Origin of the sequence: Pseudomonas sp. RA_15y_Pfl2_54 (genome assembly GCF_963971015.1) — a bacterium.
GTDB classification, from domain to species: domain Bacteria; phylum Pseudomonadota; class Gammaproteobacteria; order Pseudomonadales; family Pseudomonadaceae; genus Aquipseudomonas; species Aquipseudomonas baetica_A.
On sequence record NZ_CAXAPN010000001.1, the window covers coordinates 52,701 to 281,856 of the forward strand.

The window sequence follows — 229,156 nt, forward strand, 5'->3', positions numbered from 1 at the left end:
ATAGAAGAGGCGGCAGTTTACCTGATGCATCGCCCCCTGCCCACGCGTTGGTCTTCTTTGGCGGATATGCCGTCAGTGGCGGCGCTCGACGATATACCGGGCCAGCTCGCGCAAAGGCTCGGCTGCCGCGTCAAACGGTCGCAGGGCGTGCAGAGCCTGATCGCGCAACTCCAGGGCATAGGCCTTGGCCGCGTCCAGACCCAGCAGGGCCGGGTAGGTCGGCTTGTCACGGGCAATGTCGGCGCCCTGGCGCTTGCCGAGGGTGGCGGTATCGCTTTCGACGTCGAGGATGTCGTCCTGCACCTGAAAGGCCAGACCGATGGCTTGTGCATAAGTCTGCAGGGCGTTGAGTTCATCCTGCTCGGCACGGCCGCTGGCCAGGGCGCCGAGTTTGATGCTGACTTCGATCAGCGCGCCGGTCTTGTGCCGGTGCATTTGTTCGAGGGCTTGCTGATCGAGCTTCAGACCGACCGAGCCGAGGTCGATGGCTTGGCCTCCGACCATACCCGCCGGGCCTGCGGCGTGAGCCAGCGCAGTGACCATTTGCAGGCGAATGTCGGCACTCAGATCGCTCAGGTGGGGGGCGAGCAGGGCGCTGAATGCCAGGCTCTGCAAGCCGTCACCGGCGAGTATCGCGCAGGCTTCATCGAATTTTTTGTGCGTGGTCGGCTGACCGCGACGCAGATCGTCGTCGTCCATTGCCGGCAAATCATCGTGCACCAGCGAGTAAGCGTGGATCAGTTCAACGGCGCACGCTGCGCCGTTGGCCTGCTCAGCCTTGCCACCGAGCGCTTCACACGCGGCGTAGGCCAACAGCGGACGCACGCGTTTGCCGCCGTTCATCACGCTGTAGCGCATGGCCTCATAGAGGCGCGCCAGTTCCGGCAACGGGGCGTTGAACAGGCTTTGCAGTGCCGCGTTGACCCGGGCCTGGCTGGTCGCCGAATACGCTGCAATCATTCTGGCTGTTCCGCGTCGAAGGGTTCCTCGGCGAGTTCGCCATCACGCTCCAGCAGCACTTGCACCTTTTGCTCGGCCTGGGCCAGCGCTGCCTGGCAGTCACGGGTCAGCCCGATGCCCTGCTCGAAAGCGGTCAGCGAGTCTTCCAGCGACAATTCACCGTTCTCCAGACGCTCGACCAATGTTTGCAGGTCGGCGAGGGACTGTTCGAAATCCAGTGCAGCTTTTTTGCGGGCCATGGCGGCTATTTCCGGTTGACGTTAAACCGGCGCGACACTAGCAGATAGGGGGTTTATGGGCAAATGAGCGGGGACGCGTTAATGATCGGGTATGACGAAATATCTAGCTGATCAAACGAAGCAATATGTAGCGGAAAGGTGCCTCCTTCAAAAAATCATTCGCGACCAGAGGTTGTTCTTGCAGCAGGCTAACAAAGGCTTTTATCCATTTTTCCCGTTCAAGAACGAGCGCAGCGCTTTGAAGGCCAAGCATGTCTCTCGTTTGACGAACCACATGCTTCTCCCTTCTGCTGAGAGTAGGCATAGGCTCCAGTGAGCCATCCGACGACAGTGAGAACTGTTCGTTACAGCCGGGTGCAGGCTCAATCGGAAGGAGCCGGTCACCCTTTCGTTGGCCGCACCCATCTGACCGAATACATCCGTGTGCATAGTTGGTATAGGTGAACGTCAAGTGAGGATGCCCATCATTGCCGCGCTTGGGCTTGATGTGGTCGATTTGTCCAGTATCGGCTTCCAATGGCGTTTCGCAGTAGGCACAAAGCCCACCCTGATCGTGATGGAGACTTGCCTTCACGATTTTTTTCACCAAGTGAAAAGCAGCGCCATCGAATTCATTTGGCCCTGCTTGTGGATAGGCAGCATTGAAGTCCAGAAGCGCTTGCGGCATTACGGGGTTGTGAGCCAACTCAATCATTGCGCGTCTTCCTGACTTGCGCCGCAAGGAATGTCCAGAGCGTCATATCGGCTTCGGAGATTTCATAACCCGCTTCGTCCAGTTCCTGTTTCAACTGTTGCGCTTGCGGAGTCATGCCCGCGCCATCTCGAAATAGCTGTTCATAGGCGTGCGCTGTTTCGACTATCGGCATCGGTGGACGGGTGCTCACATTCATGACCCCGGCCAGGGCATCTCCTGACTTCTGCGCCAAAGGACTCATTGCCGGTTGTTCCGAGATCCATCCTTGTTCGTCTCTATGAATCACACGGATCTGTTCACGGTTCACGGTGGTCAGTACTTGAGGACTATGCGTGCTCACGATGAACTGGATCTTGGGAAATGCCCTGCGTAAGGCTGCCAGAACTTGTTGTTGCCAGGCAGGATGCAGATGCAGGTCGACTTCATCAATGAGAACAATGCCTTCTGTCAGCAAAGGCGCCTGATCTTGAAACTGACCATTCAAGCGTGCACAACGAAAGGCCATGTCGGCGGTAAGCGAAATCATGGCTCGAACACCATCGCTGAGCAGGCTGATAGGTAACAGTCCATGATCTGGGTGGGACATTGCGAGATCTTCGAAACTGAGGCTGTAATGAAAGTTACTCCACCCTTCATTCTCCAGAACCAGATTCACGGCATTTTGAATCCCGGCGATTCTGGGTTGTAGATCTGACTCTTCATACCCCGGTAATTCCCGCTGCTGGAGAAGTGCCATTGTCGCCTTGCGCATCCATTGCTGCATTTGTACAAAGTTGGAAGCAGAGGACAGGCAGTCTTCATAGCCCATGGTTCGGCTGGCGCTAACCACGGCTTTACGCGAGCTATTGTTATGGGTTATCCACAATCGTCCGGCAGGGTAATAGCTAACCAGCGGCAAGGCTGTTGCTACTTTGGAACGCAGCGAGTCCTGGAGTTTTTTGCCCCAGTTCGCCAGAGCGGATGCTTCTTTTGTCGTAGTACGGCTTTTGGGGCCATGCAATGCTCTTTGCCACTCGATATCTGGCTCCTCAAGCACTGCATCGATAATGACAGGAAAGTTTTGTTCATTTTCGAAACTGTTGCCCAGACGCACATAACGAGCGTCTGTCCGCTCGATATGTTTGGATTTTCCCATATCAAAAGCACCGACAAATGGTCCAAGAGCGGTTGCGATGGCCTCAAGAATTGTAGTTTTACCTTGCCCGTTACGTGCGGCAATGACCGTCAGTTCAGGATGGAAATCGATTTCGATCTCTTCGAATCGACGGAAATCCTTTAATTTCAGTTTGCGCAGCTTCACAGGTCCACCTCTGGTCTCCTACCGTCCTTGCCGACGGTTTTTCTGGCAGTAGTTGACCATGAGATGACCTTGAGCTCCAGTTGAAATAGTGCTTTGAGTTCGCGCCAGTCATGCCTCTGGCCAAGGCAAAACCGGAGGTCTTGCCAGCCAGGATTGGCCATTTCGCGTGGGTTGATTGGATCAGACTGCTTATTCGGCTCATTTCGTGAGCCTAATAATCCCGCTATTCGGCTCACACCCAATAAATGTGCGTGATTCCCACCGCAAAAGCAGATGTATCCGATTGTTAAAAAACTACTAAATCGCTACTCTTCGCGCCTTCTACGACCTGGCAGTCACGGGTCTTTCAGACGAAACGCAGTTTCCACCGCTGTGAAGTACCGAGGATCGGGTGCAAGGTTTCGTTCAGGCATGGCAGGAGGCGTTACATGCGTTCATTTCTTTGGCTGCTGATCGGGTTGGCCTGCGCGCCTGCGCTGCTGGCCGCGCCGACGGCTGAGATGTCCGAACCGGTGGGTGGCTGGCGCTATCACGGGTTGCTTGATCGCAGTGAAAACCCGCAAGTCGCCTATCCGACGCCGCCAATCGATCGCGGCATCCAGCGCAATCGCACGATGATTCAAGGCCAGCTCAAGGCCATCGGCCACATGCGCCCGCCGCACAGTCTCGCCGTGAATGGCAATCCGCTGAATTTGTACACCGACGATCAGGGGCGTTTCGCCCGGCCGTACGCGTTCGGCGCCGGTTCCAACAGTGTCGAAGTGATCAGCGCCGAAGGCCAGTCGCTCAAGCGCGTGCAATTTTATGAAGCAAATAACCTGCGCACGCCGGCGCGAATTCGTCTTGTCTTGGGGTGGGACGATCCGAAAGCCGAACTCGATCTGCACATTGTCACGCCTGACGGTCAGCATGCGTTCTGGGCGCGGCCGGCGCTGAGCAATGGCGGCGGTCTGGACCCGGATGGCGTCGATGGCCCCGGCCCGGAAATGTTCACCATGACCGCTCCGCTGCACGGTACCTATCTGGTTTACGTCAACTATTGGGGCAACTTCGGCAACGGCGGCTATAACTTCGAGGAGACCAGCAACCAGAACGAGGTGATCACCTCGCAAATCACGCTGGTACTCAACGAAAACACTGTCGACGAAAAACGCGAGACGTTCATCGTGCCCCTGCGGGCGATCGGTGATCTGCTGCTGGTCAAGACTTTCAACTATTAAGCATCCCGCAACACGGATGAACTTCGGGTTTTGTGAATATGAGTGATAACGCTGCTTCTCCGGCCGTCCCGACACCGGCCGGCAAACCTTCCCGACGCTGGCCGGCGCTGCTGATCGGGCTATGCCTGGTGGCCGGCGTGGCGGGTGGTTTTGGCTGGCTGCTGCTCAAGCCCAAAACACCGCCGGCCGAGCTGGCCAGTGACAAGCTCGGCCTGAGCCGTCCCGATGCGCTGCTGGAAACCCGCTCCCTGAGCCAGTTGCCCAAAGACCTGCTGACGGTGCCGTTTCTCAAAGCCACGCTTACCGAAGATTTCGTTTTCTATTACGAAACCCACGGCGACCGACTCGGGCTGATCGGCAGCCTGCGCCGGATCATTTACGAGCACGACCTGAAACTGCAGGACAGCCTGATCGAGCAGCTTTTTGATCAACCGGCAGACGTAGCACTATGGCGCGGGGCTGATGGCCGGTTGAAGGATTTCCTGTTGGTGATGGATCGCGGCGGGCTCGCGAAACTGCTGGAGCCTTTGGCGAAAGTGGCGCTGGATGACACGCAGCTCAGCGTGTTCGGCAAACTTGAAGTCGGCAGCGACGAGGTGCCGCTTTATCAGCTCAGCTACAACGCCAGTAAATCCCTGTTGTTCGCCTCGCATGGCGACAAACTGGTGGTGCTGTCCAATCCTGCGAAATACTACGAGGCAGAAAACGGCGCATCCGCAGAGTGGGGGCACGTTTCGTCTCAAGCGCTGGCGGCACTGCTCAATGGCGACAAACTGTTCCCGCAAGCGTTCGGCCTGCCGGCCAAGGCGCCAGAGATCAAACAACGCCTGTCGGTGAATTCCAGCGTGCTCGCCATGGGGTATCAGCGCTTTATCCCGAACTTCGCCGGGCTGCGTTTCGACATGGACGACAAGGGCTGGCACAGCTACCTGGCCATGGACGAGCTGGACAACCAGCCGGACTTCGATTTCAAACCGGTGTGGCAAGCCATGCCGCTGGGCGCCAGTGCCTGTGTGACCTTGCCGGTGGCGGCCGAACCGCAGAAACCGCTGTTGGTGAAACTCGGCGCCGAAGAGGCGGTAGCGCAGACACTCACCGAACACGTGGCTGGCGCGGCGGGCCTATGCTGGTACGCCGATTCGCGGCTGTACACGCCACTGTTGGTCGCCAGTTTGAAGGATGAGGGCAACAGCCAATTCGACGGTGATCTCGGCAAACTGTTTGGCTCGATGGTCGGCGCCTTCGAGCCCAACGTCGAAGAAAGTGTCTTCCCGGTGATCGAGAAGCAAGAAGGCCAAAGCCATGTCTGGCGGCGTCAGGTCAGCTCGAATTTCGGCCCATACGCAGCAAAAACCGCCGAGAACCCGGACGCGATCAGTGGTCGGGCGTTCATGAACGTCAGCCTCGCCCGCCACGGTTCGACGCTGCTGTTTTCCCTCGACGACAAACTGGTCGACAAAGCGCTCGGCACCCTCGACAAACGCTTCCCGCCGATGGCCGATGTGCTGCCCAAAGACGTACTGATGCCGATCTATTTCGGCCCTGACTCGATGGCGCAACTGATGCAGCAGGAAACCCTCGACAGCCTGCCGCAGGACATGGAACCGGTGTTCTACAACGCCGCGCAAACCTACCTGATCCCGAAACTGCGCACCCTCGGCGGTTATGGCAAATATGCCCTGACGTTGCCCGAAGGCAGCGAACCCGACGGCCACTGGCAATGGCTGCCGCTGGAATGGAAAGCGCTGTGACGGCACTGATCCGCAGCCTCGGCCTGCTCGCGCTGTTGCTCAGCGCGGGTGCCCGCGCCATGGAGGCACCGGCGCTCGATCCGGCGCAATCACAGGTGTTCCGCGCCTGGTTTGTCCGCATCGCCCAAGAGCAATTGAGCCAGGGGCCGAGCCCGCGTTGGTACCAGCAGGACTGCGCCGGCCTGGTGCGTTTCGCTGCCAACGAAGCGCTGAAAGTCCATGACAACAAATGGCTGCGCAGCAATGGCCTGTCCAACCGCTATCTGCCGCCGGAGCTGTCGCTGAGCGATGACCAGCGCAAGCTCGCCCAGCAATGGCAACAGGGCGGGGGCAAAGTCGGGCCGTACGTCAACGCAATCAAACTGATTCAGTTCAACAGTCATCTGGTCAGCCGTGACGTGTCACAGGCGCGCCCCGGTGACCTGATGTTTTTCGATCAGGGCGACGACCAGCACCTGATGATCTGGATGGGCCGCTACATCGCCTATCACACCGGCACCACAACCCCCACTGACAACGGCATGCGTTCGGCAAGCCTGCAGCAACTCATGACATGGAAGGACACCCGATGGATACCCGACGCAGCCAACCCCAACTTCATCGGCGTCTATCGACTGAACTTTCTCTCCCAATGACCGGTGCCCGCATGTTGCGACTCTGCGCAAAAATTCCTCTGTTGCTGGCACTGCTGCTGCCGCTGGCGACTGTCAATGCCGACGATTCGGTCGAACCGAGCGGTTACACGCCGGTGTCCGGTGAAAGCTTCTTCCTGCTGGCCGACAGCAGTTTTGCGGCGGACGAACAGGCGATGGTGCGCCTCGAAGCACCGGGCCGTGACTACCGTCGTTTCCGCATGGAACCCTACGGTGGCGCCGACATTCGCGTGTATCGCATCGACAAGCCACTGGATTTCCTCAAACGCCAGAAGAACCTGCACCGCGTGGTCAGCGATGGCCAGTTCAAGGGCGAAGGCCTGTCCAACACCCTCGCGTATCTGTGGGACAACTGGTACCGCAAATCGCGGCGGGTGATGCAGCGTGCGTTCTCCTACGAGTCGCGCAAACAGGTCACCGAGGAAGTGCCGGAACTGAAGATGGGCAACGCCATCGCCGCACCGACCCCGTATGACGCGCAACCGCAATTCGCACTGATTCCCGGTTTGCCGGTGGTCAGCCAGTTCCGTTATCCGCTGTGGCAGGCCAAACCGATCCAGCCGCCGGCCGGGGTCAATCTGGCCGGCTCCTCCAGCGATTTCGTCAGCGTCGCGCCGGGCAACGTCTACATTCCGCTGGGCAACCTGAAACCCGGTCTGTACCTGGTCGAAGCGCTGATCGGCAAATACCGCGCAACCACCATGGTGTTCGTCTCCAACACCGTGGCGGTGAGCAAAATCGCCGGTGATGAATTACTGGTCTGGGCGGCGCGCAAGCACGAAGGCAGTTCGGTGCCGAAGGTCAATGTGCTGTGGACTGACGGCCTCGGCGTGATGAGCAGCGGTGCTACTGATGCCGAGGGTTTGCTGCGCCTGAAACACGTCAGCCCTGAGCGTTCATTCGTGATCGGCGAGGACGAAGAGGGCGGGGTGTTCGTCTCTGAAAACTTCTATTACGACAGCGAAATCTACGACACCAAGCTCTATGCGTTCACCGACCGCCCGTTGTATCGCCCGGGCGACTGGGTGTCGCTGAAGATCGTCGGTCGTGAGTTCAAGAACGCACGGGATTCGGTGCTGCCGGGTGCGGCGGACGTCAACGTCAGCGTGCTCGACGCCACCGGCACCGAACTGCAACGAATGGATCTGAAGCTCGATTCGAAGGCCGGCACTCAGGGCCGTTTCCAGTTGCCGGACAACGCCGTGGCCGGTGGTTATGAACTCCGTTTCAACTACAAGGATCAGGCGTACAGCAGTGCGTTCCGTGTGGCGGAGTACATCAAGCCGCACTTCGAAATCTCGCTGAATCTGGCCAAACAGGATTACCGCACCGGCGAACCGGTCAAAGGCAGTCTGGTGTTGCTGTACCCGGACGGCAAACCGGTGGCCAACGCCAAACTGAGCCTGAGCCTGCGCGCCCAGCAACTGTCGATGGTCGACAACGAACTGCAATACCTGGGGCAATTCCCGGTGGAATTGACCAGCACCGAACTGACCACCGACAGCAAGGGCAACGCCAGCCTCGACCTGCCGGCCGCCGACAAACCGAGCCGCTACATGCTCACCGTGTTCGCCAGCGATGGTGCGGCGTATCGGGTCAAGACCACCAAGGAAATCCTTATCGACCGTGGCGCTGCGAGTTTTCGCTTGAGCGCGCCGCAACGCTTCAGTGCGGTCGGCGACAAAGTCGCGTTCAGCTACGCCAACGAAGGTGGCAGCGAGCAAAGCAAAGCCGTGACGCCGAGCTCTTATGGCTGGGTGCGTCTGGAGGATCAGAGCACGGGCGAAGGCAAACTGGCGGCCAGCGATAAAGGCTTCAGCCTCGCTTTTGAACGTCCGGGCACCTACAACCTGACCTTGAAAGATCAGCACGGTCGCGTCCTCGGCGCTACTGCGCATTCGGTCACCGGCGACGGCGTCAAAGCCGTGCCGGGCACCGTGGAAATCGTCCTCGATAAACCCGAGTACAAGGCTGGCGATGAAGCGCTGGCGCTGATCACCTTCCCGGAACCGGTCAGCGATGCCTTGCTGTCGCTGGAGCGTGACAAGGTCGAAGCCACCGCGCTGCTGGCCAAGGGCGGCGACTGGCTGACACTGGAAAAACTCAGCGACACCCAATACCGCGCACGCATCCCGGTGAAGGACAACTTTGCGCCGAACCTGACCTTCTCCGTGCTGTACACCAAGGGCGGTCAGTACAGCTTCCAGAATGCCGGGATCAAAGTGGTCGCGCCGCAAATCGACGTGGCGATCAGCACCGACAAAGCGGTGTATCTGCCAGGCGACACCGTCACCGTCGACCTGACCACGCAGTTCGCCGGCAAAGCCGTACCGGCGCACCTGACCGTCAGCGTCGTCGATGAAATGGTCTACGCGCTGCAACCGGAAGTCGCGCCGAGCATCGACCAGTTCTTCTACCACCCACGCCGCAACAACGTGCGCACCAGCGCCAGCCTGTCGTTCATCAGTTACGACGTAGCGTTGCCGGGCAGTCCTGGCGCGCCGGGCAAGGCCAACCGCAGCGAGCGTGGCGTGAAAGTGCTGGAGCGTCCGCGTCGCGAAGACGTCGACACCGCCGCATGGCAACCTGAGTTGCTGACCGGCGCCGACGGCAAAACCCGTTTCACTTTCAAAATGCCGGACTCGCTGACCCGCTGGCGCATCACGGCTCGGGCGATTGCCGATGACGGTCAGGTCGGGCAGAAGAAACAGTTCGTTCGTTCGGAAAAACCGCTGTACCTGAAGTGGAGCGGGCCGAGCAAATTCCGTAAGGGCGATCAGCCGCAACTCGGTGTATTCGCCTTCAGTCAGGCCGAGAAACCGGTCAAGGCTGAACTGGTGACCCATTACGCCGGCGCCGAACAACGCCTGCCGGTGACCCTGAATAACGGCATCAACTATGTGCCGCTGCCGGCATTTGCGTTGGCTTCGGGCGAGTGGACAGCGGAACTGGTGCAGGACGGCAAAATCGCTGATGCCTTGGCCGTGCGCTTGAGCGCGACCGGCGATGGCTGGCAAGTGACGCAGACGCAAAGCCTTGATGTAGCCAGCGGCGACACGCCGTTGAGCCTGCCGGCGGACGCCACCGATATTCGCCTGCGTCTGGATGACAGCCCGCAAGCGCTGTTCCGTTCTGCCCTCGACGATCTGCTGAGCTACCCGTACGGCGGCGTCGAGCAAACCGCCAGCCGTTTGCTGCCACTGAGCATCGCCTATCCATCGCTGGCCTCGAGCCCGCAGATCCGTGATCGCTTGCGCCTGATCATGCAAAACAGCCGCCTACGTCTGGTGCAAATGGCCGGGCCATCGGCGAGCTTCACTTGGTGGGGCTATGCCGGTGAACCCGATGCATTCCTCACCGCTTATGCGTACTACGCCGACTGGAACGCCAGCCAGGTGCTGGAACTGACCTTGCCGCCAGAGCACTGGCAGCGAGTGTTGGAGGTTTACGCCAAACAGGCGCCGAACACGCCGTTGCTGCAACGGGCGCTGATATTGTCGTTCGCCAGGCAAATGCGCTTGCCGGTCAACACGTTGCTCAGCGGTTTGATGGAGGATCTGGCGAGGGCCGGTGAAGGTAATGCCGAGACGCTGATGGACGACGGCCAGGACAGCCTGGTGATGAGCGATCCGGATTCGGCATTGGGTCTGGCAGCGGCGCGGGTCTTGACCGCCTCGCTGGCCACGCAATCGAAAGTGCCGTTACCTGAAGCCTTCAGTCGTCAGGTGAGTGCGGCACAACAGCGTCTGGCCGTCAGCTCGCAGCCGTTTGCCGAAGCGCTGAACCTGTCGCTGCAAGCGTTTGATCAGCCCCGTGCGACGGCGTTGTTGCAGCGTCTGCTGCCACAGCAATCGACCCTCGAACGTGCGCTGGCGCTGAGCTGGCTGCAACGCAGCATCGCCCAGGCGTCGCCGACCATCGCCCTGACACCGGGTGAAGGCTGGAAGAAAAATTACGGCGCAACCGGTGAGATGTACTGGACGTGGCAGGGCAATGCAGCGGTGCCAAGCGTGTTGACGGTGTCTGGCACTCAAGAGCGTCCGCTGCGTGCGGCGCTGAGTTTCCAGACCCAGCAACCGGCCGTCGATCCGATGGCGGTGACCATCACCCGTCGCCTGTCGCGACTGGTGCCGGGCGACGAAGCGTTCACTTTCAAACTGGAGCCGGTCGGCACCAAACCGCTGTCCAGCGACAGCCTGTATCTGGACGAAGTGATCCTCACCAGCAAAGCGCCCAAACCGCTGCGCTACGGCATGCTCGAAGTGCCGCTGCCACCGGGCGCCGATGTCGAGCGCACAACGTGGGGCATCAAGTTGCAGGGCAAGGACGGTACCGAACCGACCTCGCTGGAGAAGGCGCGTTTCGAGCCGGGACAACTGGCCTACGCGGTGCCGGTGGATGCCCTGAGCGGCGAGTTGCGTCTGCGCCATTTGGTGCGCTTCTCGCAGAAGGGCCGGTTCAACCTGCCGCCGGTGCGTTTCACTCAGGTGTACGCGCCACAGCATCAAGCCCAGGAAGCGAAAGCAGTCCTCGGTCAGGTCACGGTCAACTGACATGACCCGGCCGCTGCTGTGGCTGCTGTTGTGGATGATTCCTGCGCTGGCGACGGCGCAGGATGAGCCGCTGCGCGTGGCTTACAAAGGTGAGCTGTTGTCACTGAGTACGACGCAACTGATTGCTCGTGAACCGTTGCCTTCGACCCTGGATGCACCGCTGGGCAGTCTTTGGAAGCTGTTTGTCTACGCGTGGCTGGTGGATACCGGCGCTCGGGAGCCGGCATATGAATGTCGCGGGCAGTCGAAAGAGGAAGTCTATTGCTGCTCGGCGGGCGGCAAGATCGAGCGGGATCAGGCGTTGGTGAAGTCGTGTGGGCTGTATTTCGAGCCGGCGCGGTTGGGGATTTCTTCCGGCGATTGGCGAACCTACTGGCAGGCGCGTAAGGCGCCATTGTGGTTGCAGGATTTGCCGTCGGTGCAACCGGCCACGCGGGTTTCGGTGAGTGAGTTGCTGAGCGTTCTGGCGTTGCTGCCAGCTCAAGAACAGATGCGCCGCGTGTTGCTCGACGTGGTGCTCAATGCTGCCGACGGCAATGTCGTCGGAGAACTCGGCGCGCGCTTGCGGGTGAAAACCTGGAGCTGGCTCGGCGATCACGACCGGCAGTCGCGGCAGGGCGGATTTGCCGGATGGACAGCGGACGGCTCGCCGGTTTGGGCCGGAGGGCGCGGCACCAGTCAAATGGTTTTACGGCATTACGGCGCTGCGTTGGCGACGGTGTTGCCGGTTGCGTGGCCGGCAGAGGCGAGGCGTTGTGTCGAAGTCGGACTGTTCTCGCGCTATCCCGTTGTACGGGTTCTGGCGGGCGAACGGGTCGTGACGTCTGGCCCGTTGCAGGGCGACTACCGTGTTGATTTCGCCAACGGCAACGCGCTGGATATCCACAGCGACGGCGAACTGTTTCTGCTCAATGACAAACTCGTCGCAAGGCTGGATCGCGAAGAATACGTCGCCCGTGTCCTTGATCGCGAAGCCAAACCCGAACCTGGCGAAGCCGCCAAAGCACTGGCCGTGGCGATCCGTACCTATTTGCTGCAAAACGCCACGCGCCACGGCGATTGCCTGAGCATCGACGACAGCAGCAATCGCCAGCGGGTTGCTCCACGCCCGGCATCGGCGCAATCGCGCAACATCGCCGCCTGGACGGCCGATCTGGTGTTGGCTGGCAGCACCGTCACCTATCACTCCGACCAACCCGGCCCGGACAAACTCGCCTGGCAGCAAGCCGTCGAACAAGCCAACGCTGGCCAGCGCTACGACGCAATCCTGCTCCATGCCTATCCCCGCGCCAGCCTCAGCCGCTGGGACAACCCGGTCGCTTCCTGCGAAGCACTGCCCGCCGCGCAAGACTGGCTGCAAAAACAGCGACGCGGCTGGCGTCAGAAGCTTGAAAGCGAAACCGGCTACAACGAAGTCAGCACGTTCGCCGTGTGCAAACTCGCGTTCGGCCGCCCCTTTGTCGACCGCGAACGCCAGCGCATCTATGTGCGCGGCGTACTGACCTTGCAAGACCGCCTCGACCTGACCCACGAATATCTGCACCTGGCCTTTGAAGCGCATCCCAACGGCCAGGATGAAACCTACATCGAAGGGCTCGCCCGTCACCTTTTGCTGGAATAGACCATGACACTCCGTTATCCACAGGTCTTGTTGCTGCTCTGCACGCTGACCGCGTTATCGCCGACTAGGGCCGCCTACAGCATCAAACTCGACACCCCGGTCGGGGGATGGCGCACCGGCGCTCCGCAAGGCGAGGGCGAAAGCTTTCGTCAGACCGTCAACTACCCGGCCTCCTCGGTGAACACCCCGGTCGGCCAGGCCAACACAGCGCGCATCAGCGGCCAGATCAACGCCAGTCCGAAGAATAATGAGCCCGGTCGACTGATCGTCAACGGCGTCAGCATGCCGCTGAAAATCGACGCCGCCGGCCGCTTCGACCGTCCGTTCTCCTTCCCCAACGGCAGCAACAGCGTCGAAGTGCGCAGCCCCGACGGCCAACAACGCCGCCGCACTCAATTCCTCAACACCAGCGGCGGTGCTACCCCGCCAAAACTGCGCGTGCTGCTGGCCTGGGACAGCGACGGCACCGACCTCGACCTGCACCTCGTCACCCCCGACGGCGCCCACATCTGGTACGGCAACCGCGTCGCCCCCAACGGCGGCGCCCTCGACGTCGACGTCACCACCGGCTACGGCCCGGAAATCTTCGCCATGCCGGCGCCGATCAAGGGGCAGTATCTGGTGTATGTGAATTACTACGGTGGCGGGTATCGCAGCGATGAAGATGGCGGGGATGAAGCCGCGCAACCGCTGACGACGGCGCAGGTAACGGTGATTACCGAGGAAGGCACACCAAGCGAGAAGATGGAGACGTTTTTGATCCCGATGCGGGCGGTGGGGGAGTTGACGTTGGTGAAGGCGTTTAGTTATCCGTGATGGGGAATTGAGCAGCAGGTTGCTGCCCAACTCCTTTCAATCACTCAGGCCGCCAGTTCAGGTCGGAAACTGCTGGAGGTCAGACGCTTGAGCGCAATATCAAGTGCCTGATCATCGAACAGTTTGCTCTTGCGAGCAGCAGCACCAGCGCCACCGTCCCACTGCTTCAACGCCTCACGCACTGCAGGTACGGTCGCAGATACCCCTTCCTGGCTCAACAGCCAATCCACCGTCGCCAACAACTCCATGCCGAATGGCGATTCAAAACCGTCAATCAACTCGGCAGTCCGTTCCAGGGCTTGAGAGTATTCCTTGGCCTCCGTCTTCAGATAAGTCTGCAAAAAGGCTTTGCGCTCTTGATCAAACCAGATCACATCGCTAATGCCTGCGTCACTGATGCGTTTGTCACAGTGCAGATAACTGCCATCGAGGTTATCGAGCAGGTGCTCCAGCCGGTTGGCGTACGGCCCATATTTGTGCGCGACAAACTTCAGATTCAGAGGGTTCTCGGTATTCGGCAACTTCTCGATAGCGCGCTCAAGAAACCAGGCCAGCTTCTGGATCTCTAGCAGACTGCACTCCATGCCTAACACCCAGTAGCGACGAACCAGTTCGGCGATAAGCGCGCGGGCTGGCGTGAGCGTTTCTACGCCCGAACGTTTGGCGACGTTCAGATACTGGTTCGAGGGCTCGAATACCAAGACATCAGCGTCCAGATCCCCCAGCACTTCGACAATCTGCTCACGGACTTCAGGCCACTTCAAGCCGCCGTTACCAGCACCTAGAGGCGGGACGGCGACAGATTTCACGTCGTTCTCAAGCAGAAACCGACGCAGATCATGCAAGCCCTCAGTGATCCATGCCATTTGCGACGGAGAACGCCAATGGCGTTTGGTTGGGAAGTTCACGATCCAGCGAGGGCCATCGAGTTCATTGGTGGCCGTCACATGCATCTTGCCGGTTTCTACTTCCTTCGCCTTACACGCTGCTGCATAGAGACGGTAATTTTGCGCAAAGCGTTCTTTGAACATCAATGCGATGCCCTTGCCCATCACGCCCACGGTATTCACTGTGTTGACGAGGGCTTCGGTGTTGGCTTCCAGCAGGTTGCCTTGGGTGAATCGGATCATTGGAAATACCATTTGGGACGCGCATGGACAGGCAGCGTCAGGCCTCTAGCGGCGACGTCTGCTTCTATGCGTGCTTTCATTGCATCGGTGTGGCACATGATGCCCAGTAGTCCCGTAATCGGTAAGTGATGGTGGATCAGCGCCTCAGCCTGATAACGCTCCATTTTGCGAGGATCATCAGGATCGCGCTTGAAGTCGCGCCGTTGAAGGATAGACCAATCGATCTGGTCGAGATTGGCCAGATCGCTGTAATAGTTTGTCCAACTCGGATAGGCGTGCGCGTTTGTGAAGACAAACGGTAGGCCGAGCTCTTCAACGCGATACAGGCTTGAGACCAGAATCACGATCTCGTCATTGCTGCGTTGCTGAACACTCCAGCCAGAGTGAATGTTCTGCATCATCACTGAGAATGGCGTGAAATAGAAGGGCACGTAGTCGGCCAGAACGCCTTCGGGAGCGATGGGCACCTGACGGGAACGGCGCTTGTCGATCAAGTCGACGTTACCGATATTCACGTACTGAGGTGCCTGTGCTTCCGAGTTTGCGCAATGCAGACCGTTGTCCAGAATCCAGGGCAGGTTATCGCGATGGACGATACGCCAAATCAGAGCTTTCTCTGGATTCAGGCTGGTGTAGTTCATTGATAAAACATTCTCTGGTTCACGCTGGTTTGCACATTAACATCGGCCGCCTGCAATTTAGCTACGCAAAGTGCATCGACTTCTTCGCTGGGGGTGAAGATTTTGAAGAAGGCATCAGGTTTAACAACCCCCGGTGCGAGACACTCTGCCATGCAGATGCTTTTGCAATGAGGGTCCAGGTAATCGCGACTGCTCATGACATCCCACTCGATGGCTTCGAAACCCTGTTCGTAATCAAGTAGCTGTATTGAGTCGCCTGCTAACGGGTGGCGTGGAATGACTTTCCAGCCGTATTGCTTGGCTGTTGATCTGTAGACCGAGATCAACACAAATCGGGCCTCTGGCCTGTTGCGCTGCACGCTTCCGTCAAATGGATTCTTCGCAAACCAGTGGAAGGGCACGTAGTTGTCGAGCTGCAGAGTCTGCCGCTTTTTCAGGATTTCAGCATCTGCGACGTCTTTGAAACCCGAGAGGCCAGCGCGAGGTTTCAAGCCATCTCTGAAAATTCCATCCAGGTTTTCAACAGAAGTAAGGTGGTAGAGAAGCTTCTGATCCTTGATGCTTTTAACGTCCGACATAGTGGTCTCCTTGACCTGCACATCAACCTAAACTGAATTCAGTCCCGGCCTTGCCCCGCGCTGATGTAACCCTCGATCCGTGGGGGTTGGTAGAACATTCGCCGTGATTCTAGTGTGCCATCACTTTTACCCACAAGCCCACTAAGGAAATTGGTTAGCAGGGTCAAGCAGCAAAACGCCTGAGCTCACTCTTCGTCAAAATAATCGCGATCCAGCGTCGGCAACCGCAACAAACGCGATGTCACACCCACCTCATGATCCATCATCAGATGCACCAGCCGCGTGCCGTCTACCAACACAATGCCGTCCACCGATTTGGCGAAGTCGACAGCGTGCGCTGTAAAGCCAGAGGTGGTAATGAACACGCCACGCTTAGCTTTCTGCCCAGCAAGCGCCCCATAGAACGCCTGCAGTTCAGGCCGGCCAACCGTGTTCTGCCAGCGCTTGGCCTGAACGTAAACCTTCTCCAGCCCCAATTTATCGAGCGAGATAATGCCGTCGATGCCGGCATCACCGGAACCGCCGACACGTTGCAGATCATTGCGACTGGCGCCGTAACCCAAGCGATGAAGCACATCCAGCACGATCACTTCGAAACGGTTGGGGCTGACTTGCAGCATGTTGTCCAAAAGGTCGGCCGCCGTGGCATCGCGCAGTTCCTTTAGCGCTCGCTCCAGTCGGTCGTCAGGGCTTTCGGTGGCGGAGGCCAGATCTGGCTCCACATTTGGTTGGTCATCCAGTGGCTCGGCATCTGGCGCGACTTTCAGCTTCACATTCATGTAACCGATTGCCAAATGCTCCACATCCTTGGCTGACAGTGGAAATGCATGCTCCTGGGCGTACTGCACTCCTGCGTCAGTCAACTTCCAATAACCGCGTTTGGCACTGCTGGAAAGACCGGCGCGCTTGAGACGATCGTGCGCCCAGCCAGATCGGTTCTTGTAGGTGGCCTGACCACTCGCGATCAGCTCCTCACGCTGCGCTTCTGTTAACTGCAGCATTTTGGCTGCCGCTTCGTGGGCGTCCCGAGCAATTGCACCGTCGGGTTTTGTGGCGAGAAACCGCAGGATCGGTTCGATGAACTGATCGTAGGTTGGAACGGACATGGGCGCATCCCTGTGCTGGTGGGTGTTTTTGAACTGACCGGCGGGCGAGTATAAATTAACGCTCGCTGAGGGGGGCTCTGAGCGTTAGCGCTGGGGCTGTGAAAGCGTGAGCCGCTGTTGCTAGGAAGGCATTAGGCATTAAAAAGCCGGCTTGTGGCCGGCTTCTCGGGGACTGGCTTGGTTTATTTTTGGTAAACCGCGCCAGCCTTCAAAACGTACATCCGGATCTGTGTCCGGCTGTGGGACTTGGTCAGACGTTGGTCTGCCGCGTCGGGCGTCATCTGAGCCGCGGGAGCGGGGCGATGCGCGAATGTGGGGCGCAGGATACTGAGTTTTGTTGGGAATTCCCAGCCTGAAGTGCGGTTTAGAGCGACTGACGCAGTACAGAACCGGTATTTGAACTGTTTTTCAGCGCCTCTTCGCGGGCAAGCCCGCTCCCACAGGGTTTTGTGTGTGCTGGCCGATCATAGAAACGGCACCACCGGACGTCTCTTGCTCAGCGTCGACCACCAGAACACCCAGCCCAGTATATGAATCCGTTGCTCTTCTATCTGCGCGGGGCGGAACACTTCGTCCGGGTATTCGGCGCTGTTGTGGCTGCGCATTCGCAGGCCGTTGCCGGGCATGCGGTGCAGGTATTTGATGCGCAGCATGCCGTCGTGTTCGATGGCGTAGATCTCGCCATCCACCACTTGAGTCAGGCCGCGGTCGATGGCGACGATGGAGCCGTCTTCGATGCGGTCGGCCATGCTGTTGCCGATCATGTGCGCGCAGATGGCGTCGGAGTGACGGATTTCCAGTTGATCGAGGTGCGCGCGCAGCAGGCGGATGGATTGGTCCGTGTCGTGGATGACGTGGGTTTTGCCGGAGCCGTCGGTGAGGGGCGTTTCCTTGAAGAACACCAGGTCGACGTCGTTGGGGTCGATGACGGCGTAGACGCCGCGGATGGCGTGGGCGTCGAAGGTGTCGCCATTGCTGGCGGGCGGCGTCAGGCTCGGCAACTCCTTTATGCCTTCGCCGGTCTTCAGCCATTCGCTGTTAACGGACAGCAGGCGTGAGACTTCTTCCATGCGATACGCCGGGACGCCCCGGGTGTACCAGTTGTGGACATTTTGGGCTTCCGTGCCCCAGAACTTTGCGAATCCCGTGGTGGTGATGTTCGCTGCTTCCAGGAGTGCCTTGAATCTTGGACCGCTAGTGTTCTTTCTCATAAACACGGAGTCTACGGCCGTGCTAGAGCGGTTTGAATAAACTTGGCGTTCAAAAAAAGGCTGAATTTTGCGACGGGATGTAAGCCCGTCTTGTGGGAAATTAAACGGGTTAAAACTTTGTTACGTGTGCTTTAAACGTTGCGTTTAAGCAGGATGTTCTCGCGCATAAAAAACCCCGTATCAAACGGGGTCTTCTTCAAGCATCACGCAGGTTGCAGGCGCTTAGCCTTTGTAGGCAGCAACCGACTTGGTGATCGCTTCGCGGGCGGCGTCTGCACCGGCCCAGCCTTCGATCTTGACCCATTTGCCTTTTTCGAGATCTTTGTAGTTCGCGAAGAAGTGCTCGATCTGCTGGATCAGCAGTGGCGGCAGGTCGGTGTATTCCTTCACATCGACGTACAGCTGGGACAGCTTGTCGTGTGGGACTGCGATGACTTTGGCATCGCCGCCGCCGTCGTCGGTCATGTTCAGGATGCCCACTGGACGTGCGCGGATCACCGAGCCTGGCGCAACCGGGTAAGGGGTCACAACCAGCACGTCGAGGGGGTCACCGTCGTCAGCCAGGGTGTTCGGGATGTAACCGTAGTTGGCCGGGTAGAACATTGGGGTGGCCATGAAACGGTCAACGAACAGGCAATCGCTGTCTTTGTCGATTTCGTATTTGATCGGCGCGTGGTTGGCCGGGATCTCGATCGCGACGTAGATGTCGTTCGGCAGGTCTTTGCCAGCCGGAATCTTGCTGTAGCTCATTGGGCGTTGCCCCCGTAGTTGACCAAAAACACTTGGCCGGATTGACCAAAAAGTGGCGGCGATTATAGGCATATTCCGCCGCCGATGCCACGCACCGAAAGTCGTGCAGACCTTAGTCGTGAGCCTGATAGACCGGGTCCTGGGCCTGAAGTTGCCGCAGCCTGCCCAGTGGATCCTGCCGGTAGAAAAGCTTCAGTTGCAAGTAGACCTGTGGATAAGCCTTGTGCAGCAGATCGGGTGCGCTGAAGAAGTATTCGCTGGTGACGGCGAAGAACTCGGCAGGATTTTCGGCCGCGTAGGGATCGATGGCGGTTTCGGCGTCCGGATTGCGGTCCAGTTGGCGGTTGAGGTCGTCGTAGGCCTTTTGCATGACCTCGGCCCAGTCGCTGACGCGCATGTCGGCGTGCAGCGGCGGCAGGCCGTTGGCATCGCCGTTGAGCATGTCGAGTTTGTGCGCCAGTTCGTGGATGACCAGGTTGTAACCTTCCCAGCCACCACTGGCCATTACACCCGGCCAGGCCAGGATGATCGGCCCCTGTTGCCAGGCCTCGCCGCTGTGTTCGCCATCCCATTCATGTTCGACGCCGCTGGCATCGCGATGGCGCTGCGGGCTGAGGAAGTCGTCGGGATAGAGGACGATCTCGTGAAAACCCTGGTACCAGTTCAGATCGCCCAGATTGAGCAGTGGCAATTGCGCCTGAGCCGCAAGCAGCAGGCGTTGTTCCTGATGCAATTCGACACCGGGCAGGGCGGTCAGGTGTTTGTCTTCGAGAAACAGCACGCAGGCTTCACGCAGCCATTGGTCTTGGGCTGCACTGATGCCGTCGAGAAAGCTCAGGTGATGGCGCACCCGTTGCCACAGGTCGTCGGCAATCGGGTGCCTGGCCAGGATGCGCCGGCGACGCCAGGCGCTCAGTGACCACATCGGCTTAGTGCGATTGGGCTTTGGCGCTGCCGAGTCGGCTGCGTACCACACCAATGATCATCGGTACCAGCGACAGCAGGATGATGCCGAGCACCAGCAACGACAGGTTTTTTTTGATGAATGGCACGTTGCCGAAGAAGTAACCCAAGGTCACCAGACCACCGACCCACAGCACCGTGCCGAACACACTGAAGCCGAAGAAGCGCGGGTAAGGCATCTTCGCCACACCGGCGACGAATGGCGCGAAGGTGCGAATGATGGGCAGGAAGCGCGCCAGGGTCACGGTTTTGCCACCGTGCTTGTCGTAGAAGTCGTGGGTCTGTTGCAGGTAGTCGCGACGGAAGATTTTCGAGTTGGGGTTACTGAACAGTTTTTCGCCGACTGTACGTCCGATCACGTAATTGGTGCTGTCGCCCATGATCGCTGCCAGCATCAGCAGACCGCCCAACAGGACTGGGTCCATGCCACCGCCTGCCGCTACCGCACCGGCGATGAACAACAGCGAATCGCCTGGCAGAAAGGGCATCACCACCAGACCGGTTTCACAGAAAATCACCAGAAACAGAATGGCGTAGATCCAGGGCCCATAGTTGTTCACCAGCAAGTCGAGGTAAACGTCGAGATGCATGATAAGGTCGAGCGGGTTGAAATCCATGGGGGCACCTGTGTGGCGGCCCGACTCTGCAGGCCTGTGCGGATGACTTCGTGTAAGCCTACATCGAGGTGTAGTTTTTCTTACAAGCCGGAAAGCTCGGGATTATACGGTCTGAGAGGTGAAAAGCGCGTTGCTTTTGTAGCGAGGGATGTCCGGGTGTGAACAATTGTCAGGGACGACGGGAGAGGAGAAGGCCTGCAGGATCACAGCCTTCGGTAGCGACTACATTGGAATGCGTTTTTTTGTAGAACTGCCGAAGGCTGCGATTTCTTGGGTCAGAGTTCGTCGCTGATTGGCAACACGTAGTTCTTGAACTCGGTGTCTTCCTTGAACCCGATGGACTCGTAGGTTTTCTGTGCCACTTCGTTATCGGCACTGGTGGAAACGCGCATGCGCACGGCCTGGGTTTCCTTGGCCATTTTCTTCGCGGTGCGGATCAGGTTGTCGGCGACCAGTTGGCGGCGGGCGTCTTCGGCGACATAGATGTCGTTGAGGATCCATACGCGCTTGAGCGACAACGAAGAGAAACTTGGATAGAGCTGACAGAAGCCCATCAGCTTCTTGTCGTCATCGTCGGCGAGGGCCAGATAAATCACCGATTCCTTGCGGCGCAGGCGTTTTTCGAGAAACGCGCGGGAGGAATCCGGGTAAGGCAGTGAACCGTAGAACTCACGATAGGTGACGAACATCGGAGTCAGTAAATCCAGGTGTTCGAGGGTCGCTTGAATAATCCGCATGATAGGTCTCGTCTTCAAGTGGCTGTCTTCAACTGCTCTGACGGCGATGGGAAACCCTGGCGGCCGTTCGTCGATCCTGCCTGATACCGGCGCAGAAACGCAATGCGGAATCGGTTCAGGTTGTCGACGGGCCGAGTAGGAAGTTTCCTTTCATGTCCGCACCGGTGTCCGACTCCAGCGTCTGAACCTGTGCTTCGTCCTTCAGATTGACCCCCGACAGTTGCCGTCGGCAGGCTTCGCGCATCAGGTACAGCAAACGATGTGCCGCCATGCCGTAGCTCAAGCCCTCAAGCCGCACATTGGAAATGCAGTTGCGGTAGGCATCGGTCAGCCCGATCTTTGGATTGTAGGTGAAATACACCCCCAGGCTGTCGGGTGAGCTGAGGCCCGGGCGTTCGCCAATCAGCATCACCAGCATTTTTGCGCCCAGCCGTTCACCTATTTCATCGCCGACCGCGACGCGGCCCTGTTCCACGAGGATGACCGGCGCGGCGGACCAGCCATCGGCGGCCATTTGCTCTTCAAGTCGGGTCAGCAGTGGCAGCGTGTGGCGATGCACGGCCAGCGCCGACAAACCATCGGCGACGACAATCGCCAGATCCACGCCGCCGGGATTGGTCGCCGCGTAGTCGCGCAGAGCCTGGGCTGAGTCATCACTCAACTTGCGCCCCAGATCGGGGCGTTGCAGGTAGCTGTTGCGATCCACCGCCGCGCTGTGCAGCAGCAACGTCTGGCGCCCGCGCTCATTGAGTTGGGCGCTGAGCCCGGCATGATCGAACGGCAAGTGCACCGCATCCCGCGCCTGAGCATGGGCGAACTGGAAATCCAGTTGTGCGCGGGTCGGCAGACTGGTGCCGGTGCGGCCGAGGGCGATCCGCGCGGGGGTCAGACGACGCAGTTCCAGCCATGAGTTTTGCGGGTCGAGGGGCGGTTTTTCCATAAGACTCATCCCAGTTGCGCCAAGGCCTGGCGGAAGGCCGGCGGCAGGTTGTTGCCGAAGCGAACCTTGCCGTCCGCCTGAGTGAAAATGCCCATGTTCGCCAGCCATTGCTCGAATTCCGGCGCCGGTTTCAGGCCCAGGGTCTGGCGGGCGTAGAGCGCGTCGTGGAACGAGGTGGTCTGGTAGTTGAGCATGATGTCGTCGGAGCCGGGGATGCCCATGATGAAGTTGATCCCGGCGACACCCAAGAGGGTCAGCAGGGTGTCCATGTCGTCCTGATCGGCCTCGGCGTGGTTGGTGTAGCAGATGTCGCAACCCATCGGCACGCCGAGCAACTTGCCGCAGAAGTGGTCTTCGAGGCCGGCGCGAATGATCTGTTTGCCGTTGTAGAGGTATTCCGGGCCGATAAATCCTACGACGGTGTTCACCAGAAACGGCTTGAAATGGCGGGCCACAGCGTAGGCTCGGGTCTCGCAGGTCTGTTGATCGACGCCATGGTGGGCGTTGGCCGACAGGGCGCTGCCCTGACCGGTTTCGAAATACATCAGGTTTTGCCCAAGGGTGCCGCGGTTCAGGCTTAAACCGGCGTCGTAGCCTTCCTGCAACACATTCAGGTTGATACCGAAACTGGCGTTGGCCGCTTCGGTGCCGGCGATCGACTGGAACACCAGGTCCAACGGCACGCCACGGTTGATCGCTTCGATGGAGGTGGTGACGTGGGTCAGCACGCAGGCCTGGGTGGGGATGTCGTAGCGCTGGATGATCGCGTCGAGCATTTCCAGCATCGCGCAGATCGAGGCGATGCTGTCGGTGGCCGGGTTGATGCCGATCATCGCGTCGCCGTTGCCGTACAGCAGACCGTCGAGAATGCTCGCGGCAATGCCGGACGGCTCGTCGGTCGGGTGGTTGGGTTGCAGGCGAGTTGACAGGCGCCCGCGCAGGCCGAGGGTGCCGCGAAACTTGGTCACTACGCGGATTTTCTGCGCCACCAGCACCAGATCCTGCACGCGCATGATCTTCGACACGGCGGCGACCATTTCCGGGGTCAGGCCGGGCGCGAGATTACGCAGGCTGGTTTCATCGGCGGCCTCGCTGAGCAGCCAGTCGCGAAAACCGCCGACGGTGAGGTGGCTGACCACGGCGAAGGCCTGTTTGTCATGGGTGTCGATGATCAGGCGGGTGACTTCATCGGACTCATAGGGAATCAGCACTTCTTGCAGAAAGTGCGTGAGCGGGATATCGGCCAGCGCCATTTGCGCGGCCACGCGCTCACCGTCGTTGAGCGCGGCGACACCGGCGAGAAAGTCCCCGGAACGTGCCGGGCTGGCTTTGGCCATGACGTCCTTGAGGCTGTCGAAGCGATAGGTCTGGGCGCCGACGCAATGGGCAAATGCGGCCATGGGGCGGTGTCCTCCTGATTCTGTGGATAACTCGGTTCCCCTGTGGGAGCGGGATCTCCATGCACTTCAATAAGGCGGGCACCGGGCGCAAGGCCCGGTACCGGTGCAACTAGATACCTTCGAGCATAGCGTCTGTCGGTGCGTCGGCGCGTTGCTTGGCGGTCAACTGGAAATACAGATACCCAATGACCATGAAACCAAGGAACACACAGCCGATCAGCGTGTTGAACCACGCCATCGCCACCAGGCACACCACGGCCAGAAACAGCGCGATGGCCGGCACCACCGGATAGCCCGGGGCGCGGAAGGTGCGTTCCAGGTTCGGCTCGGTTTGGCGCAGTTTGAACAGGCTGAGCATGCTGATGATGTACATCACGATCGCGCCGAATACCGACATGGTGATCATCGCCGCGGTCAGCGTCATGCCTTGCAGATTGACCAGGCCGTCGCTGTAGATCGCCGCGATGCCGATCACGCCACCGGCCAGAATCGCGCGATGGGGCGTCTGGAACCGCGAGAGTTTGGCCAGACTTTTCGGCAGGTAACCGGCGCGGGCGAGGGCGAAGAACTGGCGCGAGTAGCCAAGAATGATGCCGTGGAAACTCGCCACCAGACCGAACAGGCCGATCCACACCAGCATGTGCATCCATGACGAATTGTTGCCGACCACCGCTTTCATGGCCTGCGGCAGCGGATCGTTGATGTTCGACAGTTGGCGCCAGTCGCCAACGCCACCGGCCATCACCATCACGCCGATGGCGAGGAACACCAGGGTCAGGATGCCGCTGACATAAGCCTTGGGAATCGTGCGTTTCGGGTCTTTGGCTTCCTCCGCCGCCATGGCCGCGCCTTCGATGGCGAGGAAGAACCAGATCGCAAACGGTATCGCGGCAAAGATCCCGGGGATCGAACCCAGGGTGAACTCGTTGGCGCCCGACCACCCGTTGAGCACGAAATTGCTGAAACTGAAGCCCGGCGCGACCACGCCCATGAACACCAGCAATTCGGCGACGGCCAGCACCGTGACCACCAACTCAAAGGTCGCGGCGATGCTCACGCCGAGAATGTTCAGGGTCATGAACACGAAATAGGCGCCGACCGCAGCGATCTTCGGATCAAGCTCGGGGTATTGCACATTCAGATAGGCGCCGATGGCCATGGCAATGGCCGGTGGTGCGAAGACGAACTCGATCAGCGTAGCGATGCCGGCGATCAATCCGCCTTTTTCGCCGAACGCCCGACGGCTGTAGGCAAACGGCCCGCCGGCGTGGGGAATCGCGGTGGTCAATTCGGTGAAACTGAAGATGAAGCAGGTGTACATGGTCGCGACCATCAGCGCCGTGACCAGAAAACCCAAGGTGCCTGCGGTGCCCCAGCCGTAACTCCAGCCGAAGTATTCGCCGGAAATCACCAGGCCGACGGCAATGCCCCACAGGTGCAGGGTGCCGAGTGTGGGTTTGAGTTGTGTGGTGGTAGTCATAAGTCCTCGCTGTCTTTTTTATTGTTTGATCTGTTGGACTTTCGGGTGTCGCGGTTGGGGTGGATGGAGGCTGTTCACGCAGCGGCAGTTTTTCTGCAAATCCTGAATGACGGGTACGCAAGGGCCGTGCCAGAGCGGCCAGGCCTTGTGTGTTGTGTCATTAAGGACGCCTTCGCGAGCAATCCCGCTCCCACATCGGATCTGTGCCGAATCCAGCCATGTGGGCCGAAGCAAGTCCCCTGTGGGAGCGGGCTTACTCGCGAAGGCGATTGAACGGGCAATACAAACCTTTGTGTTGCCCCCGGTTTTAGAAGAAGCCCAACGGATTGATGTCGTAGCTCACCAGCAGGTTTTTGGTCTGCTGATAGTGGTCGAGCATCATCTTGTGGGTTTCACGGCCAACGCCGGACTTCTTGTACCCGCCGAACGCGGCATGCGCCGGGTACAGGTGGTAGCAGTTGGTCCACACGCGACCGGCCTTGATCGCCCGGCCCATGCGGTAGGCGCGGTTGATGTCGCGGGTCCACAGGCCCGCACCGAGGCCGAACTCGGTGTCGTTGGCGATGGCCAGGGCTTCGGCTTCGTCCTTGAATGTGGTGATGCTCACCACTGGGCCGAAGATTTCTTCCTGGAACACGCGCATTTTGTTGGTGCCCTTGAGCAGGGTCGGCTGGATGTAATAACCGGTCGACAGATTGCCCTCGAGTTTTTCCACCTTGCCGCCCGTCAGCAGTTCGGCGCCTTCGCCCTTGGCGATTTCCAGGTACGACAGGATCTTGTCGAATTGTTGCTCGGACGCCTGGGCGCCGACCATGGTGTCGGTGTCCAGCGGGTCGCCACGTTTGATCGACAGGACCTTCTTCATCACCACTTTCATGAATTCTTCGTAGATCGATTCCTGCACCAGCGCACGGGACGGGCAGGTGCAGACTTCGCCCTGATTGAAGAACGCCAGCACCAGACCTTCAGCGGCCTTCTCAATGAAGGTCGGCTCGGCCTGCATGATGTCTTCGAAGAAGATGTTCGGCGACTTGCCACCCAGTTCGACGGTGGACGGAATGATGTTCTCGGCGGCGCACTTCATGATGTGCGAGCCGACCGGGGTCGAACCGGTGAAGGCGATCTTGGCGATGCGTTTGCTGGTGGCGAGGGCTTCGCCGGCTTCTTTGCCGAAGCCTTGCACCACGTTGAGTACGCCCGGTGGCAGCAGGTCGCCGATCACTTCCATCAGTACACAGATGCCCAGTGGCGTTTGCTCGGCCGGTTTGAGCACCACGCAGTTGCCGGCGGCCAGCGCCGGGGCGAGTTTCCACGCGGCCATCAGCAGCGGGAAGTTCCACGGGATGATCTGACCGACCACGCCCAGCGGTTCATGAATGTGATACGCCACGGTGTTGCCGTCGATTTCGGCAGCGCTGCCTTCCTGGGCACGCAGGCAGCCAGCGAAGTAACGGAAATGGTCGGCGGCCAGCGGAATGTCGGCGTTGAGGGTTTCGCGGATGGCTTTGCCGTTGTCCCAGGTTTCGGTGATCGCCAGCAGTTCGAGGTTCTGTTCGATGCGGTCGGCGATTTTCAGCAGGATCAGCGAGCGCGCCTGCACGGAGGTCGCGCCCCACGCATCGGCGGCGGCGTGGGCAGCGTCCAGTGCCTTGTCGATATCTTCGGCAGTGGAGCGCGGGAATTCGGCAATCGGTTGGCCATTGACTGGCGAGGTGTTGGTGAAGTACTGACCTTTGACAGGCGCGACGAACTCGCCGCCGATGTAGTTACCGTACTTGCTCTTGAACGAGACTTTGGCGCCTTCAGTACCGGGGTGAGCGTAACGCATGATGATGTTCTCCTTGGCTTTGTACTTATTAGAGAAACGCGCAAGTGCGCTTGCTATAAGCGTAGAGCAAAGGTTGGGCCACTGCCGTGCAGGTCAGGTAAATCAAGGCCTTGGGTGGTTTTTGTCGGACGGGCGGAGCGCGCCTGTGACGGTTTCGGTACAGCGGGGGTGACAGTTTGTACCGTTCTTGGCACAGCCTGTGACCGGACAGTCTCGCCAGCATTGCAATGCGCCGGTGGCTGGAGGATGCTGGGCGTCACCTCAAGCATTGGGCCGTCGAGCCTCGGGGAGAACAATAAGAAATGCACGACAACCATTTGAGTCGCCATGCCCAGCAGGTTCTCACGGCCACCCAGGGCAAACCGCACCTGCACGGGCCCGGTGCCGATCCGTCGATTGCCCGCTCTTGGCTGCGTTGTCTTGAGGACTATCACCTCGACCCGGCCCTGGCCATGGCGCCCACCGTGCTCGAACACGGGCGCGTGCTTGAAAGCCGCGAGCGTCTGCAACAGGTTCTGCAGATCGCCGGCAATGAAATGAGCAGCCTGCATCAACAACTGTCCGGCGCCGGCCACGCGGTGCTGCTGACCGATGCGCGCGGGGTGATCCTCAACTGCGTCACCGCGCCCGCCGAGCGCAGGATTTTCGAGCGCGCCGGCCTCTGGCTCGGGGCTGACTGGAGCGAAGCCTGTGAAGGCACCAACGGCATCGGCACTTGCCTGGTCGAGCGTCAGGCGTTGACCATCCATCAGGATGAACACTTTCGCGGTCGTCACACCGGCCTGACCTGCTCGGCGAGCCCGGTGTTCGACCCGCACGGCGAACTGTTGGCGGTGCTCGATGTGTCTTCGGCGCGCCACGATGTCTCGCGCCAGAGCCAGTTCCACACCATGGCGCTGGTCAATCTGTCGGCGAAGATGATCGAGAGTTGCTACTTCCTGCGCTGTTTCGATAACCAATGGTTGTTGCGTTTTCATTTGCAGGCCGAGTCCGTCGGCCTGTTCAGCGAAGGCTTGCTGGCGTTTGACGGGGAAGGGCGGATCAGTGCGGTCAACCAGAGTGCGCTGAACCTGCTGGGGCATATTCGCGGTGGGTTGCTCGGCCAACCGGTCGAGGCGTTTTTCGATTGTTCGCTGGATGAGTTGCTGGGCCGCGCGAGTGCCAATGCCAGCGCCAGTTGGCCGCTGCGCACCCGCGACGGGCGACATCTGTTTGCCGTGTTGCGTGGCGAGTCGCGCAAGCCGCTGCCGATCATCCCGGCCCCCATCAAACCCGAGCCTGCGCGTCTGTCGGGGATCTGCCTCGGTGATGCGGCGCTGCAAGCGGACTTTCGTAAAGCCCTGCGCGTGTTCGAACGCGATGTACCGCTGCTGATCAACGGTGAAACCGGCTCCGGCAAAGAGGCTTTCGCAAAGGCTGTGCATCAGGCCAGCCAACGATCGAGCAAAGCCTTTGTTGCCCTCAACTGTGCGGCCATCCCCGAGAGCCTGATCGAGAGCGAACTGTTCGGCTATCGCGGCGGCAGCTTCACCGGTGCCCGCAAGGACGGTATGCGCGGCAAGTTGCAGCAGGCCGATGGCGGTACGTTGTTCCTTGATGAAATCGGCGACATGCCGCTGGCCTTGCAGACTCGCTTGTTGCGGGTGCTGGAAGATCGGCAGGTGGTGCCGATTGGCGGTGAGCCCGAAGCGGTCAACGTGAGGATCATCAGCGCGACCCATCGCAATCTGCTGGGCCGGGTCGAGGACGGCAGTTTTCGTGAGGATCTGTATTACCGGCTCAATGGGTTGGAAGTGGCGCTGCCTGCATTGCGTGATCGCAGTGACAAGTCGCAATTGCTGGATTTTCTGCTGGCCGAAGAGGCAAGCGGCGAACCAATCCTGATTGAAGCGCCGGCGCGTGAGGCGTTGCTGGCGTTCAACTGGCCGGGCAATGTGCGGCAGTTGCGCAATGTGCTGCGCACGTTGGCGGCGTTGTGTGATGACGGGCGGGTTGGGCTGGAGGATTTGCCGGCGATGTTTCGACAAGTGCGACCGAGGGTGGCTGTGGAGGTTTGTGCGGCCGAGCATCCCCTTGAAGATGCCGAACGCTTGGCCTTGCTCGCCGCGCTGGAACAGACGCGGTGGCACATGACACAAACGGCGCAACAGCTTGGGGTCAGTCGCAATACGCTTTACAGAAAGCTGCGCAAACACGCTATCGCCCGCTAAACCGGGTCGCGCCATTGGCGAGCAAGCCCGCGCCCGCAAGGACTGCGCTGACATTGTGGGCGCGGGCTTGCTCGCTAAGGCGCGAAACACAAGGTGCGATTTCCCCCTCCCTACGCTAACCTGCGGCCATGTTTTACGAGGTCGACTATGCACATTCATATTCTGGGTATCTGCGGGACTTTCATGGGCTCGATGGCGGTTCTGGCCAAAGAGCTGGGCCATCATGTGACCGGCTCCGACGCCAACGTCTATCCGCCGATGAGCACGCAGCTTGAGGCCCAAGGCATTGTGCTGACTCAGGGCTACGACCCGGCCCAGCTCGATCCGGCACCGGATCTGGTGGTGATCGGCAACGCCATGTCCCGCGGCAATCCGGCGGTGGAATATGTGCTGAACAAAGGCTTGCCGTATGTGTCCGGCCCGCAATGGCTGGCCGATCATGTGCTGCAAGGTCGCTGGGTGCTGGCCGTCGCCGGTACCCATGGCAAAACCACCACCAGCAGCATGCTTGCCTGGGTGCTGGAACACGCCGGCATGAGCCCGGGTTTCCTCATCGGCGGCGTGCCGCAGAACTTCTCGGTGTCCGCACGTTTGGGCGGTACGCCGTTCTTCGTGATCGAGGCCGACGAGTACGACAGCGCCTTCTTCGACAAACGCTCGAAGTTCGTTCACTACCGCCCGCGTACCGCGATCCTCAATAATCTTGAGTTCGATCACGCGGACATCTTCCCGGATCTGCCAGCGATCGAGCGGCAATTCCACCATCTGGTGCGCACGATCCCGAGTGAAGGCCTGGTCATTCATCCAACCACCGAGCCTGCCTTGCAGCGTGTGATCGAGATGGGTTGCTGGACCCCGGTGCAAACCACCGGTGCCGGCGGGCAGTGGCAGGTCAAGTTGCTGAAGGACGACGGTTCGGCGTTCGAAGTCATGTTCGAAGGTGTGTCCCAAGGCACCGTCGAATGGGAGCTGACCGGTCAGCACAACGTCGCCAATGCCCTGGCCGCGCTGGCAGCGGCGCGTCATGTTGGCGTGGTGCCGTCGATGGGCATTGCCGGGCTGAGCGCCTTCAAGAACGTCAAACGCCGGATGGAAAAAGTCGCTGAGGTGCGCGGCATCACCATCTATGACGACTTCGCTCACCATCCAACCGCGATTGCCACCACCCTCGACGGCTTGCGCAAGCGCATCGGCGATGCACCCTTGATCGCGATCATCGAGCCGCGTTCCAACTCCATGAAGCTGGGCGCGCACCGCGACGGTTTGCCGGACAGCGTGGTCGATGCCGATCAGGTGATCTGGTACGCCCCGGCCAACCTCGGCTGGGATCTGGCCGCCACCGCTGCGTTATGCACGGTGCCGTCGATTGTCAGCGATTCACTGGAAGGCATCATCGAACGTGTGAAGAGCCAGGCTCAGCCCGGCACTCACGTCGTGATCATGAGCAACGGCGGCTTCGGCGGCCTGCACGGCAAACTCGCCGAGGCGCTGCAATGAACACTCGTTTGGAGAGCAATGGCCCCGAACGCATCACCCTGGCAATGACCGGCGCTTCAGGCGCGCAGTACGGTTTGCGCCTGCTCGATTGTCTGGTGCGTGAAGATCGCGAGGTGCACTTCCTGATCTCCAAGGCTGCGCAACTGGTGATGGCCACCGAGACCGATGTGTCGCTGCCGCCCAAACCGCAGACGATGCAGGCATTCCTCACCGAATACACCGGAGCGGCCGCCGGGCAGATCCGCGTGTATGGCAAGGAAGACTGGATGTCGCCAGTGGCCTCAGGCTCCGGTGCACCTGCGGCGATGGTCGTCGTGCCATGCTCCACCGGCACGCTGTCGGCGATTGCCACCGGTGCCTGCAACAACCTGATCGAGCGCGCCGCCGACGTGACGCTGAAGGAGCGCCGCCAGTTGATTCTGGTCCCGCGTGAGGCGCCGTATTCGAGCATTCATCTGGAGCACATGCTCAAGTTGTCGAACATGGGCGTGACCATCCTGCCGGCGTCGCCGGGTTTCTATCACCAGCCGCAGACCATCGATGACCTGATCGATTTCGTCGTGGCGCGGATTCTCAATCTGCTGGGCATTCCCCAAGACATGCTGCCGCGTTGGGGTGAGCATCATCTGAGCAGCGATGAATAAGCTGCTGATCGTTGTGCTGGCGCTGCAACTGGCCGGTTGCGCTACGGCACGCACGCTCGATGCCGCCAAACCGGGGGCGCCGGTGGTGTATGCCGGTACGCGGCTGGATTTGTATGCGATCAATGGCGGGTGTTGCGCGATGGATCGGTTCGGGGCTGAGGCGCCGAGCTATCCGGGCGTGGATCTGCCAGCGAGTGCGTTGCTCGATACGCTGTTACTGCCGTTGTCGTTGCTCACGGTGATTGGCGTGGGATTTCAGGCAACTGGTGGATTGTAGGGGAGTGCTCGCACTCCATTGGCGGGCACGGGCAAGCCACGCTCCCACAGGGATTGAGTCTTACGCCAGGTCTGTATTCGCTGAAGATTACTGTGGTGTCTGGGCTTGCTCGCGAAGAGGCCAGCCCAGACACCACAAAACTACTTGCCGAGCTTGCGCAACTCATCCGATTCAATCACCCGCACCCCATCCTGTTCTTCCAGCGCCAGGCGCCACATGGCGCGGGCCAGTTGGCAGGCCTCGATGCCACGGTATTTACCGGGGATCAATTTTGAAAACGGCGCAGCAAGCTGCTCGCCCAGACGCGGTTCGGTGCGTTCACCGAGCAGCAGCGATGGCCGGCAAATGGTCAGTTGCGGCCAGTTCTGCGCGCGCAATGCCTGTTCCATTTCACCTTTGACCCGATTGTAGAAAATCGATGAATTCGGATCGGCGCCCAGCGCGCTGATCACGATCAGGTGCCGTGCGCCCATCTCCCGTGCGCGTTTGGCGAACGCCACCACCATGTCCAGGTCGACCGCACGAAAGGCGGCTTCGGAGCCGGCCTGTTTGATGGTGGTGCCGAGGCAGCAATAGGCGATGTCGACACGGCCGCTGAGCTGCGGCAGAAAAACCTGCGGGTCGCCGACCGGGTTTTCCAGATGCGGGTGTTCCGCCAATGGCCGACGGGAAGGGGCGAGCACGCGAGAAATCGTTGGTTCGTTGAGCAAACGGTCGAGCAGGTGTTCACCGGTCAAACCGGTGGCTCCGGCAAGCAATACGTGCTGAGGCGTCAAGTACATAGTGTCTCTCCCTTGATACTGTTCAGCTTAGTTGCTCTTTATCGCTGCGTCGTTCAATGCAGCACTTTGCAACGCTTTCCTGGCTTGCTGTTTGCGCAGCAGTTGCCAATGTGACAGCACGGTTTTCGGCGCCCAGATTTGCGGCTCCGAGGCTTCGAAATTGTCCGCCAGTTCACGCTCGGCGACGGTGGCTTTGGCCAGTTTGAAGGCGTGTTCGAGATCGTCGGTCTGGTTCAGCGCCTGGGCGAACAGTGCATCGCCGAAGTAGGTGAAGTTGGCTTCTTCGGAGCAGCCAAAGGACACGCGATCGGCGCGCGAAGCCGTCATGATCAGCGTGCGTTCGTCTTTGAGGGCCGGGATGAAGCCGCCGGAGTAGCACGCTGAGATCACGATGATCTTGTCGCGGTTTTTCAGCGGTGCCAGCACGGCGGCGAGTTCGTCGGCGGGCAGCTCGGCCAGTTCCATGCGCGGCTGGTCGAGTACCAGTTCGTGTTCGGCGGTGCCGTGGCTGGTCAGGTAGATAAACAGCAGGTCTTCCGGGCCGCTGCGTTCGGCGAGGGTTTGCGCGGCGCGGCGCAGATTCTCGCGAGTGGCCATCGGTCGGTCGGCGAGGTGGTCGCGGTGGTTGACCAGGCGGATCTGGCCATAAGCCCCAAACCGCGTTTTGAGCATGTTGGCGACGTAGTCGGATTCGCGCAGGAACACGCTCTGCTTGCCATCGCCGCCCAAGGTCAAGGTGTACAGCTCAACCGCTGGGGTTGAGGCCGGGATGGCCGCCAGGGCGTCATCAAGCAAGCGGCCCTGGGCCAGCAAGCCGAGTTCGAGGATGTCGGGCAGCAACTTGCCGTCGGCATCGCGCACTCGCTGGCCATTGACCCAGGTGCCGCTCATCACGCTGCCATCGGTCAGCACCAGGATGCCGCGTCCAGAGTAACTGTCGCTGTCGAAACCACCGATGTAGAAGCTGCCGTCAGACAGATTCAAGCGTCCCTGACCGCTGAAGCGCCAGTCGTTGAATTCGCCCACGTAGTGGCTGCCGTCGGCGCCGATCAGTTCACCCTTGCCGGTCAGCGCTCCTTCCTTGAACTGTCCGAGCCAAACGTCGCCGTCGGCGTTTTCGTAGCGGCCCTTACCGTGCAACTGGTTGTTCTTGAAACCACCGACGTAGACGTCACCGTCAGCGCTGTTGAAGGTGCCGTTGCCTTCCAGTTGACCATTGACGAAATGGCCGGTGAACGAGTTGCCGCTGGAGTCGCCACGCTGGCCTTCGCCGTTGGGTTTGCCATGGGCGAACTGGCCTTGATAGGAACTGCCATCGTCCATTTCGAGACGGCCGAGCCCGGAATATTGATCAGCCTTGAACTCGCCACGGTAGGTCATGGCGTTTTCTTTCAGGGTGCCTTCGCCGTCCCGTCGGCCCTGCTTGAAACCGCCGGTGTAACTGCTGGCGTTGGTGGTCAGGCTGCCCTGGCCGTCGAACAGACCTTGCTGGAACTGGCCGCGATAGACCTCGCCATTGCTGCCATGCCATTCGCCCTGCCCGTGCCACTGCCCCTTGTCGAACTGCCCGGCGTACCAACTGCCGTTGGGGTAGTCGACGCGCCCCTGGCCTTGCAACAAACCGTCGACCAGTTCGCCGCGATAGCGTCCGCCATCCGGCAGGCGTGCATCAGGAGGCAACAGCGATTCGCCGTCGCCGCATGCGGCAAGCAACAGGGTCAAGGCTAGGGGGGCAAGAGTGGCGAGTGAGCGCATAGCGGGATCCGGGCAATTAGGCGACCGAGTATGCCGCAGCTATGTGACCTTATACAGCCGCCGCTAAGACAGTGGATGCGAAACAGCGTGCGCTGCTTCGCATCCCGGCGCTTAAACGAAGCAGAGCGACAGGGGCTCGGCGATGTAGGCCGGTTTGTCCGAGCCTTCTATCTCCAGTGTCGCTGTGGCTTTGAGCAGCCATTGGCCAGGTTTTTTCTCGGTCACTTCGCCCAGGTCGACCTTCAGGCGAACTTTGGAATTGACCTTCACTGGCTGGATGAAACGCACGCTGTCGAGGCCATAGTTGACCACCATCTTCACGCCTTGCGGCAGCACGAGGATGTCTTCCATCAATTTCGGGATCAGCGACAACGACAGGAAACCGTGGGCAATGGTGCTGCCAAATGGCGTTTGCGCGGCTTTGACCGGGTCGACGTGAATGAACTGATAATCCCCGGTGGCTTCGGCGAACAGGTTGATGCGCTCCTGATCGATGGTGAGCCATTCGGAACGTCCGAGTTCCTTGCCGACATAATCTTTGAGCTCTGCAACTGGAACATAGGGCATTGAGACTCTCCTTGGGTTCATCGGTTTTATAGTTTTTCAGGTGGGGGATTTGACCGCCCTGCGAACCACTGTAGATCATCATGGCGATTTGCTCAGGTCAACTGACCATGCTTTTGGCGAATGCCGATCCATAGCGCAGGCGTGCTTATAATGCCGAGCCCCTGCTGGGCGGAAAGTAAGACGGAGATGTCGGATGTTGCTACGTGGCCTGACCCTGCTGGTGCTGTTTCAATTGCTCGGCACGGCGCTCAATCACTTGCTGTTGCCGGTGCTGCCGGGGCCGATCATCGGCCTGCTGCTGTTGCTGGTGTTCCTGATCATGCGTGGTGAGGTCGACGAACCGCTGAATCTCGCGGCCGCGAGCCTGCTGCGTTATTTGCCGTTGCTGCTGGTGCCACCGGCAGTGGGCGTGATGGTTTACGCCGCGGCGATTGCCGCCGACTTCTGGGCGATTGTCGGCGCACTGGTGGTGTCGTTGATTCTGTCGATGGCCTTCGCCGGAATGCTGATGCAGCGCATGGTCAGGCGTCACACGCACCGCTCGGAGGAGTCCTGATGCTTTTCGACTGGCAAGGTGCCTGGGACTCCGTGATCCACCATCCGCTGTTCGGCATCGGCATCACCCTGGGTGCCTATCAACTCGTGCTGGCAGCGTTCGAGAAAACCCGCTGGATCTTTTTGCAACCGGTGCTGGTCTCCATGCTGTTGGTGATCGGTGTGCTGGTGGGCTGTGGCCTGACGTACGCCGAATACCGCAAGAGCACCGAGATCCTCAGCATTCTGCTGGGGCCGGCGACGGTGGCGTTGGCGGTGCCGTTGTATCTGAACCTCAAACGCATCCGCCAATTGTTCTGGCCGATTTTTACTACGCTGGTGATAGGCGGGGTGGTTGCCACGGGGATGGGCGTCTTGCTGGGCTGGTGGTTCGGCGCCGATCACATGATTCTGATGACCATGGCGCCCAAGTCGGTGACTTCGCCGATCGCCATGCTGGTGGCCGAGCAGATCGGCGGTGTCGCAGCATTGGCGGCGGTGTTTGTGTTGATCACCGGCGTGATCGGGGCGATCTTCGGCCCGGCGTTGTTGACCCGGCTAGGCGTGCATAGCCCCGAGGCGCGCGGTATGGCGCTGGGCATGACCGCGCATGCGGTCGGCACTTCGGTGGCGTTGCAGGAAAGTGATGAGTGCGGCGCCTTCGCGGCGCTGGCGATGAGTCTGATGGGCGTGGCCACGGCGGTGTTCCTGCCGTTGGCGGTGTCGATGGTGGTGTAAGGAAATGTCTATGAGTCTGCCGCTTTTCCCGCTGAACACAGTGCTGTTTCCCGGCTGCAACCTCGACTTGCAGATCTTCGAGGCGCGCTACCTGGACATGATCGGTCGCTGCATGAAACAGGGCGGTGGCTTTGGTGTGGTGTGCATCCTCGACGGCCATGAAGTCGGCGTTGCGCCGCAAGGTTTTGCCTTGGTCGGGTGCGAGGCGCGGATCACCGATTTCCAGCAGCAGGACAATGGGCTGTTGGGCATTCGTGTACAGGGTGGACGGCGTTTCAATGTGCTGCGCACCGACGTGCAGCGCGATCAGTTGATCCTCGCCGACGTTGAGTGGCTGGACGACGATCCCGAGCAACCGTTGCAGGACGAGGACGCCGACCTGGTTGCCTTGCTCAAGGCTTTGGCCGAGCACCCGATGGTCGAGGCGTTGAACATGGGCACTGACGCGCCGGGTCAGCAGTCGCTCGCCAATCAGTTGGCGTATCTGCTGCCGTTCGCCGAAGAAGACAAGATCGATCTGCTGCAACTTGATGATCCACAACAACGACTGGATGCCATCCAGGCGTTGCTCGATGAATTACAGGGAGAGTTGTTCACCTAGTTGTACTTTGAATCAACTCACAATGCCTGCCAGTATTGTTTTGCTTCTGTCTTTATCTTAAGTTCAAGTTCCCCGCAGGAAGCGGGTGATATGAACAATAATAAGGAAGACGTCATGACGGTATATGAAGATGAGTGGGCGTTTTGGGATGACATCGCTGGCAAGTATATTTTGAAACATGCCGGGGCTGATCATAACGTTGCCAATGTGATTGAAGCGGCCTGCGTCTATGCCGATTTGATGGTGGTTGCGCGGCGTAAGCGTAAATCTGAAAAAATTCCTGTCAGCGAAGTTCCGCGTATGTCTGCAACCGCGAAAACCATAGTGGCAGCGGCGACCGCCTGACTGTTTTTTCAGATGGCCTGGCACCCTGACGATTACGGCGCCAGGCCTCCATGGATGGAAATTTTATGACTGTATCGATAAACACCGACATCACATTTACTGCAAACCTGTACCTTGACGGTCTGCCAGTAGTGCTCAATCAACAGCGCCTCCAACAGCGTCTGCGCAGTCCGCGTCTTACCAAACGCGAGCAACTGGATGCCGAAGTTAATCTGGCAGATTCTCGTGTTGCCAGTTTACTCACCCTTGCTGATCACGAACACGACGAACCTTTACTGTTGAAGTTCGTTGCGCAGGGCGACCGGTACGCGATCCACGTCGTGCAGCGCGGCATGTTTGATAACGCCAGATTAGCCTTCGAAAACAAAACACATAATCTATTGGCCAGCACGGCTGATAAAACGGATTATTTTTCGATCAATAAGCTTGGGGTGTCGAGCACTACTTTTAGCGATATCGAATTCGGGGCGGCCTATATTGGTTTGGTCAGTGAGTCGAATAACAGGCCTTTGTATTGCAATGTGGTCAAGGGCATGAGCACGTTCCTGAATGTCAATCCCAACCTGTCGAAACACGATGCCTTTAATTACAGTTCTGCTGTGTTTGTAATTAAAGTTGTTGAAAAGCTTTCAGCCGTTACCTGATAAAAAGCGCCATGCCTCGATTAGAAGTATGGCGCGATTCATTCGGTCAAACCGCTGGCTTCAGTTCAAGGTCTTTCATGCTCGGGTGTCGGCCAGGTGATGTCACCTGCAAATGTGTCGCGTCCTTTCGGCAAGAACAGTACCTTCGCGCCATCGGCGCCTACTCGGTCTATCAGTGCGTCATAAATCGTGGTGCCTTGCTCGCTGTAAGTGAGCGTTCCGTTCCAGGTTGCTTTCTCGATAGCGCTGACACTGCCGCCGGCACATTTGAATACATCCTCGACGCACGCTGCACGGGTCAGTTGCGAGTTCACCAGCCAGAGCCGCTGGGCACTGATGCCCCGTGTCGGCATCGACAGGCGCCCCTCTGTCGGATCGGCTTCAAAATCCAGATCGTTCAGGTAGAGGTTTTCCGCGCCGGGCACGACTTCGATGCCGCGGGTATCGATGACATAAAGGAAGCCTTGGGTCTGCTGGCGCCGAACCAGTGGGTAGTCTTTGGAGTAATCCAGTTCAAACGAGGTGTCAGATTCTGCGTCTGAACCATCGCGACTACCGGGTGAGATATCGCCATCGGAAATCTTGCCCGGATACCGATTGGCCTGGGAGTTGTAATGCAGGGGGTGGGAGTATCCGCCCAACTCGCTTTTGTACCACAGGGCCTTGCCCAGACTGAATGTCGCACTCAAGGCCCACTTGGTGGTAATGCCAGAGGGATTGCCCTTGAGCCTGACCATGCGTTTATCCCGTGCCAACTCGAAAGGCGTGCGGTGGTCGCCCCGGAACATGGCAGGGATGTCGGTTCGATACAAAGCGAGATGCACATTGCGCTGATACCCCGCATGGTCCGTGTAGTTTTTCAGAAACTCGGCTTCATATCGTTGCTGTGCGGGAGGTAGCTCCTTCACATACTCAAAGCCATGATTTCTCAACTTGAGAAGGTAAGGCTCCAATTCTTGTGCGATCAGATTAAACCGCTGGTTGTCATCCTTGTTTTGAGTCAATCGTTTGTGTTGTTCCGCCCATTCGGGAAACGGTCCGCTTTCCAGCTCCTGACGCAAGCGGATCTGCTGTGCCACGGTCAAGTTGTAGCTGCGCAGCCATTGCGCACGTTCACTGGCAGACATTTGTGGATAAAGCCATCCCAGTGAATCAATCAGATAGTCGTGCGCTTTCACGCCCTTGAAGCGGCGGGCCCAATCAGGCGCCGTGCCGCTGACTTGCGCCTCATTACGAAACACCCACGCCTCTGCACCCTGCAAGCGATACATGCGCCAGATATCGCCGTCGGTCCATTGCTCAAGTTTCACGGTTACAGAACGGTCGCCCCGAGCTTCACGCGGGTCGACCTTGACCCACCTTTGTTTTTCATCCCTGAAGGCGTAACCGGTTCCCGGATAAAAAAGATTGGGATCAGCCTCACTGTGCCGGCGAACCGAATAGTAGCCATCGTGATCTGGAAGCTGGGAAATGGTGTGCTGACGGATATCAAAGTACTCGCTCGGTTTTTTCAGGCTCCAGGCATTGCTGTCGGCTATTCGGTAAAGCGGTGGCCCCCAAAGATCACGCTTGCTCAGCGACTTTGCCCGATAGGCTTTCATGGGGGCGTGGTACATCACCATCACCGTCTGGATGGCCGTGTCTGGATCATCGCTGGTGACGTCCGCAAATTGTCTGCCATTGTAGGCTCTCAGTCCGTCTGCAGCCGGCGCGGGTAGATGGTTCCCGACGTTCAGTACGTAGGGTTCCAGGGGAGAGGTCGTGACAGCAGGCCGGGGCGCAACGAGATCGGGCATCGGCGTGACGGTGACGGTGGCCCCTTGGTGCGTGGTTCCTGCGATCGGGCTGTCGGCGCTCACTCCAGCCGAAATCGTGTTCGAGCTGCCCGGGCTGAGTCGACCGGGCGGGTGGAAAACCGAATCGTTTGGTCTGTTGTCAGGTGTGATTGGGCGGGGGGCGGAGGGGCCGGGTGTATCCATCTTTGAATTTGGTCGTGAGCCCGGTTTGGGTCGCATGCAATAAAACTCCTTTTTGGATAAAACAGCCTGTCCGTAGGCTGTCGGGTTTGTATCGTTCTTTTGCGTGAAAGCAGCGCCAGTCACAACAGAGATCGCTGGCGCTTGGGTGTTTGGGGCCGCTAGACGGTCAAGGCCTGAAATGCTCGGGAACGGGCCAGACAACGTCGCCGGAGAGCGTGACTTCGCCTTTCGGCAAATGCAGGATCACGCCGCCGGAATCGGCAACTCGATTGATCAAGCGGTCATAAGGTGTTTCGCCCGAAAACCACACTGAGTTGCCGTCGGTTCCGTCCCACGTGGCTTTCTCGATAGCCTTGGCGTCATCACCGGCCTGTCGCAAGACATCTTCAACCCTTGCGGCCTTGTTCCGATTCGAGTGCACCAGCCAGATCCTCTCTGCGCTGATACCCCTCGTAGGCATTGATATCCGGCCTTCCATGTTATCCGCTTCAAAATCCTTGTTGTTCAGGTAAACGTTTTCCGCTCCGGGCACCACCTCGATGCCGCGGGTGTCGATGACATAAAGGAAGCCAAGTGTCTGTTTGCGCCGCAGCAATCGATAGTCACGCGAGTAGTCCATTTCAAACGACGTGTCGGATTCCCCCGCCGATTCAAATCGATAGTCGCTCGGTGAATCGCTGTCAGAACTGATATGTCCTGGATACCGGTTGGCCTGGCTGTTGTAATTCCGGGGGTTGGAGTAGTAACCAAAGCCCATGTAGGTCAACCCATTGGCCAGGCCGAATGTCGCGCTAAAAGCCCATCGGGTCGTGGAGTCGGAGGGGTTGCCCTTCAATCTCACCAGGCGTTTGTCCCGCGCCAGTTCAAAAGGGGTGCGCAGATCGGCCCGGAACATGGCAGGGATGTCGGTTCGGTACAGGAAGCCGTGCCGGTTTTGTTTATAGCCTGCACGCTTTAAGTACCCGTTCAGGAATTGGGCTTCATAGCGCTGCCCGACGTCGGGTAAATCGCTGGAAGAAAGTCCGCCTTCGGTTCTCAATCTGACAATGAAGGGGTCAAGTTCCTGCGCGATCTGCTCGAATCGCTGATCATCATCGCTGTTGGTCAGTCGCTTGTGCTGTTCTGCCCATTCGGGAATAGGGCCGATGTCCAGATCCTTCCTCAGACGAGCCTGTTGAGTGACGCTCAGGTTGTAGCTTCTGAGCAGTCGCTCGCATTCTACGGCGGACTTTTGCGGATAGAGCAATCGCAATGAACCTGTCACGTATTTGAAAGTGTCTGGCTCCTGAACGCGTCGGACCCAGTCAGGCACTCTGCCGATGGCTTGCGCTTCGTCCCGAAAGACCAGTGTTTCTGTACCTCGCAGGCGATACATGTTCCAGATGTCGCCATCGGTCAAGTGTTCAAATTTCAAGGGTATGGACGCCTCTCCCCGAGCTTCGAGCGGATCGACCTTGAACCAATTGTCATGCTCATCGCGAAGGGCGAAGCCGTAACCCTTATGCATTTTGTTCGGGTCAAAAAAATCGCGAAAGGAAACGGCGTAGTAGCCTTGGGCATCCGGTAGATGGGAGAACGCGAGCCGTTCGGTATTGTAGTAATCAACCGGTTTTTGCAAGGTCCAGGTGTTGCTCTCGCCGATGCGATAAAGCGGTGGTCCGCAGGGGGTTCGCTTACTGGGCAACTGGGCCCGGTAGGCTTTCATTTTGTCATCGAACCCTACCATCACGGTCTTGATGTCGCTTTGCGCGTTATCGCCGACAACGTCGGCAAACGGCTTGCCCTTGAAGAGTCTCAAACCAGCGGCATCGTGATCGACGGCGAGATTGGCCGGCGGGTGCTGGACATAGTCCTGCAGCGCAGATTGGCTGATAGTGGGTGGCGTCGGGGCGAGGTCATCCCTTTGCGTAACCGACAGGTGGACCTGTGTGGGCGAGGTTCCAGGCGTGGGATTGCCGGTTTTCACCTCTGACGACACGTTCAAATCAACCGATCCGTGGGGCCTGACGCGGGGAGGTAGCCCGAAATCCAGATTGTCCCCCGCGACTTCGGGCGAGTTCGGGCGGGTGAGCGACGGTTGGGCCGTATCGACCACTGGGGAGCGTTGAGGGGCTTTGGGTTTATTTCGCATAAGATTTGACTCCATGTCAGTGAATCAGCCATCCGTTGGCTGAATCGGGTTGGCCGGCATGGCAATCAGATCCATACCGGCGCGTCCTTGAGTGTGAGAAGAGAGCGGTCAGGCCTGGCCGATCGGCGCGATTGTCAGCTCTTCGGGTTTGATTGGCTGATGCGGATCAGTATCGACGCCCCAGCCGTTCCTCAACGAGCTGTAGTACACAGTGCCGATGGTTCCCGTTTTGAAGCCGATGTTGGTTATATGAACTTTTACGGCCAGTTCGTTGCGCTGTTGATGCGCACGGATATCGGCTTGCAGTGCTTCAATACTGGAATAGTGTCGGGCGTCGATGACGTAGAGCTGGATGACTTCAAACAGAAGTGACACTTCATAAATATTGCCGGATGAAGTCGCTACGCTGATCGACTCCACCGCAATGTCGCCTTCGATGCCTGGCAGTTCGATGACGCAACTGCCGACGCGCAAGCGATTGGAGTCCAGTCGTATATCGTCGCGTGTGACCGTTTCCGTCAATGTTTCGCTGTAGAGGGTCCAGGTCGAGGCGTCGGCCGTTCCAGCCGCTGCTTGCGGGGTGGACAGGCGAATGATCGAGTTGCTGGCCAGGTAGACATCGTAACTTGAGCTCTGGCCTTGCAGCAGATAGATGCCGGTGTGGGGCCGGGGTTCGATGACAATCTTTCTGGGGGCCGGGGGCAGCGCAATGGCCTTTGCGAGTCGTGGCTGGATACACAGATAGTTGCCATTGCGGCGCTTCAGGCAACTGCGGGTGGTGTAAATCCTGTTGCCGGGATTTCTGGAATCATCTTCGTAGTTCAGTGAGGGAACTTGAAGTCGATACGACACCTGGTCTTGCAGGATCACGGCAATGTCTTGCACCAGGCGCGGCGTCGTGACTTTCAGACTGTTTCTGCCGCTGTAGCCGGTGGCGGCGGTAATGGGCTGAATAATCCCTTTGAACACCACCACTTTTGATGGCAGCAAAATCGAGAGGTTGATGTCCTTGTAGATCAAGTGAGTGTTGCCCGAGACGCCTTTACGCGTTTCGACGTCATAACTGACGACCACTTCGACAATTTCCGAATCCTTGAAGTCGAGATAAACCTCTCGGGAGGTGTGCGGTGTGTGACGCGCGGCTAGAAACTCGACCCTGCCGTCTGCGCGTGACACAAAATGCCGCTTTGAACCCTGCTCCGTGATCACGACAGTACCGTGATTGACAATATCGGCATCGGGAGCCGGTCGGCCCTTGACGGTCTGCGCGACTTCAATCGCTTGGCTCAACGATTCACCTAATTGCTGGGGCAGGAGCGGCAACAGTTCATACCCGTCCTGGGTTTTGAACAGCCACCGTCCATTTTTCAACTGGCGCTGTCCGTCGATCGATTCGTAGAGGTCTTTAATGGTCAATACGTGCAGGGGATCTCTTCCATCCCTGTCGCGCAACGAACTGACGATCAGCGAGGTTCCGACGATCTCCCAGCGCTGAATGATTTCTCTTGGCCAGCCCAATTCGATGACGCTCGATTGTTCGCCATCCTCGACAATTGTCGTTCGGGCGTTGGTGTCGGCGATGTAATAGTGATCGGCGCCGCTGCCGCCATCGACATGACAATCGGGGCCAAAGATGTCAATTCTGTCGTTTCCGCCGCCAGTGCTGATGCGGTCGTAACCGTTGGCCGCCACTCGATTGGCGTCGTCGTTTCCGGTGACGTGGCTTGTGCCTTTGCGCAAGGTCGAGACGTTCTCGATCGAGGTGAGATGCGCGACTTCGACGGCATCGACTGCCGCGTCGAGTCTGCGCAATTTCATCTGGCCGCTTTGCAGGTCGATGTCGTGGCCGACGTGGCGGGTATCACTGAGCGGACGGCTGCCCTCGAAGACCAGGGTGTCAGAGCCTGCGCCGCCATCCAGCACGCTGATATGAGGCGGTTTGGTCAGACGATCAAGTTCCTGTTCGGTGACCGCCTGGTAAAACGCGTCATTCTTGTCGCCCCCGGTCAGCGCCTTGTGACCCTCGCGATAGGCAAACAGGTTGGGTTTGGCCTTGACGCCGATGACCCGGTCATTGCCGTCACCGAGGCGCCAGAAAACCCCTTTGTCATCGCCAGCAGTGCCGCTGACTTTGCCTTTCAGATCCTCAGGCAGACCGTTGCTGGCATCAATCACGTCGTCTGCGCCAACGATGACGGCCTGACTGTCGAGTTTGAACGGTTTTTCGCCGGCGCTTTCGTCCCACTGATAGCGCCAGAGTTCCACTGTCTTCAATTCAGTTTTGAAAGCGCCGTCGACGATGTGTTCGATGGCGTTTTTGTAGGCGCCGTCGAGCAGCTCTTTGGCTGACATCTCCAGTTGTGCCTGGTGGTCACGATAACCTTTGGAGAGCTTGAAGCGATCCATGACTTCCTTGTCCAGATCCTTGCCGGTAAAGGCGAGCCAGCCGGAGCGCAAGCGTTCGAGGGTGCTCAGCTCGATGTAGTCATCGATGTCGTCCACGACTCGGGCCGCCGAGTAAATCATCGAGCCGAATATAAGCACCGCTGCGGCAACGAGGCCGACAGGCCCGGCGGTACTGCCGAACCCCGCGATCGCCGCCACGCCCAGCACCAGGCTGATACCTGCGCCCGCTACACTCACACTCGCGTTGACGTAATGATCCTGCGCTTCCTTGCCTTCGGCTTGTGCCGCCGCATTGAAGGATTTGACGGCATCGATGATGTCGAAGGGCAAGGTGATCGCACTGGCAAACAGTCCGGCACCTCGACTCAGGAATTTGCCTGCCGAGGTGCCAGGAAAAAGCTTGAAGGTGGTCGAGCCGTGTCTGAGCATCGCTTCGCCACCCTTGTTAAACCCCTGTTCGATGATCAGTGAGCCGAACTCTGCGGCGATCGACGCGCCCTGGAATATCGCTTCCCCTGCGTCACCTTTCTTGATCCCGTCCAGTACCCCCATGAATCCGCTGTAGACGCCGAATGCTTGCAGGCCGACGCCGAATCCATTCATCAGGTAGCTTGCCCTCCCGTTGACCCAGCCAGGAGCGTTGTCAAACGAATCGGCCCGGTGGATATCCAGTTTCTGCGCGGCCTGACCCAATCGATTGAGTTGCTCCATTGCACTGCCGGAGGCCAGCGGCGTATCGCTGACGAACAACGGCATGGCATCGGGCGAGCGCTTGCAGGCAATTTCATAGAAAAGCATCGCCACCACGCCGCTGTCTGGAATATCGACTGACTTCAATCGGCTCTCGACGGACGCCGAGTGGAAGTTGAGTCCGTCCAGAAAGGTTTGATCAGGTATCGGCATACCGGCGTTCGCGGGACTGATGGGCTGGCCATTGACCGTCGCCCCCAAGGCCTGGAGCTCGACGCGACTGGTCAGCACTTCACCGATGCGCAGTGGGCCGAAGTGTTTGTCGAGGGACTTGAGGGTGCGTCGATAGGGTGCGTCGGCGTCGGCGTCGGCGTCGGATATCGGTGCAGTGCCTGCCAGTGTTGCTGCGCTGTCCACCCGGCCGGCCGGTGGCGCATGGAGATTGGCCGAGGCATCGATGGGCGTCACCTCAATGGGCTGGACGTTTGAAATGTGCAGGGGTGGAGCGATGATTTTTGACACGTATTAATCCTTTAATGATGAAGCGATGACGTCCGGTTTCCGTACCGGTGTGCCGCTGAACTTGCATGACTGATGATTTGTCAGGTGCCCGTGACTCCGGGCCAGGTGATGTCATGACCGAACTCGTTTTTGTTGCCCGACAGTCTAAGTATCGGCAGGCCAGCCGCCTCGACCTTGTCGATCAGTTGGTCATATTCCGGGTAATTGCGGTGACCCGCATGGGTGGCCGCTTCGATGCGCTCGGCATGTGTACCTGCTTGTAGCGTGATGTCCTCGACCTTGGCGCCCTTGGTCAGTGTCGAGTTCAACAGCCAGATACGGTCTGCCTCAAGCCCGCTTCTGGTGACCGAAATCAAACCCTCGAAATCGTCGGAAGGAAACCAGGTCGGAGGCGTCAGGCGGGCCGCGGAGTTGAACAGGTAATTTTCTTCATGCGGGACAACTTCCAGATTGCGGGTGTCCAGGGCATACAGAAACATTTCCTTTTGCCGCGTTCGGATGGGCTCGTAATCGCGCTCGTAATCCCAGGCAATCGGGCTATCGGCCTCGGACCAGTCTGACGAGTCGGCGTTTTCTATGTCGCTGGCGTCACTGGCATGACTGTCCGAGTCGCTGGCGTCGGCGTCCCGTCCCGGGTACTTGTTGGTCTGGCTGTTGAACTGCAAGTACTCGGGATCGGGCGCGCTGGCGTACATCTGGCCTTCTTTCAGGCTGAAGGTCGCGCTCATCGGCTTGTGAGTCGTAGCGCCGGGTTCGTGGTGGTAACGAGGCAGCATGGTGTCGTCATTGGCCAGTTCGAACGGCGTACGCTCGTCGCCCCGAAAGAGCGCTGGAATGTCGGTCCGGTACAGGCAGTTGTACTTGTTGCGCAGATAACCCATTTTGCTCAAGAGTGCTTCGCGCAGTTCGAATGTCATGCTGGTCTCGGGGTTGTACCAGTCGTGACGTGCGTTGCGTTTGAGATTCAACTCCTCGACGGCATCGCGGCTCAGTTGATCGAGTCGTTGGGGATTGTTGATGTCTTCGGTCAGGCGTTTGTGCGCCAGCGCCCATTGGGGCATTGTCAGCTCGGTCTGCAGGTGTCGCTGCAAACGGATCAATTGGCTCGGCAGCAGGTTGAACGATTGCAGGAACGTCTCGCGTTGCGTGAGGTTCGAGTCCGGCAGCATCCAGCGCAGGCCGTTGCGCAGTAAGTCTGTCACCGGGTTTTTGGCAGGGCGAGGCTCGGCCCATTGCGCAGGTCTTCCGCTGGACTGGACTTGAGCCCTGAAACGCACGATGTCCTGACCTTCAATCCCGTAGACCTCCCATAGCTGGTGATCGGTCCATTGCTTCAAGTGCGTGGGGTGTGAGCCGAAACCGTTGGCGGGCGGGTCGACCTGAACCCAATTGGCGAACTGATCCCTGAATGCAAAAAGCATGTTGGAGTCCTTCGAACCGAAGACGGGCCTTAGTTCGTAATAACCCTGCGAATCCGGAGAGCGTCCTGTTGGCGAGTATCGGCTTTGATCAATGTATGTGGGTGTGTCGAGTGGGCGAGGTCTTTTGGCGGTGGACATCAGATCAGGCCGCTCGCTGATTGGCGGAGCGGGCCTTTTGGGTAAGGCGATGTTTTGCGTCTGACGCTCAGGGCTGACCACGGGACGTTCGCTGACCTGTTGTGTCAGCCGCCAGGTGGGGAGGCCGTCGTTTTTATAGAGGAGGGGACCCGACGGTGTTCGCTCTGTCAGAAACTTGCCGCGATAGTTACCGAACTCGTCAAGGGCGACATGCATGGTTTGCAAAGTGCCCTCGTATTCCACGTCGACAAACCTGCGCCCGACGACCCAGCGAAAACCTTCTGCATCCGCGGGTTTCATGCCGCGCAGAAAATTTTCTGAAAGCCAGTAGTCACTCACGGAGCCGTCGTTTTTGCGGGGGGCAAAGCCTTGCCGCGGCGCGGGAGTGACTTCAACAGCAGGCTGCCGGGAAAGATCGGTGCCTGTGACAGGTTTTATAGATGAATTCGTAGGATTCGGTGAATCAGTGAGCCCGGCTCTATAGGGTACAAAAGGATCGAAAATTACGTCGGGGCGTTGTGATGCAGGCGTCATTGGATCTGGCGCTTTTACGTTTGATGTTGGGGGTTTTCGAGGTAACTTCGGACTCATGAACTACTCAGTACTGGATATATGAAAATATCGTGTCGTTTTTATTGATAAAAAATGCGGGTGGTTGTTGGTGAATAAGTTGCTGAGTCGAATTTAACTGAATTCCACAGATATGAAAGGCGCCACGGCCTTGCTCTCAAGCAAAATATGTAACTTTGATTGTTGGATTCGAAGTATGACGCTGTTCTTGCGCTGTGAATCAAGAATATTTACTTGGCGTCGGTAAGTTGGAGTAGGGGGATAACACTGCTCTCGTCGGAAGTTTCCTTAAAGAGCAGTGCGGAGGGCGTGATAGTTGTAAATCGATTTATTAGTAGGCGTAGCGCAACAGTGTATGTGGCAAATGACGCAGTACGAAAAAACCGAACAGTGTCACCATGGCCGGCAGAATCAGCCACCAGACTTTTACCGGCATTGCATTGAGCGGTAATTTGCGTTGGCTCAGCCACAGGCTCGCCGCACACACGCCAGCGGCCAGCATGGCGCCGGCGAGAATATCCGTCGGCCAGTGCGCTCCCAGATAGACGCGCGACAGAGCAATTGCCAAGGCCGGAATGCAGGCGATCATCAGCCACGTCAGGCGCATGCGTGACGGCTGCCCGCGTCCGGCGAGGACGGCCAGAGCCAGGAACAAGGCGAACGATCCCGAGGCGTGGCCGCTGGGCATGCTGTAACTGGTAAGCGGGTCGGTCAGCACGTCCGGGCGTACCCGGGCGAAAAACTGTTTGGTCGCGGTGTTGGCCAGGGCGGTGCAGAGAAGGGTGCTGCCGACGAAAATCGCCTGACGCCACTGCCGACAAAGCAACAGCAGGACGGTCAGCAGGATGCTGAACATCAGCATGTTGCGGAACTCGCCGATCAGGGTGAGCGTGACCGCGACTTCATCCAGCACGGGTTGACGATGCTCCTGCACCAGCGTCATCACGCCTTGGTCGAGGGCTGTCAGGTGCGGATAGCCGATGAACAGGCCGATCAGAATCAACAGGTTCATGCTGCTGATCCAGATCGTTGCGCTGCGATGCCGGCGCAGGCTGCTGTTCACACTGAGGCCGACCACGGCTGCGATACAGCCGGCGACAATCCCGGCCTCAAGCCAGAACCCTTCGGGCAATGGCAGGCGGATCGCTGCTCCGGTGGCCCAGCCTGGCAGCAGGTAGGCCAGACTCCAGCCGGCGGCGGCCAGAAGGCTGACGGCGGCGAAGCGCGGGAAGGGCATGTCGCACATCCCGGCGACCATCGGCAGCATGGGCCGCAACGGGCCGATGAAGCGTCCGACCAGCAGGCTGGCGATGCCGTAGCGCTGAAAATAGGTTTCGGCGCCGGCCATCCATTCCGGGTGATGGCGCAGTCCGGGCAGTCGCCGGATGTTCTGATGAAAGTGTCGGCCGAGGAAGTACGAAACCAGATCACCGAATATCCCGCCGAGGAAACCCAGCAACAGGGTTTCGCTCAACGACAGCGCGCCGCTGCCGGCCAGCACGGTCACGGCAAACAGCAACACCGTGCCGGGCACGATCAGCCCGACAATCGCCAGGCATTCGGCAAAGGCAACAATGAACACCGCTGCGGCCAGCCACTGTGGATTGGCCGCCAGCCAACCGGTCACGCTATCGAGCCATGGGCCCATACAGACAAACTCCATCAAATCTTCAAATAGCCCATGGGGCGCTTAACCTTCAACGGCACACCGCTCAATGCGGGAGCGTGTTCAGGGCAATACAAAATAATCCCGGCCTTCGACCTGACCCCGTCGCAGCGGGTTGCGCGTGCACCATTGCGCATAGGTCGCGTCGACGAAACGGTACATCAGGTGTTCGTCACGGCCATGAGGAATGCCCAATCTCGTGGTTTGAATAACGTGCGAGGGCGCAGGCCCCGTGTCCTCAACGAGCAGCAACTGATGATCGAAACGCTTGGCGTCCCACACTGGCACCTTCAATCCCAGCGCTTTGCACAGCAACGTCTGTCCGGCGCAGAGCTTTTGCGACGGTCGCGCCTGACCCTGAGCATCAGGGTTGTTCAGCAGCATCTGCGCCAGACTCGCCGGGCCACTGATCTCATCGACCCACGGATAGGCCGACTTGATCAACACCGCATTGCCCGGCCCTTGCGCGCTGAAGTTCAGCGAATCGCCGCCGCGTGCGTAATACATATAAATGTGCCCGCCATCCAGAAACAAAGCCTTACGCTTTTCTGTGTAGCCGAGCGATGCATGACTGCCTTTTTCCGCGCAGTAATACGCTTCGGTTTCGATGATGCGCGCGCTGAGCCACAAATCAGCAACGCGATGGCGGATGACTTTGCCGAGCAGATCCTTGGCCAGTGTTTGGGCATCGCGGTCGAAAAAAGCGTCCGGGAGTCCCTGCAGCAGGTGTCCGGCGCGGGTGCGAACGGTCTGGTTGGGCATGGCAGGCGATATTTATCCAGGCGGAGGAGGTCGTGATGATAACAATCCAAGGCTTAATTACGCCTGAACATCGGCCAATCACTGTTCATTTCGACCATCCGCCCGTCACCGCTGTTAGTCCCGGGATGCGACAGCTATAATCTGCCGCTTTCCTCTTCGCCAAGACCCCAGCAGACCATGACTGAGTCCGTTCTTGACTACATGACCCGATTGGGTCGCGCCGCCCGCGAGGCTTCCCGGGTCATCGGCCGTGCCAGCACCGCGCAGAAAAACCGCGCCCTGCAGGCTGCTGCCAATGCTTTGGACGCCGCACGCGCCGAGCTGGCGGCAGCCAACGAACAGGATCTGGCTGCCGGTCGCGCCAATGGTCTGGAGCCCGCATTGCTGGAGCGCCTGGAACTCACCCCGGCGCGCATTGACGGCATGATCGTCGGCCTGCGTCAGGTTGCCGCGCTGCCAGACCCGGTCGGCGCCATCCGTGACATGAGCTTTCGCCCGTCGGGCATTCAGGTCGGCAAGATGCGCGTGCCGCTGGGCGTGATCGGGATCATCTACGAATCGCGCCCCAACGTGACCATCGATGCCGCCAGTCTGTGCCTGAAATCGGGTAATGCGACCATTTTGCGCGGTGGCTCCGAAGCGATTCATTCCAACCGTGCGATTGCCGCATGCATCCAGCGTGGTCTGGCCGAGGCGCAATTGCCGGCAGCGGTGGTGCAAGTGGTCGAAACCACTGACCGTGCTGCCGTTGGCGCGATGATCACCATGCCCGAGTACGTCGACGTGATCGTGCCGCGCGGCGGCCGTGGTCTGATCGAACGCATCAGTCGCGATGCTCGCGTGCCGGTGATCAAGCATCTGGACGGCATCTGCCACGTCTATGTCAGCGAACACGCCGACCTGGACAAAGCCCAGCGCATCGCCTTCAACGCCAAGACCTATCGGTATGGCATTTGCGGCGCGATGGAGACCTTGCTGGTCGATCAAACCGTTGCCAAGGATTTCCTGCCATCGATGGCTGCCCAGTTCCGCGAAAAAGGCGTCGAACTGCGTGGTTGCGAGTGCACCCGGGCGATCATCGACGCCGTGCCGGCCAGTGAAGACGACTGGAACACCGAGTATCTGGCGCCAATCCTGTCGATCCGTGTGGTCGACGGTCTCGATCAGGCCATTGAACACATCAACCATTACGGCTCCCATCACACCGACTCGATCGTCAGCGAAAACCTCGCAGACACGCGGCGGTTTGTGGCTGAAGTCGATTCGGCGTCGGTGATGATCAACACGCCGACCTGCTTCGCCGATGGATTTGAATACGGATTGGGTGCCGAGATCGGCATTTCTACTGATAAGCTGCACGCCCGCGGCCCGGTGGGTCTTGAGGGGCTGACCTGCGAGAAGTACATCGTGGTCGGTGATGGCCAGTTACGCGGCCAGGCGACGGTCTGACTTGGCCGACCTCGACCTGACAGCGACGCCATCGGGCAGCGAGCCCCGCCCACTGCGCATTGGCATATTGGGCGGCACCTTCGATCCGGTGCACATTGGCCATTTGCGCGGCGCGCTGGAAGTGGCCGAAACGCTGGCACTGGATGAGTTGCGTCTGACGCCGAGCGCGCGACCGCCGCATCGCGATACACCGCAGGTGTCGGCGCAGGATCGCTTGGCGATGGTCGAGTGCGCGGTGGCCGGAGTGCCGCCGCTGGTGGTGGACGCCCGCGAATTGCAGCGGGACAAACCGTCCTGGACCATTGATACCCTGGAGTTGATGCGTGCCGAAATGGCCGCCGAGACCCAGGTTTTTCTGCTTTTGGGCTGGGACGCATTTTGCGGCCTGCCCACTTGGCATCGCTGGGAAGAGTTGCTCCAGCATTGCCACATCCTGGTGCTACAGCGCCCGGACGCCGACAGCGAACCGCCGGATGCCTTGCGCAACCTGCTGGCAGCGCGTTCGGTGAGCGACCCGCTGGCCCTGAAAGGGCCGAGCGGACAGATTGCATTCGTCTGGCAGACACCGCTCGCGGTTTCCGCCACCCAGATCCGTCAACTGCTGGCCAGCGGTAAGTCGGTACGTTTCCTGGTGCCCGACGCGGTCCTGGCCTACATCGATGCGCACGGTCTTTACCGTGCGTCGAACTGAACAAGGCGTGCTTCACTGATACGGATCACCGTGTCGCCAAGCCGCCGAATACATGAGCAAAACGAGTTTTATATGACTGACAAAGACCAAACCAAAGTAAAGCGCAAAGGCACATTCAAGAGCGCCCCGCTGCCAGAGCCGGTCAACACCAACGAGCCGCTGAAAGGTGACGACCTGGTCAAGCTGGCCGTGGCTGCACTGGAAGACGTCAAGGCGCAAGATATCCAGATCATCGATGTTCGCGACAAGCAGAGCATCACTGACTACATGATCATCGCCACCGGTACTTCCAATCGCCAGATCAACGCGATGCTGGATAAGGTTCGCGAAGAAGTCAAAAAGCAGGGCGCCAAGCCGCTGGGCGAAGAAGGCAAGGGCGACAGCGACTGGGTGCTGCTCGACCTGGACCTGGTGATCGTGCACATGATGACCGCCTCGGCGCGTCAGTTCTACGACCTGGAACGCCTGTGGGCCGGTGCCGAGCAAAGCCGCGCGGCCGACGCCAAACACCACAGCCCGGAAAACACCCACGAGCATTTCACCAAGCTCAACAAAGACCAGCTCTAAGGGATCGCTGTGCGACTGCGACTGATCGCCGTCGGTTCACGCATGCCCAAGTGGGTGGAAGAAGGCTGGCATGAATATGCCAAGCGTCTTCCGTCCGAGCTGGCGCTGGAACTGGTGGAAATACCGCTCAATACCCGTGGCAAGAATGCTGACGTGGCTCGTTTCATCCGCCAGGAAGGCGAAGCCATGCTGGCCAAGGTCGGGCAGAACGAGCGGATCGTCACGCTGGAAGTCCACGGCAAACCCTGGAGTACCGAGCAACTGGCGGTCGAACTCGACCGTTGGCGGCTGGATTCGCGCACGGTCAATTTCATGGTTGGTGGCCCGGAAGGGCTGGCGCCGCAAGTCTGTGCTCGTGCCGATCAACGCTGGTCGTTGTCACCGCTGACGCTGCCGCATCCGCTGGTGCGGATTCTGATCGGCGAACAGTTGTACCGTGCCTGGACCGTGCTGTCCGGTCACCCTTACCACAAGTAAGCCTGCCCTCATGTCTCAGCCGATCCGCATCAAGGACCACGAAAAAGACGCACGCCTGGTGCGTAGCCGCGTCATATTCGGGGCCGTTGTGGTGGTGGCGCTGATCTGTGTGCTAATCGCACGGCTTTATTTCTTGCAGGTGATCCAGTACGAGTACCACTCGACCCTCTCGGAGAACAACCGCGTCCATGTGCAGCCGATCCCGCCGACGCGTGGGCTGATTTTCGACCGCAATGGCGTCGTGGTGGCCGACAACCGGCCAAGCTTCAGTCTGAGCATGACCCGCGAGCGCTCCGGCGACTGGCAGCAAGTGCTCGACGTGATCGTCGAAGTGCTAGGGCTGACGCCCGAAGACCGGGTGATCTTCGAGAAGCGCATGCGTCAGGGGCGTCGGCCGTTCGAGCCGGTACCGATCCTGTTCGAATTGACGGAGGAGCAGATCGCCCGCATCGCCGTGAACCAGTTCCGTCTGCCGGGCGTGGAAGTGATTGCGCAACTGGTCCGTCACTACCCGCAGGGCGCGCATTTTGCGCACTCGGTGGGTTACATGGGGCGGATCAACGAGAAAGAACTCAAAAGCCTCGACCCGGTCAACTACAGCGGCACCCATCACATCGGCAAGACCGGCATCGAGCGTTTCTACGAGCCGGAGTTACACGGTCAGGTGGGTTACGAGGAAGTCGAGACCAACGCCCGTGGCCGCGTCTTGCGTGTGCTCAAGCGGACCGATCCGATTCCCGGCAAGGACATCGTTCTGAGCCTGGACATCAAGTTGCAGGAAGCGGCCGAGGCGGCATTGGGCGGACGTCGCGGTGCGGTGGTCGCGCTCGATCCGAGAACTGGCGAAGTGCTGGCGATGGTCAGTCAGCCGAGTTTTGACCCGAACCTGTTCGTGACCGGGATCAGCTTCAAGGCATACGCCGAGTTGCGTGATTCCATTGACCGGCCTCTGTTCAACCGCGTGCTGCGCGGTCTGTACCCGCCGGGCTCGACGATCAAACCGGCGGTGGCGATTGCCGGCCTCGATTCAGGGGTTGTGACGGCGTCGAGCCGGGTGTTCGACCCGGGTTACTACATGCTGCCCAACTACGATCACAAATACCGCAACTGGAACCGCACCGGTGACGGCTTCGTCGACCTCGACACAGCGATCATGCGGTCCAACGACACCTACTTCTATGACTTGGCCCATAAGCTGGGCATTGATCGGCTGTCGGCTTACATGAACAAGTTCGGCATCGGCAAGAAGGTCTCGCTGGACATGTTCGAAGAATCCCCAGGCCTGATGCCTTCGCGTGAGTGGAAGCGGGCGACACGCAAGCAGGCGTGGTTCCCGGGCGAGACGCTGATCCTGGGGATCGGCCAGGGCTATATGCAAGCGACGCCGCTTCAGTTGGCCCAAGCCACGGCGCTGGTAGCGAACAAAGGCGTGTGGAACCGGCCGCACCTGGCCAAAACCCTCGAAGGGGTGAAACCGGTGGACGAAAACCCGATGCCGGACATTATCCTGCGTGACCCGTCGGACTGGAACAAGGTCAACCACGGCATGCAGCAGGTGATGCACGGTGCCCGGGGCACCGCGCGCAAAGCGGCAATCGGTGCGCAATACCGGATCGCCGGCAAATCGGGTACCGCTCAGGTGGTCGCGATCAAGCAGGGCGAGAAGTACGACCGCTCCAAGGTTCAGGAGCGCCATCGCGACCACGCGTTGTTCGTCGGTTTCGCCCCGGCCGACGATCCACGAATCGTCGTGTCGGTGATGGTTGAGAACGGTGAGTCCGGCTCCGGTGTTGCCGCGCCCGTCGTGCGTCAGGTCATGGACGCCTGGTTGCTGGATCAGGACGGACATTTGAAGGCCGAATACGCCAGTCCAATCAGTGCGGAGGCTACGGCCCGTGATGAATAACTTTGATCGCATGCTCTCCAGCGAGGATGTGATGCGTCGCCGCGCGACGTTGCTGCAAAAACTGCATATCGATGGCCCTTTGTTGATCCTGTTGCTGATTCTCGCCGCCGGCAGCCTGTTCGTGCTGTATTCGGCCAGCGGCAAGAACTGGGATCTGCTGGCCAAACAGGCCACTTCGTTCGGCATCGGTCTGGTGTCGATGATCGTCATCGCCCAGTTCGAACCGCGCTTCATGGCCCGTTGGGTGCCGCTCGGCTATGTGATCGGGGTGGTGCTGCTGATGGTGGTGGACATCATGGGCCACAACGCCATGGGCGCGACACGCTGGATCAACATTCCCGGGGTGATCCGCTTCCAGCCCTCCGAGTTCATGAAAATCCTCATGCCGGCGACCATCGCCTGGTATCTGTCGAAACGGACATTGCCGCCACAACTCAAGCATGTCGGCATCAGTTTGATGCTGATCGGTGTGCCGTTCATTCTGATCGTGCGTCAGCCGGACCTCGGTACTTCGCTGCTGATTCTGGCGGGCGGAGCGTTCGTGCTGTTCATGGGCGGGTTGCGCTGGCGCTGGATTCTCAGCGTATTGGCCGCCGCCGTACCCGTGGCGGTCGCCATGTGGTTTTTCATCATGCACGACTACCAGAAGCAACGAATCCTGACGTTCCTTGACCCGGAAAGCGATCCGCTCGGTACGGGCTGGAACATCATTCAGTCGAAAGCGGCGATCGGTTCCGGCGGCGTGTTCGGCAAGGGATGGCTGCTCGGCACCCAATCGCATCTGGACTTCCTGCCTGAAAGTCACACCGACTTCATCATTGCAGTACTTGGCGAAGAGTTCGGCCTGGTGGGCATTTGCGTGCTGCTGCTGATCTATCTTTTGTTGATTGGTCGGGGGCTGGTGATCACGGCACAGGCACAAACATTGTTCGGCAAATTGCTCGCCGGTGCATTGACCATGACGTTTTTTGTTTACGTTTTCGTCAACATCGGTATGGTCAGTGGCCTGTTACCGGTTGTAGGGGTGCCGTTGCCGTTCATTAGCTACGGAGGAACTTCGCTGGTGACATTGCTGTCAGCGTTTGGGGTTTTGATGTCGATCCATACCCATCGCAAGTGGATCGCGCAGGTTTGAATAAGGTGAAGATTTCAATGCAAGTAATGCGTGGCTGGGCGACTCGATGCGCGCCGTGGGTTGGCCTGGTAGGCATCCTCGGTAGCGTGCAGGACGCGCTGGCCGGCGAATACGAAGGCTCGCCGCAGGTGGCCGAATTCGTCGGTGAAATGACCCGCGACTACGGCTTTGCCGGTGAGCAACTGATGGGTGTGTTTCGCGAGGCGCAGCGCAAGCAGTCGATTCTCGACGCCATCTCCCGTCCCGCCGAGCGAGTCAAACAATGGAAAGAATACCGTCCGATGTTCATCACGGACGCACGTATCGCCCGTGGTGTCGACTTCTGGCGTCAGCATGAGGCGACGCTGGCCCGTGCCGAACAGGAGTACGGCGTGCCGGCACAAGTCATCGTGTCGATCATTGGCGTTGAAACCTTTTTCGGACGTAATACCGGTAATTTCCGGGTGATCGACGCCTTGTCCACGCTCGGATTCGACTATCCTCCCCGTGCCGAATTTTTCCGCAAGGAACTGCGTGAGTTCCTGCTGCTGGCGCGTGAAGAGCAGGTCGATCCATTGACCCTGAAAGGCTCTTACGCAGGCGCCATGGGCCTGCCGCAGTTCATGCCGAGCAGCTTTCGCGCCTATGCGGTGGATTTCGACGGTGACGGTCACATCAATATCTGGACCAATCCGGATGATGCGATCGGCAGCGTCGCGAGTTATTTCAAGCGTCACGGTTGGGTCGCTGGCGAGCCAGTGGTCAGCCGTGCAGACGTACGTGGCGAGCAGGTCGATGAAGGCCTGACCACCGGTATCGAGCCGACGAAAACCGTTGGGGAGTTGCGAGCGCTGGGCTGGTCGAGTCATGATGCGCTGCGCGATGACATGCCAGTCACTGCATTTCGTCTCGAAGGCGAAAACGGCCCTGAATACTGGATGGGCCTGAAGAATTTTTACGCGATCACGCGTTATAACCGCAGCGTGATGTACGCCATGGCCGTACATCAACTGTCTGAACAGCTGGTAAAAGCACGGGGCGTCAAGTAATGCGGGCATTGCCTATCAACAAACCCCTGAAACTGGTGGCATTCACTGCGTTGGCGGTGCTGGTCGCCAGTTGTTCGACCAGCCGTTCACCGACTCAAAAGACATCGTCTACCGCTGTGCGCGCGCAGCCGGGTCTGGATATCAACCGGGCGCACAAAGACGGCGCGCCTTGGTGGGACGTCGATGTCTCGCGCATCCCGGATGCCACGCCGACCCTGCACACCGGCCCGTACAAGGCCAACCCTTACACGGTGCTGGGAAAAACCTATTTCCCGTTGCAAGAATCGAAGTCGTATGTCGCTTCTGGCACAGCGTCCTGGTATGGCACCAAGTTCCATGGCCAGAACACCGCCAACGGCGAGGTCTATGACCTGTACGGCATGAGTGCCGCCCACAAGACCTTGCCACTGCCAAGTTACGTTCGGGTGACCAATCTGGACAACAACAAGAGCGTGATTCTGCGGGTCAACGATCGCGGCCCGTTCTACTCCGACCGCATCATCGATTTGTCCTACGCTGCCGCCAAGAAGCTGGGGTACGCCGAAATCGGCACCGCGCGGGTCAAGGTCGAAGGCATTGATCCGCAACAATGGTGGGCTGCCAAGGGCCGTCCGGCACCTTTGATGCTCAACGAGCCGCAAGTCGCGCAAAATAGCGCCCCGGTGATCACGGCCTCGGCCGGCACCGTTGAGCAATGGACGCCGCCGGTGCAGCAACACGCCGCGGCCGTCGTGCCGGTTCAGCTCGATGCAAAAAAAAACGCTTCTGCACCAGCATCTGGCCAGTATCTGCAGGTGGGCGCGTTCGCCAACCCGGACGCTGCAGAGCTCCTGAGGGCGAAGCTCAGCGGGATGGTGAGCGCTCCGGTTTTCATCAGTTCGATCGTGCGCAATCAGCAGACCCTGCACCGGGTACGTCTGGGGCCGATCGGTTCGCCGGGTGAGATTGCCCAGGTACAGAACAGCGTCCGCCTGGCCAACCTTGGTTCGCCAAGTGTGGTTTCGGAGTAAGCAATACGCAGGACTTGATTGCGATTCACCAGCGATTGGGGGTGAATCAGGTTGTTGGCTCGTCGAAGAATAAAAGCCCGGCAAGGGTGACTGGAGTGAGCAACTGAACACGCGATGGCCCGTTAGAAGGCTGTCTGAATAGTTTTGCCCTAGGGCAAGTTTCCATTAGCGATTTCGAGAGACGGATGAACATCACCACCTTTGCCAAACGCCTGTGTCTGCTAGTCCCGCTGCTCCTCTCGCCCGCCGCCTTTGCGGCCGAGATGATGCCGTCGCCCCCTCAACTGGCCGCCAAAGCCTACGTCCTGATGGACGCCAGCAGCGGCAATGTGCTGGTAGAGAACAACGGTGATCAGCGTCTGCCACCGGCCAGCCTGACCAAACTGATGACGGCATACATCGCTACGCTGGAAATCCGTCGCGGCCAGATCGGTGAAAACGATCCGGTGACCGTCAGCGAAAACGCCTGGCGCACCGGCGGCTCGCGGATGTTCATCAAGGTGGGTTCGCAGGTCACTGTCAGCGACCTGCTGCACGGCATCATCATTCAGTCCGGCAACGACGCCAGTGTGGCGCTGTCCGAGCACATCGCCGGCAGCGAAGACGCCTTCGCCGACCTGATGAACAAAACCGCTTCAGAACTGGGCATGACCAATTCCCACTTCATGAACCCGACCGGTCTGCCGAATCCTGAGCACTATTCGTCGGCTCACGACATGGCGATCCTGGCTCGCGCGATCATCCACGAAGACCCGGCCCACTATGCGATCTATTCGCAGAAAGAGTTCTTCTGGAATGGCATCAAGCAGCCTAACCGCAACCTGCTGCTGTGGCGTGACAAGACCGTTGACGGTCTGAAAACCGGTCACACCGAAGAAGCCGGCTACTGCATGGTGTCCTCGGCTGTACGCGACGGCCAGCGCCTGATCGCCGTGGTGTTCGGCACCAACAGCGAAGTGGCTCGCGCCGCTGAAACCCAGAAGCTGCTGACCTACGGTTTCCGCTTCTTTGAAACCCAGACCTTCTATCAGAAAGGCACCGAACTGGCTCAGGCCCCGGTGTGGAAAGGCACCACCAATCAAGTCAAGGCCGGCCTGGCTGAAGACCTGACCATGACCCTGCCCAAAGGCCAGCTGAAGAAGCTTGCGGCCAGCATGACCATGAACCCGCAACTGACCGCGCCCATCGCCAAGGGCGACGTGATCGGTAAAGTCGAAGTGAAACTGGAAGACAAGGTTGTGCACAGCGCCGACCTGATCGCTCTGGACGCTGTCGAGGAAGGTGGTATCTTCCGCCGCATGTGGGATAGCATCCGTCTATTCTTCTACGGCTTGTTCAACTGATTTAGTGTTGACCTGCATGGCCCTGCTCCGATCCGGTGCGGGGCCATGCGCGTTACCACGGCTTAAGAGGCCGTTACGCCATGACCGATACCGAAGTAAAGGCGCCAAAGATCGAATTTCCCCAGACTGATTACCCGATCAAGGTGATCAGCGACACTGGCGTTGGCAACAAAGACAAGATCATCGCAATCGTCACAAAGCACGCGACCATCAATGATGAGCGTATCGACGAACGTCAAAGCACCAACGGCAAATACACGACTATCCAGTTGCACATCATCGCCACCGGTCAAGAACAGCTGTACGACATTAACAGCGAGTTGCGTGCGACCGGTTTTGTGCACATGGTGCTGTGATGTCTGGCACGCTGGGCTTTCGTGAGCTCGGCCAGATGGCTTACGAGCCGGTCTGGCATGCCATGCAACGCTTTACCAACGAACGCGGCAGCGATGCCGCTGACGAAATCTGGCTGGTCGAGCACCCTCCGGTGTTCACTCAGGGCCAGGCCGGCAAGGCCGAACACTTGTTGCTGCCGGGGGACATCCCGGTGGTGCAGGTCGATCGCGGCGGGCAAGTGACCTATCATGGCCCTGGCCAATTGGTGGCTTACTTGCTGCTGGATGTACGCAAGCTGGGTTTCGGCGTGCGTGATCTGGTGAGTCGCATGGAGCTTTGCCTGATCGAACTGCTGGCCAGCTACGGGGTGACCGCCGCGGCCAAGCCAGACGCTCCCGGCGTGTACGTCGATGGCGCGAAAATCGCTTCTCTGGGTTTGCGGATCCGCCACGGTTGTTCCTTTCATGGCCTGGCTCTGAACGTGGATATGAACCTGGAACCGTTTCGACGGATTAATCCCTGCGGCTATGCCGGGCTGGCGATGACCCAGCTGAGCGATCACGCAGGATCGATTGAATTTGCCGAGGTAAGTGCCCGGCTGCGCGCGCAGCTCGTCAAACACCTCGACTATGCTGAGCAGACGACCCTGACGGGCGGAATCGACTGATATGACTACTGATGCAGTGCAAACCATGATCCCGACGCTCGACGTGACCGAGCGCCCGGCCCCGCGTCCCAAGGTTGAAGCCGGCGTCAAGCTGCGCGGCGCCGAAAAGGTTGCACGCATTCCGGTAAAGATCATTCCAACCACCGAACTGCCGAAGAAGCCTGACTGGATTCGTGTACGCATCCCGGTTTCCCCGGAAGTCGACCGCATCAAGAGCCTGCTGCGCAAACACAAGCTGCACAGTGTCTGCGAAGAAGCATCCTGCCCGAACCTGGGCGAGTGCTTCTCCGGTGGCACCGCGACGTTCATGATCATGGGTGACATCTGCACCCGTCGCTGCCCGTTCTGCGACGTTGGCCACGGTCGTCCGAAACCACTGGACGTCAACGAGCCGCAAAGCCTGGCCATCGCCATCGCCGACCTGAAGCTCAAGTACGTGGTGATCACTTCGGTTGACCGCGACGACCTGCGCGACGGCGGTGCCCAGCACTTTGCCGACTGCATCCGCGAGATCCGCAAGCTGTCGCCGAACGTGCAACTGGAAACCCTGGTCCCTGATTACCGTGGCCGCATGGACGTCGCCCTTGAGATCACTGCAGCCGAGCCGCCGGATGTGTTCAACCACAACCTCGAAACCGTGCCGCGCCTGTACAAGGCCGCACGCCCGGGTTCGGACTACCAGTGGTCGCTGACCCTGCTGCAACGCTTCAAGCAGATGATGCCGCACATCCCGACCAAATCCGGCCTGATGCTGGGCCTGGGCGAAACCGACGAAGAAGTCATCGAAGTCATGAAGCGCATGCGCGAACACGACATCGACATGCTGACCCTGGGCCAGTACCTGCAACCGTCGCGCAGCCACCTGCCGGTGCAGCGTTTCGTGCACCCGGACACCTTCGCCTGGTTCGCCGAAGAAGGTTACAAGATGGGCTTCAAGAACGTTGCGTCGGGTCCGTTGGTGCGGTCTTCGTACCACGCTGACGAGCAGGCGAAGCTGGTCAAGGCTGAGCTGCTGGGTTCCTGATCCGGCGCTGATAGCGTCTAAAAAATACCCGCCTCGGCGGGTATTTTTGTTTGGGCCTGCCGCGCACTCTTTTGTTTGTCTTTGTACCTGACTACTGTGTGTATGAGTTCACAGGGAGACCATGGATGACCGTTCGACCGACCCACACCCTTTTTCCGCATAAACCCGTACCGGCGCTGCCATCCGAAGGGCTGATTGGCGTGATTGCCCCTGCCGGCCCCGGCGCACTGGACACTGACAAGGCTGTGCAGTGGATGCGTGCCCGCGGCTATGCGCTGAAAGTATTTCCCGGTGTCTACGAGAAGGACGGCTATCTGGCCGGCAGCGATGACGTGCGCCTCAACGACCTGCACGCCGCTTTCGCCGATCCTGAAGTCGACGCGATCATCTGCTTGCGCGGCGGCTACGGTACACCGCGCCTGCTGGACCGGATTGATTTCGACCTGTTGGGCCGTCATGCCAAGCCGTTTGTCGGCTACAGCGACATCACCGCACTGCATCTGGCGATCAGCCGCTACGCCGGGTTCGTGACCTTTCACGGGCCGTTGCTCAATGCCGACCTGCTGGGCGACAAGGAGCCGCCGACCGTCACCTCATTCTTCGCCATGCTGCGCGGTCAGTTGAAGGTGGGCAGCGTACTGGGCCACCCGGTGGCCTATCCATTGACCACCGTCGAACCCGGCATCGCTCACGGGCGTTTACTCGGCGGCAATCTGGCGATGATTGCCTCGACGCTGGGCACACCTTACGAAATCGATGTAGAAGGGGTGATTCTGCTGATCGAGGACGTCAACGAACCGCTGTATCGCATCGACCGCTTGCTCACGCAGATGCGCCTGGCCGGCAAGCTGGCCAAATTGCGCGGTGTGCTGGTCGGTGATGTCGCGGGGGTGGATACCGACGCGTTGAACCGCTTGCTCAAGCAGACGTTCGAACCATTGCGGATACCGGTGTTGTCGGGATGGCGCAGCGGGCATTGTGATCCGAACCTGACGCTACCGATGGGGGCTTTGGTGCGGCTGGATGCGGGGAAAAAAGAACTGATGCTGGAGCAGGATGTGGTTGTCCGTCGGTAGATAAGCACCGCCAGTCAATCAGCCTTCGCGAGAAAGCCCGCTCCCACATTCGACCGAATTCGCGCTATGAGAATGCAGTCAAGTGTGGGAGCGGGCTTGCTCGCGAAAGCGATATGCGCCTTGCGAAAATCTGACTACTGGGTACGAAGGCTCTCAAGCAGCTTGTGCGTCGGATACCCGTCCGCCGGCCAGCCAAATGCCTGCTGCGCACTGCGGATCGCCTTGCGGGTATTGGCGCCGATGATCCCGTCCGCCGTACCGGCATCGTAATTGCGCGCACTCAGCAAGCTTTGCAGCTCAACCCGCTCGGTACGGCTCAATGGCAGATCATCTTTTGGCCAGGTGCCGTTGATCAAACCGCCACCACTGAAGCGCTCCGACAACAGGCTGACCGCCAGTGCATAGGACGACGAGTTGTTGTACTTGAGGATCGCCCGGAAGTTATCGAGGATCAGGAATGCCGGGCCACGATAGCCGGCCGGCAGCAGCAGGGCGGCAGACAGTTGTTCGGTACCTGCGGGCACTTGACCACCATTGGGCATGATCACGCCCAGTTGACGCCACTCAGCCACGCTTTTGCGAATGGCACCGTCAGCGAGCGTGTAATTGAAGCTGCCTGGGAGTTGTACTTCAAAGCCCCACGGCTGACCATGCTGCCAGCCGGAGCTTTGCAGGTAATGTGCAGTCGAGGCCAGCGCGTCGGCCGGACTACCCCAGATGTCGCGGCGACCGTCACCGTCGAAATCCACGGCGTGGGTGTTGTAGGTGGTCGGGATGAACTGGGTCTGTCCCATCGCGCCAGCCCATGAACCGAGCATTTTCTCTGGCGTGATATCACCCTGTTGCAGAATCTGCAGGGCGGCGATCAATTGCGCATGGGCAAAGCCCGGCCGACGGCCTTCGTAAGCGAGGGTGGCCAACGAATTGATGACCGACTTGCTGCCCTGGAACTGACCGAAGTTGCTTTCCATCCCCCACACCGACACCAGCGCCTGACGATCCACGCCATAACGCTGTTCGATGCTTTGCAGAATGTCGGCGTACTGGTTGATCAGCGCTTGGCCTTTTCGCACTCGCAGCGGCGACAGCGCGCCGTCCAGGTATTCCCATACGGGGCGTGAGAACTCCGGCTGACTGCGGTCGGCGCGAATAACGCTGGCGTCGAAGCTGACATTGGCAAACGCGCGATCAAACAGATCGGCGCGGATCCCGGCGGCCAGCGCATCCTTGCGGAAACCGGCCTGCCATTCGGCAAAGGTCTGGGTCGGCTGAAGATCGAGAGGGTCGGCGGACGGCACTACCGGCGGGATGATCGCTGGGGCCGTGGCGACAGGGGCGGCTTGAAGAGGTTGGGCGTCGGCGGCGGTGGGTTTTTCCGCGCAGGCGACAAGCAGGATGAAGCTTGTGGCGGCGATCAATTGGCGAACGGGCCAACGACGGGAAAGACTGAAGGGCATGCACAGTTCCAGGGGATACGAATCAGGTGCAGACCTTAACATGCCTGCGGAATGAAGCGGTTATCGGTCAGGTATTTGGACGAGGTCTATTTAGCCGGCTAATCACCATATGCCCTGAATTAGCGGGGCGCAACTGTCATTTCTATCAGCTATTCAGCAGTGTTTTTCCTCAATTCAATAGCCCATGCCGGCAGGATTGTGGTGGTTTGAATTTCTCGATCACTGCCTCTTGACGCACGTTGACGAGGAATTTCATATGAAAGGTAAAGCGCTTTTACTGCTGTTTCTTTTGCTGGCAGGGTGCTCTGTAAAAGGCCCTTCGCAGGAGCCTGTTCAAACTCAGCTGGGCGTACAGACTGCTACAGCGTTAGCCACCAGCGGCCCGGAAGTAGCCTCCGAATTGACGAGGCGTTATAGCGATACCACCACTCTTCGATGTGATGGTGTGGACTCCAGACCTGCCTTTCTTTGCAGTGGTATTTTGCTGCGTGGAACGGCCACTGCAGCCGGCTTTGATGTCTGGGATCCTAGCCCCACCGCTGAAAGGGTGGGAGGTACCTCATTTTCGTTTGTCCGCTCAGACTACAAAATGAAAAGACTGGCCATGAATTACAAGAAAGGACTGATTTTCTATCCTGTTTTGAAAACACCGTCAGGCAAACTCAAGATTGAAGTTCTGTGCTTCTTTCCCGTGGACGGGGATTCTGATCATCGTAGTGATCGGGGTTGTGGCGGGATTTCCGGCTATCCCTCAACCGTTGCCTGCGCTGCCCAAGGCATCAATACCCCTGAAAAATGGGCAGAGAATTACAACAAGCATGCTGTTCCTAGTCACAACAGGGCAGGTGTATGCAGTTTTGATGTCAGAGATTCGGCTAATACGCTGGCGGGCCCCAATTTTGTAAAGGGGATGCAGGCAGGACGTCTGGTGACGCCAAGAGCTTTTGACATACCCAATGACGTGAAAATGACGACATGGGCAAAGGGGCAGGCGAAAGTCTTGCCAATTGAGGCGTTCTTTTACGTGATTGTCGGAAACACATCGGGCTTGGCGGAAGTCCAGAGGGATCAGCGCCGATTCAAAGAGCTCACTGGTGAAACGCTGCCTATTATCAAAGTAACAATGCCGGCAACGCTGGCCGATAGAGTGACGTTTGCGTTTCAGGCGCAAGATCAGGCGGTGAATTGATTATCCGTTTCAAGCAGCCAGAAAGTAAGAAGCCTCCCAGCTGTCAGACTGGAAGGCTTCGCGGCGGTAGCTGCCTTTCCCCTTGGTTGGTCGTTCCTGGCGGCTGCGGAACAGGGGTTGGGCGATAATGGATTTGGCCTTGTTCGGGCCATGTTTCGATGGCTTTTTGCTCATGACGGATCTCTCGGTGGGTGGGTGTTGCGGGGCGAATAATCTGCCGATGTTGGACGTCTGTCCAGTCTCTGTTGTGTAGGAATGTTCTGATGCTTTCGCGAGCAAGCCCGCTCCCACATTCGACCGAATTCGCGCTATGAGAATGCAGTCAAGTGTGGGAGCGGTCTTGCTCGCGAAGGGCCGTTGTGCGGTTGAACGACTTACTCGGCAGGCAACGAAAGGCGCTGACCGGCCATCAACAACGCCAATCGGCTCAGGCTCATCCACGGCGACCCGGCAGCCTGGCCCTTGATCTGCGCATCGATGCGCTGGGCTTCGAGCAACAACTGCGCCCAGCGTTGCGCCGAGTAGCGTTGCAGGGCTTTGCTCATCAAGGGTTTGCGCTTGTCCCAGACCGGCGGTTTCGCCTGGCTGAAGCACTTGTCCAGCGGCGTGCCCTGGCTGTACTGCAGCGAGATATTGGCCAGCAGGCGCAGCTCTCGCGCCAATGCCCAGAGAATCACGGGCGGTTCGACACCTTCACCGCGCAGCCCTTCGAGCATGCGCAAGGCGTGAGCCGGTTCGCCGTTGAGCACGGCGTCGGTCAAGCCAAACACGTCGAAGCGGGCACTGTCCGCGACAGCGGCTTGCACCGTTTCGACGGTGATTTGCCCACCTTCGGCCATCAGTTTGAGCTTTTCGATTTCCTGCGCGGCGGCGAGCAAGTTGCCCTCCACGCGTGCGGCAATCAGTTCGACGGCGTCCTGGCTGGCCGACAATCCGGCCTGAGACAGGCGCTGACGAATCCAGCTCGGCAGTTGATTGGCATCCACTGGCCAGATCTGAATGAACTGGGTCTGCTGGCCTTCGACCAGCGCCTTGCCCCACTTGGTCTTCTGCGCGCTGCCATCGAGCTTGGGCAGGCTGATCAGCAGCACGGTGTCTTCAGCGGGACGCGAGCAGTATTCGATGAACGCAGCCGCGCCCTTGTCACCGGGTTTGCCCGATGGCAGGCGCAGTTCCAGCAGGCGCTTTTCAGCGAACAACGACATGCTGGCACCGGCCTGCAACAACGTGCCCCAATCGAAATTGGCGTCGGCGGCAAATACCTGACGTTCGTCAAAACCTTGTTGGCGGGCAGCACGGCGGATGGCGTCGGCGGCTTCCTGACACAGCAGCGGGTCATCTCCGCTGATGATGTAGACCGGCGCAAGGGAGCCCTGCAGGTGTTTGCTGAGTTGAGCGGGAGCGAGCTTCATAAGATCGGTCGAACGGGGCGCCTGAGCGCCCCGAACGTCTTACTGCTGCGGTACTTCGAGCGGCGACTGACGCGGGGTCTGCGCTTCAGCCTTTTGCGCCGCTTCGAGCGCGTCGGCTTCTGCCTTGGCCCGGTCATTGGCGGCTTGCTGCAGTTGCTGCAGTTGGTCCGGAGTCAGCTGTTGCAGGCGCAGCATCATGCGCTGAACCAGTTCGCGACGGGTCTCGCGACGGGCGTCGTTGGCTTCCTGATCGGAGCCGACGAGGTTGTTGCCGTCGTGAATGAACACCTTCTGCACTTCAAGCTTGTCGCTCAGCAGCGAAAGGTTTTTGTCACCACGGATGTCGTAGCTCAGGACAGTGCTGACCTGATACTCGCCCGTACGACCGGCACCGGCGTAGCTGAGGATGCGCTGGCTTTCCTGCTCGTCAGCCAGATAGAGCTTGTACGGCGCGCCGCTGTAAACCTTGACGCCGCTGGACTCCAGTACCTGACGCAGTTGCGTGACGGTATCGCCGTAGGCGTTGCGGGCACTCAGGTCGAGTTCCTTGATCGCCAGTTCGTTGGTGCCGGTACCGCGCAGCTGGAAACCACAGGCGCTCAACAGGACGGCGAGGCCCATCACCAGCAGATTGCGTTTGATCATTGTGTTGCTCCCCTTGAAACCAGGTGGGCCGACCGTGCGGCCCGAAAGGTTTTACTCGGCGCCAGGCGAACCTGGCGCCCGATCCAATTAGCTGGCGACAATATTGACCAGTTTCCCGGGCACTACGATCACTTTACGAATAGTCAGGCCGTCGACAAAACGCAGCACGTTTTCGTTGGCGCGCGCTGCCGCTTCGACTTCTTCACGGGTTGCGCTGGCCGGCATGTCGATCTGGCCACGCAGCTTGCCGTTCACTTGAATGACCAGTTGCAGGCTGTCCTGTACCAGCGCGCTGTCATCCACCGCCGGCCAGCCAGCGTCGATCACGGCGTCAGCGTGACCCAGCTGATTCCACAACTCATGGCTGATGTGCGGCGTGATCGGAGCCAGCAGCAGTGTGACGGCTTCCAGGCCTTCGTGAATCAGTGCGCGATCCTGTTCGGTGCCTTGCGCGGCTTTTTCCAGCACGTTCATCAGCGTCATCACTTGAGCGATGGCGGTGTTGAATTTGTGGTTCTGGCCGACGTCGTGGCTGGCCTGTTTGATGGCCAGGTGGATCGCACGGCGAACGGCTTTCTGCTCGTCGTTCAGGCTGGCGATGTCCAGTTTGCCCGGCAGGCCCTGAGTAACGTGGGCTTGAGCCAGACGCCAGACGCGCTTGAGGAAGCGGTGCGAACCCTCTACGCCGGAGTCGGACCATTCAGCGCTCATGTCAGGCGGCGAGGCGAACATCATGAACAGGCGGCAGGTATCTGCGCCGAACTGATCGATCATCGACTGTGGGTCGACGCCGTTGTTCTTGGACTTGGCCATCTTCTCGGTGCCGCCGATTTCCACCGGCAGGCCGTCGGATTTGAGCTTGGCGCTGATGACCTTGGCTTTGCTGTCACGTTCGAGTTCGACGTCCGCCGGATTGAACCAGGTGTAAGCGCCATTGGCTTCGCGGCGGTAGTAAGTCTCGGCGATCACCATGCCCTGGGTCAGCAGGTTCTTGAACGGCTCGTTGGAGCTCACCAGACCTTCGTCACGCATCAGCTTGTGGAAGAAGCGCGCGTAGAGCAGGTGCAGGATGGCGTGTTCGATGCCGCCGATGTACTGATCCACCGGCAGCCAGTGGTCGGCTGCGGATTTTTCGACCAGGCCACCTTCAAAGTGCGGCGAAGCGTAACGGGCGTAGTACCACGACGACTCGACGAAGGTGTCCATGGTGTCGGTTTCACGCTTGGCAGGCTGGCCGCATTTCGGGCAGGTGCACTCGTAAAACTCGGGCATGCGCGCCAGTGGCGAACCAGCGCCGTCCGGCACCACGTCTTCCGGCAGGACGACAGGCAGTTGATCTTCCGGTACCGGTACGTCACCGCACGCATCGCAGTGGATGATCGGGATCGGGCAGCCCCAGTAGCGCTGACGGCTGATGCCCCAGTCGCGCAGGCGGAACTGGGTGCGCGAGGCGCCGAGCTCTTTCTTGATCAGGGCCACTTCCATGGCGTCGAACGCGCCAGCGAAGTCCAGGCCATCGAATTCGCCGGAATTGATCAGGGTGCCGTGCTCGCCGTAGGCGTCTTGCCACGGGGCCGGGTTGGTCTCGCCGGAGCTGGTACGCACGACCGATTTGATCGGCAGGTTGTACTTGTGGGCGAACTCGAAATCACGCTCGTCGTGAGCCGGCACCGCCATGACCGCACCGTCGCCGTAGTGCATCAGCACATAGTTGGCGACCCATACCGGCAGTTTTTCGCCAGTCAGCGGGTGCTCGACGAACAGGCCGGTCGGCAGGCCTTTTTTCTCTTGAGTGGCGACGTCGGCTTCAGCGACGCTGCCGCCCTTGCATTCGGCGATGAACGCTTGCAGCGCTGGGTTGTTCTGCGCAGCCAGAGTGGCCAGATGATGCTCGGCAGCCACGGCGACGTAGGTCGCGCCCATCAGGGTGTCCGGACGGGTGGTGAAGACTTTGAGCGTGCCGGCTTCGCCGATGGAGTCGACGTTGTACGGGAACTGCACTTCCATGCCGCGGGATTTGCCGATCCAGTTGCGCTGCATGGTCTTGACCTGTTCCGGCCAGCCAGTCAGTTCGTCGAGGCTCTCCAGCAGCTCATCCGCGTACGCGGTGATCTTGAAGTAGTACATCGGGATTTCGCGCTTTTCGATCAGCGCGCCGGAACGCCAGCCGCGACCGTCGATGACCTGTTCGTTGGCCAGAACGGTCTGGTCGACCGGGTCCCAGTTCACGGTGCCGTTTTTACGGTAGATCACGCCTTTTTCGAACAGGCGAGTGAACAGCCATTGTTCCCAGCGGTAGTAATCCGGCTTGCAGGTAGTGACCTCGCGGGACCAGTCCACCGCCAGGCCCAGGCTGCGCAGCTGGGACTTCATGTAGGCGATGTTTTCGTAGGTCCACTTGGCCGGGGCCACGTTGTTCTTCATCGCGGCGTTTTCCGCCGGCATGCCGAAGGCGTCCCAACCCATCGGTTGCAGAACGTTCTTGCCTTGCATGCGCTGGTAGCGGGAGATCACGTCGCCGATGGTGTAGTTGCGCACGTGCCCCATGTGTAGCTTGCCGCTGGGGTAAGGGAACATCGACAGGCAGTAGTAAGTCTCCTTGCCTGGCTGTTCACTGACTTCAAAGGACTTTTGCTCATCCCAGAACGACTGGGCGGCGGCTTCGATCTCACGGGGCTGATATTGTTCGTGCATGGCTACTTTTGTACTGGATAGGGGTGGCCTAATCCTCTTCAACGCGGCATTCGGGATGGCCCGGACGAGCTGGAAGTGGAATGACAGGAAGCGCCGTAGCATACATGACCGCGCTTGGCCTAGGGAAACCCTGATTACAGCTGTTTGGCCCGGTCAATCCATGGCGAGGGCCGTTGGTCGCGGCGTACAGCCGGTTTGTGCAGCGAAGCTAAGCTCTAACTGGGGAGTGAGTCTTATTGTCAATGAGGTGAGGGATGGTGGAGTCACAGCAAAAAAACGTTACGAAACCCGAGTTGTACGAACGGTTGATGGATCGTCTGGGCATGGCTCTGGACGCTGCAAAAACCGCTGGCCGGCTGCGCGATGAGCGCCCCCTGGAACTGGAATTGCGTGACTTGAGCCCCGCCGAGTTCAAACTGGTCAAGGCTTATCTGGATCGCAGCGAACGTGAAACGCACGGATGCTTGTCGCAGGCAGTGAAGCAGCTCGATGCAACGCATTCCGCCAAGGTCATCTGGCTTAAGGACCGGGCGCCCGGCAGAGAATCCGTCAAGGTTCGCTCTTTGCAGGCCAAGTAAGCGCATGGCAGGTCAAAAAACGGATCTTTTTCAACAGGATCCCACCTATCGGTTGTCACGCATTATTAACACTCTTACGCTTCGGGCATCTTTGGAGATGCCCGATGCCTTTTCGTTATTTCATCAAACAACTTCTATTGCCGCCCGGCATTTTATTATTGCTGTTGCTGGCGGCGTGGTGGTTGCGCCGCTCCCGTCCGCGTCTGGCCGGATTGTGTTTCGCCATCGGTTTTGGCGGGTTCTGGTTGATGAGCCTGCCGGTGGTCGTGCAGTGGGGCGCCAAGGCGCTTGAGCGTGAGCCACCGCTGGCCCGGGACGAGTGGGCGACGCTGGCACAGCGGGCCGATGCGATTGTGGTATTGGGTTCGGGCCGTGAGCGCGGCGATCTGGCCTGGGGCGCGGATCAGCCGACCGGCGTGGGGCTTGAACGTCAGCGCTACGCGGCGCGACTGGCCAAGGCATCGGGTTTGCCGATCCTGACCAGTGGCGGTCTGCATTACGGTACGCCGCCGACGGAGGCGAAATTGATGGCGGACTCGTTGCGTGATGACTTCGGCGTGACTGTGCGTTGGCAAGAGGGGGCGAGCCGTACGACCTGGGAAAACGCTAAGTTCACCGCCGATATGCTGCTGCCGCAGGGGATCAAGCGCGTGGTCGTGGTGACACAGGCCTGGCACATGCCGCGCTCGGTCTGGAGTTTCGAGAAGGCGGGATTTGAAGTAGTGCCGGCACCGGTCGGGTTCCTGGGCACGGATAACGCGAGGCCGCTGGGCGGCTGGATGCCGGAGTTCAAGTCGATCTGGCAGAGCGGCCAGTTGTTGAATGAGGCGGTGGGGCAGGTGGGGTATTCACTGTTTTACCGGAGTGAAGCAGTCGCCGATTGATTGAGTGTTGCTAATGGCCTCTTCGCGAGCAAGCCCGCTCCCACATTTGGAATGCATTTCAAATGTGGGAGCGGGCTTGCTCGCCAAGCTTTTAAAGGGTTTTTGACATCCGGCTCGCCATCAGTGCCCAGCCAAACAGCAGCAAGCAGACAATGATCAACGGCCACGAACGCCATCGCAGATACGGCGTCAGGTTGTGCATCGGTACCACCTCACCGTACAAAACGCCCTGCTCGAACTGCGGAATCTGTTCGGTGATCTGCCCGAACGGGTTGATCAAACCGGTCACGCCGTTGTTGGTCGCACGGATCATCCAGCGTCCGGCCTCCAGTGCGCGCATCTGTGCCATCTGCAAGTGTTGCAGCGGACCAATCGACGTTCCGAACCAGGTGTCGTTGCTGATCGTCAGCAGCAGATCGCTGCGGGCCGACAGGCTGGCGGCAAACTCCGGATACACCACTTCATAGCAGATGAACGGTGCGATCTGATAACCCTTGGCCTGCAACAGTGGCTGATCGGCCGGGCCGCGAGCAAAATCGGACATCGGCAGATCGAAGAAAGCGATCAGCCCGCGCAGAATGTCCTGCAACGGCACGTATTCGCCGAACGGCACCAGTTTCTGTTTCAGGTAAGTGCCATCGCCTTCGCCGACCACGGTGATGCCATTGAAGAAGCGCTTTTCGTGACGAACCGTTTTGCGAATCGGCACGCCGGTGATCAGCGCCGATTTACGCTCGGCGGCAAAAGTGCCCATCATGTTCAGGTAGCCCTCGGCGGACTCCTTGAGCACCGGCACGGCGGTTTCCGGCCAGATCAGCAGGTCCACCGGTTTGGAACGCAAGCTCAAGTCGCGGTACAGCGCCAATTGTGCGTTGAGCTGTGCCGGGTCCCATTTCATGCTTTGTTCGACGTTGCCCTGAATCGCCGCGACGCTCAACGGCGCGCCGGACGGGCTGGTCCAGGCATGGCCCTTGAGCGCAATACCTGCCACCCACGGCCCAACCAGCAACAGCAGGCCGGCCGCGACAAAACCCTTGCGGCCGGATTTGATCAGGCGTGGGGCGTTGTAGATCAGTGCAGCGGTGAGTGCCAGAACGAACGACACCAGCCACATGCCACCCACCGGTGCGAGTCCGGCCAACGGGCCGTCGAGTTGGCTGTAACCGGAATACAGCCATGGAAAACCGGTGAGGAACCAGCCGCGAAACGCTTCCTGGCCGACCCATAACGCGGCGAACGCCAAGGCGTCGGCCAATGGCGCCTCATTACGGCGAAGCCAGCGCGCCCAAAGCCAGGCGGGCAAAGCAAAGAACCAGGCAATGGCGGCGGTGAACAGCAGCATCAGGAAACCAGCCAGCAACACCGAAGCGCCGCCGAAGTGGTGGATGCTGTAGTAGATCCAACTGGTGCCGGCGCCGAACAGGCCGAAACCGAAGCACCAGCCACGTCCCAGTGCCTGGCGGGGGCTCAGCTCGCGCAGCCCGGCATAGAACAGGCCGACCGCCAGCAATGCCAGCGGCCAGATGTTGAACGGTGCCAGCGCTAACGTGGTGATTGCACCGGCCGCCACGGCCAGCAGGTTACCGGGCCAGCCGGGGCGGGTTGTCCAGCGCATTTCAGTCCTTAGAATTAACGTGCGATTGGCGTGAGTCGCAGCAAGTGAATCCGACGGCTGTCGGCGTTCAGGATGCGGAAACGATAGGCGCCGATTTCAGTGATTTCGTTGCGTTTTGGCAAGTGTCCGAACGCGCTCATCACCAGACCGCCGACGGTGTCGAACTCATCGTCGGAGAATTCGCTGTCGAAGAACTCGTTGAAGTTCTCGATCGGTGTCAGGGCTTTGATCAGGAAGTCGCCACTTGGCAGCGGCTTGATGTAGCTGTCTTCTTCGACGTCGTGCTCGTCTTCGATGTCGCCGACGATTTGTTCGAGCACGTCTTCGATGGTCACCAGACCCGCCACACCGCCGTACTCGTCGATGACGATGGCCATGTGGTTGTGGTTGGCGCGGAATTCACGCAGCAGCACGTTCAGTCGTTTGGACTCCGGCACGAAGGTGGCCGGGCGCAGCAGATCCTTGATGTTGAAGCTGTCGCCATTTTCCTTGAGGATCAGCGGCAGCAAGTCCTTGGCCAGCAGCACGCCCATCACGTCGTCATGGCTTTCGCCGATGACCGGATAGCGCGAGTGGGCCGAGTCGACCACGGCCGGGAGGAACTCGCGGGGTGTCTGGGTCGCCTTGATGCTGATCATCTGCGAACGCGGCACCATGATGTCGCGTACTTGCAGGTCAGCCACCTGAATGGCGCCTTCGACGATGGCCAGTGCTTCGCTGTCCAGCAGTTTGTTCTGATGTGCATCGCGCAGCAGCTCTAAAAGCTCCTGGCGGTTCTTCGGCTCGTGGGCAAAAGCCTGGGTCAGTTTACCCAGCCATGACTTCTGCCCGTTGCTCGATCGATCTTCGCTCATAGCGATTACTCTGAATCCTTTGTTGTAACGATAGGGGATGTTTCGGGTTCGTCGTCCGCGTACGGATCGGGGTAGCCCAGTTCAGCAAGCAACTCGCGTTCCAGTGCTTCCATTTCTTCGGCTTCCTCGTCATCTATATGGTCGTAACCGAGCAGATGCAAGCAGCCGTGAATGACCAGATGTGCCCAGTGGGCCTTAAGTTCCTTGCCCTGTTCAGCAGCTTCGCGCTCGACCACGGCCACGCAGATCACCAGATCGCCGAGCAGCGGGATGTCGAGAAACTCGTCGGGCACTTCCGCGGGGAACGACAGGACGTTGGTCGCGTAGTCCTTGTGGCGCCAGGTGTGATTGAGCTCGCGGCCTTCTTCCTCGTCGACCAGGCGAATGGTCATTTCCGAGTCGGCGGTGCGCTGGCGCAGGGCCAGTTCGCACCATTGGCGGAACGCAGCTTCACTCGGGGCGTTCGCGTCGGTCGCGATTTGCAGGTCTAGCTCAAGCATCGCGCGAAGTTTCCTTGGGGGCATCGGCGCGGCTTTCGAAGCGCTCGTAGGCTTCGACGATCCGCTGCACCAATGGGTGGCGCACGACGTCCTTGGGCTGGAAGTGCGTGAAACTGATGCCCGGCACGTCCTTGAGAACTTCGATCACATGGTGCAGCCCGGATTTGGTGCCGCGCGGCAAGTCGACCTGGGTGATGTCACCGGTGATCACTGCTGTGGAGCCAAAGCCGATACGGGTCAGGAACATCTTCATCTGCTCGACGGTGGTGTTCTGGCTTTCGTCAAGAATGATGAAGCTGTTGTTCAGCGTACGGCCGCGCATGTAGGCCAGCGGCGCGACTTCGATCACCTGACGCTCGATCAGCTTGGCCACGTATTCGAAACCGAGCATTTCGTAGAGCGCGTCGTAGAGCGGGCGCAGGTATGGGTCGATTTTCTGGGCCAGGTCGCCGGGCAGGAAACCGAGTTTTTCACCCGCTTCGACCGCTGGACGCACCAGCAGGATGCGACGGATCTGCTCGCGTTCCAGAGCATCGACAGCGCAGGCCACGGCCAGATAGGTCTTGCCGGTACCGGCCGGGCCGATGCCGAAGTTGATGTCGTTGCCGAGGATTTCCTTCACATAGCGCAGTTGATTCAAGCCGCGTGGGCGAATCATGCCTTTTTTGGTGCGCAGGGCGACGGAGGCTTCGGCGGGGGCGTGGTTGTCCAGCTCTACAACGGCCGATTCCTGGAGGAACAGGTGCACCATGTCTGGCGACAACTCGGTACCTTTGGTCTCCCGGTACAGGCGGCGCAGCAGGTTTTCCGCAGAAGTGGTGTGCTTGGGGTCGCCGATCAGCTCGAACTGGTTTCCGCGGTTGCGGATCTCGATGGTCAGGCGCTGTTCGATCAAGCGCAGATGCTCGTCGAATTGCCCGCACAGATTGGCGAAGCGGCGAGCCTCAAAGGGCTCGAGGATAAAACGATGTGGTTCGATGGGTGCGTTCAAGGTCGTATTTAGCCGCCCTGGGGCAATTAGGATGAAATCAAGGATAACGCCAGTGGCGTGGGTGCGAAAGCTCTTAAATATCGCAAGGTCAATCACAGGCCTTGTGGAAGCGGGCTTGCTCGCGAAAGCGGTGTGTCAGCAACGTTGATAGTGGCTGAAGCGACGTCTTCGCGAGCAAACCCGCTCCCACAAGGGACATGTGTTGCTACTGGATCAGCGAGCCGCGCAGCGAGTGCGGTTGCGCCGCGTCGATGTGCACGTCGGCGAACTGACCGATCAGCGTTGGATTGTCGCAGCGGAAGTTGACGATACGATTATTCTCGGTGCGCCCTTGCAACTCGCCCGGGTCTTTTTTCGAATAGTCGGTTACCAGAATCCGCTGGATCGAACCGACCATTTGTCGGCTGATTTCGAAACCTTGCTGATTCAAACGATGTTGCAGCGCGTCCAGGCGTTCTTTCTTCAGCTCTTGCGGGGTGTCATCCGCCAGATCGGCAGCCGGGGTGCCCGGGCGCTGGCTGTAGACGAACGAGTAGGAAAAGTCGAAGCCAACGTCGGCAATCAGCTTCATGGTCTGTTCGAAATCTTTCTCGGTCTCGCCGGGGAAGCCGACGATGAAGTCCGAACTGATGCAGATCCCCGGCACGGCAGCGCGCAGTTTGCGCAGCTTCGATTTGTACTCCAGCGCCGTATGGTTACGCTTCATTGCCGCCAGAATCCGGTCCGAGCCCGACTGCACGGGCAAGTGCAGGTGCTTCACCAGTTCCGGCACATCGGCGTGGGCCTGGATCAGGCTGTCGGAAAACTCCAGTGGATGCGAGGTGGTGTAGCGAATGCGGTCGATGCCGTCGACGGCCGCGACTACGCGGATCAGTTCGGCGAGATCGGCCAGGCGCCCGTCGTGGGTGGTGCCGCGATAGCCGTTGACGTTCTGGCCCAGCAGGGTCACTTCACGCACGCCGTTTTCGGCCAGGTGGATGATCTCGGCGATCACGTCATCGAACGGGCGGCTGACTTCTTCGCCGCGGGTATAAGGCACCACGCAGAACGTGCAGTACTTGCTGCAGCCTTCCATCACCGACACATAAGCGCTCGGGCCATCGATGCGCGGCTCGGGCAAGTGGTCGAATTTTTCGATTTCCGGGAACGAGACGTCCACTTGCGGCAGCTTGCTGCTGCGCGCCGCGTCGATCATTTCCGGCAGGCGGTGCAGGGTCTGTGGGCCGAACACCACGTCGACGTACGGCGCGCGATCGCGGATCGCCGCGCCTTCCTGGCTGGCCACGCAACCGCCGACGGCGATTACCATGTCCGGGTTGGCCAGTTTCAATTCGCGCCAGCGGCCGAGTTGCGAATACACCCGATCCTGGGCGCGCTCGCGGATCGAGCAGGTGTTGAGCAGAATCACGTCGGCGTCTTCCGCGCGAGCGGTGACTTCCAGGGCCTGATGTTCACCCAGCAGATCGACCATGCGCGAGCTGTCGTACTCGTTCATCTGGCAACCGTGGGTTTCGATGTAAAGCTTCTTGGCCATGGATTTTGATCGTCACGTGATTCAAAGAACCGCGCATTATAGGGAACAAGCCCTCAGGTTCCTACCGCTGTGCGTCCGGTGGCTATGCTATAGTTTGCGCCCTCATTTTTATCCCCGATGTTATCCGCCCGCCATGACCAAACGCGAAGCTCCAATCTACAAGGTGATTTTCCTCAATCAGGGCCAGGTATTCGAAATGTACGCCAAGCAGATCTATCAAAGTGATCTGTGGGGTTTCCTGGAAGTGGAAGAGTTCGTCTTTGGCGAGCGCACGCAAGTGGTCGTCGACCCGAGCGAAGAAAAGCTCAAGGCACAGTTTGAAGGCGTTGTGCGCAGCTTTGTGCCGATGCATTCGATCGTGCGCATCGACGAAGTCGAACGCCTCGGCACCCCGAAAATCAGCGAAGCCCGCGGTGCGGTCGGCAATGTAATGCCGTTTCCGATGCCGATGCCTGAGAAGTAAGGCTCAGGACCGAGTCGCCTCATTCGCGAGCAAGTCGAATCGTCGCACCGTCGCTCCCACAATTGATCTTCAGTGTTCAGAAGATCCCATGTGGGAGCGGGCTTGCTCGCGAAGAGGCCAGAAAAATCCGTACAGAATTCAGGGAAGGGGCGAAAACGGCGTACGCCCATCGGCGCTTTGCAGTTCCATCAGGTATTTACGGAAAATTTGCCCGAGCACCTGAGTGGCGGTTTCGAGATCTTCGCGGGACATTTTTTCGGAGACTTCGTCGGCTGTATCGAGCGCCTCTTCGGCGCCGTTGACCGCGGCCATCTTCAGTACGATGTACGCCTGAATGTTGTTGGCCTGCACGCCTTCACCGTGGAAGAACATGGTGCCGAGCTTGAATTGCGCCTGAGCGTGGCCTTGCAATGAGGCCTTTTCGAAATAGCTCAGGGCTTGATTGAGGTCGCGCGGCGCATTCTTGCCGTCGTAGTAGAACTCGCCCAACTCGTATTGCGCTTGCGCATCCCCTTCATCCGCCGCTTTCTGGCAGGCAGCCAATGCCTGCGTGACGTCTTGCGGCTGAGTATTGAGGGTGCAACGACCCATCGCCGGGATCAACAACGAGTTGCCGCCTGCTTGTGCATGCGCGAGCAGGGGCTGAAGGAGCAACAGGCAGCCCAAGGCAAGGGTGCGGCCGGTGCGGTTCATGGGAATCGACTTACCTCTGAAGGGCACGCGGACCCATCGAGGGATCCAATAAGCGCGCATTATGAAATAAGCAGGGCCAACCTTACAAAGTCTTTACTCGTTTTTCTGCTGCGCGGGGAATATATCGCCCACTTTCAGGAAGATTTTTGGCAGAGGCGTGGAAAAAGCGTGGGGATGTAGGTGAAGGCTGACGCTGGCAATGGCCAACGTCAGCGGTACGGCAATTACTTCAACGCAGCGAAGGCGCGTTCGGCAGCGTCCAGCGTCAGTTTTAACTCGGCTTCGCCATGGGCGATCGACGTGAAGCCGGCTTCGAATGCGCTCGGCGCCAGATACACGCCGCCCTCCAGCATCAGGTGGAAGAAGCGACCGAACAGTGCAGCGTCGCTAGCCATCACGTCTTCAAAGGTGACGATGGCGTCGGCGCCGCTGAAGTACAGGCCGAACATGCCGCCCGCCTGGGTGGTCACGAATGGAATGCCAGCGGCATCGGCGCGTTGTTGCAGACCGTCGAGCAGACGCGTGGTGTAGTCGGTCAGCTCGGCGTGGAAACCCGGACGGCTGATCAGGCGCAGGGTGGTCAAGCCAGCGGCCATGGCCAGAGGATTGCCCGACAAGGTGCCGGCCTGATACACCGGGCCCAGTGGCGCGATGCGCTCCATGATTTCACGTTTGCCACCGAAGCAGCCGACCGGCATGCCGCCGCCAATGATCTTGCCGAACGTGGTCAGGTCGGGATTGACGCCGTAGTACGCCTGAGCACCGCCGAGGGCGACGCGGAAACCGGTCATCACTTCGTCGAAAATCAGCACCACGCCATGTTTGTCGCACAGCGAGCGCAAGCCTTCGAGGAACCCCGGTGCTGGCGGCACGCAGTTCATGTTGCCGGCCACGGGCTCGACGATGATGCAGGCCACTTCCTGGCCGACTTCAGCGAGCATCTTTGCAACGGCGTCAATGTCGTTGAAGGGCAGGGTCAGGGTGTGTTTGGCGAACGCCGCCGGCACACCGGCCGAACTTGGCACGCCTTGGGTCAGTGCGCCGGAACCGGCCTTGACCAGCAGGCTGTCGGAGTGACCGTGGTAGCAGCCTTCGAACTTGATGATGCTGTCACGACCGGTGTAACCGCGAGCCAGGCGGATGGCGCTCATGGTCGCTTCGGTGCCGGAACTGACCATGCGCACCATGTCCATCGACGGCACCAGCGAGCAGACCAGGTCGGCCATCTCGGTTTCCATCGCGGTTGGCGCACCGTAGGACAGGCCGTGTTGCAGTTGATTGCGCACGGCGTCGAGCACGTCTGGATGGCTGTGGCCAAGGATCATCGGGCCCCACGAACCGACGTAATCGACATAACGCTTGTCGTCTTCGTCGGTAACGTAGGCGCCTTCGGCGTGCTTGAAGAACAGCGGTGTGCCGCCCACGCTCTTGAACGCACGAACTGGCGAGTTGACGCCACCGGGAATGTGTTTCTGGGCGTTGGCAAACAGGGTTTCGGAACGAGACATGATCGGGCTCTCAATCTTCAGGATTTGAACAGTTCGTTGAACGCGCGAGCGCGGCGGGTCACTTCGGCGGTGCTTTCAGCGCCGAACAGGCCGTGGACGACGGCCAGCAGGTCGACACCATGGGCCACCAGCGGCGCGGCGTTGTCGAGGGTGATGCCGCCGATCACGCAGATCGGCAGATGCAGTTGGCGACGGGCGTCATCGAGCAGATCGAGGCTACAAGTCGGTGCGCCGGGTTTGGTGTTGGAGTTGAAGAAGCGGCCGAAGGCGACGTAGCTCGCGCCTTCTTTGGCGGCTTGTTCGGCCAGTTCGATCTGCGCGTGGCAGGTCGAGCCGATGATCGCTTTCGAGCCGAGCAGAGCGCGGGTCGGTGACAGTGGGCCGTCGGTCTGGCCCAAGTGCACGCCAACGTTGAGGCGCGCAGCCAGTTCGGCGTCATCGTTGATGATCAACTGCGTTTTGTAGCGCTCACACAGATCGCGCAGCGCTTCGGCTTCGCGCAGGCGGCGGGCCTCGTCGCTGCTTTTGTCGCGGTATTGCAGCAGGGTGACGCCGCCTTCGAGCGCCGCCTCCACGTAGGACAGAAACTTCCCGGCCAGCAATTGGCTGTCGGTAATGGCATACAGGCCACGTAGTTTCATCAGGCAGACCTCACGACGTTACGAGCAGAAATCCAGCGGCAGACGACGCGGCACGAACTGGCCTTTGCCCAGTTGTTCGGCGTCGCGCAGGGTGCGCCAGGTGTAATCCAGTGCACTGCGCACAGCGCTGGCGAGGTTTTCGCCCTGAGCCAGGCGACCGGCCAGAGCGCTGGCGAGGGTGCAACCGGAACCGTGATAGCTACCCGGCAGACGCTGGCAATAAAAGGTTTCACGCAGGCCGTCGCGGCTGTACAGGCGATTGTGGATTTCAGTTTCGTCGCCGTGGCCGCCGGTGATCAGCAGGTTTTTGACGAACGGCAAGAGTTTTTCAGCGCACTCGTCGGCAGTGCCTTCGGGCAGTTCAGCGAGGATTCGGGCTTCGGGAAGGTTGGGGGTGGCAATGATCGACAGCGGCAGCAGACGTTCGCGCATCGCATAGCCGACCTCGTCCTTGCCCAGACGTCCGCCGCCGCCGGCGCGCAGCACCGGGTCGCAGACCACAGGCAAGTGCGGATGCGCTGAAAGCAGTTCGACGACGGTGTCGACCATTTCCAGCGAACCGAGCATGCCCAGTTTGACCGCAGCGACGTCGGAGTCGTTGAGCACGGCATTGGCCTGGGCCAACACCCACTCGCGGTCGAGGACGCGGAAGTCAGTGACGTTGACGGTGTCTTGCACGGTCAGGGCGGTGACGGCCGGAGCCGCATGGCAACCCTGCGCGAGCAGGGCTTCGATATCTGCCTGCAAGCCGGCGCCACCACTGGGGTCGTGGCCGGAGAGACAGAGGACAACGGGGCGTGAGCTGTAGATATTCATGGTGCGCGAGCTTACCACCAAACCTGATTTTCCGGTTCAGTGCCGTTGTGTCCTGCCGATAGCCCGGGCATAGAACCCCGACCGTATTGTCACAACTTGACCGGCTCAACAGCTCTAGCTCGCTGCTTTGCTCTGAAACGCCCGTTCTAGAGCCTTTGTGGGAAAAATTTCGATGGTGCTCAATGGCCATCAACGGCTATGCTAGGCTGGATCCAAACCAATAACAGGTAATACCGGTTTTACGTCTACTCAAAGGGAATGGGGGGGCTTCCTGACACAACCGGACGAGCCACGCTGGGGCTTCAATGCGCTATTTGCTGATGTTGCTGTTCTGCTTGCCCCTCATGGCGAGCGCCGTCGAATTCGACGAGTTTACCCAGAGCCTCCCTCTGGGCCGGTCACTGCAAGTGTTCGAAGATCCGGGCGGTCAGGCGAGCATTGCCGATGTCCGCGCGCAGGCTGCTGCCGGCCATTTCAAACCCAACGACAAAGCCACGCTCAATGCCGGGTACTCGCGTTCGGCGTTCTGGCTGAAAATCGACCTGCATTACCGTCCTAATAATCCGACCGCACAACGCACCTGGTTGCTGGAACTGGCTTATCCGCCACTCGACCATCTCGACCTGTATCTGCCCGATGCCAAGGGCGACTACCGCCTGGTGCGTCAGACCGGCGATGCGCTGCCGTTTGCCAGCCGCGAGATTCGTCAGAACAGTTATCTGTTTGACCTCGCCTTCAAACCCGATCAGCAACAAACCGTGTTCCTGCGCCTGGCCAGTGAAGGCTCGATCCAGGCACCCGTGACATTATGGTCGAGCACCGCGTACCTTGAAGACCAGCCAGTGCGCCTGTATGTGCTGGGCGTCATTTATGGTGTGTTGCTGGGGATGCTGGTCTACAACCTGTTCATCTACCTCAGTGTGCGCGACACCAGTTACCTCTATTACATCTTCTACATTGCCTCGTTCGGTCTTTATCAACTGTCGGTGAACGGCGCCGCCGTCGAGTATTTCTGGCCGAACAATCCGTGGTGGGCCAACGCTTCCACCCCCTTCTTTATCGGTTGCGCCGGCCTGTTCGGCAGCCAGTTCGCCCGCAGCTTCTTGCAGACCAAAAACCACAGTCGTTGGCTTGATCGCCTGCTGATCGCCCTGATCGCGTTCGGTGCATTGGTGGTCGGGTTGTCGCTGATGACCAGTTACGCCCTGGCCCTGCGGCTGGCGACGACCCTGGCGTTGACCTTTACCGTGGTGATTTTCGCGGCGGGGATTCTCGCCTGGTGGCGCGGCTTGCGCGTGGCGCGGTACTTCATCATTGCCTGGTCGGCGTTCCTGCTGGGCGGCGTCATCAATACGCTGATGGTGCTGGGCTTGCTGCCGAACGTATTCCTGACCATGTACGCCAGCCAGATCGGCTCGGCCATCGAAGTGGCGCTGTTGTCGCTGGCACTGGCGGATCGCATCAACGCCATGCGCGAGCAGCAGGCGCAAACGCTGTACGACGCCGGTCAGAAACTTGAAGTGCTCAACCAGCAACTGGCCCACAGCAACAAGCTCAAGGATGAATTCCTTGCGACCCTGACCCATGAACTGCGCACGCCGATGAACGGTGTGATCGGCTCGCTGGAACTGATGCAGACCGTCGACCTTGACCCCGAGCTTGAGCAATACCAGCAGACCGCCGCCGGTTCTGCCCGGGACATGATGCGCATGGTCAACGGCATCCTTACCCTCACCGAATTGCAGGCCGGCAAGCTCAAGGCCACCCCTGGCAGTTTCAGCCTGCGCGGTGTGGTTGAAGCATTGCGTGTGCAGTTCGACGGTAATGCCGCGAGCAAGTCGCTGGACTTCAAGGTCGATGTTCTGCCGACTCTGCCGGACCGCCTGCACGGTGACAGCGCGAAACTGGCCCAATGCCTGGAATGCCTGCTGGACAACGCCCTCAAGTTCACCCGCGTTGGCGGGCTGGCGCTGCGCGTGACCGGCAAGCCGTCGACGGACAATCGTCTGGCGTTGTCGTTTGCGGTGATCGACACCGGCATCGGCTTCACCGATCTGGGCGAGGCGACGCTGTATCAGCGTTTCTTCCAGCTCGACGGTTCGATGACCCGCGAATATGGAGGATTGGGCGTGGGTCTGGCGATCTGTCGGCAATTGGTCGAATTGCTCGGCGGCACGCTCACCCACCGTTCTGAACCCGGAAGTGGCAGTCGCTTCCAGTTGGATGTCGAGTTCGAGTTGCCGGTGGTCGAGCCTGCCCTTGCCCCCACGCCTTTGCGCGATTGCATCCGCGCACCGCAGGACTGCACGGTGATGTTGGTGGATGACAACAGCGTCAATCAACTGGTGATGCGCGGCATGTTGCTCAAACTCGGTTTTCGCGTGCGTACCGCCGACAACGTTGCAGTGGCGCTGGACTTGTTGCAGCGTGAAAGCTTCGACGCGGTGCTGATCGATTGCCAACTGCCCAGCCACGAAGGTGTTTCGCTATGCTGCCAGATTCACGCTTTGCCGGGCTGTGCCCATCTGCCGGTATTCATGTTGGCGTTGAGCGCTGATCGAGAGCCTTGTGCCACGGACGCGTCGATTGATTACCTCAACAAACCGGTGAAATTCGAAGATCTGCAGTCGGCGCTGGAGCGATGGGTATTGTGCTGCTGACAGGGTAAAAGCGCCGCCAGTTCGGCGGCTATGACACTTTGTTCGACGATGGGCCGGTGCTTAACTGGTGTCTCTGGCTGATCCCAAGGAGCCCCGTCATGAACCTGCATCAGTTCGCCGAAACCCACGAAGTCACCAATCAGCCACCGTCGCTGGACGGCACCAACCTCTACCGCATCGACCTGCCATTGCAGGAGTGGTCGCGGCGGTTCGGTGCCGGTTGGGCCGAGTCGCGGATCGATGCCTACGGTGAACTGGCCGGCGGCCCGTTGATGGAAGCCGGGTTCCTCGCCAATCAGAACAAACCGGTGTTCGCCAGCCATGACCGCTACGGTCATCGCATCGATCTGGTGGAATTCCATCCCGCTTATCACGAACTGATGCGTACCGCGATCGAGCATGGCCTGACTTCGTCGCCGTGGACTCATCCACAGGACGGTGCCCATGTCGCCCGCGCCTCGATGAGTTATCTGCACAGCCAGGCCGAGGCCGGCAGCGGGTGCCCGTTGACCATGACCTTCGCCAGTGTGCCGGCCCTGCGCTTGCAACCCAACCTGGCCGAGCAATGGCTGCCGAAAGTCCTTGCCACCCAATACGATCCGCGCAATGTCGGCATGGCGCACAAGGCCGGTGTCACCCTCGGCATGGCCATGACTGAAAAACAGGGCGGCACCGATGTGCGGGCCAACACCACCAAGGCTTATCCGGTCGGCGCCAGTGGGCCGGGGCAGGCGTATGAACTGGTCGGGCACAAGTGGTTCTGCTCGGCGCCGATGTGTGATGCGTTTCTCACGCTGGCGCAGACCGACAAGGGCTTGAGCTGTTTCCTGCTGCCACGCCATCGCCCGGACGACACGCGCAATCAGTTCTATATCCAGCGCCTGAAAAACAAACTCGGCAATCAGTCCAATGCCTCCAGCGAAGTGGAATTTCGCGGCGCGTTGGCGTGGATGGTCGGCGAAGAAGGGCGTGGTGTGCCGACCATCATCGAAATGGTGGCGATGACGCGCTTTGATTGCATGGTCGGCTCCAGCGCCTTGATGCGTCAGGCCCTGACTCAGGCCAGCCATCACTGCGCGCACCGTAAGGTCAGCGGCAAACTGCTCAGCGAGCAACCGTTGATGCAGAACGTGCTGGCCGATCTGGCCCTTGAAAGTGAAGCCGCATTGGCCTTGAGCCTGCGCATGGGCCGTGCGCTGGATCATCTGGACGATCGCCACGAAGCGCAATTCGCCCGGCTGGTGACGGCGGTGGGCAAATACTGGATCTGCAAACGCGCCCCGGCAATGATCAACGAGGCGGCCGAGTGCATGGGCGGCGCGGGGTATGTCGAAGACAGCATCCTGCCGCGCCTGTACCGCGAGGCGCCGGTCAACTCGACGTGGGAAGGCTCGGGCAACGTGCAGTGCCTCGACGTGCTGCGCGCCTTGTCGAAAGAGCCGGGCGTGCTGGATGTGTTGTTCCATGAATTGGGTGACGGCCATGGTGACAAACGCCTGGCTGCGCATATTCAGCAGTTGCAGGCGCAGTTCAAGGACACCGGCGATATTCAGTATCGGGCGCGGCAGTTGACCGAGGACATTGCGCTGGGGCTTCAGGCCAAGCTGTTGCTGGAGGCGGGGAATGCGGCGGTGAGCGATGCGTTTATTGCCAGTCGGTTGGGTGGCAATGGCAGGGTCTACGGCGCGCTACCGCGGGGCCTTGATGTCGAAGCCATTGTCGCCCGCTCGACCCCGCAAGGTTTCTGAGACACTACAAATCCCACAGGGGATCTTCTTTGTTTGAAAGATTGAGGTACAGCCACAACGCCACTGTTCCCGTCGCGCCACGATGCAGGCAAGATGAAGCTCTGCAAGTCAGAACACAGGAAGCTGATCGTGACCGAAGCGTTTATTGTTGTTCAAACCGCTGAACAAGCCGTGGATCGTCTGGCCCAGCTGCATGAGCGGGCCACTACTGCGCTGAATTCGGCGCTCAAGCGTTACCTCAAGGATCGCGTCGAGCCCGACGCCGAGCAGCGTGCTCTTTTTCGTTATCCCGAACTGCGTCTGACCTACCACTGCCATGGCGAAGTCCCGCAGACCACCCGCGCTTACGCCAAAGTACAGCTGCCGGGCACCTACAGCGTGACCGTCACCCACCCGGCGGCGTTTCGCAAATACCTGCTCGAACAACTGACGCCGTTGATGCACGATTTCACCGTGACCGTGGAAGTCGGCGTCAGTCAGCAAAATATTCCGTATCCGTACGTGGTCGAACAGGGCGATGAACTCGCCGGTTCCGGCGTGACGGCGGCAGTGCTGGCGCGGGTGTTCCCCAGTACCGACCTGTCGGCCGCCACCGATGGCATCGCCGACGGTCTCTACGATTGGGAAAACACCGACCCCCTGCCGCTGGCGTTGTTTGATGCGGCGCGCGTCGACTTTTCGCTGCGTCGTTTGGTGCACTACACCGGCAGCGACTGGCGCCATGTGCAGCCGTGGATTCTGCTGACCAACTATCACCGCTACGTCGACCAGTTCATCGTCCATGGTCTGGAGCAGTTGCGCAGCGATCCGCGTTTCGTGCGCATGGTGCTGCCGGGCAACGTGATCATCGACAAGAGCATGGATCACGGCGAAGCGTCGGCGATTGCCGCGGGTGTGGTCTGGCACCGTTATCAGATGCCGGCCTATCACCTGATCGCCAGTGATGGTCATGGTGTGACGCTGGTGAATATCGGCGTCGGTCCGTCCAATGCCAAGAACATCACTGACCACTTGGCCGTGTTGCGTCCGCATTGCTGGCTGATGATCGGTCACTGCGGAGGGCTGCGTCAGTCGCAAACCATCGGCGACTACGTGTTGGCCCACGCTTACATGCGTCGCGACGGGATTCTCGACCGGGTGGTGCCGCCGAACATTCCGATCCCGGCGCTGGCCGAAGTACAGCTCGCGCTTCAGCAAGCGGCAGCCAATATCACCGGTGAGAAAGGTGAAGAGCTGAAAAAGCGCCTGCGCACCGGCACCGTGCTGACTTACGACGACCGTAACTGGGAGTTGCGCTGGGCGCAGGAGCGTCCGTTGATCAATCTGTCCCGCGCCGTGGCGGTGGACATGGAAAGCGGCACCATCGCAGCGCAGGGTTATCGCCTGCGGGTGCCGTACGGCACGTTGTTGTGCGTGTCGGACAAACCGCTGCACAGCGAGATCAAACTGCCGGGCTCGGCCAATGCGTTCTACGAGCGTGCGGTCAGCCAGCACTTGAAAATCGGCATCGAAGCGGTGGATCTGCTGCGCACCGAACTCAACTCGCTGCACTCGCGCAAACTGCGCAGCTTCGACGAACCGCCGTTCCGTTAACGGTTTGTCGTGGTCATTTGGCGGTCAGGGCACTAGCATTAGCAGCCCTGACCGTTAGATGTTCTTTTCGCCATGTCCCGTCCCCCGCGTCCACCTTCCCGCCGCCTTGGCGCGAAGCCTCAGTCTTCCTCCCCGCGCCGTATTGCCAAGGCGCCGCCGGCCGAGCCGAAGTTGATCCTGTTCAACAAACCCTTCGATGTGCTGACGCAGTTCAGCGATGAAGGAGGGCGGGCGACACTCAAGGATTTCATCGATGTGCCTGGCATCTATCCGGCCGGGCGCCTGGATCGTGACAGCGAAGGCTTGCTGCTGCTGACCAATGACGGCCAGTTGCAGGCGCGGATCGCCGACCCCAAGCACAAACTGGCCAAGACCTATTGGGTGCAAGTCGAGGGTGAGCCAAGTGCTGAGCAATTGCAGCGCCTGCGCGATGGGGTCGAACTCAACGACGGCCCGACCTTGCCTGCCGAGGCGCGGCAACTGGACGAACCCGCGTTGTGGCCACGCAACCCGCCCGTACGCTTTCGCAAAAGCGTGCCCACGAGTTGGCTGGAGTTGGTGATTCGTGAAGGGCGCAACCGTCAGGTTCGGCGCATGACCGCGGCGGTAGGACTGCCGACGTTGCGACTGGTGCGGGTCAGAATTGGCGACTGGACGATCGAGGGGCTCGATCAAGGCCAGTGGAAGGAAGTGCCGGCGCGGTTATAGAGCGCCGGATTCGATCAGGCCAATTACTACGCTCTTGATGACGAACGCGGCCACGCCCAGGCCGAGCACGAAGAACAGAATGAACGAGCCGAAACGTCCGGCCTTGGACTTCTTCGCCAGATCCCAGACGATGAAACCCATGAAAATGATCAGGATGCTGACGAGGCCCGTCATCATCCATTCTTCGAATACGGCTGGATCCATTGGGTATCTCCGGCGTGGGCGCGGCTGAAAGGGCTTGGCGATTATACGCCGAGGGTGGCTGAAGCCGCATTGACCTGCGTCGGTGTGCCGCAGTCGTTGATGACCTGTTCCGGCCTCTTCGCGAGCAAGCCCGCTCTCACAGGGGAATGCACTCCAGAATGTGGGCGCGGGCTTGCTCGCGAAGGCGATCTCAACTACGCAAATGAGTCAGCGGCAGTTCAGTGCTATTGAGCACCTGGTTCAGCACAAAGCTGGAGCGCACACTGGTCACCCCTTCAATCCGCGTCAGGTGCCCCAGCAGCAGTTTCTGATAGTGATCCATGTCCGGCACCACCACCTTCAACTGATAGTCGGCATCCACGCCCGTCACCAGACTGCACTCCAGCACCTGCGGCAATGTGCGAATCGCCGCTTCGAAGTTCTCGAAACGCTCCGGCGTGTGCCGGTCCATGCCGATCAGTACATACGCGGTCAGACTCAGGCCGAGCATCTTGCGATCCAACAGGGCGACCTGACGTGAGATATAGCCGTCGTCTTCCAGTTGTTTGACCCGGCGCGAGCAGGGCGACGGTGACAAACCGATACGTTCGGCCAGTTCCTGGTTGGAGATGCGGGCGTCGCGCTGCAGTTCCGCCAAAATGCTCAGGTCGTAACGGTCGAGTTTGCTCATGAATCAGGCCTTTGTCATAACTATTGCGGTGGATTATCTATCCAGGGTTAAAAATTGCGCAAGTGATGTTTATTTGAGCAATATTCGCAATCCTCTGTCGCCGGCTCAGGCCTATTCTTATCACCAGAATCACTGCTCGGTAACACAGTCCACAGCGGCCCGCCTATCAGGCCCGCCGCGGCCGCCACCCCCACCGGGGTTGTGCCGGCCCCCGAGCTGCACACTGTCCAGAAGACGGCGTGAGGTGAGCCGACGTCAAAAGCGTCGAGCCAGGACGAAGTTCTCTAGAAGGGAGGCCGACGGGTCTCCCTTTTTTCTTGCCTGCGATTTTTTGCCTTCGCCCACACGCGACTCAATAAATAAGTTTCGTGACTGATAACCTGTTGCAGAACCCGGTGTGTACATTCCCGGTCTTAGTTACACGCCCTGAACCCGCAGTGAGGAATAGCATGAAGTCGCGCATCTGGCGTCTGGCCGGTGTTGGTTTGCTGTGTGTGAGTGTCAGTGCGCAAGTGCTGGCCGATGACCCGGAAAGCCGCGCCCCCAATGGTGGTGGCCGCGGGCCGGATCATCAGGGCAATAATCGGGGGCATGGCGGCAACAATCAGCCGCGTGCGCAGAACAACGAGATCATTCGTGGCGACAACAGTCGCCAGTTCGAACACAACGGCCAGCCGCACGACGAGGGTCAGTGGCAGACACACAATCGTGCGCAAAATCAGCCGAATCCGGTTCATCAGCCTTCACCACCGCCAGGCAACAGTCTGCCGATCCAGCCACGTCCCGACACCGTGCGCCAGACTCAGGAGCCGCGCCAGGGCTACTACCGCGACGAGCGTCCGCAAAACGGCTACAACAACCCGCATTGGCAGACCGGCAACCGGCCCAACGACAATCGCTGGCCGGGGCGTCCGCAAGGGCATGGCAATGGTTGGGGCCCAGGCCCGCAGTACCGGCCGGGGCATGTGATCGACCGCTTCCCGGATCGCGACTATCGCGTGCCGTATCGAGGCCAGGATTACTTTTATTCCGGCGGCTACTGGTATCGCCCGCAGGGCCCACGCTACATCGTCGTGCAACCGCCGCGCGGGATCCGCATCCAGTATTTGCCGGATTACGCCCGTGAAGTATGGATCGGCGGCGCGCTGCTGTTCCTCGCCGCCGGTTCTTACTACGCCTATCAGGAAGCGACGCAGGATTACGTGGTGGTCGAGCCGCCGGTTCAGCCGCCGCAGCCACAATCGCAAGGTTATGACGTCGAGGCGTATCCGGCCAACGGTCAGTCGCCGGAACAGGTCCAGCAGGATGGCTATCAGTGCTATCAGTACGCGGTGCAGCAAAGCGGTTTCGATCCGCGCACCGCGACTTATCAACCGGCGCCCGAGGTGGTGCAGGCTTACCGTCAGGCGCAGGGCAACTGCCTGAGCAGTCGCGGTTACCAGGTGTCTTACTGAATCCGGGTTTGCACCCGTTCAGTCTTGACCACCTCCTGCGGGTCGGCGTGCACCAGCACTTCGGCCCTTGGGTAGGCTTTGTGAATCGCATCCGCCGCTTGATCGCTGATGCTGTGAGCGACTGACAGGGTCAATTCCCCCGGCAATTCCAGGTGCAACTGCACGAACCAGTGGTGGCCGGAAATCCGCGTGCGCAAGTCATGCGCGCCCAACACCCCCGGCACGCTGCAGGCCAGGTCGAGCATGTGCTGGCTGACATCTGTCGGCAGTTCTTCGTCCATCAACACCGAAAAACTTTCCCGTCCGATCTGGATCGCGCTCCACAAGATGTAAGCCGCAATCCCGAGGCCAAACCACGCGTCGAGTTGAGAAAATCCCAAACCGGCCAGCACCAGCGCAAGCAGGATGCTGCCGTTGAGCAATAGATCTGAGCGGTAATGCAACGAGTCGGCGCGCACGGCGTTGGAGCCGGTCTGCTTGATCACCCGATGCTGCAAAATCAGCAAGGCGACCGTCAGCACCAGGGAGAAAATGATCACGCCAATGCTGATCCACGGCGCCCCAAGCGGTTCCGGCTGCTTGATGCGTTCATAGGCTTGAAAGGCAATCAATACCGCACTGCCACCGATGAACAATGCCTGCGCCATGCCGGCCAGTGATTCGGCCTTGCCGTGGCCGTAACGGTGGTCGTCATCCGCCGGGCGTAATGCGTAATGCACCGCCAGCAAATTAATCAACGAAGCAATGCCATCGAGTGCCGAGTCGGTGAGGCCAGCGAGCATGCTCACCGAGCCGCTCAGCCACCAGGCGATGGCTTTGGCGATGATCAGCGTACAAGCCACCGCCACCGAGGCGCGGGTCGCCAGCCGCAGCAGGCGGGCGTGTTCGGGACTGGATGTCATGGTGCAGTTATTCCTTATGCGGCAGGTTGCAGGCCAAACATCGCCAGTTGTTGCGTGCTGCCTCTGTGCTGGATCAGGCGTGGGTCATCCAGAGCCTTGTTTATTTCTACGGCAGCCCGACCCAACTCGCTTTGGAGAATAGCCTGCAGCTTGTGGTTATCGACCTGACCGTCCGGGCCGATGGCTTGCTTGAGCTTGGCCGGGTCGATCTGCGCGGTGTGGCCCGGTTCGAAATAGATCGCCCCGGTGGCGAAGTCGACGGCAAACGCGATCAGCCCGGGAATGACGTAGAACAGCAGGCCCACGGCGTCGAGCACGGCAATCGCCGGATCGATCTTGCCGTCGATCTGGCCGCGACGATCGGGGTAGAAAATCGAACCGCACGCGGTGATTTGAGTGAGCAGGGTGGCGACCAGTACACCGCCGATCAGGCGAAAAGGTAAACGCATGGGATATCTCCTGAGTCATTTGTAAACGAAGCGTCGTCGAGTGAAGTTAAGACCCTGACAAACGCCCGGCAGTTCGCCGTTATACTCGCGCCTCTGTTTGGGAGCCAGCATGATTTCTTTGCCGATCGACGAAGTTTTACCCGCATTGCGTGACGCGTTGGCGACACGCCACGAAGCGGTGCTCGAAGCGCCGCCCGGCGCCGGTAAAACCACCCGCGTGCCGTTGGCCTTGCTCAACGAAGCGTGGCTGAGCGGGCAAACCATTCTGATGCTTGAGCCGCGCCGCTTGGCCGCGCGCGCCGCTGCTGAGCGATTGGCCAGCGAACTGGGCGAGAAGGTCGGTGAAACCGTCGGTTATCGCATTCGCCTCGACAGCAAGGTCGGCCCCAACACACGCATTGAAGTGGTCACTGAAGGCATTCTCACTCGCCGCTTGCAGGACGACCCTGCGCTGGAAGGCGTGGGTCTGCTGATTTTCGATGAATTCCACGAGCGCAGCCTCGACGCCGATCTGGCGCTGGCCCTGAGTTTGAACGGTCGTGAGCTGTTTCGAGCTGAACAGCCGCTGAAAATTTTGCTGATGTCGGCCACGCTGGAAGGCGAGCGTCTGGCCGGGTTGCTCGACGACGCACCGATCCTGCGCAGTGAAGGGCGCATGTATCCAGTGACGATGCGCTGGGGGCGGCCGTTTCAGCCCGGCGAATACATCGATCAGCGCGTGACGCAGACCGTGCTCGAAGCCCTTAACGATGAAACCGGCAGCCTGTTGGTGTTCCTCCCGGGGCAGGCGGAAATTCGCCGTGTGCATCAACAATTGAGCGATGCCATTGGCGAGCGCCAAGACGTCTTGCTCTGCCCGCTGCACGGCGAACTTGACCTCAATGCCCAACGCGCCGCCATCGATCCGGCGCCGGCCGGGCAGCGCAAAGTGGTGCTGGCGACCAACATCGCCGAGACCAGTCTGACCATCAACGGCGTGCGCGTGGTGATCGACGCCGGGTTGGCGCGGGTGCCGCGTTTCGATCCGGGCAGCGGCATGACGCGGCTCGACACTCAGCGCATCTCCAAGGCCAGCGCCACGCAGCGTGCGGGTCGGGCGGGACGCTTGGAGTCGGGTGTTTGTTATCGGTTGTGGTCGCAGGATCAGCACGAACAACTGGCGGCTTACGGCAGCGCGGAAATTCTCTCAGCGGATCTGGCCAGCCTGGCGCTGCAACTGGGGCGCTGGGGCGTTACGCCGGGCGAACTGGTCTGGCTCGACGTGCCACCGGCGGCGGCTTATGCACAGGCGCAGGATCTGCTGCAGCGACTCGGCGCTTTGGAAGGGCAGGCTCTGACTTCGCACGGTCAGGCCATGGCCGAGTTGCCGGCGCATCCGCGTATCGGCCATTTGTTGCTGCGCGGGCAAGCGTTGGGCTTGGCAAACATGGCCTGCGATGTCGCCGCGTTGCTTGGCGAGCGCGATATCTTGCGCGGTGCCGGGGCGGATCTGCACAGCCGCCTGGTGCTGCTGTCCGGCGAAGAACGTGCGGCTCGTGGCGCGCAGGGCGGTGTGCAACGTGCACGGCAACTGGCGCGGCAGTATCGCGGTTATTTGCGGGGCAAGGCGAGCGAGCCGGTCAGCGACCCTGATCACCCACGCTGGCTTGGCGCACTGCTGGCCTTGGCCTACCCGGATCGCGTCGCCCAGCAACGACGTGCCGGTGGCGCCGAATACCGCTTGGCCAACGGTCGCGCCGCGCTGTTCGCCGAAGCGGACAGCCTGATGAAAGAGCCGTGGATTGTGATTGCCGACCTCGGCAGCCGTCAGGGTCAGCGCGAGGAACGGATTTATCTGGCAGCGGATTTCGATCCGGCGCTGTTCGACTCAGTGCTCGCCGAACAAGTGCGCAACGTCGATCAACTCGACTGGGACGAGCGCGAAGGCGTGCTGCGCGCCGAGCGTCAGCGCAAGGTCGGCGAGTTGATCCTCAGCCGCGAACCGCTAACCGGTCTCGATGAAGCCGCCCGCAGTCAGGCGCTGGTCAATCTGGTGCGACGCAAGGGGCTGGAACTGCTGCCGTGGACACCGGAGCTGCGCCAGTGGCAGGCCCGTGTTGCGTTGTTACGGCAACTTGATCTGAACACTCAGGACGAAAGCCAATGGCCGGATGTCAGCGACGCGACGCTGTTGAAAACTCTTGAAGACTGGCTGATGCCGTATCTGGGCAAGGTCTCGCGGCTCAGTCATTTTGCCAACCTCGATCTGTCCAGCATCGTCCGCAATCTACTGCCATGGCCGCTGCCGCAACGGCTGGATGAGCTGGCACCGCACCATTTGAGCGTGCCGTCGGGGTCGTCGATTCGTCTGGACTACAGCGAGATTCCGCCGATTCTGGCGGTGCGTTTGCAGGAGCTGTTTGGCCTCGCCGAGACGCCAAGGATTGCCGGCGGGCGGCAGGTGGTCAAGTTGCACCTGCTGTCCCCGGCACGACGACCGGTGCAGGTGACGCAGGATCTGGCCAACTTCTGGCGCAGCACGTATGCCGAGGTCAAGAAGGATTTGAAAGGTCGGTATCCCAAGCATTATTGGCCAGATGATCCGTTGGTGGCTGAAGCCACGGCACGGGCGAAGCCCCGGGGGACCTGATCCGGGGCTGTGCCAATGCAAGGCGCCGATTCAGGGGCTAACAGCGGCCCTTGACGAATTCACGTCTCCCCGGCCCCATACTTACTCCCTGGCGATTCATATTGAAGTGCGCGCAGGGCGCGCAAGCATCGCATTGAAAATACGCTGCCCATAGAGGCCAACGGCCAGGCCGACCACGATCAGCATCACCGTCAGCACCTTGCTCGCTGGCACGCTCTCGTGGAAGATCAGCACCGAACCGAGCATGCCGAAAATCGGCACCAGCAACGACAGTGGCGCGACGGTCGAAACCGGGTAGGTTTTGAGCAGCGAGTTCCAGATCCAGTAGGCGAACAGTGTGTTCGGGTAGACCTGAAACAGGATCGACAGCACGGCGGTCGTATCGACCTGATTGACGAACGAGGTGAAGCCGGCGCTGCCGTTCACCGTGTAGTCGAGAGCGAACAACGGGATCGGTGCAAAGGCGCTGGACCAGACCAGAAACCCGAAGACTTCCAGGGTGCTGGCCTTCTTGTTGATGATGTTGGCGACACTCCATGACACCGCGCCCACCAGCACCAGCAGCACGCCGGGCAGACTGACCGAGCCATCGCTGATCATGATGATGCACAACAATCCGCCAAGTGCGATCAGCATGCCCAGTACCTGAAATCGGGTCAGCGCTTCCTTGAACACCCAGCCGCCCAACAGAATCGTGAAAAACGCGCTCAATTGCAGCACCAGCGAAGCGATGCCCGCCGAAAGCCCGGCCTTGATACCCAGGTTGACGATGCCCCACAAGCCGATGCCGAACACCAGTCCGTAACCGATGATGTAGCGCCATGGCACATTCGGTTTGCGGATGAAAAAGATCGCCGGTAATGCACAAAGGCTGAAGCGGATACCCGCCAGAATAAAAGGATCTACGGTCGCCAATCCCAGCTTGATGACCGAGAAGTTGACCCCCCAGATTGCGGTGATCAGTACAGCCAATACGACGTGCAGTGGTTTCATTACAGGTACGCCTTCAGGTAGTCAGACAATTACGGGAGGTCAGCTCCAGAGATAACCAGTACAACAGCGCTATCCCACTGAAGGCCGCGCCCAGCAGGCAAACCGCGCCCCAGCCAAAATGGGCGTAAGTGTAGGTGGCCGTAATAGCGCCGATGCCGCTGCCCACGGAGTAGAAGCACATGTAGGCCCCCACCAGTCGGCTTTGCGCGTCGGGCCGCGCGGCGAAGATCAGGCTTTGGTTGGTCACATGCACCGCTTGCACGGCAAAGTCGAGCAGTACCACACCTACGACCATCGCCAGCAATGAGCTTTCAACAAACGCGGTGGGCAGCCAGGACAGGGTCAATAGCACCAGCGCAATCCCTGTCGTGCGATTGCCCAGGCCCTGATCGGCCATTCGCCCGGCCCTTGCGGCGGCCAGCGCGCCCGCTACCCCGGCCAGACCGAACAAGCCTGTCTGGGTGTGCGACAGTGACAGTGGTGGTGCGCTTAGCGGCAATACCATGGCGGTCCACAGCACGCTGAATGCAGCGAATATCAGCAGGGCAAAGGTGCCCCTGACGCGTAGCGTCCGTTCGGTGAGATACAACTGGAACACTGAGCGCAACAACTGCACGTAACTGTCTTTGGCCGGTGGCGTGTTCGATGTCGGCAGCGTGCGGTACAGCACCAGCGCCATGCCGATCATCAAGGCTGCCGAGACGAAGTAGACGCCTCTCCATCCGGCCAGATCGGCCACCGCGCCAGACACAAAGCGCGCCAGCAGAATGCCCAACACTACGCCACTGGTCACCGTGCCAATCGCTTCACCACGTTGCTCGGGGCTGGCGAGTGTGGCCACGTAGGCGACCACCACCTGCACGACCACTGCCATCAGGCCGACCAGCACCATTGCGCCGAGTAACATGCCCCAACTCTGCGCCAGCCCAACCGCACACAACGACACGGCCGACAGCAGCATCTGCGTCAGAATCAGCCGCTTGCGATTGAGCAGATCGCCCAACGGGACGATGAACAACAGGCCCACTGCATAACCGGCCTGAGTCGCCGTGACCACTACACCAATAGTGTCGGGCGACACTGACAGGCTGGCGCCCATCGACTCCAGCAGCGGTTGTGCGAAGTAGACATTGGCCACGGCCATGGCGCAGGTAATCGCGAAGAGAAACGTCTGTTGACGACTTAAACCACGGGCAGTTGTGCGTCCATCAGGGGCTGGAGCAGTAACGGCGTCGGCTGTCTTTTCGGCGTTGACGTCGCTTTTCGAGGGCCTTAGGAGGTTCAACGTCATCATTCCATCCTTGGGAATAACAGGTTTCAAAACAAAACCGATGCGTTGATTTTTATCGAAACGGGTTTTAATCTGCAACTGGTTTTTCACGCAATATTTTCTTCTGCCGTTAGAACTGTTCTAACGCGCACGATCTCGCAAAAATTGGAGTCTCATGGCCAGACAGTTGCTACTGGCACAAAGCGAATGCCCGGTGGCCCGCACGCTTGAGGCTATTGGCGATCGTTGGGTGTTGATGATCATCCGCGACGCTTTCGATGACGTGCGTCGCTTCAGTGAATTCCAGAAACGTCTGGGCCTAGCTAAAAATATCCTCTCGGCGAAGCTCAAGAGGTTGGTCGAACTGGGCGTGTTTGAGGTGCAGCCGGCATCCGATGGCACCGCTTACAAAGAGTACGTGCTGACCGAGATGGGACGTTCGGTGTTCCCCATCGTGATCAGCATGCGCCAGTGGGGCGAGGACTTCCTGTTCAGCAAGGGCGAGAGTTATTCGGTGTTGCTGGACAACGAGCACTCGGAGCCGGTCGAGACCATTACGGTGCGCTCCAAAGCTGGCGAGTTGCTGGGCCCGGCGGATTGCCATCGGCGTGTGGTCAAGCGCCGCAGCTGATTGTGGCCATGCTGCGTTTTTAAGGCGCAGCCGGCAGCAGGAACCGCGCAATCACCGGCAAATGATCGGAAATGCGCAGCGTGTCGTCCTGACGCACCATCGCTTCCACCCGTTTGATCTTCGGGCTGTAGAACAGATAGTCGACCGTGCGATCCGGGCCGTTGAGGCCGGGGTCGTTGGGGTAGTGGGTCAGCCATTGCGCGCGGTCGATGCCGCTGGCTTCGCTGTTGGTCGGGATCATCGGGTACTTGTCCCACAGCAGATGCAGCTCGCTGTCGGCGGAGTAGGGCGTGCGCTGCTCGGCGGGCAAACGACGATATTGGCCCAGCGGCAACAGGTTGAAGTCGCCACCGATCAGCCACGGCAGGCCCTGACTTTCATACTTGTCGAGCACCTTGGCCACGGCCGTCACTTGCGCATGCAACGTGTCGTCCGGTCGGTGGGCGCGTTCCAGATGGGTATTGAATACGGTCAGTTGCCCGCCATCGCTGAGCGGCAGTTTGGTCGCGAGCAGGGCGTCTTTGGGCTGGAACTGGCGGCTGATGAAATTGCTTGGGGCCACCGGTAATTGCAGGCGTTCGGCATGTTCGATGCGATAGCGGCTCAGCGTCGCCAGTTGCCGGCCAACGCTGCCATAGATATGGGGCTCAGGGACAAAATCGGCTTTCCAGTCAAAAGCGCTGGCGCTGCACGGGTACAGATCGGCGACCCGCTCCTGCAACAACTTGAGTTGATCCTGATAGTCGCTGGCCTTGGCGCCGTCATCGAGTTCCTGCAACAGCACCAGATCGGGTTGTTCGTCGCGGATTACCCGCGCCACTTCATCGAGGCTGAAGGCCATGTCCTCCAGCGTCGGCGCTTCATCGTTACCCTGGGCCAGGTCATTCCAGAACACATAACGCTTGCCGGCCAGATACTGCACGTTCCAGGTCATGACTTTCAGCGCTTGCCCGGGCACCAGCATGGGCGGTGTGCCGGTGCAACTGACCGGCAGGATTTCGCGGGCGTCGGGGCGCCAGGTCAGGCCGAAAATCAGCGCGCCGATCAAGATGACGGCGAGCAGAGCGAGCAACAGGGTGTAGCGCAGTAGACGGGTCATGGCTCGGCTTATAGCGTTACAGAAAGTGGCCCCGAGCATACCTGACGGCGGTCTCGAAGCCCAATTGCGGAGCGGTCAGACCGCGCCGTCACGTTTTTCCGGGAGTTGGCTGATCAGCATGAACAGGCGGAACAGCACCACGCTGGTGAACAGTTGCAGGAAGCTGTGGCCACTGTCGATCAGCACCGACACTATCGGGTTCTGCGGCTCGGGGTATACCGCCAGCGTCGCCCCCTTGAGCAACCACAAAGGCGTCATCACACACAGAATGCACAGCAGAATTCGCCAGAAATGCCCGCGGCTCAGCCACAGGCTTTCCTTCATGGCGTGCAATGGATTAAGGCCGCGCAGCACCAACAGGTATTCGCCGAACGCCAGCATCACCATCAAAATCAGGCCCGGCAGGAAATACAGCGAAAGGCCCAGCAGAATCAGCAACGTGTTGAGCGCGGTGAGCAGGGCGAAACGCGGCCACAACCGCGCAGACATCGCCAGCAGATCAAGGGTGCGCGGGGCTTCTCCACGGGTGCGTGCGTCGAGAAACAGGATTAATGCGGCGGTGTACAACGGATAGACCAGCAAGCCGACGATCACACTGACGGATGAGAAACTGTCCGGGTCGCTGGCGTGATCCACCACTTGTTGCAGCAGCGCTTCGACGATCACCAGCGGCAGGCACAACTGCACGATGCTGGCCAAATGGCGTTTGAAAAAGAACAGAGAGTCGCGCAGCACTTCGAAGGCATTCATCAGTCGGTATCGCAGGTCGAAAACAGTGGCTCACTTTAACCGATGATGCGCCAGCCCACACAAACGTAAACATTCGGTAAAGGTCATTGAAAGGTTTTGTCGCAGCCTCCATTACGGACGAGCACCTTGTCCAAAAGTGGGCGAGGGCCATGTTATCCCCGGCAATCTACGAGGTCGCCATGAACAGCGAAGAGCAAACCCTGATCGATGGACTGTTTTCCCGGCTGCAACAGGCCGAAACGGAGGCAGCCCCGCGCGACGCCCAGGCCGAGACGCGGATCAAGGAACACCTGACGCGCCAGCCGGCGGCAGGTTATTTCATGACCCAGGCGATTCTGGTTCAAGAGGCGGCGCTCAAAAGCCTGGATGAGCAGAACAAGCAACTGACCCGGCAAGTCCAGCAGTTGCAGGCCGAACTGCAAGCGGCCAAAGCGCAGAGTGCAGCGCCGGCGCCGAGCAGTGGCGGCGGTTTCCTGTCGAGCATCTTTGGTGGCAGCCCGCGTCCGGCACCGACCCCGAGTGCTGCTCCGGCGTCCACGGGTGGCTGGCGCGAGCCTGCACCACAGCAGAACGTTGGTGCTCCACCTGCGCAACAGGGTTTTGCTGCGCCACCGCCCAATTATGCGCAACAAGCCGCACCGGCGGCCGGCAGCAGCTTTCTCGGCGGCGCCTTGAAAACCGCGGCCGGTGTAGCCGGTGGTGTGATGCTGGCGCAGGGAATCAGCAGCCTGTTCCACCACAATCAGCAGCCGCAAGAGATTGTTGAGGTGATCAAGGAAGAGCCGGCTCAAGTCGCCGACCAGAGCAACAACGGCTGGGGTGACGATCAGCGCATGGCCGGTAACGATTCCTACGGCAATGACCAGGGCGGATTTAACGACACCGACTACAGCGATGACAGTTCATCGTTCTTCGATGACGACGATTCCTTCGTCTGATTAACCATTCGTCCGGAGCCTGTGAGGGCTCCGGGGCGATTATTCGCGGAACGTTCCTGTTGGCTGGCATACTGAGCGCCTTTTTCGGGCCCAGCGCCTGATCCCGCTTCGTGCGCTTGCGCGCCCACAGGAACTCCGGTGAAAAAAATCGCAGTGTTCGCCGATGTGCAGAACCTCTACTACACCGTGCGTCAGGCTTATGGTTGCCACTTCAACTATGCGGCGCTGTGGGCGGACATCAGCAAGGATGGGCAGATTGTCGAGGCCTACGCCTACGCCATCGACCGTGGCGACAGCAAACAGCAGCAGTTCCAGCAGATCCTGCGCAACCTCGGCTTCACCGTAAAGCTCAAACCCTACATCCAGCGCAGCGACGGCTCGGCCAAGGGCGACTGGGACGTGGGCATCACCCTGGACATCATGGACGCCGCCGACCACGTCGACGAAATCGTCCTGGCTTCCGGCGACGGTGACTTTGACATGCTGCTCGAACGCATCATCAGCAAGCACGGTGTACAGGCAGTCGCCTACGGCGTGCCCGGCCTGACCGCCAACTCGCTGATCCGCGCCGCCAGCCGTTATGTGCCGATCGAAGGCGCACTGCTGTTGAAAAACTGAGCGTTGCTCAAGAATTGATTTGAACGGAGTTGAACCCGGTTTGGAACGCATTGCAGTCATCGACTTTGAAACCACCGGCCTGTCGCCGAACAGCAGCTGTCGCGCCACGGAAATCGCCGTGGTCATGCTGGAAAACGGCCGTATCGTCGAGCGTTACCAGAGCCTGATGAACGCTGGCGTGCGCGTTCCTGCGTTTATCGAACAACTGACCGGCATCAGCAACGCCATGCTGCGCAGCGCACCCTCGGCGGAAAAGGTCATGGAAGAGGTCAACGAGTTCGTCGGCTGCACGCCGCTGGTGGCGCACAACGCCTCGTTCGACCAGAAGTTCTGGGACTTCGAACTGGGGCGAATCAAACGCACCCGATTGCAGAACTTCGCCTGCTCGCTGTTACTCGCCCGCCGACTGATGCCGGCCGCGCCGAATCACAAACTTGGCACCCTCACCACATTCGCCCGCCTGCCGCACACCGGTCAGGCTCACCGGGCGATGGCGGATGCGGAGATGGCGGCGAACTTGATGGCGCATCTGACGGGGGAGTTGCGAGACAAGCACGGCGTACGCGAGCTATCGCATGATCTGCTGTGCAAGCTGCAGAAAGTGCCAGCGGCGAAAGTGAGCGAGCATCTCCAGCGCTATCGCTGATGTTCAGGTCAACAGATAACCCTGCGGGAGCGGGCTGGCTCGCGAAGTTGGTGTTTCATTCAACATTGATGTCGACTGATTCACCGCCTTCGCGAGCAAGCCCGCTCCCAGATTGGATCTCTGCTGGCGTCAGGTCTGTTTGCCGTTGTTTTCGATATGGCCGAGCGGCACGCGTTTTTCGATGGCGCTCGAAAGCACAATCGACGTCTTGCTGAACCCGAATTTCGCCACCCGATTGATCAACGCCTCCAGTTCCAGCATTGAGCCCACCGCCCCTTTCATGATCACGCACGGATCGCCCGTCACTCGAAAGCACTCGGTCAGTTGCGAGATCGTGGCCAGTTCGTCGTACACCTTCTGGCTGCCGTTCTGGTGCAGGCGCAGTTCGATCACGCACTGGATCGGCAAGCCGATTTTCGACAGGTTGATTTTTGCCTCATACCCGGTGATCACCCCGGATGCTTCCAGTTTGGCCACGCGCTCGGCCACGGCGGGCGCTGACAGATTTACTTTGCGCGCCAGGTCGGCGTAGGACGCACGACCGTTTTCGAGTAGGGCGCTGAGCAGCATGCGGTCGTATTTGTCCAAGGCCGAACTCCTGTAAATGCCAGACTTTCGAAATCGCGGTTTATCCCGTCGATCTCCGTGATTTCCAAAGTGTACTGGCCTGATAAACAGGTTTTGTAACTTATTTTTGCCCGTTGGCCTTTCTAGAATAATCCATCCCTCGCCTCTGACTTTCGAGCCGTCCATGCCTGCCCTGCGCCGTTTTCCCTTGCCGCTGATCGCCGCGTTTTTTGCGCTGTATGTGATTTGGGGGTCGACCTATCTGGTGATCCGCATTGGTGTTGAATACTGGCCGCCGCTGATGCTTGGCGGGGTGCGCTTCGTGATTGCAGGGACGCTGATGTACGCCTTCCTGCGTTGGCGCGGGGCGCCGGCACCGACCTGGGCGCAGTGGAAAGCGGCGGGGATCATCGGGATTTTGCTGTTGAGTCTTGGTAACGGCGCCGTGAGTGTGGCCGAACACACCGGCGTGGCTTCAGGCGTTGCGGCGTTGGCGGTGGCGACGGTGCCGTTGTTCACGTTGCTCTGCGGTTATTTCTGGGGGGCGCGTAATACCCGTCTCGAATGGGCCGGGGTGGTGTTGGGGATTATCGGCATCGCCATGCTCAACATGGGCTCCAACCTTCAATCGAGTCCGCTGGGGGCGATGTTGCTGATTTTTGCTGCGGCGTCGTGGGCGTTCGGTTCGGTCTGGAGCCGACACTTGCCCCTGCCGCCAGGCGCGATGGCCAGTGCCGTGGAAATGCTCGTTGGCGGCGTCGTGTTGTTGATCGGCAGTGCGCTGAGCGGTGAGCACTTGCAAGCCGTGCCGCCAGTGGAAGGCTGGTTGGCGCTGGCGTATCTGATCTTCTTCGGCTCGATCATTGCCTTCAACTCGTACATGTACCTGCTCAAGCACGTGCGTCCGGCGGCGGCCACCAGTTATGCCTACGTCAATCCGGCGGTGGCGGTGTTGCTGGGGATTGTCTTCGTCGGCGAGAGCATTGGCATTGAAGAAGCACTGGCGATGCTGGTGATCATCAGCGCGGTGGTGCTGATTGGGCTACCCCAGTGGCGTCGGGCGCCTCCGCCGCCAGTCGTGGCGCCGACAACCCTGCCAACAGAAAACCGTACGAATTAGGGTAAACTGCGCGCCATTGCACATTCGTTTTGCACACTCTTTTGCAAATCCGCGCTGAATTTTCCTACGGTACTCCCATGACTTTCGCCTCCCTTGGCCTGATCGAACCCTTGCTGCGCTCCCTCGAGACGCTCGGCTACCAGACCCCGACGCCGGTGCAGGCGCAAGCCATTCCGGCCGTGCTGGCCGGTCGCGACCTGATGGCAGCGGCCCAGACCGGCACTGGCAAAACCGCCGGTTTCGCCTTGCCGCTGCTGCAGTTGCTGGCCATGGAAGGGCCGAAAGTCACTGCCAACTCGGCGCGTGCGCTGATTCTGGTGCCGACCCGCGAGCTGGCCGAGCAGGTTCATGAGTCTGTGCGCCAGTACGCCGAAAACCTGCCGCTGCGCACTTATGCGGTTTACGGCGGCGTCAGCATCAACCCGCAAATGATGAAGCTGCGCGGCGGCGTTGATGTGCTGGTCGCCACGCCTGGTCGCCTGATTGACCTGTTCCGCCAGAACGCGCTGAAACTCGATCAGTTGCAAACCCTGGTGCTGGATGAAGCCGATCGTATGCTCGACTTGGGCTTCTCCGAAGAACTGGCGAACATCTACCGCATGCTGCCGAAAAAGCGCCAGACCCTACTGTTCTCCGCGACCTTCTCCGACGATATTCGCCTGCTGGCCGGGCAGATGCTCAACGACCCACTGAGCGTCGAAGTCAGCCCGCGCAACGTCGCCGCCAACACCGTCAAGCAGTGGGTGGTGACGGTGGACAAGAAGCGCAAGGCCGAACTGTTCGTGCATCTGATGCGCAAGAGCAAGTGGAAGCAGGTGCTGGTGTTCGCCAAGACCCGTAACGGCGTGGACGCGCTGGTGGAAAAACTCCAGGGCCTGGGCGTCAACGCCGACGGCATCCACGGTGATAAACCGCAGGCGACCCGTCAGCGTGCGCTGGATCGTTTCAAACTCAGCGAAGTGCAGATTCTGGTCGCCACCGATGTCGCGGCCCGTGGTCTGGACATCGAAGACTTGCCGCTGGTGGTCAACTTTGATCTACCGATCGTGGCCGAGGATTACATTCACCGTATCGGCCGTACTGGCCGTGCCGGTGCGACGGGCGAAGCGATTTCGCTGGTGTGTGCCGATGAAGTGAACATGCTCTCGGCCATCGAGATGCTGACGCGCCAGACGTTGAAGCGCCAGAACGAACCGGACTTTGAACCTGAGCACCGCGTGCCGGATACCGACGCCAGCGGTCAGGTGATCAAGAAGCCGAAGAAACCGAAAAAGCCGAAAACCTCCGGCGGTGGCGGCAAGCGCAATCTGGGTAAATGGGTCGACAGCGGCGAGACGCAGGCGCCGGAGCCTTCGATCAAGCCTGTGCGTAAAGTGCCGGTATTCAATACCGGGCCGCGTAAGCGTAAGCCTTGATTTTGATGCGGCGTCACTAAGACTGCTTTCGCGAGCAAGCCCGCTCCCACATTCGACCGAGTACTTCAATTGAAAGCGGTCAACTGTGGGAGCGGGCTTGCTCGCGAAGGGCGCACTGCGGTCTTCAGCCCTCGCGCTGCAGCCACTCCAATATTGCGAACCCGGCAGCCCGGCCACTGGCAAAACACCCCGTCAGCAAGTACCCGCCCGTCGGTGCTTCCCAATCGAGCATCTCGCCAGCGCAGAACACGCCCGGCAAGGCCTTGAGCATCAGGCGCTCGTCCATCGCCTCGAACGTCACGCCCCCGGCACTGCTGATCGCCTCATCCAGCGGACGGGTTTTCACCAAGGTCAGCGGCAATGCTTTGATCGCCCGCGCCAGCCGCGCTGGATCGGCGAAGGTCGCCGCATCAGTCAACTCACGCAACAACGCCGCTTTCACCCCGTCAATCCCGACCTGACTGTGCAAGTGCTTGGCCATCGAGCGCGAGCCACGCGGTTTGCTCAGCGCAGCCTGTAATTTATCCACAGGCCGGCCGGGCAGCAGGTCGATGTGAATGGTCGCTGAGCCGTGCGCGTTGATCGCCTCGCGCATCGGTGCCGACAACGCGTAGATCAAACTTCCTTCAATACCGGTCGCGGTGATCACGCATTCGCCCAAGCGCGCAATGTCGTCGTTCAAGCCGATGGCGATATTTTTCAGCGGTGCGCCAGCGAATTTGCTGACAAGCAATTCGCTCCAGGCCTGCACTTCGAAGCCGCAATTGCTCGGCTGCAATGGCGCCAGTCCTACGCCACGCTGCTCAAGCGGCAACATCCATGCGCCGTCGGAACCGAGTCGCGACCAACTGCCGCCGCCGAGGGCGAGCAGGGTGGCGTCGGGGCTGATGGTGATTTCGCCATCGGGGGTGTCGATGCGCAGCGCGCCGTGTTCATCCCAACCGAGCCAGCGGTGGCGGGTGTGGATAACTACGCCGCTGTCGCGCAGGCGTTTGAGCCAGGCGCGCAGCAGGGGCGCGGCTTTCATGTCGGTGGGGAACACACGGCCGGAACTGCCGATGAAGGTTTCGATGCCCAGATCGTGAATCCAGCGGCACAACGCATCGGCGTCGAAGCTGCGCAGCAACGGGGCGATTTGCGGTGCGCGTTCGGCGTAGCGCGAAAGGAACGCCGGGTAGGCTTCGGAATGGGTGATGTTCATGCCGCCGACGCCGGCCAGCAGAAACTTGCGGCCCACCGAGGGCATGCCGTCGTACAGGTCGACGCGCACTCCGGCCTGGCCCAGCACTTCGGCGGCCATCAGGCCGGCAGGGCCACCGCCGATGATGGCGACGTGAGCGGGGAGGGGGGCGGAAGTCTGAGTCATGGCGTGCGCTGCGGTATGGCGGGATAAGCCGCGCATTCTAACAGCGCCGGACAGGGTGGGAGGGGGCTGTGGTGATCCACAAAATATGGTTAATAAATGACCATCGTGCTGCAAGCTATGTCCAGCATGGCCTCTAGTCCCTTGCACTCAGGTTATCCACAGGCCGTTCCACAGCGAATGTGGGTAACGCAGCACACCTCAATGACAACCGTGTGACGTCCAGACCCGTTGCGCGCTGTGATGGAGAATGCCGTGGCGGCGGGCGAGGGCGTGGCGATCCTTGCTGTAGCCGCCGCCAATCACGCCGACCACCGGAATATCACGGCCCAGGCAATGGCGCATCACGCTTTCATCCCGGGCGGCAACGCCTGCGTCGGTGAGTTGCAGATAACCGAGGGCGTCGTCCTTGTGCACATCGACGCCCGCGTCGTACAGCACCAGATCCGGTTGATACAGCGCCAGCAAATAGTTGAGCGTGTCGTCCACGACTTTTAAATAGTCGGCATCGCCCATGCCTTTGGGCAGCGGAATGTCCCAGTCACTTTCGGCTTTGCGTGCAGGAAAATTCTTCTCGCAGTGCAGGGAAACGGTAATCGCCTCCGGGGTGTCGTGCAGAATCCGCGCCGTGCCGTCACCCTGATGCACATCGCAATCGAAGATCAACACCCGGTTCACCCGGCCGCTTTGCAGCAGGTACTGGCTGATGATTGCCAGGTCATTGAAGATGCAAAACCCGGCCGGGTAGTCGTAGTGGGCGTGATGGGTGCCGCCGGCCAGATGACAAGCCAAACCATGCTCAAGGGCTTTTTCCGCCGCCAGAATCGAACCGCCGACCGCCCGCACCGTGCGCCGGGCCAGTGCTTCATTCCACGGCAGGCCGAGGCGCCGTTGGTCTTCGCGGGACAACTCGCCGCTCATGTAGCGTTCGATATAGCGACGGTCATGGGCCAGGGCGAGGATGTCGTTGGGACAAATCTCTGGGCGCAGCAAATCGGCGTCGCAGGTCAGGCCGCTGTCGACCAGGTGATCGCGCAGCAGACGGAATTTGTCCATGGGAAAGCGGTGATCCGCCGGAAACTCGGGGCTGTAGTCTTCGTGATAGATCAGCGGCAGTGGCATGGCGACTTCATGTAGGAAACGTAGGAAAGAGTGAGCGATCCTACCAGCGATGTAGACTTGCGGCATGGAAACGGAGGAGCACGATGGAGCCGATACTGGAACTGGAAAGCGCACGCCTGCTGATGCGTCAGTGGCAGGACGAAGATTTGCCGGCATTTGCGGCGATGTGTGCCGATCCTCAGGTGATGCGCTACTTTCCCGCTCGGTTGAGCCGTCTGGAAAGCGCCGCGCTGATCGGCCGTGTGCGCGGGCATTTTGCTGAGCATGGTTTCGGTTTGTGGGCGCTGGAGCGCAAGGACAGTGGCGAGTTCATCGGTTTCACCGGACTTTGCGTCGTCGGTTTCGATGCACCTTTTACGCCGGCAGTGGAAATCGGCTGGCGCCTGGCCAAGGAACATTGGGGCTTGGGTTATGCCAGTGAAGCGGCATGGACTGCTCTGCGTTGCGGGTTTGACCGGTTGGCCCTGAAGGAAATGGTGTCCTTCACCGCGAAATCCAATCTGCCTTCGGAGAAAGTCATGCAGGCGATCGGCATGCACCACGCGCCGGCGGATGATTTCGATCACCCGAAACTCGCCGTCGGTGATCCGTTACGCAAACATGTGCTGTACCGCATCACCCGGGAGCAGTGGCTGCAAACCTTGCATGGATAAGCCGACACGGACGTTTACAATGGCCGCCATATCATTGGCCCGCGCCAGAATCTGAATCGGCCGCCGCAGCCAAGACTGCGCGGCATAGCTTTGTGTGAGGAGAGTCTGAATGAGCCAAGTGTTGGAAGATCTGGTCGACCTGCTGACCCTGGAACCGATCGAAGAAAACCTGTTCCGTGGCCGTAGCCAGGACCTTGGTTTTCGTCAGTTGTTCGGGGGGCAGGTACTCGGTCAGTCGTTGTCGGCGGCCAGTCAGACGGTTGAAGAAACCCGCCATGTGCATTCGATGCACGGCTATTTCCTGCGTCCGGGCGACGCCAAGTTGCCGGTGGTCTATTCGGTGGACCGCGTGCGCGATGGCGGCAGTTTCAGCACTCGCCGGGTGACGGCGATCCAGAAGGGCCATCCGATTTTCACTTGCAGTGCTTCGTTCCAGTACGACGAAGAGGGTTTCGAGCATCAGAGCCAGATGCCGGTCGTGGTCGGGCCGGAAAACCTGCCATCGGAACTGGAACTGACCCAGCAGCGCGCGCACCTGATTCCGGAGCACATGCGCGAAAAACTGCTGTGCCCGAAACCGATCGAGGTGCGCCCGGTCACCGAGAAAGACCCGTACAACCCGCAACCGGCCGATCCGGTGAAGTATGTGTGGTTTCGCGCCGACGGCGCCTTGGCCGATCTCCCGGCCTTGCATAAATACCTGCTGGCCTATGCCTCGGACTTCGGTCTGTTGACCACCTCGATGCTGCCCCACGGCAAATCGGTCTGGCAGAAAGACATGCAGGTCGCCAGCCTCGATCACGCGCTGTGGTTCCACAACGATCTGCGTGCCGATGACTGGTTGCTCTATGCGATGGACAGTCCGTGGGCCGGCAATTCCCGTGGTTTCTCCCGTGGCAGCGTCTACAACCGTGCCGGGCAACTGGTCGCCTCGGTGACTCAGGAAGGCCTGATTCGGCATCGCAAGGACTGGGCATGAGCCTCGTTGATGTGAAGCATTGGGTGTTCGACATGGACGGCACGCTCACCGTTGCCGTCCATGACTTCGCGGCGATTCGCGTGGCGTTGTCGATTCCGCCCGAGGACGACATTCTCACCCACCTTGGCGCGCTGCCAGCCGCTGAAGCGGCGGCGAAACATGCCTGGTTGCTGGAGCACGAACGTGATCTGGCGCGGGGCTCGACTCCGGCCACCGGCGCCGTGGCACTGGTGCGTGACCTGCACTCGCGCGGTTATCGCCTCGGCATTCTCACCCGTAATGCCCGCGAACTGGCGCATGTCACACTGGAGGCGATTGGCCTGGCTGACTGCTTTGCCGTGGAGGATGTGCTGGGCCGTGATGACGCGCCGCCCAAGCCGCATCCGGGTGGATTGCTGAAGTTGGCCGAGGCGTGGTCGGTGCCGGCCAGCGAGATGGTGATGGTCGGCGATTACCGCTTTGATCTGGATTGCGGTCGGGCGGCAGGGACGCGGACGGTGCTGGTGAACCTGCCGGATAACCCATGGCCGGAGCTGACGGACTGGCATGCGCAGGATTGTGTTGAGTTGCGGCGGATGGTGTTCGCCTGAGCCATTGAGTGTCTGGACGGACGCCTTCGCGAGCAAGCCCGCTCCCACAGGGGATTATCAGTGGATACAACGTTGAGTCCGAAGCCCGTCCTCTGTGAGAGCGGGCTTGCTCGCGAAGAGGCCGACATGGCCACCGCATTACTGATCAAACAGAGCTTTTTGTCCCTCAGGCGACGTCAACATCCCATCGCCGTTGTGCCCAACCCCGGGTACTTCAACCAGCCGCTGATTCACCCCTTCCGGATGGCGGCGTAGCAGGTAGCCAAAATACAGCTTCCCGCGCGTCAGGCGGTCAGCCCCTTGCGCCTCGGCCTCGCAGCCTTTGTCCAGCGCCGGATGCTGCGGGTCGATGTCCTGCTGTCCGAGCAGATAAATCACCTCGCGTTTGATGTAACGGCTTTCAAGCTGCAACGGCGTTTGCCCACCGGCGTATATCGGCATGTCTGACAGGCCGTACTTCCAGCGATTGAAGTTGGGGCATTGCGCGTGATCGAACGCGACCGGTCGCTGTTCGTTGAAATAGGCATACGAAGACGGATTGGCCACCACGTAGCGCAGGTGAATTGCGTTGGCCTTCAGCGCGGGTTGATCCTTGGCGAGCAAAGCGTATCGCTGCACCACCTGCCCCCCGCCGGAGTGACCGAAAATCACGATCTGTTTCACGTCCGGAAACTGCTTGCGATCAGTAATCCGGGCGACGATTTCGTCCAGTGCCGCATAGGAACTCAGCGGATTCGGGCCTGTGGATAACCGACCGCCCATCCACTCATTGCCTTTCCAGCGCAACACGGTGGCAGGCAAGGAGTACAGGGCTGTATCACTTTCATTGAGGAACTGCGGAGCGATGACCAGCGTGTGGGCGGTTTGCCCTGCCAGTTCAGTGGCGCTTTCGGCGCTTTTGCGATAGGTCTCGGCGTTGCGCAACCGGCCATGAATGATGATCAGCACTCGCTCGATCTTTTCCGGCGCCGGGCCGATGCCCACCGCCATTTCGCCGGCCTTGAGTTGCAGGCGCCCGGGGCTGATGGCGTCGACCCCGGCCGCTTGCGCGGTGCTGCCAATGATCAGTAAAGCCAAAAGCCACTTATGCATTTACAGGTTTTTCGCCGCGAAGGTATCGCACTGGCCGACCTGGCCTTGCGCGAATCCGGTTTTGAACCAGCGCACCCTTTGCGCCGACGTACCGTGGGTAAACGAGTCCGGCACTACACGGCCCTGACCTTGTTGCTGCAGACGATCATCACCGATGGCGTTGGCGGCGTTCAAGGCTTCTTCGATGTCGCCCGGTTCCAGCCAGTTCAAACGCTTCTGCGCGTTATAGGCCCAGACACCGGCCAGGCAGTCGGCCTGCAACTCCTGACGAACCAGTAGTCCACCAGCACCTTGCATCTGCCGGCCTTGCTGGCGGGCTGTCTGAATTTTCGCCGAGACGCCAAGAAGCGTCTGCACATGGTGTCCGACTTCGTGAGCGATCACGTAGGCCTGGGCAAAATCGCCGGCAGCCTTGAAGCGTTGCGCCATTTCCTGGAAAAACGCCATGTCCAGATAGACCTTCTGATCCGCCGGGCAATAAAACGGCCCGGTGGCTGAGGTGGCCAGACCACAGGCGGAATTGACCCGATTGCTGAACAGCACCAGGGTCGGATCCTTATATTGGCGGCCGGCCTGCTGGAAAATCGCGCCCCAGGTGTCTTCGGTATCGCCGAGGATTGAACGGACGAATTCGGCCTGTTCATCATTGGCCGGCGGCGCCTGGCGGGTTTGCGAGGTGGGTGCCGTTTGCTGGCCCGTCTGGCCGGTGAGTTGACCGAGGATCTGCAACGGATCCTGGCCAGTGATCCAGCCGATGCCAACGATCAACAAAATGGCCCCAAGGCTCAGGCCCTTGCCGCCACCGAAACGCATCCCGCCGCCACCGCCGGTATCATCACCACGGGCATCGACGACGTTGTCACTGCGTCGGCCTTTTTTCCATAGCATGCGGGAATCCTCTTTCTGATCGTGGTGATGAGTGTTGCTGGTGTGTGAGTGTGGCGCCAGTCCAGTCGTCCGTCTATTCGTACGCCCGCAGCGAAGCCGACGGGTAAGAACCTGTCGTGTTCGGCGAATTCCATTCAACACCGTTTTTTTGTGAACCGTTCAAGCTGTTCCAGATTTTGCTTTGTGTCGCGCGTATTCTAGAATCCACGACATTTCATTGGGATCTCACCATGGCCGGCAGTCAAATCGAACGGGTTTTCAGCGTGCTGGAAAACCTCACCAGTGACCCGCGTGGTTTAGCGCTGCAAACGCTCGCCGAGCAGATCGACATCCCGAAAAGTGCGACTCACCGTTTGCTCGCTGAACTGGTCCGCTTGGGGTACGTGCGGCAAAACCCGGAAACCTTGCGTTATCACTTGTCGACGAAACTGGTGGCGATGAGTTTTCGTTACCTGTCGAGCAGTGGCGCGGACATCGTGCAACCGGTGCTTGATCGTCTGGCTCAGGAAACCGGCGAACTGGTGCGCCTGGGCGTCATCGACGGCGAGCGGCAGACGTGGATTGCCAAAGCTCAGGGGGCGCGCACCGGCTTGCGCTACGACCCGGACATGGGCCGCGATGCTCCGCTGTTCTACACCGCTTCGGGCCATGCCTGGCTGGCGTGCATGACGGATGCCGAGGCGCTGTCGCGGGTTGAGCGGCAAGCGGCTGAGGTGCCGGTGGATATCGGGCCGAATGCACCGCGCTCCAATATCGAACTGCTTGAACGCCTGCGATTGGCGCGCGAGCAGGGCTATGCCTGCGTCGAGGAAAGTTCGGCCGTAGGGACGTCGGCGATTGCGGCGGTGGTGCGCCATCCCGCGGATGGGCGAGTGATCGGTGTGCTGAGCATCGCCGGGCCGAGTGCGCGGATGCCGGGCGCCAGGTTGCACGAACTGGCACCGTTGCTGTTGCGGTTTACCGAAGAGCTGTCTGCAGCGAGTCTGGCTTCGGAGCTGTTCGTCTAACCTGAAATTCTGTGGGCGTTGCCCGTTTATGAAAGTGTGCGTTGTTCGCACACTTTTACGGATGATGGTTGTCTGAAAGTGGAATCGGGTTCTAGATTATTGATCGAGGCTCTTCTCTCAGTTTGTTCCTCTCTTAGAGATATTCAATGACCGTCAGCACCCCGCTATCCGGAGTCAACCAACCCTTCAAAGGGATCTTGCTGATTGTCGTGGCAACCTTCCTGTTCTCCAGTCACGACGCGCTGTCGAAATATCTCTCGGGTTTCTATCCGATCGTGATGGTGGTGTGGGCCCGGTATGTGGTGCACACCTTACTCATGGCAGGGATTTTTTTACCGCAGTCCGGACTGCGCGTCCTACGCACGAAAAAGCCTTTATGGCAGTTGGCTCGCGCACTTTGCCTGCTCGGCACCAGCCTGTTCTTCACCACGGCGCTGCTGTATATCCCGCTGGCAGAAGCCACGGCGGTGAACTTCCTGGCGCCGGTATTGGTGACGGCGTTGTCGGTGCCGCTATTGAAGGAGCGGGTCACCCGCGGCCAGTGGATTGCGGTCATTTGCGGCTTTATCGGCGTGCTGATCATCGTTCATCCGGGGGGTGAACTCTTCACGCCCGCCGTGTTGTTGCCGTTCTGTTCGGCGCTGTTTTTCTGCTTCTATCAATTGCTGACTCGCAAGCTCGCCGAGATAGACAGCCCGACCACCAGCAACTTTTTCGCCGGGCTGTGCAATACGCTGGTGATGAGTGCGCTGGTGCCGTTCTTCTGGCAGGTGCCGACGTTGACTCACGCCGCACTGATGCTGGCGTTGGGCAGTTGCGGGATGACGGCGCACTTGTTTCTGACGCAGGCATTCCGCCATGCCGCACCGGCACTGTTGGCACCGTTCGGTTATTGCCAGATCGTGTTTGCGGGGTTGCTGGGCTGGGTGGTCTTCAATCACACACCGAGTCTGTTGACCGTGATCGGTATTGCGGTGATCTGTTGCAGCGGTCTGGCGGCAGCGTGGCAACAAAGCCGTCGATAAGAACGTGTGGGAGCGGGTTGCTCGCGAAGGCGTCCGCAACCGCACCACATCACTCGCAGCTTGTCAGCGACCGAACCACAATAGAACTCGCCTCAAAGGCACACAAGCCGGCGGATTTTGGCGTAGCGGTAGGCAAGCGTGCAGGGGGAGCCTTGGTCCGTGATCGGAAGCGTTGGTTAACTAGCTTATTTAAGACAATCCCAATGCGCGCAGCTTCGGCAACCCCCTTCAGAAAGACTGCTTCGTTCCGGTGGTGCTGTCGGAGACTGCGAGACGCTAGAGAACCAGGATTCTGAACGCTTCCACGCTCTCTGCGGTCACCCTTATTGGCCTTGAACCTCTCTCATGCGCAAATTAGTCAAGAAATAGTCATTACCGGCACCGGTAGCCAAGTGGCTAACAAACACAAAATTCATGATTTCCGATTGCGCAATAAAAGTACATGAATAAGGTGTCCACTGTGAGGCCGGTGGGGACATGAAGGCTATTAGCACTTCATAGTCTGATCTGAACGAAAGCTGTGCAAGCGGAGGCTGATTTCCATTGGATGCAAGACAGCTGAATTCGTATTTTTTGCCACGAATCAAGTTGGTGTAGGTTTTTTTTAATACGACACCTGCTGAGTTGTTTGTGTAAGTGCTATTGGTCAGAGATGAGAATCCGAGAAGGTTGGCATAGCTCCAGTCTCTCTGATCAACAATCACCGGGCCATTTACCCAGCCATTTCTCTGGAGGTTGGCAAAGTTTGTAAAATCATCAAGGAGCGGTATTGCCCGAATGGAATAAGTTCGAATCGGAAACTTTGTAGCATCTTCCAGTATGGACTCGCCTTTAAAGTTGACAATGTATGTCATTGTTAATGTGGTGCCATTCCCCAGCTCTTTGAGCCGATCCAAGGGAATGCTTTTTTCGAAGTCTGAGGCGGTTTCGTTTTCTTCCTCCTCGGGGTCATGAAATTTTACGATCAAGCCGTGTCTGTCTATTCCTTCATAAAGCAACCACCGTACTTCTCGTGGCGTATGGGGTGACATCGAAACGGTCGACTGATCAGTGCTCCGAAGTTGAGTAATGTCGAGTAGATTGCTTGTATTCCCGGCTATTACGGGCGTGGGCAATCGTGTATCGCCATCCTCGATTTTTTCGACACGTACCTTCATCGTTGGTGACCTTCCAGCCAGGCCTCCATCACGGTTTAAAATCCACCGGAACTCAACGACCGAGTCTTGGTGAGTCATCCAGAATGCTTGCGGCAGCGGCTCATTTACACGGTTGTTGTCATTAAACTTTTTTAATTTGAACGGCGGTGCTCCGACCACTGCATTTACATGATCAAGCCGCCCTCTGTCGTTATCCAGCGCTTGGAATTCCATCCGCATCGTCACGCCTTGCGGATACGCCAGTGGATGAATCGGGCTCGTTGCGTTCACCATAAAGGGCTCCCGCAGTTCTTCCGTCACCATTAGCGTTCTCGCTGCCGACACAAGGCTTGGTTGTTCCAGATCTCTGGCCGTAAAGCTGTGCTTCGCCTTGCTCAGATTTGAAACGGTCAGGCTCCAGAATCCGGTTGTTTCATCGGCGGTCTCCTTACCCGTGACAACCGTATCGTCGAGCACTTCAACTTCCCGCCCGGCTGCTGCAGCGCCGCTCAAGATGACGGCTGTTTCCATGGTGAAGCCATTATCGGGGATTTCGTTGCCGCTTGGAGAGCCTTTAACTGAAGTCAAAGTTGGCGCCCTGACGGTTTCCACGATCAGTGTGCGCACATTCGAATACACCGCAGAGTTGTGGTACAGCGATTTGACATACAACCGACGCGCACCCGCTTCAGCAGTGATCGTGCGTTCCCATAGCCCTGTGACTTCATCCGCTGTCGCAGTTCCCTTCGACACTGCGCTTGCACCGTTGCCATCAAAAATCTCGACATCCTGACCCTTGCTGGCGGTGCCTTTGAGTGTCAGAGACGTGCTGACCGTGGTTGTACCTTCCGGCACTTCCTTGTTCCTGTCGTCTAGTACATTGCTCAGTGTTGGCACGATGACGGCAGTGACGGTGAGGTTGTAAGCGGTGGAACCAGGTTCGTCAGCATACTTTCCGGTCGCGGTAAAACTGTGCTTCGCTACACTCAGATTCGGCACGGTGTATGTCCAGATTCCGGACTCCGGATCTGCCTTGACCTGATCCTTGACCTCGACGCCATCGCGTATCTCGACGTTTTTGCCCTTGGCGGCGATGCCGCTCAGCACCACGCTGGTTTCAACGGTCGTACCACCGTCGACAATTTCCTTGCCGCTTGGTGATCCCTTCACTGATTCGATGGTCGGCGGATCAAGTTCCACCGCCTCACCCACCACAAACTCCAACGCATCCGAATAACTCGTGGTGTTGGTCGCCGCCCGCAAAATCCGGTAGTTCACCGTCACCTTTTTCCCGCGGTTCGGCTCGATGTGCGTCGCCACAAACGTGGCATTCAGCGGGAATACCACATCCTTGTCCCTGGACAGCGCGTTGAGGATCTTGAAGTCTTCTTTCTCGCCAGTGACTTCACCGACCCAGGTGTAAGTCACGGTATCCCCGGATTCGGTCGGGGTGGCGATCGGGCGGGGGGCGGTGAGTTTGCTGATGCCGTCGAGCAGGTCTTTGGGTTCCAGGGCGCCGTCTTTTTCGCCGAGGACAGTCGGTGGCACCAGTTCCAGCCTGGGTTCGCCGACGTTCAGCAGCGAGGCATGTTGCGAAGGACGCGAGATGATCACCTCGTCCACGCTGCTGATCAGGCAGTACGAGAGGTCCAGCGTGCCGCCTTCCAGGGTTTTACCGTGCTCGCCGTCGGCGGTGATGATGAAGCCCGCGGGGTCATTGGCCTCCTCTTCAGTCGGAAAAAACCAGTCCAGATCCGGGTCGTAGGTGGTGCCATCGGGCCGGAGGCCGAACCATTTGAGTTCGATGGCGTTTTCGGCCGTAATCTGTGGATCGTTCAGAATGCGGATGCGGTAGCGCGAGGCATCGGGATCGAGTGCGCCCTGCGGCGCATCCAGGGCGATGGGCGCAGCGAGGCGTTTGGGTTCACCGATGATGTTGTAGGTACGGGATTTGGAGCGCTGGATGACTTGCTCATCGCGCTCCAGCTCGAACTCGTACACCGCCTGGCGTGTGCCCAGCGCGCGAAGGCTGGTGTTGCTGTGCAGTACGTCGACCTGCGTCGGCGGCATCTTGTCGATGGGCTGGCGCACCTTGATGTCGATCGGTTGATTGTCGGCGGTGGTGCCGGTCAGCGTCATGATGATGACGTCGTCCTTTTTGAATACATCTGATGCCGCCCAGACCTGCAGCACGGGTTTATCGTCACCCATCAGGTCCAGGTCCACCCTGAGGCCGTCGGCCTGCTTGAGGATCGGCGCCTCCAGCCGCGAATTCCCGGAGTCGACCACGATGCGCTGTGCCTTGCACCAGTCCTCGGACTGGTTGAGCACGCAGTCGCGAATCATGTAGCTGACGGACACGCCGTCAGTATCCGAGTCGCCGGCCGCAAGGAGAGTCTTCTCATCGATGAAGATCCTGATCGGGTTGGCGTCAGGGGCGTCTATTTGTGCCTGGGTGACCGGTTCAGACTTCACGGTCTGGCCGGCCCAACCCACCGAAATCACATCGCCCACGGCAACGTAGGGGTACGGCAGGCCGGTGCCGGACTTGGGCGCAACGATGACGTACACGCCATCCTTGATGCTGTCCTTGTCGACACCGTCGCGCACCACCTCTGGCGGGATAAATGCCATGGCCAGTTCGGAGTGGCCATAGTCCGGATCGATATCCTGACCGCCAGGCAACTCGAGTTTGACGAAGAGCTTGAAGATCGGCCCCGGCTCGGGTTTTGTCTGCCCGTGGCGCCTTACCGAATAGGACAACTCCCATGATCCGCTCTGCAACTGCTGCGCCGGAACAAACAGGGTGGTGCGTTGATTCAATTCAACCGGATCCGTGATGGTCTTGTGATCCACCATTTGCCCATCGAGTAATAGCTCGGCCTTGTCGCCCTGGCTTTTGTTGGACCAGACAGGGATCTGGACTTTCAGGCCCCAGTCGGGAAAGTTGAGTCGCGCAGCGGCAAGGTTGATGCCCCAGATGTCACCAGGCAAGCGTATGCCGCCGGGGATTTCCTGCTCGGGCAGGGCCAGAGTGCTGATGGGTTTGCGGGGTTGGACGAGCATGGTGAGCACTCCTGCCACTGAATAAGGCGATGGAGTGATTAGGGCGCAAAGGCAAGGATGGCGCACCTGTCAGATCTGACAGGTGCGCAAGGTGTTCCGACGAGCGGTCGTGGATGGCAGCGTCAAAAACACAAAATCGAAGCCTTCGGCAGTTTCTGCAGGGATTTAGGCTCAATCCATAAAAGAGGAAAGTTTCACCGTCAGGTAGGTAGCCGGGTTACTCGGTGACGTCAGGAATCTTGCGCGGTGCCATGAAGTACATCCAGATCAGCGCGATGAAGTACATCGCCGGAATCAGGGTGAACAACACGGTGTAGTTGTTGTGGGTGACGGTCAGGATATGGCCGACGATCTGGGTCATGAACATCCCGCCGATTGCCGCGCACATGCCGCCGAAACCGAAGACGGTGCTCATCATGTGCTTGGGGGTGTAGTCCATCACCAGGCTCCAGATATTCGCGGTCCAGGCCTGATGCGCGCCGATGGCCAGGGAAATCGCTGCCACCGCCACCCACAGACTGCTCGAACCGGCCGCCATGATCACGCCGATGATGCAGCAGGCGAACAGGAACATCGACAGCAGCCGCGCCTTTATCGGGTTCATGCCGCGACCGATCAGGAATGAAGACAGGATGCCGCCGCCGACACTGCCGAAGTCGGCAGTGAGGTAGATGATGATCAGCGGGATGCCCATCTGGGTCACGTTGATGCCCAGGTTGTATTGCTGATTGAGAAACGGCGGCAGCCAGTACAGGTAAAACCAGAACACCGGAGCGGTGAGCGAGTAGGCGAGGGCGAAGGCCCAGGTGCCGCGCATCCGCAGGATTTTCGAGAACGGCACGCGAGCCTGTTCCGGCTCGACTTCCTGCTGGATGTAATCGAGTTCCGATTGTTTGACGCTCGGATGATCTTCCGGGTTGAAGTATTTCAGACCCCAGAACAGCAGCCAGATCCCGCCCAGTGCCGACATGCACAGAAACGCCGCCTGCCAGCCCCATACATGGAGAACCAGCGGCAGAAGCATCGGCGTGAACATCGCGCCGACGTTGGTGCCCGCGTTGAAGATGCCTGTGGCGACTGCGCGTTCACCGGCCGGGAACCACAGGCGTGTGGTTTTCACGCAGGCCGGATAGTTGGCCGCTTCCGTCAGGCCGAGGATGAAACGGCAGACCATAAAGCCGACCGCCGACGTTGCCAGACCGTGGGCGCCGGTGGCCAGGCTCCAGAGCAGCACCGCGCAAAAGAACACGCGCTTGACGCCGACCCGGTCGATCAAGCGGCCTTGCAGAACGAAGCCGATCGCGTAACCGACCTGAAACCAGAAGTTGATGTTGGCGTAATCCATCGCCGTCCAGCTCATTTCCTTGGCGAGTATCGGCTGCATGACCCCGAGCGCGGCGCGGTCGATGTAGTTGAGGGTTGTGGCGAAAAATACCAGCGCCAGCATGCCCCAACGGGTCTTGCCGACGGCCATGGCGCCGCGGATCTTGTCGCCGATGCCACCCGTGGCAGTGCTCATGGCTGGCGCCATGCGGGAAGTCTGTGAAGGAATCATGTGTTCCACCCGTTTTTGGAGTTGTTATTTGGTGTTCTTTTTTCTTGAACGCTGCGACCGGTGCGTCGCGACCGGACTCAATGTGCTGTGGATGTTGGGCAGTGGACGAAAACTCGTCAATTCGTCAAACCGGCATTGTGTTCGATAATCGCACGCAAAACTAACTGGGTAGTACACTTTAAATTGCTGCGAGAAGTGATGCAGCCAATAATTTCCCCACGACAAAAAACGAACAACGCGGCGCAGTCCGGGAGTTGAAACATGCAGCGTTCCATTGCCACCGTTTCCTTGAGCGGCACCCTGCCGGAAAAACTCGAAGCCATCGCCGCCGCCGGTTTCGACGGGGTGGAGATTTTTGAAAACGATCTGTTGTACTACGACGGCAGCCCCCGGGACATTAAACAGATGTGCGCCGATCTCGGGATCGCCATCACCCTGTTCCAGCCGTTCCGCGATTTCGAAGGCTGCCGCCGTGACCGTCTGGCGCGCAACCTGGAGCGGGCCGAGCGCAAGTTCGATCTGATGCAGGAACTGGGCACCGATCTGGTGCTGGTCTGCAGCAACGCCTCGCCTGACAGCGTTGGCGATCAGCAGATTCTCGTCGATGACCTGCGCTTGCTGGCCGAACAGGCCGGTGCTCGTGGGCTGCGCATTGGTTATGAAGCGCTCGCGTGGGGGCGCCACGTCAATACCTGGCAACAGGTCTGGGACATCGTGCGTCAGGCCGATCACCCCAGCCTCGGCGTGTTGCTCGACAGCTTTCATACCTTGTCGTTGAAGGGCGATCCGCGCGCTATCGCTGACATTCCCGCAGACAAGATTTTCTTCGTGCAAATGGCCGACGCGCCGATTCTGTCGATGGATGTCCTGGAGTGGAGTCGGCATTTTCGCTGCTTCCCCGGCCAGGGTGAATTCGATCTGCCGGGGTTCCTCGCACCGATCATCCAGAGCGGCTACACCGGGCCGCTGTCGCTGGAAATCTTCAATGACGGTTTCCGCGCCGCACCGCCGCGGGCCAATGCCGCCGACGGTTTACGCTCGCTGCTGTACCTGGAAGAGAAAACCCGTCAGCGCCTTGAACAAGAAACAGCGTCCGTGGTCAATCGCGAAATCCTCTTCGAAACCCCCAAGGCCCGCGAGTACAACGGCATCGAGTTTCTCGAATTCGCCGTCGATGAAAGCCTCGGCGCCAAGCTTGCGCACTGGCTGGAGCGGCTGGGTTTCGTCAAGGCTGGTCAGCATCGCTCCAAGAGCGTCAGCCTGCTGCGTCAGGGTGATATCAACCTGATCCTCAACTGCGAACCCTATTCGTTTGCCCACAGTTTTTTTGAGGCTCACGGTCCATCGCTGTGCGCCACCGCTGTGCGGGTCAAGAACAGCACCCGTGCGCTGGCGCGTGCCGTGGCTTACAAGGGCCAGCCATATCGCGGGTTGGTCGGCCCGAACGAATTGGAGCTGGCGGCGGTGCGCGCACCGGACGGCAGCCTGATTTATCTGGTGGATGAAGAGGCGGATGTCTACGGCACCGACTTCAATCTGCTGCCAGGTGCATCGGCCCGTGGCGGTCTCAAACGCATCGATCACATGGCCATGGCGCTGCCGGCTGACAGCCTCGACAGTTGGGTGCTGTTTTACAAAAGCTTGCTGGATTTCGAGGCCGACGATGAAGTCGTGCTGCCCGACCCTTACGGTCTGGTGAAGAGCCGTGCGTTGCGCAGTCGCGACAGTTCCATCCGCTTGCCGCTGAACATTTCCGAGAATCGCAACACCGCGATCTCCCATGCGTTGTCGAGTTATCGCGGCTCTGGCGTGCATCACATCGCCTTCGATTGTGACGATATCTTCGCCGAAGTCAGTCGTGCCAAAGCATCCGGTGTACCGCTGCTGGATATTCCCCTGAACTACTACGACGATCTTGCCGCACGCTTTGATTTCGACGACCAATTCCTCAGCGAACTGGCGTATTACAACGTCCTCTATGACCGCGACCCGCAGGGTGGTGAGTTGTTTCACGTCTATACAGAGCCGTTTGAAGGGCGATTTTTCTTCGAGATCATCCAGCGTAAAAACGGTTATGCCGGTTACGGCGCGGCGAACGTCGCGGTGCGTCTGGCGGCGATGGCCAAATCTCGCAGTGGCGCTGTGCGCCAGGTGAAGTTGTAGGAAATTCGTAAACGCGGGATTAAACACATGCCGCGCGGCTTCCTTCACTGTGCCGCGCGGCCCATAATCGCCAGCCTGTGCAGTGATGGCCGTGAGCCCGCAATGACAATGACTTCAGAACTCCCCGCCGCTCCCGTTGCGGAGCCGCGCAAGAGTCGCAAGAACAATCCGGAAAAAACCCGCGAGAACATCCTGCAAGAGGCGATCGTCGAGTTCGTCCAGCAAGGACTGTCCGGTGCTCGCGTCGACGCGATCGCTGAGCGCATCCACACCTCCAAACGCATGATCTATTACTACTTCGGCAGTAAGGAGCAGTTGTACGTCGAGGTCCTGGAAAAACTCTACGGCGATATCCGCAACACGGAAAACCGTCTGCATCTGGACGAGTTGTCGCCGATTGTGGCGATTCGGCGTCTGGTGGAGTTCACGTTCGATCACCACGATCACAATGTCGATTTCGTGCGCATTGTCAGTATCGAGAACATCCACAACGCCGAATACGTGAAGCGTTCCGATGCGATCAAGGCAATGAACAACACCATCCTCGATTCACTGGGCGAGATCCTGCGTCGGGGTGTTGAACAAGGTGTGTTCCGTACCGGGCTCAATGCGCTGGACGTGCACCTGCTGATCAGTTCGTTCTGCTTCTATCGCGTGTCGAACCGACATACGTTCGGTGAGATTTTTCAGATCGATCTGCCGGACGAAAGCATCAAGCAGCGTCATCGCGAGATGATCTGTGAGTCGGTGTTGCGTTACTTGCAGGCCTGACGCATTCCCCTTGTGGGAGCGAGCAAGCCCGCTCCCACAGGAGGATCGAGTTCAACCCTTCATGCTTTGAAAATGCGCCAGCATCCGCTGCGCATCCGGCACTACACCGCTGAACAGCTCAAACGCCTTCACGGCCTGAAACACCGCCATGTTGCCGCCATCCAGCGTGCGGCAACCCAAGGCGCGGGCGTTGCGCAGCAGTTCGGTTTCCAGCGGGAAATACACAATTTCCGCTACCCACAATTCCTTGCGCAGCAACTCCACCGGTACGGGCATGCCCGGCAGTTTGGCCATGCCCATCGGCGTGGTATTCACCAGGCCGTCCGCCAGACTCAGTGAACTGGGCAGATCATGTCCGGCCATGGCGCGAGCGAAACCGAAATGCTGATTGAGATTGTTGGCCAGACTTTCGGCGCGCTCGCCGTCGACATCAAAAATGCTCAGTTGCGGTACGCCTTCGCTCAGCAACGCGTGGGCCACTGCCGCGCCTGCGCCACCGGCGCCCATCTGGACGACACGTTCACGGGGCGCATCCTTCAGGCCTCGGCGAAAACCCTCCGCGAAACCCAGGCAATCGGTGTTGTGACCGACGCGTTTGCCGTCCTTCAACACCACGGTATTCACCGCGCCGATGCCACGGGCCTCTGGAGACAATTCGTCGAGCAGCGGGATGATCGCCTGCTTGCACGGGAACGTGATGTTCAAACCGGTGTAATTCATGCGCTCGGCGGCCAACAGCAGGTCGGATAGGGCGGTGCAGTCCACATGCAGTTGATCAAGATCGATGAGTCGATAGAGATAACGCATGCCCTGCGCATCGCCTTCGTGTTCATGCAAGGCCGGGGTGCGAGAGGCCTGAATGCCGGCGCCGATCAGCCCGGCGAGTATCGCGTTGTGGCGGGACATTGGATTCACCCCTTCAATCGCTGGCTGAAATGTTCCAGGGCCAGGCGATAGCCATGGCTGCCGAAACCACACATCACTGCCGTGGCGATGGCCGAGACGAACGAATGATGACGAAACGGTTCGCGCGCATGGACATTGGACAGATGCACTTCGATGACCGGCAATTGGCTGGCAACCAGCGCATCGCGAATCGCCACCGAGGTGTGCGTCCACGCCGCCGGGTTGATCACGATCCCGGCGCAACGGCCACGGGCCGCGTGAATCCAGTCGAGCAGTTCGCCTTCGTGATTGGTCTGGCGAAACTCCACGGCCAGACCGAACTCCTCGGCGGCACGTCCACACAACGCAGCAATATCAGCCAGGGTTTCGTGGCCGTAAGTCGCCGGTTCACGGGTGCCGAGCAAGTTCAGGTTCGGGCCGTTAAGCACCAGAACGATAGGAGGCATGAGGGGAAACTCCACTTATTGTTTTTGGCTTTGGCTGAGGGGGGGGCAGCCAGTGGAGATAAAATGTACTAGATGGTTACTTGGGTCAATTGCACAGCTTTGCCGTGGTTTTTTTTTGTTCGGTGATCGCACAGTCAACACTTATCCACAAAAAAGCCGTCATCACGACGGCTTTCTCGTATCCGGTATCGGCATCAACGGCGGGTCAGCAACACACCCGATTCCATGTGATGCGTCCACGGGAACTGGTCGAACAACGCGCAGCGCGTGATGCGGTGCGTGTCGTGCAACTGGGCGATGTTGGCCGCCAGGGTCTGCGGGTTGCAGGAGATGTACAGGATGTTGTCGAAGCGCCGGGTCAACTCGCAGGTGTCCGGGTCCATGCCCGCGCGTGGCGGGTCGACGAATACGCTACCGAACTCGTAGCTCTTCAGGTCGATGCCCTGCAAGCGACGAAACGGACGCACTTCGTTGAGCGCTTCGGTCAGCTCTTCGGCGGACAGACGCACGAGGGTGACGTTATCCACAGCGTTTTCGCTGAGGTTACTCAGTGCGGCGTTGACCGACGTCTTGCTGATTTCGGTGGCCAGCACTTTGCGCACGCGGGTGGCGAGCGGCAGGGTGAAGTTGCCATTGCCGCAATACAGCTCCAGCAGGTCGTCAGTGCGATCGCTCAGTGCTTCGTAAGCCCAGTTCAACATCTTCTGGTTCACGGTGCCGTTAGGCTGGGTGAACGCGCCCTCCGGCTGGCGGTAGCTGAAAGTGCGGCCGCCGACTTCGAGTTTTTCTACCACGTAGTCGTGGCCGATCACTTCGCGTTTGCCCTTGGAGCGACCGATGATGCTGACCCCCAGGTCTGCCGACAGCTTGGTGGCCGCCGCCTGCCAGTGCTCGTCCAGCGGACGGTGATAGCACAGGGTGATCATTGCGTCGCCGGCCAGCGTGGTCAGGAACTCCACTTGAAAAAGCTTGTGACTGAGCGCCGAACTCGCCTGCCACGCGGCCTTGAGCTGCGGCATCAACTGATTGATGCGCAGGCTGGCAATCGGGAACGCTTCGATCAGAATCGGCGTGCGTTTGTCGTCCTGGGAGAACATCGCGTAGTGACGCTCGCCGGCCTCGCGCCACAGGCGGAATTCGGCGCGCAGACGGAAGTTCTGCAGCGGTGAGTCGAACACTGTCGGCTCGGGGGCATCAAACGGTGCCAGCAGGTCACGCAGGCGCGTCACCTTGTCTTCGAGCTGAGCGGCGTAGGCTTGGGAATCGAAAGTCATGCGTTGAACCAACCCAACTTGATCACGAACAGAATCGACAAAATCACCAGCGCCGGGTTCAGTTCACGGGCGCGACCGGACAACAACTTGATCGCGGTCCAGGCGATGAAACCGAACGCGATACCGTTGGCGATCGAGTAAGTGAACGGCATGGCCAGCGCGGTCACCACGACCGGGGCGGCAACGGTGATGTCTTCCCAGTCTATTTCCGCCAGACCGGAAGTCATCAGCACGGCGACGAACAGCAGCGCGGGTGCGGTGGCGAATGCCGGAATGCTGGACGCCAATGGCGAGAAGAACAGCGCCAGCAGGAACAGGATCGCGACGACGACGGCAGTCAGACCGGTGCGGCCGCCCGCACTCACGCCAGCCGCGGATTCGATGTAGCTGGTGGTGGTCGAGGTGCCCAGCAGCGAACCGGCCATGGCGGCGGTGCTGTCAGCGATCAGCGCACGGCCCATTTTCGGCATGTGGCCGTCCTTGCCCATCAGGCCGGCGCGCTTGGCAACGCCGATCAGGGTGCCGGAGTTGTCGAACAGGTCGACGAACAGGAAAGCAAAAATCACGCTGACCAGACCGATGTCCAGTGCGCCTTTGATGTCCAGTTGCAGGAAGGTCGGGGCCAGCGAAGGTGGCATCGAAATCACACCGCCGAACGGGGTGAAGCCCAGGGCGATCGAGACGATGGTGACCGCCAGAATGCCGATCAGCACCGCGCCGCGTACTTTGAGTGCTTCGAGGGCGACGATCAGGGCGAAACCGAGGGTGGCGAGAATCGGCGCCGGGGCTTTCAGGTCACCGAGGCCGACCATGGTCGCCGGGTTGCTGACCACGATGCCGGCGTTGTGCAGGGCGATCAGCGCCAGGAACAGGCCGATACCGGCGGCAATCGCCGAGCGCAGCGGCAGCGGGATGCTGTTGATGATCCATTCACGGATGCGGAAGATCGACAGCAGAAAGAACAGCACGGCCGAAATGAACACCGCGCCCAGTGCCACTTGCCAGGTATGGCCCATGTGCAGCACGACGGTGTAGGTGAAGAAGGCGTTCAGACCCATGCCCGGAGCGAGGGCAATCGGATAGTTGGCGATCAGGCCCATGACCGTCGAACCGATCGCGGCGGCCAGACAGGTGGCGACGAACACCGCGCCCTTGTCCATGCCGGTCTCGCCGAGGATGCTCGGATTGACGAACAGAATGTAGGCCATGGCCAGGAACGTCGTGATACCCGCAAGAATCTCGGTTCGCACGTTGGTGTTGTGTGCCTTGAGTTGAAACAGCCTTTCCAGCATGTCTGCTCCCCGTGGCGCGCATGGCGCCGTGAATGTATCGACCTCAACAGCAAAGCACAGACCGTCGCAAGCGCCTGGAAAATTGTGATGGGCCGGAAAAAGCCGCGCATCATACCAGCAGCGTGGGCAATATGGCGGTTGTTGGTGTCGATCGTCGGCGAAGTTTTGCCGTGAGAGCAACTGCGCCATACTGCGCGCTGATTTTTGGGGACGGGGAACGCATGAGCATGGGCTGGGTAAAGGCTTTCGGAGTAATTGCAGGGCTGATGGTCGGGACATCGGCTGTGTGGGCGGCATCGGCACCGCCCTTGAGTGAAGTGAAAGTCATCAAGGTGCAATCGCCTGCCTGCGGTCTGGAGGACATCGCTGATGGCCAGACGCAAACTCAATGCAATCACAGCGGACCGAGCATCAAGGTCTACGTGCTGGAAGTCGGGTATGGTCAGAGTCAGCCGCATGCCACGTTGGACGGCTTCGAAGTGGACGGCACCCGGGCTCCGGTATGTGCCTTTGGTAACGGCAATCTGACCGAGTGCACGCCCGGCAGCAATACCGTCGGCTCCCTCTATACCTTTGATCTGAAAGGTAAGCAGGAGGGCACCTTCCTCTTCAGTAACACCTCGATCAATGCCCCACGCAACACGATGTCGACGCAGCTTTACATCAAGTAATGGCAGCCGCTGCGCGATCTGGAGGAAGCTGACTACGCTTTGAAGATCACCCAGCGGAAATCGCCCATGACCTTTAGAGCCCTGATTACCCTCGCCGAGGGGATCGATGACCTGCAAAGCGTGACCCTGATCGACGTGCTGCGCCGCGCCGGCATCGAAGTGATGGCAGCCAGCATCGAAGGACGGCGCATGCTGACCTGCGCGCGCGGTACCCGCCTGACGGCTGACGGCATGCTGGTCGATGTGCTGGCGCAGACTTTCGATCTGATTGTCCTGCCGGGCGGCGACGTCGGTTCACAACACCTTTCGGCACATCAGCCGCTGCAGCAACTGCTCAAGGATCAGGCCAGCGCCGGGCGCCTGTTCGCCGCTATCGCCGAAGGCCCGGCAGTCGCCTTGCAAGCCTTCGGCGTTTTGCGTCAGCGACGCATGACCTGCCTGCCGGGCGTCAGTCATCAATTGTCGGGCTGCACGTTTGTGGATCAACCCGTGGTAGTTGATGGCAACTGCATCACCGCCCAGGGTTCTGGTGCTGCGCTGGAGTTTGCGCTGGTGCTGGTCGAACAACTTGGCGGCAAGGCTCTGCGGGGGAAAGTGGAGGGGGCGTTGCAGGTTTGACGAGCGCTAAACCTTCGCCTCTTCCACCAACTCCGTCATCCGGTCCCGTTTGGCCAGGGTCGGGAACAGTTTGATCCATGTTCCGGTCACCACCAGTGTGCCGATCCCGCCCATCACCACCGCCGGCACAGTACCGAACCAGTGCGCGGTGATGCCGGATTCGAACTCGCCCAACTGGTTCGAGGCGCCGATGAACAGTCCGTTGACCGCACTGACCCGGCCGCGCATTTCGTCCGGTGTTTCCAGTTGCACGAAGGACGCGCGGATCACCATGCTGATCATGTCCGCCGCGCCGAGCACCACCAACACCGCCAGCGAGAACCAGAACGAGGTCGACAGGCCGAAGGCAATGGTCGCGACGCCGAAGACCCCGACGGCGGTGAACATCACCCGGCCGACGTTGCGCTCTACGGCAAACCGCGCCAGGAACAGTGACATCAACAAGGCGCCCACGGCGGGCGCCGAACGCAGCAAACCCAGGCCCCACGGACCGGTCAGCAAGATGTCCTTGGCAAATACCGGCAGCAGCGCCGTGGCGCCACCGAGCAACACTGCAAACAGGTCAAGCGATATCGCTCCGAGGATGTCGGGACGGCTGCGAATGAAACGAATCCCCGCGAGCAGCGAATCAAGCGTGGCTTTGCCTTTGTTCAAGGGCGTTTGTCGTGCAGGCAGGTTGAGCATCAGCGAGCAGGCAATGACATAGAGAATCACCGTCGGGCCATACACCCAGACGCTGCCGAACGCATAGAGCAAGCCGCCAAGGGCCGGGGCGACGATGGTTGCGGATTGTTGCGCCGATTGCGCCGCCGCCACTGCACGCGGGAACAGCGCACCGGGCACGATGCTCGGCAGCAGTGCCTGGGTGGTTGGCATCTCGAACGAGCGTGCGGCACCGAGCAGAAAAGCGAGGATAAAGATCATTTCCCGGGTGACGTGATCGGTGGCGCTGCCAATTGCCAGCGCCAGCGCAATCAACGCTTGCAGCGACTGACAGATCGCTGCGACCTTGCGCCGGTCATAGCGGTCGGCGACGTGTCCGGTGTGCAACATGAACAACACACGCGGGGCGAACTCGACCAGGCCAACCAGACCCAGATCAAGCACGTTGCCGGTCAATTGATAGAGGTTCCAGCCAATGGCCACGGTGAGCATCTGAAAACCGCTGGCGGTAAAGATCCGGGCCAGCCAGAACGCAAGAAAAGGGCGGTGGTGACGTAACAGCAGGGGCTCTTGGCTGGGCATCTGAAGGCAGGTCTGGCTGGTGGGGAATCGCGAGATTATCACCAGTCTGTAACAGGAAGTTGCCAAGGTAGAAAATTTAGTTAGCCAGACATCGACTTTCTTTCAGGGCACAGATCAACGCATCGCTGGGGCGCCAAGGTGATGAGGCAACTTGTCACGCGGCAAACAACCACGCCGTTCATCACTCAAAATGGGACTACTCTTTCAACGTTGCATGATCCAGATCAAAACCCTGAGCGGAATTGATCCGGTGGCCCGTTGGCCAGACTCCCTGCGTTGCGATGGTTGTTAAAAAAGAACGAATCAGAATTCGCCGCACTCCATATCCGTGGGGGCAGTAGGCGTTGGGGCCACAAGCCCCACAGCCGGTATTACCTGACAGAGGAAGACTTATGTTCGGTTTAGAGGCACTCGATCTCGCCCGAATTCAGTTCGCGTTCACCGTCTCGTTCCACATCCTGTTCCCGGCCATCACCATTGGGCTGGCGAGTTACCTGGCGGTACTCGAAGGCCTGTGGCTCAAAACCCATAACGACACCTACCGTGACCTTTACCATTTCTGGTCGAAGATCTTTGCCGTCAACTTCGGCATGGGTGTGGTCTCCGGGTTGGTCATGGCTTATCAATTCGGTACCAACTGGAGTCGCTTCTCTGATTTCGCTGGCGCCGTCACCGGGCCGCTGCTGACGTACGAGGTGCTCACGGCGTTCTTCCTTGAGGCCGGTTTCCTCGGGGTGATGCTGTTCGGCTGGAACAAGGTCGGACGTGGCCTGCATTTTTTCTCCACGGTGATGGTGGCCATCGGCACGCTGATTTCAACGTTCTGGATTCTCGCTTCCAATAGCTGGATGCAAACCCCGCAGGGCTTCGAAATCGTCAACGGTCAGGTGATCCCGACCGACTGGTTTGCGATTGTCTTCAACCCCTCGTTCCCGTATCGCCTTATGCACATGGCCACGGCGGCGTTCGTCGCGACCGCTTTTTTTGTCGGCTCCTCGGCGGCCTGGCATTTGCTGCGCGGCAAGGACAATCCGGCCATCCGCACCATGCTGTCGATGGCGATGTGGATGGCGTTGATCGTTGCGCCGATTCAAGCCGTCATCGGTGACTTCCATGGCCTCAACACGCTGGAACATCAGCCGGCGAAAATCGCTGCGATTGAAGGTCACTGGGAAAACAAAGGTGACGAAGCCACACCGCTGATTCTGTTCGGCTGGCCGGACATGAAAGAAGAGAAAACCAAATTCGCCGTTGAGATCCCGTACCTCGGCAGCCTGATCCTGACCCACTCGCTGGACAAGCAGGTGCCGGCGCTCAAGGAGTTCCCGCCGGAGGACCGGCCTAACTCGACCATCGTCTTCTGGTCGTTCCGGGTCATGGTCGGCCTCGGCTTCCTGATGATCTTCACCGGTTTGTGGAGCCTGTGGCTGCGCAAACGCGACACGCTGTATACCTCGCGGCCATTCCTGTACCTGGCGTTGTGGATGGGGCCGTCCGGCCTGATCGCGATCCTCGCGGGCTGGTTCACTACGGAAATCGGTCGTCAACCGTGGGTGGTTTACGGGTTGATGCGCACGACGGATGCGTCCTCCAACCACAGCTTCATGCAGATGAGCATCACGCTGATCATGTTTGTGGTGGTGTATTTCGCGCTGTTCGGTACAGGTCTGGGCTACATGATGCGTCTGGTGCGCAAGGGGCCGATAACCGACGAAGGCAAGGAAACCAACGACGGTGGTCCTGGCCAGAAACGTACGCCGGCCAGGCCGCTGTCGGCGGCTGACGACGATGGCGCCGAGGCTGACCACAGCCCCACCCTGAGCAAGGAGATTTGAATCATGGGTATTGATCTTCCGCTGATCTGGGCCGTGATCATCATCTTCGGCATCATGATGTACGTGGTCATGGACGGCTTCGACCTGGGGATCGGGATTCTCTTCCCGTTCATCCCGGGCAAGACCGACCGTGACGTAATGATGAACACCGTCGCCCCGGTGTGGGACGGTAACGAAACCTGGCTGGTGCTGGGCGGTGCTGCGTTGTTCGGCGCGTTCCCGCTGGCCTATTCGGTGGTCCTGTCGGCGTTGTACCTGCCGCTGATTTTCATGCTGATCGGTCTGATCTTCCGTGGCGTCGCGTTCGAGTTTCGCTTCAAGGCCAAGGACGATAAACGTCATCTCTGGGACAAGGCGTTCATCGGTGGTTCGGTGGCGGCGACGTTCTTCCAGGGCGTGGCGCTCGGTGCGTTCATCGATGGTCTGCCCGTGGTCAATCGGCAGTTCGCCGGTGGCTCACTGGACTGGCTGACGCCGTTCACGCTGTTCTGCGGTGCCGCGTTGGTGGTGGCTTATGCCTTGCTCGGCTGCACCTGGCTGATCATGAAGACCGAAGGCAAGCTGCAAGAGCAGATGCACAACCTGGCGCGGCCGCTGGCCTTCGTGCTGTTGGCGGTGATCGGTATTGTCAGCCTCTGGACACCGCTGGCCCACCCGGAAATCGCAACACGCTGGTTCAGCATGCCGAACCTGTTCTGGTTCATGCCGGTGCCGATTCTGGTGTTGATCACGTTGTACGGCTTGATCCGCGCCGTGGCGCGCAACGCCAACTACATGCCGTTCCTGCTGACCCTGGTGCTGATCTTCCTGGGCTACAGCGGTCTGGGCATCAGCCTGTGGCCGAACATCGTGCCGCCGTCGATCTCGATCTGGGACGCCGCCGCGCCGCCGCAAAGTCAGGGGTTCATGCTGGTGGGTACGTTGTTCATCATCCCGTTCATCCTGGGTTACACCTTCTGGAGCTACTACGTGTTCCGCGGCAAGGTGACTCATGAGGACGGTTATCACTAGTCGTGACCACGAAGGCGTCGCCAGCGGCGCCATCGCCCCCAACCGGAGGATGAAGCAATGCCCGGCAAACATTCCCTGCACGACATCGAAGAGGCTGAAAAAAAACCGCTATGGCAGCGGCTCGGCTGGTTGGCCATGATCTGGGTGGGCAGTGTCGGTGCGCTGTTTATCGTTGCCAGCCTGATGCGCATGTTCATGAACGCCGCAGGCCTGACCACTCACTGAATCACTTCGTCCCGGCGCCTTCGGGTACGGATTTGCAACCCTCCTGACGGAGGGTTTTTTTTCGTCTTGCGGATTACTTGCGGGCCTTGAGAATCACGAACTTCGGCGTTGCCGCCACCTGCTCGACACCCCGGAAAAGTCGCGCCAGTTTGCTGTGGTAACCCAAGTGACGGTTGCCGACGATGTACAGCGCACCACCGACCACCAGCGCTTCGCGAGCCTGCTGAAACATGCGCCAGGCAAGGAAGTCGCCCACCACTTGCTGCTGATGGAACGGCGGATTGCACAGGATCACATCCAGCGATTGCGCTTCCTGCCCGGCCAGACCATCGCCGGCCCGCACGATCACGTCGCGATCTCCCAGCGCGGCGCGCCAGTTCTCGGTGGCCGATTGCACCGCCATGAACGACTCGTCGACCAGCGTGTACTGCGCGTCGGGGTTTTGCAAAGCACTGGCTATCGCCAAAACACCGTTGCCGCAGCCGAGATCGGCAACCCGTGCGCTACCCAGACTCTTGGGCAAATGCGGCAAAAAGGCGCGGGTGCCGATATCCAGGCCTTCACGACAAAACACGTTGGCGTGGTTGAGCAATTCGATAGACGGTGTGTCGAGACGATAACGCGATGGGTAGGGCGACACCGCCGGTGTCTTTGCTTCTGGTGTGGCGATGAGCAATCGGGCTTTTTTCACTGCCAGTGAAGCTTGCACCGGGCCGATGTAACGTTCCAGCAGATCACCGGCAGCGCGTGGCAGATGTTTGACCATCGCCGCAGCGATCACTTGCGCGCCGGGAGCCAGTTGCCCATGCAGGCGAATGAGTTGTTCTTCGAGCAAGGCGAGGGTTTTGGGGACGCGGATCAGCACGCGGTCGAAGGGCCCGACCACAGGCTCGCTGGCCGGAATACCGCAGATCGCATCGAACGCTTGGCCGTTGCGCAGCAAGTTTTTTTCCAGACCTTGAAAACCCAGAAACGAATCACCGCTGCTGGTCACTTGCACCTTGCCCAGCAGGCTGGCGGCCAGTGCGCCGAAGCTGTCGTTGAGCACCAAGATTCGGGTGTCGGCCGTCGGTTGCTGTGCGGCCAGATGGTTGAGCAAGTATTCGTCGGCCGCATCGAAAGCTTGCAGTGGTTCGTTCTGCTGTTCGGGCTGGCGGATCAGGTCGAGTTGGGCGAAGGGCGTATCGAGCAAAGGCATGGGGCGGGGACTCAGGGTGATCAACGGGTATCCCGCAGCCCTGGTGTCATGCGGCGGAACCGATCAAGTGAACTGCAACGCAACAAAGCTTCACGTTATCACTCAGAAAGGCCACAAATGGTACGTTTTTTTCTCCGCAAATACCCGTAAGTTTTAATCCGGATGCATGGCAACGCTTTAGATGATTCCGGCCCTGGCGGCCGCGATGACGGCGGAAATCTTGTTGCAGACGTTGAGTTTCTCGATCACGTTTTGCACGTGATAGTTCACGGTGCGTTCGCTCAAGCTGAGGATTTTCGAGATCTCATAAGCCGTTTTTCCACCGGCGGACAATTGCAGAACCTCCAGTTCTCGTGGCGAAAGGTGTGGTTTGTCGGATTTGGCCGGATTCACGGGCAGGGTGCGGGCGAACAGTTCGCTCAAGTGACTCGCGGCGTAGAAGATATAACCAAAGTGCTCGTACAACTCGAGCGGACTGATCGGGCAGTGCTTGCGTGCAAGGCTGATAATGCTGCACAACCCCGTATCTTCATGATGGAACGCCTGGGACCAGCCATATTGCAGTTTGTGCTCCTTTAACGCCTCCCATAGTCGCGGCGTATCTGCAAAGACTGTTTCATTCCATACAATCGGCATGACGGAGTGATTGCAATGCGCTACTACTGGGTCAATTACGCTGAATTTTTGTTGTTCATATTGCTGGTTCCATTCTTTGGGGTAGTTGTTGATATTAAACGCATCAAGATGCACTTCCTGGTCGGGTGACGTGACCGAAATTGCACAGAAATTGAAGCCAAGATTTTCGGCGAATCTGAGCAGAATCGGATAAGCGGCATCTATCCCTTTAGCGAAAGTCAGTTGCCTTAACTGCGACTCCTTCCAAGTTTCCATTAGAAACTCTCCGTTGGTGTTGCATAGGGGGCGCCGAATGGATCCAAAAACCCGGCGCGGGTCGAAGTGTAGGATATTTCCTGCGTGTGGTTTTAAATTATTTCGCTCTTGAAGATGTCGGTGTGTTCAGTAAATGTTCTTAGCGACGAAAGATTTTTAACTCATGTGGTCATTCTGGATTTTAACTAAAGGGTGGGTTTTTCGAATGCCATTACCAATCATCGGTGTTTAGACGGGGGGAATTGCGGGACACTGGTGTCAATCGTTTATCGGAGCGCTCCATGACCGCCAGTGCAGAGAAGTACACGGTTCAGACATTGATCGACGTGCAGCCGTTGACCCCCAGTCTATTCACCTTGCGCACCTGTCGTGATGCAGGCTTTCGCTTCCGTGCGGGGCAGTTTGCCAGGCTTGGCGTAACCAGGGCCGATGGCAGCACCGTGTGGCGCGCTTATTCGATGGTGTCGTCACCCTTCGACGAGTTTCTTGAGTTTTTTTCGATCGTGGTACCGGGCGGTGTATTCACCAGTGAATTAAGTCGGCTGCAGATCGGCGATAGCTTGCTGGTGGATCGGCAGGCATTCGGCTATCTGACCCTTGATCGCTTCGTCGACGGTCGGGACCTGTGGTTGTTATCCACAGGCACGGGGGTGGCGCCTTTTCTGTCGATTCTGCAGGACTTCGAGGTCTGGGAAAAATTCGAACGGATCATTCTGGTGTACAGCGTGCGCGAAGTGCGGGAGTTAGCGTATCAGCCGCTTATTGCCGGGCTGGCGCAACGTGAATACCTGAGCGAGCACGCACACAAGTTGCAATTCATCCCGACAGTCACGCGACAAGCGCATCCCGGCGCGCTGAGCGGTCGCATCACTGCGCTGATCGAGAACGGAGAGCTTGAGCGTGTCGCGGGTGTCGAGTTATCTGCAGAACACTCGCGGGTCATGTTGTGTGGCAATCCGCAGATGATCGACGACACTCGTGCACTGTTGAAAAAACGGGGGATGAGCTTAAGCCTCACTCGCCGCCCTGGCCAGGTGGCCGTGGAAAACTACTGGTAAACAAACGGCGCCCGAAGGCGCCGTTGTTTATCGCGTGCAACGTTCAGGGCTGATTGTTCTGGGCCTTGAGCAGATCGCGGATCTCGCCCAGCAATTCTTCTTCTTTGGTTGGCACCGGAGGCAGGGTCGGGGCCACGGCTTCTTCGCGTTTGAGGCGGTTGATGGCTTTGACGCCCATGAAGATCGCGAAGGCGACGATTATGAAGTCGAGCACGGTCTGAATGAATTTGCCGTAAGCCATCACTACCGCAGGGGCGCTGCCCTCGGCGGCTTTCAGCGTAATGGTCAGGTCACTGAAGTCGACACCACCGATCAGCAGGCCGATCGGCGGCATGATCACGTCACCGACAAACGACGAAACGATTTTGCCGAAGGCGGCACCGATGATGATACCGACGGCCATGTCGACCACATTGCCTTTGACCGCGAAGGCCTTGAACTCGCTTAGCACGCCCATAGGTTATTTCCTTGTTACAGATGAGTTTGGTGTACGCAGTGTAAATCAGCAAAACGCGTCCTGCGCGAAACACCTTCTTACAATGCCCGTTTTTATCGACACACTAATCGACGATTAGTTTGCAAAGTGCCACTAATCGCGCGCGAAATACGCCGTAACACCATGAAAAGGAAGAAAAATCTATCAATCATCGAGTTACGAACTTTCTATTTATGTTCGCCGGTTTTGCCCTCTAGCCTCTGTTTGGCGCACCTGGATGCGCCCAAAAAACCAGAGGAACCTGATATGACTTCCACGCTTGGCTTAGGGGCTTTTCCCCATCGCCGCACCCTTGGCGTACTCACCGCCAGCCTTCTGACCTTCTCCGTGCATGCCGCGCCCCTGACCCGGGATAACGGCGCAGCGGTGGGTGACAATCAGAATTCGCAGACTGCCGGTGCCAATGGCCCGGTGCTGCTGCAGGATGTGCAACTGATCCAGAAGCTGCAGCGTTTCGACCGCGAGCGCATTCCCGAGCGTGTGGTACATGCACGCGGCGCTGGCGCCCACGGCACTTTCACGGTCACCAATGACCTCAGTGACCTGAGCAAGGCCAAGGTCTTTGCCGCCGGCCAGAGCACGCCGGTTTTCGTGCGTTTTTCCGCCGTGGTGCACGGTAATCACTCCCCGGAAACCCTGCGCGACCCGCGCGGTTTCGCCACCAAGTTCTACACCGCCGATGGCAACTGGGATCTGGTGGGCAACAACTTCCCGACGTTCTTCATTCGCGATGCGATCAAGTTCCCGGACATGGTGCACGCCTTCAAACCTGATCCGCGTACCAACCTTGATGACGACTCTCGCCGGTTCGACTTCTTCTCCCATGTACCGGAAGCCACGCGCACGCTGACCGAGTTGTATTCCAACTCAGGCACGCCAGCCAGTTATCGGGAAATGGACGGCAACGGCGTACATGCTTATAAGTTGATCAATTCAAAAGGTGAAGTGCATTACGTAAAGTTTCACTGGAAGAGTTTGCAAGGCATAAAGAATCTGGCGCCTAAAGAAGTGACGAAAGTTCAAGGTCAGGACTACAGTCATATGACCAATGACTTGGTGACAAACATCAATAAAGGCAATTTTCCGAAGTGGGACTTGTACATTCAGGTTCTGAAACCGCAAGACTTGTCCAAGTTTGATTTCGATCCGCTGGATGCAACCAAGATCTGGCCGGGTATTCCAGAGCGAAAAGTTGGACAAATGGTACTGAACCGTAATCCGGCAAACGTGTTTCAGGAAACCGAACAAGTTGCCATGGCGCCGGCCAATGTTGTGCCGGGTATCGAGCCGTCGGAAGATCGTTTATTGCAAGGCCGAGTATTCTCTTATGCCGACACGCAAATGTATCGCCTGGGTGCCAATGCCCTGCAATTACCGATCAACGCGCCAAAAGTTGCGGTGAATAATGGCAATCAGGACGGTGCGATGAATGGGGGGGCCAGCCACTCCGGCGTGAACTATCAGCCGAGCCGTTTGCAACCGCGCGAAGAGACGCAAAGCGCGCGTTACAGCCCATCGGCGCTATCGGGCAGCACCCAGCAGGCGAAAATTCAGCGTGAGCAGAACTTCAGGCAGGCCGGCGATCTGTATCGCTCGTTCAGCAAAAAGGAACGTCGTGATCTGATCGACAGCTTTGGCGGCTCGCTGGCCACCACTGATGACGAGAGCAAGCACATCATCCTGTCCTTCCTTTATAAGGCTGATCCCGAATACGGCACCGGCGTGACTAAAGTGGCCATGGGCGACCTGAGCCGAGTCAAGGCGCTGGCGGCCAAACTGGTCGACTGATTCAGCGTTGATGCGACGCGGGGTCTGAATCCGGGCCTCGTTTCGCTCAAGGAGAGTGCTTATGCGTATCTGTCTTTTGTGGCTATCGGGTTGTCTGTCGTTCGCCGCATGGGCGGCCTCCCCTGAGCAGAGCCCCGACGCGATCAAGGCTCAGCTTCAGGACTACTATTTCGACGCGGCCCGGCGTGGTGACGTGCCAATGCTGGAAACCTTCATTGAGTCCGGTTACTCCCTCGATACCCGCGACAGCAAGGGTTACACCGCGCTGATTCTGGCGGCGTATCACGGTCAGGCGCCGGCGGTTGAAAGGTTGCTCGCCGCCGGGGCCGATGCCTGTGCTCAGGATCAACGCGGTAACACGGCGTTGATGGGGGCGATTTTCAAGGGCGAGTTGCAGATTGCTCGCCGCCTGATGGCGACCGACTGCAGCCCCGACCAGCGTAACGGCGCCGGGCAGACGGCAGCCATGTACGCCGGATTGTTCAAACGCCTTGAGTTGCTCGACGCACTCAAGGCCAAAGGTGCCGACCTGAATGCCGAAGATCCGCTGGGCAACAGCCCCACGCGTCTGGCCGGCGGAGAAATCCGCACCGCCGCGCCGCGCTGATCGGTGATGGCTGCGTTATCATCGCGGTTTTGCCCCGGGGGTTCAGATGGCCAAGGCCAAGCGCATGTACGGCTGCACCGAGTGCGGCGCCACTTTTCCCAAATGGGCCGGCCAGTGCGGTGAGTGTGGTGCCTGGAACACCCTGACTGAAACCATGATCGAAAGCGGCGGGGCCACCGCGCCCACCGGTCGTACCGGTTGGGCCGGGCAGCAGGCGCAGATCAAGACGCTGGCCGAAGTCAGCATTGAAGAGATTCCGCGGTTTTCCACCGCGTCGGGCGAACTCGATCGCGTGCTCGGCGGCGGTCTGGTAGATGGTTCGGTGGTGCTGATTGGCGGCGATCCGGGGATCGGCAAATCGACAATTCTGTTGCAGACCCTGTGTAACCTTGCCAAGAGCATGCCGGCGCTGTACGTCACCGGCGAAGAGTCCCAGCAACAAGTGGCCATGCGCGCGCGCCGTCTCGGCTTGCCCCAGGATCAACTGCGGGTGATGACTGAAACCTGTATCGAAACCATCATCGCCACCGCCCGTCAGGAAAAACCCAAGGTGATGGTGATCGACTCGATCCAGACGATCTTCACCGAACAATTGCAGTCGGCCCCTGGTGGTGTCTCCCAGGTGCGGGAGAGTGCGGCGCTGCTGGTGCGTTATGCCAAGCAAAGCGGCACGGCGATTTTCCTTGTCGGTCATGTCACCAAGGAGGGCGCGCTTGCCGGGCCTCGCGTGCTGGAGCACATGGTCGATACGGTGCTGTATTTCGAAGGCGAGTCCGACGGACGCTTGCGGTTGTTGCGCGCGGTGAAGAACCGTTTTGGCGCGGTCAATGAGTTGGGCGTGTTCGGCATGACCGACAAGGGGTTGAAAGAAGTCTCTAATCCTTCGGCGATTTTTCTGACGCGTGCTCAGGAAGAAGTCCCGGGCAGCGTGGTGATGGCAACGTGGGAAGGCACTCGGCCGATGTTGGTGGAAGTGCAGGCGTTGGTCGATGACAGCCACTTGGCCAACCCGCGCCGGGTAACGTTGGGGCTGGATCAGAACCGGTTGGCGATGTTACTGGCGGTTTTGCATCGGCACGGCGGTATTCCGACTCACGATCAGGACGTGTTTCTCAATGTGGTCGGCGGGGTGAAGGTGCTGGAGACGGCCTCTGACCTGGCATTGATGGCGGCGGTGATGTCGAGCTTGCGTAATCGGCCATTGCCCCATGATCTGCTGGTGTTTGGTGAAGTAGGCTTGTCTGGCGAAGTGCGTCCGGTGCCCAGTGGACAGGAGCGTTTGAAGGAAGCGGCCAAGCATGGCTTCAAACGGGCGATCGTGCCCAAGGGTAATGCGCCGAAGGAGTCACCGCCGGGGCTGCAGATCATCGCCGTGACCCGCCTGGAACAGGCCCTCGACGCGCTCTTCGAATAAACACTCAGCACCTTGGTGGGAGCGGTAGTGGCTTCTAGATTTCGATCAGAGCGCCCAACTCGCGCTCCAGCTCCTGCGGATCGCCCAGGTTGAACTCAATCAAGCGCCGCAGGCGTTCGATGGACTCCAGGTTGATGTGCTTGCAGACGAAGCCGAGCTGGCCATGGTCGTCATGGGTCAGTTGCGCATCCATCTTGATGACGACCTCATCGTTGAGATGGATATCGACCAGGAAATGCCGCTCCCGATCACCTGGCCACGGCTCAGGCTTTTCGATCAACAGACCCTTTAGCGACAGGTCGATCAACTTCACTGGCCAGATGTACTCGCCCTGGCTCAACTCGGTTTTGGCATCGAACGCGATGCGTTTGAAACGGCGACGCTCGTCAGGTTGTTCGCTCATGGCGCAATCCTCCGGATGTTCGCTGACTATAGACCCGCATTCTTCAACCGTGCCAGTGCAGACAAGCGTCTAGACCAACGTCGGGGTATGGCCTTTGTCGCCAGTAGCGCTAAACTCGGGGTGGCTGTCTTTCTTGTCCACCCTGGCTGGAATAAAAAAATGAAAAATAATAATAGCCTGCTACGCCACTTACCCTGGCTAGTGCTGGCAATCGTAGGAGCGTGCGCCCTGGGCGTAGTGGCATTGCGCCGAGGCGAGGCGATCAACGCCTTGTGGATTGTGGTCGCTGCCGTGGCCATTTATCTGGTTGCGTATCGTTACTACAGCCTGTTCATCGCGAACAATGTGATGCAACTCGATGCGCGTCGGGCCACCCCCGCCGTGCTCAACAACGACGGTCTGGACTACGTTCCAACCAACAAACACATTCTCTTCGGTCACCACTTCGCGGCCATTGCTGGCGCGGGGCCGTTGGTCGGCCCGGTATTGGCAGCGCAGATGGGGTATTTGCCTGGCACGCTTTGGCTGATTGCCGGTGTGGTGCTGGCGGGCGCGGTGCAGGACTTCATGGTTCTGTTCATGTCGACCCGTCGCAACGGCCGATCCCTGGGCGACATGGTGCGTGAAGAAATGGGCCGCATTCCCGGCACCATCGCACTGTTCGGCTGCTTCCTGATCATGATCATCATCCTTGCGGTGCTGGCGCTGATCGTGGTGAAAGCGCTGGCGGAGAGCCCGTGGGGCATCTTCACCGTGATGGCGACCATCCCGATCGCGATGTTCATGGGCATCTACATGCGCTACATCCGTCCGGGTCGCATCGGCGAGATTTCGGTGATTGGCGTGGTGCTGCTGCTCGGTTCGATCTGGCTGGGCGGGCAGATTGCCGCTGATCCGGTGTGGGCCAAGGCCTTCAGTTTCACCGGCATTCAAATCACCTGGATGCTGATCGGTTACGGCTTCGTGGCGGCGGTTCTGCCGGTATGGCTGATCCTTGCGCCGCGTGACTACCTGTCGACCTTCCTCAAGATCGGTACGATCATCGCGTTGGCGATTGGCATTCTGGTGACCATGCCTGAGCTGAAAATGCCGGCATTGACCCAGTTCGTCGACGGCACCGGCCCTGTGTGGAAGGGCGGTCTGTTCCCGTTCCTGTTCATCACCATTGCCTGTGGTGCGGTGTCGGGTTTCCACGCGCTGATCTCCTCCGGCACCACGCCGAAGCTGCTGGATAACGAAACCAACGCCCGCTACATCGGTTACGGCGGCATGCTGATGGAATCGTTCGTCGCCATCATGGCCATGGTGGCGGCTTCGGTGATCGAACCGGGCGTCTACTTCGCCATGAACAGCCCGGCCGCCGTGGTGGGTGGGGATGTTGCGTCAGTGGCGCAGATGGTCAGCAGTTGGGGCTTTGCGATCACGCCTGAGGCGCTGCAAGCCGTCGCCCATGACATCGGTGAAACCACCATTCTGGCCCGTGCCGGTGGTGCGCCGACCCTGGCGGTGGGGATCGCGCAAATCCTGCACAGTGTCCTGCCGGGTGAAAACACCATGGCGTTCTGGTACCACTTTGCGATCCTGTTCGAAGCGCTGTTCATCCTTACCGCTGTGGACGCTGGCACCCGTGCCGGACGTTTCATGCTCCAGGATCTGCTCGGCTCTTTCGTTCCGGCGCTCAAGCGTACCGAGTCGTGGACGGCCAACCTGATTGCCACCGCCGGTTGTGTGGCAATGTGGGGCTGGTTGCTGTACCAAGGCGTGATCGATCCACTGGGCGGCATCAACACCTTGTGGCCGCTGTTCGGTATCTCCAACCAGATGCTGGCCGGTATCGCGCTGATGCTCGGCACTGTGGTTCTGATCAAAATGAAGCGTCAGCGCTACATTTGGGTCACGCTGCTGCCAGCCACCTGGCTGCTGATCTGCACCACGACGGCGGGTTTCATCAAACTGTTCGACGCCAACCCGGCAATCGGTTTCCTGTCGCTGGCCAAGAAGTACAGCGATGCCTTGGCCAACGGTCAGATTATTGCCCCGGCCAAGAGCATCGATCAGATGCAGCACGTCATTTTCAATGCTTACACCAATGCCACGCTGACCGCGCTGTTCCTGTTCGTGGTATTCAGCATCCTGTTCTATGCGCTCAAAGTCGGCATCGCCGCCTGGGGCAAAAAAGAGCGTACGGATAAAGAATCGCCATTCCAGGCTCTGCCGGATGCGTAACCAGAGGATTGCACCATGTTCAATGACCTGAGTCGCCTCGGTAAATACCTCGGTCAGGCTGCGCGCTTGATGGTCGGCATGCCCGACTACGACACCTACGTCGAGCATATGCAAACCAAGCACCCGGACAAACCGGTGATGAGCTACGAGATGTTCTTCCGCGAACGTCAGGAAGCCCGTTACGGTGGCAAGGGTGGGCCCAAGTGCTGTTGAGCTGACAGCCTGAGGTTGCTGCAATCCCCCTGTGGGAGCGGGCTTGCTCGCGAAAGCGCAGTGTCAGTTGATGATTGTTCTGACTGATGCACCGTCTTCGCGAGCAAGTCCGCTCCCACATTTGTTTTGTGTTTCTTTTAAGGAGATCGAGTTTTGTCCTCTCCCATTCCGGTCACGGTACTCAGTGGTTTCCTCGGTGCCGGCAAAACCACCTTGCTGCGCCATCTATTGAAAGCCGAGCACGGCCTGAAAATCGCCGTGATCGAAAACGAATTCAGCGACGCCGGCATCGACACGCAGTTGCTGGGCGACGAGCCGGTGCAAGTCATGACCCTGGCCAATGGCTGCGTCTGCTGCACCATCCACACCGATCTGACCAAAGCGCTGTACCTGCTGCTCGAACGGCTGGACAGCGGCGAAATCGCTTTCGACCGCCTGGTGATCGAATGCACCGGTCTGGCCGATCCGGCGCCAGTCGCGCAAACCTTCTTCATTGATGAAGAATTGCGTGAGCGCTACATTCTCGACGGCATCATCACACTGGTCGACGCGGCCCACGCCGAGCAGCACCTGACCCAGACCATCGCCCAGGCGCAGATTGGTTTCGCCGACCGCTTGCTGGTGAGCAAGACCGATCTGGTCGACGAAGCGGCATTCACCGCGCTGAGCGAACGGCTGACGCGGATCAACCGTCGTGCACCGATTCGTGTGGTCGAACACGGCAATATCGATCTGGCCGAGTTGCTCGATGTGCGCGGCTTCAACCTCAATGCCGACCTGGGTGGCGGGCTGAGTCTGCGGCCGGTGAGCCAGGCGCCGTCCATCGACCGCATCTGCAGTCTGGTGCTGCGCACTGAGCAACCGCTGGATATCGATCAGCTCAGTGAATTCATGAATGAATTGCTGGAGGCGCACGGCAAGCAATTGCTGCGCTACAAAGGCGTGCTGCACATTGCCGGTGAAGATCGACGGTTGGTGTTTCAGGGCGTTTTGAAACTCTACGGTTTCGACTGGGATACGGAGTGGGCCGAGGGTGAGGCGCGGGACAGTGTGATCGTGTTTATTGCCGATGATTTGCCGGAAGAGAAAATTCGGGCGGGGTTTGCCAGGGTGGCGGCGCAAGGCTAAATGTTTGCGCAGGCATTAAGGGCCTCTTCGCGAACAAGCCCGCTCCCACAGGTTATGGGGTTGGTCACAAAATCTGTGGTCACCCTCAATCACTGTGGGGGCGGGCCCGCGATGGCGATCATCCGGTGGCGCACTGTTCATTGACGCAATACAACAGAGTGTCTTCCAGATGATCCAGATGTTGGTTCATCAGCATCCCGGCTTTGCAAGCATCCCCACATTCCACTGCCTCAACAATCGCCAAATGCTCCTGCCACGCGCAACAACCTCGCGTGAGCCCTGCGCTGCGCGCAATCGCCAATGACGTCAGCGGCACCAGACTGCCGAGAAAATGCGCCAGCGGTGCATTCCCCGCCATGTGTGCCAGTTGCAGGTGGAACTCCCCGGACAACCGAATCGCCATCGCCCGCCGATCCTGCTCGACAGCCTGGCGTTCACGCTCGATCAACGCTCGCAGGCGCTTCAATTCTTCGGCCTGTGGCCGCTGACAAGCCAGGCGCACCAGCGTGCTTTCGGTCAGGCGCCGTGCATGCAGGGTTTGCCGCGTTTGTTCGGCATTCAGCGCGGTGACACGCGGGCGATGATTGGCGCGCAACACAATGATGTGTTCATGGGACAGCTGCGTCAGCACCCGCCGCACATCGGCGCGGCTGACGCCGAACATCTGCCTGAGGCTGTCTTCGGTGAAACGGCTGGCAGCATCGAGACGCTGTTCGAGGATCGCGTCGAACAGTCGCGGATACAGATCGCCCACCGGCACTTGCAGGCGGGAGAAGGGCAGGGCCGCCGAGGTCTGGCGAGGGTGCGACGGCGTGGCAAGACTGTTCATGGCCGGTCTCCAGTGTGAAGAAATTCAGGTGTTCAAGTGGTCTTCCGGAATGTTCAGCTCGATGCCCATCCGCTGGCCTTCGCGCAGGATGTGTCGACGCATTTCGGCACTGGCCTGAGCGCTGTTTTTGCTGCGGATCGCGCGGACCACCGCTTCGTTTTCTTCGAGGCGTTCGGCCAGATGTTCCGGGGAATTGCGCAGCACGTCGGCACTTTGCTTGAGGGCGTTGCTGGTCTGTTGCACCACGCTTTGGAAAATCGGGTTTGAGGTCAGGGTGAACAATTCTTCGTGGAAGGCGATGTAGGCGCTGACCCCGGCTTCGCTGTCGCCGGCCTCCAGGGCTTCGCGCATGTCCATCAGGGTCAGGCGCAACTGGCCGACTTCCTTGCTGCTGATCGATTGGGCCACGAGGCCGACAATGAACGGCTCCAGGGTGTAGCGCAGTTGCAGCACGTCTTCGAGGCTGGCGCCGGCCACTGCGCTGTCGTGGCTTTGGCTGTCACTCCGTTGCGCGTCGAGCACCACCACGCCTTTGCCCGGCATCGAGCGCACCAGGCCGAGGGTTTCCAGGACGATCACCGCTTCGCGCAGGCTCGGGCGGCTGATGCCCAGTTGTTCGGCCAGTTCGCGCTGGCCGGGCAGCATGTCGCCGGAGCGCCACTGACCACGGGCCAGCGCGGCCCGGAGTTTTTCTACGACTGAGTTGACGACGGTTGAGGTGGTAATCACTTGTCTTGCTCCATGAGCCGTGCCTGCGGGTCAGCAGGCACGGCGGTCATTCAAAATTCTTTGGCGGCTGCTTGAGCGACCGGTTTTCTCGCTTGAAAGGTATAGCCCTGCTGACCGCTGAGCACCTTGTTCGCGCGTTGCACATCGATGTCCTTTTCCCAGCGCGCGATGGCGACGGTGGCGACGCAGTTGCCGATCAGGTTGGTCAGCGCTCGGCCGATGCCCATGAACCAGTCCACCGCCAACACCAACACCAGACCGACCACGGGGATGGCGGGAATCGCCGTCAGCGTTGCGGCGAGAATCACCAGCGCCGAACCGGGAATGCCGTGGGCACCTTTGGAGGTGATCAGCGATACCAGCAGAATGGTCAGCAGATCGGTCATGGCCAGCGGTGTACCGGTGGCGTTGGCGATGAACACGATGGCCAGGGTCAGGTAGATCGAGAAACCGTCGAGGTTGAACGAGTAACCGGTCGGAATCACCAGCCCGACGGTCGAGCTGCCGATGCCCAGATGTTCCAGTTTGCGCATGATCTGTGGCAATACGGCGTCGGAGGACGCGGTGCCCATGACGATCAGCATTTCTTCACGCAGGTACTTGAGCAGCGGCCACAGGCGCAGTCCGGACAAGCGCATTACCAAGCCAAGAATCAAAGCGACAAAGGCCATGCACGTCAGATAGAACAAACCGACCAGACTGCCCAGATGCTGCAGCGAATCCAGGCCATATTTGCTGGTGGTAAACGCGATGGCGCCGAACACGCCAATCGGCGCCAGACGCACGATCATGCCCATGATCCGGAAGATCACATGGCTCAGCTCGTTGATCAGCCGCGAGATCCCGGAGGCGGCTTCGCCGACCAGATTCAATGCGCTGCCGAACAGCACCGAGAACAACAGCACTTGCAAAATGTTGTTGTTGGCAAAGGCACCGATGACGGAGGTCGGGATCAGATCCATCAGGAACTGCGTAGTGGTGTGTATGTGCTGGCCGCGTTCGGCGATATCGCCGATGTCGGCGGCGGACAGTTGCTCCAGATGGATATTGGCGCCGCTGCCGATCCCGGTGCTGAACGCAAACACCAAGCCGATCACCAAGGCGATGGTGGTGAGCACTTCAAAATAGATGACTGACTTGAGGCCGATGCGCCCGACCTTCTTCAGGTCGCCCGCGCCACTGATGCCGCTGACCACTACGCAGAAGACGATCAGGCCGATGAGCATCTTGATCAGTTTGATGAAACCGTCGCCGAGGGGTTTGAGCTGGGCGGAATATTCGGGAAGGGTCAGCCCGCAGACGATGCCGAGCACCAGTCCGAGAACCACTTGGAGGAAGATTGAACGCGAGCACCATCTGAGCATGGGAGGAATCCTGGTCGGTGTCCTGGCTGCCGTGTGCGGGGCACATCAGATTCAGGACTTAATTATTGTGGTCTTACCGGTATGTCCAGTGCAGGCGCAGTCTAGGCGCTGTTTTTTACGGATCGCAAGTTAAAAGTGACGAATTGGCATGACCGGTCTTACCAGTTGTGCGCAATCCCCCGATCTTGAGCGGTTGTTGACCCGAAACTTTTTTGCAGGCGAAAAAAAACCGGCCATCACTGGCCGGTTCTTCATGCTGCGGGTTTAACGTCGCACTTAAGCGCCGTAGACCGGCAGTTTCTTGCAGATGGCTTTGACTTTCTCACGAACGGCGTCGATCACCGCTTCGTTGTTCAGGTCAGCCAGGATGTCGCAGATCCAGCCGGCCAGTTCTTTGCACTCTGCTTCCTTGAAGCCACGCGTGGTCACAGCCGGCGTACCGAAGCGCAGGCCGGAGGTGACGAATGGCGAGCGTGGATCGTTAGGCACGGAGTTCTTGTTCACGGTGATGAACGCTTTGCCCAGCGCGGCGTCGGCGTCTTTACCGGAGATGTCCTGCTTGATCAGCGACAGCAGGAACAGGTGGTTTTCAGTACCGCCGGAGACCACGTCGAAACCGCGCTCGATGAACACGCCGGCCATGGCTTTGGCGTTTTTCACCACTTGTTGCTGGTAAGTCTTGAACTCAGGCTGCAGCGCTTCCTTGAAGCAGATCGCTTTGGCGGCAATCACGTGCTCCAGCGGGCCACCCTGGGCGCCCGGGAATACGGCGGAGTTCAGCTTCTTCTCGATGTCGGCGTTGGCGCGAGCCAGGATCAGGCCGCCACGCGGACCGCGCAGGGTCTTGTGGGTGGTGGTGGTCACCACGTCAGCGAAAGGCACCGGGTTCGGGTAGACGCCCGCGGCGACCAGACCGGCCACGTGAGCCATGTCGACGAACAGGTAAGCGCCAACCTTGTCAGCGATCGCGCGAAAGCGTGGGAAATCCAGAATCTGCGAGTAGGCAGAGAAACCGGCCACGATCATTTTCGGCTTGTGCTCAACAGCCAGACGCTCGACTTCGTCGTAGTCGATCAGGCCGTTGGCGTCGATGCCGTACTGCACCGCGTTGTACAGCTTGCCGGAGGAGGAAACGCTGGCGCCGTGGGTCAGGTGACCACCGTGGGCCAGGCTCATGCCCAGAATGGTGTCGCCACCTTGCAGCAGCGCCAGGTAGACAGCGGCGTTGGCTTGGGAACCGGCGTGCGGCTGAACGTTGGCGTAATCGGCGCCGAACAGTTCTTTGGCGCGGTCGATGGCCAGTTGCTCAACCACGTCGACGAACTCGCAACCACCGTAGTAGCGCTTGCCCGGATAACCTTCGGCGTACTTGTTGGTCAGTACCGAGCCTTGAGCCTCCATCACCGCAGGGCTGGTGTAGTTTTCCGAAGCGATCAGCTCGATGTGTTCTTCCTGGCGCTGAGCTTCTTGCTCCATGGCGGCAAAAAGATCGGCGTCGTACTTGGCAATAGTCAAATCACGGCTGAACATGGCGGTCCTCAAGGATCGGGGGCAGAAAAGGGGGGCATTCTAACCCAATGGGTTTTGGATGGCATATGAAACGACATCATGTCGCAGACAAGTGGCATTCATGACAGATGTGCGGTGTTTTTACTGGCCGCTTCGCGAGCCGGCTCGCTCACGCTAACCGAGGCCAGCCTGCGATTTTGTGATCGACATCAATCCTTGTGGAAGCGAGCCTGCTCGCGAAGGCCGCGCCACAGATTTTCAGTCGAACATGAAGAGCGCATCGTTACTGAATTGCGCCTCGAACCGGCTCGCCGGCATTGGCCTTCCAAACAGATACCCCTGCACCTCATCGCAGCCATGCTCACGCAGGAAGTCCAATTGCTCATGGGTTTCCACACCTTCGGCGATCACCGCCAGGTTCAGGCTGTGGGCCATGGCGATGATCGCCCGGGCAATCTGTGCGTCCTGCTCGCCGGACGGCAGGCCGTCAACGAAGGTGCGGTCGATCTTCAGCACGTCGATCGGGAATTGCTTGAGGTAGTTGAGCGATGAATAACCGGTGCCGAAGTCGTCGACCGCAATGCTCAGGCCGAGGTTTTTCAGCCCGTCGAGAATCTGCATCGCCTCGCAGACTTCGCGCATCAGGATGCTTTCGGTCAGTTCCAGCTCCAGGCACGCCGGCGGCAGGCCGGTTTCCTTGAGGATATTGGCGATTCGCGTGCCAAGTTGGCCGTCGGAGAACTGCCGCGCCGAGATGTTCACCGACACTTTGGGCACACGCACGCGGTTCTGGTGCCAGGTCTTGAGTTGGCGACATGCTTCGCCGATCACCCAATCACCGACGTCTACCACCAGCCCGAGTTCTTCCAGTACCGGAATGAAATCTCCCGGCGGCACCAGTCCGCGACGCGGATGACGCCAGCGCAGCAGCGCTTCGGCGCCGGTCAGGCGTTTGCCGTCGCCACTGAATTGCGGCTGGTAATACAGGACGAATTCGTTCTGCTCCAAGGCATGGCGCAGGTCGCTTTCCAGCTCCAGGCGCTCAAGCGCACTGGCGTTCATGTCGGCCTGATAGAACTGGAAGTTGTTCTTGCCGCGTTCCTTGGCGTGGTACATCGCGGTGTCGGCGTTCTTCATCAACTGGCTGAGCTCGTTGCCATCCTGCGGGCTCAGGGCGATGCCGATACTGGCCGTGACGAAGAACTCGCGGCCTTCAAGCACGAACGGGCGCACCAGACTCGCAAGAATTTGCTCGGCCACATGGATCGCGCGGTTCAGCGCCATCTCGCGGCTGGAGCGATGTTGCAGCAGCAGGGTGAATTCGTCGCCGCCCATCCGCGCCACGGTGTCGTCATCGTCGACGCAGGCCAGCAGGCGCGTGGCCATGTCCTTGAGCATGCGGTCGCCGGCGGCGTGGCCGAGGGAGTCGTTGATTGGCTTGAAGCGGTCGAGGTCGAGGAACATCAACACCACCCAGGACTTCTGCCGCTCGGCCGATTGCAGTGCGGTGTGCAGACGATCCTGGAACAGTGTGCGGTTCGGCAGGTGGGTCAGGGCGTCGTAATAGGCGAGACGATGAATCCGTTGCTCGCTGGCCTTGCGCTCACTGATGTCGCTGAAGAAGCACACGTAACTGGCCAGGTCGCCTTCGTCATCGAGCACGGCAGTGATGCCGACCCATGCCGGGTAATGTTCGCCGTTACGGCGCTTGAGCCAGACCTCGCCTTCCCAGGTGTTGTGCTGATGCAGTTGCTTGAGCACGTAACGCAGGTGCGCATCCTGTTGCTCGTCGACGGTGAGCATGTTCGGCAACTGGTCGAGCACTTCGCTGACCGCATAACCACTGACGCGGCTGAAGGCTTCGTTGGCCTGGACGATGTACCCGGCCGGGTCGGTGATCAGGATCGCCGACGTAGAATGCTCGAATACGGTGGCCGCCATGCGCAGGTCTTTCTCGGCGCGGCGCTGTTGGCTGATGTCGCGTCCGACGCCGAGCACGCCTTCAAACGCGCCGTGCTCGTCCCACACCAGCACCAGTCGCAACTCGATCGGGATCTTGCGGCCATCGGCGCGCAGGCAGTCGAACAGGAATAACTGCGTCTGCACTTGATTGCGCAAGATTGCCAGTTGCTCGGGTTTGTCCAGCGCCTTGCTGACCCGATCCATCAGGGTGTAAATACCGCTCAGTTGCTGCGGATTGGCGATGGTCGATTGCCAGCCGTTCTGGAAAATCCACTCGGCGTCGTAACCCAGCACCGCTTGCACCGACGGGCTGACGTAGTTCAGCGAGAGCTTGCTGTCGGTGGAAAAAATCACGTCGCTGATGCTTTCGGCGAGCATGCGGTAGCGCTGTTCGCTGTCGCGCAGCGATTCGCTGGCCTCGATTTGCTCGGTGATGTCTTTGGCCACACCGATGATCCGCGTGACCTGATCATGTTTGTCGCGGGCCAGCGCTTGTTCACGAATATCGAAGCGCCGCCATTCGCCGTCGCGGTGCCGGAAGCGCAACTGGCACTGAAGCAGTTGACTGTAACCGGCGTGACGCTGCATCTGACGCGAGCGATGGTAATAGTCGGCGTCTTCCGGATGCAGGAGTATTTCCCAGAAGTACTCGCCCATTTGATGCAGTTCGGTGCGGTTGTAGCCCAGCGTTTGGCCGAGGTGGTGGTTGCTGAAAATCATCCGTTGGCTGACCACGTCTTGCACATACAGATGATCCGGCACGGTACGCACCACGTCCGACCAGAAACCTTCGCGCTCCAGCAGCGACAGTTCGATGAGTTTACGGCTGGTGATGTCGTTGATGCTCAGGATCACCGCTTTATAGTCGTGCTGCTCCTGCGGCAGGCGTAAAACCATCCACAGGTGTTGATCGCGACCGTTGGTGTCCGGCAGTTTGATTTCCAGTTCCAGCTGACTTTGCTGTTGAAGTACGGCGTCGAGTACCTGATTGCCGATCGCGCAGTGAGGGTGCGGATGACCGTCGATCAACAGTTGCCAGGCGTCGTCGCAGGAGTTGACGTTGAGCAATTGCAGCGCTACCTGATTGACTTCGGTAACGCGCAATTCCTGCAACACCTGCTGACGCTGTTGCGGCTGGTCGAGCCAGGCCTTGAGTTGATCGCTGCTCTGGATCTGCGCCTTGTCGAAAAACTGTTTCAGGCCGGAGAGGTCCAGCACGCACAAGGCGACGCCGGTGCCGTCGAAGATGTCCTGATAACGCCGGCGCCCCTCATGAACCTGGCGCTGACGGCGACGCATGTTCAATAGTGCGATCACCGGCAGCAGCGAGAAGGCCAGGCCCAGTAGGCATTTGCCGATGAACGCGGGCAGCAATTCTTCGAGCACGCGCTGGCGGTCGAACAAACCACGCAGTTGCCAATCGCTGCTGCTCAGCGCAACGGTGAGCACGGTGTTGGCCAGATCGTCGGGACTCAGCACGCCTGGCTTGGCGGATGACAGTATTTCGTCGCGACTGATGATCTGGTGGTTGAGGCGGTTTTCCACCAGCCACAGCGGACGCAGGCCGGTTTCACTCTGCTTGGTCAGCGAGTCGAAGAATGTCGGGGTCAGGCGCAGTGCCCAATAACCACGAACGTTGCCGCTGGCCTGATGCAATAACAGGTGTACCACCGAGCCATCGTCGGCATTGCTGAAGTAGTGCGCTTGGGCGCGGCTGCGGCGTACCAGTTCGCTAAGGTAGTCGGCGTCGGAGCTTTCGGCACTGCTGTCGCTGAGGATTCTCCCGGAGGGGCTGAGCAACGCCAGGCTGCGCAGGTCCGGCAGTGATTTTTGAAGCTTGCGTAACAGCGCCTGCTGTTCGTCGGCTGATTGCGGTTGTTCGACGATCGGTAGCAGATTGAGGGCAATTTGCGCATTCAGCGCCATGTTCAGGCTGACCTGAGAGGCGAGGTCGGCGGTGTAATCGATGGTGTATTGGCGCTGGTTTTTCTGGGTTTCGTGCAATTGATCAAGCAATTGCCAGAACAGCAACGCCAGCAACAAGAGCACCAATGTGGCCAGCGCACCCTTTAATGTTCCGCGCAGGGGGGAGCCTGGCGCCGGTTGGGAGCTGCTCACGGAGGCTGGCGGAGTGACTTTGGACAAGCTGTAATCCTGCGGTTTGGCTGGACTGGCGCGACGTGCACTATAAGCCGGACGCCCGAAGGGCGGCTAGCATGCCTTGAGTCGTGGCGAAGTGCCAGCCCCGCGCGGCTGGACTGCCACCGGTCATTCAGGTAGCTTTGCCGGTTACGCGGGAGCGTTCCAGCTCCTAGACTCAGACTTTTTTCAGCGCGCACGCATTGATCAACATCAAGTGAACGACGCGCACGGTCTGGCCGGGCATCGCCTGCGCTCCAATCATTCATCTGTCACTGACCCAAGGTTCTCCATGGCTCAATACGTCTTCACCATGCATCGGCTGGGCAAAGTTGTTCCGCCGAAGCGGGAAATCCTGAAAAACATTTCTCTGTCGTTCTTCCCCGGCGCCAAGATCGGCGTACTCGGCCTCAACGGTTCGGGTAAGTCCACGCTGCTGAAAATCATGGCCGGCGTCGACACCGAGTTCGAGGGCGAAGCCCGTCCGATGCCGGACCTGAACATCGGTTATCTGCCGCAAGAGCCACAACTTGACCCCACCAAGACCGTGCGTGAAGTGGTCGAGGAAGCGGTCAGCGTGATCAAGAACGCCCAGGCGCGCCTGGACGAGGTCTACGCGGCTTACGCTGAAGAAGATGCCGACTTCGACAAACTGGCGGCAGAACAGGCCAAGCTCGAAGCCATCCTGCAAGCCAGCGACGGTCACAACCTGGATCGCCAACTGGAGGTCGCCGCCGATGCGCTGCGTCTGCCGGCGTGGGATGCCAAGGTCGAACATTTGTCCGGCGGTGAAAAACGCCGTGTGGCCCTGTGCCGTCTGCTGCTGTCCGCCCCGGACATGCTGCTGCTCGACGAACCGACCAACCACTTGGACGCTGACTCCGTGGCGTGGCTGGAGCACTTCCTGCACGACTTCCCGGGCACCGTGGTTGCGATCACGCACGACCGTTACTTCCTCGACAACGTCGCGGGCTGGATTCTGGAACTCGACCGCGGCGCGGGCATTCCTTACGAGGGCAACTACTCGGGTTGGCTCGAAGCCAAGTCCGATCGTCTGGCGGCCGAATCCAAGCAGCAGTCGGCTCACGAAAAAGCCATGAAAGAAGAACTGGAGTGGGTGCGCAAAGGCGCCAAGGCCCGCCAGTCGAAATCCAAGGCTCGTCTGCAACGCTTCGAAGAAATGCAGTCGCAGGAATTCCAGAAGCGCAGCGAAACCAACGAGATCTACATCCCGGCCGGTCCGCGCCTGGGCGACAAAGTCATCGAGTTCAAGAACGTCACCAAGGGCTACGGCGATCGCGTGTTGATCGACAACCTGTCGTTCTCCATGCCTAAAGGCGCCATTGTCGGCGTGATTGGCGGTAACGGTGCCGGTAAGTCGACCCTGTTCCGCATGCTGATGGGCAAGGAAACGCCAGACTCGGGCAGCATCGAAGTCGGCGAAACCGTGCAACTGGCTTGTGTGGATCAGAGCCGCGAAGATCTCGACGGCAGCAAGACGGTGTTCCAGCAGATCTCCGACGGTTCGGACCAGATCCGCATCGGCAACTACGAGATTCCGTCGCGTACCTACGTCGGTCGTTTCAACTTCAAGGGCGGCGATCAGCAAAAGTTCGTCAAGGACCTGTCCGGTGGTGAGCGCGGTCGTCTGCACCTGGCGCTGACCCTGAAAGAGGGCGGCAACGTCCTGCTGCTCGACGAACCGTCCAACGACCTCGACGTTGAAACCCTGCGTTCGCTGGAAGAAGCCCTGCTGGACTTCCCGGGCGCCGCCATTGTGATCTCTCACGATCGGTGGTTCCTTGACCGCGTCGCGACGCACATTCTGGCGTACGAAGACGACTCCCAGGCGGTGTTCTTCGAAGGCAACTACACCGAGTACGAAGCTGATCGCAAAAAGCGCCTCGGCGAAGCAGCGGCCCAGCCACACCGGGTACGCCACAAGAAACTGGCCTGATACTGGGCGGGTTGCATAAAAAGCGGAGCCTTCGGGCTCCGCTTTTTTGTGCCTGGTTTTTTAGCAGGGCTTTGATGGGCGGCAGGTGAGGTGGGCAACATTGGTCGCCGATGCGATGTGGGCCCAAGGCGTGGTTTACGAAGGTTCGACACGGATCACTTCAATCAGTTGGTCACCGGCGGGGCGCTGCCACAGCACCTCGTCGTTAAGCTGGGCGCCGAGCAATGCCCGGCCCAGTGGTGAGCCCCAGTTGATCAAGCCTTTGGCGGCGTCGGCCTGGTCTTCACCCACCAGTTGCACGCGGCGCTCGGTGTTGTGTTCGTCGGCATAGGTCACCCAACTGCCGATCTGCACCTTGTCGGTAGAGGTCGCGGCGACGGCGACTTGGGCACTGCCCAGACGTTGATTGAAGTAACGCAGATCACGTTCAAGATCGGCCAGACGTTGTTTGTCAGCCTGTTCACCCTTGGCCGATTGCTCGGCGTGCAGGGCTTGCAGCTCGGCGACTTTCCCCTGCAACTGGGCGAGCCCCAGCGGTGTGACGTAATTGGGTTGCGTGCTGACCTGCCGTTCGACGGGCTGATCGGCTTGCGCGGCGGCATTGTCTTCGTTAACGAAAGCGCGGCTCATGGTGTCCTCCTCTTCATAGAGTTTGGGCCATGGTCGCCGGCATTTGGTTTCACTGGATGTCTGGAAGCGACCTACTGCGAGCGGTAAGCCCGCCCGGCGCCCTGATCTTTCTGGCGCTGCCAGGCGCGTTCGCGTTCGTCCCAGTGTTCGTTGCGATACTCTTCGCGACCCTTGTTTTCCAGCATCGCCTGACACTGGCGAAAGCCGTCGGTCCAGCCTTCGGCGTATTGGTTGTCCTTGAGATAGCGCGGCACGTTCTTGCGGAATTCGCCGCTGATCGAGCCGGCCGCTTGCCGGCCGCTGACACAACCGTCATCAAAACCGTCGGCGAAGGCCGGTGGGTAACCTTTGGCGATGAAATCTTCGTGAGTGGTCTGGCAACCGCCCAGCATCAGCAAAACACCCAGCAAACCCGCACACCGCCACATCGCACTCTCCCGCGCCGGTTCTCGGCTGATAGGGAAAGTCTAGAAGGGGATTCGTCGGGCGTTGGTGAAAGGCGTGTGAGTAATTCGTTGAACACTGGAGATTCCTGTAGGCGGGCTTGCTCGCGAAACCGGTGTGTCAGCCGACATTTGAATCGCCTGACACGACGCCTTCGCGAGCAGGCCCGCTCCCACAGGGGTTATTTGCTGGGCTTCAGATCAGTAGTGATACCACTTCACCTCGAGCATGACTTCGGTTTCAGGCGTGGCCAGATGACTGAACTCGCGTTGCGCACTCAGGCGCAAACCAAGGTTGCGCGACAATTCCCACTGCTGATTCAGGCTCAGGCTACGGCGCACTTCGCCGTTGGTGAAGTAATCACCCTTGGCCTCCAGGCTCAGGTTGCCCAGCGGGTTTTTCCACAGTACGCCGCTGTTGAAGCCTGCGGCTGGCGCAATGAAACCGGCGAAGTCATTGTTGTGTTCGACACGTACCGTGCCCAGGGCAAACCCGAGCACATCTTCGCCCAACTGCCACGTACCACCGCCGCCACCGTTGACGTGGCTGACCAGGGTTTCGTCATCATGCTTGCCCGGCACACGCTCAAGGCCGCCGGTGACTTGCCACGACAATGGCTGCAACAACTCATTGCGCGGCGTCAGCGAGCGAATGGTCGCCAGATCCAGTTGCTGGAATTGCCAGTGGTTGCCTTCGTACTGGCGCAGCTTCATTTGCAGGATTTCGATCTGCGCGCCGAGCGGGAAACTTTCGGCGTTGTCGTTGAGGTCGTGATAGGCCATGCGCAAGCCGTATTCGCCGAACGCACGATCACCACGGGTGCCGAGACCGGCCTGCCAGGTGCGCGATTCGTGGCCGTCTTCAGGCAGGCCCGGTTGCGCAATGTCCAGTTCGGGGGCGGGGTTCTTGTTGATTGCCCGCAGCAGTTCGAAACTGCGTTGCGCTCGTTGCGGATCGCGCTCCTGGCCGTTGGCGCGGTAGCGTTCCAGGCGATAAGCCGCATCGATGATCAGCGCTTGGCGCTCGCGAGGCAGCGCTTTGAATGTCGGCTCTTGCAGTTGCTGTTGATCGGCGCTGACGTTCAGTACCCACGCCTGTTCGTCATCGGTCAAAGGCTCGGCGCGACTGAGCAGTTCACGTTCACGAGAGGGGCGGTATTGAATGCTTTCCACCAACCCGGCTTCTTTCACCGCTTTGACCGTGTCGGTGGGAATTGCCGTCAGCGGGAATTGTTCGGTCAGGCGCAAACTCGGTCGCGCGACCTGCAGCAATTCGAGCAAGCGGTAGGAGCAGTTTTCGTCGAAGAAGAAATAGTCGAACTGGATCTGTTTCAGTTCCCACACATGCTCGACCATGCGCGCGGTTTCTTCTTGCGTCAGATTGAGCCGGTACTCCCACAGATCGCGGTTTTCCAGGCTGCGGTATTCGGAGAGTTTTTCCTGATACGGCACCAGCGCAAACAGCCCCGGGTAGCCCCCCATCAAGCCTTTCCAGGCGTACAGAATGCTGTTGTCCGAACCTTCGATGTAGGCGCCGAAGTTGATGGCGTAACTGAGCAGCGAGGTCTTGTCGGTCTGCACGTCAGCCTGATCGATGCGCAGCAACGTGTGGCCGAACATCGATGACGGGCTGTTGAGATAAGCCGCGGGGAAGATCATCACCGCGCTGTGCGGCGAAACGTCCTTGAACCACTTTTTGTACTCGGCACACGCAGGCGTTGGCAGGTCGCTCAGGTTGAGTTGCGTTTTGAGCCAGCGCGTGCGGGCGGGGTAGACGCATTGCGCGTGCTGCTCGCCGAGGCTGGCCGGGGCGTACAGCGCTTGTACCGTGGCGGCCAGTTCATGGTCGGGATGTTCATTGCCATCGGGCGCGAGGAAGAATTTCTTGTCGCTGACATAGCTGCGCCAGCCGCCGAGCTTGGCGGTTTCGTAGTGGCCGAGGGAAATCCAGAAGCGGTCATTGGCCAGTTGCTGCAAACGTTGAGGATCGATGGTTGGCGCGGCGGACAGCGGGGCGCAGACACAGAGCGCCAGCCAGGCAAGGCGTTTGAGCATAGTCGGCAACTTAAACAGGAAAGAAAAAAAGACCCAAGGAGGGACGGGCCGAAAAAACAAAACCCGCTTCCCGAAAGAAGCGGGTGGGGTCGAGCTTAAGCCTGAGTGGCGTACTTGGCCAGACGTGGGTCTGACTTCAGAACGGCCAGGGTGTTGGTGTGCACGTCTTCAGCGGTCACGTCAGCCTTGCTGAAGATCTGCTGGAAGTGCTCGTGAGTGACGGCCGCGAAGTGCGCACGGTCTTGCGGCGCCACGCCCAGTACCACGGCATAAGTCGTCAGCGCTTCGCCGTTGCCTTTGGCCATGTCTTCGGACAGCTCGTTCATCATGCCATTCATGGCAATCCAGGATTTGCCGCCGTAGGTCAGCGATGCGTTGGTCGAGCAACCGTTGGTGCCGGACGTCATGCCGAAGGTAGCGTTACCGGACGTGCCGTTGGTGGTGGAAGCGAGGAAGTGAGCCGGGGTGCCACGCTGACCTTCGAACAGCATGTTGCCCCAACCGCAATCCGGGCCGCCCGGGGCTTGCGCCATTGCGTTGATGGATACAGCGGTGAAGAGAGTACCGAGAAGAATCCGTTTCATAGCTTTGTTCTCTTTGTGTGCATACCAATGGACAGGGTTCTGGCCCCCCAAGCTCTGTAGAAACAGATCCAAACGAAGCCAGTGGGCCGGTATTAGTTCCAGCCGCGCAGTTTGGAGTTTAGGCACGTTCCTGGGGTTCCGTGATTTTTTACAAAAGATTTGGCGATAACCCCGATTTCACAGGGGAGGGGGCGGGGGCGACCGGTTGTCTATGCTTTGTCATAGGGCGCGCCTTGCCAGTGGGGTACGGGCAGCGCCAGAATGCCGCTATCTGCCCCGCCTGATTGTTAAGGAAGCCCGATGCCTGATCCTGTTGCTGCCAGCCTGCGTATAGCGCCAGAAGCGCTGACCCGTCCGTTTTCCGCTGAACAGTTCAGCTTCACTACCACCAATGATCTGGAGCCCTTTCGCGGTGTGCTCGGCCAGGAACGTGCGGTCGAAGCCTTGCAGTTCGGTGTGGCCATGCCACGCCCCGGTTACAACGTATTCGTGATGGGCGAGCCCGGCACCGGTCGTTTCTCGTTCGTCAAACGCTACCTGAAAGCCGAAGGCAAACGCCTGCAGACCCCGGCGGACTGGGTCTATGTCAATAATTTCGACGAGCCTCGCGAGCCTCGCGTTCTGGAACTGCCATCGGGTACGGCCGGCTCGTTTATCGGTGACATCAACGGTTTGATCGACAACCTGCTGGCGACCTTCCCGGCCGTGTTCGAGCATCCGTCCTACCAGCAAAAGAAAAGCGCCATCGACCGGGCTTTCAACCAGCGCTACGACAAGGCCCTCGACATCATCGAGCGTCTGGCTCTGGAAAAAGACGTCGCCCTGTACCGCGACAGCAGCAACATCGCCTTCACGCCGATGCTCGACGGCAAGGCGCTGGATGAGGCTGAGTTTTCGCAATTGCCGGAAGCCGATCGCGAACGTTTTCACGATGACATCTCCGGTCTCGAAGAACGCCTGAACGAAGAACTCGCCAGCCTGCCGCAGTGGAAGCGTGAGTCGAACAACCAGCTGCGTCAGCTCAACGAAGAAACCATCACCCTGGCCTTGCAGCCGCTGTTGTCGCCGCTGTCGGAAAAATACGCGGAGAACGCCGCCGTCTGCGGTTACCTGCAAGCGATGCAGGTGTACCTGCTCAAAACCGTGGTCGAGCAACTGGTCGATGACAGCAAGACTGACGCCGTTGCGCGCAAACTGCTGGAGGAGCAATACGCACCGAGTCTGGTGGTCGGGCATCCGGCCAGCGGCGGCGCGCCAGTGGTATTCGAACCGCACCCGACTTACGAAAACCTGTTCGGTCGTATCGAATACACCACCGATCAGGGCGCGCTCTACACCACTTATCGCCAGTTGCGTCCAGGCGCGCTGCACCGTGCCAATGGCGGCTTCCTGATTCTTGAAGCGGAAAAAATGCTCAGCGAGCCATTCGTGTGGGATGCGCTCAAGCGCGCTCTGCAATCGCGCAAGCTGAAAATGGAATCGCCGCTGGGCGAGATGGGCCGCTTCGCCACCGTGACCCTCAACCCGCAGCACATTCCGTTGCAGGTCAAAGTCATCATCATCGGCGCACGTTCGCTGTATTACACGCTGCAAGACCTCGATCCGGACTTTCAGGAGATGTTCCGCGTCCTGGTCGACTTCGACGAAGACATTCCGATGGTCGACGAGAGCCTGGAGCAATTCGCCCAGTTGCTCAAAACCCGCACTTCTGAAGAAGGCATGGCGCCTTTGACCGCCGATGCGGTCGCGCGTCTGGCGACGTACAGCGCCCGTCTGGCCGAGCATCAGGGGCGTTTGTCGGCGCGAATCGGTGATTTGTTCCAGTTGGTCAGCGAGGCGGATTTCATCCGTCATCTGGCCGGCGATGAAATGACCGATGCCGGGCATATCGAGCGTGCGCTGAAAGCCAAGGCCACTCGCACCGGGCGTGTGTCGGCGCGAATTCTCGACGACATGCTCGCCGGGATCATCCTGATCGACACCGACGGGGCGGCGGTCGGCAAGTGTAACGGTTTGACCGTGCTGGAAGTCGGCGACTCGGCGTTCGGTGTGCCGGCGCGGATTTCCGCCACGGTGTATCCGGGCGGCAGCGGGATCGTCGACATCGAGCGCGAGGTCAACCTCGGCCAGCCGATTCACTCCAAGGGCGTGATGATCCTCACCGGCTATCTGGGCAGCCGTTATGCGCAGGAATTCCCGTTGGCGATTTCCGCGAGCATCGCGCTGGAGCAGTCCTACGGTTACGTTGATGGCGACAGTGCTTCGTTGGGCGAGGCCTGCACGTTGATTTCGGCGCTGTCGAAAACACCGCTCAAGCAATGCTTTGCGATCACCGGTTCCATCAACCAGTTCGGTGAAGTGCAAGCGGTCGGTGGGGTCAACGAGAAGATCGAAGGCTTCTTCCGCCTCTGCGAGGCACGCGGGCTGACCGGCGAGCAGGGCGCGATCATTCCCCAGGCCAACGTCGCCACCTTGATGCTCGACGAAAAAGTACTGGCGGCGGTGCGCGCCGGGCAGTTCCACGTTTACGCGGTGCGTCAGGCCGACGAGGCGCTGAGCCTGCTGGTTGGCGAGCCGGCCGGTGAACCGGATGCAGACGGTCAGTTCCCTGAAGGCAGCGTCAATGCGCGGGTGGTTGAGCGTCTGCGGGTGATTGCCGAGATGATCAGCGAAGAGGATTTGAAGGAGGCTGAGAAGGAACTGGCGCAAGAGGCGTTGGTAGAAGCCAAACCGGCGTAAACCTTAACCAGGTCAAAAACTGCAACGGCATCAAAACAATGGGAGGGGGCTTGCTCCCGGAGGCGCAGTATCAGCCAACGAATCTGTTGCCTGACACACTGCCTTCGGGAGCAAGCCCCTTCCCATATTTTTCAGGGTGCAGCCAATAGAAAGCGCCACTACTCTGGCGCCAATATTCACACAATGACCATTCGGCGCATTCTGGTTTCGTGCGGCTTGCGCGGCGAACTTTTCTTCTATTCTCAGTTCAAGGATATCGACAGTATCACTGGATCGAGCCAGTCCTCCCGTGAGGGCTGAATACCGGCTTCACCGAGGGTCGCCGCCATGTCGCGCAACCTCTGCCTCACCCGTCAATGCCTGGGTCTCGTGACCCGTATCGAATGTGTCATCAAACCGTTGGCCGGCGATACCGGCATGTGGACGCTGCTCTTCGCTGCCGGCATGGCCGGTGAACAACCTTCCGCTATCAAAGCCCAAGGCCCGTTCCACGGGCCAGTCGCCGCCGAGTCGATCCTCGACACCATCGTCGAAAGTCTGACGCTGCACGGCTATGAGCTCGCCGACGATCCGCAGATCTGGAGCCTGCACCTGCAAGCCCAGCTTCGGCAGATCAACGGGGGGCGCGGACGAAGTCTCAACAGTTAGAGCGCAGGGTCGGTCAACTGTGCTGGGTCGAGTTTGACCTCGAAGCCGTATTGCAGGGTGGTGAGGTCAGTTCGCTGATAGGTTTCCACGTGGGTTGGGCGGCCATAGAAGTAATGCACGCCGAACAACGCCGGGCCCTCTGCGCTCGCATCGTGGCTGACCGAGAGAATCTGCTTGAGATAGTTGCCGCTGTCGTCCTTGACGAAGAAGCGCCATTCGTTGGCCGGAAACTGTTTCAGGTCTACCACCAGCATGTTGTTCTTGATCTCCAGCCCCTTGGGCAAGGACTTGGCGTCGTACGCTTGCTTGGCCACCGTTGCCAGGAACAACGGCATCGAGCCTACGGCGATCGCTGGGGTTTGCGGGAACAGATTCAGATCGTAAGTGATCGTCGCTCGCAGCGGATCGACCTGATAGGCCTCGGGCGGCAGTTCGATCGGCTCATCGAGTTTGCCGTTGTGTTTCTCGGTGAAGAACGTCACCGGGCTGTCGCCGGGGTTGAAGTCGTCGCCGAGCAACTCGTCGTTGAAGGTGCGGCGATGGGAAAACTCGATGCGCGCGGCGCTCGGGTCTTCCACGGATTGGTGGACACGGATGCCGGCTTTCAACTGTTCTTCAGTCAGGCTCGCGCCCTTGAGCCAGTTCTCGGCCAGATCGTCATACACCACCACTGGCAGATCCAGCGGCTTGATGGCTTTGTCCGTGGTGTGCTGATGAAAGGCGCGAATGGGGAGATCGAGCGACTGGCGGGTGACGGTGGCGGATGAGAAGTCCAGCGCGCTGACCTCCAGCGTCTCGATCGGGCCATTGAAATAGACCTTGTTATAGCGCTGCGGGTGTTGTTGCTCGAAGGCTTGCTGATGGGCGCTGAGTTGCTTTTCCAGCGCGTCGCTCCAGGTTTTCTGTTGTTGCAGGTGCGCCAGTTGTTTTTCGTAGAAGGCTACTTGTTCCGGACTTTCATTGATTGAACCGGCGCGCACCAGGTATTGCCCGGTGGCGTCGCGGGCCTGAACGATCAAAGGATTGAGTTGCGAATCGGCGACTTGCGCTGGCAAGGGCAGGTTGTTGCTGAATTCGACTTCGGCGTAGTTCTTTCCAAGCTTCAGCAGTTTGACGCTCAGGTTGTCGTTGGTGCGAGTCTGGCCGACGTCCTTTTGCGTCAGGTCGAAGCTGTACAAGCGTCGCGGCGCGATGACTTCAACCTTGCCCTGCAGGCTCACCGGTTGCGGCTGACTTTTCTTGTCCACATCCAGACCTTCGATGAACGGGTAGGTTACGGTCAGGTCATCGGGGTTGGTGACGTTGGAACTGGACGGGCTGAGCTGAATACCGGGATCGGTTTCCGACCACTCGGGCTGGTAGGGGATGACGCGTTTGTTGCTCAACGTCACCGATTGCCATTCCACACGATGGGGAAACAGGAAGCCGCCGGGAATGTTGAGGTTGAACGGGAATACTGGCTGCAGGTCGGTGAGGTAATCGGAGCTCGCGTCCTTGTGCAGCACGAACAGGCCACTGATGAAGGTATCGACCAGCGCCTGCGGGGTCGGGTAGTGCTTGAGCACGCCGAGGGCGTCCTCGCCATATTCGGTGCGCAGTGGATTGCCTTCGAGTTTGAGCTGTGCCCGTTCAAGCAACAGCAGCGAGCCGCCGAGCTCGGTGACGGCGTCCTTGAGCTTCGGATCAGTGATGGCGTCGAGTGCCTGTTCGAACGTTGCCGTCTTTTCCTCAAGGCTGACTGCGTGCTTCTTGTCGCCGGGCGAGCAACCGCTCATCAATAGCACAAGGCACATTCCGGCAATCGTTATCGGCAATCGCACATCCATTTCCACGCGTCCTGTCCACTGTCACGGGGCTGTCATTGGCTTGGACACTAGCAGAAAAACTTTGGCACACACACGCAGGTGCCGGACTTGCGGGCAGTTTCTGGCTGTCCTCGGTGGCTGGTATACTCGCCGCCATTTTCCAGCCCCTTGTGTGAGATTCAATGGAACGCTTTATCGAAAACGCAATGTACGCCTCGCGCTGGCTGCTGGCGCCGATCTATATCGGGTTGTCCCTCGGGCTGCTGGCCTTGGCGTTGAAATTTTTCCAGGAAGTCATCCATATCCTGCCCAACGTGTTCTCGATGGCCGAGTCGGAGCTGATACTGGTGCTGCTGTCGCTGATCGACATGGCGCTGGTGGGCGGCCTCTTGGTGATGGTGATGATTTCCGGCTACGAGAACTTCGTCTCTGAACTGGACATCGACGAAGGCAAGGAAAAGCTCAGTTGGCTGGGAACCATGGACTCTTCCTCGTTGAAGATGAAAGTGGCAGCCTCGATCGTGGCGATTTCCTCGATCCACTTGCTACGGATCTTCATGGACGCCAAGAACGTCGATCCCGAACATCTGATGTGGTACGTGATCATCCACATGACGTTTGTCGTCTCGGCGTTCGCCATGGGCTACCTCGACAAGGTCACCAAACACTGATCAAGGTTTGAGCGCTGCAAAACACCGCCCGTCTGTTGCGAAACAGACGGGCGGTGTCGTTTGTGGCTTGTGCTTTGATGCGCGTGGGCCTATCCCTGTATAGATCCCGGCTCGCCATTGCGTGAGGTGTGTTCATGAACCTGCAAGAGTTGAATGCGTTTGCTATCGCCAGGAAGGTCGATGAACTGAACCTGATTTCCATGGAGGGCGGAATCTATCTGCTCGAAGCACGGATGCATGGGGCGGCGTATCCGTTAAGTGATCTCAAGGGCAACCTGTTGACGCTGCGATCGGTGGAGCATGCGCGGGATATGTTGCATAACTTCCCGGTGTTGCCGTTCAACCTCGTCCACACCTCGGTACACGATGAAATGTGTGGCCTTGGCGCCAGTGGCGAGGAAAGCCTCAAGGTGCCGATCGCCTGGCGCTCGGTCCTGTAGGCACTGCGTCCCATCGCCTGAGCATCTGTGCTAGTCTGCTCGCCCTTTTGGTTCCGGGCGCGCCGGGACGCGCTGTGCACGCACGGCAAGTCTTGTGGCCGTCCGCACAGCGGAGCAGTGTCATGTCCGAAGTAAATCTGTCCACCGACGAAACCCGCGTCAGCTACGGCATCGGCCGTCAGTTGGGTGACCAGTTGCGTGACAACCCGCCACCGGGCGTTAGCCTGGATGCCATCCTGGCCGGTCTGACCGACGCTTTCGCCGGTAAGCCAAGCCGTGTGGGTCAGGAAGAAATGTCCGCCAGCTTCAAGGTGATCCGCGAAATCATGCAAGCCGAAGCGGCTGCAAAAGCTGAAGCGGCTGCTGGCGAAGGCCTGGCGTTCCTGGCTGAAAACGCCAAGCGCGACGGCATCACCACTCTGGCTTCCGGCCTGCAATTCGAAGTACTGACTCAGGGTGAAGGCGCCAAGCCATCCCGTGAAGATCAAGTGCGTACGCACTACCACGGCACGCTGATCGACGGCACTGTGTTCGACAGCTCCTACGAGCGTGGTCAGCCAGCCGAATTCCCGGTCGGCGGCGTGATCGCTGGTTGGACCGAGGCCCTGCAACTGATGAATGCCGGCAGCAAATGGCGTCTGTACGTGCCGAGCGAACTGGCTTACGGCGCTCAAGGCGTTGGCAGCATCCCGCCGCACAGCGTTCTGGTATTCGACGTCGAGCTGCTGGACGTTCTGTAAGACCTGGCCTGTCCTTATGACAAGCTAATGTGGGAGCGGGCCTGCTCGCGAAGGCGTTCTTTGAGTCACACCTGGTGTTGCCTGAGACTCCATTTTCGCGGGCAAGCTCGCTCCCACGGTTTTATCGCGTTTCATACTTCAATCTTGTTGTGCATCTCACCGGTCGGGCGCAAGGCCCGGGCGTAGCAGAACAGGAACAGATTACGCACCAGCTCCTTTAATACCAGCGGCTCGCTGGAGTTCAGGCTGCTGACATCCAAATCCCCCTGATCCTGCAACTCATGCAGGGCTTCCTCCTCAAGCACTGCACAGACTTCACCGGTTTCCCGATGCAGGATTCTGAGGTACGGATGTGGGCGATCCAGCCAAGCGTCGATCAAATAAGTCATGGTTCTAATCTCCTTGAAGGGTTTCAATGAGAATAATTCTTATTCGTCAAATAGCAAGGGGCTATTGGCTGTTTCTGGTTTTTTCCGGGTAAAGGTTGTGTAAGGTCAAAACGGCTGGCGTATGGCTATTGCTTGGATTGATTGGGGCAGGGCGGGGAGGGAGAGACTCCATCCCACGGCTGGCGCGGGATGGATGACAGCGGATTCAGACTTTTCTGACGAACTCGGATTTGAGCTTCATCGGGCCAATGCCGTCGATCTTGCAGTCGATGTCATGGTCGCCATCGCACAGGCGGATGTTCTTGACCTTGGTGCCGACCTTGACCACCAGCGAGGTGCCCTTGACCTTCAAGTCCTTGATCACGGTGATGGTGTCGCCGTCCTGCAGGACGTTGCCGACCGAATCTTTCTTCACGGCATCATCAGAGGCCACTTCGGTATCGCCGCTGGCCGACCATTCATGGGCGCACTCGGGGCAAACCAGTTGAGTGCCGTCTTCGTAGGTGTATTCGGAATTGCATTTCGGGCAGGGTGGCAACGTGCTCACTAAGGCTCCTTGAGGGATGTGGTTCGCTAAAAGTCGCACATTGTATAGGGTTTTAACCGAGATAGGGCAGACAACAAAAAGCCGCAGGCTTCGAAGGAAGGCTGCGGCTCTTTGATTACGTGGCGATCAGTGTGTGCGGGCGACCGCAAACTCGCTCAGTTCAACCAGTGCGTCGCGGTATTCGCTGGCGGGCAGTGCATCGAGGCACTTGATCGCGCGGGCCACGTAATCGCGGGCCAGTTGCGCGGTGTACTCCAGCGAGCCGGAAGCTTGCACGGCCGCGCGGATGCTTTCCAGATCTTCGATTCCGCCTTTCTGGATCGCCTGACGCACCAGTGCAGCCTGCTCGGGCGTGCCTTCACGCATGGTGTAGATCAGCGGCAGGGTCGGCTTGCCTTCGGCCAGATCGTCACCGACGTTCTTGCCCAGGGTTTCAGCATCACCCTTGTAATCGAGCAAGTCGTCGACCAGTTGGAATGCCACGCCCAGATGATCACCGAAGGTGCGCAGGGCTTCGCTCTGCCCGGCGCTGGCACCGGCCAGCGCGGCGGCGCTGTGGGTCGAGGCTTCGAAGAGCATTGCGGTTTTGCCGCGAATGACTTCCATGTAGGTTTCTTCGGTGGTGCTGGCGTCGCGCACCTTGGACAGCTGCAACACTTCGCCTTCGGCGATGATGCGGGTGGCCTGGGACAGGATCTTCATCACTGGCATCGAGCCCAGTTCAACCATCATTTCGAACGAGCGCGAGTACAGGAAGTCGCCGACCAGCACGCTCGGAGCATTGCCCCACATGGCGTTGGCGGTTGAGCGGCCGCGGCGCATGCCGGACATGTCGACGACGTCGTCATGCAGCAGGGTGGCGGTGTGCAGGAATTCGATGGTGGCGGCCAGTAGACGCATATCGTCGCCTTCGCGACCCAGTGCCTTGCCACACAGCAACACCAATAAAGGACGCAGACGTTTGCCGCCGGCCGACGTGATGTAGTCGCCGATTTTCGATACCAGCGGTACTCGGGAAGTCAGCTGCTTCTTGATGATGCCGTCGACGGCGCTAAAATCGTCCGCCACCGCGCGGTAGAAAGCTTGGGGTTGCATCAGCGAGAGTCGCTCCAGAAGGGTTGCGCGGCATGCTAGGACCCCCATCCAGACCTGTCAAGGCACGATGGACGGCTACTTGCATGACCGCGGTAGCTTGCGTACAATCGCGCACCCTGAACTTCCTGGGCAGCACCTGCCTTACGCAATTGCACTTGGGCCGTTCCAGCCCCATGCAGCCATGCCAGCCAATACCTCTTCTTATAAAGAGCTGGGTGAGCAGGATTATCGGAGAAATACCATGTACGCAGTAATCGTTACCGGCGGTAAGCAATACAAGGTCGCTGAGGGTGAATACCTGAAGATCGAAAAACTGGAAATCGCTACTGGCGAGTCCGTGACTTTTGACCGCGTTCTGCTGGTCGCCAATGGCGACGACGTGAACATCGGCGCACCTGTTGTTGCTGGCGCAACCGTCAAGGCTGAAGTGATCTCCCAAGGTCGTCACGATAAAGTCCGCATCATCAAGTTCCGTCGCCGTAAGCACCACATGAAGCGTATGGGCCACCGCCAGTGGTTCACCGAGATCAAAATCACCGGTATTCAGGCTTAATTACAGCCTAATTCCTCACTAGGAGAATTGAACTCATGGCACACAAAAAAGCTGGTGGTAGTACCCGTAACGGTCGCGACTCAGAAGCCAAACGCCTTGGCGTGAAGATGTATGGCGGCCAGGTCATCAAGGCCGGCAACATCATCGTGCGTCAGCGCGGCACCCAATTCCACGCCGGTTACGGCGTTGGCATGGGTAAAGATCACACCCTCTTCGCCAAAATCGAAGGCGTGATCAAGTTTGAAGTAAAAGGCGCCTTCGGTCGTCGTTACGTGAGCGTAATCGCGGCCTAATCGCGAGATCGCTGGAAGAGCCCTGTCTTGCGACGGGGCTTTTTCGTTTGTGGGGTGAGTCTCTTGCAAAGCTGTTTGTATGGGCTGTCGGCGTGCGAAGCAGGTCGTGTTTTGGGGTCGCTGCGCTCATTTTTGCAAGAGTCTTATGTCTTGATTGTTTTTCGGCTCGTCCGTACGGCGAGAGGCGTTGGTTATGAAGTTTGTTGATGAAGTATCGATTCGCGTAAAGGCTGGTGATGGCGGTAATGGCGCCATGAGTTTCCGTCGGGAAAAGTTCATCGAGAACGGTGGTCCGAACGGTGGTGATGGTGGTGATGGTGGTTCCATCTACATGATGGCCGACGAAAACCTCAACACCCTGGTGGACTACCGTTACACCCGGCATTTCGATGCTGAGCGTGGCTCCAATGGTGGCAGCACCGACTGCACCGGCAAAAAGGGTGAAGACCTGATCCTGCGTGTTCCGGTCGGTACGACCGTGATCGACTCCGGGACTCAGGAGGTCATTGGTGACCTGACCAAGGCTGGCCAGAAGTTGATGGTCGTGCAGGGCGGTTGGCACGGTCTGGGCAATACCCGTTTCAAATCCAGTACCAACCGTGCGCCGCGCCAGACCACGCCGGGCAAGCCGGGCGAGCAGCGCGACCTGAAGCTGGAAATGAAAGTGTTGGCCGACGTAGGTCTGCTGGGCTTGCCGAATGCCGGTAAAAGTACCTTTATCCGTTCGGTTTCGGCCGCCAAGCCGAAGGTCGCCGATTACCCGTTCACCACGTTGGTCCCGAACCTGGGTGTGGTCAGCGTCGATCGCTGGAAGAGCTTCGTCATTGCCGACATCCCGGGCTTGATCGAAGGCGCTTCCGACGGTGCCGGCCTGGGGATTCGCTTCCTCAAGCACTTGGCGCGTACGCGTCTGTTGCTGCACCTCGTGGACATGGCGCCGCTGGATGACACCAGTGCGCCGGATGCGGCTGAGGTCATCGTCAATGAGCTGATCAAGTTCAGTCCGTCCCTGGCTGAGCGTGACCGTTGGTTGGTGCTGAACAAGTGCGACCAGATCCTTGAGGAGGAGCACGATGCTCGCGTCAAGGAGATCGTTGATCGTCTGGAGTGGACAGGTCCGGTCTACGTGATCTCGGCAATTGCCAAGATCGGTACGGAGCGTCTGTGCCACGACATCATGCGTTACATGGAAGATCGTGCCGATCGCCTTGCTGCCGACCCGGCTTACAAGGAAGAACTGGCCGATCTCGATCAGCGCATTGAAGACGAAGCCCGCGCGCAGTTGCAGGCGCTGGATGACAAGCGTGCCCTGCGTCGCAGTGGCGTGAAGTCGGTCCACGACATCGGCGACGATGATTGGGATGAAGAAGACGTGGATGACGAAGACGGTCCGGAAATCATTTACGTGCGTGACTGATTCGTTGCAGTAAACTTAAGCGCCGCTCAATCGAGCGGCGTTTTAGTATCTGGAAATCGATCGTTGGTCACCAATAGCCACGATTAACGTCACGGGCAGTGCCAGGTCGCGCTGTCCTCAAGCTAAGGTTGAAGATGATGCGGAGCAAGGTGACAGGTGCGCAGCGTTGGGTCGTGAAGATCGGCAGCGCTTTGCTGACAGCTGATGGCAAAGGGCTGGATCGCGCGGCAATGAGTGTCTGGGTCGAGCAGATGGTGGCCCTGCATGAGGCGGGTGTCGAGTTGGTGCTGGTGTCTTCCGGGGCGGTGGCGGCCGGCATGAGCCGTCTGGGCTGGACCGCACGACCCAGTGCGATGCACGAGCTTCAGGCTGCGGCGGCAATCGGTCAGATGGGCTTGGTGCAGGCTTGGGAATCAAGCTTTGCCGAGCATGGTCGGCACACCGCGCAGATTCTCCTGACTCACGACGACCTCTCTGACCGCAAGCGCTATCTGAATGCCCGCAGCACCTTGCGTGCGCTGGTCGAGCTGAAAGTCATTCCGGTGATCAACGAGAACGACACCGTGGTCACTGATGAAATCCGTTTTGGCGACAACGACACGCTGGCGGCGTTGGTGGCCAACCTGGTCGAGGCTGATCTGCTGGTGATCCTGACGGATCGCGATGGCATGTTCGATGCTGATCCGCGCAACAATCCCGATGCTCAGTTGATTTACGAGGCGCGTGCCGATGATCCGGGCCTGGATGCGGTGGCGGGCGGTACAGGTGGCGCGCTTGGGCGTGGTGGTATGCAAACCAAGCTGCGTGCGGCGCGTCTGGCGGCTCGTTCCGGCGCACACACCATCATCGTGGGTGGGCGTCTTGAGCGTGTGCTTGATCGCTTGAAGGCGGGTGAGCGTATCGGCACGTTGTTGTCGCCTGAGCGCGGCATGCTGGCGGCGCGTAAGCAGTGGTTGGCAGGGCACCTGCAAACCCGTGGTACGTTGGTGTTGGATGATGGTGCGGTGTCGGCGCTGTCCCGGGGTAACAAGAGTCTGTTGCCGGTGGGTGTGAAACTGGTGCAGGGGAGTTTCCGGCGCGGTGAAATGGTGGTTTGCGTGGCGCCGGATGGTCGTGAGATCGCTCGTGGCCTGGCCAACTACAGTGCGCTGGAGGCGCAAAAAATCATCGGTCAATCGTCGGATGCGATTGTCGGTTTGCTCGGTTACATGGCTGAACCTGAACTGGTTCACCGTGACAATCTGATTTTGGTGTAAGGAAAACTCATGCGCGTAGCAAAAGGATTGTTGGGTCTGTTGATGGTGTTGCCATTGCTGGCTTCGGCTGAAGAAATTGGTCAGGTGTCGACAGTGTTCAAGTTTGTCGGTCCGAACGACCGGATCGTGGTCGAGGCTTTCGATGATCCGAAAGTCGAGGGTGTGACCTGTTACCTCTCGCGCGCCAAGACGGGTGGCGTGAAGGGTGGCTTGGGGCTGGCTGAAGATCGTGCCGAGGCATCGATTGCTTGTCGTCAGGTCGGTTCGATCAAGTTCAAGGGCGAGCTTAAGGATGGCGAAGAGGTGTTCAAGGAGCGCACTTCGCTGGTATTCAAAACCATGCAAGTGGTGCGTTTCCTCGATAAGAAGCGCAATACGCTGGTGTACCTGGTCTATAGCGATCGCTTGATCGAGGGCAGTCCGCAGAATGCGGTGACGGCGATCCCGATTTTGCCGTGGATGCCGGCCGGGCAGTAAAAGCGTCAATCTAAATGTGGGGGCGGGCTTGCTCGCGAAGATGTCGTGTCAGTTGCTGGGTATGTCAGCTGACAGATTGCATTCGCGAACAAGCCTGCTCCCACATTTTTTCTGCCTTTATCAAATTACAGGCAATAAAAAACCGACCCTAAGGTCGGCTTTTTAATGACTACGTCGATTAAGCAGCAGTTTTCAGTGCTTTGACGTGGCCATTCAGACGGCTCTTATGACGAGCAGCCTTGTTCTTGTGGATGATGCCTTTATCGGCCATACGGTCGATAACTGGCACAGCCAGAACGTATGCAGCTTGAGCTTTTTCAGCGTCTTTTGCGTCGATGGCTTTAACTACATTCTTGATGTAGGTACGAACCATGGAACGCAGGCTGGCGTTGTGGCTGCGACGCTTCTCAGCCTGTTTTGCACGTTTTTTGGCGGAAGGTGAGTTGGCCACCGTCGAGCTCCTCGAAAGACTTTTTAGGAAATAGCAAACAAAATAGGCCGCGAATCATGCCGATGAAGAGATGTCTTGTCAAGGGCGCTTGAAACGTTCCGCTAAGTGGTAGGTATAAAGAGGCGGGATATTTATTTCCGGCGCTTGACCTGTAAACTCGCGAGCTTTGGCTCTGTGCTGTTGCGGCGCAGAGTATCGCACAAGTAGGCGCATTGTTCGCCTGCTGTTTATCGACAGGCACAAATTCCCTCAATGAATCTGCTCAAATCGTTGGCCGCCGTCAGCTCTATCACGATGCTTTCGCGGGTTCTCGGGTTCGTCCGTGACACGCTCATCGCCCGTATATTCGGGGCCGGGATGGCGACGGACGCCTTCTTTATTGCCTTCAAGCTGCCTAATCTGCTTCGGCGAATCTTCGCGGAGGGTGCGTTCTCTCAGGCTTTTGTGCCGATTCTGGCCGAATACAAAAGCCAGAAAGGCGAGGAGGCGACGCGCACCTTTATTGCTTACGTGTCGGGGTTGCTGACCTTGGTGCTGGCGCTGGTAACGGCGCTGGGCATGATCGCCGCGCCGTGGGTGATCTGGGCGACAGCTCCCGGTTTTACCGACACGCCGGAAAAATTCCAGCTGACCTCAGACCTTTTGCGGGTGACCTTTCCTTACATATTGCTGATCTCCCTGTCCTCGCTGGCTGGTGCGATCCTCAATACCTGGAACCGTTTCTCGGTGCCGGCATTCGTACCGACCCTGCTCAACGTCAGCATGATCGTGTTTGCGCTGTTCCTGACGCCATACTTCGATCCGCCAGTCATGGCCTTGGGCTGGGCGGTGCTGGTGGGCGGTCTGGCGCAGTTGCTTTATCAACTGCCGCACCTGAAGAAGATCGGCATGTTGGTCCTGCCGCGCCTGAATTTGCGCGATACCGGCGTCTGGCGAGTGATGAAGCAGATGCTGCCGGCGATCCTGGGGGTGTCGGTCAGTCAGATTTCGCTGATTATCAACACGATCTTCGCCTCGTTTCTGGTCGCAGGTTCGGTGTCGTGGATGTATTACGCTGACCGCTTGATGGAGTTGCCGTCCGGCGTGCTGGGTGTGGCGTTGGGTACCATCCTGCTGCCGACCTTGGCCAAAACCTACGCCAGCAAGGATCGCCACGAATATTCGCGGATTCTCGACTGGGGGCTTCGTCTGTGCTTTGTGCTGGTGCTGCCGTGCTCGCTGGCGCTGGGGATTCTCGCCGAGCCGTTGACCGTTTCGTTGTTCCAGTACGGCCAGTTCAGTGGCTTTGATGCTGAAATGACCCAGCGCGCGTTGATTGCCTATTCGGTGGGCCTGCTCGGGATCATCGTGATCAAAGTGCTGGCCCCGGGTTTTTATGCGCAACAGAACATTCGCACTCCGGTGAAAATCGCAATTTTCACGCTGATCGTCACGCAACTGTTCAACCTTGTTTTGATTGGTCCGTTGGCTCACGCCGGCCTGGCGTTGGCGATCAGTGCCGGCGCCTGCCTGAATGCCGGGTTGCTGTTCTATCAACTGCGCAAACAGCAGATGTACCAGCCGCAGCCAGGCTGGGCCAGGTTCGGCTTCAAACTGGTGGTGGCGGTGGCGGTGATGTCGGCGGTGTTGTTGATTGGCATGCATTTCATGCCAGCCTGGGATCAGGGGCACATGCTTGAACGCTTCCTGCGTCTGGGGGCCTTGGTGGCAGCCGGCGTAGTTGCGTATTTTGGTATGTTGCTGCTGCTCGGTTTTCGTCTGCGCGACTTCAATCGCAAAGCCTTGAGCTGAGGTTTTACCCTTTATGAGTGGGCACGGGCCGGCAGTTTTGTCGGCTCGATCACTTTGCGTTACGGTGTTGCCTGTCGTCGGCCGTCGGGTGTGGTTATAATCGACCACTTTATGAGCAAGAAGCGCGTTATGCAGCTGGTTCGAGGCCTCCACAACTTGCGCCCCCAGCATCGGGGCTGCGTCGCCACTATTGGCAACTTTGACGGTGTTCACCGTGGTCACCAGGCTATCCTGGCCCGACTGCGTGAGCGTGCGCTCGAGTTGGGCGTACCCAGCTGCGTGGTGATTTTCGAGCCGCAGCCACGGGAATTTTTTGCGCCCGAGACCGCGCCGGCGCGTCTGGCCCGGCTACGCGACAAGCTGCAACTGCTGGCGGCCGAAGGTGTTGACCGGGTGTTATGCCTGGCCTTCAACCAGCGTCTGAGCAAGCTCAGCGCCAGTGAGTTCGTCGACACCATTCTGGTAGACGGCCTCGGCGTACAGCATCTGGAGGTCGGTGATGACTTCCGCTTCGGCTGCGACCGCCTCGGTGATTTCGATTTCCTGTTGCAGGCCGGGCAGGTCCACGGTTTTAGCGTCGAAGCTGCACAAACCGTCGAGCTGGACGGCATTCGCGTCAGCAGCACTCAGGTGCGCAACGCATTGGCCGCCGCCGATTTTGCCCTGGCCGAACGCTTGCTCGGCCGCCCTTACCGCATCGTCGGTCGCGTGCTGCATGGCCAGAAACTGGCCCGGCAACTGGGGACGCCCACTGCCAATATTCAACTCAAGCGTCGTCGCGTGCCGTTTACCGGGGTGTATCTGGTGGATGTGGATATCGACGGCAAGACCTGGCCCGGCGTCGCCAATATCGGCGTGCGGCCCACGGTGCAAGGTGATGGCAAGGCCCACCTTGAAGTCCATCTTTTAGATTTTGCCGGCGATCTGTATGACCGGCGTTTGACGGTGGTTTTCCACCAAAAGCTGCGTGAAGAGCAGCGATTTGCCTCCCTGGAGGCGCTGAAAACGGCGATCAATGCGGATGTCGCCACCGCCCGTGCACTAGCCACACCTAGCGCCCATCGCTAATGAAGAGCCTTAAATGACCGACTATAAAGCCACGCTAAACCTTCCGGACACCGCCTTCCCAATGAAGGCCGGCCTGCCACAGCGCGAACCGCAGATCCTGCAGCGCTGGGACAGTATTGGCCTGTACGGAAAGTTGCGCGAGATTGGCAAGGATCGTCCGAAGTTCGTTCTGCACGACGGCCCTCCGTATGCCAACGGCACGATCCACATCGGTCACGCACTGAACAAGATTCTCAAGGACATGATCATCCGCTCGAAAACCCTGTCGGGTTTCGACGCGCCGTACGTTCCGGGCTGGGACTGCCACGGTCTGCCGATCGAGCACAAGGTTGAAGTGACCCACGGCAAGAACCTGGGCGCGGACAAGACCCGCGAGCTGTGCCGTGCCTACGCCACCGAGCAGATCGAAGGGCAGAAGTCCGAGTTCATCCGCCTCGGCGTGCTGGGCGACTTCGCCAACCCGTACAAAACCATGGATTTCAAGAACGAGGCCGGTGAAATACGTGCCCTCGCCGAAATCGTCAAGGGCGGCTTCGTGTTCAAGGGCCTCAAGCCTGTGAACTGGTGCTTCGATTGCGGCTCGGCCCTGGCTGAAGCCGAAGTCGAGTACGAAAACAAGAAGTCCTCGACCATCGACGTTGCCTTCCCGATCGCTGACGAAGCCAAACTGGCTGCCGCGTTTGGTTTGCCGTCGCTGAGCAAACCAGCCTCGATCGTGATCTGGACCACCACCCCGTGGACCATCCCGGCCAACCAGGCGCTGAACGTTCACCCGGAATTCAACTACGCCCTGGTCGATGTCGGCGACAAGCTGCTGGTGCTGGCTGAAGAGCTGGTTGAAGCCTGCCTGGCTCGCTACGGCGTTGAAGGTTCGGTCATCGCCACCACTACCGGCAAAGAGCTGGAGCTGATCAACTTCCGTCACCCGTTCTACGACCGTCTGTCGCCGGTATATCTGGCCGACTACGTCGAACTGGGCGCTGGCACCGGCGTGGTTCACTCCGCTCCGGCCTACGGCGTGGACGACTTCGTGACCTGCAAGAAGTACGGCATGGTCAACGACGACATCCTCAATCCCGTGCAGAGCAACGGTGTGTACGTGCCGTCGCTGGAACTCTTCGGCGGCCAGTTCATCTGGAAGGCCAACCCGGCCATCGTCGAGAAGCTGACCGAAGTCGGTGCGCTGATGCACACCACCGTCATCGAGCACAGCTACATGCACTGCTGGCGCCACAAGACTCCATTGATCTACCGCGCCACCGCGCAGTGGTTCATCGGCATGGACAAAGAGCCGGTCAGCGGCGACACCCTGCGTGTACGCTCGCTCAAAGCCATCGAAGACACCCAGTTCGTCCCGGCCTGGGGCCAGGCGCGTCTGCACTCGATGATCGCCAACCGTCCGGACTGGTGCATCTCCCGTCAGCGCAACTGGGGCGTGCCGATCCCGTTCTTCCTCAACAAGGAAAGCGGCGAGCTGCACCCACGCACCGTTGAACTGATGGAAGAAGTCGCCAAGCGCGTTGAAGTCGAAGGCATCGAAGCCTGGTTCAAGATGGACGCTGCCGAACTGCTTGGCGACGATGCGCCGCTGTACGACAAGATCAGCGACACCCTCGACGTCTGGTTCGATTCGGGTACCACTCACTGGCACGTTCTGCGCGGTTCGCACCCGATGGGGCACGAGACCGGCCCGCGTGCCGACCTGTACCTGGAAGGTTCCGATCAGCACCGTGGCTGGTTCCACTCGTCGCTGCTGACCGGTTGTGCCATCGATAACCACGCGCCGTACCGCGAGTTGCTGACCCACGGCTTCACCGTCGACGAGTCCGGCCGCAAAATGTCCAAGTCTTTGGGCAACGTGATCGCACCGCAGAAAGTCAACGACACCCTGGGCGCCGACATCATGCGTCTGTGGGTCGCTTCGACCGACTACTCCGGCGAGATGGCCGTGTCCGAGCAGATCCTGCAGCGCAGCGCGGACGCCTACCGGCGTATCCGTAACACCGCGCGCTTCCTGCTCTCGAACCTGACCGGTTTCAACCCGGCCACCGACCTGCTGCCGGCCGAAGAGATGCTGGCACTGGATCGCTGGGCGGTGGATCGCACGCTGCTGCTGCAACGCGAGTTGCAAGAGCACTACGGTGAGTACCGTTTCTGGAACGTCTACTCCAAGATCCACAACTTCTGCGTGCAGGAGCTGGGTGGTTTCTACCTCGACATCATCAAGGATCGTCAGTACACCACTGGCGCCAACAGCAAGGCCCGCCGTTCGGCGCAAACCGCGTTGTTCCACATCTCCGAAGCGCTGGTGCGCTGGATCGCACCGATCCTGGCGTTCACCGCCGACGAGCTGTGGCAATACCTGCCGGGCGAGCGTAACGAATCGGTCATGCTCAACACCTGGTACGAAGGTCTGACCGAGCTGCCGGAAGGCTTCGAGCTGGGTCGCGAGTACTGGGATCGCATCATGCAAGTGAAGGTCGCGGTCAACAAAGAAATGGAAATCCAGCGCGCGGCGAAAGCCGTCGGTGGCAACCTGCAAGCCGAAGTGACGCTGTTCGCCGAAGACGCCTTGAGCGCCGATCTGGCCAAGCTGAGCAACGAACTGCGCTTTGTCCTGATCACTTCGACCGCCAGCGTTGCACCGTTTGTCCAGGCTCCGGCCGACGCGGTAGCGACCGAAGTCAGCGGCCTGAAGCTGAAGATCGTCAAATCGGCCTTCGCCAAGTGCGCCCGTTGCTGGCACTGCCGCGAAGACGTTGGCGTAAACCCGGAGCATCCGGAAATCTGCGGTCGCTGCGTTGATAACATCAGCGGCGCCGGCGAGGTTCGTCACTATGCCTAATGCCGTTGGCCGTTTCGGACGGTTGAGCTGGCTCTGGTTGAGTTTGCTGGTTCTGGTCATTGACCAGGCCAGCAAGTTCTACTTCGAAAACAAGCTCGAAATGTTCCAGCAGATCGTGATCATTCCCGATTACTTCAGCTGGACCCTGGCTTACAACACCGGTGCTGCGTTCAGCTTTCTCGCTGACGGTTCCGGCTGGCAGCGCTGGCTGTTCGCCCTGATCGCGATCGTGGTCAGCGCGGTGCTGGTGGTCTGGCTCAAGCGACTGGGGCGCAACGAAACCTGGTTGGCCATCGCTTTGGCGCTGGTGCTGGGTGGTGCGTTGGGCAATCTGTATGACCGCATTGCCCTGGGCCATGTGATCGACTTCATTCTGGTGCACTGGCAGAACCGCTGGTACTTCCCGGCGTTCAACTTCGCCGACAGCGCCATCTCCGTTGGCGCGGTGATGCTGGCACTGGACATGTTCAAAACCAAGAAAACCGGAGAAACCGTTCATGACTGAACAGGTATTGGCTGAGCAACGCATCGGCCAGAACACGGAAGTCACCTTGCACTTTGCATTGCGCCTGGAGAACGGCGACACGGTCGATAGCACCTTCGATAAGGCCCCAGCGACTTTCAAGGTCGGCGACGGCAACCTGCTGCCGGGTTTCGAGGCTGCTTTGTTTGGCTTCAAGGCCGGGGACAAGCGTACGCTGAGCGTCGAGCCGGAGAACGCTTTCGGTCAACCGAATCCGCAGAATGTGCAGATCATCCCACGTTCGCAGTTTGCTGATATGGAGCTGTCGCCGGGTTTGCTGGTGATCTTCAACGATGCGGCCAATACTGAGCTGCCGGGTGTGGTGAAAGAGTTCGACGACGCGCAAGTGACCATCGACTTCAATCACCCGCTGGCGGGCAAGACGCTGGCCTTTGACGTGGAAATCATCAGCGTCAAGGCGTTGTAAAAATGTGGGCGCGGGCTTGCTCGCCAAAGCGGTGTGTCAGGCAACTTATAGGTTGAATGTCAGTCAGCATTCGCGAGCAAGCCCGCTCCCACAGTCGTTATTCACTGTTTTTTCGCGCGCAAGACACGAGGCACAGCATGCAAATCAAACTCGCCAACCCCCGTGGCTTCTGCGCCGGCGTGGACCGGGCGATAGAAATCGTCAACCGCGCCCTGGAGGTCTTCGGGCCGCCGATCTACGTGCGTCATGAAGTAGTGCACAACAAATTCGTCGTTGAGGATTTGCGCAGCCGTGGCGCCATTTTCGTCGAAGAACTGGATCAGGTTCCGGACGATGTCATCGTGATCTTCAGTGCCCACGGTGTTTCGCAAGCCGTGCGTACCGAAGCCGCTGGCCGTGGCCTGAAAGTCTTCGACGCCACCTGCCCGTTGGTCACCAAGGTGCATATCGAAGTCGCCAAATACAGCCGCGACGGTCGCGAATGCATCCTCATCGGCCACGCCGGTCACCCGGAAGTTGAAGGCACCATGGGCCAGTACGATGCCAGCAATGGCGGTGCAATCTACCTCGTCGAAGACGAGAAAGACGTGGCCGAATTGCAGGTACATGACCCGGAAAAACTGGCGTTCGTCACACAGACCACGCTGTCGATGGACGACACCAGCCGCGTTATCGATGCTTTGCGCACGCGTTTCCCGGCCATCGGTGGCCCGCGCAAGGACGACATCTGCTATGCCACGCAAAACCGTCAGGATGCGGTCAAGCAACTGGCCGACGAATGCGACGTGGTCCTGGTGGTCGGCAGCCCGAACAGCTCCAACTCCAACCGCCTGCGTGAACTGGCCGAACGCATGTCCACTCCGGCCTACCTGATCGACGGTGCCGAAGACCTGCAAAAGAGCTGGTTCGATGGCGTCGAGCGCATTGGCATCACCGCCGGTGCTTCCGCACCTGAAGTGCTGGTGCGTGGCGTGATCCAACAGTTGCAGGCCTGGGGCGCTACCGGTGCCGATGAGCTGGCGGGCCGCGAAGAGAACATCACGTTCTCGATGCCTAAAGAGCTGCGCGTACGTTCGATTTAAGCGTATTTGTTTTCTGACACAACGCCTGTTCAGCGTTTTTGCTGCTCAGGCGCACTCGACCGGTCGCCGCCAGCACCACCTGGCGCTGGCTGACCGGCTCGCGAGTCGAACAGATGTGTAATGTCCCAGCCTGAAAGGCTCGACCGGGCATCAGCGGTTGCCCCAGGCTGCTGAAGCGCACATAACGGCTCACCAACCAGTTGCCGACAATCGGCACCTTCGCGTCACTCGCACGCTCCACCAGCAGCGGATTGCTGCTGTCCTCCGGCCCCTTGCCGCTGATATCCAGAATGATCCGCCAGCCCTGACTCCAGTCGCCATTGATGCCATGGATTACCACGCTTTGATTGCGTGTGATCGCCATTGTGCGGGCATTGCGGATGCCGTCGAGCAACGACTGTGCGGCCTGATCCCGATGGTTTGACTCCCTGAGCGTGGCAAACGCCGGACTGACCAGCAGCAGAACAATTGCGCCAATCGCCAGTCCCATAAGCAGTTCAATCAGGCTGAAGCCTCGTTGCGGCATGAAAATTCCCTCCATGGCGTGTGATGTGCGGGGCGATCCGTGCGCCGCACAGGGCAAATCAACCGACACAGGTCGGTTGAATGTTCTAGCGTGTAGAAGCAGGTATAGCTGACGGCAACGGAGGGCAACGATGGATCTTCGTACAAAAGGTTTCACGCTGATCGAGTTGCTGGTTGCGGTCGCGATATTCGTAACCCTGATCACTTTGGCGGTGCCTGCGTTTACCCGTTCGATACAGGGCAGCAGGGCCGATACCGAAATGGGCGACCTGCAACGAGCGATCAATTTCGCACGACTGGAAGCGATTGATCGGGGCGTGACGACGCGGCTGCGGCCGACGGCCGGGGGCAATGCCTGGACCGGCGAACTGTCGGTCTACGACAGTACTGGCACTTCGGCCAATGTGTTGCGGGTTGTTCCAGCCATGAGCAGCGGCGCAACTCTGGCGCTAACCTCTGGGGTGACCGCACTGGACTTCAACAATCTCGGCGGTCTGGCCGCGCCATCGACGGCGGTGGTCTTCAGTTACACCTTGGGAACGCAAAGCAGGACGCTGAATGTGTGTTTGAACGGACGAATTCAATTGGGTGGAAGTTGCGGATGAGGGCAGGGAGTAAAAACGCACAGGAGGGCATGACGCTGATCGAAGTGCTGGTCGCGTTGTTGATTCTTACGGTCGGGCTGTTGGGGGCGGCGGCCGTGCAACTCAATGCCCTGAAGTACACCGACAGCTCGCGCATGACCAGTCAGGCCAGTTTCATTGCCTACGACATGATGGACCGTATCCGCGCCAATTCCGGCGCCGACTACACCGTCACGCCACCGACGTCGGGCAACCTCAGCGTCGCCCGCGATCAGGATCTCTACGATTTCACCACCAACATCGTCGGTTTCGGCGGGCCGACGGCGACCGGTAGCATCACGCTCAACCAGCGGGTTTACACCATCACCATCACCTGGAGTGACGCGCGGGCAGCCAACACGGCCAGCGCTCAACGCAGTTTCGTGCTGACCAGTCGCGCTGCGGTCGATCCGGTGGCCACGCCATGAAGCGTCACAACCGCGGTTTTGGCCTGATCGAGATGCTGGTCGCCCTGGCACTGGGGCTGATTGTGGTGTTGGGCGTGGTTCAGACTTTCATTGCCGCGAAGAATACCTACGTCAGCCAGAACAGTGCCGCTGCCATGCAGGAAGATGCGCGTTTCGTGTTGAGCAAAATGATTCAGGAAATCCGTATGGTCGGGATGTTTGGCTGCCTTGGCACGATCACCGACGCCAGCACGTCAGGGGATTTCAGTGCGGCGCAGATCACGCCGATCAGTTGGGACAACGCGAACCTGAAACTGACGCTGGTCACGGCCGACATCGGCGGCAGCGGCGGCACACCGACCTGGACAGTGCTCTCCGATTGCCGCAACAGCGCAACGGCTTACACCGGTTTGCGAAGCCCGGCGACCGGGCAGATCGCTTTCCCGATTCGCCGTCTGCTCTACAGTTTCAGCAACAATCAGATTCTGATGGGCACCGGCAGCGGCACACCTGCTCAGCAAGTGTTGGTGAATAACGTCAGCGCTTTCAACGTGACTTTCGGTCTGGCCAGTTCAGCCACCGATGTGGCGGCTTCGACTTACAGTACCAACCCCGGTGATCCAGCACGGATCCGCAGCGTGCGCTTGAGCCTGACCCTCAACGACCCGAGCAAACGGGTGGCCGATCAAACCTTCAACGTGGTTGCGGCTGTCCGCAACCGCTTGCAGTGAGGGCTGCTCCTGTGAGGATTTCTTTCCATCAACGTCAGGCGCAACGCGGCATGGTGCTGCTGGTCAGCCTGGTGTTTCTGTTGTTGCTGACGATGATCGGCCTTTCGTCGATGCAAAGCGCCACCCTTCAGGAAAAAATGGCGGGCAGTGTGAGCCTGCGCAATCAATCGTTCCAGACCGCTGAAGCCGCGTTGCGGGTGGGTGAGAGTGCGGTGCAACTCGATACCTATACGCTGGCAGTGTGCAGCGGCACGACACAATGTGCGCCGCCGGCAGAGTCATCGGTGGTCAGTGCGGCCGGGTTCAATTCGACATCGGGCGTGACCTGGATCACCGCCGGTAACGGCTTCTATGGCGTGCAGAACATCGGCACGACGCTGACCGCCGTCAACGTGCCGAGCAACACCTCGGCAACGCTTTATCGGGTGACCGCGGTCGGCATTGCCGGCACTTCGCGCAGTGTGGTGGAGAGTGTCTATGCGAAGTATTAAGCGCTGCGCATCGCTGCTGTTCGGCATGCTGCTGGGTTTCTATTTGGCAACACCGGTCTATGCGTTCACACCATCCGACTCGCCGCTGTTGAGCGCTGCAGCAGTAGCGCCGAATGTGATGCTGCTTATCGACGACTCGGGAAGCATGAACAGCATCATTTATGCGCCGGGATTCGATCCTGCCGTTGACCGCACACCGGCACTACAGTGCAACGGTTTTTTCGGGTTGTGCTTCAGTTCGACGGAGATCAGCGGTAACACAGTATTTTTGTCGAGCCTGTCGACATCCGGGTGCTCCGGCGGAGCGTATGCGTTTTACAACAACAGTCTGACGCCGCTTTGCCTGAAATTGCCGGATCCGGTGGGTGGTGGCAACACGCGATACTCAGCAGACTACATTTCCTACGTGGTCGGCCTGGCCAGCGGCAGTAACCGTGACTTCACCACCGGAGCGATTCCCAACGACTACCGGATCAACGTCGCGCGCAACGTATCGACAGCTCTGGTGACCAGCAATCGTACACTGCGCATTGGCCTGTCGACGTTCAACCCGGTCACCAGCAACAACTCAGGCAATGGCGGTTACATCGCCCGCACCATCAGCGATCTGTCACCGGTGACCGGCAGCGTTACCCAGGCCCAGGCCGACAGCAACTACAACGCTCTGATCTCCTCGATCAACGGACTGAGCGCTGTGGCGAACACGCCGCTGGCGGAAACCTATTACGAAGTCACCCGCTACATGCGCGGTATGACGCCGTACTACAACAATTCGCCGAGCACCTACACCAGCCCGATCCACTATCGCTGCCAGAAAAATTACGGTGTGGTGATCACTGACGGGTTGCCGACATTCGACCGTACCTTCCCGACCAACGATCCGTTAGGCGGCAGCCGTTTACCGAACTGGGATGGCGTCAACAATGACGGCAATAACCTCAATGGCGACGATGAGGGCGACACACTCTATCTGGATGACATCGCCAAATTCGCTTTTGACATCGACATGCGTTCAACCGGTACGGACGCGGCGGGCAAGAGCTGGAATGCAGTGGATTTTCCCAAACAGAACATGAACACCTACACCGTGGGGTTCACCGCTGACAACGAGATGCTCTCCGATGCGGCCAGTTACGGACAGGGCAAGTACTATCAAGCGACCGACAGCACTGGGCTGAACGCGGCATTGTCGTCGGCGCTCAGCGATATTACGTCCAAGGCCGGCTCCGGCGGCAGCGGTGTCACCAGCGGCACTACACTCGCCAGCGGCACCAGCTATTTCCAGACCAGCTACGACCCCAAGGACTGGCGCGGCACGATCAAGTCCTTTGGCTTCACAGCGGCCGGGACGGTGAACACGTCGGCGACACTCTGGACCACTGACACGACCATCGTGCCGGGGGCTACGGCGCCGATTTACCAATCCTGGAACACATCCAGCAATGCCGCTGTAACGCTGTTCTACGGTAACTTTTCCGCCACACAACAGACGACACTCAGTCAGGGCCTGCCCACCGGCATGACGGGTAACGATCTGGTGGAATGGAGCAAAGGGACCAACAAGGCCGGGTTCAAGGTTCGCAGTGTGTTGTTGGGCGACATCATCAACTCGCCACTGGTGCTGGCGTCGCCAACAGATAAAACCGCCTCAGACCTGTCCGGCGACACCACTTACAGCGCCTACCTGACCACCAAAGCGGCGAACATGAACGCCAGCCTTGTGGTGAATGCCAACGACGGTTTCGTCAACGTCATCAACTCGGCCAACGGCACTCGGCGCTACGCCTACATGCCGTCCAGTGTGTTGCCGTCGCTGCGCTTTATTGCCGATCCGACTTACATCAACGGTGTCAGCCACAAGTTTCTGGTCGACGGTCAGGTCGGCGTGTATGACGCCCAACTCAACAGCGCCTGGAAAACCCTGGCCATCGGTGGCACCGGTGCCGCTGGCAAGACGTTCTATGCGCTGCAACTGTTTGACGCGTCTGCGGGCAACGTTTTACGCGCTCTGTGGGAAGTCAGCGCACCGGCCACCGCCAGCACCGCCAACGCTTTTAATGATCTGGGTTACGCCTATGCCCGACCGGAAGTGGCACGCTTGGCCGATGGGCGCTGGGCGGCGTTCATTGCCAACGGTTATGGCAGCAACTCCGGGGTGGCCGCCTTGTATGTACTGGATGTGCGTGATGGATCGTTGATCAGGAAAATCGTGATCGACAGTACAGAAACCACTAACGGTCTGTCCTCGGTGAAACTCAAGGTCAACTCGTCCAATGTGGTGCAGGCTGCCTATGGCGGCGACTTGAAAGGGCGATTGTGGAAGTTCGATTTGAGCGCGATGTCGACCAGCAGTTGGGGTGTAGCATTTTCCGGCAAACCGTTGTTCACCACGGCAGGTGGATCGACTCAGCCGATTACCGCGCAACCGTTGCTGGCAGACAACGCGCTGGGCGGCAAACAGATTTTCGTCGGTACCGGTAAATTCAACGAAACGGCAGATAAGACCAACAAGGATTTGCAGGCGTTCTACTCGGTGTGGGATGCCGATGGTGGCTCGGGGCAACTCACTGTCAGTAGTTTGCGGGCGCAGGCCGTCACGGGCGTATTCTCCGGCAGTTCCGGGCAATTCATTACCACCACCCAGAACGACACGACTTATCCGGGGGAGAAAGGCTGGTATCTGCCATTGGTGTATAACAACGCGCTGACCGGTGAGCGGGTGATCAATCAGGCCAGCCTGGTGCTCGGTCGGATCATCTTCACCACGGCGAGCGTCGATACCTCCGATCCCTGTGCCAGTTTCGGCACTGGCAAACTGGTCGAACTCGATGCGTTCAGCGGTAAGATGCTTAACTACGCGGTGCTCGATACCAACGCCGATGGTGTGGTCGACAGCAACGACACGATTTCCAGTGGCGTTGTGTTTACCGGCGGTATCCCGACCCTGAATGCCATCGTCAACGGTGCAACGCGCAAGATCGTGAGTGACTCCAGTGGTGGCGTGACTACCCTGGTGGAAAAATCCGGCGGCGGCAGCCGTCGTATCATGTGGCGACAAATACAGTAAGTGAGAGTTTGAGGCATGCGCAGATTCAACCGAGGTTTTACCCTGATCGAAATCATGATCGTGATTGCGATCATCGGGATCGTCATCACCATCGGCTATCCAAGCCTCACCGAGTACGTGAAAAAGGGCCGCCGTGCCGAGGTGGTATCGCTGTTGTCGGAGCAGGCGCAGACCCTCGAGCGTTTCTACACCAAGAACAATGTCTACACCGGCATTACCGGGCTCAGCACAGGCAACGATTTCTACACCGTCACGCCGACCATTGCTGACCAGACCTTCCTGCTGACCGCCACCCGTAAAACGGGCACGGCCATGGCCACCGACAAGTGCGGGGACTTCACCCTCACCAACACCGGTGTCAGAAGCATGAACAACGCGACTACCGGGCTGACCACCAAGGATTGCTGGGGCCGCTGAAGCGCTTTTCTCAGGGTGCCTTTTGCGCCCACTGTCTTTTTTACGGTTGGATCAAACATGACCAGGCAACAGCAAGTGGTGATTGTCGGTGGCGGGGTAATTGGCCTGCTAACCGCCTACAATCTCGCCTCCGAAGTGCGCAGCGTGGTGCTGCTGGATCGCTCGAACGTCGGCCAGGAATCGTCCTGGGCTGGCGGCGGCATTGTTTCTCCGCTGTATCCGTGGCGCTACAGCCCGGCCGTTACCGCGCTGGCGCATTGGTCGCAGGATTTTTATCCACAGCTGGGCGAGCGCTTGTTCGCCGATACCGGGGTTGATCCCCAGGTGCATACTACGGGCTTGTACTGGCTGGATCTCGATGACGAGGCCGAAGCGCTGGCGTGGGCCAAACGGGAAAACCGTCCGCTGCAGGCTGTGGATATCTCGGCTGCCCACGAAGCGGTGCCGGTGCTCGGTGAAGGTTTCTCACGGGCGATCTACATGGCTGATGTAGCCAATGTCAGGAACCCACGGCTGGTCAAGTCGCTGAAAGCGGCGCTGCTGGCGCTGCCAAACGTGACCATTCACGAACAATGTGAAGTCAGCGGATTTGTTCGCGAGGGTGAGCGCGTCGTGGGTGTCGAGACATCCAATGGGCTGATCGCGGGCGATCAAGTGGTTCTGACGGCGGGCGCATGGAGCGGTGATTTGCTCAAGACGCTGGACCTGACGCTGCCGGTCGAGCCGGTCAAAGGCCAGATGATTCTGTACAAGTGCGCAGCGGATTTTCTGCCAAGCATGGTGCTGGCCAAAGGGCGCTATGCGATTCCGCGCCGCGACGGGCATATCCTGATCGGCAGTACGCTGGAGCACGAGGGCTACGACAAGACACCGACCGACGTGGCGCTCGAAAGCCTCAAGGCTTCGGCGGTTGAGTTGTTGCCGGCGCTGGCGGATGCCGAAGTGGTCGGGCATTGGGCAGGGTTGCGTCCGGGATCGCCGGAAGGTATTCCCTATATTGGCCGGGTGCCGGGGTTTGATCGGTTGTGGCTCAACTGCGGTCATTACCGCAACGGACTGGTGCTGGCACCGGCGTCGTGCCAGTTGTTTGCCGATGTAATGCTGGGACGGACGCCGATTATTGATCCGGCGCCGTATGCACCTGAAGGCCGTATCTAGTCAGGTATTCGTTGGCGTTTGCGTTACCGCTTTCGCGAGCAAGCCCGCTCCCACAGGGGGCTTGCTGTCCACACTATTCATGTACACCCTCTAAACCTGTGGAAGCGAGCCTGCTCGCGAAGGGGCCTCAATCCAGACCGAGCTTCTTCAGGCGATAGCGCATCGAACGAAACGACAGACTCAAGCGCTGCGCCGCCGCCGTGCGGTTCCAGCGGGTTTCCTCCAGCGCCTGCAAAATCAGTTTGCGCTCGACGTTCTCCAGATAATCCTCAAGATTGTCGATCTGCGTGAGGTCGGCAAGGCCGCTCTCGGCCGCGCAATTCCCTTCGCTCAGTCGCAAGTCCCCCACCTCGATCACTCGGTTTTCGCACAATGTGTGCGCGCGTTCGAGGACGTTTTCCAGTTCCCTGACATTCCCCGGAAACCGGTAACTTTTTAGTGCTTCCAAGGCCTGTGGGTGCAAGCGTGCCGCCGGTTGGCCGCTGCCGCTGGCCAGGCGCTTGAGCATATGACTGGCCAGCACTTCAATGTCATCGCGTCGTTCGCGCAGGGACGGTACGCGCAGTTCAATCACGTTTAGCCGGTAATAGAGATCCTGACGAAAACGCTCGGCCGTAACCTGCGCCTCCAGATCTTTGTGTGTGGCGCAAAGAACCCGCACGTCGACCACGCTTTCCTGCTGGCCGCCAACACTGCGCACGGCTTTTTCCTGAATCGCCCGCAGCAGTTTTACCTGCATCGACAGAGGCAAGTCCGCCACTTCATCAAGGAACAACGTGCCGCGATTCGCAGCTTGAAACAACCCGGGTTTGTCCTCGACGGCGCCGGTAAAGCTGCCTCTGCGATGACCGAAGAATTCGCTTTCCATCAGCTCCGAAGGAATCGCCCCACAGTTCACCGGCACGAATGGCTGACTGGCGCGTGGTCCTTGTTCGTGAATCAGTCTTGCGACCAATTCCTTGCCGCTACCGGACTCGCCACTGATGTACACCGGCGCCTGGCTGCGGGCGAGTTTGTCGATCTGTTTGCGCAAGTTGCGCATCGGTGGCGATTCGCCCAGCAAGCGTCGATCAATCGATGTTCCGAGTCCGCCAGAGGCAGGCATGCGCAGGGCCGTGCCGACCAGTTCGCGCAGGCGAGTGAGATCGACAGGTTTGGTGAGAAAGTCGAACGCGCCGGCTTTGAGGGCGTTGATCGCCGTTTCCAGGCTGCCGTAGGCGGTAATCATCGCCACCGGCAGTTGCGGGTAACGTTGCTGGATGTGCTGCACCAGTTCCAGCCCCGTACCGTCGGGCAAGCGCATATCGGTCAGGCACAGGTCGAACGACTCGCTGTGTAACAGCGTCCGGGCTTCGCTGAAGTTGCGTGCGCTGAGGGTGTCGAGTTTCATCCGTCCCAAGGTGATTTCCAGGAGTTCGCGGATATCCGGTTCGTCGTCGACGATCAGGATTTTTTGCCGTGGGCTCGTGTTCAACTTTGTTTCCGTCCGTGAGCAAAGGTGATGCGAAAGCAGCCGCCGCCTTGGCGTGGTTTGAAGTCTAGGCGCGCTTGGTTGCTTTCGCACAGCTCACGGGACAGATAAAGCCCAAGGCCGGTGCCTTGGCTGCTGGTGGTGAAGAAGGGTTCGAACAGGTGCGCCTGTTCATCGGGCGGCACGCCGGGGCCGTTGTCCTGCACTTCGAGTGTCGCCAACTGGCTATCGGCGTCGATGAACAGTGCCAGCCAGACCTCGGCCTGATCATGCAGCAAGGCGCTATGACGCCAACCGTTGCGTAACAGATTGTCGAGAATTTGCGTGAGTTGGTTGGGGTCCATCAGGGTGGTGAAGTCACCCGAGTTGATTCGCAGATGAATCTGCTGGCGCTCGGTGGCCTGTTCGCGGCTTTCGGCGACGAAGTTTTCCAGCCACGGCTTGAGTTCCAGCCGTTGGGGGGCGCTTTGCTGGCGGCGGGACAGTTGCAGGACGTTTTCGATGACTCGGTTCATGCGCTGGGAGTGATCTTGAATAATCTGCGTCAGACGCCGATCCGCGCTGTCGAGTTCCTCGGATTCACCCAATAGCTGCGCGGCATGACTGATGGCGCCCAGCGGATTGCGAATCTCGTGGGAGATGCCGGCAGTCAAGCGCCCGAGGGCGGCGAGTTTGAGTTGCTGGGCCTGTTGGGCGATCTGCGCCAGATCCTCGAGGAACACCAGGGTTTGCTGGTTCGGACTTTGCTCGAGTGCAATGAAGTTCGGTTGCAACTCCAGACCGTTGCCGGGAATTTTCAGACTCTGCGGGCGCAGGGTCGGGTTATTCATCCACAGTTGCAGGCGATCGACCAGCGCCGGCGAGTAGTCGTCGATCAAATGGCCTTGAAGACGGGCTTGCGCGAGCAACGTCTGGGCGCTGTGGTTGGCCAGTTGTACCCGCCGTTGCTCGTCGAGCACCAGAATCCCGGTGCGCATGCGTTGCAGGATCAACGCGTTGAGGGCTTCCAGGCCTACCACTTCGCTGGCGCGCTGTTCGGCCAGTGTTTCGCTGACTTCCAAGCGCCGGGCCAGTCCTTGCACCAACAGAGACGCGGCAAAACACAGGGCGCCGAGAGTGCCGGCCTGCAGGTATTCGTTGGCGCTCAGGGGATGGCTGAAATTCAGCACAAAACTCAGGCCGACAATACCGAGAGCCCCAATGGCGGCGATCAGCAGACCGATGCGTCGTCGTAGCAAGGTATTGCTGATGGCCACCGAGACAATCAGCAAATTTCCCAGGGCGCTGGCAACGCCACCTGCTGCATAGAACAGGCCGCACAGCAGTAATACGTCGACCAGCGCGAGACTGAACAGTTGCGCGGGGCGGCGGATGTTTTCCAGAAACACCACGAGCAGAATGTTGAGGATCAGGTACAGCCAACTGCCACCGCGCAGCAGATCGTCGTTGGCCGACGTCAGCAGACGGTTGTCCATGTTGCTGGAGATCAACAGCACCAACGTGATGCCGACACTTAAACGGTAGAGATGATAGAGGCGCAGCAGACGCTGAGCCTGTTTGCTGTTGGCGTTGGCGGCCTCAGCGATCACTGGGGCCTGGGCCTTGCTCAAGGTGAGCCTGGCTGCAATACCACTGTTGTTGAACGCTCAGCGCGCGGTCGCGGGGCAGGTGCACGCCACAATGGGCGCAACGCACCATTGGTGCGGCATCCTGTTCGCGAGGCGAGCGTGGAGATTGTGTGGACGAGGCGGATGCCTTGAATTTGCGCCACAGCCATACCGCAGCAAATATCAGGACGATCCAGAACAATAAACGAAACATGATGAGCGGCTTTCCGACTGATGATCCGGCAGTTTAGCCAAGGACCTGACAAGCGCACAGCCTATTAAAGCGCGGTAATGAAAAAGGGAGATCCGAAGATCTCCCTTTTTGTCCATCCGGTGTGATCAGTCGAACACGCCGAAAGTCATGTAGCTGAACCACGAACGGTCGCTGTTGCTCGACTCAGGTTCCGGCTCTTCAATCACGTCGCCGTTTTCGTCTTTAGGCTTGAGCTCGTTCGGGATCGCGTCTTTGGCGTCCTGGAACTGCTTCTGTACGTCCTGGTTGGCGCGGGTCTCGCCTGGCGGCAGCGGTGGACGCGACTCGATCAGACCGAGGGTCGCCTTGCTCAGGAACGAACGGTTGTCGGCTTCGGCGACCGATGGCACGAACTGACCGTCTTGCAGGCTCGGGTGGTTCGGGTAGTTGAGCTTCAGGGTTTCCAGGCTGGTGGCCGCCAGTTCGTCCAGGTGCAGACGCTGATAGGCTTCGGTCATCACCGCCAGGCCGTCACCGACCGATGGGGTTTCCTGGAAGTTCTCCACGACATAACGGCCACGGTTGGCCGCAGCAACGTAGGCCTGACGGGTCAGGTAGTAGTCGGCGACGTGGATTTCGTAGGCCGCCAGCAGGTTGCGCAGGTAAATCATGCGCTGCTTGGCGTCCGGCGCGTAGCGGCTGTTCGGGTAGCGGCTGGTGAGCTGGGCGAACTCGTTGTAGGAGTCGCGGGCAGCGCCCGGGTCACGCTTGGTCATGTCCAGCGGCAGGAAGCGCGCCAGCAGGCCGACGTCCTGGTCGAAAGACGTCAGACCTTTCAGGTAGTAGGCGTAATCCACGTTCGGGTGCTGCGGATGCAAACGAATGAAACGCTCGGCAGCGGACTTTGCAGCTTCCGGCTCGGCGTTTTTATAGTTGGCGTAGATCAGCTCCAGCTGTGCCTGATCGGCGTAGCGACCGAACGGATACCGCGACTCCAGAGCCTTCAGCTTGGCTGTGGCGCTGGTGTAGCTGTTGTTGTCCAGGTCAGTCTGAGCCTGCTGATACAGCTCGGCTTCGCTGAGGTTTTCGTCTACGACTTCCTTCGATGAGCAAGCAGCGGTCAATGCGAGGATGGCGATCAGCAGCAGGTGTTTCACTTGCATGGCGGCTTGCGTCCCTATGACGGCCGCTGTCTTGGGCGGGGCCGTCCTGTTATGATGAGCGCCCCGTTGAAAAGCCTCGGGGCAAAAGACGCCGTATTTAACCACAAGCGCGCAGCCGAAACCAAAGGCTGTGCCGACGCCCAGTCAGAGCATGTCCGATAAAATTGAACTTCGCGCAGAGGTGCCGTCCGATTTGGGCGGCCAACGCCTCGATCAAGTCGCCGCCCAACTCTTCGCTGAGCACTCACGCTCGCGCCTATCCGCCTGGATCAAAGAAGGTCGCCTGACTGTGGACGGGGCGGTCATCCGCCCTCGCGACATCGTGCATGGCGGTGCCATCCTTGAGCTGACTGCCGAGCAGGAAGCCCAGGGCGAGTGGATCGCTCAGGACATCGAACTCGACATCGTCTATGAAGACGACGACATTCTGGTGATCAACAAGCCTGCGGGCCTGGTGGTGCACCCGGCTGCCGGTCACGCCGACGGCACTTTGCTCAACGCTTTGCTGCACCACGTGCCGGACATCATCAATGTCCCGCGCGCCGGTATCGTGCATCGTCTGGACAAGGACACCACCGGTTTGATGGTGGTGGCCAAGACCATTCAGGCGCAGACAAAGCTTGTTGCACAATTGCAGAGCCGCAGCGTTAGCCGCATCTACGAGTGCATCGTGATTGGCGTGGTGACCGCCGGTGGCAAGATCAACGCCCCGATCGGCCGTCACGGCCAGCAGCGCCAGCGCATGGCGGTGATGGAAGGCGGCAAGCCTGCCGTCAGCCACTACCGCGTGCTGGAGCGTTTCCGTTCCCACACCCACGTTCGGGTGAAACTGGAAACCGGCCGTACCCACCAGATCCGCGTGCACATGTCGCACATCAACTTCCCGTTGGTCGGCGACCCGGCGTACGGCGGTCGTTTCCGCATTCCGCCAGCCGCAAACCCGACCATGGTCGAGTCGCTCAAGCACTTCCCGCGTCAGGCCCTGCATGCGCGCTTCCTTGAACTGGATCATCCGACGAGCGGTGAGCGCATGAGCTGGGAATCGCCGCTGCCGGAAGACTTCGTCTGGTTGCTGACCCTGCTCAAGCAGGATCGCGAGGCTTTCGTCGGATGAACTGGCTGACGCCGGACTGGCCTGCGCCGGCCAGCGTCAGGGCCTGTGTCACCACCCGCGAGGGTGGTGTCAGCGAGGCACCGTTCGACAGCCTCAATCTGGGCGATCATGTTGATGATCGCCCGGAGGCTGTTGCCGAAAATCGTCGGCGTCTGACTGATCACTTCTCTATAAAGCCTGCCTGGTTGCAGCAAGTTCACGGCATTTGCGTGGCGCATGCTGATCCGGGCGTGGTTGCAACGGCTGATGCCAGTTGGTCGGCAACCCCCGGTATTGCCTGCACGGCAATGACGGCCGATTGTTTGCCGGCGCTTTTCTGTGATCGCGCCGGCACCCGCGTTGCAGCGGCCCATGCCGGTTGGCGTGGTCTGGCGGCCGGTGTGCTCGAAGCCACGCTGGATACGCTCGATGTCCCGGCACAAGAGGTGCTGGTCTGGCTCGGTCCGGCCATCGGCCCGCAAGCGTTTGAAGTTGGCCCGGAAGTGCGGGAGGTCTTTATCGATCAACTGCCCGAAGCGGCGACAGCCTTTGTCCCGAGCCACAATGCGGGCAAGTTCATGGCTGACATCTATAAGCTGGCCCGCCTGCGTCTTGCAGTTCGTGGTGTCACTGCGGTTTACGGCGGCGATTTCTGCACCGTGACCGATCCGCGTTTCTTTTCTTACCGCCGTGCGTCGCGCACGGGTCGCTTTGCCTCCCTGGTTTGGCTCACCCGCTAGACTTGCCTGACCTGCATCAACTCTCCGCCGCTTGAATCTCGCAGAATCGACCGCATCTACAGTGGTATCTGGCAGGTTTCTTCATTCAGGATGGTTTTCAGGTCCGGCCTGCTCAAAAGGAAGGTGACCCATGCGTATAGACCGTTTAACCAGCAAATTACAGTTGGCCTTGTCCGACGCCCAATCGTTGGCTGTCGGCCATGATCATCCGGCCATCGAGCCGGCGCACTTGATGCAAGCCATGCTTGAGCAGCAGGGCGGTTCGATCAAACCTCTGCTGATGCAGGTGGGCTTTGACATCAATAGCTTGCGTAAAGAGCTGACCAAAGAGCTCGACCAATTACCGAAAATCCAGAACCCCACCGGCGACGTCAACATGTCGCAGGACCTGGCGCGTCTGCTCAACCAGGCTGACCGTCTGGCTCAGCAGAAGGGCGACCAGTTCATCTCCAGCGAGCTGGTGCTGCTCGCCTCGATGGATGAGAACAGCAAGCTCGGCAAGTTGTTGCTTGGCCAAGGCGTGAGCAAGAAAGCGCTGGAGAACGCGATCAACAACCTGCGCGGTGGCGACGCGGTCAACGACGCCAACCATGAAGAGTCGCGTCAAGCGCTGGATAAATACACTGTCGACCTGACCAAACGTGCCGAAGAAGGCAAGCTCGATCCGGTGATCGGTCGTGACGATGAAATTCGTCGCACCATTCAGGTTCTGCAACGCCGTACCAAGAACAACCCGGTGCTGATCGGTGAACCCGGTGTGGGTAAAACCGCGATTGCCGAGGGCCTGGCCCAGCGCATCATCAACGGCGAAGTGCCGGACGGCCTCAAGGGCAAGCGTCTGCTCTCGCTGGATATGGGCGCATTGATTGCCGGTGCCAAGTACCGCGGTGAGTTCGAAGAGCGCCTGAAATCGCTGCTTAACGAGCTGTCGAAGCAGGAAGGGCAGATCATTCTGTTCATCGACGAACTGCACACCATGGTCGGCGCCGGTAAAGGCGAAGGCTCAATGGATGCTGGCAACATGCTCAAGCCAGCGCTGGCTCGCGGCGAGTTGCACTGCGTCGGCGCGACCACGCTCAACGAGTACCGCCAATATATAGAGAAGGACGCAGCCCTCGAACGGCGCTTCCAGAAAGTATTGGTGGATGAGCCAAGCGAAGAAGACACCATCGCGATCCTGCGTGGCCTCAAGGAGCGTTACGAGGTTCACCACAAGGTCGCGATCACTGACGGTGCAATCATCGCAGCGGCCAAGCTGAGCCATCGCTACATCACTGATCGGCAACTGCCGGACAAGGCCATCGACCTGATCGACGAGGCCGCCAGCCGCATCCGTATGGAGATCGATTCCAAGCCGGAAGTGCTGGATCGTCTGGAGCGCCGCCTGATTCAGTTGAAGGTGGAATCGCAGGCACTGAAGAAAGAAAGCGACGAAGCCGCGATGAAACGCCTGGAAAAACTTCAGGAGGAAATTGTCCGTCTCGAGCGTGAGTATTCGGATCTGGAAGAAATCTGGAACTCGGAAAAAGCCGAGGTACAGGGTTCTGCACAGATTCAGCAGAAGATCGAACAGTCCCGTCAGGAGTTGGAAGCGGCGCGCCGTAAAGGCGACCTGAACCGCATGGCCGAGTTGCAGTACGGGGTGATCCCGGATCTGGAGCGCAGCCTGCAAATGGTCGATCAGCACGGCAAGAGCGAAAACCAGTTGCTGCGCAGCAAGGTGACTGAGGAAGAAATCGCTGAAGTCGTGTCGAAGTGGACCGGCATTCCCGTGTCGAAAATGCTCGAAGGCGAGCGCGACAAGCTGATGAAGATGGAAAGCCTGTTGCACCAGCGTGTGATCGGCCAGGACGAAGCGGTCGTGGCGGTGGCCAATGCCGTTCGGCGTTCCCGCGCCGGGTTGTCGGATCCGAATCGCCCGAGTGGCTCGTTCATGTTCCTCGGCCCGACCGGTGTCGGTAAAACCGAGCTGTGCAAGGCGCTGGCTGAATTCCTCTTTGATACCGAAGAGGCGATGGTGCGGATCGACATGTCCGAGTTCATGGAGAAACATTCCGTGGCACGATTGATCGGTGCGCCACCGGGATACGTCGGTTACGAAGAGGGCGGTTATCTGACCGAAGCGGTACGGCGCAAGCCTTACTCGGTGATCCTGTTGGACGAAGTCGAGAAAGCGCACCCGGATGTGTTCAACATCCTCCTGCAAGTGCTTGAGGATGGTCGCCTGACCGACAGCCACGGTCGTACGGTGGACTTCCGTAATACCGTGATCGTCATGACGTCGAACCTGGGGTCAGTGCAGATCCAGGAGCTGGTGGGTGATCGTGAGGCGCAACGTGCGGCGGTGATGGATGCGCTGACCAGTCACTTCCGTCCGGAGTTCATCAACCGGGTTGACGAAGTGGTGATCTTCGAGCCTTTGGCGCGGGATCAGATCGCGGGCATTACCGAGATTCAGTTGGGCCGTCTGCGCAGTCGTCTGGCCGAGCGCGAATTGAAGCTGGAGCTGAGTCCGCAAGCGATGGATAAGCTGATTGCCGTCGGTTACGACCCGGTCTACGGCGCGCGACCTTTGAAACGGGCGATCCAGCGCTGGATCGAAAACCCGCTGGCACAATTGATCCTCTCGGGGCATTTCATGCCGGGGGACACGGCAACCGGTACCGTTGCGGACGACGAAATCGTTTTCAACTGAGCGGCAGCGTCAATGAAATAAGGAAGGCCTCGCTTTGCGAGGCCTTTTTTTCGCCAGGCTGTTGAACTCAAAGGAAAAGGCTTGTAAAGTGCGCCCCGCAGTCAGTCACCCACAAGGTTTCAGCTCACTGAGCAGAAATCTGAAATAAGTTGCAAATCATTAACTTGAAAGCGATTTAGGGGGTTGACAGAGGTGATCTAGGTTGTAGAATAGCGCGCCTCAGACACACGAACGCAGCGATGTGAACAAGGGTCTAAGAGCTGTAAGTTTCACCGTTGTAAATTGAAATATGTAGTTCCGTGATAGCTCAGTCGGTAGAGCAAATGACTGTTAATCATTGGGTCCCAGGTTCGAGTCCTGGTCACGGAGCCAATTTCAAACCGGGGTATAGCGCAGTCCGGTAGCGCGCCTGCTTTGGGAGCAGGATGTCAGGAGTTCGAATCCCCTTACCCCGACCATTTTTGGGTCGTTAGCTCAGTTGGTAGAGCAGTTGGCTTTTAACCAATTGGTCGTAGGTTCGAATCCCACACGACCCACCATTTTTGAAACCAGTTAGCGCTGGGATCGAATCTTAAGATCAGAGGCCAAAAGCGCTGATCGAAGAAGGCGATCTTTGAAAGGATCGCCTTTTTTTTACCGGGGTATAGCGCAGTCCGGTAGCGCGCCTGCTTTGGGAGCAGGATGTCAGGAGTTCGAATCCCCTTACCCCGACCATATTAAAAATCCTCGTATCGAAAGATACGGGGATTTTTTTTGCCTTCACGAAAGACAAATCCCTTCAAGTCATCGTACAACTTGCCGATAGCCCGCTAACAAGAGGGGCTGCCATTGCTTTGCCCCTTGATTCTGACCACTACAAGAATAAGGGCGCTCGTCATGTTGCTTCGTCAGTTGAATATTGCTCCTCGAGCAGCATTGGGCTTTGCCCTGATCGCGGTACTGGTGGCATTGCTTGGGGTGTTTGCGCTCGGACAGATGTCGAGTATTCGCGACAGTGAGGTTGCGGTAGAAAATCAGTGGTTGCCGAGTATTCGTGGCGGGGACGAAATTCGCGAGCTGATGTTGCGTATTCGCACCATTTCTTTGCGCATGGCGCTGGATCAGGATCCGAAGAACATCGCCACTTACCGCGGCCAGATGGACATCCGTGACAAAGAGTTGAGCGAGAAAATCGCCGCCTACGACAAACTGGTCACCACCCCTGAAGGCCAGCAGATTTATGAGCAGTTCAAAAAGACCTTCGCGGCTTACCGTAACGGCATTGCACAATCCTTCACCTTTGCAGAACAGGGCAAGCGGGACGAGTTGACCAAGCTGCTGCTGGTCGATATGAAAACCGTGGTCGACGGCTCCGGCAAACAACTCAATGACCTGGCGGATCTGTTCGCCAAACAAGTTGCCGTCGAAAGCCAGAACTCTGCAGCGCACTATGAAGCGTCGCGAATGATCGTTAGCGTGTTCATCGCTCTGGCGGCACTGGCGACCGTTGCGTTGGCGATGTTGCTCACCCGCAGCATCGTGCGCCCGCTAAGTAGCGCCGTCAGCGCCGCGGAGAGTGTGGCGCAAGGGGACCTGACCCGCCCCATCGAGACCCACGGCAACGACGAAGTCAGCCGCTTGCTCAAAGCGTTGGCGACCATGCAGCAGAACCTGCGCGAAACCCTGCAAGGGATCAGCGGTTCGGCCACGCAGTTAGCGACCGCTGCCGACGAGCTCAGTGCGGTGACGCTCGACAGCACACAAGGCCTGCAACAGCAAAACAACGAAATTGAGCAGGCAGCGACGGCTGTGAATGAGATGACCACGGCCGTGGAAGAGGTTGCACGCAACGCGGTGTCGACGTCTGACGCCACCCGGCAATCCAGTGAATCGGCGCATCTGGGGCAAGAGCGGGTCAGTGAAACTGCCAGTGCCATCAATGCGCTGGTCGGCGATGTGCAACACACGGGGGATCTGGTGCTGTCATTGGCCAACCAATCGCAGGACATTGGCAAAGTGCTGGACGTGATCCGGGCGATTGCTGAGCAGACCAACCTGCTGGCGCTCAATGCGGCCATTGAGGCGGCACGGGCAGGCGAGAGCGGTAGAGGTTTTGCTGTCGTCGCCGATGAGGTGCGAGCGCTGGCTTATCGTACGCAGCAATCGACCCAAGAGATCGAGCAGATGGTGCAAGGCATGCGCAACGGTTCGAGCCTGGCGCTCGATTCGATGCAGGCCAGTGCCGCGAGAGCCACGACCACGCTGACATTGGCTGAGCGTGCGGGTGAGGCGCTACAAACCATCACGTCTTCGGTGCATGAGATCCATGAGCGCAACCTGGTGATTGCCAGTGCCGCCGAAGAACAGGCTCAGGTGGCGCGGGAGGTGGATCGCAACCTGGTGAATATTCGCGACCTTTCTGTACGTTCCGCTGCCGGAGCCGACCAGACCAGCGCTGCCAGTCTTGAGTTGTCGCAACTGGCCAATGCCTTGCAGGGCATGGTGCGGCGATTCCAGTTGTAAGTTGGCCGGCGCAAAGAACGGTGGTGAGCTCAGTCAGGCACCTCATCTTTCGCTCAACACAAACCCCGTGGGAGCGGGCTTGCTCGCGAAAGCGGTCTATTAGCCAGCACATTGGCCGACTGATCCACTGCCTTCGCGAGCATGCCCGCTCCCACAGGTTTTTATATCAATGCAGTTTCAGGCGAGGCTCGGTCCCGCGGCCAATCTTGCTGCCCAGCATCAGCATCGCCGTGCGAAACGGCCCGTACAGCGCCATCTGGTGCATGCGATACAGCGACACGTAAAACATCCGCGCCAGCCAGCCTTCGAGCATCACGCTGCCGGTCAGATTGCCCATCAAGTTACCCACAGCCGAAAAACGCGACAGCGAGATCAGCGAGCCGTAGTCGGTGTATTTGTACTCCGGCAGGGTCTTGCCTTCGATGCGCAGTTTCAGCGATTTGGCCAGCAGCGACGCTTGTTGGTGCGCGGCTTGCGCGCGTGGCGGTACGTTGCGGTCGGAGCCCGGTTGCGGGCACGCGGCGCAGTCACCGAAGGCGAAGATGTTCTCGTCGCGGGTGGTCTGCAGGGTTGGCAGCACCTGCAGTTGATTGATGCGATTGGTTTCCAGGCCGTCGATGTCCTTGAGGAAGCCCGGTGCACGAATGCCGGCTGCCCAGACTTTCAGGCTGGCGTTGATCACGTTGCCGTCGGCGGTGATCAGGCTGTCCGCCGTCACTTCGCTGACTGCGGCGTTGGTCATCACATTGACCCCGAGTTTCTCCAGGGTCTTGTGCACTGGCCCGCTGATGCGTTCCGGCAGGGCCGGCAACACCCGTGGCCCAGCCTCGATCAGGGTGATGTGCATGTTTTCCGGTTTGATCCGGTCCAGCCCGTAGGCTGCCAGTTCATGGGCGGCGTTGTGCAGTTCTGCCGCCAGTTCGACGCCCGTGGCGCCAGCGCCGACGATCGCCACGCTGATCTGCTCGACCACATCGGTTTGCCCGGCGTGCGCACGCAAATAGTGGTTGAGCAGTTGCTGGTGGAAACGCTCGGCTTGTTTGCGGGTGTCGAGGAACAGGCAGTGCTGCGCTGCGCCCTCAGTGCCGAAATCGTTGGTGGTGCTGCCGACGCTGATCACCAGCGAGTCGTACTGCACTTCGCGCGCAGGCACGAGTTCGATGCCGTTTTCGTCGTAGGTCGCGGCCAGCTGGATTTTCTTCTGTGTGCGATCAAGCCCGCTCATGCGGCCCAACTGGAACTCGAAGTGGTTCCATTTGGCTTGGGCGACATAGTTGAGTTCGTCTTCGGAAGAGTTCAGCGATCCGGCGGCCACTTCGTGCAACAGCGGTTTCCAGATGTGCGTCAGGTTCGCGTCGACCAGCATCACACTGGCCGTGCCGCGCTTGCCCAGCGTCTTACCCAGACGGGTAGCCAACTCCAGACCGCCGGCGCCGCCGCCGACAATAACAATACGATGGGACATGGGGATAACTCGCAAGGTTTTTAAAGGAAATCGGTGCGGTTACCCGAGCGAGCGCGATGCAGCTCATAGCGTCAGGTAACTGATAAATCGGCTCAGCAGGCCCAGACCAATGGTCACTGCCAATACCAGCACCAGGAGCATCCACGGCCGGAAAGGCCGGCGCTCGACTCGGTGTTGGGACAGTTGCAGGTACTCTTCGACATGTTTCTGGTCTTCGGGGTTCAGGCGGCTGGTCATAATGGCCTCGTCAGATAGACGTTGCTGAATGTGCAGAAGCTACAGCGGTTTTCAACCGGGGTTGAACGCAGCATAGCCGCTGTCCGGAACAGGTTCGACGGACACGCCATCGTCGAGGCGAATGATTCCGCTTTGTAACACTCGTGCGGTGATTCCGCCATGCCCGCGCACCGCTTGAAAGGTGCCCGGGCCGAGGTTGTTCTGCAGGCGCGCACAGGGCTGGCACCAGCCAGTGGTTTCGAAAATCGCCTGACCCATGCGAAAACGCCGACCCTTGAGGCTGAACAGGTTGATCCCGCTGATAACGAGATTGCGCCGAAGATCTTCAGGCTTGACCGGTTGCTCCGCCGGGCGGCCCATCAAGGCACTGATCACCGCCAGGTGCTCCCACTGGATCAACGTCACCTGCCGCGCGTTGCGGATGCCGGGGCGAGCGTGATCGCCAGTCAGTCCGGCCTCCAGTCGCGCTTCCACGGCATCGAGTTCGATCATCGGCCCACGGGATTCCGGTCGCACGCCGATCCAGCGCACACGGCCGGTTTGCGGTACGTCGGCGATCAATTGTTGAAGTGGCGTCACAGGCTGATTCCTACGTCGAAAACGATGCTACGGCCCAGGTTGCTGCGCAGAAAATCCGGAGCATCGGGGTGCGCGAACAGCACGCGGGCGAATGTCGGGCCGACGAGGGACAACGAGCGCCAGCCTTGGCGCAAATATTCGGTGGGGGGCGGAAAGTGGCTGTTGAGGTCCAGTACCTCGCGTTTGAGACTGGCGAAAGCGATGATGTCCAGTTCGCCCAGATCCATGCCGCGTTCCTTGTAGTTGTGGGCTTTCTTGCGCAAGGTCGGCGCCAGTCTGAGCAGAAATTCATTGGCTGGAATTCGTCGCGGCTTGGCCTCGCGGCGCACCAGTTGGCTGAGGGAGAACGCACTGCGTCGACGCTGCAATTCATCGCGCCATTCATCGTTGAGTCGCCGGCCTTCATCCAGAACGAAGAACACCTCGAAATTGGCATCACGAAACAGCACGTCCGGTGGTTCGCCGGCCGGGGCGAACTCGTCGGCGCGGTAGGGAATGTTGAGGCCTTGCAGCAGGCGCTGGCAAACCCAACGCTCACGCTCCCATTTGCGGGCATTGGACAGGAACGCGTTGGCTTGCTCGGCCGCGATGGTCAGCAGGCGTAAATAATCTGAGTCATCCATAGGCCCAAGCTTAGCGTTCAAATGCGACAAGCAGAAAGCCTTGCGTGGCAAAGTGCGTCAGTGGGCAGTCTGGATGGGCGGTGTAGACTGACGGAAATCGTCCATTGAACGTAAACCGAGGGGATTGAACGTGAAATCACGCTGGTTACTGTTGTTCGCTCTTGTTCCGCTGTTGGCTCATGCGCTTGAGACCGGCGAGCAACTCGCCCCCTGGACGTTGCTGGATCAGAACGATCAGGCATACACGCTCGACAACACAACCACGACGCTGCTGGTGGCCCGGGACATGGAGGGCGCCAAACTGATCAAGGAAGCGCTGAAGGATCAGCCCAAGGGCTATCTGGAGGCGCGTCACGCGGTATTCGTTGCCGACATCCAGCGTATGCCGACGCTGATTGCCAGGATGTTCGCTGTGCCCGCCATGCGTGACTACAGCTATCGGGTCATGCTCGATCGCGAGGGTCGGGTTGCGTCACGCTATCCCGGCGCAGAGGGTCAGGTGTTGTGGCTGCAACTCAAGGATCGCCGATTGCTTGAACAGCATGAATATGCCAACGCCGCCGGACTGCGCGAGGCACTGGAGAACGCGCGGCCATGATCGGCGCCGAGGTGCTGTCCACTGGAAGCCTGGTACTGGGCTGGCTGATTTATTTGCCGGTGCTGCTCTGGGCGATCTTTCGCGCACCTTGGGTCGAATTGTTCAGCGATCGCCGCCGTCAGCATTTGCTGTTCGGCACCGTGTTCGCGCTGTTTCTGTTGTGGCTGGTGCGCAGGGATTTTGACACGGGAGTGTCTTATCACTTCATCGGCATGACAGCGGTGACGTTGCTGTTGGACTGGCCGCTGGCGGTTGTCGGCGGGCTAGTGGCGCAAGTGGGCCTGGTGCTGCTCGGGCGTCAGGACCTCGCAGCGCTTGGGGTCAACGGCGCATTGTTCATAGTGCTGCCCGTGCTGGTCACTGAGTGCGTGGCGATCCTCGTCGAGCGTGCGCAGCCGCGTAATCCATTTGTTTACATCTTCTGTTCCGGGTTTCTGGCGGCGGCATTGTCGGCGTTGATGTGCCTGCTGTTCAGTCTGACGTTGCTCTGGTACGACGGCCTCTTTGCCATGCCAGAGTGGCTGGAGGACTTCATTGGCTACGTGTGGCTGATCATCTTCCCCGAAGCATTCATCAACGGCATGGTCATCAGTGCGCTGGTGGTGTTCTGCCCGGAATGGCTGGAGACATTCAACCGCACCCGCTACCTTTCGGCGCCGTGGAAGGACGACGATCCCAAATCTTGATCCATATCAAACCCGCCACACGCGGGAAATTTCATGCTCGTGCAAATCCCTTCAGGAGCAGCAGCATGAGTGTTTACGAGTGGGCAAGACAGGAGACCCGGCAGAGTCTGGAGATGGCGCAGGAGGTGGGGTTCGATCCGGGTTTGAGCCTGCGCGCCTTGCTCAGCGCAGTGGTGCAACAGAGCAAGACCGTGCGCAACGCCGAAGACCTGGCCGACGAGTTGCGCTTTTTGGCGCAGAACCTCGACGACGATCAGGACTACGGTTTCATGCGGCCCTGAGCGGGATCAGTGACGCGGGTCGAAGTCGCCGGAAAACAGTTCATCTTCGGCATCCGGGGCGACCGGAATCTTGTGTTCTTCGGATGCCCAGGCGCCGAGGTCGATCAGTTTACAGCGATCGGAACAGAACGGCCGAAACGTGTTCTCAGGCGTGAATTCAACGGGCGCGCCGCAAGTTGGGCATTCTACGGTTGGGATCTGGCTCATGATTGGCCTCCACTTAAAGTCAGGTAAAAGTCATGCAGACGCTCGACCTCGCTGTGCAGCCAGGCGAGGTCGCGGTCGTTGACCACCACGTCGTCGGCACGGCTCACGCGGTCTTCGCGGCTCGACTGGGCCTTGAGGATCGCCTGGACCTGCTGTTCGCTGGTCTGGTCACGCTGCAAGGTGCGTTCGATTTGCAGTTGTTGCGGGGCGTCGATCACCAGAATGCGCTGAGTCATCGCGTATTGCCCGGATTCGATCAACAACGGCGAAACCAGAATCGCGTAGGGCGATTTTGCCAGCGCTAGATGATGGGCGATTTCCTCGGCGATCAACGGATGGAGCAGGGATTCGAGCCAGCGGCGTTCTTCGGGGACTTCGAAGATCAGCTTGCGCAGGGCGGCGCGATCCAGCGTTCCATCAGCCTGTAGCACGCCAGCACCGAAGTGCTCGGCGATCTTGGCCAGCGCCGGGCGCCCCGGTTCAACCACCCAGCGCGCCGCGTGATCGGCGTCGACCACATGGATGCCGAGGTCGATGAAGTGCTGCGCCGCGGCGCTTTTACCGCTGCCGATGCCACCGGTCAGGCCGAGAATCCAGGGTTTTTCCACAGGGGTATTCATTTCAAACCGACAAACTGCCAATAGAAGTCGGTTATTTGACCACCCCAGAGCAAGGCAATCCAGCCGGCAATTGCCAGATTGGGGCCGAAGGGGATCGGCGTCGAGGTTTTCTGCTGACGCAGACGCAGCATAATCACGCCGATGATTGCGCCCACCAGCGATGACAGCAGAATTGTCAGCGGCAGAATCTGCCAGCCCCCCCACGCTCCGAGCAACGCCAACAGCTTGAAATCACCGTGACCGATACCGTCCTTGCCGGTGATCAGCTTGAACAGCCAGAACACCGACCACAGCGCCATATACCCGGCCACCGCGCCCCACAGTGCGTCGTGCAACGGCACGAACAGCCCGAAGCTGTTGACGATCAACCCAAGCCACAGCAGCGGAAGTACCAGCACATCGGGCAGCAATTGGTGCTCGGTGTCGATCAGACTCATCGCCAGCAAGCCCCAGGTCAGAAAGATCAACAGGCACGCCGGCCAGCCAAAACCCAGATGCCAGGCGATGAACGCCGAGAGCAGGCCGCAGGCCAGTTCGGTCAGCGGATAGCGTTTGCTGATCGGCGCGGCGCACGCAGAACAGCGTCCGCGCAGCCACAGATAGCTGAGCAGCGGAATGTTCTCCCACGGGCGAATTCGATGAGCGCAATGCGGGCACTCGGAGTGAGGCAGCATGAGGTTGTAGGCCGGCCGTGACGTTTCGCCGGGCAGGCCAAGTACATCCTGAGCCTGCTGGCGCCAATCACGCTCGAGCATTTTCGGCAGGCGCCAGATCAGCACATTGAGGAAGCTGCCGACCACCAGCCCGAGCAGCAGCGCAGTGAAAACAAAGGCCGGCGGATACAGGGCAAACAGTTCGTCGATAGGCATGTCAGATCGCTGAGCCGAGTTGGAAAATTGGCAAGTACATGGCCACCACCAGACCGCCGACGATTACCCCGAGCACCACCATGATGAACGGCTCCATGAGGCTGGTGAGGTTGTCGACCATGTTGTCCACTTCGTCCTCGTAAAACCCCGCGACCTTGGCGAGCATGTCGTCCAGTGCGCCGGACTCTTCGCCGATCGCCGTCATCTGCACCGCCATGCTTGGAAAGACGCCCGTGGCGCGCATCGAAAAATTCAGCTGCATGCCGGTAGAAACATCCTGGCGGATCCGCAGCACCGCACGCTTGAACACCACGTTGCCGGTGGCACCTGCCACCGATTCGAGGGCTTCCACCAGCGGCACACCGGCAGCGAATGTGGTTGACAGGGTTCGGGCGAAACGCGCAACGGCGGATTTGTACATCATCGTGCCGACCAAGGGCAGCTTCAGCAGCCAGGTGTCTCGACGGTCACGCAAACCCTGGGATTTTTTCAGCGCATGGCGGGTGCCGAACACCGCCGCCACCAGTGCGCCGAGTACCGCCCACCACCATTGCTGCATGAATTCCGAGAGGCTGATCACCATCAGGGTGAAGGCCGGCAGTTCGGCGCCGAAGCCTGCGAACACCGACTGAAATTGCGGCACCACCTTCACCAGCAGGATCCCGGTCACGACCCCAGCCACCAGCACCACGGCAGTCGGATAGGTCATGGCCTTCTTGATCTTGGCTTTCAGGCTTTCGCTTTTTTCTTTATAGGTCGCGACGCGTTCGAGCAAGGTGTCGAGGGCGCCGGACTGCTCGCCGGCGTCCACCAGGTTGCAATACAACTCGTCAAAATATTGCGGCTTTTTGCGCAGGGCGTTGGCGAAACTGTTGCCCGCAGCGACTTCCTGTTTCACGTCGTCGACCAGTTTGCGCATGGCCGGGTTTTCAAAGCCCTCGCCGATGATGTCGAACGACTGCAGCAGAGGGACGCCGGCCTTCATCATGGTTGCCATTTGCCGGGTGAACAGGGCGATGTCCCGGGCCTTGATGCGGTTGCCGAAACTCAGCAGGACAGCTGATTTCTTGCGCACCTTACCGGGGTTGATACCTTGCTTGCGCAATTGCGCCTTGATCAGCGCGGGATTCTGTCCACTCAATTCGCCAGTGATCTTGCTGCCTTTCCTGTCCGTGCCTTCCCAGGCGTAGACGCTGATTTTCGCTGCCTTGCCCGCCATGTTCAGTCCTTGGTGACCCGGTTGATTTCTTCAAGGCTGGTGATGCCTTGCATGGCTTTGTGCAAGCCTGAGGTGCGCAAGTCGTCGAAGCCGTCACGGCGCATCTGGCTGTCGATTTCCAGCGAGTTGCCTTCGGCCATGATCAGCCGTTGCAGTTCCGGTGTGTTTTTCACCACTTCATAAATCCCCACACGCCCCTTGTAACCGCCGTTGCAATGATCGCAACCGACCGGCTCGTAGATCGTGAAACTGCCAATGCGTTCCTCGGGGAAGCCTTCCTTGATCAGCGTTTCGCGCGGGATCTCGATGGGTTTCTTGCAGTGGCTGCACAACTTGCGCGCCAGCCGTTGCGCGATGATCAGGCTGACCGAGGTGGCGATGTTGAAACCGGGGATGCCCATGTTGTGCAGGCGGGTCAGGGTTTCGGCTGCGCTGTTGGTGTGCAGCGTGGACAACACGAGGTGGCCGGTTTGCGCTGCCTTGATCGCGATTTCGGCGGTTTCCAGATCGCGGATCTCGCCGACCATGATCACGTCCGGGTCCTGGCGCAGAAACGAACGCAATGCCTGAGCAAAGTCGAGCCCTTGTTTGGGGTTGACGTTGACCTGATTGATGCCTTCCATGTTGATCTCCACCGGGTCTTCGGCGGTGGAAATATTGATGTCGACGGTGTTGAGGATGTTCAGGCCGGTATACAGCGATACGGTTTTACCCGAGCCGGTAGGGCCGGTGACCAGAATCATCCCTTGCGGCTGTTTGAGCGCGGCCATGTACAGGTCTTTTTGCGCTGGCTCATAGCCCAGGGCATCGATCCCGATCTGCGCGCTGGACGGGTCGAGAATCCGGATCACCACTTTTTCGCCCCACAGAGTGGGCAGGGTGTTGACCCGGAAATCGATCGACTTGCTCTTCGACAGGCGCATTTTGATTCGCCCGTCCTGGGGTTTACGGCGCTCCGAGATATCGAGGCTGGCCATGACTTTCAGGCGTGCGGCGATGCGCCCGGCCAGTTGAATGGGTGGTTTGGCCACTTCGCGCAGAATGCCGTCGGTGCGTACCCGTACCCGATAGGTTTTCTCGTAGGGCTCGAAGTGCAAGTCGGAAGAGCCGCTCTTGATCGCATCGAGCAGCATCTTGTGGACGAAACGCACCACTGGCGCATCGTCGACATCGAGTCCGCCGATGGCGTCCTGATTGCTGTCGTCGATGGCTTCGACATCGAGACCGTCGAGATCGACATCGGCCATGTCTTCAAGGCCTGAGGTGTGGGTGTCGAAGAATTTTTCGATGGCGTCGGTGAGCTTGTCGTCCTCCACCAGAATGGCTTCGGTGCTCAGGCCGGTGCTGAACTGGATGTCATTGATCGCTTGATGATTGCTCGGGTCGCAAATGCCCACGAACAGTTTGTTGCCGCGACGCCACAAGGGCAGGGCGTGGTGCTGGCGCACCAGTTTTTCACTGACCAGATCTTTGGGCTGGGTTTCCAAGTCCAGGCAATTGAGATCAAGGAACGCCATGCCGAAGTGCTCCGAGGCGATCTCGGCCACCTGAGCGCTTTTCAGCAGTTTGTTCTGTACCAGATAAGTGACCAGCGACAGCCTGTCGCGCTGGGCCTGTTGCCAGGCTTGCTGGGCGCTTTTTTCCGTCAGCAGTTCGGCCTGCACCAATTGCTTGGCCAGACCGCTCAGAGCGATGTCATTCATGGGGATTCCGCGCACTTGCCGTTCATGACTTATAGCCTAGTCAAGTGACAGCGCCAAACACGGCCCATGCAGGTGACAAAAAGTGTCAGATAGTGCGGTTACAGGTTGTAGGAAACCGCGCCGCCCGCTGCTCGCGCCCAGTCAGCAGGGCTTTATGGCGATTGGCATGGGCTATGCTCGGTCCTTCTCAGATCATGAGATTTCGACTCATGCATGGAGCGTGTCTATGAAAAAACAACAAGGTTTTACGCTGATCGAACTGCTGATCGTGGTGGCGATCATCGGGATTCTGGCGACCATCGCGTTGCCGCAGTATTCGAAATATCAGGCACGGTCGAAAGTGACGGCGGGGTTGGCGGAAATCAGTGCTCTGAAAGTCCCTTTCGAAGACACCATCAATCAAGGTACTGATCCGTCACTGACGAACGTCGCCGGCAGTGCCACGGCCACCACCTCCAACTGCACGCTGGCCGCTTCGGGTACAGCGTCCACAGGCGCTGGCACCATCACCTGTACTTTGGTGAACTCGCCAGGGCCCGTGTTGGGTAAAACCATCACATTGACCCGCACTGGCGCTGCAACGGGCAGTACCTCTGGCACTTGGAGTTGTGCGTCCACGGTCAATCCCGACTACGCGCCTAAAGGTTGCCCGGGCAGCGGTGCCTGAGGCGTTCAACGGCGTCACGGAATGCCCCGCACAGCGGGGCATTTTTCATGGCGCGGCGCTTTATAAAAGCCTCAATAATTTCAGCATCTTAGGAACTTTTCCAAAAGCCGCAACTTGCATGTGCATATTGCGCAAGTCATGCAATTTGCATGAATCCGAAAATTTGCCTTAATTGTAAGTTATTGATTAATATCGTTTTTATTGCTTAATGAAAGTTGGCACAGCGTTCGCAATATCTCCAGTAACCCTGCTGACAAGACATCCAGCAGACTTTCCAGAAAAACAGGAGTTACTCGTATGAAGAAGTTCGCTATCACTGCCGCTGCTGCTACCGCGCTGACCCTGACCATGTCCTGCGGTGCATTCGCACAATCCACCCAGGCTACTCAGGCACCCATGACGCTGGCTGCCGGTGAAATGACCAAGGCTAAAGAAGTTACTTCCGATACCTGGATCACTACCAAAGTGAAAAGCGATCTGGTGACCGAAAAAGGCATCCCAGGCACCGACATCAAAGTTGAAACCAACAAAGGCGTCGTTTCCCTGTCCTCCACTGTTGCAGTGACCGATGCTCAAAAAGAAATGGCTGTGAGCATCACCGAGAAAATCGAAGGCGTCAAAGCGGTGTCCGCTGCTGGCCTGAAAGCCGAGTAAGGCAAAGGCTTCTCGCCTGGACCGGGAGAAGGCGCGACAGACGGGCCGAGCCATACGTCTGTCGCCACTTTAGAGTTCATGCGACTGGTCACATGGATGTGACCATTACAGGCCCCGACACTTGTGTCGGGGCCTGTTCTATTTCGCGGTGCCACAAAAAACAACTGCGGGGGGCTGGGGTTAATGCCCGCGTTCGCTGTTGATCTGGCGCAGGCGGTTGCCCTCAAAGTGCAGGTATTGGTACATGCCGTTGTTCGGGCCGTAAGTCCATTCCTCGACCTGAAACTCTTCGCGGCGATTGGCGCTGCGCTTGTAGCCCAACAGGTCACGATTGACCGGCTCACCGCACTTGTGAAGTACTTCGCTTGCGCGGTCACCGATGCTGACCAGTTGGCTGCCGCAGCGCAGCGTATCGGACGCCCAAGTGTTTCCGGCAATGAGTGTCAGGGCCATCGCGGCCAGCCATTGTCGCTTCATCATTCGGCATCCAGGTGCATTTGCGTGACCACTCGACCGTCGCTTTGTGCCTCGCCAAGGTTGGCGTCGATGAAGTACACGCGGTCGTCCGCCAACTGGCCCTTGTCCACCAGATAATCCTTGATGCTGCTGGCGCGATCCTGGCCCAACTGGCGCAGCAACACATCGCTGCCGCTCCAGAACTTGATCACGCCTTCGCGCATTTTCGCGGTGCGCTCTTCCTTGCCCAGATCCTTCCATTGAGCCGGTGGCTGGGTTTTCAGACGGGTGCGGTAGATGCCTTCAAGCAGCGGGCCTTTCTCGCCATCGGGGACGTTGATCAAGGACGCTTGGGCCGGGACTTTGTCGCCACGACGCTGGAGCATCTTGTAGTAGTTGTACTGGTATTCACGCTCCAGACGCTGTTCGGCAAGCAATGGGCCGTCGCTGCTTTTCGCGGCGGTGCCTTCGATTTCCAGGCGCAGGGCCGGACGCTCCTTCAGCGCTTGTGACAGCTTGATCAGCGCCGCTTCAGCGTCCTTGTTCAGTTCGCTGGAGCCGGGGGCAAAGGACACGGTGCCGAGGTCTTGCGAACCACCGCCGCTGACCAGCCCGCCAATCAGTTTGAACGGCGCAGCGGCGGCTTTGACGATCAGGTTGCGCAGGGTCTGCCAGACAATTGGCATCACGCTGAACTGCGGGTTGTTCAAGTCGCCCGTTACCGGCAATTCGATGGAGATCTTGCCGTCGACGTCCTTGAGCAAGGCAATCGCCAGTTTCAGCGGCAGGCTCACGGCGTCGGGACTGTCGACTTTCTCGCCTAGCTGCAACTGTTCGACCACCACTTTGTTCTCGGCTTTCAACTGGCCTTTGGTGATCAGGTAATGCAGGTCGAGATTGAGGCGGCCCTTGCGGATGCGGTAACCGGCGAACTTGCCGGAGTAGGGCGTCAGCGTGGTCAGTTCAACCCGTTGGAAACGGGTGGCGATGTCGAGGCTGGCCATCGGGTCGAATGGGTTGACCGCGCCCTTGATGGTCACTGGCGCATAGCGGTCGACCTTGCCCTTGATGTCGACGCTGGCTGGTTTCGCCTCGCGACTGTCGATGGTGCCGATCTGGCCGTTGAGTTGCTGGACGGCGGTGGCGAAGTTCGGGGTCAGGCTGAAGTCGGCGAAGTTGGCCGAGCCGTCATTGATGGCGATGGCGCCGATGTGAATGCCCAGCGGTTTGTCTTTGCTGGCCGGTTTGGCTGCTGCGGTTTTGGCGCCACTGTCGGCAGGCTGCGGGATCAGCAAGTCATCGATGTTGGTGGTGCGGTCATCGTTGATCATGAACCGCACATACGGTTGGAACAGATTGACCTTGTCGATCGACAGGCTGTCGCCGTGCTGATAGTTCAGGCCCTCGACGACCACTTGCTGCCACTTGAGGAAATCGCGGGTTTTCAGGGTGTCCAGGGTGTGCAGTTGATCGATCTGGGCGCGCCCCGTGACGCTGAGTGCCAAAGGCTCGGTGCTCTTGAGGTTGACCTTCAAGTCACTGCCGAGCATGCCGCTACGCAGTTCCAGGCGAATGAACGGGTTGATATAGGACTGCGCGACACGCAGGTCGATGTCCCGGGTTTTCACGTTGAGCTGGGCAGTGACCGGGGCGAGGTTGACCACGCCGTCGGCCATGATCTTGCCTTGCTTGCCCAGTCCGGTGTCGAGTTTGACCTTGAAAGGCGAGCCGTTGAGGCTGTCGAAATCCTGCAGGTCCGCGTTCAGCGGGCCGACGTCCAGCGCCACCGGTGGATTGGCCGAGCGGTCGGCCAGATGCACTTGGTAGTTGCGCAATTGCACGTCTTTGAGCAGCACTTGCCACGGCTTGCTCGGTGCGCTGGGTTCGGGTTTCGGCGAGTCGGCGGCGGCCGGGGTAGCCTTGGGTTCGGCGGCAGCTTGGGCGGCAGGTTTCGACGGTTGACTGGCAAACAGTTTCTGCCAGTCCAGTTGGCCGTCGGCTTCAAGGGCGGCCCAGGTTTCGAGTTTCTGGCTGCGGATCTTGCCGACCACCACCTGCTGTTTGGCCAGATCGACCGTGGTTTCGCTGACATCGAGGCGTTCGAGCTTCGCCAGCGGGCGTCCGTCCGGCGCTTTGATCGCGAATGGCGCAATGCTCACCGCGACATTGTTGAGCAGCAATTCGGTTTCTTTCGACAGATTGAGTTTGTAGTCGGTACTGAGGCTGACCACGCCGTTTTCCAATACCAACGGCACCGCGTCCCGCACATAGGGCCAGAAGGATTTCATCTGGCCATCGGTGACTTTCAATGTGCCTTGGGAGGTGAATGGAATCAGGCTGAGGTTGCCTTTCCAGTCGATTTGCCCACCGGCCGGGCCGGCGGCCACCAGTGTCATGTCGGCGTTGTCTTCGGGCAGGGTGCTGAGGTTTTTCAGTTCGAAGTCGAGTTTGTCGTAGAGAAATTCGATGGGCTCGCTGGGCCGCGCGTCTTCAAAGTGGACATAGCCGTCGGCCAGCTTGATTCGTTCTATGCGCAGTGGAAACGGCTTGGCATCTGGGTCTGCCGGAGTCGGTTCGCTGGCGGGAATGTTGAATAACCCAAGCAGATTGAGCGTGCCGTCCTTGGCGAAGAGGATTTCGGTCTTGGGCTTGTCGAGTTCGATGTCGGACAGGTGCAGCGCTTTTGTCCACAGGCTGTCGAGTTGCAGGTTGGCATACAGGCGCTCGAAGCCGACCTGTTCCTTGCCCGGTTCGCCGATGCCCAACCCCCACAGGGTGACCTCAAGGCTGAACGGATTGAGTTCGATGCGCTGAATATGCGCAGGCACCGTCGCGTAGTTGGCCAGTTGCTGATTGGCCACGCGCAGGGCGATGCCCGGCAAAATCAGAAACCCCAGCAGGCTGTAGAGGGCCAGGGCGGTCAACAAGGCGCCAATCGCGCGAATCAATCCTTTGTGCATGTGCGGCTTCATCTGTCTGAATCGGAGTGCCTTGGAGTATGGCACGCGATTCTGGTTCCGAAGTGCTCACGCCTTGCAGCAAGTGTCTGAAAGTTGTGAGTGAGGCTCAGAATTGCAGGATCAGCGTTTTCAATGGCGGCTGTTGATCCTGCGACGGAAAGTCCCGGCCCGGGGTCATTGCGCTCCATTCACGCACCGGGCGCCCGGCCTTTTCGGCGCAGCGCAAAACCTGTTCGCGCCAGTCGTCCATGCTGACTTTTGCCAGGTTGTTGCAGCAGATCAGCACGCCGTTGTCGGCGGTGGTCAGCAGGGCCGGTTTGAGCAGGCTTTGGTAGTCGCGCAGCAGGTCGACGGTGCCGAACGCGCTCTTGGCCCAGGCCGGTGGATCGAGCAGCACCAGATCGTATTGGCGCTGTTCGAGGCGCTGATAGCTGGGCAGTTTCTGCCCTCGGCGCTGACTGATCGGCAGGCCGGCGAGTTGACGGATCGCCGGGAAGTAATCGGACTGGATGAATTGCATCGTCGGCAATGTCGGGTTGAGCAGGCCGTTTTCGCGACCGACCGCCAGATTGCCTTCGGCGAAGTCCAGATTGCACACCTCACTCGCGCCACCGGCAGCGGCACTGAGGCCAACGCCACAGGTGTAGGCAAACAGGTTGAGGACGGATTTGCCTTTGGCGTGATCCTTGACCCAGCCGCGGGTGTTGCGCAGGTCGAGGAACAGCAGCGGATCCTGCCCGGCGTGACGTCCGCGAACGCGATAGTTCAGGCCCCATTCATGACCGACCAGATCGATCAGCGCGGCGTCGTCAGCGCGGTAGACAGGGTCTTGGCGGTCGATACGCGAGTTGCCACGGGAGCGGTCGTTGTAGACCAGCAGCGTCTCAAGGCCCAGGGTTTGATTGACCATGGCGTGCAGTTGCAGCAGATCGTCACGCTCCAGCGTCTGGTGGAAGCTTTGCACCAGCAATTGCGGGCCGTAGCGGTCGATGGTCAGGCCGCCGGCGCCTTCCTGGCTGCCGTGGAACAGCCGATAGCAATCGGTGCCCTGGCTGTGCAACTCAGCGAGCAGGTCCTGGCGTTGATCGAGGGCGGCGCGCAGCGCCTGATTCAAGGAAGACATGCGGGCGCCTTGCTGGAGGGAATTGGGGCGCGGGAGTTTAGCAGTTACTGGGGGGAAGCTACGAGCTACGAGCTATGAGCTTGCAGCTTATCGCTCTGAGCGTCAGCTGAGCCCCATCCGTCGTTTGGCCCGCTGCACCGAACCATTGCGCATCGCCCAGCGCAGCATCGGCGCGCTGCGCTTGACGCTGGCGCGGATCAGTTGCCGTTGCAGCGGATTCTGCCGGACATTGAGCATGTCGCTGGCCCAGTCCGGCAGCAGGTCGATACCGGCCTTCATCATCAGATCGCCAAACGGGCGGGCCAGAGCGCTCGGCGCTGGCGCGTCGAGCAGCAGGCGCAGGACTTCACGGCTGCGTTCATCACACAACAACTGCGGGCGCATGCGTTGCAGGTAGTGCGCCACAGCTTCTCGCGATTTCGGCACATCCCGGGCGCCAAGGCGCTCAGCAATCACCGCGATTTCGGCGTAATAACGATCCTGATCCGCCAGCGACAATTGCGGATTGCGGTAACGCACATGCGCGGCAAGGAAGTTGCTGACTTCTGCCACATGCACCCACGTCAGCAGATCGGGATCGCTGGCCGCGTAAGGCCGGCCATCGGGCGCGGTGCCGACCACTTGCAGGTGAATGGTGCGCACTTTCTCGATCAGCCAGTCGGCGTCCCGGCGCGAACCGAAGGTCGTGCCGGAAACGAATTGACTGGTGCGGCGCAAGCGCCCGAGCATGTCTTCTCGAAAGTTCGAGTGATCCCACACCCCGGCCAGGGCCAGCGGATGCAGTGCTTGCAGCAACAACGCGCTGATGCCGCCGATCAGCATGCTGCTGAAGTCGCCGTGCACCTGCCAACTGATTGAGTCGGGACCGAACAGGCCGGGATCGCCCTTGGGGTTTTCCAGATCGAGCTGACCGAGAGACAGACCGGTCAGGCTCATGAGTTGGTTTTCGATACGGCGGCGGATGAATTCCATGACCACTCATTGATAAAGGGCGGGCGCGCTCGGGTGACCGCGCCCGGGATGTTACTGGTTGAGGCGCTTGTCGATCAGGCCTTGCACCACGCTCGGGTCGGCCAGGGTCGAGGTGTCACCGAGGCTGTCGAGTTCGTTGCAAGCGATCTTGCGCAGGATGCGCCGCATGATCTTGCCTGAGCGGGTTTTCGGCAAGGCCGGCGCCCACTGGATCAGGTCCGGTTTGGCGAAACTGCCGATTTCCTTGCTGACGTGGGCCAGCAGTTCTTTCTTCAGGTCATCGGTCGGCTCGGTGCCGTTAATGGGCGTGACGAAGGCGTAGATGCCCTGACCTTTAACGTCGTGGGGATAACCGACCACCGCGGCTTCGGCGATGCTGTCGTGCAACACCAGCGCACTTTCCACTTCGGCGGTGCCGATGCGGTGGCCGGAAACGTTGATCACATCGTCGATACGCCCGGTGATCCAGTAATCGCCGTCCTCGTCGCGACGGGCGCCGTCGCCGGTGAAGTAGTAGCCGGGGTAGGGTTTGAAATAAGTGTCGACCATCCGTTGCGGGTCGCCGTAGACGCTGCGGATCTGCGCCGGCCAGCTCGATTTGATGGCAAGCACGCCGCTGCCGGCGCCTTTGATTTCCTTGCCGTGCTCATCAAGCAGCACCGGTTGTACGCCGAACATGGGTTGCGAGGCGCAGCCGGGTTTGATCCGTTGTGCGCTGACCAACGGGCTGAGCATGATGCCGCCGGTTTCGGTCTGCCACCAGGTGTCGACGATGGGGCAGCGCTGTTCGCCGACCACGTTGAAATACCATTCCCACGCTTGCGGGTTGATTGGCTCACCGACGCTGCCGAGTAATCTGAGGCTCTGGCGAGAAGTGTCCTTCAACGGCTCGGCACCTTCGCGCATCAATGCACGCAGGGCGGTGGGGGCGGTGTAGAAGATGTTGACCTTGTGCTTATCGATCACCTGCCAGAAGCGCGAACTGTTCGGATAGCTCGGCACGCCCTCGAACATCAACGTCGTCGCGCCATTGGCCAGCGGACCGTAGACGATGTAGCTGTGACCGGTCACCCAGCCGACATCGGCGGTGCACCAGAACACTTCGCCGTCGCGGTAATCGAGCACGTACTTGAAGGTCATCGCCGCTTGCAGCAGGTAGCCGCCAGTGGTGTGCAGCACGCCTTTGGGTTTGCCGGTGCTGCCGGAGGTGTAGAGGATGAACAGCGGATCTTCGGCGTCCATCGCCTGCGGCGGACAATCGTCGCTGACCTCGCGCACGGCCTGGTGATACCAGAGATCGCGGCCTTCGACCCAATCGACTTTGCCCTGAGTGCGCTCGACCACGAGGACGGTGCTGACGTCGGGGCAACTTTGCAGGGCTTTGTCGACGTTGTTTTTCAGTGGCACGAATTTACCGCCGCGCACGCCTTCATCGGCGGTGATCACCGTGCGGCAATCAGCATCGAGGATGCGGTCACGCAGGGAGTCCGGGGAGAAGCCGCCAAACACTACCGAATGAATGGCGCCGATCCGCGCGCAGGCGAGCATGGCGTACGCGGCTTCGGGGATCATCGGCATGTAAATGCACACGCGGTCGCCTTTCTTGACGCCACGGCTTTTCAACACGTTGGCCAGTCGGCAGACATGGTGATGGAGCTTTTTGTAGGTGATTTGCACTGATTCGGCGGGGTCATCGCCTTCCCAGAGCAGGGCGGTCTGATCGCCGCGTTGTTCGAGATGGCGGTCGATGCAGTTGTAACTGACGTTCAGTTGGCCGCCGGTAAACCAGGAGGCTTCGCCTGTTTTCAGGTCATAACGCTGAACGGTCTGCCACGGCGTGCTCCAGTCGAGGAACCGCGTGGCCTGTTCGGCCCAGAAGGCGCTGGGGTGTTCAATGGATTCGCGATACAGGCGTCGGTAGTCGTCTTGACTCAACTGCGCAGCCCGGCGGACGGCATCGGCTTTGGGGAACGTGCTGATATCGAACATGACGGTTCCTTATTCTTGTGGTGCGACAAGGATAAAGATGCGCCGAGCGGTCAACAGGTTCAAGCCAGATTCGGAATCTGATTTTGAATGCACCGGAAACAACTGTGGGAGGGGGCTTGCTCCCTCCCACAGGGTTACAGCGGTGCGTTCAAATCAACCGCGGTGACGACCGCGGAAGTAGTTGATCAGGCCTTGGGTCGATGGATCGTCAGCGGTGGTTTCATCGCTGCCGACCAGACGGTTGTAAACGCCTTTGCCCAGCTCCTTGCCCAATTCCACACCCCACTGGTCGAAGGCGTTGATGCCCCAGACCACGCTTTGCACGAACACTTTGTGTTCATACATCGCCACCAGCGCGCCGAGGCGACGAGGGCTGATGCGTTCCACCACAAGCGTGTTGCTTGGACGGTTACCCGGGATCACCTTGTGCGGTGCGAGTTTGTGCACCTCTTGCTCGCTCATGCCTTTGTCGCGCAGTTCAGCTTCGGCTTCCGGCAAGGTTTTGCCGAGCATCAGCGCCTGACTCTGCGACAGGCAGTTGGCGTACAGCCACTGATGGTGGTCGGCGACCGGGTTGAAGCTGACGATCGGCACGATGAAATCGGCCGGGATCAGTTGGGTGCCTTGGTGCAGCAACTGGTGGTAAGCGTGCTGACCGTTGCAGCCGACGCCGCCCCAGATCACCGGGCCCGTGTCAGTCGACACCGGGGTGCCGTCCTGACGAACGCTCTTGCCGTTGGATTCCATGTCCAACTGCTGCAGGTGCTTGGTGATGTTACGCAGGTAGTGATCGTACGGCAGGATCGCGTGGCTTTGCGCGCCCCAGAAGTTGCCGTACCACACGCCGAGCAACGCCAGCAGTACCGGCATGTTCTGTTCGAACGGTGCGGTCTGGAAGTGCTGGTCCATGGTGTAGGCCCCGGACAGCAGCTCCTTGAAGTTGGACATGCCGATGGCCAGGGCGATCGGCAAACCGATGGCCGACCACAGCGAGTAACGGCCGCCGACCCAGTCCCACATCGGGAAGATGTTTTCTTCACGGATACCGAACGCCACGGCTGCCGCATTGTTGCTCGATACGGCAATGAAGTGACGATACAGCTCGGCTTCCGAACCCCCCTGAGCCAGATACCAGGCGCGTGCAGCCTGAGCGTTCTTGAGGGTTTCGAGGGTGTTGAACGATTTCGACGAAACGATGAACAGCGTGGTTTCGGCGCGCAGCTTTTGCGTCAGTTCGTGGAACTCACTGCCGTCGATGTTCGCCAGATAGTGGCAACGCACGCCTTTCTGCGCGTATGACAGCAAGGCTTCGGAGACCAGCTCGGGGCCGAGGAACGAGCCGCCGATGCCGATGTTCACCACGTCGGTGATCGGCTTCTCGGTGTAACCGCGCCACAGACCGTCGTGGATGCGGCCGACCAGATCGGTGATCTGGTTGAGTACCTTGTGAACTTCGGGCATCACGTTGACGCCATTGACCGACAACTTGTCGCCCACCGGGCGGCGCAGGGCTGTGTGCAGCGCCGGGCGGCCTTCGGACGAGTTGACCATTTCGCCGTCGAACAGCGCTTTGATCGCGCCCTTCAGATCGACTTCATTGGCCAGACCCACCAACAGATCGCGGGTCTGGGCGTTGATCAAATTCTTTGAATAGTCGAGAAACAGTCCGCAGCTGCTGAGGGTGAACTGATTGAAGCGCTGCGGATCGGCGTTGAAGGCTTCGCGCATGCTGAAATCCTGCATGGCTTGGCGGTGATCTTTCAACGCTTGCCAGGCAGGCAGAGCGGTAACGTCGTGAGGAGTGCGGTAGTACGCCATCGCTGCGGTTTTCCTTTTTACTTGAACGGCCTTTTGAACACTGAACAGGCCAGCACGCCTTGGTTGGGCGCAGGCCAACTGCGTCGACACGGTTTTTGGACACAGGGCGAATACAGTAAACCTCGCGCTGCGTTCTGTCTTGACTTTGTCTGACCCATTCCCTGTACTTTTTTAACATTGATGCCGGCAATGGGCCGACAAACGGAAGAGCACAGGCGACTTAATGGCGCACATGAGTGTTTTTTCGGGTTGGAAGCGAACGGCGGGCAGTGTGCCCCAAGGCTTTGAGGCCGGCAATGCAGGCCGCGAGGGGGCCTGAAACAACTGTGGGAGCAGGCTTGCTCCCACAGGGGTATCGCGGTGTTTCAGGTCGGCGTATCGAGGTTCAGGTGCAGGTTGTCGATCAACCGTGTGGTGCCAAGGAACGCCGCCACCAGAATGACCAGATCGCGGTCTTCAGCCGTCGCCGGACGCAGTGTCAGCGCATGGCGAATGTCCAGGTAATCAGGACGCAGGCCAGCGGCTTCCAATTGTTGCAATTGGGCAGTGATCAGCGCCGGGAAGTCGCGATTACCTTGTTTGATCGACTCGGCAATCGTGCTCAGGGTGCGATAGACCACGGGGGCGATGGCACGTTGTTCTTCGCTGAGGAAACCGTTGCGCGAGGACAGCGCCAAGCCGTCAGTGGCACGCACAGTCGGCTCGCCGATGATCTGGATCGGCATGTTCAAGTCATGCACCAGGGCACGTATCACCGCCAGTTGCTGGTAGTCCTTCTGGCCAAAAATCGCCAGATCCGGCTGGACCATGTTGAACAACTTGCTGACCACCGTGGCCACGCCTTCGAAGTGCCCCGGACGGCTGGCGCCGCACAAGCCTTCAGAGAGTTGCGGCACGCTGACCCGGGTCTGCCCGGCCATGCCGTCGGGGTACATTTCTTCGACGGTCGGAGCGAAAAGCAGATCGCAACCGGCTTCCAGCAGTTGTTCCTGATCCGCAGCGAGGGTGCGCGGGTACTTGTCGAGGTCTTCGCCAGCGCCGAACTGCAGCGGGTTGACGAAAATGCTCGCGACCACGAAATCCACCCGTTGCGTGGCTTTGGTGATCAGTGCGATGTGGCCGCTGTGCAGGTTGCCCATGGTCGGCACGAAGCCGATACGCTTGCCTTCACTGCGGGCGCGGGCTACGGCGGCGCGCAGTTCGCGTACGGTTTTTACGGTGTTCATGCAGAGAATCCGTGTTCGATACCAGGGAACGTGGTGGCTTTGACTTCGCTGACGTAAGCCTTCAAGGCCGACTGAATGCTGTCCTGACCGTCCATGAAGTTCTTGACGAATTTCGGCACGCGGCCGGTGATCGACAGGCCGAGCATGTCGTGCAGCACCAGGACCTGACCGTCGGTGGCGTTACCGGCGCCGATACCAATGACCGGAATCTTCACGGCCTGGCTGATTTCAGCGGCCAGTTCACTCGGCACGCATTCAAGCAGCAACATCGCCGCACCCGCCTGTTCCAGCGAGATCGCGTCGGCACGCATCTGCCGTGCCTGGTTCTCGTTGCGGCCCTGCACTTTATAGCCACCGAGAATGTTCACGGCTTGCGGGGTCAGGCCCATGTGCGCGCAGACCGGCACACCGCGTTCGGCCAGCAGGCGGATCGACTCCGCCAGCCACAGCGCCCCTTCAACCTTGACCATGTGCGCACCGGCCTGCATCAGCAGGGCGCTGTTGGTCATGGTTTGTTCGAGAGTCGCGTTGGCCATGAAGGGCAAGTCGGCCAGGATCAGGGCATCGGTGTTGCCGCGTTTGACGCAGGCGGTGTGGTAGGCCATTTCCGCAGTGGTCACTGGCAATGTGCTGTCGTGACCTTGCAGGACCATGCCGAGGGAGTCGCCCACCAGCAGCACTTCGACACCGGCCTCGTTGCAGGCGTGGGCGAAGGTCGCGTCATAGCAGGTCAGCATGGTGATCTTTTCACCTTTTTGCTTGAGGCTCTGGAGCGTGGTCAGGGTGATGGCTGGCATGTAAAAAATCCTCGTTCAGGCGCTATGGAAACTACTGCGAGTAACGCGCGTGATTCTTCATTTACTCAGGCGCACGGTCTTTTGTCGTGCTTATAAGGCCTGGATGGCGCCCGTATGTGCCGGGTTGGCGGCAGCGGGACGCCTATAGTCGTGATGAGCCAACAGGAAGTCAATTGCGTGTGTTACCGCGTTGTTACGAGGGGAGTGTTACCGGCGTTACTGATCCGATTCAGCGGCGCGGCGGGGCTGATTCGAGGCTTTCTTGTCCGACAACATCTAATGGGGAATCGTCAATGTGTGCGGGGTTGCTCGCCAAGGTGTCGTGTCCATCGGTATCTGAATCAACGGATACTGCGCTTTGGCGAGCAAGCCCGTGCCCACAAGGGGGAACTGATTTTAAGTTTTGGAGAGGCGTTCCAGGCCGACGAACGGGCACGCGGCCAGTAGGTCGGGGAGGCTGCGGCCATCGGCCAGGCGCAGATCCTCGGGAGCCAGCTCGGCCAGTGGATACAGGACGAACGCCCTTTCCTGAATCTGGTAATGCGGGACTTTCAGCCGTGGTTCGTCGATCAACCGATCACCGAACAGCAGAATATCCAGATCCAGCGTGCGCGGGCCCCAGCGTTCCAGGCGTTCGCGGCCCTGATCGTTTTCGATCGCTTGCAGCGCATCGAGCAGATCCAGCGGCGCAAGATCGCTGTCGAGCGCCGCCACGGCGTTGGTGTAGCGCGGTTGGCCCGGCAGCAATGAGTCGCTTTGATAGAAGGCGGAAACACCGGCGACCATGGTTTGCGGCAATTGCCCCAGCGCCTCGACGGCGCTGCGCAATTGTTCGGCCGGGTCAGCGAGGTTGCTGCCCATGCCGATATAGATCCGTTCCATGCCTATTCGCCCGTTGCGCTCGGTGCACCGGCACGTTTGCGCTTGGAACCGCCGCTGCGACGACGTTTGCGCGGCGCACCGCTGGCGTCGTCACCTTTGCCGCTGAGATCGCGGATCATGTCACGACGCTCGCTGTCGTTGGCGTCCTGATAGTCCGTCCACCATTCACCCAGGCCATCCGTTTGCTCGCCCGCGCTTTCACGCAGCAGCAGGAAGTCGTAACCAGCGCGGAAACGTGGATTGTCCAGCAACAGATCGGCACGTTTGCCGCTGCGCCGTGGCAGGCGCTCCTGCATGTCCCAGATCTCGCGGATCGGCATGGTGAAGCGTTTCGGAATCGCGATGCGCTGGCACTGCTCGGCAATCAACTCGTGTGCGGCTTCCTGCATCGCCGGGATCGGCGGCATGCCACGTTCCTGCAAACGCAGCACGCGGGCCGGCAGGGCTGGCCACAACAGGGCGGCAAACAGGAACGCCGGCGTGACCGGTTTGTTCTGCTTGATGCGCAAGTCGGTGTTGGTCAGCGCTTCGCTGATCAGCGTGTGGGTATATTCCGGGTTGTGCTCCAGCGCGTCGGCACTGCCCGGGAACAGCGGGGCAAACAGTTGCAGGTCGACCAGCATCTCGAAGGTGATCGCGCCGTGTCCGGAGAGGAACAGCTTGAGCACCTCTTCAAACAGGCGTGCCGACGGGATCTCGCGCAACATCGGCGCCAGTTCGCGGATTGGCTGAACCGTGTGTTTCTCGATGCCGAAATTGAGCTTGGCGGCGAAACGCACGGCCCGCAGCATGCGCACCGGGTCTTCCTGATAGCGCTGCTTTGGATCGCCGATCAGGCGGATCAGGTGATTGCGGATGTCGTGCACGCCGTTGGCGTAGTCGAGGATGCGCTCGCTGACCGGATCGTAATACAGGGCGTTGATGGTGAAGTCGCGGCGTTGCGCGTCTTCTTCCAGGGTGCCGTAGACGTTGTCGCGCAAAATTCGCCCGCTTTCGTTACGCGAAGACTGATTGCTGTCTTCGTCGTCCTCGTTTATCGGGTGATTGGCGCGGAAGGTCGCGACTTCGATGATTTCGCGACCGAAATGAATATGCACCAGTTTGAAGCGACGGCCGATGATCCGCGCATTGCGGAATTCGGCGCGCACTTGTTCGGGCGTGGCGCTGGTGGCGACGTCGAAATCCTTGGGCGTAATGCCCAACAGCATGTCACGCACGCAGCCACCGACCAGATAGGCCTGGTAACCGGCGCCCTGCAAGCGTTCGACGATATTGACCGCGTAGCGGCTGAATTGCGTTTTCTGCAGCGAATGTTGGCCGCTGTTAAGCACTTCAGGGGTGCTGCGGATGTGTTGCGTACGACGCACGGGAGTTCGGAATGACTGGAACAGCTTCTTCAGCATGGGATGCACTGTTTGAAGGAATGTTCGGCCATACCAAAGAATGACCGCATGATGGGCGCAGATTCTAGCATTTAGTCGGGGGATGGTGTAGGACACGGCAGATTTGAGCTGTAAGCCGCAAGCTGCAAGGGTCGAGGAGGGCAAAACAGCAGGATTTCCCGGATGGGAGAAACTACAAGGGGAGCCGGAGCTCCCCAAGAAGTAGTTGCGTGCTCTTTTTATTATTGATTCGGGCTTCTTGTTTTTGTTGAGTGCCCTCGTCACGAAGCTTTTGCTTCGTGACCCTCCCAATCGGGAGCCAAGAGCAAACGGATTGCTTTGGTCGCTGAATTGCAGTGATCTCTCGATCCAACCAGTACAGGCTCTGTCTTAGGACAGTTTTTGTTGTTCTCGGCCTGGTCGTGGGGCAAGCCCCAAATACAACGCCTCTCCAAAAGAATCAGTTAGCTGCGCCTCTCGCCGTCTTGTTTTTATTGTGCGTGAGTCGATTCGTCTTATTTTTATTGTCTTGTGCATTGCTTGTTATTGTTCTTGTACCAAACATATAGCAGGTGCCGTGCCAACTTTTGCGAACCCCAATAAAACAAGGGGTTAGGTCGATCGGGCCCTTTTGTCAGGGCCAAAAAAAGCCGGGGTTTCGTTACCGATAACCCCGGCTTCTGTTACGTGGAAAGACTGAGGTAACAGTTTTTTCACATCTTCAAGCGTTACCCGCACACTCGACAGGTAACGTTCAGCTCTCGCTGGCGACCCCGGTCTTGCGTCGTGGAATGCCCAGGCGCTGACGCCGTTCCCACAGGCATTTACGGCTGACGCCCAGTTTGCGCGCCAGTTCGGTCTCGGTCATGTGGTCCTGATGCTCGAGGACGAAATGCTGGAAGTAGTCTTCCAGCGACAAGTCTTCGGTCGGTTCGTGGCTGCTGTTGCTGGCGTTACCTGAGGTTTGCGGCGGCAGACCAATGAATTCATCGTCGTCCAGATCGCTCAGCTCAATGTCGATACCCAGCAGTTCAGCGGAGATTTCCGGGCTCTCGCTGAGGATCACCGCGCGCTCGACCGCGTTTTCAAGTTCACGAACGTTACCCGGCCAGGAATAGTGACGGATGGCCTGTTCGGCATCCGCTGCAAATTTCAGGTCGGTACGGTTGATCCGCGCGCTCTGGCGAGCGAGGAAGGCATTGGCGATCTCGTTGACGTCGGCACCGCGCTCGCGCAGGGCTGGCAGTTTCAACGCGATCACATGCAGGCGGTAATAAAGGTCTTCCCGGAACTGGCCGACTTTCGCCAGGCTCTTGAGGTCTCGGTGAGTCGCCGCGATCAGACGAACATCGACCTTCTGCGATTGCACCGAGCCCACACGGCGAATTTCACCTTCCTGCAACACGCGCAGCAGGCGGGCCTGGGCTTCCAGCGGCAGCTCGCCGATTTCATCGAGGAACAGCGTACCGCCGTCCGCCGCTTCCACCAGGCCGGCACGACCGGCGCTGGCGCCGGTGAATGCGCCTTTTTCGTGGCCGAACAGTTCGGACTCGATCAGGCTTTCCGGAATGGCGGCGCAGTTCACCGAGATCATCGGTGCCTTGGCGCGTTTCGACAGGTTGTGCAGGGCGCGGGCCACCAACTCTTTACCGGTGCCGGACTCGCCCTGAATCAGCACATTGGAATCGGTCGGCGCGACTTTGCGGATCTTGCTGTACAGATCCTGCATCGGTGGGCAGGAGCCGATGATGCCGATTTCGCCGTTGCTGTTGTCGGTGGCTGTTTTGCCGCTGCCATTGGCAGATTTGCTGGCAACGGCTTCGCCCGCTGCCGGCGCCGATTGGCGATCACGCAGGATCCGCGCAACGGCCTGAAGCATTTCATCGTGGTCGAAAGGCTTGGCGATGTAATCCACCGCGCCCATCTTCATCGAGTCGACCGCCGAGCGCAGGCTGGCATAACTGGTCATGATCAGCACCGGCGTGCCCTGGCCGAGCTTGATCAGCTCGGTACCCGGAGCGCCCGGCAGACGCAGATCGCTCACGATCAGATCGAACGTAGGAATGGTGAAGCGTTCTTGTGCTTCCTGCACTGAACCGGCTTCGCTGACCTGGTACTGGTTGCGTTCCAGCAGGCGGCGCAAGGCGGAGCGGATAATGGTTTCGTCTTCGACGATCAAAATGTGCGGCATTGATTCGATACTCTCGACGGTCTCAGTTCACAGCGGACGTCGCTTCGACATGACGCGGTAAGGTCACCCGGATACGGGTGCCGCGCTGGCTTTGTACATCAGCCGGGCTGTCGATGGTGATTTGTCCATAATGCTCTTCAACGATGGAATAGACCAGTGCAAGGCCCAGACCGGTACCTTCACCAGGATCCTTGGTGGTGAAGAAAGGTTCGAACAATCGGTCCATGATGTTCTTCGGAATACCGCTGCCTTCGTCCTCAACGATCAGGTCGACCGTGTGTTCTCCGGCCTCGCTCTTGACCCTCACGGCGCTGCCGGCAGGCGAGGCGTCACGAGCGTTGGAGAGCAGATTGATCAGCACTTGGGCAAGGCGTTGTGGGTCACCTTCGACCCAGTGATCCGGGTCGCACAGGTTGTAGAACTGCACTTCGAAATTGCGCCGGTTCAGCGCCAATAGCCCGATGGCATCCTGGGCCACTTCGGCCAGACAAACGGGCTCGTCGTTATGCTGATGACCGCCGGCATGGGCAAAACTCATCAGCGACTGAACGATGCGTGACACGCGTTTGGTCTGTTCGAGAATCTGTCCGCTGATCTCGGTCAGCTCGTCGTCTTCTTCGCGTTCTTCGCGCAGGTTCTGCGCCAGACAAGCGATGCCGGTGATCGGGTTGCCGATTTCGTGGGCGACACCCGCGGCGAGACGACCGATGCTGGCCAGACGCTCGGAGTGGACCAGTTTGTCTTCAAGCATCTGGGTTTCGGTCAAATCTTCTACCAGCAACACCAAACCGCTGTTACCCGGTGCCAACGGCTCATCGATTGCCGCTTTGTGCAGGTTCAGCCAGCGGGTCTGTCCGTCGAGTGCCAGATGCTGTTTGTGCAAGTGTTCGTCCGGCAGGTTGATAAAGCCCTGGAGCAATTCTTTCCATGGATTGCCAATGGTGCTCAAGCGCGAGCCGACCACGCGCTGCGCGGCGATCCCGGTCAGCTCTTCCATAGCCTTGTTCCACATCAGGATCTCTTGGTCCTTGGCCAGCGAGCAGACGCCCATTGGCAGTTCCTGCAGGGTCTGGCGGTGGTAGCGGCGCAGTGCGTCGAGTTCGGCGGCCAGGCCCGTGAGGCGCGAGTGGTAATCCTCAAGGCGGCTTTCGATGAAGTGGATGTCTTCGGTGACGTAATTTTCGCCGCCGGCCTTGTACGGCAGGAAGGTTTCGACCATGTCCTGGGCCACACTCGGCCCCATCAGCCCGGAGAGGTTGGCTTCAATACGGTCGCGTAATCGGCGCAAGGCGTAAGGCCGACGCTCATCGAAGGGCAGGTAAAGGTCGCGCAAGGCCTGTTCGACTTCTTTCTGCGCCGCTTTGGCGCCGAGCGGTTTGGCCAGTTGTGTGGCGAATTCCTGCGGCGAGGCGGCGTGCAGCTCGCGGCGTTGCGGACGGCGTACGTTATCCACCGCGCAGGCTTCGGCGGCGCTGGCCTCTTCGGGGCTGGCATTGGTGAACAGCGAAATCAGGGTGAACATCAGCACGTTGGCGGCCAGCGACGCGATGGCCGCCATGTGCCAACTGGTGTCGTCCAGCACGTAAATCATGTTCAGCAGCGGAATGTAGAAACCCTGCAGATTGCCGACCAGCGGCAGCAGCATGGTGACGACCCAGACCAGAATCCCGGCCAGCAGCCCGGCGATAAAGCCGCGCCGGTTAGCGGTCGGCCAGTACAGCACGGACAACACGCCGGGCAGGAATTGCAGGGTCGCGACAAACGCGACGATGCCGAGGTTGGCCAGATCCTGTTCGGCACCAAGCATCAGGTAAAAACCGAAACCGGCCATGATGATCGCGACGATCAGTGCTCGACGGGTCCATTTCAGCCAGCGGTAGATATTGCCTTCGGCGGGCGGCTGATAGAGCGGCAGCACCAAATGGTTCAACGCCATGCCTGACAACGCCAGGGTGGTGACGATGATCAGTCCGCTGGCGGCCGACAGCCCGCCGACATAAGCAAGCAAGGCCAAGGGTTTGCTGTTGGCGGCAATGCCGATGCCGAGAGTGAAGTATTCCGGATCGGTGGTGGCGCCGAGCTTGAGACCGGCCCACAGGATCAGCGGCACCGCCAGACTCATCAGCAGCAGGAACAGCGGCAGGCCCCAACTGGCACTGACGAGGGAGCGCGGGTTGAGGTTCTCGGTAAAGGTCATGTGATACATGTGCGGCATCACGATGGCCGAGGCGAAGAACACCAGCAGCAGCGTACGCCACGGGCCTTCCTGCAGCGGCGTGTGCAGAGCGGCGAGGGCGGTCTGGTTTTGCAACAGCCACAGTTCAAGCTGTTGCGGGCCGTCGAACACGCCGTACAGCGCATACAGGCCAACGCCGCCGAGAGCGATCAGTTTGATCACCGACTCGAAGGCAATCGCGAACACCAGCCCTTCGTGCTTCTCGCGGGTGGCGATGTGGCGTGAACCAAAGAAAATCGTGAACAAAATGATCAGCGCGCAAAACGCCAGGGCCACGCGGCTCTGAATCGGCTCGCCCGTCAGAATGCCGATGGAGTCGGCCACCGCTTGAATCTGCAACGCCAGCAACGGCAGCACGCCGATCAGCATGAAGATCGTGGTCAGCGCACCGGCCCAGGTGCTGCGAAAGCGGAAGGCGAACAGGTCGGCCAGCGACGACAGTTGATAGGTGCGGGTGATTTTCAGGATCGGATACAGCAACACCGGCGCCAGCAAAAACGCGCCAGAGACCCCGAGATAACTGGAAAGAAAGCCGTAGCCGTACTGATAGGCCAGGCCCACCGTGCCGTAGAACGCCCACGCACTGGCGTAAACCCCCAGCGAAAGGGTGTAGGTCAACGGATGGCGAATGATCGCCCGCGGGATCATGCCCCGTTCGCTGATCCAGGCAACACCGAACAGCACCGCCAGATACGCGGCGCTGATCAGGATCATCTGGGTCAGGCTAAAGCTCATCGGCATCTTTTTGGCTCTGCAGGATGAAGGTCACGACAATCAGGATCAGCCAGAGCAGATAGGGGCGATACCAGGCGCCCGTAGCGTCGATCCACCAATCCATGATGGCGGGAGAAAACAGATAGATCCCCACGACCAAAAGCAGGACCAAGCGATAGATGTACATCCCGGCCTCTCTTTTTTATGCGCGTGCCCGAAAACGTGCGGCGATGGTAACGGATGGCGGCGCGACTGCAAGTGTCGTCATCGCAGTTGTGCTTCGGGCAGGGTCAGTGTGCGCGGGATCTTCGTGGCGTCCCAGTGGGTGCTGCCCCAGTTGAGCAGTTCCTGCGGCGTCGCATATTCGAGTTCGGCGCCGGGGTTTTGCCCCAGTGCGCGCAGGGCCCTTAGCAGCAACGGCGTGGCTTGATCAGCTTGCAGTGGCGGCGAGCGGTAGGACTTGCCCAGTTTGTTGCCGTCCGGCTGAGTGATCAGCGGCAGGTGCAGATAACGCGGCTGACGCAGGCCCAGCAACTCCTGCAGGTAGAGCTGGCGCGGGGTGGAGTCGAGCAGATCGGCGCCGCGCACGATGTCAGTAATACCCTGCGAGGCATCGTCAAGCACCACGGCCAGTTGATAGGCATAGAGGCCGTCGCGACGGCGGATGACGAAATCGCCGACATCGCGGCCCAGATGCTGGCGGTATTCGCCTTGCACGCGGTCGATGAAATGGTATTCGAGCTCCGGCACACGCAGGCGGATAGCGGCATCCTGCTGGTCGTGCCCGGCATTGCGGCAAAACCCGGGATAAATCCCGTGATACGGCTCCAGTTGTTTGCGCGAGCAAGTGCAGGCGTAGGCCAGACCATGGTTGAACAGGCTGTTGAGGACTTCGGCATAGGCATCGTGCCGATCACTCTGGCGCACCATCTCGCCGTCCCATTCAAACCCATAGCTTTGCAGCGCCTTGAGAATCGCGCTCTGCGCGCCGGGCTCTTCACGGGGTGGATCGAGATCTTCCATGCGCACCAGCCAGCGACCACCCACAGAGCGGGCGTCGAGATAGGAGGCGAGCGCTGCGACCAGCGAACCGAAATGCAGGTGGCCACTGGGGGTTGGGGCGAAGCGGCCGATGTAGGCAGGGGAGGTTTTGGCAGTCATGGGAGCCATATAACTTTTCAGGTTTCGCGCGCATTACCGTTGTGGGAGGGGGCTTGCTCCCGAATGCGGTTTATGAGTCAACATCTCTGTTTATGACACACCGTATTCGGGAGCAAGTCCCCTCCCGCAATGGCAGAGAAAACAGAGAAGGCAGGCAAAAGGCAGAAACAAAAACGGAGCGTTCGCACGCTCCGTTTTTTGTTCAGGTCGAAATTACTTGCCGACCTGCTTTTCCTTGATTTCCGCCAGGGTCTTGCAGTCGATGCACAGATCCGCGGTAGGACGGGCTTCGAGGCGCTTGACGCCGATCTCGATGCCGCAGGACTCGCACCAGCCGTATTCTTCGTCCTGAATCAGCTCAAGCGTCTTGTCGATCTTTTTGATCAACTTGCGTTCGCGATCACGGGCGCGCAGTTCGAGGGCGAATTCTTCTTCCTGGCTGGCACGATCGGCCGGGTCAGGGAAGTTGGCCGCTTCGTCTTTCATGTGATCAACAGTACGGTCGACTTCCTGCATCAAGTCCTGTTTCCACTTGTTCAGGATCTTGGTGAAGTGCGCTCGCATCGGGGCGCCCATGTACTCTTCGCCAGCCTTCGGAACATAAGGTTCGAAGCCGCTGATCGTCGCTTGTTGCTGTTGCTTTGCTTGGGTGGGCATGAAATGGACCGCCTCTACTCTTGTAATCCATTGCGCAGGATTGCTCCATCACCGACACCTGCCGGCCCTGCGGCTGCAAGCGGGCGAACTTACCAGATCAATTCGGCCTGCGCTACTCCCGGATGTCGAGGCCCCGGCGGGTGGCGCTTGCAAATGTTTGGCAAGCCGTGTCTGGCGGTGTGGAAGACCTGTTCAATCACTGATTTTAGTCAATCCTGGAGCGTACGCTTGTGTCATTACAATCCAGAGTTCTTGAGGCTGTGACCTCTGCGGGTTCTCGCTCGTTCCGGCAGATGGGTAGAATCGTTTCTTTTCCCTCGTCGAAGGAAGGCCAATGGCTCAGCCCTACAGTGCGCGCAGTCGTGCGATCGAACCGTTCCATGTGATGGCGCTGCTGGCGCGGGCCAATGAATTGCAGGCCGAGGGGCACGATGTCATTCACCTGGAGATTGGCGAACCGGACTTCACGACCGCAGAGCCAATCATCCGTGCCGGCCAAGCCGCGCTGACGGCGGGCAAAACCCGTTACACCGCTGCCCGTGGCATTCCTGAGCTGCGCGAAGCAATTTCCGGTTTCTACCAATCGCGTTATGGCTTGAGCATCGATCCGCGACGCATTCTGATCACCCCGGGCGGCTCCGGCGCACTGTTGCTGGCCAGCGCCTTGCTGGTCGACCCCGGCAAGCACTGGCTCCTGGCGGACCCCGGATACCCGTGTAATCGCCACTTCCTGCGGTTGGTCGAAGGCGCTGCGCAGCTAGTGCCCGTCGGGCCGGACGTGCGTTATCAACTGACTCCGGATCTGGTCGAGCGCTATTGGGACCACGAGAGTGTTGGCGCGCTGGTTGCTTCGCCAGCCAACCCGACGGGGACCATTTTGACGCGCGATGAATTGGCCGGCTTATCCACCGCCATCAAGGCCCGGCACGGCCATCTGGTGGTAGACGAGATCTATCACGGCCTGACGTATGGCACCGATGCGGCGAGCGTGCTGGAAGTCGATGACAGCGCATTTGTCCTCAACAGCTTCTCGAAATATTTCGGCATGACCGGCTGGCGCCTCGGTTGGCTGGTGGCGCCGGATGCGGCGGTCAGCGAGTTGGAGAAGCTCGCACAGAACCTCTACATCAGCGCACCGAGCATGGCGCAATACGCGGCGCTGGCCTGTTTCGAA

204 protein-coding genes, 4 tRNA genes and 1 pseudogene (1 of these 209 running past the window's edge) are annotated in these 229,156 nt (G+C 59.4%); 102 read left to right on the forward strand and 107 right to left on the reverse strand.

Annotated features, from left to right (window positions below; all coding sequences use genetic code 11):
- Positions 1-72 precede the first annotated feature (72 nt).
- The 4 genes from ispA to AACY50_RS00370 form a co-directional block, all read right to left on the reverse strand.
- Positions 73-960 carry a (2E,6E)-farnesyl diphosphate synthase gene (gene ispA / locus AACY50_RS00355; RefSeq protein WP_339431312.1) on the reverse strand — a complete coding sequence of 296 codons (888 nt, stop codon included), beginning with the start codon at positions 958-960 and terminating at the stop codon, positions 73-75.
- Complete coding sequence (locus AACY50_RS00360; RefSeq protein ID WP_003228627.1) at positions 957-1,199, reverse strand: exodeoxyribonuclease VII small subunit; 243 nt, start codon at positions 1,197-1,199, stop codon at positions 957-959. Before AACY50_RS00360 ends, ispA begins: the two co-directional genes overlap by 4 nt.
- 103 nt (positions 1,200-1,302) lie before the next feature.
- Positions 1,303-1,893: a retron system putative HNH endonuclease gene (locus AACY50_RS00365; RefSeq protein ID WP_339431313.1), complete on the reverse strand. Its 591-nt coding sequence runs from the start codon at positions 1,891-1,893 to the stop codon at positions 1,303-1,305.
- Entirely contained in the window at positions 1,886-3,193 is a 1,308-nt protein-coding gene (locus AACY50_RS00370) for an AAA family ATPase (protein WP_339538029.1), read from the reverse strand. The genes AACY50_RS00365 and AACY50_RS00370 overlap by 8 nt, the downstream gene beginning before the upstream one ends.
- Positions 3,194-3,621: 428 nt before the next feature.
- On the opposite strand from AACY50_RS00370, the gene AACY50_RS00375 reads away from it, so the two are divergent.
- Genes AACY50_RS00375 through AACY50_RS00400 form a run of 6 tightly spaced genes read left to right on the forward strand, consistent with a single transcriptional unit; the run spans position 3,622 to position 13,807 of the window.
- Positions 3,622-4,413: a YfaP family protein gene (locus AACY50_RS00375; protein WP_339464747.1), complete on the forward strand. Its 792-nt coding sequence runs from the start codon at positions 3,622-3,624 to the stop codon at positions 4,411-4,413.
- Positions 4,414-4,451: 38 nt separating this feature from the next.
- Positions 4,452-6,164, forward strand: coding sequence for a DUF2138 domain-containing protein (locus AACY50_RS00380; RefSeq protein ID WP_339464746.1), 1,713 nt, complete (start codon positions 4,452-4,454; stop codon positions 6,162-6,164).
- Entirely contained in the window at positions 6,149-6,799 is a 651-nt protein-coding gene (locus tag AACY50_RS00385) for a DUF1175 domain-containing protein (protein WP_339431419.1), read from the forward strand. Before AACY50_RS00380 ends, AACY50_RS00385 begins: the two co-directional genes overlap by 16 nt.
- Positions 6,796-11,370: an alpha-2-macroglobulin family protein gene (locus tag AACY50_RS00390; RefSeq protein ID WP_339538066.1), complete on the forward strand. Its 4,575-nt coding sequence runs from the start codon at positions 6,796-6,798 to the stop codon at positions 11,368-11,370. The genes AACY50_RS00385 and AACY50_RS00390 overlap by 4 nt, the downstream gene beginning before the upstream one ends.
- Before the next feature lies 1 nt (position 11,371).
- Positions 11,372-12,991, forward strand: coding sequence for a DUF2300 domain-containing protein (locus tag AACY50_RS00395; protein WP_339538030.1), 1,620 nt, complete (start codon positions 11,372-11,374; stop codon positions 12,989-12,991).
- Positions 12,992-12,994: 3 nt separating this feature from the next.
- Positions 12,995-13,807 carry a YfaP family protein gene (locus AACY50_RS00400; RefSeq protein ID WP_339538031.1) on the forward strand — a complete coding sequence of 271 codons (813 nt, stop codon included), beginning with the start codon at positions 12,995-12,997 and terminating at the stop codon, positions 13,805-13,807.
- Positions 13,808-13,851: 44 nt separating this feature from the next.
- Here the strand turns inward: AACY50_RS00400 and darG are convergent, their stop codons facing one another.
- The 13 genes from darG to exaC all read right to left on the reverse strand — a co-directional run bounded on the left by darG (position 13,852) and on the right by exaC (position 27,188).
- On the reverse strand, positions 13,852-14,937 hold the full coding sequence (gene darG, locus AACY50_RS00405; protein WP_339431319.1) for a type II toxin-antitoxin system antitoxin DNA ADP-ribosyl glycohydrolase DarG: 1,086 nt from the start codon (positions 14,935-14,937) through the stop codon (positions 13,852-13,854).
- Positions 14,934-15,578, reverse strand: a complete 645-nt coding sequence (gene darT, locus AACY50_RS00410) for a type II toxin-antitoxin system toxin DNA ADP-ribosyl transferase DarT (RefSeq protein ID WP_339496171.1) — start codon at positions 15,576-15,578, stop codon at positions 14,934-14,936. Before darT ends, darG begins: the two co-directional genes overlap by 4 nt.
- Positions 15,575-16,156, reverse strand: coding sequence for a DarT ssDNA thymidine ADP-ribosyltransferase family protein (locus tag AACY50_RS00415; protein ID WP_339431321.1), 582 nt, complete (start codon positions 16,154-16,156; stop codon positions 15,575-15,577). Before AACY50_RS00415 ends, darT begins: the two co-directional genes overlap by 4 nt.
- 185 nt (positions 16,157-16,341) lie before the next feature.
- Positions 16,342-17,262, reverse strand: coding sequence for a restriction endonuclease (locus tag AACY50_RS00420; protein WP_339431322.1), 921 nt, complete (start codon positions 17,260-17,262; stop codon positions 16,342-16,344).
- 464 nt (positions 17,263-17,726) lie between these two features.
- Complete coding sequence (locus AACY50_RS00425; RefSeq protein ID WP_339431323.1) at positions 17,727-18,473, reverse strand: S24 family peptidase; 747 nt, start codon at positions 18,471-18,473, stop codon at positions 17,727-17,729.
- A 222-nt stretch (positions 18,474-18,695) separates the two neighbouring features.
- Complete coding sequence (gene ppa, locus AACY50_RS00430) at positions 18,696-19,223, reverse strand: inorganic diphosphatase (RefSeq protein WP_003205933.1); 528 nt, start codon at positions 19,221-19,223, stop codon at positions 18,696-18,698.
- 112 nt (positions 19,224-19,335) lie between these two features.
- Positions 19,336-20,148, reverse strand: coding sequence for a M90 family metallopeptidase (locus AACY50_RS00435; protein ID WP_339464740.1), 813 nt, complete (start codon positions 20,146-20,148; stop codon positions 19,336-19,338).
- Positions 20,149-20,152: 4 nt separating this feature from the next.
- Entirely contained in the window at positions 20,153-20,803 is a 651-nt protein-coding gene (locus AACY50_RS00440) for a DedA family protein (RefSeq protein ID WP_339538032.1), read from the reverse strand.
- 275 nt (positions 20,804-21,078) lie between these two features.
- Entirely contained in the window at positions 21,079-21,540 is a 462-nt protein-coding gene (locus tag AACY50_RS00445; protein WP_221730212.1) for a GNAT family N-acetyltransferase, read from the reverse strand.
- A 115-nt stretch (positions 21,541-21,655) separates the two neighbouring features.
- Positions 21,656-22,480 carry an ethanolamine ammonia-lyase subunit EutC gene (gene eutC / locus AACY50_RS00450; protein WP_339538033.1) on the reverse strand — a complete coding sequence of 275 codons (825 nt, stop codon included), beginning with the start codon at positions 22,478-22,480 and terminating at the stop codon, positions 21,656-21,658.
- 5 nt (positions 22,481-22,485) lie between these two features.
- Positions 22,486-23,880, reverse strand: a complete 1,395-nt coding sequence (locus AACY50_RS00455; protein WP_339431327.1) for an ethanolamine ammonia-lyase subunit EutB — start codon at positions 23,878-23,880, stop codon at positions 22,486-22,488.
- Between the two features lie 109 nt (positions 23,881-23,989).
- Complete coding sequence (gene eat, locus AACY50_RS00460; RefSeq protein ID WP_339464737.1) at positions 23,990-25,360, reverse strand: ethanolamine permease; 1,371 nt, start codon at positions 25,358-25,360, stop codon at positions 23,990-23,992.
- A 307-nt stretch (positions 25,361-25,667) separates the two neighbouring features.
- A complete protein-coding gene (gene exaC / locus AACY50_RS00465) occupies positions 25,668-27,188 on the reverse strand; it encodes an acetaldehyde dehydrogenase ExaC (protein WP_339464735.1) in 1,521 nt (506 codons plus the stop codon).
- 302 nt (positions 27,189-27,490) lie between these two features.
- Here exaC and AACY50_RS00470 point away from each other — a divergent pair, with 302 nt between their 5' ends.
- From AACY50_RS00470 to AACY50_RS00485, 4 genes are all read left to right on the forward strand, one after another.
- Positions 27,491-29,398: a sigma-54-dependent Fis family transcriptional regulator gene (locus AACY50_RS00470; RefSeq protein WP_339431330.1), complete on the forward strand. Its 1,908-nt coding sequence runs from the start codon at positions 27,491-27,493 to the stop codon at positions 29,396-29,398.
- A gap of 147 nt (positions 29,399-29,545) precedes the next feature.
- A complete protein-coding gene (gene mpl / locus AACY50_RS00475) occupies positions 29,546-30,895 on the forward strand; it encodes a UDP-N-acetylmuramate:L-alanyl-gamma-D-glutamyl-meso-diaminopimelate ligase (protein WP_339493920.1) in 1,350 nt (449 codons plus the stop codon).
- Entirely contained in the window at positions 30,892-31,539 is a 648-nt protein-coding gene (gene ubiX / locus AACY50_RS00480; protein ID WP_221730205.1) for a flavin prenyltransferase UbiX, read from the forward strand. The genes mpl and ubiX overlap by 4 nt, the downstream gene beginning before the upstream one ends.
- A complete protein-coding gene (locus tag AACY50_RS00485) occupies positions 31,532-31,816 on the forward strand; it encodes a YceK/YidQ family lipoprotein (RefSeq protein ID WP_339431332.1) in 285 nt (94 codons plus the stop codon). Before ubiX ends, AACY50_RS00485 begins: the two co-directional genes overlap by 8 nt.
- 140 nt (positions 31,817-31,956) lie before the next feature.
- Here AACY50_RS00485 and AACY50_RS00490 read toward each other — a convergent pair whose 3' ends face one another.
- The 3 genes from AACY50_RS00490 to AACY50_RS00500 all read right to left on the reverse strand — a co-directional run bounded on the left by AACY50_RS00490 (position 31,957) and on the right by AACY50_RS00500 (position 34,920).
- Positions 31,957-32,598 (reverse strand): oxidoreductase, encoded by a 642-nt coding sequence (locus AACY50_RS00490; RefSeq protein ID WP_339431333.1) that lies wholly within the window; start codon positions 32,596-32,598, stop codon positions 31,957-31,959.
- Positions 32,599-32,625: 27 nt separating this feature from the next.
- The gene (locus AACY50_RS00495; RefSeq protein ID WP_339431334.1) at positions 32,626-34,353 is read right to left on the reverse strand and encodes a C13 family peptidase; all 1,728 of its coding nucleotides are present in this window, start codon (positions 34,351-34,353) and stop codon (positions 32,626-32,628) included.
- A 111-nt stretch (positions 34,354-34,464) separates the two neighbouring features.
- On the reverse strand, positions 34,465-34,920 hold the full coding sequence (locus AACY50_RS00500) for a MaoC family dehydratase (RefSeq protein ID WP_034153755.1): 456 nt from the start codon (positions 34,918-34,920) through the stop codon (positions 34,465-34,467).
- 193 nt (positions 34,921-35,113) lie between these two features.
- Between AACY50_RS00500 and AACY50_RS00505 the strand changes: the two genes are divergently transcribed.
- The 5 genes from AACY50_RS00505 to AACY50_RS00525 all read left to right on the forward strand — a co-directional run bounded on the left by AACY50_RS00505 (position 35,114) and on the right by AACY50_RS00525 (position 37,782).
- Positions 35,114-35,476, forward strand: coding sequence for a CidA/LrgA family protein (locus AACY50_RS00505; RefSeq protein WP_339431335.1), 363 nt, complete (start codon positions 35,114-35,116; stop codon positions 35,474-35,476).
- The gene (locus AACY50_RS00510; protein ID WP_221730200.1) at positions 35,476-36,192 is read left to right on the forward strand and encodes an LrgB family protein; all 717 of its coding nucleotides are present in this window, start codon (positions 35,476-35,478) and stop codon (positions 36,190-36,192) included. The genes AACY50_RS00505 and AACY50_RS00510 overlap by 1 nt, the downstream gene beginning before the upstream one ends.
- Before the next feature lie 10 nt (positions 36,193-36,202).
- On the forward strand, positions 36,203-36,793 hold the full coding sequence (locus AACY50_RS00515; protein WP_339431336.1) for an LON peptidase substrate-binding domain-containing protein: 591 nt from the start codon (positions 36,203-36,205) through the stop codon (positions 36,791-36,793).
- A 90-nt stretch (positions 36,794-36,883) separates the two neighbouring features.
- A complete protein-coding gene (locus AACY50_RS00520; protein ID WP_339431337.1) occupies positions 36,884-37,138 on the forward strand; it encodes a hypothetical protein in 255 nt (84 codons plus the stop codon).
- A 65-nt stretch (positions 37,139-37,203) separates the two neighbouring features.
- Positions 37,204-37,782: a hypothetical protein gene (locus AACY50_RS00525; RefSeq protein ID WP_339431338.1), complete on the forward strand. Its 579-nt coding sequence runs from the start codon at positions 37,204-37,206 to the stop codon at positions 37,780-37,782.
- Between the two features lie 65 nt (positions 37,783-37,847).
- Here the strand turns inward: AACY50_RS00525 and AACY50_RS00530 are convergent, their stop codons facing one another.
- From AACY50_RS00530 to AACY50_RS00555, 6 genes are all read right to left on the reverse strand, one after another.
- Entirely contained in the window at positions 37,848-39,641 is a 1,794-nt protein-coding gene (locus AACY50_RS00530) for a hypothetical protein (protein WP_339464731.1), read from the reverse strand.
- 286 nt (positions 39,642-39,927) lie between these two features.
- Positions 39,928-41,892, reverse strand: a complete 1,965-nt coding sequence (locus AACY50_RS00535; protein ID WP_339464729.1) for a hypothetical protein — start codon at positions 41,890-41,892, stop codon at positions 39,928-39,930.
- A 108-nt stretch (positions 41,893-42,000) separates the two neighbouring features.
- Complete coding sequence (locus tag AACY50_RS00540; protein ID WP_339464728.1) at positions 42,001-45,510, reverse strand: calcium-binding protein; 3,510 nt, start codon at positions 45,508-45,510, stop codon at positions 42,001-42,003.
- Between the two features lie 80 nt (positions 45,511-45,590).
- The gene (locus tag AACY50_RS00545) at positions 45,591-46,931 is read right to left on the reverse strand and encodes a hypothetical protein (RefSeq protein WP_339493910.1); all 1,341 of its coding nucleotides are present in this window, start codon (positions 46,929-46,931) and stop codon (positions 45,591-45,593) included.
- 1,039 nt (positions 46,932-47,970) lie between these two features.
- A complete protein-coding gene (locus AACY50_RS00550) occupies positions 47,971-49,287 on the reverse strand; it encodes a bifunctional DedA family/phosphatase PAP2 family protein (protein ID WP_339538034.1) in 1,317 nt (438 codons plus the stop codon).
- Between the two features lie 81 nt (positions 49,288-49,368).
- Entirely contained in the window at positions 49,369-50,067 is a 699-nt protein-coding gene (locus AACY50_RS00555) for a DNA-3-methyladenine glycosylase (RefSeq protein ID WP_339464726.1), read from the reverse strand.
- A gap of 177 nt (positions 50,068-50,244) precedes the next feature.
- Between AACY50_RS00555 and AACY50_RS00560 the strand changes: the two genes are divergently transcribed.
- The 13 genes from AACY50_RS00560 to AACY50_RS00620 all read left to right on the forward strand — a co-directional run bounded on the left by AACY50_RS00560 (position 50,245) and on the right by AACY50_RS00620 (position 62,776).
- A complete protein-coding gene (locus AACY50_RS00560) occupies positions 50,245-51,516 on the forward strand; it encodes a glutamate-5-semialdehyde dehydrogenase (protein ID WP_339431345.1) in 1,272 nt (423 codons plus the stop codon).
- Complete coding sequence (gene nadD, locus AACY50_RS00565; protein ID WP_339431346.1) at positions 51,485-52,207, forward strand: nicotinate-nucleotide adenylyltransferase; 723 nt, start codon at positions 51,485-51,487, stop codon at positions 52,205-52,207. Before AACY50_RS00560 ends, nadD begins: the two co-directional genes overlap by 32 nt.
- 72 nt (positions 52,208-52,279) lie before the next feature.
- A complete protein-coding gene (rsfS, locus tag AACY50_RS00570) occupies positions 52,280-52,774 on the forward strand; it encodes a ribosome silencing factor (RefSeq protein WP_187678819.1) in 495 nt (164 codons plus the stop codon).
- Positions 52,775-52,783: 9 nt separating this feature from the next.
- Positions 52,784-53,251 carry a 23S rRNA (pseudouridine(1915)-N(3))-methyltransferase RlmH gene (gene rlmH / locus AACY50_RS00575; protein WP_339431347.1) on the forward strand — a complete coding sequence of 156 codons (468 nt, stop codon included), beginning with the start codon at positions 52,784-52,786 and terminating at the stop codon, positions 53,249-53,251.
- A 10-nt stretch (positions 53,252-53,261) separates the two neighbouring features.
- Positions 53,262-55,157 (forward strand): penicillin-binding protein 2, encoded by a 1,896-nt coding sequence (gene mrdA / locus AACY50_RS00580; RefSeq protein ID WP_339431348.1) that lies wholly within the window; start codon positions 53,262-53,264, stop codon positions 55,155-55,157.
- 31 nt (positions 55,158-55,188) lie between these two features.
- Positions 55,189-56,292, forward strand: a complete 1,104-nt coding sequence (gene rodA, locus AACY50_RS00585; RefSeq protein ID WP_221730279.1) for a rod shape-determining protein RodA — start codon at positions 55,189-55,191, stop codon at positions 56,290-56,292.
- Positions 56,293-56,309: 17 nt separating this feature from the next.
- Complete coding sequence (gene mltB / locus AACY50_RS00590) at positions 56,310-57,320, forward strand: lytic murein transglycosylase B (RefSeq protein WP_339464725.1); 1,011 nt, start codon at positions 56,310-56,312, stop codon at positions 57,318-57,320.
- Positions 57,320-58,330: a septal ring lytic transglycosylase RlpA family protein gene (locus tag AACY50_RS00595; RefSeq protein WP_339431350.1), complete on the forward strand. Its 1,011-nt coding sequence runs from the start codon at positions 57,320-57,322 to the stop codon at positions 58,328-58,330. The genes mltB and AACY50_RS00595 overlap by 1 nt, the downstream gene beginning before the upstream one ends.
- 185 nt (positions 58,331-58,515) lie before the next feature.
- A complete protein-coding gene (locus AACY50_RS00600) occupies positions 58,516-59,673 on the forward strand; it encodes a D-alanyl-D-alanine carboxypeptidase family protein (RefSeq protein ID WP_221730187.1) in 1,158 nt (385 codons plus the stop codon).
- Between the two features lie 80 nt (positions 59,674-59,753).
- Positions 59,754-60,029 (forward strand): DUF493 domain-containing protein, encoded by a 276-nt coding sequence (locus AACY50_RS00605; protein ID WP_221730186.1) that lies wholly within the window; start codon positions 59,754-59,756, stop codon positions 60,027-60,029.
- On the forward strand, positions 60,029-60,676 hold the full coding sequence (gene lipB, locus AACY50_RS00610) for a lipoyl(octanoyl) transferase LipB (protein ID WP_038361904.1): 648 nt from the start codon (positions 60,029-60,031) through the stop codon (positions 60,674-60,676). The genes AACY50_RS00605 and lipB overlap by 1 nt, the downstream gene beginning before the upstream one ends.
- Positions 60,677-60,701: 25 nt before the next feature.
- Positions 60,702-61,700, forward strand: coding sequence for a lipoyl synthase (gene lipA, locus AACY50_RS00615; protein WP_167394918.1), 999 nt, complete (start codon positions 60,702-60,704; stop codon positions 61,698-61,700).
- A 125-nt stretch (positions 61,701-61,825) separates the two neighbouring features.
- Positions 61,826-62,776: a S66 peptidase family protein gene (locus AACY50_RS00620; RefSeq protein WP_339431351.1), complete on the forward strand. Its 951-nt coding sequence runs from the start codon at positions 61,826-61,828 to the stop codon at positions 62,774-62,776.
- A 134-nt stretch (positions 62,777-62,910) separates the two neighbouring features.
- Here the strand turns inward: AACY50_RS00620 and AACY50_RS00625 are convergent, their stop codons facing one another.
- Positions 62,911-64,233, reverse strand: a complete 1,323-nt coding sequence (locus tag AACY50_RS00625) for a lytic murein transglycosylase (RefSeq protein WP_339464724.1) — start codon at positions 64,231-64,233, stop codon at positions 62,911-62,913.
- 256 nt (positions 64,234-64,489) lie between these two features.
- Here AACY50_RS00625 and AACY50_RS00630 point away from each other — a divergent pair, with 256 nt between their 5' ends.
- Positions 64,490-65,422 (forward strand): hypothetical protein, encoded by a 933-nt coding sequence (locus AACY50_RS00630; RefSeq protein ID WP_339431353.1) that lies wholly within the window; start codon positions 64,490-64,492, stop codon positions 65,420-65,422.
- Positions 65,423-65,431: 9 nt separating this feature from the next.
- Here the strand turns inward: AACY50_RS00630 and arfA are convergent, their stop codons facing one another.
- From arfA to leuS, 4 genes are all read right to left on the reverse strand, one after another.
- Positions 65,432-65,596, reverse strand: a complete 165-nt coding sequence (gene arfA, locus AACY50_RS00635; RefSeq protein WP_003228536.1) for an alternative ribosome rescue factor ArfA — start codon at positions 65,594-65,596, stop codon at positions 65,432-65,434.
- Between the two features lie 200 nt (positions 65,597-65,796).
- Positions 65,797-66,834, reverse strand: a complete 1,038-nt coding sequence (gene holA, locus AACY50_RS00640; protein ID WP_339464722.1) for a DNA polymerase III subunit delta — start codon at positions 66,832-66,834, stop codon at positions 65,797-65,799.
- Positions 66,835-66,873: 39 nt separating this feature from the next.
- Positions 66,874-67,479: an LPS-assembly lipoprotein LptE gene (locus tag AACY50_RS00645; protein ID WP_221730181.1), complete on the reverse strand. Its 606-nt coding sequence runs from the start codon at positions 67,477-67,479 to the stop codon at positions 66,874-66,876.
- A gap of 87 nt (positions 67,480-67,566) precedes the next feature.
- Positions 67,567-70,173: a leucine--tRNA ligase gene (gene leuS / locus AACY50_RS00650; protein WP_339538035.1), complete on the reverse strand. Its 2,607-nt coding sequence runs from the start codon at positions 70,171-70,173 to the stop codon at positions 67,567-67,569.
- A gap of 254 nt (positions 70,174-70,427) precedes the next feature.
- Between leuS and AACY50_RS00655 the strand changes: the two genes are divergently transcribed.
- Positions 70,428-70,751 carry a hypothetical protein gene (locus AACY50_RS00655; RefSeq protein WP_339431356.1) on the forward strand — a complete coding sequence of 108 codons (324 nt, stop codon included), beginning with the start codon at positions 70,428-70,430 and terminating at the stop codon, positions 70,749-70,751.
- Between the two features lie 104 nt (positions 70,752-70,855).
- Positions 70,856-71,635, forward strand: a complete 780-nt coding sequence (locus AACY50_RS00660; RefSeq protein ID WP_339431357.1) for a YdcF family protein — start codon at positions 70,856-70,858, stop codon at positions 71,633-71,635.
- 91 nt (positions 71,636-71,726) lie between these two features.
- On the opposite strand, the gene lnt is transcribed toward AACY50_RS00660, so the two are convergent.
- The 5 genes from lnt to miaB form a co-directional block, all read right to left on the reverse strand.
- Positions 71,727-73,250, reverse strand: a complete 1,524-nt coding sequence (gene lnt, locus AACY50_RS00665; RefSeq protein WP_339431358.1) for an apolipoprotein N-acyltransferase — start codon at positions 73,248-73,250, stop codon at positions 71,727-71,729.
- A gap of 14 nt (positions 73,251-73,264) precedes the next feature.
- Positions 73,265-74,104 (reverse strand): HlyC/CorC family transporter, encoded by an 840-nt coding sequence (locus tag AACY50_RS00670; RefSeq protein WP_007909641.1) that lies wholly within the window; start codon positions 74,102-74,104, stop codon positions 73,265-73,267.
- Positions 74,105-74,109: 5 nt separating this feature from the next.
- Entirely contained in the window at positions 74,110-74,604 is a 495-nt protein-coding gene (ybeY, locus tag AACY50_RS00675) for an rRNA maturation RNase YbeY (RefSeq protein WP_339431359.1), read from the reverse strand.
- A complete protein-coding gene (locus AACY50_RS00680; RefSeq protein ID WP_339431360.1) occupies positions 74,597-75,595 on the reverse strand; it encodes a PhoH family protein in 999 nt (332 codons plus the stop codon). The genes ybeY and AACY50_RS00680 overlap by 8 nt, the downstream gene beginning before the upstream one ends.
- Positions 75,596-75,800: 205 nt before the next feature.
- Positions 75,801-77,129: a tRNA (N6-isopentenyl adenosine(37)-C2)-methylthiotransferase MiaB gene (miaB, locus tag AACY50_RS00685; RefSeq protein WP_339431361.1), complete on the reverse strand. Its 1,329-nt coding sequence runs from the start codon at positions 77,127-77,129 to the stop codon at positions 75,801-75,803.
- 133 nt (positions 77,130-77,262) lie between these two features.
- Here miaB and AACY50_RS00690 point away from each other — a divergent pair, with 133 nt between their 5' ends.
- Positions 77,263-77,592, forward strand: a complete 330-nt coding sequence (locus AACY50_RS00690) for a DUF1820 family protein (protein ID WP_003185742.1) — start codon at positions 77,263-77,265, stop codon at positions 77,590-77,592.
- 138 nt (positions 77,593-77,730) lie between these two features.
- Here AACY50_RS00690 and AACY50_RS00695 read toward each other — a convergent pair whose 3' ends face one another.
- The 4 genes from AACY50_RS00695 to AACY50_RS00710 form a co-directional block, all read right to left on the reverse strand.
- Positions 77,731-78,285 (reverse strand): tetratricopeptide repeat protein, encoded by a 555-nt coding sequence (locus AACY50_RS00695; protein ID WP_042561233.1) that lies wholly within the window; start codon positions 78,283-78,285, stop codon positions 77,731-77,733.
- 224 nt (positions 78,286-78,509) lie between these two features.
- Positions 78,510-79,793, reverse strand: coding sequence for a glutamate-1-semialdehyde 2,1-aminomutase (gene hemL / locus AACY50_RS00700; protein ID WP_339538036.1), 1,284 nt, complete (start codon positions 79,791-79,793; stop codon positions 78,510-78,512).
- A gap of 17 nt (positions 79,794-79,810) precedes the next feature.
- Positions 79,811-80,434 (reverse strand): thiamine phosphate synthase, encoded by a 624-nt coding sequence (thiE, locus tag AACY50_RS00705; RefSeq protein ID WP_339538037.1) that lies wholly within the window; start codon positions 80,432-80,434, stop codon positions 79,811-79,813.
- 18 nt (positions 80,435-80,452) lie between these two features.
- Entirely contained in the window at positions 80,453-81,250 is a 798-nt protein-coding gene (locus tag AACY50_RS00710; RefSeq protein ID WP_339431364.1) for a hydroxymethylpyrimidine/phosphomethylpyrimidine kinase, read from the reverse strand.
- A gap of 305 nt (positions 81,251-81,555) precedes the next feature.
- Between AACY50_RS00710 and AACY50_RS00715 the strand changes: the two genes are divergently transcribed.
- The 4 genes from AACY50_RS00715 to AACY50_RS00730 all read left to right on the forward strand — a co-directional run bounded on the left by AACY50_RS00715 (position 81,556) and on the right by AACY50_RS00730 (position 87,959).
- Entirely contained in the window at positions 81,556-83,910 is a 2,355-nt protein-coding gene (locus tag AACY50_RS00715) for a 7TM diverse intracellular signaling domain-containing protein (RefSeq protein ID WP_339431365.1), read from the forward strand.
- A 98-nt stretch (positions 83,911-84,008) separates the two neighbouring features.
- Entirely contained in the window at positions 84,009-85,658 is a 1,650-nt protein-coding gene (locus AACY50_RS00720) for an acyl-CoA dehydrogenase family protein (RefSeq protein ID WP_339431366.1), read from the forward strand.
- 93 nt (positions 85,659-85,751) lie between these two features.
- Positions 85,752-87,251, forward strand: a complete 1,500-nt coding sequence (gene amn, locus AACY50_RS00725; RefSeq protein WP_339431367.1) for an AMP nucleosidase — start codon at positions 85,752-85,754, stop codon at positions 87,249-87,251.
- Positions 87,252-87,392: 141 nt separating this feature from the next.
- Entirely contained in the window at positions 87,393-87,959 is a 567-nt protein-coding gene (locus tag AACY50_RS00730) for a pseudouridine synthase (protein ID WP_221730278.1), read from the forward strand.
- Here AACY50_RS00730 and AACY50_RS00735 read toward each other — a convergent pair.
- Complete coding sequence (locus tag AACY50_RS00735; protein WP_003185724.1) at positions 87,954-88,163, reverse strand: DUF2788 domain-containing protein; 210 nt, start codon at positions 88,161-88,163, stop codon at positions 87,954-87,956. The two genes, AACY50_RS00730 and AACY50_RS00735, sit on opposite strands and share 6 nt — an antisense overlap.
- A 190-nt stretch (positions 88,164-88,353) precedes the next feature.
- Positions 88,354-88,833, reverse strand: coding sequence for an Lrp/AsnC family transcriptional regulator (locus AACY50_RS00740; RefSeq protein ID WP_007909658.1), 480 nt, complete (start codon positions 88,831-88,833; stop codon positions 88,354-88,356).
- Between the two features lie 449 nt (positions 88,834-89,282).
- On the opposite strand from AACY50_RS00740, the gene AACY50_RS00745 reads away from it, so the two are divergent.
- Positions 89,283-90,287 carry a DUF6515 family protein gene (locus AACY50_RS00745; protein ID WP_339538038.1) on the forward strand — a complete coding sequence of 335 codons (1,005 nt, stop codon included), beginning with the start codon at positions 89,283-89,285 and terminating at the stop codon, positions 90,285-90,287.
- Here AACY50_RS00745 and AACY50_RS00750 read toward each other — a convergent pair.
- Both AACY50_RS00750 and AACY50_RS00755 read right to left on the reverse strand, forming a co-directional pair.
- Positions 90,281-91,189, reverse strand: a complete 909-nt coding sequence (locus tag AACY50_RS00750; protein ID WP_339464717.1) for a cation diffusion facilitator family transporter — start codon at positions 91,187-91,189, stop codon at positions 90,281-90,283. The two genes, AACY50_RS00745 and AACY50_RS00750, sit on opposite strands and share 7 nt — an antisense overlap.
- Before the next feature lie 14 nt (positions 91,190-91,203).
- A complete protein-coding gene (locus AACY50_RS00755) occupies positions 91,204-91,638 on the reverse strand; it encodes a polyribonucleotide nucleotidyltransferase (RefSeq protein WP_339538039.1) in 435 nt (144 codons plus the stop codon).
- A 109-nt stretch (positions 91,639-91,747) separates the two neighbouring features.
- On the opposite strand from AACY50_RS00755, the gene hrpB reads away from it, so the two are divergent.
- Positions 91,748-94,267: an ATP-dependent helicase HrpB gene (gene hrpB / locus AACY50_RS00760; protein WP_339538040.1), complete on the forward strand. Its 2,520-nt coding sequence runs from the start codon at positions 91,748-91,750 to the stop codon at positions 94,265-94,267.
- 96 nt (positions 94,268-94,363) lie between these two features.
- Here hrpB and AACY50_RS00765 read toward each other — a convergent pair whose 3' ends face one another.
- A complete protein-coding gene (locus AACY50_RS00765) occupies positions 94,364-95,260 on the reverse strand; it encodes an EamA family transporter (protein WP_339431372.1) in 897 nt (298 codons plus the stop codon).
- Between the two features lie 13 nt (positions 95,261-95,273).
- On the reverse strand, positions 95,274-96,551 hold the full coding sequence (locus tag AACY50_RS00770; protein ID WP_339431373.1) for an MFS transporter: 1,278 nt from the start codon (positions 96,549-96,551) through the stop codon (positions 95,274-95,276).
- Positions 96,552-96,705: 154 nt separating this feature from the next.
- Between AACY50_RS00770 and AACY50_RS00775 the strand changes: the two genes are divergently transcribed.
- On the forward strand, positions 96,706-97,161 hold the full coding sequence (locus AACY50_RS00775) for a winged helix-turn-helix transcriptional regulator (RefSeq protein WP_221730162.1): 456 nt from the start codon (positions 96,706-96,708) through the stop codon (positions 97,159-97,161).
- A gap of 19 nt (positions 97,162-97,180) precedes the next feature.
- Here the strand turns inward: AACY50_RS00775 and AACY50_RS00780 are convergent, their stop codons facing one another.
- Both AACY50_RS00780 and AACY50_RS00785 read right to left on the reverse strand, forming a co-directional pair.
- Positions 97,181-98,260 (reverse strand): endonuclease/exonuclease/phosphatase family protein, encoded by a 1,080-nt coding sequence (locus tag AACY50_RS00780; RefSeq protein ID WP_339538041.1) that lies wholly within the window; start codon positions 98,258-98,260, stop codon positions 97,181-97,183.
- 75 nt (positions 98,261-98,335) lie between these two features.
- Positions 98,336-99,010 (reverse strand): YciC family protein, encoded by a 675-nt coding sequence (locus tag AACY50_RS00785; protein ID WP_339538042.1) that lies wholly within the window; start codon positions 99,008-99,010, stop codon positions 98,336-98,338.
- Positions 99,011-99,189: 179 nt separating this feature from the next.
- On the opposite strand from AACY50_RS00785, the gene AACY50_RS00790 reads away from it, so the two are divergent.
- The 3 genes from AACY50_RS00790 to AACY50_RS00800 all read left to right on the forward strand — a co-directional run bounded on the left by AACY50_RS00790 (position 99,190) and on the right by AACY50_RS00800 (position 101,212).
- Positions 99,190-99,948 carry a DUF2076 domain-containing protein gene (locus tag AACY50_RS00790; RefSeq protein WP_339431421.1) on the forward strand — a complete coding sequence of 253 codons (759 nt, stop codon included), beginning with the start codon at positions 99,190-99,192 and terminating at the stop codon, positions 99,946-99,948.
- 138 nt (positions 99,949-100,086) lie between these two features.
- The gene (locus tag AACY50_RS00795; RefSeq protein WP_007949802.1) at positions 100,087-100,566 is read left to right on the forward strand and encodes a LabA-like NYN domain-containing protein; all 480 of its coding nucleotides are present in this window, start codon (positions 100,087-100,089) and stop codon (positions 100,564-100,566) included.
- Between the two features lie 40 nt (positions 100,567-100,606).
- The gene (locus tag AACY50_RS00800; RefSeq protein WP_339538043.1) at positions 100,607-101,212 is read left to right on the forward strand and encodes a 3'-5' exonuclease; all 606 of its coding nucleotides are present in this window, start codon (positions 100,607-100,609) and stop codon (positions 101,210-101,212) included.
- A 129-nt stretch (positions 101,213-101,341) separates the two neighbouring features.
- On the opposite strand, the gene AACY50_RS00805 is transcribed toward AACY50_RS00800, so the two are convergent.
- Complete coding sequence (locus AACY50_RS00805) at positions 101,342-101,800, reverse strand: Lrp/AsnC family transcriptional regulator (protein WP_339464712.1); 459 nt, start codon at positions 101,798-101,800, stop codon at positions 101,342-101,344.
- A 163-nt stretch (positions 101,801-101,963) separates the two neighbouring features.
- Here AACY50_RS00805 and yedA point away from each other — a divergent pair, with 163 nt between their 5' ends.
- On the forward strand, positions 101,964-102,899 hold the full coding sequence (gene yedA / locus AACY50_RS00810) for a drug/metabolite exporter YedA (protein WP_339538044.1): 936 nt from the start codon (positions 101,964-101,966) through the stop codon (positions 102,897-102,899).
- Positions 102,900-102,976: 77 nt separating this feature from the next.
- Positions 102,977-104,314: a DEAD/DEAH box helicase gene (locus tag AACY50_RS00815; RefSeq protein WP_339538045.1), complete on the forward strand. Its 1,338-nt coding sequence runs from the start codon at positions 102,977-102,979 to the stop codon at positions 104,312-104,314.
- Between the two features lie 124 nt (positions 104,315-104,438).
- Here the strand turns inward: AACY50_RS00815 and AACY50_RS00820 are convergent, their stop codons facing one another.
- Both AACY50_RS00820 and AACY50_RS00825 read right to left on the reverse strand, forming a co-directional pair.
- Complete coding sequence (locus AACY50_RS00820; protein ID WP_339538046.1) at positions 104,439-105,680, reverse strand: TIGR03862 family flavoprotein; 1,242 nt, start codon at positions 105,678-105,680, stop codon at positions 104,439-104,441.
- 198 nt (positions 105,681-105,878) lie between these two features.
- A complete protein-coding gene (locus AACY50_RS00825) occupies positions 105,879-106,799 on the reverse strand; it encodes a histone deacetylase family protein (protein ID WP_339538047.1) in 921 nt (306 codons plus the stop codon).
- An 83-nt stretch (positions 106,800-106,882) separates the two neighbouring features.
- Between AACY50_RS00825 and AACY50_RS00830 the strand changes: the two genes are divergently transcribed.
- From AACY50_RS00830 to AACY50_RS00840, 3 genes are all read left to right on the forward strand, one after another.
- Entirely contained in the window at positions 106,883-107,452 is a 570-nt protein-coding gene (locus AACY50_RS00830) for a GNAT family N-acetyltransferase (RefSeq protein ID WP_339431392.1), read from the forward strand.
- A gap of 109 nt (positions 107,453-107,561) precedes the next feature.
- Positions 107,562-108,431, forward strand: a complete 870-nt coding sequence (tesB, locus tag AACY50_RS00835; protein WP_339431393.1) for an acyl-CoA thioesterase II — start codon at positions 107,562-107,564, stop codon at positions 108,429-108,431.
- Positions 108,428-109,021, forward strand: coding sequence for an HAD family hydrolase (locus AACY50_RS00840; protein WP_339431394.1), 594 nt, complete (start codon positions 108,428-108,430; stop codon positions 109,019-109,021). The genes tesB and AACY50_RS00840 overlap by 4 nt, the downstream gene beginning before the upstream one ends.
- Before the next feature lie 138 nt (positions 109,022-109,159).
- On the opposite strand, the gene AACY50_RS00845 is transcribed toward AACY50_RS00840, so the two are convergent.
- Together AACY50_RS00845 and ypfJ are read right to left on the reverse strand one after the other, a co-directional pair.
- Positions 109,160-110,113, reverse strand: coding sequence for an alpha/beta hydrolase (locus AACY50_RS00845; RefSeq protein ID WP_339431395.1), 954 nt, complete (start codon positions 110,111-110,113; stop codon positions 109,160-109,162).
- A complete protein-coding gene (ypfJ, locus tag AACY50_RS00850) occupies positions 110,114-111,001 on the reverse strand; it encodes a KPN_02809 family neutral zinc metallopeptidase (RefSeq protein WP_339431396.1) in 888 nt (295 codons plus the stop codon).
- Positions 111,002-111,231: 230 nt separating this feature from the next.
- Here ypfJ and AACY50_RS00855 point away from each other — a divergent pair, with 230 nt between their 5' ends.
- Both AACY50_RS00855 and AACY50_RS00860 read left to right on the forward strand, forming a co-directional pair.
- Positions 111,232-112,008 (forward strand): IclR family transcriptional regulator, encoded by a 777-nt coding sequence (locus tag AACY50_RS00855; protein WP_339431397.1) that lies wholly within the window; start codon positions 111,232-111,234, stop codon positions 112,006-112,008.
- A gap of 146 nt (positions 112,009-112,154) precedes the next feature.
- Positions 112,155-113,033, forward strand: a complete 879-nt coding sequence (locus AACY50_RS00860; protein WP_339431398.1) for a DMT family transporter — start codon at positions 112,155-112,157, stop codon at positions 113,031-113,033.
- A 323-nt stretch (positions 113,034-113,356) separates the two neighbouring features.
- Here the strand turns inward: AACY50_RS00860 and AACY50_RS00865 are convergent, their stop codons facing one another.
- A complete protein-coding gene (locus AACY50_RS00865) occupies positions 113,357-117,235 on the reverse strand; it encodes a hypothetical protein (RefSeq protein WP_339507608.1) in 3,879 nt (1,292 codons plus the stop codon).
- A gap of 217 nt (positions 117,236-117,452) precedes the next feature.
- Positions 117,453-118,790, reverse strand: coding sequence for an MFS transporter (locus tag AACY50_RS00870; RefSeq protein ID WP_339431400.1), 1,338 nt, complete (start codon positions 118,788-118,790; stop codon positions 117,453-117,455).
- A gap of 261 nt (positions 118,791-119,051) precedes the next feature.
- On the opposite strand from AACY50_RS00870, the gene quiC reads away from it, so the two are divergent.
- Both quiC and AACY50_RS00880 read left to right on the forward strand, forming a co-directional pair.
- The gene (quiC, locus tag AACY50_RS00875; RefSeq protein ID WP_339538048.1) at positions 119,052-120,953 is read left to right on the forward strand and encodes a 3-dehydroshikimate dehydratase QuiC; all 1,902 of its coding nucleotides are present in this window, start codon (positions 119,052-119,054) and stop codon (positions 120,951-120,953) included.
- A gap of 102 nt (positions 120,954-121,055) precedes the next feature.
- On the forward strand, positions 121,056-121,724 hold the full coding sequence (locus tag AACY50_RS00880; protein WP_339431402.1) for a TetR family transcriptional regulator: 669 nt from the start codon (positions 121,056-121,058) through the stop codon (positions 121,722-121,724).
- 51 nt (positions 121,725-121,775) lie between these two features.
- On the opposite strand, the gene AACY50_RS00885 is transcribed toward AACY50_RS00880, so the two are convergent.
- From AACY50_RS00885 to AACY50_RS00900, 4 genes are all read right to left on the reverse strand, one after another.
- Positions 121,776-122,630 (reverse strand): shikimate dehydrogenase, encoded by an 855-nt coding sequence (locus tag AACY50_RS00885; RefSeq protein ID WP_339431403.1) that lies wholly within the window; start codon positions 122,628-122,630, stop codon positions 121,776-121,778.
- Positions 122,631-122,635: 5 nt separating this feature from the next.
- Entirely contained in the window at positions 122,636-123,076 is a 441-nt protein-coding gene (gene aroQ / locus AACY50_RS00890) for a type II 3-dehydroquinate dehydratase (protein ID WP_339431404.1), read from the reverse strand.
- Between the two features lie 194 nt (positions 123,077-123,270).
- Positions 123,271-124,350 (reverse strand): tRNA (uridine(54)-C5)-methyltransferase TrmA, encoded by a 1,080-nt coding sequence (trmA, locus tag AACY50_RS00895; protein ID WP_339464702.1) that lies wholly within the window; start codon positions 124,348-124,350, stop codon positions 123,271-123,273.
- Positions 124,347-125,642, reverse strand: a complete 1,296-nt coding sequence (locus AACY50_RS00900) for an NCS2 family permease (protein ID WP_339464701.1) — start codon at positions 125,640-125,642, stop codon at positions 124,347-124,349. Before AACY50_RS00900 ends, trmA begins: the two co-directional genes overlap by 4 nt.
- A gap of 221 nt (positions 125,643-125,863) precedes the next feature.
- On the opposite strand from AACY50_RS00900, the gene AACY50_RS00905 reads away from it, so the two are divergent.
- A complete protein-coding gene (locus tag AACY50_RS00905) occupies positions 125,864-126,313 on the forward strand; it encodes a DUF4879 domain-containing protein (RefSeq protein WP_339431422.1) in 450 nt (149 codons plus the stop codon).
- A gap of 66 nt (positions 126,314-126,379) precedes the next feature.
- Positions 126,380-126,931, forward strand: a complete 552-nt coding sequence (locus tag AACY50_RS00910) for a DJ-1 family glyoxalase III (RefSeq protein WP_339431407.1) — start codon at positions 126,380-126,382, stop codon at positions 126,929-126,931.
- Between the two features lie 6 nt (positions 126,932-126,937).
- On the opposite strand, the gene AACY50_RS00915 is transcribed toward AACY50_RS00910, so the two are convergent.
- Entirely contained in the window at positions 126,938-128,176 is a 1,239-nt protein-coding gene (locus tag AACY50_RS00915) for an MFS transporter (RefSeq protein ID WP_339431408.1), read from the reverse strand.
- A gap of 392 nt (positions 128,177-128,568) precedes the next feature.
- On the opposite strand from AACY50_RS00915, the gene AACY50_RS00920 reads away from it, so the two are divergent.
- From AACY50_RS00920 to AACY50_RS00930, 3 genes are read left to right on the forward strand one after another with little or no spacing between them, the layout of a single operon-like run.
- Complete coding sequence (locus AACY50_RS00920; RefSeq protein WP_339431409.1) at positions 128,569-130,011, forward strand: cytochrome ubiquinol oxidase subunit I; 1,443 nt, start codon at positions 128,569-128,571, stop codon at positions 130,009-130,011.
- A gap of 3 nt (positions 130,012-130,014) precedes the next feature.
- Positions 130,015-131,022, forward strand: a complete 1,008-nt coding sequence (gene cydB, locus AACY50_RS00925) for a cytochrome d ubiquinol oxidase subunit II (RefSeq protein ID WP_339431410.1) — start codon at positions 130,015-130,017, stop codon at positions 131,020-131,022.
- Positions 131,023-131,079: 57 nt separating this feature from the next.
- Entirely contained in the window at positions 131,080-131,247 is a 168-nt protein-coding gene (locus tag AACY50_RS00930) for a DUF2474 domain-containing protein (RefSeq protein ID WP_221730131.1), read from the forward strand.
- Positions 131,248-131,320: 73 nt separating this feature from the next.
- Here the strand turns inward: AACY50_RS00930 and AACY50_RS00935 are convergent, their stop codons facing one another.
- The gene (locus AACY50_RS00935) at positions 131,321-132,445 is read right to left on the reverse strand and encodes a class I SAM-dependent methyltransferase (protein WP_339431411.1); all 1,125 of its coding nucleotides are present in this window, start codon (positions 132,443-132,445) and stop codon (positions 131,321-131,323) included.
- A gap of 177 nt (positions 132,446-132,622) precedes the next feature.
- Positions 132,623-133,336 (reverse strand): autoinducer binding domain-containing protein, encoded by a 714-nt coding sequence (locus AACY50_RS00940; RefSeq protein ID WP_339431412.1) that lies wholly within the window; start codon positions 133,334-133,336, stop codon positions 132,623-132,625.
- Between the two features lie 281 nt (positions 133,337-133,617).
- On the opposite strand from AACY50_RS00940, the gene AACY50_RS00945 reads away from it, so the two are divergent.
- The gene (locus tag AACY50_RS00945; RefSeq protein WP_339538049.1) at positions 133,618-134,394 is read left to right on the forward strand and encodes a ferredoxin--NADP reductase; all 777 of its coding nucleotides are present in this window, start codon (positions 133,618-133,620) and stop codon (positions 134,392-134,394) included.
- A 43-nt stretch (positions 134,395-134,437) separates the two neighbouring features.
- Here AACY50_RS00945 and mscL read toward each other — a convergent pair whose 3' ends face one another.
- Complete coding sequence (gene mscL, locus AACY50_RS00950) at positions 134,438-134,851, reverse strand: large-conductance mechanosensitive channel protein MscL (protein WP_339431414.1); 414 nt, start codon at positions 134,849-134,851, stop codon at positions 134,438-134,440.
- 285 nt (positions 134,852-135,136) lie between these two features.
- Here mscL and katB point away from each other — a divergent pair, with 285 nt between their 5' ends.
- The 3 genes from katB to radA all read left to right on the forward strand — a co-directional run bounded on the left by katB (position 135,137) and on the right by radA (position 138,699).
- A complete protein-coding gene (gene katB / locus AACY50_RS00955) occupies positions 135,137-136,678 on the forward strand; it encodes a catalase KatB (protein WP_339431415.1) in 1,542 nt (513 codons plus the stop codon).
- Positions 136,679-136,739: 61 nt separating this feature from the next.
- Complete coding sequence (locus tag AACY50_RS00960) at positions 136,740-137,285, forward strand: ankyrin repeat domain-containing protein (protein ID WP_339538050.1); 546 nt, start codon at positions 136,740-136,742, stop codon at positions 137,283-137,285.
- 46 nt (positions 137,286-137,331) lie between these two features.
- Entirely contained in the window at positions 137,332-138,699 is a 1,368-nt protein-coding gene (gene radA, locus AACY50_RS00965) for a DNA repair protein RadA (protein ID WP_007909773.1), read from the forward strand.
- 34 nt (positions 138,700-138,733) lie between these two features.
- Here radA and AACY50_RS00970 read toward each other — a convergent pair whose 3' ends face one another.
- Positions 138,734-139,102 carry a PilZ domain-containing protein gene (locus AACY50_RS00970; RefSeq protein WP_339538051.1) on the reverse strand — a complete coding sequence of 123 codons (369 nt, stop codon included), beginning with the start codon at positions 139,100-139,102 and terminating at the stop codon, positions 138,734-138,736.
- A 159-nt stretch (positions 139,103-139,261) separates the two neighbouring features.
- Between AACY50_RS00970 and AACY50_RS00975 the strand changes: the two genes are divergently transcribed.
- From AACY50_RS00975 to yjiA, 3 genes are all read left to right on the forward strand, one after another.
- Entirely contained in the window at positions 139,262-141,328 is a 2,067-nt protein-coding gene (locus AACY50_RS00975) for a carbon starvation CstA family protein (protein ID WP_221730122.1), read from the forward strand.
- Positions 141,329-141,343: 15 nt separating this feature from the next.
- Positions 141,344-141,541, forward strand: a complete 198-nt coding sequence (locus AACY50_RS00980; protein ID WP_003228401.1) for a YbdD/YjiX family protein — start codon at positions 141,344-141,346, stop codon at positions 141,539-141,541.
- Between the two features lie 153 nt (positions 141,542-141,694).
- Positions 141,695-142,669 (forward strand): GTPase, encoded by a 975-nt coding sequence (gene yjiA, locus AACY50_RS00985; protein ID WP_339466263.1) that lies wholly within the window; start codon positions 141,695-141,697, stop codon positions 142,667-142,669.
- Between the two features lie 118 nt (positions 142,670-142,787).
- Here yjiA and AACY50_RS00990 read toward each other — a convergent pair whose 3' ends face one another.
- The 5 genes from AACY50_RS00990 to AACY50_RS01010 form a co-directional block, all read right to left on the reverse strand.
- Positions 142,788-143,498 (reverse strand): GntR family transcriptional regulator, encoded by a 711-nt coding sequence (locus tag AACY50_RS00990; protein WP_339432753.1) that lies wholly within the window; start codon positions 143,496-143,498, stop codon positions 142,788-142,790.
- Positions 143,499-143,522: 24 nt separating this feature from the next.
- Complete coding sequence (locus AACY50_RS00995; protein WP_339432754.1) at positions 143,523-144,227, reverse strand: FadR/GntR family transcriptional regulator; 705 nt, start codon at positions 144,225-144,227, stop codon at positions 143,523-143,525.
- A 50-nt stretch (positions 144,228-144,277) separates the two neighbouring features.
- Positions 144,278-145,591: a C4-dicarboxylate transporter DctA gene (locus AACY50_RS01000; RefSeq protein ID WP_339466265.1), complete on the reverse strand. Its 1,314-nt coding sequence runs from the start codon at positions 145,589-145,591 to the stop codon at positions 144,278-144,280.
- Positions 145,592-145,867: 276 nt separating this feature from the next.
- Positions 145,868-147,121: a serine hydroxymethyltransferase gene (gene glyA, locus AACY50_RS01005; RefSeq protein WP_221730117.1), complete on the reverse strand. Its 1,254-nt coding sequence runs from the start codon at positions 147,119-147,121 to the stop codon at positions 145,868-145,870.
- A 237-nt stretch (positions 147,122-147,358) separates the two neighbouring features.
- A complete protein-coding gene (locus tag AACY50_RS01010) occupies positions 147,359-151,207 on the reverse strand; it encodes a sensor domain-containing protein (protein ID WP_339432756.1) in 3,849 nt (1,282 codons plus the stop codon).
- Between the two features lie 286 nt (positions 151,208-151,493).
- Here AACY50_RS01010 and ettA point away from each other — a divergent pair, with 286 nt between their 5' ends.
- On the forward strand, positions 151,494-153,158 hold the full coding sequence (gene ettA / locus AACY50_RS01015) for an energy-dependent translational throttle protein EttA (protein WP_339432816.1): 1,665 nt from the start codon (positions 151,494-151,496) through the stop codon (positions 153,156-153,158).
- A 135-nt stretch (positions 153,159-153,293) separates the two neighbouring features.
- Here ettA and AACY50_RS01020 read toward each other — a convergent pair whose 3' ends face one another.
- From AACY50_RS01020 to AACY50_RS01035, 4 genes are all read right to left on the reverse strand, one after another.
- Positions 153,294-153,788 carry a GreA/GreB family elongation factor gene (locus tag AACY50_RS01020; protein ID WP_339466267.1) on the reverse strand — a complete coding sequence of 165 codons (495 nt, stop codon included), beginning with the start codon at positions 153,786-153,788 and terminating at the stop codon, positions 153,294-153,296.
- 71 nt (positions 153,789-153,859) lie between these two features.
- A complete protein-coding gene (locus AACY50_RS01025; protein ID WP_339432758.1) occupies positions 153,860-154,216 on the reverse strand; it encodes a hypothetical protein in 357 nt (118 codons plus the stop codon).
- 216 nt (positions 154,217-154,432) lie between these two features.
- The gene (locus AACY50_RS01030; RefSeq protein WP_339466268.1) at positions 154,433-156,286 is read right to left on the reverse strand and encodes an Lnb N-terminal periplasmic domain-containing protein; all 1,854 of its coding nucleotides are present in this window, start codon (positions 156,284-156,286) and stop codon (positions 154,433-154,435) included.
- A gap of 95 nt (positions 156,287-156,381) precedes the next feature.
- Positions 156,382-156,870 carry a DUF3015 domain-containing protein gene (locus AACY50_RS01035; protein WP_221730112.1) on the reverse strand — a complete coding sequence of 163 codons (489 nt, stop codon included), beginning with the start codon at positions 156,868-156,870 and terminating at the stop codon, positions 156,382-156,384.
- Positions 156,871-157,170: 300 nt separating this feature from the next.
- Between AACY50_RS01035 and AACY50_RS01040 the strand changes: the two genes are divergently transcribed.
- Together AACY50_RS01040 and AACY50_RS01045 are read left to right on the forward strand one after the other, a co-directional pair.
- On the forward strand, positions 157,171-159,609 hold the full coding sequence (locus tag AACY50_RS01040) for a Lon protease family protein (RefSeq protein ID WP_339432760.1): 2,439 nt from the start codon (positions 157,171-157,173) through the stop codon (positions 159,607-159,609).
- A 327-nt stretch (positions 159,610-159,936) separates the two neighbouring features.
- On the forward strand, positions 159,937-160,257 hold the full coding sequence (locus tag AACY50_RS01045; protein ID WP_339432761.1) for a PA4575 family protein: 321 nt from the start codon (positions 159,937-159,939) through the stop codon (positions 160,255-160,257).
- On the opposite strand, the gene AACY50_RS01050 is transcribed toward AACY50_RS01045, so the two are convergent.
- Positions 160,254-162,083 carry a hypothetical protein gene (locus AACY50_RS01050; RefSeq protein ID WP_339466269.1) on the reverse strand — a complete coding sequence of 610 codons (1,830 nt, stop codon included), beginning with the start codon at positions 162,081-162,083 and terminating at the stop codon, positions 160,254-160,256. The genes AACY50_RS01045 and AACY50_RS01050 overlap by 4 nt on opposite strands.
- A gap of 161 nt (positions 162,084-162,244) precedes the next feature.
- Between AACY50_RS01050 and AACY50_RS01055 the strand changes: the two genes are divergently transcribed.
- The 3 genes from AACY50_RS01055 (at position 162,245) to AACY50_RS01065 (ending at position 163,913) form a co-directional block, all read left to right on the forward strand.
- The gene (locus tag AACY50_RS01055; RefSeq protein ID WP_339432762.1) at positions 162,245-162,733 is read left to right on the forward strand and encodes a TIGR00645 family protein; all 489 of its coding nucleotides are present in this window, start codon (positions 162,245-162,247) and stop codon (positions 162,731-162,733) included.
- A gap of 134 nt (positions 162,734-162,867) precedes the next feature.
- Positions 162,868-163,173: a DUF6482 family protein gene (locus tag AACY50_RS01060; protein WP_339432763.1), complete on the forward strand. Its 306-nt coding sequence runs from the start codon at positions 162,868-162,870 to the stop codon at positions 163,171-163,173.
- 122 nt (positions 163,174-163,295) lie between these two features.
- Positions 163,296-163,913 (forward strand): FKBP-type peptidyl-prolyl cis-trans isomerase, encoded by a 618-nt coding sequence (locus tag AACY50_RS01065; RefSeq protein ID WP_221730107.1) that lies wholly within the window; start codon positions 163,296-163,298, stop codon positions 163,911-163,913.
- Positions 163,914-164,044: 131 nt separating this feature from the next.
- Here the strand turns inward: AACY50_RS01065 and AACY50_RS01070 are convergent, their stop codons facing one another.
- From AACY50_RS01070 to AACY50_RS01080, 3 genes are all read right to left on the reverse strand, one after another.
- Positions 164,045-164,302 (reverse strand): PA4570 family protein, encoded by a 258-nt coding sequence (locus AACY50_RS01070; RefSeq protein WP_221730106.1) that lies wholly within the window; start codon positions 164,300-164,302, stop codon positions 164,045-164,047.
- A 205-nt stretch (positions 164,303-164,507) separates the two neighbouring features.
- Positions 164,508-164,849, reverse strand: coding sequence for a zinc ribbon domain-containing protein YjdM (locus AACY50_RS01075; RefSeq protein WP_339432764.1), 342 nt, complete (start codon positions 164,847-164,849; stop codon positions 164,508-164,510).
- Positions 164,850-164,975: 126 nt separating this feature from the next.
- Positions 164,976-165,944: a polyprenyl synthetase family protein gene (locus tag AACY50_RS01080; RefSeq protein ID WP_339432765.1), complete on the reverse strand. Its 969-nt coding sequence runs from the start codon at positions 165,942-165,944 to the stop codon at positions 164,976-164,978.
- 241 nt (positions 165,945-166,185) lie between these two features.
- On the opposite strand from AACY50_RS01080, the gene rplU reads away from it, so the two are divergent.
- The 5 genes from rplU (at position 166,186) to AACY50_RS01105 (ending at position 169,940) form a co-directional block, all read left to right on the forward strand.
- Entirely contained in the window at positions 166,186-166,497 is a 312-nt protein-coding gene (rplU, locus tag AACY50_RS01085; protein ID WP_007924746.1) for a 50S ribosomal protein L21, read from the forward strand.
- A gap of 35 nt (positions 166,498-166,532) precedes the next feature.
- The gene (rpmA, locus tag AACY50_RS01090) at positions 166,533-166,790 is read left to right on the forward strand and encodes a 50S ribosomal protein L27 (RefSeq protein ID WP_016773121.1); all 258 of its coding nucleotides are present in this window, start codon (positions 166,533-166,535) and stop codon (positions 166,788-166,790) included.
- Positions 166,791-166,983: 193 nt separating this feature from the next.
- On the forward strand, positions 166,984-168,207 hold the full coding sequence (gene cgtA / locus AACY50_RS01095; RefSeq protein ID WP_339493856.1) for an Obg family GTPase CgtA: 1,224 nt from the start codon (positions 166,984-166,986) through the stop codon (positions 168,205-168,207).
- A gap of 137 nt (positions 168,208-168,344) precedes the next feature.
- A complete protein-coding gene (gene proB, locus AACY50_RS01100; RefSeq protein WP_339432817.1) occupies positions 168,345-169,463 on the forward strand; it encodes a glutamate 5-kinase in 1,119 nt (372 codons plus the stop codon).
- Between the two features lie 9 nt (positions 169,464-169,472).
- The gene (locus AACY50_RS01105; RefSeq protein WP_221730102.1) at positions 169,473-169,940 is read left to right on the forward strand and encodes a CreA family protein; all 468 of its coding nucleotides are present in this window, start codon (positions 169,473-169,475) and stop codon (positions 169,938-169,940) included.
- 178 nt (positions 169,941-170,118) lie between these two features.
- Here AACY50_RS01105 and rpsT read toward each other — a convergent pair whose 3' ends face one another.
- A complete protein-coding gene (gene rpsT / locus AACY50_RS01110; protein WP_166216506.1) occupies positions 170,119-170,391 on the reverse strand; it encodes a 30S ribosomal protein S20 in 273 nt (90 codons plus the stop codon).
- 252 nt (positions 170,392-170,643) lie between these two features.
- Between rpsT and murJ the strand changes: the two genes are divergently transcribed.
- The 6 genes from murJ to ispH all read left to right on the forward strand — a co-directional run bounded on the left by murJ (position 170,644) and on the right by ispH (position 178,127).
- Positions 170,644-172,182, forward strand: coding sequence for a murein biosynthesis integral membrane protein MurJ (gene murJ, locus AACY50_RS01115; protein ID WP_339432767.1), 1,539 nt, complete (start codon positions 170,644-170,646; stop codon positions 172,180-172,182).
- Positions 172,183-172,311: 129 nt separating this feature from the next.
- Complete coding sequence (gene ribF / locus AACY50_RS01120) at positions 172,312-173,250, forward strand: bifunctional riboflavin kinase/FAD synthetase (protein ID WP_339538053.1); 939 nt, start codon at positions 172,312-172,314, stop codon at positions 173,248-173,250.
- Positions 173,251-173,263: 13 nt separating this feature from the next.
- Positions 173,264-176,095: an isoleucine--tRNA ligase gene (gene ileS, locus AACY50_RS01125; protein ID WP_339466270.1), complete on the forward strand. Its 2,832-nt coding sequence runs from the start codon at positions 173,264-173,266 to the stop codon at positions 176,093-176,095.
- Positions 176,088-176,600 carry a signal peptidase II gene (gene lspA, locus AACY50_RS01130; protein WP_221730098.1) on the forward strand — a complete coding sequence of 171 codons (513 nt, stop codon included), beginning with the start codon at positions 176,088-176,090 and terminating at the stop codon, positions 176,598-176,600. Before ileS ends, lspA begins: the two co-directional genes overlap by 8 nt.
- Positions 176,601-176,607: 7 nt before the next feature.
- Positions 176,608-177,045 carry an FKBP-type peptidyl-prolyl cis-trans isomerase gene (gene fkpB, locus AACY50_RS01135; protein WP_339432818.1) on the forward strand — a complete coding sequence of 146 codons (438 nt, stop codon included), beginning with the start codon at positions 176,608-176,610 and terminating at the stop codon, positions 177,043-177,045.
- A gap of 137 nt (positions 177,046-177,182) precedes the next feature.
- Entirely contained in the window at positions 177,183-178,127 is a 945-nt protein-coding gene (gene ispH, locus AACY50_RS01140; RefSeq protein WP_221730097.1) for a 4-hydroxy-3-methylbut-2-enyl diphosphate reductase, read from the forward strand.
- Here the strand turns inward: ispH and AACY50_RS01145 are convergent.
- Positions 178,099-178,653 (reverse strand): GspH/FimT family pseudopilin, encoded by a 555-nt coding sequence (locus AACY50_RS01145; protein ID WP_339466271.1) that lies wholly within the window; start codon positions 178,651-178,653, stop codon positions 178,099-178,101. The genes ispH and AACY50_RS01145 overlap by 29 nt on opposite strands.
- Positions 178,654-178,783: 130 nt before the next feature.
- Here AACY50_RS01145 and AACY50_RS01150 point away from each other — a divergent pair, with 130 nt between their 5' ends.
- Genes AACY50_RS01150 through thiO form a run of 7 tightly spaced genes read left to right on the forward strand, consistent with a single transcriptional unit; the run spans position 178,784 to position 185,546 of the window.
- Positions 178,784-179,257, forward strand: a complete 474-nt coding sequence (locus tag AACY50_RS01150) for a GspH/FimT family pseudopilin (RefSeq protein WP_221730095.1) — start codon at positions 178,784-178,786, stop codon at positions 179,255-179,257.
- Complete coding sequence (gene pilV / locus AACY50_RS01155) at positions 179,254-179,703, forward strand: type IV pilus modification protein PilV (protein WP_339432771.1); 450 nt, start codon at positions 179,254-179,256, stop codon at positions 179,701-179,703. The genes AACY50_RS01150 and pilV overlap by 4 nt, the downstream gene beginning before the upstream one ends.
- The gene (locus tag AACY50_RS01160; protein WP_221730093.1) at positions 179,700-180,413 is read left to right on the forward strand and encodes a PilW family protein; all 714 of its coding nucleotides are present in this window, start codon (positions 179,700-179,702) and stop codon (positions 180,411-180,413) included. The genes pilV and AACY50_RS01160 overlap by 4 nt, the downstream gene beginning before the upstream one ends.
- A gap of 50 nt (positions 180,414-180,463) precedes the next feature.
- Positions 180,464-180,904 carry a pilus assembly PilX family protein gene (locus AACY50_RS01165; RefSeq protein WP_339432819.1) on the forward strand — a complete coding sequence of 147 codons (441 nt, stop codon included), beginning with the start codon at positions 180,464-180,466 and terminating at the stop codon, positions 180,902-180,904.
- Positions 180,891-183,971: a pilus assembly protein gene (locus AACY50_RS01170; protein WP_339538054.1), complete on the forward strand. Its 3,081-nt coding sequence runs from the start codon at positions 180,891-180,893 to the stop codon at positions 183,969-183,971. The genes AACY50_RS01165 and AACY50_RS01170 overlap by 14 nt, the downstream gene beginning before the upstream one ends.
- A 15-nt stretch (positions 183,972-183,986) precedes the next feature.
- Positions 183,987-184,388, forward strand: coding sequence for a type IV pilin protein (locus AACY50_RS01175; RefSeq protein ID WP_221730090.1), 402 nt, complete (start codon positions 183,987-183,989; stop codon positions 184,386-184,388).
- Positions 184,389-184,445: 57 nt separating this feature from the next.
- Positions 184,446-185,546, forward strand: coding sequence for a glycine oxidase ThiO (gene thiO, locus AACY50_RS01180; protein WP_339432773.1), 1,101 nt, complete (start codon positions 184,446-184,448; stop codon positions 185,544-185,546).
- Between the two features lie 127 nt (positions 185,547-185,673).
- Here thiO and AACY50_RS01185 read toward each other — a convergent pair whose 3' ends face one another.
- From AACY50_RS01185 to AACY50_RS01200, 4 genes are all read right to left on the reverse strand, one after another.
- Positions 185,674-187,020: a sigma-54-dependent transcriptional regulator gene (locus AACY50_RS01185; protein ID WP_339466273.1), complete on the reverse strand. Its 1,347-nt coding sequence runs from the start codon at positions 187,018-187,020 to the stop codon at positions 185,674-185,676.
- Positions 187,017-188,606, reverse strand: coding sequence for a sensor histidine kinase (locus AACY50_RS01190; protein ID WP_339466289.1), 1,590 nt, complete (start codon positions 188,604-188,606; stop codon positions 187,017-187,019). The genes AACY50_RS01185 and AACY50_RS01190 overlap by 4 nt, the downstream gene beginning before the upstream one ends.
- Positions 188,596-188,838, reverse strand: coding sequence for a PP0621 family protein (locus AACY50_RS01195; RefSeq protein ID WP_339432775.1), 243 nt, complete (start codon positions 188,836-188,838; stop codon positions 188,596-188,598). The genes AACY50_RS01190 and AACY50_RS01195 overlap by 11 nt, the downstream gene beginning before the upstream one ends.
- A gap of 125 nt (positions 188,839-188,963) precedes the next feature.
- Positions 188,964-189,980, reverse strand: a complete 1,017-nt coding sequence (locus tag AACY50_RS01200) for an outer membrane protein assembly factor BamD (protein ID WP_339432776.1) — start codon at positions 189,978-189,980, stop codon at positions 188,964-188,966.
- Between the two features lie 151 nt (positions 189,981-190,131).
- On the opposite strand from AACY50_RS01200, the gene rluD reads away from it, so the two are divergent.
- The 9 genes and pseudogenes from rluD to AACY50_RS28625 all read left to right on the forward strand — a co-directional run bounded on the left by rluD (position 190,132) and on the right by AACY50_RS28625 (position 197,010).
- Positions 190,132-191,094, forward strand: coding sequence for a 23S rRNA pseudouridine(1911/1915/1917) synthase RluD (gene rluD / locus AACY50_RS01205; protein ID WP_003228314.1), 963 nt, complete (start codon positions 190,132-190,134; stop codon positions 191,092-191,094).
- A complete protein-coding gene (gene pgeF / locus AACY50_RS01210) occupies positions 191,091-191,813 on the forward strand; it encodes a peptidoglycan editing factor PgeF (RefSeq protein WP_339432777.1) in 723 nt (240 codons plus the stop codon). The genes rluD and pgeF overlap by 4 nt, the downstream gene beginning before the upstream one ends.
- 130 nt (positions 191,814-191,943) lie before the next feature.
- The gene (clpB, locus tag AACY50_RS01215) at positions 191,944-194,508 is read left to right on the forward strand and encodes an ATP-dependent chaperone ClpB (protein WP_339432778.1); all 2,565 of its coding nucleotides are present in this window, start codon (positions 191,944-191,946) and stop codon (positions 194,506-194,508) included.
- A 296-nt stretch (positions 194,509-194,804) separates the two neighbouring features.
- Positions 194,805-194,880 (forward strand) — tRNA-Asn (locus tag AACY50_RS01220).
- Between the two features lie 9 nt (positions 194,881-194,889).
- Positions 194,890-194,966, forward strand: a tRNA-Pro gene (locus AACY50_RS01225).
- 5 nt (positions 194,967-194,971) lie between these two features.
- Positions 194,972-195,047 (forward strand) — tRNA-Lys (locus tag AACY50_RS01230).
- A 98-nt stretch (positions 195,048-195,145) separates the two neighbouring features.
- Positions 195,146-195,222: transfer RNA gene (locus AACY50_RS01235), tRNA-Pro, on the forward strand.
- Between the two features lie 162 nt (positions 195,223-195,384).
- Positions 195,385-196,155 (forward strand): annotated as a pseudogene (locus tag AACY50_RS28620) (MCP four helix bundle domain-containing protein); the annotation flags it as partial.
- A complete protein-coding gene (locus AACY50_RS28625; RefSeq protein WP_445261462.1) occupies positions 196,147-197,010 on the forward strand; it encodes a methyl-accepting chemotaxis protein in 864 nt (287 codons plus the stop codon). The pseudogene AACY50_RS28620 and the gene AACY50_RS28625, both read left to right, overlap by 9 nt.
- A 166-nt stretch (positions 197,011-197,176) precedes the next feature.
- On the opposite strand, the gene AACY50_RS01245 is transcribed toward AACY50_RS28625, so the two are convergent.
- The 4 genes from AACY50_RS01245 to AACY50_RS01260 form a co-directional block, all read right to left on the reverse strand.
- The gene (locus AACY50_RS01245; RefSeq protein ID WP_221733554.1) at positions 197,177-198,475 is read right to left on the reverse strand and encodes an NAD(P)/FAD-dependent oxidoreductase; all 1,299 of its coding nucleotides are present in this window, start codon (positions 198,473-198,475) and stop codon (positions 197,177-197,179) included.
- Between the two features lie 63 nt (positions 198,476-198,538).
- On the reverse strand, positions 198,539-198,712 hold the full coding sequence (locus AACY50_RS01250) for a DUF3094 domain-containing protein (RefSeq protein ID WP_007909875.1): 174 nt from the start codon (positions 198,710-198,712) through the stop codon (positions 198,539-198,541).
- A 51-nt stretch (positions 198,713-198,763) separates the two neighbouring features.
- Positions 198,764-199,291, reverse strand: a complete 528-nt coding sequence (locus AACY50_RS01255; RefSeq protein ID WP_339538056.1) for an MOSC domain-containing protein — start codon at positions 199,289-199,291, stop codon at positions 198,764-198,766.
- Positions 199,288-199,914: a DUF1780 domain-containing protein gene (locus AACY50_RS01260; RefSeq protein ID WP_003228301.1), complete on the reverse strand. Its 627-nt coding sequence runs from the start codon at positions 199,912-199,914 to the stop codon at positions 199,288-199,290. The genes AACY50_RS01255 and AACY50_RS01260 overlap by 4 nt, the downstream gene beginning before the upstream one ends.
- A 130-nt stretch (positions 199,915-200,044) precedes the next feature.
- On the opposite strand from AACY50_RS01260, the gene AACY50_RS01265 reads away from it, so the two are divergent.
- The 3 genes from AACY50_RS01265 to AACY50_RS01275 all read left to right on the forward strand — a co-directional run bounded on the left by AACY50_RS01265 (position 200,045) and on the right by AACY50_RS01275 (position 201,479).
- Positions 200,045-200,512 (forward strand): FAD/FMN-containing dehydrogenase, encoded by a 468-nt coding sequence (locus tag AACY50_RS01265; RefSeq protein WP_339432781.1) that lies wholly within the window; start codon positions 200,045-200,047, stop codon positions 200,510-200,512.
- Positions 200,509-201,198, forward strand: coding sequence for an energy-coupling factor ABC transporter permease (locus AACY50_RS01270; protein ID WP_339432782.1), 690 nt, complete (start codon positions 200,509-200,511; stop codon positions 201,196-201,198). Before AACY50_RS01265 ends, AACY50_RS01270 begins: the two co-directional genes overlap by 4 nt.
- Before the next feature lie 65 nt (positions 201,199-201,263).
- Positions 201,264-201,479, forward strand: coding sequence for a hypothetical protein (locus AACY50_RS01275; protein ID WP_339432783.1), 216 nt, complete (start codon positions 201,264-201,266; stop codon positions 201,477-201,479).
- A 6-nt stretch (positions 201,480-201,485) separates the two neighbouring features.
- Here the strand turns inward: AACY50_RS01275 and yacG are convergent, their stop codons facing one another.
- The 5 genes from yacG to pilB are packed head-to-tail and all read right to left on the reverse strand — an operon-like array spanning position 201,486 to position 206,097.
- On the reverse strand, positions 201,486-201,686 hold the full coding sequence (gene yacG, locus AACY50_RS01280; protein WP_221733559.1) for a DNA gyrase inhibitor YacG: 201 nt from the start codon (positions 201,684-201,686) through the stop codon (positions 201,486-201,488).
- The gene (gene coaE, locus AACY50_RS01285) at positions 201,683-202,306 is read right to left on the reverse strand and encodes a dephospho-CoA kinase (RefSeq protein WP_339432784.1); all 624 of its coding nucleotides are present in this window, start codon (positions 202,304-202,306) and stop codon (positions 201,683-201,685) included. The genes yacG and coaE overlap by 4 nt, the downstream gene beginning before the upstream one ends.
- Complete coding sequence (locus AACY50_RS01290; RefSeq protein WP_339538057.1) at positions 202,303-203,175, reverse strand: prepilin peptidase; 873 nt, start codon at positions 203,173-203,175, stop codon at positions 202,303-202,305. The genes coaE and AACY50_RS01290 overlap by 4 nt, the downstream gene beginning before the upstream one ends.
- Before the next feature lies 1 nt (position 203,176).
- Positions 203,177-204,394 (reverse strand): type II secretion system F family protein, encoded by a 1,218-nt coding sequence (locus AACY50_RS01295; RefSeq protein WP_339432786.1) that lies wholly within the window; start codon positions 204,392-204,394, stop codon positions 203,177-203,179.
- A gap of 2 nt (positions 204,395-204,396) precedes the next feature.
- Entirely contained in the window at positions 204,397-206,097 is a 1,701-nt protein-coding gene (pilB, locus tag AACY50_RS01300; protein WP_339432787.1) for a type IV-A pilus assembly ATPase PilB, read from the reverse strand.
- Between the two features lie 226 nt (positions 206,098-206,323).
- On the opposite strand from pilB, the gene AACY50_RS01305 reads away from it, so the two are divergent.
- On the forward strand, positions 206,324-206,764 hold the full coding sequence (locus AACY50_RS01305) for a pilin (RefSeq protein ID WP_339538058.1): 441 nt from the start codon (positions 206,324-206,326) through the stop codon (positions 206,762-206,764).
- 297 nt (positions 206,765-207,061) lie between these two features.
- Positions 207,062-207,418 carry a BON domain-containing protein gene (locus AACY50_RS01310; RefSeq protein ID WP_339466285.1) on the forward strand — a complete coding sequence of 119 codons (357 nt, stop codon included), beginning with the start codon at positions 207,062-207,064 and terminating at the stop codon, positions 207,416-207,418.
- 180 nt (positions 207,419-207,598) lie between these two features.
- Here the strand turns inward: AACY50_RS01310 and AACY50_RS01315 are convergent, their stop codons facing one another.
- The 15 genes from AACY50_RS01315 to dksA all read right to left on the reverse strand — a co-directional run bounded on the left by AACY50_RS01315 (position 207,599) and on the right by dksA (position 227,982).
- Positions 207,599-207,895 carry a DUF2845 domain-containing protein gene (locus AACY50_RS01315; protein WP_339466290.1) on the reverse strand — a complete coding sequence of 99 codons (297 nt, stop codon included), beginning with the start codon at positions 207,893-207,895 and terminating at the stop codon, positions 207,599-207,601.
- Positions 207,895-210,846, reverse strand: coding sequence for a DUF748 domain-containing protein (locus AACY50_RS01320; RefSeq protein WP_339538059.1), 2,952 nt, complete (start codon positions 210,844-210,846; stop codon positions 207,895-207,897). Before AACY50_RS01320 ends, AACY50_RS01315 begins: the two co-directional genes overlap by 1 nt.
- 94 nt (positions 210,847-210,940) lie before the next feature.
- Positions 210,941-211,957, reverse strand: a complete 1,017-nt coding sequence (locus AACY50_RS01325; protein WP_339466287.1) for a class I SAM-dependent rRNA methyltransferase — start codon at positions 211,955-211,957, stop codon at positions 210,941-210,943.
- A 102-nt stretch (positions 211,958-212,059) separates the two neighbouring features.
- Positions 212,060-212,929 carry an oxygenase MpaB family protein gene (locus AACY50_RS01330; RefSeq protein WP_339432792.1) on the reverse strand — a complete coding sequence of 290 codons (870 nt, stop codon included), beginning with the start codon at positions 212,927-212,929 and terminating at the stop codon, positions 212,060-212,062.
- A 51-nt stretch (positions 212,930-212,980) separates the two neighbouring features.
- Positions 212,981-214,918, reverse strand: coding sequence for an acetate--CoA ligase (acs, locus tag AACY50_RS01335; RefSeq protein ID WP_339466288.1), 1,938 nt, complete (start codon positions 214,916-214,918; stop codon positions 212,981-212,983).
- A gap of 153 nt (positions 214,919-215,071) precedes the next feature.
- Positions 215,072-216,736 (reverse strand): glucose-6-phosphate isomerase, encoded by a 1,665-nt coding sequence (gene pgi / locus AACY50_RS01340; protein WP_339432794.1) that lies wholly within the window; start codon positions 216,734-216,736, stop codon positions 215,072-215,074.
- A 365-nt stretch (positions 216,737-217,101) separates the two neighbouring features.
- Complete coding sequence (gene panC / locus AACY50_RS01345) at positions 217,102-217,962, reverse strand: pantoate--beta-alanine ligase (protein ID WP_339493842.1); 861 nt, start codon at positions 217,960-217,962, stop codon at positions 217,102-217,104.
- Entirely contained in the window at positions 217,959-218,759 is an 801-nt protein-coding gene (panB, locus tag AACY50_RS01350) for a 3-methyl-2-oxobutanoate hydroxymethyltransferase (RefSeq protein WP_339432796.1), read from the reverse strand. Before panB ends, panC begins: the two co-directional genes overlap by 4 nt.
- Positions 218,760-219,155: 396 nt before the next feature.
- Positions 219,156-219,641 carry a 2-amino-4-hydroxy-6-hydroxymethyldihydropteridine diphosphokinase gene (folK, locus tag AACY50_RS01355; protein WP_339432797.1) on the reverse strand — a complete coding sequence of 162 codons (486 nt, stop codon included), beginning with the start codon at positions 219,639-219,641 and terminating at the stop codon, positions 219,156-219,158.
- A gap of 2 nt (positions 219,642-219,643) precedes the next feature.
- Positions 219,644-221,044 carry a polynucleotide adenylyltransferase PcnB gene (locus AACY50_RS01360; RefSeq protein ID WP_339432798.1) on the reverse strand — a complete coding sequence of 467 codons (1,401 nt, stop codon included), beginning with the start codon at positions 221,042-221,044 and terminating at the stop codon, positions 219,644-219,646.
- A 733-nt stretch (positions 221,045-221,777) separates the two neighbouring features.
- Complete coding sequence (locus AACY50_RS01365) at positions 221,778-223,214, reverse strand: sigma-54-dependent transcriptional regulator (RefSeq protein WP_339432799.1); 1,437 nt, start codon at positions 223,212-223,214, stop codon at positions 221,778-221,780.
- A gap of 22 nt (positions 223,215-223,236) precedes the next feature.
- Positions 223,237-226,191: a sensor histidine kinase gene (locus AACY50_RS01370; protein WP_339432800.1), complete on the reverse strand. Its 2,955-nt coding sequence runs from the start codon at positions 226,189-226,191 to the stop codon at positions 223,237-223,239.
- Positions 226,175-226,351: a hypothetical protein gene (locus tag AACY50_RS01375; RefSeq protein ID WP_003176118.1), complete on the reverse strand. Its 177-nt coding sequence runs from the start codon at positions 226,349-226,351 to the stop codon at positions 226,175-226,177. Before AACY50_RS01375 ends, AACY50_RS01370 begins: the two co-directional genes overlap by 17 nt.
- A gap of 77 nt (positions 226,352-226,428) precedes the next feature.
- Positions 226,429-227,325 (reverse strand): tRNA glutamyl-Q(34) synthetase GluQRS, encoded by an 897-nt coding sequence (gene gluQRS / locus AACY50_RS01380; protein ID WP_339538060.1) that lies wholly within the window; start codon positions 227,323-227,325, stop codon positions 226,429-226,431.
- 213 nt (positions 227,326-227,538) lie between these two features.
- Entirely contained in the window at positions 227,539-227,982 is a 444-nt protein-coding gene (gene dksA, locus AACY50_RS01385) for an RNA polymerase-binding protein DksA (protein WP_003228250.1), read from the reverse strand.
- A 334-nt stretch (positions 227,983-228,316) separates the two neighbouring features.
- On the opposite strand from dksA, the gene AACY50_RS01390 reads away from it, so the two are divergent.
- A protein-coding gene (locus AACY50_RS01390) for a pyridoxal phosphate-dependent aminotransferase (protein WP_339432802.1) crosses the window boundary here: on the forward strand, positions 228,317-229,156 show its 5' portion. Its footprint extends 333 nt past the window's final position; only the first 840 of its 1,173 coding nucleotides appear in the window; the start codon lies at positions 228,317-228,319; the stop codon falls past the right edge of the window.

Excerpts from the sequence above, each read along its gene's own strand:
- AACY50_RS00825 (WP_339538047.1), bottom strand. The coding sequence starts at position 106,799 with ATGCCACTGCCGCTGATCTATCACGAAGACTACAGCCCCGAGTTTCCG.
- aroQ (WP_339431404.1), bottom strand. The coding sequence starts at position 123,076 with ATGCCTCCTATCGTTCTGGTGCTTAACGGCCCGAACCTGAACTTGCTC.
- thiO (WP_339432773.1), top strand. The coding sequence starts at position 184,446 with ATGACCAGGCAACAGCAAGTGGTGATTGTCGGTGGCGGGGTAATTGGC.
- AACY50_RS00715 (WP_339431365.1), top strand. The coding sequence starts at position 81,556 with ATGCGCTATTTGCTGATGTTGCTGTTCTGCTTGCCCCTCATGGCGAGC.
- rplU (WP_007924746.1), top strand. The coding sequence starts at position 166,186 with ATGTACGCAGTAATCGTTACCGGCGGTAAGCAATACAAGGTCGCTGAG.
- AACY50_RS00960 (WP_339538050.1), top strand. The coding sequence starts at position 136,740 with ATGCGTATCTGTCTTTTGTGGCTATCGGGTTGTCTGTCGTTCGCCGCA.
- AACY50_RS01060 (WP_339432763.1), top strand. The coding sequence starts at position 162,868 with ATGAACCTGCAAGAGTTGAATGCGTTTGCTATCGCCAGGAAGGTCGAT.
- eutC (WP_339538033.1), bottom strand. The coding sequence starts at position 22,480 with ATGGAAAAACCGCCCCTCGACCCGCAAAACTCATGGCTGGAACTGCGT.
- AACY50_RS00695 (WP_042561233.1), bottom strand. The coding sequence starts at position 78,285 with ATGAACCGCACCGGCCGCACCCTTGCCTTGGGCTGCCTGTTGCTCCTT.
- AACY50_RS00980 (WP_003228401.1), top strand. The coding sequence starts at position 141,344 with ATGTTCAATGACCTGAGTCGCCTCGGTAAATACCTCGGTCAGGCTGCG.
- yacG (WP_221733559.1), bottom strand. The coding sequence starts at position 201,686 with ATGAGCCAGATCCCAACCGTAGAATGCCCAACTTGCGGCGCGCCCGTT.
- AACY50_RS01160 (WP_221730093.1), top strand. The coding sequence starts at position 179,700 with ATGAAGCGTCACAACCGCGGTTTTGGCCTGATCGAGATGCTGGTCGCC.
- AACY50_RS00445 (WP_221730212.1), bottom strand. The coding sequence starts at position 21,540 with ATGCGGATTATTCAAGCGACCCTCGAACACCTGGATTTACTGACTCCG.
- ybeY (WP_339431359.1), bottom strand. The coding sequence starts at position 74,604 with ATGCTTGAGCTAGACCTGCAAATCGCGACCGACGCGAACGCCCCGAGT.
- AACY50_RS00545 (WP_339493910.1), bottom strand. The coding sequence starts at position 46,931 with ATGCTTTTTGCATTCAGGGATCAGTTCGCCAATTGGGTTCAGGTCGAC.
- AACY50_RS00535 (WP_339464729.1), bottom strand. The coding sequence starts at position 41,892 with ATGCGAAATAAACCCAAAGCCCCTCAACGCTCCCCAGTGGTCGATACG.
- AACY50_RS00595 (WP_339431350.1), top strand. The coding sequence starts at position 57,320 with ATGCGGGCATTGCCTATCAACAAACCCCTGAAACTGGTGGCATTCACT.
- AACY50_RS01065 (WP_221730107.1), top strand. The coding sequence starts at position 163,296 with ATGTCCGAAGTAAATCTGTCCACCGACGAAACCCGCGTCAGCTACGGC.
- AACY50_RS00915 (WP_339431408.1), bottom strand. The coding sequence starts at position 128,176 with ATGCCCAGCCAAGAGCCCCTGCTGTTACGTCACCACCGCCCTTTTCTT.
- AACY50_RS01195 (WP_339432775.1), bottom strand. The coding sequence starts at position 188,838 with ATGTTTCGTTTATTGTTCTGGATCGTCCTGATATTTGCTGCGGTATGG.
- AACY50_RS00500 (WP_034153755.1), bottom strand. The coding sequence starts at position 34,920 with ATGCCCTATGTTCCAGTTGCAGAGCTCAAAGATTATGTCGGCAAGGAA.
- AACY50_RS00415 (WP_339431321.1), bottom strand. The coding sequence starts at position 16,156 with ATGTCGGACGTTAAAAGCATCAAGGATCAGAAGCTTCTCTACCACCTT.
- miaB (WP_339431361.1), bottom strand. The coding sequence starts at position 77,129 with ATGGCCAAGAAGCTTTACATCGAAACCCACGGTTGCCAGATGAACGAG.
- katB (WP_339431415.1), top strand. The coding sequence starts at position 135,137 with ATGACTTCCACGCTTGGCTTAGGGGCTTTTCCCCATCGCCGCACCCTT.
- AACY50_RS01325 (WP_339466287.1), bottom strand. The coding sequence starts at position 211,957 with ATGTCTTCCTTGAATCAGGCGCTGCGCGCCGCCCTCGATCAACGCCAG.
- AACY50_RS00785 (WP_339538042.1), bottom strand. The coding sequence starts at position 99,010 with ATGAATGCCTTCGAAGTGCTGCGCGACTCTCTGTTCTTTTTCAAACGC.
- AACY50_RS00400 (WP_339538031.1), top strand. The coding sequence starts at position 12,995 with ATGACACTCCGTTATCCACAGGTCTTGTTGCTGCTCTGCACGCTGACC.
- AACY50_RS00600 (WP_221730187.1), top strand. The coding sequence starts at position 58,516 with ATGAACATCACCACCTTTGCCAAACGCCTGTGTCTGCTAGTCCCGCTG.
- AACY50_RS00930 (WP_221730131.1), top strand. The coding sequence starts at position 131,080 with ATGCCCGGCAAACATTCCCTGCACGACATCGAAGAGGCTGAAAAAAAA.
- AACY50_RS01035 (WP_221730112.1), bottom strand. The coding sequence starts at position 156,870 with ATGAAACGGATTCTTCTCGGTACTCTCTTCACCGCTGTATCCATCAAC.
- AACY50_RS00420 (WP_339431322.1), bottom strand. The coding sequence starts at position 17,262 with ATGTCCGTTCCAACCTACGATCAGTTCATCGAACCGATCCTGCGGTTT.
- ispH (WP_221730097.1), top strand. The coding sequence starts at position 177,183 with ATGCAAATCAAACTCGCCAACCCCCGTGGCTTCTGCGCCGGCGTGGAC.
- AACY50_RS00375 (WP_339464747.1), top strand. The coding sequence starts at position 3,622 with ATGCGTTCATTTCTTTGGCTGCTGATCGGGTTGGCCTGCGCGCCTGCG.
- AACY50_RS00510 (WP_221730200.1), top strand. The coding sequence starts at position 35,476 with ATGCTTTTCGACTGGCAAGGTGCCTGGGACTCCGTGATCCACCATCCG.
- AACY50_RS00440 (WP_339538032.1), bottom strand. The coding sequence starts at position 20,803 with ATGGATTTCAACCCGCTCGACCTTATCATGCATCTCGACGTTTACCTC.
- AACY50_RS00455 (WP_339431327.1), bottom strand. The coding sequence starts at position 23,880 with ATGGCCGCATTTGCCCATTGCGTCGGCGCCCAGACCTATCGCTTCGAC.
- mrdA (WP_339431348.1), top strand. The coding sequence starts at position 53,262 with ATGTCTCAGCCGATCCGCATCAAGGACCACGAAAAAGACGCACGCCTG.
- AACY50_RS28625 (WP_445261462.1), top strand. The coding sequence starts at position 196,147 with ATGCAGCAGAACCTGCGCGAAACCCTGCAAGGGATCAGCGGTTCGGCC.
- darG (WP_339431319.1), bottom strand. The coding sequence starts at position 14,937 with ATGATCCGATTCACCCAAGGCAACCTGCTGGAAGCCAACACCGAAGCC.
- AACY50_RS00845 (WP_339431395.1), bottom strand. The coding sequence starts at position 110,113 with ATGCATAAGTGGCTTTTGGCTTTACTGATCATTGGCAGCACCGCGCAA.
- AACY50_RS00390 (WP_339538066.1), top strand. The coding sequence starts at position 6,796 with ATGACCGGTGCCCGCATGTTGCGACTCTGCGCAAAAATTCCTCTGTTG.
- AACY50_RS01150 (WP_221730095.1), top strand. The coding sequence starts at position 178,784 with ATGGATCTTCGTACAAAAGGTTTCACGCTGATCGAGTTGCTGGTTGCG.
- AACY50_RS00745 (WP_339538038.1), top strand. The coding sequence starts at position 89,283 with ATGAAGTCGCGCATCTGGCGTCTGGCCGGTGTTGGTTTGCTGTGTGTG.
- AACY50_RS00905 (WP_339431422.1), top strand. The coding sequence starts at position 125,864 with ATGAGCATGGGCTGGGTAAAGGCTTTCGGAGTAATTGCAGGGCTGATG.
- AACY50_RS00555 (WP_339464726.1), bottom strand. The coding sequence starts at position 50,067 with ATGCCCAACCAGACCGTTCGCACCCGCGCCGGACACCTGCTGCAGGGA.
- cydB (WP_339431410.1), top strand. The coding sequence starts at position 130,015 with ATGGGTATTGATCTTCCGCTGATCTGGGCCGTGATCATCATCTTCGGC.
- acs (WP_339466288.1), bottom strand. The coding sequence starts at position 214,918 with ATGTTCGATATCAGCACGTTCCCCAAAGCCGATGCCGTCCGCCGGGCT.
- AACY50_RS01105 (WP_221730102.1), top strand. The coding sequence starts at position 169,473 with ATGCGCGTAGCAAAAGGATTGTTGGGTCTGTTGATGGTGTTGCCATTG.
- AACY50_RS01050 (WP_339466269.1), bottom strand. The coding sequence starts at position 162,083 with ATGGATGTGCGATTGCCGATAACGATTGCCGGAATGTGCCTTGTGCTA.
- AACY50_RS01270 (WP_339432782.1), top strand. The coding sequence starts at position 200,509 with ATGATCGGCGCCGAGGTGCTGTCCACTGGAAGCCTGGTACTGGGCTGG.
- AACY50_RS00920 (WP_339431409.1), top strand. The coding sequence starts at position 128,569 with ATGTTCGGTTTAGAGGCACTCGATCTCGCCCGAATTCAGTTCGCGTTC.
- AACY50_RS00525 (WP_339431338.1), top strand. The coding sequence starts at position 37,204 with ATGACTGTATCGATAAACACCGACATCACATTTACTGCAAACCTGTAC.
- AACY50_RS01030 (WP_339466268.1), bottom strand. The coding sequence starts at position 156,286 with ATGCTCAAACGCCTTGCCTGGCTGGCGCTCTGTGTCTGCGCCCCGCTG.
- thiE (WP_339538037.1), bottom strand. The coding sequence starts at position 80,434 with ATGAAACTACGTGGCCTGTATGCCATTACCGACAGCCAATTGCTGGCC.
- AACY50_RS00490 (WP_339431333.1), bottom strand. The coding sequence starts at position 32,598 with ATGTACTTGACGCCTCAGCACGTATTGCTTGCCGGAGCCACCGGTTTG.
- AACY50_RS00425 (WP_339431323.1), bottom strand. The coding sequence starts at position 18,473 with ATGAGAAAGAACACTAGCGGTCCAAGATTCAAGGCACTCCTGGAAGCA.
- AACY50_RS00655 (WP_339431356.1), top strand. The coding sequence starts at position 70,428 with ATGGTGGAGTCACAGCAAAAAAACGTTACGAAACCCGAGTTGTACGAA.
- AACY50_RS00990 (WP_339432753.1), bottom strand. The coding sequence starts at position 143,498 with ATGAACAGTCTTGCCACGCCGTCGCACCCTCGCCAGACCTCGGCGGCC.
- AACY50_RS01375 (WP_003176118.1), bottom strand. The coding sequence starts at position 226,351 with ATGTACATCTATCGCTTGGTCCTGCTTTTGGTCGTGGGGATCTATCTG.
- AACY50_RS01200 (WP_339432776.1), bottom strand. The coding sequence starts at position 189,980 with ATGCAAGTGAAACACCTGCTGCTGATCGCCATCCTCGCATTGACCGCT.
- AACY50_RS00780 (WP_339538041.1), bottom strand. The coding sequence starts at position 98,260 with ATGACCCGTCTACTGCGCTACACCCTGTTGCTCGCTCTGCTCGCCGTC.
- AACY50_RS00865 (WP_339507608.1), bottom strand. The coding sequence starts at position 117,235 with ATGCTCGTCCAACCCCGCAAACCCATCAGCACTCTGGCCCTGCCCGAG.
- eat (WP_339464737.1), bottom strand. The coding sequence starts at position 25,360 with ATGACTACCACCACACAACTCAAACCCACACTCGGCACCCTGCACCTG.
- AACY50_RS00735 (WP_003185724.1), bottom strand. The coding sequence starts at position 88,163 with ATGGATCCAGCCGTATTCGAAGAATGGATGATGACGGGCCTCGTCAGC.
- AACY50_RS01145 (WP_339466271.1), bottom strand. The coding sequence starts at position 178,653 with ATGCCGCAACGAGGCTTCAGCCTGATTGAACTGCTTATGGGACTGGCG.
- hrpB (WP_339538040.1), top strand. The coding sequence starts at position 91,748 with ATGATTTCTTTGCCGATCGACGAAGTTTTACCCGCATTGCGTGACGCG.
- AACY50_RS00775 (WP_221730162.1), top strand. The coding sequence starts at position 96,706 with ATGGCCAGACAGTTGCTACTGGCACAAAGCGAATGCCCGGTGGCCCGC.
- glyA (WP_221730117.1), bottom strand. The coding sequence starts at position 147,121 with ATGTTCAGCCGTGATTTGACTATTGCCAAGTACGACGCCGATCTTTTT.
- AACY50_RS00435 (WP_339464740.1), bottom strand. The coding sequence starts at position 20,148 with ATGTGGTCACTGAGCGCCTGGCGTCGCCGGCGCATCCTGGCCAGGCAC.
- AACY50_RS00560 (WP_339431345.1), top strand. The coding sequence starts at position 50,245 with ATGACTGAGTCCGTTCTTGACTACATGACCCGATTGGGTCGCGCCGCC.
- AACY50_RS00515 (WP_339431336.1), top strand. The coding sequence starts at position 36,203 with ATGAGTCTGCCGCTTTTCCCGCTGAACACAGTGCTGTTTCCCGGCTGC.
- lipB (WP_038361904.1), top strand. The coding sequence starts at position 60,029 with ATGTCTGGCACGCTGGGCTTTCGTGAGCTCGGCCAGATGGCTTACGAG.
- AACY50_RS00690 (WP_003185742.1), top strand. The coding sequence starts at position 77,263 with ATGACCAAACGCGAAGCTCCAATCTACAAGGTGATTTTCCTCAATCAG.
- AACY50_RS01260 (WP_003228301.1), bottom strand. The coding sequence starts at position 199,914 with ATGGATGACTCAGATTATTTACGCCTGCTGACCATCGCGGCCGAGCAA.
- radA (WP_007909773.1), top strand. The coding sequence starts at position 137,332 with ATGGCCAAGGCCAAGCGCATGTACGGCTGCACCGAGTGCGGCGCCACT.
- pgeF (WP_339432777.1), top strand. The coding sequence starts at position 191,091 with ATGAACTGGCTGACGCCGGACTGGCCTGCGCCGGCCAGCGTCAGGGCC.
- AACY50_RS00975 (WP_221730122.1), top strand. The coding sequence starts at position 139,262 with ATGAAAAATAATAATAGCCTGCTACGCCACTTACCCTGGCTAGTGCTG.
- AACY50_RS01360 (WP_339432798.1), bottom strand. The coding sequence starts at position 221,044 with ATGCTGAAGAAGCTGTTCCAGTCATTCCGAACTCCCGTGCGTCGTACG.
- AACY50_RS01000 (WP_339466265.1), bottom strand. The coding sequence starts at position 145,591 with ATGCTCAGATGGTGCTCGCGTTCAATCTTCCTCCAAGTGGTTCTCGGA.
- AACY50_RS01310 (WP_339466285.1), top strand. The coding sequence starts at position 207,062 with ATGAAGAAGTTCGCTATCACTGCCGCTGCTGCTACCGCGCTGACCCTG.
- trmA (WP_339464702.1), bottom strand. The coding sequence starts at position 124,350 with ATGACTTTCGATTCCCAAGCCTACGCCGCTCAGCTCGAAGACAAGGTG.
- AACY50_RS00815 (WP_339538045.1), top strand. The coding sequence starts at position 102,977 with ATGACTTTCGCCTCCCTTGGCCTGATCGAACCCTTGCTGCGCTCCCTC.
- murJ (WP_339432767.1), top strand. The coding sequence starts at position 170,644 with ATGAATCTGCTCAAATCGTTGGCCGCCGTCAGCTCTATCACGATGCTT.
- amn (WP_339431367.1), top strand. The coding sequence starts at position 85,752 with ATGAAGCTCTGCAAGTCAGAACACAGGAAGCTGATCGTGACCGAAGCG.
- AACY50_RS00935 (WP_339431411.1), bottom strand. The coding sequence starts at position 132,445 with ATGCCTTTGCTCGATACGCCCTTCGCCCAACTCGACCTGATCCGCCAG.
- AACY50_RS01245 (WP_221733554.1), bottom strand. The coding sequence starts at position 198,475 with ATGTCCCATCGTATTGTTATTGTCGGCGGCGGCGCCGGCGGTCTGGAG.
- AACY50_RS00910 (WP_339431407.1), top strand. The coding sequence starts at position 126,380 with ATGACCTTTAGAGCCCTGATTACCCTCGCCGAGGGGATCGATGACCTG.
- holA (WP_339464722.1), bottom strand. The coding sequence starts at position 66,834 with ATGAAGCTCGCTCCCGCTCAACTCAGCAAACACCTGCAGGGCTCCCTT.
- nadD (WP_339431346.1), top strand. The coding sequence starts at position 51,485 with ATGGCCAGTTACGCGGCCAGGCGACGGTCTGACTTGGCCGACCTCGAC.
- panB (WP_339432796.1), bottom strand. The coding sequence starts at position 218,759 with ATGCCAGCCATCACCCTGACCACGCTCCAGAGCCTCAAGCAAAAAGGT.
- AACY50_RS01295 (WP_339432786.1), bottom strand. The coding sequence starts at position 204,394 with ATGGCGGGCAAGGCAGCGAAAATCAGCGTCTACGCCTGGGAAGGCACG.
- rsfS (WP_187678819.1), top strand. The coding sequence starts at position 52,280 with ATGACTGACAAAGACCAAACCAAAGTAAAGCGCAAAGGCACATTCAAG.
- AACY50_RS01070 (WP_221730106.1), bottom strand. The coding sequence starts at position 164,302 with ATGACTTATTTGATCGACGCTTGGCTGGATCGCCCACATCCGTACCTC.
- AACY50_RS01020 (WP_339466267.1), bottom strand. The coding sequence starts at position 153,788 with ATGAGCCGCGCTTTCGTTAACGAAGACAATGCCGCCGCGCAAGCCGAT.
- dksA (WP_003228250.1), bottom strand. The coding sequence starts at position 227,982 with ATGCCCACCCAAGCAAAGCAACAGCAACAAGCGACGATCAGCGGCTTC.
- rpmA (WP_016773121.1), top strand. The coding sequence starts at position 166,533 with ATGGCACACAAAAAAGCTGGTGGTAGTACCCGTAACGGTCGCGACTCA.
- coaE (WP_339432784.1), bottom strand. The coding sequence starts at position 202,306 with ATGAATACCCCTGTGGAAAAACCCTGGATTCTCGGCCTGACCGGTGGC.
- AACY50_RS00820 (WP_339538046.1), bottom strand. The coding sequence starts at position 105,680 with ATGACTCAGACTTCCGCCCCCCTCCCCGCTCACGTCGCCATCATCGGC.
- leuS (WP_339538035.1), bottom strand. The coding sequence starts at position 70,173 with ATGCACGAACAATATCAGCCCCGTGAGATCGAAGCCGCCGCCCAGTCG.
- mpl (WP_339493920.1), top strand. The coding sequence starts at position 29,546 with ATGCACATTCATATTCTGGGTATCTGCGGGACTTTCATGGGCTCGATG.
- AACY50_RS00870 (WP_339431400.1), bottom strand. The coding sequence starts at position 118,790 with ATGATTCCTTCACAGACTTCCCGCATGGCGCCAGCCATGAGCACTGCC.
- folK (WP_339432797.1), bottom strand. The coding sequence starts at position 219,641 with ATGGAACGGATCTATATCGGCATGGGCAGCAACCTCGCTGACCCGGCC.
- AACY50_RS00470 (WP_339431330.1), top strand. The coding sequence starts at position 27,491 with ATGCACGACAACCATTTGAGTCGCCATGCCCAGCAGGTTCTCACGGCC.
- ribF (WP_339538053.1), top strand. The coding sequence starts at position 172,312 with ATGCAGCTGGTTCGAGGCCTCCACAACTTGCGCCCCCAGCATCGGGGC.
- AACY50_RS00365 (WP_339431313.1), bottom strand. The coding sequence starts at position 1,893 with ATGATTGAGTTGGCTCACAACCCCGTAATGCCGCAAGCGCTTCTGGAC.
- AACY50_RS01175 (WP_221730090.1), top strand. The coding sequence starts at position 183,987 with ATGCGCAGATTCAACCGAGGTTTTACCCTGATCGAAATCATGATCGTG.
- AACY50_RS00885 (WP_339431403.1), bottom strand. The coding sequence starts at position 122,630 with ATGTCCCGCCACAACGCGATACTCGCCGGGCTGATCGGCGCCGGCATT.
- AACY50_RS00620 (WP_339431351.1), top strand. The coding sequence starts at position 61,826 with ATGACCGTTCGACCGACCCACACCCTTTTTCCGCATAAACCCGTACCG.
- AACY50_RS01165 (WP_339432819.1), top strand. The coding sequence starts at position 180,464 with ATGGTGCTGCTGGTCAGCCTGGTGTTTCTGTTGTTGCTGACGATGATC.
- lipA (WP_167394918.1), top strand. The coding sequence starts at position 60,702 with ATGATCCCGACGCTCGACGTGACCGAGCGCCCGGCCCCGCGTCCCAAG.
- AACY50_RS00945 (WP_339538049.1), top strand. The coding sequence starts at position 133,618 with ATGACCGCCAGTGCAGAGAAGTACACGGTTCAGACATTGATCGACGTG.
- ppa (WP_003205933.1), bottom strand. The coding sequence starts at position 19,223 with ATGAGCTACAGCAAGATTCCGGCTGGCAAAGACCTGCCGAACGACATC.
- AACY50_RS01080 (WP_339432765.1), bottom strand. The coding sequence starts at position 165,944 with ATGCAACCCCAAGCTTTCTACCGCGCGGTGGCGGACGATTTTAGCGCC.
- AACY50_RS00900 (WP_339464701.1), bottom strand. The coding sequence starts at position 125,642 with ATGCTGGAAAGGCTGTTTCAACTCAAGGCACACAACACCAACGTGCGA.
- AACY50_RS01025 (WP_339432758.1), bottom strand. The coding sequence starts at position 154,216 with ATGTGGCGGTGTGCGGGTTTGCTGGGTGTTTTGCTGATGCTGGGCGGT.
- AACY50_RS00770 (WP_339431373.1), bottom strand. The coding sequence starts at position 96,551 with ATGACGTTGAACCTCCTAAGGCCCTCGAAAAGCGACGTCAACGCCGAA.
- AACY50_RS01055 (WP_339432762.1), top strand. The coding sequence starts at position 162,245 with ATGGAACGCTTTATCGAAAACGCAATGTACGCCTCGCGCTGGCTGCTG.
- AACY50_RS01320 (WP_339538059.1), bottom strand. The coding sequence starts at position 210,846 with ATGAAGCCGCACATGCACAAAGGATTGATTCGCGCGATTGGCGCCTTG.
- AACY50_RS00750 (WP_339464717.1), bottom strand. The coding sequence starts at position 91,189 with ATGACATCCAGTCCCGAACACGCCCGCCTGCTGCGGCTGGCGACCCGC.
- AACY50_RS00520 (WP_339431337.1), top strand. The coding sequence starts at position 36,884 with ATGAACAATAATAAGGAAGACGTCATGACGGTATATGAAGATGAGTGG.
- pilB (WP_339432787.1), bottom strand. The coding sequence starts at position 206,097 with ATGAATGACATCGCTCTGAGCGGTCTGGCCAAGCAATTGGTGCAGGCC.
- AACY50_RS00670 (WP_007909641.1), bottom strand. The coding sequence starts at position 74,104 with ATGAGCGAAGATCGATCGAGCAACGGGCAGAAGTCATGGCTGGGTAAA.
- arfA (WP_003228536.1), bottom strand. The coding sequence starts at position 65,596 with ATGAGCAAAAAGCCATCGAAACATGGCCCGAACAAGGCCAAATCCATT.
- AACY50_RS01330 (WP_339432792.1), bottom strand. The coding sequence starts at position 212,929 with ATGGAATTCATCCGCCGCCGTATCGAAAACCAACTCATGAGCCTGACC.
- AACY50_RS00860 (WP_339431398.1), top strand. The coding sequence starts at position 112,155 with ATGACCGTCAGCACCCCGCTATCCGGAGTCAACCAACCCTTCAAAGGG.
- darT (WP_339496171.1), bottom strand. The coding sequence starts at position 15,578 with ATGAACTACACCAGCCTGAATCCAGAGAAAGCTCTGATTTGGCGTATC.
- AACY50_RS00765 (WP_339431372.1), bottom strand. The coding sequence starts at position 95,260 with ATGAAACCACTGCACGTCGTATTGGCTGTACTGATCACCGCAATCTGG.
- lspA (WP_221730098.1), top strand. The coding sequence starts at position 176,088 with ATGCCTAATGCCGTTGGCCGTTTCGGACGGTTGAGCTGGCTCTGGTTG.
- AACY50_RS01365 (WP_339432799.1), bottom strand. The coding sequence starts at position 223,214 with ATGCCGCACATTTTGATCGTCGAAGACGAAACCATTATCCGCTCCGCC.
- ubiX (WP_221730205.1), top strand. The coding sequence starts at position 30,892 with ATGAACACTCGTTTGGAGAGCAATGGCCCCGAACGCATCACCCTGGCA.
- AACY50_RS00880 (WP_339431402.1), top strand. The coding sequence starts at position 121,056 with ATGACAATGACTTCAGAACTCCCCGCCGCTCCCGTTGCGGAGCCGCGC.
- AACY50_RS01040 (WP_339432760.1), top strand. The coding sequence starts at position 157,171 with ATGCCTGATCCTGTTGCTGCCAGCCTGCGTATAGCGCCAGAAGCGCTG.
- mltB (WP_339464725.1), top strand. The coding sequence starts at position 56,310 with ATGCAAGTAATGCGTGGCTGGGCGACTCGATGCGCGCCGTGGGTTGGC.
- tesB (WP_339431393.1), top strand. The coding sequence starts at position 107,562 with ATGAGCCAAGTGTTGGAAGATCTGGTCGACCTGCTGACCCTGGAACCG.
- clpB (WP_339432778.1), top strand. The coding sequence starts at position 191,944 with ATGCGTATAGACCGTTTAACCAGCAAATTACAGTTGGCCTTGTCCGAC.
- rodA (WP_221730279.1), top strand. The coding sequence starts at position 55,189 with ATGCGTCGCCGCGCGACGTTGCTGCAAAAACTGCATATCGATGGCCCT.
- ispA (WP_339431312.1), bottom strand. The coding sequence starts at position 960 with ATGATTGCAGCGTATTCGGCGACCAGCCAGGCCCGGGTCAACGCGGCA.
- AACY50_RS00625 (WP_339464724.1), bottom strand. The coding sequence starts at position 64,233 with ATGCCCTTCAGTCTTTCCCGTCGTTGGCCCGTTCGCCAATTGATCGCC.
- ileS (WP_339466270.1), top strand. The coding sequence starts at position 173,264 with ATGACCGACTATAAAGCCACGCTAAACCTTCCGGACACCGCCTTCCCA.
- AACY50_RS00395 (WP_339538030.1), top strand. The coding sequence starts at position 11,372 with ATGACCCGGCCGCTGCTGTGGCTGCTGTTGTGGATGATTCCTGCGCTG.
- exaC (WP_339464735.1), bottom strand. The coding sequence starts at position 27,188 with ATGCGTTACGCTCACCCCGGTACTGAAGGCGCCAAAGTCTCGTTCAAG.
- mscL (WP_339431414.1), bottom strand. The coding sequence starts at position 134,851 with ATGGGCGTGCTAAGCGAGTTCAAGGCCTTCGCGGTCAAAGGCAATGTG.
- yedA (WP_339538044.1), top strand. The coding sequence starts at position 101,964 with ATGCCTGCCCTGCGCCGTTTTCCCTTGCCGCTGATCGCCGCGTTTTTT.
- AACY50_RS00740 (WP_007909658.1), bottom strand. The coding sequence starts at position 88,833 with ATGAGCAAACTCGACCGTTACGACCTGAGCATTTTGGCGGAACTGCAG.
- AACY50_RS01250 (WP_007909875.1), bottom strand. The coding sequence starts at position 198,712 with ATGACCAGCCGCCTGAACCCCGAAGACCAGAAACATGTCGAAGAGTAC.
- AACY50_RS01290 (WP_339538057.1), bottom strand. The coding sequence starts at position 203,175 with ATGCCTATCGACGAACTGTTTGCCCTGTATCCGCCGGCCTTTGTTTTC.
- panC (WP_339493842.1), bottom strand. The coding sequence starts at position 217,962 with ATGAACACCGTAAAAACCGTACGCGAACTGCGCGCCGCCGTAGCCCGC.
- pilV (WP_339432771.1), top strand. The coding sequence starts at position 179,254 with ATGAGGGCAGGGAGTAAAAACGCACAGGAGGGCATGACGCTGATCGAA.
- ettA (WP_339432816.1), top strand. The coding sequence starts at position 151,494 with ATGGCTCAATACGTCTTCACCATGCATCGGCTGGGCAAAGTTGTTCCG.
- AACY50_RS00660 (WP_339431357.1), top strand. The coding sequence starts at position 70,856 with ATGCCTTTTCGTTATTTCATCAAACAACTTCTATTGCCGCCCGGCATT.
- AACY50_RS01275 (WP_339432783.1), top strand. The coding sequence starts at position 201,264 with ATGAGTGTTTACGAGTGGGCAAGACAGGAGACCCGGCAGAGTCTGGAG.
- AACY50_RS01170 (WP_339538054.1), top strand. The coding sequence starts at position 180,891 with ATGCGAAGTATTAAGCGCTGCGCATCGCTGCTGTTCGGCATGCTGCTG.
- AACY50_RS00485 (WP_339431332.1), top strand. The coding sequence starts at position 31,532 with ATGAATAAGCTGCTGATCGTTGTGCTGGCGCTGCAACTGGCCGGTTGC.
- AACY50_RS01370 (WP_339432800.1), bottom strand. The coding sequence starts at position 226,191 with ATGCCGATGAGCTTTAGCCTGACCCAGATGATCCTGATCAGCGCCGCG.
- AACY50_RS01045 (WP_339432761.1), top strand. The coding sequence starts at position 159,937 with ATGTCGCGCAACCTCTGCCTCACCCGTCAATGCCTGGGTCTCGTGACC.
- AACY50_RS00550 (WP_339538034.1), bottom strand. The coding sequence starts at position 49,287 with ATGGGCCCATGGCTCGATAGCGTGACCGGTTGGCTGGCGGCCAATCCA.
- AACY50_RS01305 (WP_339538058.1), top strand. The coding sequence starts at position 206,324 with ATGAAAAAACAACAAGGTTTTACGCTGATCGAACTGCTGATCGTGGTG.
- AACY50_RS00605 (WP_221730186.1), top strand. The coding sequence starts at position 59,754 with ATGACCGATACCGAAGTAAAGGCGCCAAAGATCGAATTTCCCCAGACT.
- hemL (WP_339538036.1), bottom strand. The coding sequence starts at position 79,793 with ATGTCTCGTTCCGAAACCCTGTTTGCCAACGCCCAGAAACACATTCCC.
- gluQRS (WP_339538060.1), bottom strand. The coding sequence starts at position 227,325 with ATGACTGCCAAAACCTCCCCTGCCTACATCGGCCGCTTCGCCCCAACC.
- ypfJ (WP_339431396.1), bottom strand. The coding sequence starts at position 111,001 with ATGCTATGGAAAAAAGGCCGACGCAGTGACAACGTCGTCGATGCCCGT.
- AACY50_RS00505 (WP_339431335.1), top strand. The coding sequence starts at position 35,114 with ATGTTGCTACGTGGCCTGACCCTGCTGGTGCTGTTTCAATTGCTCGGC.
- lnt (WP_339431358.1), bottom strand. The coding sequence starts at position 73,250 with ATGCGCTGGACAACCCGCCCCGGCTGGCCCGGTAACCTGCTGGCCGTG.
- AACY50_RS00970 (WP_339538051.1), bottom strand. The coding sequence starts at position 139,102 with ATGAGCGAACAACCTGACGAGCGTCGCCGTTTCAAACGCATCGCGTTC.
- AACY50_RS00710 (WP_339431364.1), bottom strand. The coding sequence starts at position 81,250 with ATGAATATCTACAGCTCACGCCCCGTTGTCCTCTGTCTCTCCGGCCAC.
- AACY50_RS00645 (WP_221730181.1), bottom strand. The coding sequence starts at position 67,479 with ATGATCAAACGCAATCTGCTGGTGATGGGCCTCGCCGTCCTGTTGAGC.
- AACY50_RS00360 (WP_003228627.1), bottom strand. The coding sequence starts at position 1,199 with ATGGCCCGCAAAAAAGCTGCACTGGATTTCGAACAGTCCCTCGCCGAC.
- AACY50_RS00830 (WP_339431392.1), top strand. The coding sequence starts at position 106,883 with ATGGAGCCGATACTGGAACTGGAAAGCGCACGCCTGCTGATGCGTCAG.
- AACY50_RS00755 (WP_339538039.1), bottom strand. The coding sequence starts at position 91,638 with ATGCGTTTACCTTTTCGCCTGATCGGCGGTGTACTGGTCGCCACCCTG.
- AACY50_RS00495 (WP_339431334.1), bottom strand. The coding sequence starts at position 34,353 with ATGCGCTCACTCGCCACTCTTGCCCCCCTAGCCTTGACCCTGTTGCTT.
- AACY50_RS00630 (WP_339431353.1), top strand. The coding sequence starts at position 64,490 with ATGAAAGGTAAAGCGCTTTTACTGCTGTTTCTTTTGCTGGCAGGGTGC.
- AACY50_RS00940 (WP_339431412.1), bottom strand. The coding sequence starts at position 133,336 with ATGGAAACTTGGAAGGAGTCGCAGTTAAGGCAACTGACTTTCGCTAAA.
- AACY50_RS00720 (WP_339431366.1), top strand. The coding sequence starts at position 84,009 with ATGAACCTGCATCAGTTCGCCGAAACCCACGAAGTCACCAATCAGCCA.
- AACY50_RS00385 (WP_339431419.1), top strand. The coding sequence starts at position 6,149 with ATGGAAAGCGCTGTGACGGCACTGATCCGCAGCCTCGGCCTGCTCGCG.
- rluD (WP_003228314.1), top strand. The coding sequence starts at position 190,132 with ATGTCCGATAAAATTGAACTTCGCGCAGAGGTGCCGTCCGATTTGGGC.
- AACY50_RS00380 (WP_339464746.1), top strand. The coding sequence starts at position 4,452 with ATGAGTGATAACGCTGCTTCTCCGGCCGTCCCGACACCGGCCGGCAAA.
- proB (WP_339432817.1), top strand. The coding sequence starts at position 168,345 with ATGCGGAGCAAGGTGACAGGTGCGCAGCGTTGGGTCGTGAAGATCGGC.
- AACY50_RS01315 (WP_339466290.1), bottom strand. The coding sequence starts at position 207,895 with ATGAAGCGACAATGGCTGGCCGCGATGGCCCTGACACTCATTGCCGGA.
- pgi (WP_339432794.1), bottom strand. The coding sequence starts at position 216,736 with ATGGCGTACTACCGCACTCCTCACGACGTTACCGCTCTGCCTGCCTGG.
- AACY50_RS00855 (WP_339431397.1), top strand. The coding sequence starts at position 111,232 with ATGGCCGGCAGTCAAATCGAACGGGTTTTCAGCGTGCTGGAAAACCTC.
- cgtA (WP_339493856.1), top strand. The coding sequence starts at position 166,984 with ATGAAGTTTGTTGATGAAGTATCGATTCGCGTAAAGGCTGGTGATGGC.
- AACY50_RS00840 (WP_339431394.1), top strand. The coding sequence starts at position 108,428 with ATGAGCCTCGTTGATGTGAAGCATTGGGTGTTCGACATGGACGGCACG.
- AACY50_RS00790 (WP_339431421.1), top strand. The coding sequence starts at position 99,190 with ATGAACAGCGAAGAGCAAACCCTGATCGATGGACTGTTTTCCCGGCTG.
- quiC (WP_339538048.1), top strand. The coding sequence starts at position 119,052 with ATGCAGCGTTCCATTGCCACCGTTTCCTTGAGCGGCACCCTGCCGGAA.